The organism is Homoserinimonas sedimenticola (assembly GCF_026094475.1).
Classification (GTDB): Bacteria; Actinomycetota; Actinomycetes; order Actinomycetales; family Microbacteriaceae; genus Homoserinimonas; species Homoserinimonas sedimenticola.
The window spans coordinates 56827-283078 of the sequence record NZ_JAPELL010000002.1; the positions used below are offsets into that span (position 1 = coordinate 56827).

At 67.9% G+C, this 226252-nt stretch carries 220 protein-coding genes, 4 tRNA genes, 1 other RNA gene, 1 pseudogene and 2 riboswitches (2 of these 228 running past the window's edge); of the genes and pseudogenes, 151 read left to right on the top strand and 75 right to left on the bottom strand.

Annotated features, from left to right (window positions below):
* From OH146_RS11450 to OH146_RS11470, 5 genes are all read right to left on the bottom strand, one after another.
* Positions 1-272 carry the 5' portion of a VOC family protein gene (locus tag OH146_RS11450; protein ID WP_265160885.1) on the bottom strand. Its footprint begins 139 nt before the window's first position, so 272 of the gene's 411 nt are visible here — the first part of the coding sequence; its start codon is at positions 270-272; its stop codon lies beyond the left edge, outside the window.
* A gap of 40 nt (positions 273-312) precedes the next feature.
* Positions 313-879 (bottom strand): CoA-binding protein, encoded by a 567-nt coding sequence (locus tag OH146_RS11455; protein ID WP_372508498.1) that lies wholly within the window; start codon positions 877-879, stop codon positions 313-315.
* Between the two features lie 2 nt (positions 880-881).
* Positions 882-2222, bottom strand: a complete 1341-nt coding sequence (locus OH146_RS11460) for an O-acetylhomoserine aminocarboxypropyltransferase/cysteine synthase family protein (protein WP_265160888.1) — start codon at positions 2220-2222, stop codon at positions 882-884.
* 133 nt (positions 2223-2355) lie between these two features.
* On the bottom strand, positions 2356-2721 hold the full coding sequence (locus tag OH146_RS11465; protein ID WP_265160889.1) for a hypothetical protein: 366 nt from the start codon (positions 2719-2721) through the stop codon (positions 2356-2358).
* A 9-nt stretch (positions 2722-2730) separates the two neighbouring features.
* Positions 2731-4254, bottom strand: a complete 1524-nt coding sequence (locus OH146_RS11470; RefSeq protein ID WP_265160893.1) for a dolichyl-phosphate-mannose--protein mannosyltransferase — start codon at positions 4252-4254, stop codon at positions 2731-2733.
* A gap of 221 nt (positions 4255-4475) precedes the next feature.
* On the opposite strand from OH146_RS11470, the gene rsmI reads away from it, so the two are divergent.
* Positions 4476-5291 (top strand): 16S rRNA (cytidine(1402)-2'-O)-methyltransferase, encoded by an 816-nt coding sequence (gene rsmI, locus OH146_RS11475; protein ID WP_265160896.1) that lies wholly within the window; start codon positions 4476-4478, stop codon positions 5289-5291.
* 54 nt (positions 5292-5345) lie between these two features.
* Here the strand turns inward: rsmI and OH146_RS11480 are convergent, their stop codons facing one another.
* From OH146_RS11480 to OH146_RS11495, 4 genes are read right to left on the bottom strand one after another with little or no spacing between them, the layout of a single operon-like run.
* Positions 5346-5612: an HPr family phosphocarrier protein gene (locus tag OH146_RS11480; protein WP_265160898.1), complete on the bottom strand. Its 267-nt coding sequence runs from the start codon at positions 5610-5612 to the stop codon at positions 5346-5348.
* A gap of 22 nt (positions 5613-5634) precedes the next feature.
* Positions 5635-7635, bottom strand: a complete 2001-nt coding sequence (locus tag OH146_RS11485) for a PTS fructose transporter subunit IIABC (RefSeq protein WP_265160901.1) — start codon at positions 7633-7635, stop codon at positions 5635-5637.
* Positions 7632-8600 carry a 1-phosphofructokinase family hexose kinase gene (locus OH146_RS11490; protein WP_265160903.1) on the bottom strand — a complete coding sequence of 323 codons (969 nt, stop codon included), beginning with the start codon at positions 8598-8600 and terminating at the stop codon, positions 7632-7634. The genes OH146_RS11485 and OH146_RS11490 overlap by 4 nt, the downstream gene beginning before the upstream one ends.
* Positions 8597-9385, bottom strand: coding sequence for a DeoR/GlpR family DNA-binding transcription regulator (locus tag OH146_RS11495; RefSeq protein WP_265160905.1), 789 nt, complete (start codon positions 9383-9385; stop codon positions 8597-8599). Before OH146_RS11495 ends, OH146_RS11490 begins: the two co-directional genes overlap by 4 nt.
* Positions 9386-9539: 154 nt before the next feature.
* On the opposite strand from OH146_RS11495, the gene metG reads away from it, so the two are divergent.
* From metG to OH146_RS11545, 10 genes are all read left to right on the top strand, one after another.
* A complete protein-coding gene (metG, locus tag OH146_RS11500; protein WP_265160908.1) occupies positions 9540-11114 on the top strand; it encodes a methionine--tRNA ligase in 1575 nt (524 codons plus the stop codon).
* On the top strand, positions 11111-12010 hold the full coding sequence (locus OH146_RS11505) for a TatD family hydrolase (RefSeq protein WP_265160909.1): 900 nt from the start codon (positions 11111-11113) through the stop codon (positions 12008-12010). Before metG ends, OH146_RS11505 begins: the two co-directional genes overlap by 4 nt.
* A 47-nt stretch (positions 12011-12057) precedes the next feature.
* A complete protein-coding gene (gene rsmA, locus OH146_RS11510) occupies positions 12058-12894 on the top strand; it encodes a 16S rRNA (adenine(1518)-N(6)/adenine(1519)-N(6))-dimethyltransferase RsmA (RefSeq protein WP_265160911.1) in 837 nt (278 codons plus the stop codon).
* 9 nt (positions 12895-12903) lie between these two features.
* Positions 12904-13443, top strand: a complete 540-nt coding sequence (locus OH146_RS11515) for a DUF4287 domain-containing protein (protein ID WP_265160914.1) — start codon at positions 12904-12906, stop codon at positions 13441-13443.
* 42 nt (positions 13444-13485) lie between these two features.
* Positions 13486-14415, top strand: a complete 930-nt coding sequence (locus tag OH146_RS11520) for a 4-(cytidine 5'-diphospho)-2-C-methyl-D-erythritol kinase (protein WP_265160917.1) — start codon at positions 13486-13488, stop codon at positions 14413-14415.
* 73 nt (positions 14416-14488) lie between these two features.
* On the top strand, positions 14489-16288 hold the full coding sequence (locus tag OH146_RS11525; RefSeq protein ID WP_265160920.1) for an ABC-F family ATP-binding cassette domain-containing protein: 1800 nt from the start codon (positions 14489-14491) through the stop codon (positions 16286-16288).
* 95 nt (positions 16289-16383) lie between these two features.
* Complete coding sequence (locus OH146_RS11530; protein WP_265160923.1) at positions 16384-17277, top strand: MetQ/NlpA family ABC transporter substrate-binding protein; 894 nt, start codon at positions 16384-16386, stop codon at positions 17275-17277.
* 73 nt (positions 17278-17350) lie between these two features.
* A complete protein-coding gene (locus OH146_RS11535; protein ID WP_265160926.1) occupies positions 17351-18379 on the top strand; it encodes a methionine ABC transporter ATP-binding protein in 1029 nt (342 codons plus the stop codon).
* Positions 18379-19038: a methionine ABC transporter permease gene (locus OH146_RS11540; protein ID WP_265160928.1), complete on the top strand. Its 660-nt coding sequence runs from the start codon at positions 18379-18381 to the stop codon at positions 19036-19038. Before OH146_RS11535 ends, OH146_RS11540 begins: the two co-directional genes overlap by 1 nt.
* 10 nt (positions 19039-19048) lie before the next feature.
* The gene (locus OH146_RS11545; protein ID WP_265160930.1) at positions 19049-19411 is read left to right on the top strand and encodes a TraR/DksA family transcriptional regulator; all 363 of its coding nucleotides are present in this window, start codon (positions 19049-19051) and stop codon (positions 19409-19411) included.
* A 9-nt stretch (positions 19412-19420) separates the two neighbouring features.
* On the opposite strand, the gene OH146_RS11550 is transcribed toward OH146_RS11545, so the two are convergent.
* Positions 19421-19912, bottom strand: a complete 492-nt coding sequence (locus tag OH146_RS11550; protein WP_265160932.1) for a MarR family winged helix-turn-helix transcriptional regulator — start codon at positions 19910-19912, stop codon at positions 19421-19423.
* Between the two features lie 100 nt (positions 19913-20012).
* On the opposite strand from OH146_RS11550, the gene OH146_RS11555 reads away from it, so the two are divergent.
* The 4 genes from OH146_RS11555 to OH146_RS11570 all read left to right on the top strand — a co-directional run bounded on the left by OH146_RS11555 (position 20013) and on the right by OH146_RS11570 (position 24284).
* A tRNA-Gln gene (locus OH146_RS11555) sits at positions 20013-20084 on the top strand.
* 316 nt (positions 20085-20400) lie between these two features.
* On the top strand, positions 20401-21840 hold the full coding sequence (gene glmU / locus OH146_RS11560; protein WP_265160934.1) for a bifunctional UDP-N-acetylglucosamine diphosphorylase/glucosamine-1-phosphate N-acetyltransferase GlmU: 1440 nt from the start codon (positions 20401-20403) through the stop codon (positions 21838-21840).
* 50 nt (positions 21841-21890) lie between these two features.
* Positions 21891-22868, top strand: a complete 978-nt coding sequence (locus tag OH146_RS11565) for a ribose-phosphate diphosphokinase (RefSeq protein WP_265160936.1) — start codon at positions 21891-21893, stop codon at positions 22866-22868.
* A 36-nt stretch (positions 22869-22904) separates the two neighbouring features.
* Positions 22905-24284 (top strand): CoA transferase, encoded by a 1380-nt coding sequence (locus OH146_RS11570; protein ID WP_265160938.1) that lies wholly within the window; start codon positions 22905-22907, stop codon positions 24282-24284.
* Here the strand turns inward: OH146_RS11570 and OH146_RS11575 are convergent, their stop codons facing one another.
* From OH146_RS11575 to gnd, 3 genes are read right to left on the bottom strand one after another with little or no spacing between them, the layout of a single operon-like run.
* Complete coding sequence (locus OH146_RS11575) at positions 24285-24653, bottom strand: hypothetical protein (RefSeq protein WP_265160941.1); 369 nt, start codon at positions 24651-24653, stop codon at positions 24285-24287. It abuts the gene before it with no gap.
* Between the two features lie 5 nt (positions 24654-24658).
* On the bottom strand, positions 24659-25156 hold the full coding sequence (locus tag OH146_RS11580) for a GNAT family N-acetyltransferase (RefSeq protein WP_265160942.1): 498 nt from the start codon (positions 25154-25156) through the stop codon (positions 24659-24661).
* Positions 25157-25158: 2 nt separating this feature from the next.
* Positions 25159-26631 carry an NADP-dependent phosphogluconate dehydrogenase gene (gene gnd, locus OH146_RS11585; protein WP_372508499.1) on the bottom strand — a complete coding sequence of 491 codons (1473 nt, stop codon included), beginning with the start codon at positions 26629-26631 and terminating at the stop codon, positions 25159-25161.
* A gap of 105 nt (positions 26632-26736) precedes the next feature.
* On the opposite strand from gnd, the gene OH146_RS11590 reads away from it, so the two are divergent.
* From OH146_RS11590 to mfd, 4 genes are all read left to right on the top strand, one after another.
* Positions 26737-27246 carry a gluconokinase gene (locus tag OH146_RS11590; RefSeq protein WP_265160946.1) on the top strand — a complete coding sequence of 170 codons (510 nt, stop codon included), beginning with the start codon at positions 26737-26739 and terminating at the stop codon, positions 27244-27246.
* Positions 27247-27438: 192 nt separating this feature from the next.
* Positions 27439-28098, top strand: a complete 660-nt coding sequence (locus OH146_RS11595) for a 50S ribosomal protein L25/general stress protein Ctc (protein ID WP_265160948.1) — start codon at positions 27439-27441, stop codon at positions 28096-28098.
* An 80-nt stretch (positions 28099-28178) separates the two neighbouring features.
* Positions 28179-28742 carry an aminoacyl-tRNA hydrolase gene (pth, locus tag OH146_RS11600; RefSeq protein WP_265160951.1) on the top strand — a complete coding sequence of 188 codons (564 nt, stop codon included), beginning with the start codon at positions 28179-28181 and terminating at the stop codon, positions 28740-28742.
* 298 nt (positions 28743-29040) lie between these two features.
* Entirely contained in the window at positions 29041-32652 is a 3612-nt protein-coding gene (gene mfd / locus OH146_RS11605; RefSeq protein WP_265160953.1) for a transcription-repair coupling factor, read from the top strand.
* Between the two features lie 24 nt (positions 32653-32676).
* Here mfd and OH146_RS11610 read toward each other — a convergent pair whose 3' ends face one another.
* Complete coding sequence (locus OH146_RS11610; protein WP_265160955.1) at positions 32677-33474, bottom strand: CPBP family intramembrane glutamic endopeptidase; 798 nt, start codon at positions 33472-33474, stop codon at positions 32677-32679.
* Positions 33475-33506: 32 nt separating this feature from the next.
* On the opposite strand from OH146_RS11610, the gene OH146_RS11615 reads away from it, so the two are divergent.
* The 11 genes from OH146_RS11615 to OH146_RS11665 all read left to right on the top strand — a co-directional run bounded on the left by OH146_RS11615 (position 33507) and on the right by OH146_RS11665 (position 42969).
* A complete protein-coding gene (locus tag OH146_RS11615) occupies positions 33507-34169 on the top strand; it encodes a nucleoside triphosphate pyrophosphohydrolase (RefSeq protein WP_265160959.1) in 663 nt (220 codons plus the stop codon).
* A 367-nt stretch (positions 34170-34536) separates the two neighbouring features.
* Entirely contained in the window at positions 34537-35067 is a 531-nt protein-coding gene (locus OH146_RS11620; protein WP_265160962.1) for a ferritin, read from the top strand.
* 103 nt (positions 35068-35170) lie between these two features.
* Positions 35171-35764, top strand: coding sequence for a TetR family transcriptional regulator (locus OH146_RS11625; RefSeq protein WP_265160965.1), 594 nt, complete (start codon positions 35171-35173; stop codon positions 35762-35764).
* Positions 35765-35795: 31 nt separating this feature from the next.
* A complete protein-coding gene (gene hisS / locus OH146_RS11630; protein ID WP_265160967.1) occupies positions 35796-37028 on the top strand; it encodes a histidine--tRNA ligase in 1233 nt (410 codons plus the stop codon).
* Positions 37029-37103: 75 nt separating this feature from the next.
* Positions 37104-38384, top strand: a complete 1281-nt coding sequence (gene eno, locus OH146_RS11635; RefSeq protein ID WP_265160969.1) for a phosphopyruvate hydratase — start codon at positions 37104-37106, stop codon at positions 38382-38384.
* 59 nt (positions 38385-38443) lie between these two features.
* Entirely contained in the window at positions 38444-38953 is a 510-nt protein-coding gene (locus tag OH146_RS11640; protein ID WP_265160971.1) for an FtsB family cell division protein, read from the top strand.
* Positions 38950-39495 carry a DUF501 domain-containing protein gene (locus tag OH146_RS11645; RefSeq protein WP_265160973.1) on the top strand — a complete coding sequence of 182 codons (546 nt, stop codon included), beginning with the start codon at positions 38950-38952 and terminating at the stop codon, positions 39493-39495. Before OH146_RS11640 ends, OH146_RS11645 begins: the two co-directional genes overlap by 4 nt.
* Positions 39492-40751: a S8 family serine peptidase gene (locus tag OH146_RS11650; RefSeq protein ID WP_372508500.1), complete on the top strand. Its 1260-nt coding sequence runs from the start codon at positions 39492-39494 to the stop codon at positions 40749-40751. Before OH146_RS11645 ends, OH146_RS11650 begins: the two co-directional genes overlap by 4 nt.
* Before the next feature lie 10 nt (positions 40752-40761).
* Positions 40762-42096 (top strand): NAD(P)/FAD-dependent oxidoreductase, encoded by a 1335-nt coding sequence (locus OH146_RS11655; protein WP_265160975.1) that lies wholly within the window; start codon positions 40762-40764, stop codon positions 42094-42096.
* Between the two features lie 27 nt (positions 42097-42123).
* Positions 42124-42197, top strand: a tRNA-Leu gene (locus OH146_RS11660).
* 37 nt (positions 42198-42234) lie between these two features.
* Positions 42235-42969, top strand: coding sequence for an SOS response-associated peptidase (locus tag OH146_RS11665; protein ID WP_265160977.1), 735 nt, complete (start codon positions 42235-42237; stop codon positions 42967-42969).
* Between the two features lie 28 nt (positions 42970-42997).
* Here OH146_RS11665 and OH146_RS11670 read toward each other — a convergent pair whose 3' ends face one another.
* Positions 42998-45097 carry a hypothetical protein gene (locus tag OH146_RS11670; protein WP_265160979.1) on the bottom strand — a complete coding sequence of 700 codons (2100 nt, stop codon included), beginning with the start codon at positions 45095-45097 and terminating at the stop codon, positions 42998-43000.
* 228 nt (positions 45098-45325) lie between these two features.
* Between OH146_RS11670 and OH146_RS11675 the strand changes: the two genes are divergently transcribed.
* Both OH146_RS11675 and OH146_RS11680 read left to right on the top strand, forming a co-directional pair.
* Positions 45326-45892: a LemA family protein gene (locus tag OH146_RS11675; RefSeq protein ID WP_265160982.1), complete on the top strand. Its 567-nt coding sequence runs from the start codon at positions 45326-45328 to the stop codon at positions 45890-45892.
* Between the two features lie 19 nt (positions 45893-45911).
* Positions 45912-46790, top strand: coding sequence for a M48 family metallopeptidase (locus OH146_RS11680; protein ID WP_265160984.1), 879 nt, complete (start codon positions 45912-45914; stop codon positions 46788-46790).
* 70 nt (positions 46791-46860) lie between these two features.
* Here OH146_RS11680 and OH146_RS11685 read toward each other — a convergent pair whose 3' ends face one another.
* Positions 46861-48096 (bottom strand): winged helix-turn-helix domain-containing protein, encoded by a 1236-nt coding sequence (locus tag OH146_RS11685; protein WP_265160986.1) that lies wholly within the window; start codon positions 48094-48096, stop codon positions 46861-46863.
* Between the two features lie 10 nt (positions 48097-48106).
* Positions 48107-49651, bottom strand: coding sequence for an FAD-dependent oxidoreductase (locus OH146_RS11690; RefSeq protein WP_265160988.1), 1545 nt, complete (start codon positions 49649-49651; stop codon positions 48107-48109).
* 210 nt (positions 49652-49861) lie between these two features.
* On the opposite strand from OH146_RS11690, the gene OH146_RS11695 reads away from it, so the two are divergent.
* The 6 genes from OH146_RS11695 (at position 49862) to ilvA (ending at position 56293) form a co-directional block, all read left to right on the top strand.
* Entirely contained in the window at positions 49862-50983 is a 1122-nt protein-coding gene (locus OH146_RS11695; RefSeq protein ID WP_265160990.1) for an ABC transporter substrate-binding protein, read from the top strand.
* On the top strand, positions 50983-51849 hold the full coding sequence (locus OH146_RS11700) for an ABC transporter permease (RefSeq protein ID WP_265160992.1): 867 nt from the start codon (positions 50983-50985) through the stop codon (positions 51847-51849). Before OH146_RS11695 ends, OH146_RS11700 begins: the two co-directional genes overlap by 1 nt.
* Positions 51850-51875: 26 nt before the next feature.
* Positions 51876-52664 (top strand): ABC transporter permease subunit, encoded by a 789-nt coding sequence (locus tag OH146_RS11705; protein ID WP_265160996.1) that lies wholly within the window; start codon positions 51876-51878, stop codon positions 52662-52664.
* Positions 52661-53758, top strand: a complete 1098-nt coding sequence (locus tag OH146_RS11710) for an ABC transporter ATP-binding protein (protein WP_265160998.1) — start codon at positions 52661-52663, stop codon at positions 53756-53758. The genes OH146_RS11705 and OH146_RS11710 overlap by 4 nt, the downstream gene beginning before the upstream one ends.
* 70 nt (positions 53759-53828) lie before the next feature.
* Complete coding sequence (locus OH146_RS11715; protein WP_265161000.1) at positions 53829-55028, top strand: AI-2E family transporter; 1200 nt, start codon at positions 53829-53831, stop codon at positions 55026-55028.
* A complete protein-coding gene (gene ilvA, locus OH146_RS11720; RefSeq protein WP_265161002.1) occupies positions 55025-56293 on the top strand; it encodes a threonine ammonia-lyase in 1269 nt (422 codons plus the stop codon). The genes OH146_RS11715 and ilvA overlap by 4 nt, the downstream gene beginning before the upstream one ends.
* Before the next feature lie 77 nt (positions 56294-56370).
* On the opposite strand, the gene greA is transcribed toward ilvA, so the two are convergent.
* Positions 56371-56865 carry a transcription elongation factor GreA gene (gene greA, locus OH146_RS11725; protein ID WP_265161005.1) on the bottom strand — a complete coding sequence of 165 codons (495 nt, stop codon included), beginning with the start codon at positions 56863-56865 and terminating at the stop codon, positions 56371-56373.
* Between the two features lie 130 nt (positions 56866-56995).
* Positions 56996-57397, bottom strand: a complete 402-nt coding sequence (locus OH146_RS11730) for a DUF4307 domain-containing protein (protein WP_265161007.1) — start codon at positions 57395-57397, stop codon at positions 56996-56998.
* A gap of 121 nt (positions 57398-57518) precedes the next feature.
* Here OH146_RS11730 and mca point away from each other — a divergent pair, with 121 nt between their 5' ends.
* Positions 57519-58418, top strand: a complete 900-nt coding sequence (gene mca / locus OH146_RS11735; protein ID WP_265161009.1) for a mycothiol conjugate amidase Mca — start codon at positions 57519-57521, stop codon at positions 58416-58418.
* On the top strand, positions 58415-58690 hold the full coding sequence (locus tag OH146_RS11740; RefSeq protein ID WP_308214959.1) for a hypothetical protein: 276 nt from the start codon (positions 58415-58417) through the stop codon (positions 58688-58690). Before mca ends, OH146_RS11740 begins: the two co-directional genes overlap by 4 nt.
* 37 nt (positions 58691-58727) lie before the next feature.
* Here the strand turns inward: OH146_RS11740 and trhA are convergent, their stop codons facing one another.
* Positions 58728-59483, bottom strand: coding sequence for a PAQR family membrane homeostasis protein TrhA (gene trhA / locus OH146_RS11745; protein ID WP_265161011.1), 756 nt, complete (start codon positions 59481-59483; stop codon positions 58728-58730).
* An 82-nt stretch (positions 59484-59565) separates the two neighbouring features.
* On the opposite strand from trhA, the gene OH146_RS11750 reads away from it, so the two are divergent.
* The 3 genes from OH146_RS11750 to OH146_RS11760 all read left to right on the top strand — a co-directional run bounded on the left by OH146_RS11750 (position 59566) and on the right by OH146_RS11760 (position 62780).
* Positions 59566-60351 (top strand): isoprenyl transferase, encoded by a 786-nt coding sequence (locus OH146_RS11750; RefSeq protein ID WP_265161013.1) that lies wholly within the window; start codon positions 59566-59568, stop codon positions 60349-60351.
* A gap of 228 nt (positions 60352-60579) precedes the next feature.
* On the top strand, positions 60580-61941 hold the full coding sequence (gene phoH2 / locus OH146_RS11755; protein ID WP_279349051.1) for an RNA 5'-3' helicase PhoH2: 1362 nt from the start codon (positions 60580-60582) through the stop codon (positions 61939-61941).
* A gap of 71 nt (positions 61942-62012) precedes the next feature.
* Positions 62013-62780: a DUF6199 family natural product biosynthesis protein gene (locus OH146_RS11760; protein WP_265161017.1), complete on the top strand. Its 768-nt coding sequence runs from the start codon at positions 62013-62015 to the stop codon at positions 62778-62780.
* 99 nt (positions 62781-62879) lie between these two features.
* On the opposite strand, the gene OH146_RS11765 is transcribed toward OH146_RS11760, so the two are convergent.
* The 5 genes from OH146_RS11765 to xseA form a co-directional block, all read right to left on the bottom strand.
* Entirely contained in the window at positions 62880-64301 is a 1422-nt protein-coding gene (locus OH146_RS11765) for a class II fumarate hydratase (protein ID WP_265161019.1), read from the bottom strand.
* 66 nt (positions 64302-64367) lie between these two features.
* The gene (locus OH146_RS11770) at positions 64368-64958 is read right to left on the bottom strand and encodes a carbonic anhydrase (protein WP_265161672.1); all 591 of its coding nucleotides are present in this window, start codon (positions 64956-64958) and stop codon (positions 64368-64370) included.
* Between the two features lie 47 nt (positions 64959-65005).
* Positions 65006-65671 carry a DUF4245 domain-containing protein gene (locus tag OH146_RS11775; RefSeq protein ID WP_265161020.1) on the bottom strand — a complete coding sequence of 222 codons (666 nt, stop codon included), beginning with the start codon at positions 65669-65671 and terminating at the stop codon, positions 65006-65008.
* A 3-nt stretch (positions 65672-65674) separates the two neighbouring features.
* Positions 65675-65890 carry an exodeoxyribonuclease VII small subunit gene (locus tag OH146_RS11780; RefSeq protein ID WP_265161022.1) on the bottom strand — a complete coding sequence of 72 codons (216 nt, stop codon included), beginning with the start codon at positions 65888-65890 and terminating at the stop codon, positions 65675-65677.
* A gap of 9 nt (positions 65891-65899) precedes the next feature.
* Entirely contained in the window at positions 65900-67135 is a 1236-nt protein-coding gene (xseA, locus tag OH146_RS11785; RefSeq protein ID WP_265161023.1) for an exodeoxyribonuclease VII large subunit, read from the bottom strand.
* 82 nt (positions 67136-67217) lie between these two features.
* Between xseA and OH146_RS11790 the strand changes: the two genes are divergently transcribed.
* The 4 genes from OH146_RS11790 (at position 67218) to OH146_RS11805 (ending at position 71337) form a co-directional block, all read left to right on the top strand.
* Entirely contained in the window at positions 67218-68306 is a 1089-nt protein-coding gene (locus OH146_RS11790; RefSeq protein WP_372508501.1) for a 4-hydroxy-3-methylbut-2-enyl diphosphate reductase, read from the top strand.
* Entirely contained in the window at positions 68303-68908 is a 606-nt protein-coding gene (locus OH146_RS11795) for a DUF6264 family protein (RefSeq protein ID WP_265161025.1), read from the top strand. The genes OH146_RS11790 and OH146_RS11795 overlap by 4 nt, the downstream gene beginning before the upstream one ends.
* 108 nt (positions 68909-69016) lie before the next feature.
* Positions 69017-70195, top strand: coding sequence for a sensor histidine kinase (locus OH146_RS11800; protein ID WP_265161028.1), 1179 nt, complete (start codon positions 69017-69019; stop codon positions 70193-70195).
* Positions 70192-71337: a hypothetical protein gene (locus tag OH146_RS11805; RefSeq protein WP_265161030.1), complete on the top strand. Its 1146-nt coding sequence runs from the start codon at positions 70192-70194 to the stop codon at positions 71335-71337. Before OH146_RS11800 ends, OH146_RS11805 begins: the two co-directional genes overlap by 4 nt.
* 28 nt (positions 71338-71365) lie before the next feature.
* Here OH146_RS11805 and fbaA read toward each other — a convergent pair whose 3' ends face one another.
* Positions 71366-72391, bottom strand: coding sequence for a class II fructose-bisphosphate aldolase (fbaA, locus tag OH146_RS11810; protein ID WP_265161032.1), 1026 nt, complete (start codon positions 72389-72391; stop codon positions 71366-71368).
* A 254-nt stretch (positions 72392-72645) separates the two neighbouring features.
* Between fbaA and glpX the strand changes: the two genes are divergently transcribed.
* Positions 72646-73614 (top strand): class II fructose-bisphosphatase, encoded by a 969-nt coding sequence (gene glpX, locus OH146_RS11815; protein ID WP_265161676.1) that lies wholly within the window; start codon positions 72646-72648, stop codon positions 73612-73614.
* A 148-nt stretch (positions 73615-73762) separates the two neighbouring features.
* Here the strand turns inward: glpX and OH146_RS11820 are convergent, their stop codons facing one another.
* Positions 73763-75181 carry a DNA recombination protein RmuC gene (locus OH146_RS11820; RefSeq protein ID WP_265161034.1) on the bottom strand — a complete coding sequence of 473 codons (1419 nt, stop codon included), beginning with the start codon at positions 75179-75181 and terminating at the stop codon, positions 73763-73765.
* A gap of 69 nt (positions 75182-75250) precedes the next feature.
* Here OH146_RS11820 and OH146_RS11825 point away from each other — a divergent pair, with 69 nt between their 5' ends.
* Complete coding sequence (locus tag OH146_RS11825; protein WP_265161037.1) at positions 75251-75535, top strand: DUF2470 domain-containing protein; 285 nt, start codon at positions 75251-75253, stop codon at positions 75533-75535.
* Between the two features lie 49 nt (positions 75536-75584).
* Here the strand turns inward: OH146_RS11825 and OH146_RS11830 are convergent, their stop codons facing one another.
* Positions 75585-76187: an exonuclease domain-containing protein gene (locus OH146_RS11830; RefSeq protein WP_265161039.1), complete on the bottom strand. Its 603-nt coding sequence runs from the start codon at positions 76185-76187 to the stop codon at positions 75585-75587.
* 84 nt (positions 76188-76271) lie between these two features.
* Here OH146_RS11830 and OH146_RS11835 point away from each other — a divergent pair, with 84 nt between their 5' ends.
* The 9 genes from OH146_RS11835 to OH146_RS11875 all read left to right on the top strand — a co-directional run bounded on the left by OH146_RS11835 (position 76272) and on the right by OH146_RS11875 (position 82972).
* A complete protein-coding gene (locus OH146_RS11835; protein WP_265161041.1) occupies positions 76272-76697 on the top strand; it encodes a hypothetical protein in 426 nt (141 codons plus the stop codon).
* A gap of 27 nt (positions 76698-76724) precedes the next feature.
* On the top strand, positions 76725-77801 hold the full coding sequence (gene ychF, locus OH146_RS11840) for a redox-regulated ATPase YchF (protein ID WP_265161044.1): 1077 nt from the start codon (positions 76725-76727) through the stop codon (positions 77799-77801).
* Positions 77802-78391: 590 nt separating this feature from the next.
* On the top strand, positions 78392-79231 hold the full coding sequence (locus OH146_RS11845) for a hypothetical protein (RefSeq protein ID WP_265161046.1): 840 nt from the start codon (positions 78392-78394) through the stop codon (positions 79229-79231).
* A 138-nt stretch (positions 79232-79369) separates the two neighbouring features.
* Complete coding sequence (locus tag OH146_RS11850) at positions 79370-80236, top strand: hypothetical protein (protein ID WP_265161048.1); 867 nt, start codon at positions 79370-79372, stop codon at positions 80234-80236.
* A gap of 408 nt (positions 80237-80644) precedes the next feature.
* Positions 80645-81085, top strand: coding sequence for a type II toxin-antitoxin system VapC family toxin (locus OH146_RS11855; RefSeq protein WP_265161050.1), 441 nt, complete (start codon positions 80645-80647; stop codon positions 81083-81085).
* Between the two features lie 151 nt (positions 81086-81236).
* On the top strand, positions 81237-81452 hold the full coding sequence (locus OH146_RS11860; RefSeq protein WP_265161052.1) for a DUF4177 domain-containing protein: 216 nt from the start codon (positions 81237-81239) through the stop codon (positions 81450-81452).
* Between the two features lie 313 nt (positions 81453-81765).
* Entirely contained in the window at positions 81766-82002 is a 237-nt protein-coding gene (locus OH146_RS11865; protein ID WP_265161055.1) for a hypothetical protein, read from the top strand.
* Positions 82003-82047: 45 nt separating this feature from the next.
* Entirely contained in the window at positions 82048-82527 is a 480-nt protein-coding gene (locus OH146_RS11870) for a DUF4262 domain-containing protein (protein WP_265161057.1), read from the top strand.
* Between the two features lie 34 nt (positions 82528-82561).
* Positions 82562-82972, top strand: a complete 411-nt coding sequence (locus tag OH146_RS11875) for a DUF6924 domain-containing protein (RefSeq protein WP_265161059.1) — start codon at positions 82562-82564, stop codon at positions 82970-82972.
* A 121-nt stretch (positions 82973-83093) separates the two neighbouring features.
* Here the strand turns inward: OH146_RS11875 and OH146_RS11880 are convergent, their stop codons facing one another.
* Entirely contained in the window at positions 83094-83675 is a 582-nt protein-coding gene (locus OH146_RS11880) for a 1-acyl-sn-glycerol-3-phosphate acyltransferase (protein ID WP_265161061.1), read from the bottom strand.
* Positions 83676-83759: 84 nt separating this feature from the next.
* On the opposite strand from OH146_RS11880, the gene OH146_RS11885 reads away from it, so the two are divergent.
* On the top strand, positions 83760-83909 hold the full coding sequence (locus OH146_RS11885; protein WP_265161063.1) for a hypothetical protein: 150 nt from the start codon (positions 83760-83762) through the stop codon (positions 83907-83909).
* An 85-nt stretch (positions 83910-83994) separates the two neighbouring features.
* On the opposite strand, the gene OH146_RS11890 is transcribed toward OH146_RS11885, so the two are convergent.
* Entirely contained in the window at positions 83995-84582 is a 588-nt protein-coding gene (locus OH146_RS11890) for a nitroreductase family protein (RefSeq protein WP_265161064.1), read from the bottom strand.
* Positions 84583-84655: 73 nt separating this feature from the next.
* On the opposite strand from OH146_RS11890, the gene OH146_RS11895 reads away from it, so the two are divergent.
* Complete coding sequence (locus OH146_RS11895; RefSeq protein WP_265161065.1) at positions 84656-85978, top strand: MFS transporter; 1323 nt, start codon at positions 84656-84658, stop codon at positions 85976-85978.
* Here OH146_RS11895 and OH146_RS11900 read toward each other — a convergent pair.
* A complete protein-coding gene (locus OH146_RS11900; RefSeq protein WP_265161068.1) occupies positions 85975-86640 on the bottom strand; it encodes a hypothetical protein in 666 nt (221 codons plus the stop codon). The genes OH146_RS11895 and OH146_RS11900 overlap by 4 nt on opposite strands.
* 48 nt (positions 86641-86688) lie before the next feature.
* The gene (locus OH146_RS11905; RefSeq protein ID WP_265161071.1) at positions 86689-87543 is read right to left on the bottom strand and encodes a LysR family transcriptional regulator; all 855 of its coding nucleotides are present in this window, start codon (positions 87541-87543) and stop codon (positions 86689-86691) included.
* An 85-nt stretch (positions 87544-87628) separates the two neighbouring features.
* Here OH146_RS11905 and OH146_RS11910 point away from each other — a divergent pair, with 85 nt between their 5' ends.
* Entirely contained in the window at positions 87629-88540 is a 912-nt protein-coding gene (locus tag OH146_RS11910; protein WP_265161073.1) for an EamA family transporter, read from the top strand.
* 21 nt (positions 88541-88561) lie between these two features.
* Here OH146_RS11910 and OH146_RS11915 read toward each other — a convergent pair whose 3' ends face one another.
* Positions 88562-88945 carry a hypothetical protein gene (locus tag OH146_RS11915; protein ID WP_265161074.1) on the bottom strand — a complete coding sequence of 128 codons (384 nt, stop codon included), beginning with the start codon at positions 88943-88945 and terminating at the stop codon, positions 88562-88564.
* Positions 88946-88975: 30 nt separating this feature from the next.
* Positions 88976-89039: riboswitch (guanidine-III (ykkC-III) riboswitch) on the top strand.
* Between the two features lie 10 nt (positions 89040-89049).
* On the opposite strand from OH146_RS11915, the gene OH146_RS11920 reads away from it, so the two are divergent.
* Complete coding sequence (locus OH146_RS11920) at positions 89050-89373, top strand: DMT family transporter (RefSeq protein ID WP_265161077.1); 324 nt, start codon at positions 89050-89052, stop codon at positions 89371-89373.
* A 6-nt stretch (positions 89374-89379) separates the two neighbouring features.
* Here OH146_RS11920 and OH146_RS11925 read toward each other — a convergent pair whose 3' ends face one another.
* On the bottom strand, positions 89380-89952 hold the full coding sequence (locus OH146_RS11925) for a GNAT family N-acetyltransferase (RefSeq protein ID WP_265161079.1): 573 nt from the start codon (positions 89950-89952) through the stop codon (positions 89380-89382).
* Positions 89953-90037: 85 nt separating this feature from the next.
* On the opposite strand from OH146_RS11925, the gene OH146_RS11930 reads away from it, so the two are divergent.
* The 7 genes from OH146_RS11930 to gcvP all read left to right on the top strand — a co-directional run bounded on the left by OH146_RS11930 (position 90038) and on the right by gcvP (position 99704).
* Positions 90038-90856 (top strand): alpha/beta fold hydrolase, encoded by an 819-nt coding sequence (locus OH146_RS11930; RefSeq protein ID WP_265161082.1) that lies wholly within the window; start codon positions 90038-90040, stop codon positions 90854-90856.
* Entirely contained in the window at positions 90853-92238 is a 1386-nt protein-coding gene (locus tag OH146_RS14030; protein ID WP_265161085.1) for a diguanylate cyclase domain-containing protein, read from the top strand. Before OH146_RS11930 ends, OH146_RS14030 begins: the two co-directional genes overlap by 4 nt.
* A gap of 111 nt (positions 92239-92349) precedes the next feature.
* Complete coding sequence (locus OH146_RS11940) at positions 92350-93027, top strand: hypothetical protein (protein ID WP_265161087.1); 678 nt, start codon at positions 92350-92352, stop codon at positions 93025-93027.
* A 187-nt stretch (positions 93028-93214) separates the two neighbouring features.
* Complete coding sequence (locus OH146_RS11945; RefSeq protein ID WP_265161089.1) at positions 93215-94906, top strand: substrate-binding and VWA domain-containing protein; 1692 nt, start codon at positions 93215-93217, stop codon at positions 94904-94906.
* Between the two features lie 56 nt (positions 94907-94962).
* Positions 94963-95052: riboswitch (glycine riboswitch) on the top strand.
* 183 nt (positions 95053-95235) lie between these two features.
* The gene (gene gcvT, locus OH146_RS11950; protein WP_265161091.1) at positions 95236-96393 is read left to right on the top strand and encodes a glycine cleavage system aminomethyltransferase GcvT; all 1158 of its coding nucleotides are present in this window, start codon (positions 95236-95238) and stop codon (positions 96391-96393) included.
* A complete protein-coding gene (gene gcvH / locus OH146_RS11955) occupies positions 96390-96776 on the top strand; it encodes a glycine cleavage system protein GcvH (RefSeq protein ID WP_265161093.1) in 387 nt (128 codons plus the stop codon). Before gcvT ends, gcvH begins: the two co-directional genes overlap by 4 nt.
* Positions 96777-96779: 3 nt before the next feature.
* Entirely contained in the window at positions 96780-99704 is a 2925-nt protein-coding gene (gcvP, locus tag OH146_RS11960; protein WP_265161095.1) for an aminomethyl-transferring glycine dehydrogenase, read from the top strand.
* Between the two features lie 100 nt (positions 99705-99804).
* Here gcvP and OH146_RS11965 read toward each other — a convergent pair whose 3' ends face one another.
* The 3 genes from OH146_RS11965 to OH146_RS11975 form a co-directional block, all read right to left on the bottom strand.
* A complete protein-coding gene (locus tag OH146_RS11965; RefSeq protein ID WP_265161097.1) occupies positions 99805-101394 on the bottom strand; it encodes a monocarboxylic acid transporter in 1590 nt (529 codons plus the stop codon).
* Complete coding sequence (locus OH146_RS11970) at positions 101391-101735, bottom strand: DUF485 domain-containing protein (protein WP_265161099.1); 345 nt, start codon at positions 101733-101735, stop codon at positions 101391-101393. Before OH146_RS11970 ends, OH146_RS11965 begins: the two co-directional genes overlap by 4 nt.
* Before the next feature lie 156 nt (positions 101736-101891).
* Positions 101892-102647, bottom strand: a complete 756-nt coding sequence (locus OH146_RS11975) for a CPBP family intramembrane glutamic endopeptidase (protein WP_265161101.1) — start codon at positions 102645-102647, stop codon at positions 101892-101894.
* Positions 102648-103047: 400 nt separating this feature from the next.
* Here OH146_RS11975 and OH146_RS11980 point away from each other — a divergent pair, with 400 nt between their 5' ends.
* The 9 genes from OH146_RS11980 (at position 103048) to OH146_RS12020 (ending at position 115311) form a co-directional block, all read left to right on the top strand.
* On the top strand, positions 103048-104652 hold the full coding sequence (locus tag OH146_RS11980; protein ID WP_265161103.1) for a peptide ABC transporter substrate-binding protein: 1605 nt from the start codon (positions 103048-103050) through the stop codon (positions 104650-104652).
* A 63-nt stretch (positions 104653-104715) separates the two neighbouring features.
* Entirely contained in the window at positions 104716-105645 is a 930-nt protein-coding gene (locus OH146_RS11985) for an ABC transporter permease (RefSeq protein ID WP_265161105.1), read from the top strand.
* Positions 105635-106591 carry an ABC transporter permease gene (locus tag OH146_RS11990; RefSeq protein ID WP_265161107.1) on the top strand — a complete coding sequence of 319 codons (957 nt, stop codon included), beginning with the start codon at positions 105635-105637 and terminating at the stop codon, positions 106589-106591. The genes OH146_RS11985 and OH146_RS11990 overlap by 11 nt, the downstream gene beginning before the upstream one ends.
* Positions 106592-106599: 8 nt before the next feature.
* The gene (locus OH146_RS11995) at positions 106600-108324 is read left to right on the top strand and encodes a dipeptide ABC transporter ATP-binding protein (RefSeq protein ID WP_265161109.1); all 1725 of its coding nucleotides are present in this window, start codon (positions 106600-106602) and stop codon (positions 108322-108324) included.
* Positions 108325-108380: 56 nt separating this feature from the next.
* Positions 108381-110234: an ABC transporter substrate-binding protein gene (locus OH146_RS12000; RefSeq protein ID WP_265161111.1), complete on the top strand. Its 1854-nt coding sequence runs from the start codon at positions 108381-108383 to the stop codon at positions 110232-110234.
* A gap of 126 nt (positions 110235-110360) precedes the next feature.
* Positions 110361-112268, top strand: coding sequence for a translational GTPase TypA (gene typA / locus OH146_RS12005; protein ID WP_265161113.1), 1908 nt, complete (start codon positions 110361-110363; stop codon positions 112266-112268).
* 37 nt (positions 112269-112305) lie between these two features.
* Positions 112306-113580: a PIG-L family deacetylase gene (locus tag OH146_RS14035; RefSeq protein ID WP_265161114.1), complete on the top strand. Its 1275-nt coding sequence runs from the start codon at positions 112306-112308 to the stop codon at positions 113578-113580.
* Entirely contained in the window at positions 113577-113894 is a 318-nt protein-coding gene (fdxA, locus tag OH146_RS12015; RefSeq protein WP_265161116.1) for a ferredoxin, read from the top strand. The genes OH146_RS14035 and fdxA overlap by 4 nt, the downstream gene beginning before the upstream one ends.
* A gap of 115 nt (positions 113895-114009) precedes the next feature.
* Positions 114010-115311: a citrate synthase gene (locus OH146_RS12020; RefSeq protein ID WP_265161118.1), complete on the top strand. Its 1302-nt coding sequence runs from the start codon at positions 114010-114012 to the stop codon at positions 115309-115311.
* Positions 115312-115509: 198 nt separating this feature from the next.
* Here the strand turns inward: OH146_RS12020 and dapD are convergent, their stop codons facing one another.
* Positions 115510-116448 carry a 2,3,4,5-tetrahydropyridine-2,6-dicarboxylate N-succinyltransferase gene (gene dapD, locus OH146_RS12025; protein WP_265161119.1) on the bottom strand — a complete coding sequence of 313 codons (939 nt, stop codon included), beginning with the start codon at positions 116446-116448 and terminating at the stop codon, positions 115510-115512.
* 32 nt (positions 116449-116480) lie between these two features.
* Here dapD and dapE point away from each other — a divergent pair, with 32 nt between their 5' ends.
* Both dapE and OH146_RS12035 read left to right on the top strand, forming a co-directional pair.
* Positions 116481-117578 carry a succinyl-diaminopimelate desuccinylase gene (gene dapE / locus OH146_RS12030; RefSeq protein WP_265161121.1) on the top strand — a complete coding sequence of 366 codons (1098 nt, stop codon included), beginning with the start codon at positions 116481-116483 and terminating at the stop codon, positions 117576-117578.
* Between the two features lie 92 nt (positions 117579-117670).
* Positions 117671-117841, top strand: coding sequence for a DUF3117 domain-containing protein (locus tag OH146_RS12035; RefSeq protein ID WP_265161123.1), 171 nt, complete (start codon positions 117671-117673; stop codon positions 117839-117841).
* A gap of 17 nt (positions 117842-117858) precedes the next feature.
* Here OH146_RS12035 and OH146_RS12040 read toward each other — a convergent pair whose 3' ends face one another.
* Positions 117859-118506, bottom strand: a complete 648-nt coding sequence (locus OH146_RS12040; protein WP_265161125.1) for an O-methyltransferase — start codon at positions 118504-118506, stop codon at positions 117859-117861.
* 82 nt (positions 118507-118588) lie between these two features.
* Between OH146_RS12040 and OH146_RS12045 the strand changes: the two genes are divergently transcribed.
* A complete protein-coding gene (locus tag OH146_RS12045) occupies positions 118589-118963 on the top strand; it encodes a twin-arginine translocase TatA/TatE family subunit (protein ID WP_265161127.1) in 375 nt (124 codons plus the stop codon).
* On the opposite strand, the gene OH146_RS12050 is transcribed toward OH146_RS12045, so the two are convergent.
* Genes OH146_RS12050 through OH146_RS12060 form a run of 3 tightly spaced genes read right to left on the bottom strand, consistent with a single transcriptional unit; the run spans position 118960 to position 121883 of the window.
* Positions 118960-120051 carry an Mrp/NBP35 family ATP-binding protein gene (locus OH146_RS12050; RefSeq protein ID WP_265161129.1) on the bottom strand — a complete coding sequence of 364 codons (1092 nt, stop codon included), beginning with the start codon at positions 120049-120051 and terminating at the stop codon, positions 118960-118962. The genes OH146_RS12045 and OH146_RS12050 overlap by 4 nt on opposite strands.
* The gene (locus tag OH146_RS12055; RefSeq protein WP_372508503.1) at positions 120044-120559 is read right to left on the bottom strand and encodes a DUF1003 domain-containing protein; all 516 of its coding nucleotides are present in this window, start codon (positions 120557-120559) and stop codon (positions 120044-120046) included. The genes OH146_RS12050 and OH146_RS12055 overlap by 8 nt, the downstream gene beginning before the upstream one ends.
* Positions 120543-121883, bottom strand: coding sequence for a magnesium transporter MgtE N-terminal domain-containing protein (locus OH146_RS12060; RefSeq protein WP_265161130.1), 1341 nt, complete (start codon positions 121881-121883; stop codon positions 120543-120545). The genes OH146_RS12055 and OH146_RS12060 overlap by 17 nt, the downstream gene beginning before the upstream one ends.
* Positions 121884-121919: 36 nt before the next feature.
* Here OH146_RS12060 and OH146_RS12065 point away from each other — a divergent pair, with 36 nt between their 5' ends.
* The gene (locus tag OH146_RS12065; RefSeq protein ID WP_265161132.1) at positions 121920-122417 is read left to right on the top strand and encodes a YflT domain-containing protein; all 498 of its coding nucleotides are present in this window, start codon (positions 121920-121922) and stop codon (positions 122415-122417) included.
* A 22-nt stretch (positions 122418-122439) separates the two neighbouring features.
* Here the strand turns inward: OH146_RS12065 and OH146_RS12070 are convergent, their stop codons facing one another.
* From OH146_RS12070 to OH146_RS12080, 3 genes are all read right to left on the bottom strand, one after another.
* Positions 122440-124053 (bottom strand): aminopeptidase P family protein, encoded by a 1614-nt coding sequence (locus OH146_RS12070; protein WP_265161134.1) that lies wholly within the window; start codon positions 124051-124053, stop codon positions 122440-122442.
* Positions 124054-124102: 49 nt separating this feature from the next.
* Entirely contained in the window at positions 124103-124309 is a 207-nt protein-coding gene (locus tag OH146_RS12075) for a hypothetical protein (RefSeq protein WP_265161136.1), read from the bottom strand.
* A 138-nt stretch (positions 124310-124447) separates the two neighbouring features.
* Complete coding sequence (locus OH146_RS12080; protein WP_265161138.1) at positions 124448-125506, bottom strand: endonuclease/exonuclease/phosphatase family protein; 1059 nt, start codon at positions 125504-125506, stop codon at positions 124448-124450.
* Between the two features lie 42 nt (positions 125507-125548).
* Between OH146_RS12080 and OH146_RS12085 the strand changes: the two genes are divergently transcribed.
* Positions 125549-126400: a PHP domain-containing protein gene (locus tag OH146_RS12085; RefSeq protein WP_265161140.1), complete on the top strand. Its 852-nt coding sequence runs from the start codon at positions 125549-125551 to the stop codon at positions 126398-126400.
* Positions 126401-126437: 37 nt separating this feature from the next.
* Here the strand turns inward: OH146_RS12085 and OH146_RS12090 are convergent, their stop codons facing one another.
* Positions 126438-127862 carry a DEAD/DEAH box helicase gene (locus OH146_RS12090; protein ID WP_265161680.1) on the bottom strand — a complete coding sequence of 475 codons (1425 nt, stop codon included), beginning with the start codon at positions 127860-127862 and terminating at the stop codon, positions 126438-126440.
* A gap of 244 nt (positions 127863-128106) precedes the next feature.
* On the opposite strand from OH146_RS12090, the gene OH146_RS12095 reads away from it, so the two are divergent.
* From OH146_RS12095 to OH146_RS12105, 3 genes are read left to right on the top strand one after another with little or no spacing between them, the layout of a single operon-like run.
* Positions 128107-128823 (top strand): ferritin-like domain-containing protein, encoded by a 717-nt coding sequence (locus tag OH146_RS12095; RefSeq protein WP_265161682.1) that lies wholly within the window; start codon positions 128107-128109, stop codon positions 128821-128823.
* Positions 128824-128851: 28 nt separating this feature from the next.
* The gene (locus OH146_RS12100) at positions 128852-129700 is read left to right on the top strand and encodes an aldo/keto reductase (protein WP_265161142.1); all 849 of its coding nucleotides are present in this window, start codon (positions 128852-128854) and stop codon (positions 129698-129700) included.
* Between the two features lie 42 nt (positions 129701-129742).
* Positions 129743-130201 (top strand): VanZ family protein, encoded by a 459-nt coding sequence (locus tag OH146_RS12105; RefSeq protein WP_265161144.1) that lies wholly within the window; start codon positions 129743-129745, stop codon positions 130199-130201.
* Here OH146_RS12105 and surE read toward each other — a convergent pair.
* The 4 genes from surE to OH146_RS12125 form a co-directional block, all read right to left on the bottom strand.
* Positions 130191-130934, bottom strand: coding sequence for a 5'/3'-nucleotidase SurE (surE, locus tag OH146_RS12110; protein WP_265161145.1), 744 nt, complete (start codon positions 130932-130934; stop codon positions 130191-130193). The genes OH146_RS12105 and surE overlap by 11 nt on opposite strands.
* Positions 130931-131926 (bottom strand): 1-phosphofructokinase family hexose kinase, encoded by a 996-nt coding sequence (locus OH146_RS12115; RefSeq protein ID WP_265161147.1) that lies wholly within the window; start codon positions 131924-131926, stop codon positions 130931-130933. The genes surE and OH146_RS12115 overlap by 4 nt, the downstream gene beginning before the upstream one ends.
* Positions 131927-131992: 66 nt before the next feature.
* Positions 131993-132289: a hypothetical protein gene (locus OH146_RS12120; RefSeq protein ID WP_265161149.1), complete on the bottom strand. Its 297-nt coding sequence runs from the start codon at positions 132287-132289 to the stop codon at positions 131993-131995.
* Entirely contained in the window at positions 132286-132510 is a 225-nt protein-coding gene (locus tag OH146_RS12125; RefSeq protein ID WP_265161151.1) for a DUF3107 domain-containing protein, read from the bottom strand. Before OH146_RS12125 ends, OH146_RS12120 begins: the two co-directional genes overlap by 4 nt.
* Before the next feature lie 110 nt (positions 132511-132620).
* On the opposite strand from OH146_RS12125, the gene OH146_RS12130 reads away from it, so the two are divergent.
* Positions 132621-135725: a UrvD/REP family ATP-dependent DNA helicase gene (locus OH146_RS12130; RefSeq protein ID WP_265161153.1), complete on the top strand. Its 3105-nt coding sequence runs from the start codon at positions 132621-132623 to the stop codon at positions 135723-135725.
* On the top strand, positions 135718-139005 hold the full coding sequence (locus OH146_RS12135; RefSeq protein WP_265161155.1) for an ATP-dependent helicase: 3288 nt from the start codon (positions 135718-135720) through the stop codon (positions 139003-139005). Before OH146_RS12130 ends, OH146_RS12135 begins: the two co-directional genes overlap by 8 nt.
* A 38-nt stretch (positions 139006-139043) precedes the next feature.
* Here the strand turns inward: OH146_RS12135 and OH146_RS12140 are convergent, their stop codons facing one another.
* Complete coding sequence (locus OH146_RS12140) at positions 139044-140060, bottom strand: phosphotransferase (RefSeq protein WP_265161157.1); 1017 nt, start codon at positions 140058-140060, stop codon at positions 139044-139046.
* 119 nt (positions 140061-140179) lie between these two features.
* Between OH146_RS12140 and nudC the strand changes: the two genes are divergently transcribed.
* Both nudC and OH146_RS12150 read left to right on the top strand, forming a co-directional pair.
* A complete protein-coding gene (gene nudC / locus OH146_RS12145) occupies positions 140180-141151 on the top strand; it encodes an NAD(+) diphosphatase (RefSeq protein WP_265161159.1) in 972 nt (323 codons plus the stop codon).
* Positions 141148-142902, top strand: coding sequence for an ATP-dependent helicase (locus OH146_RS12150; protein WP_265161161.1), 1755 nt, complete (start codon positions 141148-141150; stop codon positions 142900-142902). Before nudC ends, OH146_RS12150 begins: the two co-directional genes overlap by 4 nt.
* Positions 142903-143649: 747 nt before the next feature.
* On the opposite strand, the gene OH146_RS12155 is transcribed toward OH146_RS12150, so the two are convergent.
* Entirely contained in the window at positions 143650-144999 is a 1350-nt protein-coding gene (locus OH146_RS12155; protein ID WP_265161162.1) for a zinc-dependent metalloprotease, read from the bottom strand.
* Between the two features lie 74 nt (positions 145000-145073).
* Here OH146_RS12155 and OH146_RS12160 point away from each other — a divergent pair, with 74 nt between their 5' ends.
* The 3 genes from OH146_RS12160 (at position 145074) to OH146_RS12170 (ending at position 149363) form a co-directional block, all read left to right on the top strand.
* Complete coding sequence (locus tag OH146_RS12160; protein ID WP_265161164.1) at positions 145074-146204, top strand: YlbL family protein; 1131 nt, start codon at positions 145074-145076, stop codon at positions 146202-146204.
* A gap of 78 nt (positions 146205-146282) precedes the next feature.
* Complete coding sequence (locus OH146_RS12165) at positions 146283-149168, top strand: UPF0182 family membrane protein (RefSeq protein WP_265161166.1); 2886 nt, start codon at positions 146283-146285, stop codon at positions 149166-149168.
* A gap of 121 nt (positions 149169-149289) precedes the next feature.
* Positions 149290-149363: transfer RNA gene (locus OH146_RS12170), tRNA-Met, on the top strand.
* 212 nt (positions 149364-149575) lie between these two features.
* Here OH146_RS12170 and OH146_RS12175 read toward each other — a convergent pair.
* From OH146_RS12175 to OH146_RS12185, 3 genes are all read right to left on the bottom strand, one after another.
* Positions 149576-151447, bottom strand: a complete 1872-nt coding sequence (locus OH146_RS12175) for a hypothetical protein (RefSeq protein ID WP_265161168.1) — start codon at positions 151445-151447, stop codon at positions 149576-149578.
* A complete protein-coding gene (locus tag OH146_RS12180) occupies positions 151444-152481 on the bottom strand; it encodes a hypothetical protein (protein ID WP_265161170.1) in 1038 nt (345 codons plus the stop codon). Before OH146_RS12180 ends, OH146_RS12175 begins: the two co-directional genes overlap by 4 nt.
* Positions 152482-153104: 623 nt before the next feature.
* The gene (locus OH146_RS12185; protein WP_265161172.1) at positions 153105-154178 is read right to left on the bottom strand and encodes a hypothetical protein; all 1074 of its coding nucleotides are present in this window, start codon (positions 154176-154178) and stop codon (positions 153105-153107) included.
* Positions 154179-154223: 45 nt separating this feature from the next.
* On the opposite strand from OH146_RS12185, the gene OH146_RS12190 reads away from it, so the two are divergent.
* Complete coding sequence (locus OH146_RS12190) at positions 154224-154559, top strand: hypothetical protein (protein WP_265161173.1); 336 nt, start codon at positions 154224-154226, stop codon at positions 154557-154559.
* An 86-nt stretch (positions 154560-154645) separates the two neighbouring features.
* Here the strand turns inward: OH146_RS12190 and OH146_RS12195 are convergent, their stop codons facing one another.
* Positions 154646-155203, bottom strand: coding sequence for a hypothetical protein (locus OH146_RS12195; RefSeq protein WP_265161175.1), 558 nt, complete (start codon positions 155201-155203; stop codon positions 154646-154648).
* Positions 155204-155816: 613 nt separating this feature from the next.
* On the opposite strand from OH146_RS12195, the gene OH146_RS12200 reads away from it, so the two are divergent.
* From OH146_RS12200 to OH146_RS12210, 3 genes are all read left to right on the top strand, one after another.
* The gene (locus tag OH146_RS12200) at positions 155817-156347 is read left to right on the top strand and encodes a hypothetical protein (RefSeq protein WP_265161177.1); all 531 of its coding nucleotides are present in this window, start codon (positions 155817-155819) and stop codon (positions 156345-156347) included.
* Between the two features lie 263 nt (positions 156348-156610).
* Positions 156611-157183, top strand: a complete 573-nt coding sequence (locus OH146_RS12205) for an HAD domain-containing protein (protein WP_265161179.1) — start codon at positions 156611-156613, stop codon at positions 157181-157183.
* An 802-nt stretch (positions 157184-157985) separates the two neighbouring features.
* Positions 157986-158963 (top strand): arsenic resistance protein, encoded by a 978-nt coding sequence (locus OH146_RS12210; RefSeq protein ID WP_265161181.1) that lies wholly within the window; start codon positions 157986-157988, stop codon positions 158961-158963.
* 89 nt (positions 158964-159052) lie between these two features.
* Here OH146_RS12210 and OH146_RS12215 read toward each other — a convergent pair whose 3' ends face one another.
* Positions 159053-159442 (bottom strand): heavy metal-responsive transcriptional regulator, encoded by a 390-nt coding sequence (locus OH146_RS12215; RefSeq protein ID WP_265161183.1) that lies wholly within the window; start codon positions 159440-159442, stop codon positions 159053-159055.
* A gap of 130 nt (positions 159443-159572) precedes the next feature.
* On the opposite strand from OH146_RS12215, the gene merA reads away from it, so the two are divergent.
* From merA to OH146_RS12260, 10 genes and pseudogenes are all read left to right on the top strand, one after another.
* The gene (gene merA, locus OH146_RS12220) at positions 159573-161015 is read left to right on the top strand and encodes a mercury(II) reductase (protein WP_265161184.1); all 1443 of its coding nucleotides are present in this window, start codon (positions 159573-159575) and stop codon (positions 161013-161015) included.
* A gap of 6 nt (positions 161016-161021) precedes the next feature.
* Positions 161022-161093: pseudogene (locus tag OH146_RS14060) on the top strand (four-helix bundle copper-binding protein); the annotation flags it as partial.
* A gap of 565 nt (positions 161094-161658) precedes the next feature.
* On the top strand, positions 161659-161961 hold the full coding sequence (locus tag OH146_RS12225; protein ID WP_279349018.1) for a metal-sensitive transcriptional regulator: 303 nt from the start codon (positions 161659-161661) through the stop codon (positions 161959-161961).
* 35 nt (positions 161962-161996) lie between these two features.
* Positions 161997-162332 carry a heavy-metal-associated domain-containing protein gene (locus OH146_RS12230; RefSeq protein WP_265161186.1) on the top strand — a complete coding sequence of 112 codons (336 nt, stop codon included), beginning with the start codon at positions 161997-161999 and terminating at the stop codon, positions 162330-162332.
* A 143-nt stretch (positions 162333-162475) separates the two neighbouring features.
* The gene (locus tag OH146_RS12235; RefSeq protein ID WP_265161188.1) at positions 162476-164731 is read left to right on the top strand and encodes a heavy metal translocating P-type ATPase; all 2256 of its coding nucleotides are present in this window, start codon (positions 162476-162478) and stop codon (positions 164729-164731) included.
* 32 nt (positions 164732-164763) lie between these two features.
* Positions 164764-165216 (top strand): DUF6153 family protein, encoded by a 453-nt coding sequence (locus OH146_RS12240; RefSeq protein ID WP_265161190.1) that lies wholly within the window; start codon positions 164764-164766, stop codon positions 165214-165216.
* Between the two features lie 81 nt (positions 165217-165297).
* Positions 165298-165891, top strand: coding sequence for a DUF305 domain-containing protein (locus OH146_RS12245; protein ID WP_265161192.1), 594 nt, complete (start codon positions 165298-165300; stop codon positions 165889-165891).
* A gap of 204 nt (positions 165892-166095) precedes the next feature.
* Entirely contained in the window at positions 166096-166989 is an 894-nt protein-coding gene (locus OH146_RS12250) for a F510_1955 family glycosylhydrolase (RefSeq protein ID WP_265161194.1), read from the top strand.
* 225 nt (positions 166990-167214) lie between these two features.
* Positions 167215-167622, top strand: coding sequence for a four-helix bundle copper-binding protein (locus tag OH146_RS12255; protein ID WP_265161196.1), 408 nt, complete (start codon positions 167215-167217; stop codon positions 167620-167622).
* 24 nt (positions 167623-167646) lie between these two features.
* A complete protein-coding gene (locus OH146_RS12260; protein WP_265161198.1) occupies positions 167647-168240 on the top strand; it encodes a DUF305 domain-containing protein in 594 nt (197 codons plus the stop codon).
* Here OH146_RS12260 and OH146_RS12265 read toward each other — a convergent pair.
* On the bottom strand, positions 168232-168951 hold the full coding sequence (locus OH146_RS12265) for a cation diffusion facilitator family transporter (protein ID WP_265161200.1): 720 nt from the start codon (positions 168949-168951) through the stop codon (positions 168232-168234). The genes OH146_RS12260 and OH146_RS12265 overlap by 9 nt on opposite strands.
* On the bottom strand, positions 168948-169304 hold the full coding sequence (gene cmtR / locus OH146_RS12270; RefSeq protein WP_141879680.1) for a Cd(II)/Pb(II)-sensing metalloregulatory transcriptional regulator CmtR: 357 nt from the start codon (positions 169302-169304) through the stop codon (positions 168948-168950). Before cmtR ends, OH146_RS12265 begins: the two co-directional genes overlap by 4 nt.
* 428 nt (positions 169305-169732) lie before the next feature.
* Here cmtR and OH146_RS12275 point away from each other — a divergent pair, with 428 nt between their 5' ends.
* From OH146_RS12275 to OH146_RS12285, 3 genes are read left to right on the top strand one after another with little or no spacing between them, the layout of a single operon-like run.
* Positions 169733-170569 (top strand): carbon-nitrogen hydrolase family protein, encoded by an 837-nt coding sequence (locus OH146_RS12275; RefSeq protein WP_265161204.1) that lies wholly within the window; start codon positions 169733-169735, stop codon positions 170567-170569.
* A 50-nt stretch (positions 170570-170619) separates the two neighbouring features.
* Positions 170620-171696 (top strand): response regulator, encoded by a 1077-nt coding sequence (locus OH146_RS12280; RefSeq protein ID WP_265161206.1) that lies wholly within the window; start codon positions 170620-170622, stop codon positions 171694-171696.
* A complete protein-coding gene (locus OH146_RS12285) occupies positions 171693-173477 on the top strand; it encodes an ATP-binding protein (protein WP_265161209.1) in 1785 nt (594 codons plus the stop codon). The genes OH146_RS12280 and OH146_RS12285 overlap by 4 nt, the downstream gene beginning before the upstream one ends.
* 14 nt (positions 173478-173491) lie before the next feature.
* Here OH146_RS12285 and OH146_RS12290 read toward each other — a convergent pair whose 3' ends face one another.
* On the bottom strand, positions 173492-174688 hold the full coding sequence (locus tag OH146_RS12290) for an aminotransferase class I/II-fold pyridoxal phosphate-dependent enzyme (protein WP_265161211.1): 1197 nt from the start codon (positions 174686-174688) through the stop codon (positions 173492-173494).
* A 139-nt stretch (positions 174689-174827) separates the two neighbouring features.
* On the opposite strand from OH146_RS12290, the gene OH146_RS12295 reads away from it, so the two are divergent.
* From OH146_RS12295 to OH146_RS12315, 5 genes are all read left to right on the top strand, one after another.
* Positions 174828-176354 (top strand): S1C family serine protease, encoded by a 1527-nt coding sequence (locus tag OH146_RS12295; protein ID WP_265161213.1) that lies wholly within the window; start codon positions 174828-174830, stop codon positions 176352-176354.
* Between the two features lie 106 nt (positions 176355-176460).
* A complete protein-coding gene (locus tag OH146_RS12300; RefSeq protein ID WP_265161215.1) occupies positions 176461-177486 on the top strand; it encodes a glycosyltransferase family 2 protein in 1026 nt (341 codons plus the stop codon).
* Positions 177486-178289, top strand: a complete 804-nt coding sequence (locus OH146_RS12305; protein ID WP_265161687.1) for a CDP-alcohol phosphatidyltransferase family protein — start codon at positions 177486-177488, stop codon at positions 178287-178289. The genes OH146_RS12300 and OH146_RS12305 overlap by 1 nt, the downstream gene beginning before the upstream one ends.
* Positions 178286-179158, top strand: a complete 873-nt coding sequence (locus OH146_RS12310) for a glycosyltransferase family 2 protein (RefSeq protein WP_265161217.1) — start codon at positions 178286-178288, stop codon at positions 179156-179158. Before OH146_RS12305 ends, OH146_RS12310 begins: the two co-directional genes overlap by 4 nt.
* Before the next feature lie 7 nt (positions 179159-179165).
* Entirely contained in the window at positions 179166-180464 is a 1299-nt protein-coding gene (locus OH146_RS12315) for a CDP-glycerol glycerophosphotransferase family protein (RefSeq protein ID WP_265161219.1), read from the top strand.
* A 15-nt stretch (positions 180465-180479) separates the two neighbouring features.
* Here the strand turns inward: OH146_RS12315 and OH146_RS12320 are convergent, their stop codons facing one another.
* The 4 genes from OH146_RS12320 to OH146_RS12335 all read right to left on the bottom strand — a co-directional run bounded on the left by OH146_RS12320 (position 180480) and on the right by OH146_RS12335 (position 183747).
* Complete coding sequence (locus OH146_RS12320; protein ID WP_265161221.1) at positions 180480-181331, bottom strand: hypothetical protein; 852 nt, start codon at positions 181329-181331, stop codon at positions 180480-180482.
* A gap of 102 nt (positions 181332-181433) precedes the next feature.
* Positions 181434-182189: an ABC transporter ATP-binding protein gene (locus tag OH146_RS12325; protein WP_265161223.1), complete on the bottom strand. Its 756-nt coding sequence runs from the start codon at positions 182187-182189 to the stop codon at positions 181434-181436.
* A complete protein-coding gene (locus OH146_RS12330) occupies positions 182189-182986 on the bottom strand; it encodes an ABC transporter permease (protein WP_265161225.1) in 798 nt (265 codons plus the stop codon). The genes OH146_RS12325 and OH146_RS12330 overlap by 1 nt, the downstream gene beginning before the upstream one ends.
* A 65-nt stretch (positions 182987-183051) precedes the next feature.
* Positions 183052-183747, bottom strand: a complete 696-nt coding sequence (locus OH146_RS12335) for a phosphocholine cytidylyltransferase family protein (protein WP_265161227.1) — start codon at positions 183745-183747, stop codon at positions 183052-183054.
* Positions 183748-184024: 277 nt separating this feature from the next.
* Between OH146_RS12335 and OH146_RS12340 the strand changes: the two genes are divergently transcribed.
* The 4 genes from OH146_RS12340 to OH146_RS12355 are packed head-to-tail and all read left to right on the top strand — an operon-like array spanning position 184025 to position 187226.
* Positions 184025-185023: an ABC transporter ATP-binding protein gene (locus tag OH146_RS12340; protein WP_372508504.1), complete on the top strand. Its 999-nt coding sequence runs from the start codon at positions 184025-184027 to the stop codon at positions 185021-185023.
* Positions 184999-186570: an ABC transporter permease gene (locus tag OH146_RS12345; protein WP_265161229.1), complete on the top strand. Its 1572-nt coding sequence runs from the start codon at positions 184999-185001 to the stop codon at positions 186568-186570. Before OH146_RS12340 ends, OH146_RS12345 begins: the two co-directional genes overlap by 25 nt.
* A gap of 39 nt (positions 186571-186609) precedes the next feature.
* Complete coding sequence (locus OH146_RS12350) at positions 186610-186870, top strand: DUF3039 domain-containing protein (protein ID WP_265161231.1); 261 nt, start codon at positions 186610-186612, stop codon at positions 186868-186870.
* Positions 186871-186872: 2 nt separating this feature from the next.
* Positions 186873-187226 carry a GntR family transcriptional regulator gene (locus tag OH146_RS12355; protein WP_265161233.1) on the top strand — a complete coding sequence of 118 codons (354 nt, stop codon included), beginning with the start codon at positions 186873-186875 and terminating at the stop codon, positions 187224-187226.
* 76 nt (positions 187227-187302) lie between these two features.
* Here the strand turns inward: OH146_RS12355 and OH146_RS12360 are convergent, their stop codons facing one another.
* Both OH146_RS12360 and aceB read right to left on the bottom strand, forming a co-directional pair.
* Complete coding sequence (locus OH146_RS12360; protein ID WP_265161235.1) at positions 187303-188895, bottom strand: isocitrate lyase; 1593 nt, start codon at positions 188893-188895, stop codon at positions 187303-187305.
* Between the two features lie 166 nt (positions 188896-189061).
* On the bottom strand, positions 189062-190681 hold the full coding sequence (gene aceB, locus OH146_RS12365) for a malate synthase A (protein ID WP_265161237.1): 1620 nt from the start codon (positions 190679-190681) through the stop codon (positions 189062-189064).
* A 128-nt stretch (positions 190682-190809) separates the two neighbouring features.
* On the opposite strand from aceB, the gene OH146_RS12370 reads away from it, so the two are divergent.
* Positions 190810-192267, top strand: a complete 1458-nt coding sequence (locus OH146_RS12370; RefSeq protein ID WP_265161238.1) for a helix-turn-helix transcriptional regulator — start codon at positions 190810-190812, stop codon at positions 192265-192267.
* A gap of 149 nt (positions 192268-192416) precedes the next feature.
* Here OH146_RS12370 and OH146_RS12375 read toward each other — a convergent pair whose 3' ends face one another.
* Positions 192417-193709: a nicotinate phosphoribosyltransferase gene (locus OH146_RS12375; protein WP_265161240.1), complete on the bottom strand. Its 1293-nt coding sequence runs from the start codon at positions 193707-193709 to the stop codon at positions 192417-192419.
* A 66-nt stretch (positions 193710-193775) separates the two neighbouring features.
* Between OH146_RS12375 and OH146_RS12380 the strand changes: the two genes are divergently transcribed.
* Genes OH146_RS12380 through OH146_RS12420 form a run of 9 tightly spaced genes read left to right on the top strand, consistent with a single transcriptional unit; the run spans position 193776 to position 202246 of the window.
* On the top strand, positions 193776-195158 hold the full coding sequence (locus OH146_RS12380; protein WP_265161242.1) for a MurL-like N-terminal domain-containing: 1383 nt from the start codon (positions 193776-193778) through the stop codon (positions 195156-195158).
* Entirely contained in the window at positions 195155-196489 is a 1335-nt protein-coding gene (murD, locus tag OH146_RS12385) for a UDP-N-acetylmuramoyl-L-alanine--D-glutamate ligase (protein ID WP_265161244.1), read from the top strand. The genes OH146_RS12380 and murD overlap by 4 nt, the downstream gene beginning before the upstream one ends.
* Before the next feature lie 3 nt (positions 196490-196492).
* Positions 196493-197740, top strand: coding sequence for an FAD-dependent oxidoreductase (locus OH146_RS12390; protein WP_265161246.1), 1248 nt, complete (start codon positions 196493-196495; stop codon positions 197738-197740).
* 4 nt (positions 197741-197744) lie between these two features.
* On the top strand, positions 197745-198488 hold the full coding sequence (rph, locus tag OH146_RS12395; RefSeq protein WP_265161248.1) for a ribonuclease PH: 744 nt from the start codon (positions 197745-197747) through the stop codon (positions 198486-198488).
* 9 nt (positions 198489-198497) lie between these two features.
* Positions 198498-199079, top strand: a complete 582-nt coding sequence (rdgB, locus tag OH146_RS12400; RefSeq protein WP_265161250.1) for an RdgB/HAM1 family non-canonical purine NTP pyrophosphatase — start codon at positions 198498-198500, stop codon at positions 199077-199079.
* 39 nt (positions 199080-199118) lie between these two features.
* Complete coding sequence (locus OH146_RS12405; protein WP_265161252.1) at positions 199119-200018, top strand: metal ABC transporter substrate-binding protein; 900 nt, start codon at positions 199119-199121, stop codon at positions 200016-200018.
* 7 nt (positions 200019-200025) lie between these two features.
* Complete coding sequence (locus tag OH146_RS12410) at positions 200026-200742, top strand: metal ABC transporter ATP-binding protein (RefSeq protein ID WP_265161691.1); 717 nt, start codon at positions 200026-200028, stop codon at positions 200740-200742.
* A complete protein-coding gene (locus tag OH146_RS12415) occupies positions 200739-201599 on the top strand; it encodes a metal ABC transporter permease (RefSeq protein WP_265161254.1) in 861 nt (286 codons plus the stop codon). Before OH146_RS12410 ends, OH146_RS12415 begins: the two co-directional genes overlap by 4 nt.
* Positions 201596-202246, top strand: coding sequence for a metal-dependent transcriptional regulator (locus OH146_RS12420; protein ID WP_265161256.1), 651 nt, complete (start codon positions 201596-201598; stop codon positions 202244-202246). The genes OH146_RS12415 and OH146_RS12420 overlap by 4 nt, the downstream gene beginning before the upstream one ends.
* Here the strand turns inward: OH146_RS12420 and OH146_RS12425 are convergent.
* Both OH146_RS12425 and OH146_RS12430 read right to left on the bottom strand, forming a co-directional pair.
* A complete protein-coding gene (locus tag OH146_RS12425) occupies positions 202243-202983 on the bottom strand; it encodes a DedA family protein (RefSeq protein WP_265161693.1) in 741 nt (246 codons plus the stop codon). The genes OH146_RS12420 and OH146_RS12425 overlap by 4 nt on opposite strands.
* A gap of 115 nt (positions 202984-203098) precedes the next feature.
* A tRNA-Leu gene (locus OH146_RS12430) sits at positions 203099-203180 on the bottom strand.
* 71 nt (positions 203181-203251) lie between these two features.
* On the opposite strand from OH146_RS12430, the gene OH146_RS12435 reads away from it, so the two are divergent.
* Genes OH146_RS12435 through OH146_RS12455 form a run of 5 tightly spaced genes read left to right on the top strand, consistent with a single transcriptional unit; the run spans position 203252 to position 207424 of the window.
* Positions 203252-203449 (top strand): DUF7554 family protein, encoded by a 198-nt coding sequence (locus OH146_RS12435; RefSeq protein ID WP_434056246.1) that lies wholly within the window; start codon positions 203252-203254, stop codon positions 203447-203449.
* Between the two features lie 32 nt (positions 203450-203481).
* Positions 203482-204348 (top strand): formate/nitrite transporter family protein, encoded by an 867-nt coding sequence (locus OH146_RS12440; RefSeq protein ID WP_265161259.1) that lies wholly within the window; start codon positions 203482-203484, stop codon positions 204346-204348.
* 54 nt (positions 204349-204402) lie between these two features.
* Positions 204403-205623: a TadA family conjugal transfer-associated ATPase gene (locus tag OH146_RS12445; RefSeq protein WP_265161261.1), complete on the top strand. Its 1221-nt coding sequence runs from the start codon at positions 204403-204405 to the stop codon at positions 205621-205623.
* Complete coding sequence (locus tag OH146_RS12450; protein ID WP_265161263.1) at positions 205623-206495, top strand: type II secretion system F family protein; 873 nt, start codon at positions 205623-205625, stop codon at positions 206493-206495. Before OH146_RS12445 ends, OH146_RS12450 begins: the two co-directional genes overlap by 1 nt.
* Positions 206483-207424, top strand: a complete 942-nt coding sequence (locus OH146_RS12455) for a type II secretion system F family protein (RefSeq protein ID WP_265161265.1) — start codon at positions 206483-206485, stop codon at positions 207422-207424. The genes OH146_RS12450 and OH146_RS12455 overlap by 13 nt, the downstream gene beginning before the upstream one ends.
* An 83-nt stretch (positions 207425-207507) precedes the next feature.
* Here the strand turns inward: OH146_RS12455 and OH146_RS12460 are convergent, their stop codons facing one another.
* On the bottom strand, positions 207508-208314 hold the full coding sequence (locus OH146_RS12460; protein ID WP_265161267.1) for a fumarylacetoacetate hydrolase family protein: 807 nt from the start codon (positions 208312-208314) through the stop codon (positions 207508-207510).
* A 99-nt stretch (positions 208315-208413) separates the two neighbouring features.
* Between OH146_RS12460 and OH146_RS12465 the strand changes: the two genes are divergently transcribed.
* From OH146_RS12465 to smpB, 13 genes are all read left to right on the top strand, one after another.
* On the top strand, positions 208414-208761 hold the full coding sequence (locus OH146_RS12465; protein WP_265161269.1) for a PadR family transcriptional regulator: 348 nt from the start codon (positions 208414-208416) through the stop codon (positions 208759-208761).
* A 2-nt stretch (positions 208762-208763) separates the two neighbouring features.
* Entirely contained in the window at positions 208764-210101 is a 1338-nt protein-coding gene (locus OH146_RS12470) for a permease prefix domain 1-containing protein (protein WP_265161271.1), read from the top strand.
* Between the two features lie 251 nt (positions 210102-210352).
* Positions 210353-211774 (top strand): dihydrolipoyl dehydrogenase family protein, encoded by a 1422-nt coding sequence (locus OH146_RS12475; protein WP_265161273.1) that lies wholly within the window; start codon positions 210353-210355, stop codon positions 211772-211774.
* Between the two features lie 54 nt (positions 211775-211828).
* A complete protein-coding gene (locus OH146_RS12480; RefSeq protein WP_265161275.1) occupies positions 211829-212014 on the top strand; it encodes a hypothetical protein in 186 nt (61 codons plus the stop codon).
* A gap of 4 nt (positions 212015-212018) precedes the next feature.
* Positions 212019-212402, top strand: coding sequence for a TadE/TadG family type IV pilus assembly protein (locus tag OH146_RS12485; protein ID WP_265161277.1), 384 nt, complete (start codon positions 212019-212021; stop codon positions 212400-212402).
* On the top strand, positions 212377-212841 hold the full coding sequence (locus OH146_RS12490; protein ID WP_265161279.1) for a hypothetical protein: 465 nt from the start codon (positions 212377-212379) through the stop codon (positions 212839-212841). Before OH146_RS12485 ends, OH146_RS12490 begins: the two co-directional genes overlap by 26 nt.
* Positions 212838-213272, top strand: coding sequence for a pilus assembly protein TadG-related protein (locus tag OH146_RS12495; RefSeq protein ID WP_265161282.1), 435 nt, complete (start codon positions 212838-212840; stop codon positions 213270-213272). Before OH146_RS12490 ends, OH146_RS12495 begins: the two co-directional genes overlap by 4 nt.
* Before the next feature lie 58 nt (positions 213273-213330).
* Entirely contained in the window at positions 213331-213819 is a 489-nt protein-coding gene (locus OH146_RS12500) for a GyrI-like domain-containing protein (RefSeq protein WP_265161284.1), read from the top strand.
* Positions 213820-213853: 34 nt separating this feature from the next.
* The gene (gene prfB / locus OH146_RS12505) at positions 213854-214963 is read left to right on the top strand and encodes a peptide chain release factor 2 (protein WP_265161286.1); all 1110 of its coding nucleotides are present in this window, start codon (positions 213854-213856) and stop codon (positions 214961-214963) included.
* 65 nt (positions 214964-215028) lie between these two features.
* Complete coding sequence (gene ftsE, locus OH146_RS12510; RefSeq protein WP_265161288.1) at positions 215029-215757, top strand: cell division ATP-binding protein FtsE; 729 nt, start codon at positions 215029-215031, stop codon at positions 215755-215757.
* A complete protein-coding gene (gene ftsX, locus OH146_RS12515) occupies positions 215754-216665 on the top strand; it encodes a permease-like cell division protein FtsX (protein WP_265161290.1) in 912 nt (303 codons plus the stop codon). Before ftsE ends, ftsX begins: the two co-directional genes overlap by 4 nt.
* A gap of 20 nt (positions 216666-216685) precedes the next feature.
* Positions 216686-217417: a YqjF family protein gene (locus tag OH146_RS12520; protein ID WP_265161292.1), complete on the top strand. Its 732-nt coding sequence runs from the start codon at positions 216686-216688 to the stop codon at positions 217415-217417.
* A 74-nt stretch (positions 217418-217491) separates the two neighbouring features.
* On the top strand, positions 217492-217971 hold the full coding sequence (gene smpB, locus OH146_RS12525) for an SsrA-binding protein SmpB (RefSeq protein WP_265161294.1): 480 nt from the start codon (positions 217492-217494) through the stop codon (positions 217969-217971).
* A gap of 29 nt (positions 217972-218000) precedes the next feature.
* Here smpB and OH146_RS12530 read toward each other — a convergent pair whose 3' ends face one another.
* On the bottom strand, positions 218001-218498 hold the full coding sequence (locus OH146_RS12530) for a septum formation family protein (protein ID WP_265161296.1): 498 nt from the start codon (positions 218496-218498) through the stop codon (positions 218001-218003).
* A 162-nt stretch (positions 218499-218660) separates the two neighbouring features.
* Here OH146_RS12530 and ssrA point away from each other — a divergent pair.
* From ssrA to OH146_RS12545, 3 genes are all read left to right on the top strand, one after another.
* Positions 218661-219033: a transfer-messenger RNA gene (ssrA, locus tag OH146_RS12535) on the top strand.
* A gap of 117 nt (positions 219034-219150) precedes the next feature.
* Complete coding sequence (locus OH146_RS12540; RefSeq protein ID WP_265161298.1) at positions 219151-219984, top strand: siderophore-interacting protein; 834 nt, start codon at positions 219151-219153, stop codon at positions 219982-219984.
* A gap of 101 nt (positions 219985-220085) precedes the next feature.
* On the top strand, positions 220086-220379 hold the full coding sequence (locus OH146_RS12545; protein WP_265161300.1) for a glycine zipper domain-containing protein: 294 nt from the start codon (positions 220086-220088) through the stop codon (positions 220377-220379).
* Here the strand turns inward: OH146_RS12545 and OH146_RS12550 are convergent.
* Positions 220376-222001 (bottom strand): MDR family MFS transporter, encoded by a 1626-nt coding sequence (locus tag OH146_RS12550; RefSeq protein ID WP_265161302.1) that lies wholly within the window; start codon positions 221999-222001, stop codon positions 220376-220378. The genes OH146_RS12545 and OH146_RS12550 overlap by 4 nt on opposite strands.
* 61 nt (positions 222002-222062) lie before the next feature.
* Here OH146_RS12550 and OH146_RS12555 point away from each other — a divergent pair, with 61 nt between their 5' ends.
* Entirely contained in the window at positions 222063-223520 is a 1458-nt protein-coding gene (locus tag OH146_RS12555; protein WP_265161304.1) for an MFS transporter, read from the top strand.
* On the opposite strand, the gene hisN is transcribed toward OH146_RS12555, so the two are convergent.
* The 3 genes in view from hisN to aroA are tightly spaced (at most 50 nt apart) and all read right to left on the bottom strand, a layout consistent with a single transcriptional unit that may run on beyond the window.
* Positions 223504-224298, bottom strand: a complete 795-nt coding sequence (hisN, locus tag OH146_RS12560; protein WP_265161306.1) for a histidinol-phosphatase — start codon at positions 224296-224298, stop codon at positions 223504-223506. The genes OH146_RS12555 and hisN overlap by 17 nt on opposite strands.
* A 50-nt stretch (positions 224299-224348) precedes the next feature.
* Entirely contained in the window at positions 224349-225371 is a 1023-nt protein-coding gene (gene rsgA / locus OH146_RS12565; protein WP_265161308.1) for a ribosome small subunit-dependent GTPase A, read from the bottom strand.
* Between the two features lie 16 nt (positions 225372-225387).
* Positions 225388-226252: the 3' portion of a 3-phosphoshikimate 1-carboxyvinyltransferase gene (aroA, locus tag OH146_RS12570; protein ID WP_265161309.1), read on the bottom strand. Its footprint extends 539 nt past the window's final position; 865 of the gene's 1404 nt are visible here — the last part of the coding sequence; its start codon lies beyond the right edge, outside the window — the gene reads right to left on this strand; it ends in the stop codon at positions 225388-225390.

A 226252-nucleotide genomic window follows, 5' to 3' on the forward strand; every position in this document is an offset into this window, starting at 1 on the left:
CGGGCGGTTTCGAGCACGGCGTCGACCCGCTCCTCGCTCGCGACATTGTGCGCGAGCGTCACCGGCGCGGGGCCGCGGGACACGGGGCCGATCTCGTCCTCCGCGTGCGCGCGATCCCAGAGCGAGAGCATGAGGCGCTCGCCGACCCGAAGCATGAGCACCTCGCCCTCGACGAGGAGCTCGGGCCGCCAGCCGAGCCCGGTCACGTAGAAGTCGCGGGCTCGAGCCACGTCGTCGACGACGAGGGTTACGAAACTGAGTCGCTGCTCCATGACCGCATACTGCCAGCATCCGCCGACAGCGGGAGGTGCGCTACGCGATCGCCTTGCGCGAGCTGATGACGCCCGTGTCGAAGCCGAGCAGGTGCAGCCCGCCGTGGAAGCGGGCGTGCTCGACCTTGATGCAGCGGTCCATGACGACGGTCAGGCCGTTCTCCTCGCCGTAGCGGGCGGCCTCCTCGTTCCAGATGCCGAGCTGCACCCAGATCGTCTTAGCGCCGACCGCGAGTACGTCGTCGATGACCGAGGGGATGTCGCTCGCCTTGCGGAACACGTCGACGATGTCGGGCACCTCCGGCAGCGACGCGAGGTCGGGGTAGGCCTTCTGGCCGAGGATCTCGTCCGCGTTGGGGTTCACGAAGTACACGCGATAGTCGCTCGACTGCAGCAGGTACGTGCCCACGAAGTAGCTCGAGCGCGCGGGGTTGGGCGAGGCGCCCACGATAGCGATCGACTTCGCGCGGCGCAGGATGCCGAGGCGCTCCTTGGCGGTCGGTCCCGTCCACGTGCGCTGCGACTTGAGCAGCTTCGCGAGGGGCGACGACGCGGGGATGCTGCAGCTCAGGCCGTTCGCCAGCTGCACGGTTTCGTTGTCGCTCATGCTCAGGCTCCCTTCAGCGCGGCGTCGAGCGCCTGGTCGAGATCGTAGATGATGTCGTCGACATCCTCGATGCCGACGCTGATGCGCACGAGCCCCGCGCCCACACCACCGTCGATCAACTGCTGCTCGGTGAGCTGAGCGTGGGTGGTGGAGGCCGGGTGGATGACGAGGGTCTTCGCGTCGCCGATGTTGGCAACGTGGCTCGCCAGCTCAACTGACTCAATGAACTTCTGCCCGACCGCACGGCCGCCCTTGAGCCCGAAGCCGAAGACGGATCCGGGGGTGCCGCCCAGGTACTTCTTCGCCCGCTCGTGGTGCGGGTGCTCCTCCAGTCCGGCCCAGTTGACGTACTCGATGCGGTCGTCGGCGCGCAGCCACTCCGCGACGGCGCGGGCGTTGTCGACGTGCGCCTGGATCCGGTAGGGCAGCGTTTCGACGCCCTGCGCCAGGTTGGCGGCGGATGTCGCGGAGAGCACTGGCCCCACATCGCGGAGCTGCTCAGCCCGCAGTCGCGTGAGGAACGCGTACTCGCCGAAGTTGCCGTACCAGTTGAGTCCGCCGTAGTGAGGAACGGGCTCGTCGAACTGGGGGAAGCGGTGCCCCGACCAGTCGAAGCGCCCCGACTCGACAACGACGCCGCCGAGCACGGTGCCGTGTCCGCCGAGGAACTTGGTCGCCGAGTGGGTTACGACGTCCGCACCCCACTCGATCGGCCGGCAGAGGTACGGCGTCGCGACGGTCGAGTCGATGATGAGGGGCAGGTCGTGCGCGTGGGCAACCTCCGCGAGTCCCTCGAGGTCGGCGACGTCACCCGAGGGGTTCGCGACCGTCTCGGCGAAGATCAGCTTGGTGTTCTCCTTGATCGCGGCGGCATAGTCTGCCGGGTCCGCGGACTGGATGAACGTCGTCTCGACGCCGAAACGCCGCAGCGTGACATCCAGCTGGGTGATGGAGCCGCCGTAGAGGTTGGCGGAAGCGACGATGTGGTCGCCGGCCCCGGCGAGCGAGGCGAAGGTGATGAACTGCGCACCCAGGCCGCTCGCGGTCGCGACGGCGCCGAGGCCGCCCTCAAGGCTCGCGACCCGCTCCTCGAAGGAGGCGACGGTCGGGTTGGAGACGCGACTGTAGATGTTGCCGTACTTCTGCAGGGCGAAGCGGGCGGCGGCATCCGCGCTGTTGTCGAAGACAAACGCAGAAGAGTTGTAGATGGGAAGCGCGCGCGAGCCGCTCACCGCGTCGGGGATGTTGCCGGCGTGGATTGCGCGGGTCTTGAAGCCCCAGTCTCGATCGGTGCTGCCACGATCGGTGCCGGGGGCGGTGCTCTCGGGGGTGCTGTCAGCCATAGGGCACAGGCTATCCGAGCATGGCATACCCGCTGTGCCGCGTTACGCCCTGTTGCGCGGGATGAACGCACAGGCCGGAGTGCGTCGGGGACCGGCGCATCGGGAGCCGCGCGAGGCGCAGCTTCTCAGGCGTTCAGTCGAGCTTGGAGGTCGCCCGCGCCGTCAGCACAAGTCCGCCGATGGCCCCTGCCCCAGTGGCGAGCCAGAGCAAAGTGGCGGACCAGTTGGGATGCTCGAACTCCTGAGGGCCGATCTCGTCGAGCGGCGAATCGAATATGCATTTGTGGCCCAGTGGAAAACCTAAGGGTTGGCCGCGCACGAGGGCACTCTCGTTATAGGGGCCACCGAGCTCTGGCCACCCGAGTTCCGATCGTGGCATGCAGCGAGCCTCGAGGCCGTTGTTCATGCCGCCGCCCGAGGTGAGAAGAACAGTCCCCAGGCTCACGACCCCGAGCGAGAGGGTGACGAGCACCCCGACGACCTGCCACACCCGCGCCATCGCCTCAGGCTACCGCCACCCCGGCAGCCAGTAGTGGCTGCGCGTGAAGGGCTCGGGCACGAGCATCCCGGTCCAGATCGAGTAGAAGTAGGCGCTCAGCAACACGACGAGGGCGAGCACGACGATGACGACGCGGATGCCCGTGCCGCGCCGGAACTCGGAATCCCAAGGCCGCCCCAGCACGGCGCCCAACGCGAACGTCAGCGCAAGGATCATGTAGGGCTCGAACGCGATCGCATAGAACTGGAACATGGTGCGCGACGGGTAGAGCAGCCAGGGCGCGTAGCCCGCGATGACACCCGTGAGGATGAGCCCGGCACGCCAGGACCGAGGATGCCGCAGCAGCCGCCACACGAGGAATCCGAGTGCTCCCACCGCGAGGTACCAGAGCAGGGGGTTCGGCAGCGTCGAGATGAACTGCTCGCAGCGGGCGAACGAGCATCCGTTCTCGCCCTGCTCCGAGTAGAGGCGGTAGAGGGCGGTGGGGCGCAGGAGGGGTAGCCACTCGTAGGCGGGGGAGGCCCACCCGTGCTCGGCGTCGAGCCCGACGTGAAAGTTGTAGGCGCTCACCTGGTAGTGCCACCAGCTCTGCAGGTCGAGCGGCACCCACGCGAGCGGGCCCTGCCATGCATTTCCGGCCTCGAGAGCCCAGCGGCGGTGGTAGCCGTCGTCGCTCGCAAACCAGCCCGCCCAGCTCGCGAGGTAGATCACGGCGGCGATCGGCACCGTCAGCAGAAAGCTCACGGGCGCCTGCTTGAGGGCCGTGCCCGAGAACCAGAACGGCACGCCCGCCCTCCGCCTCGCGAGAGCGTCGACAACGAGCGTGTAGATCGCAAAGACGGCGAGAAAGTAGAGGCCGCTCCACTTGACCGCCGTGGCGAGTCCGAAGGCGAGTCCCGCCGCGACGAGCCACGGGCGGGCCCACAGGGCGGGACCCCAGTCGAGGGGGCGTCCGTGTTTCTCGCACCGCAGCATCCACCGTTCGAGGCGCTCCCTGCTCTGCCGCCGGTCGAGCAGCACGAAGAGGAAGCCGAGGAGGGCGAAGAGCATGAGTGCGTTGTCGAGCAGGGCGATGCGCGACATGACGATCGCGTGGCCGTCCACCGCCAGGAGGCCAGCCGCGATCGTCGCGAGCAGGGGTGAGCGGAACAGGATGCGCGCCACCAGCCACAGCACCGCGACCGCGAGGGTGCCCACGACCGCCATCGACACGCGCCAGCCGACAGGGTCCTCCGCCCCGAATGCGCCGAGCCCGAGCGCGATCAGCCACTTGCCGAGCGGCGGATGCACGACGAACGATGCCTCGTCGAGGAAGGCATCGACATCCCCCGCCACGAAGCCCTCGTCGGCGCCCTCGGGCCAGCGCGACTCGTAGCCGAGCTGGAGGAGGGTCCAGGCATCCTTGACGTAGTAGGTCTCGTCGAAGACGAGCGCGCGGGGCGAGCCGAGGTTCCACAGGCGCAGGACCGCGGCGAGGACGGTGACTGCGGCGAGCCAGGCCCACTCGGGCAGACGGGCGAGGCGAGCGGTCACCCGGCAAGACTAGCGAGCGGCGGGGTCACGCAGGCCCAGTTCGAGTCCGCCGCCCGGGCGCCCAGCGCGGAGCCCGGCCGGCGGCCACCGAAGTTGCGGAGGAGATTCTCCGCGACACACCGCGGGCAGGGCGGATGCCGCGGCGTGTCGCCCGAAATCTCCTCCCCAAGCGCCCGCCGCACCTGCCGCGAACGCAGGGGAGGCCTGCGAGGATGGAGCCCATGATCATCCTCGCGGCGACGCCCATCGGCAACCTCGGCGACGCCTCGCAGCGCCTGCGCGACGCTCTCGCGAGCGCCGAGGTCATCGCGGCGGAGGACACCCGCACGACCGTGCACCTGCTGCGCGCCCTCAACATCGAGAACCGGCCGCGCCTCATCCCGCTGCACGAGCACAACGAGGTCGCGAAGGCGACCGAGATCGTCGAGCTTGCACGCGAGGCCGACGTGCTCGTGCTCTCTGACGCGGGCATGCCCGCCATCAGCGACCCCGGCTTCCCGCTCGTCGCGGCAGCCACAGCGGCGGGCGTCACCGTGACGGCGCTGCCCGGCCCCTCCGCCGTCATCACGGCGCTCGCCGTCTCCGGTCTGCCGACCGACCGCTTCTGCTTCGAGGGCTTCCTGCCCCGCAAGCCGGGCGAGCGGCGCAAGGCCCTCGCCGCCCTCGCGCGCGAGCCCCGCACGATGGTCTTCTTCGAGTCGCCCAACCGCATTGCCGAGGCGCTGGCGGATGTCGCGACCACCCTTGGCCCCGAGCGTCGGGTCGTCGTCGCCCGCGAGCTGACGAAGCTCTTCGAGGAGGTCAAGCGCGGCACGGCCGCCGAGCTCACGGACTGGGCGTCAGCAGGGGTCAAGGGCGAGATCGTGCTCGTCATCGAGGGGGCCGCGCCGGTCGCCGCGTCGCTCGATGGGGGCGTCGCGCAGGTGCTTGAGCTCGTGGCATCCGGAACCCGGCTGAAGGATGCCGCGGCGGAGGTCGCCGAGGCGACAGGGCTGAGCAAGCGCGACCTGTACGAGGGCGCGCTCGCCGCGCGTTAAACGACCGGGCCCGCCACGAGCAAACTCGTGGCGGGCCCGAAGTGCGGCGTTCTACTACGCGTCGAGGTCGGTCTCGAGCAGCTGCACGAGGTTCTCGAGCGCCTCGTCGGCCCCCTCGCCCTCGGCCGCGAGTGTGACGGTCTCGCCCTGCGCCGCGCCGAGCGCCATGACGGTGAGGATGCTCGCGGCGTTGCCGGCGGGCCCGTCACCCTTGCGGATCGTCACGGGCACCTTCTGCTCGTTGACGGCGTTCACGAAGAGGGTCGCGGGGCGGGCGTGGAGTCCGACGCTGCTGGCGATCGTGGCGGTGCGTTCTGGCATGTTTCTACTCCTTCGGTGGGGGTCAGGCGGCGACGGGGGCGGCGGCGTTCTCGGCGTCCGTCGTGGCGGGCCGGCGGACGGCCCAGCGCTTGAGGGCGACGACGATGAGCGCCGCGACGACGACCCCGGCGAGGATCGCGACGATGAACATCGCGAAGTTGTTGAATGCGAAGAACACGAACACGCCGCCGTGCGGTGCTTGCGAGGTGACGCCGGTCGCGAAGATGATCGCACCGGTCACGGCGCTGCCGATCGTGCTTGCGGGGATGACGCGGAGCGGGTCGGCGGCGGCGAAGGGAATCGCGCCCTCTGAGATGAAGGAGGCGCCGAGGAGCCACGCCGCTTTGCCGTTCTCGCGTTCGACGGGGGTGAAGCTGCTGCGGGCGATCAGGGTGGAGGCGAGAGCCATCGCGAGCGGTGCGACCATGCCGGCGCCCATGACGGCGGCCATGATGACCCACGGCGCCTGGTTGTCGATCGAGCCCGCGCTGAGCCCCGCCACGGCGAAGGAGTAGGCGACCTTGTTGACCGGCCCGCCGAGGTCGAAGCCCATCATGGCGCCGAGGATGAGGCCCAGCACGATGGCGGATGCCCCGGTGAGGCCGCTGAGGAAGTCGTTGAGTGCCACGGTGAGGCCCGCGATGGGCCCGCCGAGCAGGATGACCATGAGCCCGGAGGCGACGATCGAGCCGAGGAGGGGGATGATGACGACGGGCATCAGCCCGCGCAGCCACGCGGGCGGGTCGAGCCTGCCGAGTGCGTAGGCGGCCGCTCCGGCGAGCAGGCCACCGACGATTCCGCCGAGGAAGCCGGCACCCATGATGACGGCGACGGCGCCCGCGACGAAGCCGGGGGCGATGCCTGGCCGGTCGGCGATCGCGTAGGCGATGTAGCCGGCAAGGGCGGGCACGAGGAATCCCATGGATGCGGCGCCGATGCTGAACGCGACAGCCCCCAGGTAGGCACCGAGGCCGTCGGCGGGAAGGTTCCACAGGCTGTTGCCGAGGATGTAGTCCTCCGCGACATCCGTGATCTCGAAGCCGCCCAGCAGGAAGCCGAGGGCGATGAGCAGGCCACCACCGGCGACGAAGGGGATCATGTAGCTGACACCCGTGAGCAGCGCGCGCTTGAGCGTCTGCCCGAAGTGCTCGCCGTGCGTCTCCGCGCTCTCGGAGGTGGAGCTGGAGCCCATCACGCGGGGCGCTGCGGGGTTGTCGGCGGCGGCGAGCGCCTCCGCGATCATGTCGTCGGGGGCGTCGATGCCGCGCTTGACGGGTGCCTGCACAACGGGGAGCCCCGCGAAGCGGCCCTTGTCGCGCACGTCGACGTCAACAGCGAAGATGACGGCGGATGCCGCGGCGACGAGTTTCGGGTCGAGCGGCTTTGCTCCCGCCGAGCCCTGCGTCTCGACGTGGAGCTCGACGCCCGCGCGGTCGGCAGCAGCCTTCAGCGCATCGGCCGCCATGTAGGTGTGCGCGATGCCCGTGGGGCAGGCGGTGATGGCGAGGAGCGTCTTGCGCTCGGTGGAGGGGGCGGCCGCGGCATCCGGAGCCGGCTCTGTCGCAGGCTTCTCGGGAGCGATCGCCTGCTCGACGAGGTCGACGATCTCCTGCTCGCTGCCGGCCTCGCGCAACGAGGCGACGAACTCGGGCCGTACGAGGGAGCGGGCGAGGGCGGAGAGGAGCGTGAGGTGCTCCTGATCGGCGCCGGCGGGTGCCGCGATGAGGAAGATCAGGTCAGCCGGCCCGTCCGGCGCGCCGAAGTCGACCGCCGGTTCGGGGCGCGCCATCACGAGGGTTGCCTCTGTGACGGCCTCCGAGCGGCAGTGCGGGATCGCGATGCCGCCGGGCACGCCCGTGTCGGTCTTCTGTTCGCGCGCCCACGCGTCGGCGAAGAGCGACTCGGCGTCGCTGGCGCGGCCCCGTTCGGCGACGAGTGAGGTGAGGCGACGGATGGCGCCCGCGCGGTCGGTGCCGAGGTCGGCGTCGAGCAGCACGAGCTCCGGGGTGATGAGTGACGTCATTGCAACTCCTGGTGTGTGAGGGTGAGGTTCGTGACGGTCGCGGCCGCCGAGTCTGTCTGGTCAAGGGTGGGTAGCCCGCTGCCGGGCAGGCTCGCGGCGGCGGCCCCGTGGGCGACGGCCTGGGCGAGACGCCGTCGGGCGGTCTCGCCGCGCTGCTCGGCGATGAGGTAGCCGGCAAGGGAGGAGTCGCCGGCCCCGACCGTGCTGCGCACCGTGACGGGGGGCATGCTCGCGTGCCACGCGCCCTCCGCGGTCACGAGCACGGCGCCGCGGCTACCTAGGGTCGCGAGCACGCTGCCGACCGCCCCGTGCACGAGTTCGAGGGCGACGGATGCCGCGGCGCCCGTATCCTCCTCGAGGCTCGCGGGATCGGGGTGCCCGGTCAGTTCGGCGAGTTCCTCGGCGTTCGGCTTGATGAGGTCGACGCACACTCCCGAGGTGACGAGCGAAAGCATGGCGGGGCCGGAGGAGTCGACCGCGACGCGCGGACTTCCGCCGGCAGCTCGCACAGCGCGGACGACGCGCACGTAGAAGTCGTCAGGGAGGCCGGGCGGGAGGGATCCGGCGAGCACGAGCCATGCGGCATCCCTCGCGTGGTCGACGACCAGCTCGATGAGGGCCTCGGCGTCATCCGCGGAGAGTGTCGGGCCGGGTTCATTGATTTTGGTGGTCGTGCCGTCGGGCTCGGTCAGCGTGAGGTTGGAGCGCACCGTGCCCGAGATCGCGAGTCCTGCCGAGGGGATGCCCGCAGCCTGGAGGGCGATCAGCATGGGGTCGGCGGGGGAGCCCGGCAGTACCGCGAGGGTGTCGACGCCGGAGGCGAGGAGGGCGCGGGCGACGTTGACACCCTTGCCGCCCGGCTGCTCGTGCGTGAGGGCGGAGCGCTGCACCTCGCCGCGCGCGAGGGGTTCCGTGAGCTCGACGGTGCGGTCGAGGCTGGGGTTGGCCGTGAGGGTGACGATCATGCGAGCACCACCTCGACGCCGGCCGTGTCGAGGGCGTCGACGAGCGGGGGTGGCGGCGCAGCATCCGTGATGACGGTGTCGAGCTCGTCGAGGCTTGCGAAGTTCACGAGCGACTCGACCCCGAGTTTCGTCTCGTCGACGAGGGCGACAGCGCGACGTGCCTGCCTCGTGAGGGCCGACTTGATTGCGGCCTCGTCGGAGTCCGGCGTGCTGAGGCCGAAGCCGTCGTGCAGGCCGTTGGCGCCGATGAAGGAGATGTCGGGTCGCCATGCTGCGAGCTGTGCCAGGGCGGAGGCGCCGACCGCGGCACCCGTGATGCCGCGCATCCGGCCCCCGATCGTGTGCACGTCGAGGTGGGGGCTCTCAGCGAGGGCGGCGGCGATGTGGATGGAGGTCGTGATGACGACGAGGCGCGTGCCGGCCTTCTCGGGCTGCCACTGCGCAAGCTTCTCGGCGAGCCTGCCGGTCGTCGTGCCGGCGTCGAGGGCGATCGCCCCCGAGAAGCCGGGCGGCACGAGCGCCATGGCGGCGCGGGCGATGCGCTCCTTGGCGGCGGCGTTGCGGTCACGGCGCTGGGCGACGCTCTCCTCAGCGCGGCCCACGCGCGAGGCGGCGACGGCACCGCCGTGCACCCGCCGGAGGACGCCTCGGGATTCGAGCTGGTCGAGATCGCGGCGCACGGTCTCGCTCGAGACCTTGAGGTCGTTTGCGAGGTCGATGACGGCGACGCGTCCGGCGCGTCCCAGCAGCTCCTCGATGTGCTGCTGCCGTTCCTCGGCGTACATGGGTCTCCCGGCGGTCGTTGGCGGTTCGCGTGTTGCGAGAGTACGCCGCATCCGCTCTAAAAGCAACACACTCACAGACAAAGCCACACATTGCCACATTTGGCAGCGCAGCCACCGAAGTAATCGGGAGCGGCCGCCGCGTAGGATGGAGGCCATGGCCGCAGGCGACTCCTTCTATATCGCGACCCCGATCTTCTACGTGAACGATGTGCCCCACATCGGGCACGCCTACACGGAGGTGGCGGCGGATGTCCTCGCCCGCTGGCACCGTCAGAGCGGCGACGACACGTGGCTGCTGACGGGCACCGACGAGCACGGGCAGAAGATCCTGCGCACCGCCGTCGCCAACAACGTGACGCCGCGAGAGTGGGCCGACCGGCTCGTCGAGACGGCGTGGAAGCCGCTCCTCGAGACCATCAACATCTCCAATGACGACTTCATCCGCACGACCGATGAGCGCCACGAGAACGGCGTCAGGATCTTCCTCGAGAAGCTCTACGACGACGGCTACATCTACCAGGGCGAGTTCGAGGGGCACTACTGCGTCGGCTGCGAGGAATACAAGCAGCCGAGCGACCTCGTGCCGGGCACGGGCGAGTTCGAGGGCCAGATGGTCTGCGCCATCCACACGCGGCCCGTCGAGGTGCTCAAGGAGACCAACTACTTCTTCCGCATGAGCGACTTCGAGCAGCCGCTGCTGAAGCTCTACCGCGACAACCCCGACTTCATCCAGCCCGAGAGTGTGCGCAACGAGATCATCCAGTTCGTGCAGCAGGGCCTGCGCGACCTGTCGATCTCCCGCTCGAGCTTCGACTGGGGCGTCAAGCTGCCGTGGGACGACAGCCACGTTCTCTACGTGTGGTTCGACGCGCTCCTCAACTACATCACCGCGATCGGCTACGGCACCGACGACGAGACCTTTGCGCGCCGCTGGCCTGCCGTGCAGCTCGTGGGCAAGGACATCGCTCGCTTCCACGCCGTCATCTGGCCCGCCATGCTCATGGCAGCCGGGCTGCCCGTGTCGCAGCGTGTCTTCGGCCACGGCTGGCTGCTCGTCGGCGGGGAGAAGATGTCCAAGTCGAAGCTCACCGGCATCGCCCCGAGCGACATCACCGACACCTTCGGTGCCGACGCCTTCCGCTACTACTTCATGAGCGCCATCAACTTCGGGCAGGACGGCTCCTTCAGCTGGGAGGACCTCTCCGCCCGTTACCAGGCCGAGCTCGCCAACGGCTTCGGCAACCTCGCCTCGCGCGTCATCGCCATGATCAACCGCTACTACGACGGCAGCGTGCCCGAGCCCGGCCCCTACAGCGACGCAGACCGTGACATCCAGCGCACCCTGGCGAATGCCGTGATAACAGCGGATGCCGCGATGCAGCGTCTCGCGATCCATGAAGCCATCGCGGCGATCTGGAAGGTCGTCGACGACCTCAATGGCTACATCACGGTGCAGGAGCCGTGGGTGCTCGCCAAGAACGAGGAGACACGCGAACGCCTCGGCACCGTGCTGTACACGACCGCGGAGGGTCTGCGGGCGCTCGCCGTGCTGCTCTCGCCCGTCATCCCCGAGGCGACGGCCAAGCTCTGGACGGCCCTCGGCTTCACGACTCCGCTGAGCGAGCAGCTCATCCCCGAGGCCGGCACGTGGGGTGTGCTGCAGCCAGGCGCGACGGTCGAGACGCTGCCGCCGCTCTTCCCCCGCATCGAGCAGGAGCCTGCCGCATGACCTACCCCCCGCTGCCCGAGGCGCTCACGGTGGGTGTCTACGACAACCACACGCACCTCGAGCACGGCATCGCGCACGACGAGGTTCTCGGATACCGCGAGGCTCTCGACCGGGCGTCGAGCGTGGGTGTCAGGGGTGTCGTGCAGGTGGGCACGGATGTCGCGAGCTCACGCTGGTCGGCCGAGATGGCCGCGCGGGAGCCGCGAATGCTCGCGGCGGTCGCCATCCACCCCAACGACGCGCCTGAGCTTGAGGAGGCCGGCACGCTCGACTCCGCGCTCGCCGAGATCGAGGAGCTCGCGACGCGGCCGCGGGTGCGGGCGGTCGGCGAGACGGGGCTCGACTACTTCCGCACGGGCGAGGAGGGGCGCGCCGCCCAGCTGCGCTCCTTCGAGGCGCACATCGAGATCGCCAAGCGGCACGGCCTCGCCCTGCAGATCCACGACCGCGACGCGCACGACGACGTCATCGCCACGCTTCTGCGGGTGGGCGCCCCCGAGCGCACGGTCTTCCATTGCTTCTCGGGCGACGCCGAGATGGCGCGGGTCTGCGCCGACAACGGCTGGTTCCTTTCCTTCGCGGGCACCGTGACCTTCAAGAACGCCCCCAACCTTCGTGAGGCCCTCGAGGTCACGCCGCGCCACCGCATCCTGATCGAGACGGATTCGCCCTACCTCACGCCGACGCCGCACCGCGGGCAGACGAACGCCTCGTACATGATCCCGACGACGCTGCGCTTCATGGCGGCGCACCTCGGCACGCAGGAGGCGCTGCTCGCGGCCCAGATCGCCTCCAACACGGAGGACGTCTACGGCTCCTGGGACGACGAGCCCGTCCTCCCGGATTCTCATCATTCAGGAACTGACGGCTCTGACGGCCCGGTACAGCTGGCATGACGTCACGACGGATGACATCCATCACTTTGACCACAGCAGGTTCCTGAATGATGAAAGCGCTTTTGGGGCCGGCCGAGATCCGCGACCTCGCCGAACTGCTCGACCTGCAGCCGACCAAGAAGCTCGGCCAGAACTTCGTCATCGACGCCAACACGGTGCGGCGCATCGTGCAGACGGCGGATGTCACGGGCGAGAGCCCGGTCGTCGAGATCGGTCCCGGCCTCGGCTCCCTCACCCTCGGCCTGCTCGAGACGGGCGCTCCCGTCGTCGCTGTCGAGATCGACCCCCGCCTCGCCGAACAGCTGCCGAAGACGGTCGCCCAGATGCAACCCGGGGCGGACCTCACGGTAGTGCAGCACGACGCCATGACGATCATGGAGTTGCCGCGGCATCCGTCGACCCTCGTCGCAAACCTGCCCTACAACGTCTCGGTGCCCGTGCTGCTGCACTTCCTCGAGCACTTCCCCTACATCACCTCGGGGCTCGTCATGGTGCAGGCGGAGGTCGGGCAGCGGCTCGCGGCGACCCCCGGCAGCAAGGTGTACGGCAGCCCCAGCGTCAAGGCGGCCTGGTACGGCCACTGGCGCACGGCGGGGCTCGTCAGCAGGCACGTCTTCTGGCCGGTGCCCAACGTCGACTCGATCCTCGTGGGCTTCCGGCTGCGCGATGAGCCGCTCGGCACGGAGGAGGAGCGTCGCGCGACCTTCGAGCTCGTCGATGCCGCCTTCGGGCAGCGTCGCAAGATGCTGCGGCAGTCGCTCTCGGGGGTGCTGGGCGGTTCGGCCGCGGCATCCGAACGTCTCGAAGCCGCCGGGATCGCCCCCACGCAGCGGGGCGAGCAGCTGACGGTCGACGACTTCCTCGCGGTCGCCCGCGCCGCCTAGGCTGGCGCCATGGCAATCTCCCGCAACGAGGACAAGATCTCGAGCGACAAGCTCGAAGCGGCAACGGGCCGCCCACGCGAAGCGTGGACCGAGCTGCTGGATGCCGCGGGGGCGACCCGCTGGGAGCATCCGCAGATCGCGGCCTGGCTCGTCGACGAGCACGGGGTCGACGGCTGGTGGGCGCAGGGCATCGCGATCGCGTTCGAACAGGCGCGCGGCATGCGGGTGCCCGGCCAGCAGTCCGACGGCACCTTCGCTGCGGGGTCGAGCCGCACGGTCCCAGGTGAGGCGGGGGAGGTGCTTGAGAAGCTCGTCACCGTCGTCCGCGAGTGGGCAAATGCCGCGCCGGCCTCGGTGAACGCGGGCGCGAAGCATCCGTCGGCCCGCTGGACGTTCGACGACGGCTCGGGCGTGCAGGCGCTCGTGAGCCCCGTGACCTCGGGCGCCGCGGGCCGGGTGAGGGCGTCGCTGACGCGCACGAGGCTCGAGGGACCGGATGCGCTCGCGGGCGCGAAGGCCGAGATGGCCGAGCTTCTGAGGGGCCTGTGACCCGGTCAGGGGCAGACAGGGCATTCGACTAGGTTTGTTCACATGAGTTCGCGCGCCCGGCCCACCTCGGTCCACGTTCGTGCCCCGGGCAAGCTCAACGTGTTCCTCAAGGTGGGGGCTCTGCTCGACGACGGTTACCACGACGTCGCGACCGCCTACCAGGCCGTCTCGCTCTACGAGGATGTGCGCGCCTACCCCGCCGACGACTTCTCCGTGAGCTTCTCCGGCTCGATCGACACCTCCGGCCTACCGAGCGATGGCAGTAACCTCGCCATCAAGGCCGCGCGGCTTCTCGCGCGGGTCGCCGACTACCGCGGCGGGGTGCGCCTCGAGATCGAGAAGAACGTGCCCATCGCAGGTGGCATGGGCGGTGGCTCCGCGGATGCTGCGGCCGCCCTTGTCGCGTGTGACACGCTCTGGGGCACCGAGCTCGGCCGCGAGGAGCTCCACAGCCTCGCCGCGCAGCTCGGCGCCGATGTGCCCTTCGCGCTCACGGGCGGCACGGCGATCGGCACCGGCCGGGGGGACGAGTTGAGCCCCGCCCTCGCGAAGGGCCAGTTCCACTGGGTTTTCGCCCTCGCGAACTTCGGCATGAGCACCCCTGAGGTGTACCGCGAGCTCGACCGGCACCGCGAGCGTCACGCCCTCGACATCTCGCCCGCCTCCGAACAGCCGACCGTCGATACCGCCGTGCTCCAGGCCCTCCGTGCGGGCGACGCGGCGATGCTCGCGGAGGTCATGCACAACGACCTGCAGGCCCCCGCCCTCCACCTCGAGCCGCGGCTCGCGCGGGTGATCGAACTCGGCGAGGAGAACGGCGCGCTCGCCGGCATCGTCTCGGGCTCCGGACCGACGGTCGCGTTCCTCGCGGCCGACATCGACTCGGCGCTCGAGCTCCAGGTGGCCCTCAGCGCGGCCCGCCTCACGGTAGTGCGGGCGACGGGCCCCGTGCACGGCGCGCGCGTCTGCTGAGCAGCTCCGGTTGACGGATGCCGCGGCATCCGCCGAGCGCGTGCCCAGCCGCACCCCGGTAGGCTCGGCTCACGTGGCACATCTCCTGGGGGCCGAGGCCCTGCACCTCGAATTTCCGACGCGCGTCATCTTCGATTCCGTGACGATCGGCGTCGACGAGGGCGACCGCATCGGCATTGTGGGCCGCAATGGCGACGGCAAGTCGACGCTCATGCGCCTGCTTGCCGGCCGCATCCAGCCGGACGACGGGCGCGTGACCGTCCGCAAGGGCACGACGATCGGCATGCTCGACCAAGCCGACGAGCTCGACGGCTCGATCGTCGTCGGCGAGTCGATCGTGGGCGACCGGCCCGAGTACGAGTGGGCGGGGGATGCCCGCATCCGCGACGTCATCGCGGGGCTGCTGGGCGGCATCCCATGGGATGCGACGCTGGGCGAGCTGAGCGGCGGGCAGCGCCGGCGCGTGGCCCTCGCGAAGGTGCTCGTGGGCGACTGGGACGTGCTGTTCCTCGACGAGCCCACCAACCACCTCGATGTCGAGGGCGTCGCGTGGCTTGCGGAGCACCTCAAGCGGCGCTGGCCCGCTGGTCAGGGCGGCCTCCTCACGGTGACGCACGACCGGTGGTTTCTCGATGAGGTCGCGACGGCGACCTGGGAGGTGCATGACCGGCTGATCGAGCCCTTCGAAGGCGGCTACGCGGCCTACGTGCTGCAGCGCGTCGAGCGCGACCGCCAGGCGGCGACGATCGAGGCGAAGCGCCAGAACCTCATGAAGAAGGAGCTCGCATGGCTGCGCCGCGGCGCTCCTGCCCGCACGAGCAAGCCGAAGTTCCGCATCGACGCGGCCAACGAGCTCATCGCGAACGAGCCGCCGCCCCGCGACACCGTGAGCCTGCAGTCGATGGCGATGCAGCGGCTCGGCAAGGATGTCGTCGACCTTCTCGACGTCGGCGTGAGCTACGGCGACAAGACAGTGCTCCACGAGATCGAGTGGCGCATCGCACCGGGCGAGCGCACGGGCATCCTGGGCGTCAACGGCGCCGGAAAGTCGACCTTGCTGGGTCTGATCGCGGGCTCCGTGCAGCCGACCGAGGGCCGCGTCAAGCGCGGCAAGACCGTCAAGATCGCGATCCTCGACCAGCAGCTGCGGGAGCTCGCCGAGGTCGCACATGAGCCGGTCCGCGTGGTCATCGGGCGTCAGAAGACCTCGTATGTCGCGGGCGGCAAGGAGGTCACGCCGGGCCAGCTCCTCGAGCGGCTCGGCTTCGACAGCGCCCAGCTCAGCACACCCATCAAGGACCTCTCGGGCGGCCAGAAGCGTCGCCTGCAGCTGCTCCTGATCCTGCTCGACGAGCCCAACGTGCTGATCCTCGACGAGCCCACCAACGACCTCGACACCGACATGCTCGCGGCGATGGAGGACCTGCTCGACTCCTTCCCCGGCACGCTCCTCGTCGTCAGCCACGACCGCTACCTGCTCGAGCGTGTCACCGACCAGCAGTACGCGGTGCTCGACGGGGGCCTGCGGCACCTCCCTGGTGGGGTCGACGAGTATCTGCGGCTGCGACGGCAGGCGGATGCCGCGGCGCCCGCCACCCCGCTGGCGTCGGCCGCAGCATCCGCCCCGCCAAGCAAGCCCGCGGGTCTCTCGGGCGCCGAGCTCCGCAACGCCCAGAAGGAGCTCGCCTCGGTCGAACGCAAGCTGGAGAAGTCGGGGCAGAAGGTCGAGGCGCTGCACGCGCGCATGGCGGAGCACGACCAGAGCGACTTCGAGGGCCTCGGCGCGCTCACAGCCGAGTTGGCCCAGGTCGAGGCGGATGCCGCGGCCCTTGAAACCCGTTGGCTCGAGCTGACCGAGCTCCTCGAGGGCTGACGCCCGTCACACTCCGTCATGCGATTTCCGCGGCAGGCATCCGCGGCTGAGACTGGAATCACCGAAACCCCTGCACCACCTCGAAAGGCACCACCATGTCCCTTGTCAAGAAGCTCGCCGCGGTCGCTACAGCGACCGCCCTGATCGCTGGCCTTTCGGCCTGCGCCTCATCAGACGAAGCGGCGGAGCTCGGCTCCGAGTCGAACCCCGTCAAGATCGGCGTCGTCGGTGCGAGCGACCCCTACTGGGACGTGTATCTGGAAGCGACCGAGGAGGAGGGCATCTTCGTCGAGCTCGTCGACTTCGCCGACTACAACCAGCCGAACCCGGCGCTCGCGGCGGGCGAGTTGGACCTCAACCAGTTCCAGCACGTCATCTTCCTCGCGCAGCACAACGTGGCATCCGGTGACGACCTGGTGCCGATCGGCGCGACCGCGATCTACCCGCTCGGCCTCTACTCGACCAAGTACGACTCGGTCGACGACATCAAGGACGGTGAGCAGGTCATCGTCCCCAACGACACGAGCAACCAGGCGCGCGCCCTCCTCGTGCTGCAGTCTGCCGGTCTCATCGAGCTCGAGGACGGCGGCAGCATCTTCTCCACGCTCGACGACATCGAGGATTCGTCCCGCGTCGAGGTGACGGCGGCGGATGCCTCGTTCACGGCAACCTCGCTCGGCGATGTCGCGGCGGCCGTCGTCAACAACGACTTCGTGACAAAGGCGGGCATCGACCCGCTCAGTGCGATTGCGGTCGACGACCCCAGCGACCCCGCCGCACAGGCCTACATCAATATCTTCGCGGCCCGCGCGGAGGATAAGGACAACGAGCTCTTCCAGCGCCTCGTCGAGATCTACCAGACGACCGAGGCGGTGCAGGAGGGCGTGCTCGAGGTGTCGGGCGGCACCGCGATTCTTGTCGACACCCCCGCCGCGGAGCTCGAGGAGGCCCTCGCCAAGGTCGAGGCGGACGTCGAGGCCAACGAGTAGCCTATTAAGCCCATTCGGCGGCGGATGCTCTGGGAGCATCCGCCGCCGTATTCGTGATTCGAAAGCAGATCCCATGCCCATCGTGAGACTCCGCGAGGTCTCCAAGTCGTACCCGCCCAGCAAACGGAGCGCCCCGCCGCTCGTCGCCGTCGACAATGTCAGCCTCGACATCGAGGCAGGGGACATCTTCGGAATCATCGGATACTCCGGCGCGGGCAAGAGCACTCTTGTGCGATTGATCAACGCTCTCGAACCGGTGACGGGCGGCACGGTCGAGGTTGACGGTGCGGTCATCAGCGGCCTGCGGGAGCGTCAGCTCCACGAGGTGCGGCGCGGCATCGGGATGATCTTTCAGCAGTTCAACCTGTTCACCTCGCGCACGGTCGCAGGCAATGTCGAGTACCCCCTTCAGGTTGCCGGCGTGCCTGCTGGAGAGCGCAAGAGACGTGTCGCCGAGATGCTTGAGTTCGTGGGGCTCGCCGACAAGGCCCGCAGCCGACCTGATGAGCTTTCGGGCGGCCAGAAGCAAAGGGTGGGCATCGCCCGCGCTCTTGCCACGAGTCCCAAGATCCTTCTCGCCGACGAGGCGACTAGCGCGCTGGACCCGGAGACCACGGTCGAGGTGTTGGGGCTTCTCAAACGCGTCAACCGTGACCTCGGCATCACGATCGTCCTGATCACGCATGAGATGGAGGTCATCAAGGCGATCGCACATAGGGTCGCGGTGATGGACTCCGGCCGAGTCATCGAGCAGGGCAGCGTGTTCGACGTCTTCTCCAACCCACAGACGGATGCCGCCAAACGTTTCGTCTCGACCGTCATCAAGGCGGTGCCCGAGGCGGAGGAGTTGAAGGTCTTGCGGCAGCGGCATCCCGGGCGGATTGTGACGGTGTCGTTCGCCGACGGGGGAGTGTCGCAGTCGGAGGTGTTCGTCGCCTTGGCGAAGCACGATGTCACCTTTGAGCTGGTCTACGGCGGCGTGAACGAGATCCAGGGCCGCACCTTCGGTCACCTCACCCTTGCGCTGCGAGGACACGACGCGGCGATCGAGAGTGCTCTCGCCACGGTTCGCTCCCGTCTCACGGTTACGGAGGTGCACTGATGGATCGTGTGATCGAGCTGCTGCCCGATCTCGCTCAGGCGACCTTCGAGACGCTTTACATCGTCGCGCTGAGTCTTCTATTCGGTGGCTTCGGCGGTCTCCTCGTCGGACTCGGCCTCTATGTCACGCGGGCGGGCGGGCTGCTGCCCAACCGCGTCGTCAACACCGTGCTCAACGTGCTCGTCAACACGTTCCGTCCGATCCCGTTCATCATCCTGCTCGCGGCGGCGCAACCTCTTGCGCGGGTGGTCGTCGGCACAGGCATCGGTGATCCGGCGATCATCTTCTCCATCTCGCTCGCGGCCGTCTTCGGTATCAGTCGCATCGTGGAGCAGAATCTCCTGACGGTGCAGCCGGGTGTCATCGAGGCGGCGCGTTCCGTGGGGGCTGGCCCGTGGCGCATCATTCGCACCCTTCTGCTGCCGGAAGCGCTTGGCCCGCTGATCCTGGGTTACGCCTTCGTCTTCGTGGCGATTGTCGACATGACGGCCGTCGCGGGTCTTGTGGGCGGCGGCGGCCTTGGCAATTTTGCGATTCTCTACGGTTACCGCCAGTTTGAGCCTGCGGTGACGTGGGCCGCCGTCGTCGTCATCATCGTGATCGTGCAGCTGGTCCAGTTCTTCGCGAACTGGCTGGCCCGGCGCGTGCTGCGGCGGTAGGGTCACCGGCATGACCGATGCGGATGCTCGGCTCACGGCCTTCCGCGAACGACTGCTGCTCGAGCGGGATGAGACGCTGCAGCTCATGGCGGGGCTGGGGGAGGACATCCGCCGCATCGTCGACGCGCGGCAGGACTCGAATGTGGACGATGAGCACGACCCGGAGGGGTCGACGATCGCGTTCGAGCGCTCGCAGTCGGACGCATTGCTGCGACAGTCGCGGATGCGCTTGGCCGATATCGAGGCGGCTCTCGCCCGCCTCGAGGCGGGGACCTTCGGCGTGTGCGAGGCCTGTGGCCGCGATATCCCGGAGGCTCGGTTGGAGGCCCGCCCGGCGTCGCGCCTCTGCGTGCCGTGCGCGTCGCGAGCCTGACGGCCGGCGTCAGTCGAAGTCGAGGCTGAGTACGCGCAGTAGGTCGGCGAGGCGGGCGTGGTCGGCGGCGGGGAGGGCGGCGAGCAGGTCGCGTTCGGATTCGAGGAGCTGTGTGATGGCGGTGTCGACGCGGGCTCGGCCTTCTTCCGTCATGCTGACGAGCACGCCGCGCCGGTCGCGGGGGTCGGCGTGGCGAGTGACGAGGCCGCGTTGGAGGAGGCGGTCGATGCGGTTGGTCATGGTTCCGGAGGAGACGAGGGTCTGCTGCAGGAGCGCTTTGGGGCTGAGCTGGTAGGGCTCGCCTTCGCGGCGCAGGGCGGAGAGCACGTCGAACTCCCACGATTCGAGGCCGGATGCTGCGAATGCGGTGCGTCTTGCACGGTCGAGGTGGCGGGCAAGCCGGCCGACGCGGCTGAGTACTTGGAGGGGGGCGAAGTCGAGGTCGGGGCGTTCGCGCTCCCACGCGTCGACGATGCGGTCGACTTCGTCGCGTTCGGGCATGTCGTCCATTATCCCGGGAGCGGGCCGCGCTGGAGGTTGCTTTGGGTCGCATCTGGCAGACTTGGGTACCGCGCGCACCGACGACTGTCGGTTCGCACGTTCCGCCCTGGTGTAACGGCAGCACGGCAGTCTTTGGAACTGTTAGGACCAGGTTCGAATCCTGGGGGCGGAGCCGAGAAAAATCGCGCCAGCGATTTTTCTCAGCTCCGTGTGCGGAGCACATCCGCCGAAGGCGGATTAGCTCTTAACGCGAGGCGAAGCAACACCGGCTCCGTGTGCGGAGCACATCCGCCGAAGGCGGATTAGCTCTTAACGCGAGGCGAAGTAACACCGGCTCCGTGTGCGGAGCACATCGGCATCCGGCCGATCAGTTCCTAACGCGAGGCGAAGCAACACCGGCTCCGTGTGCGGAGCACATCGGCCTCAGGCCGATCAGTTTTCAGCCCGGCAGGACACCCGCAGGCTTGAGCGCCCGAGAAGGAGCCCAAATGACCGACCACACCCTCGCCGTCGTCATCCTCGCAGCCGGTCAGGGCACCCGCATGAAGTCCGCTAGGGCGAAGGTGCTTCACGAACTGGCGGGTGTGCCTCTCGTCGGGCATGTTCTGGCGACGGCGGAGGACTTGGGGGCGGCCCACATCCTCACGGTTGTGCGTCACGAGCGCGAGGCGGTCGCGGCGGAGGTGTTGCGCCGCTCGCCGGATGCGACGATCGTCGACCAGGATGAGGTTCCGGGCACGGGTCGCGCGGTCGAGGTGGCGCTGGAAGCGCTTCCCGCCGATTTCGATGGCCGTGTGGTGGTGTTGAGCGCGGATGTTCCTCTTCTGGATGCGGCGACTCTCCGTTCGCTGATTTCGGCGCATCGCGATGAGGGCAATGCGCTGACGATGCTGTCGGCGATCTTCGATGACCCGAGCGGTTTCGGGCGTATCGTCCGTTCGGCGGAGGGCTCGTTCGAGGCGATCGTGGAGCACAAGGATGCGTCGCCCGAGCAACTCGCCGTCCGTGAGGTCAACGCTGGCGTCTATGTCTTCTCTGCAGGTCACCTGCGGGACGCGCTGGGCCGCGTGGGCACGGAGAACGCGCAGCGGGAGAAGTATCTGACGGATGCGGCATCCGTCATTCGTGAGGCCGGTGGCCGCATTGAGGCGATGCCGGTGCGGGATCACTGGCTGGTGGCGGGCATCAACGACCGGGTGCAGTTGGCGGCGGCGGCGCGCGAGTTGAACGCGCGCATCATCCGTCGCTGGCAGATGGCGGGCGTGACGATCCTGGATCCCGCGTCGACGTGGATCGACCGCGACGCGACACTTGCGGAGGATGTGGAGCTGTTCCCCGGCACGCAGATCAAGGGCGCGACGAAGGTCGAGCGCGGCGCGATCGTCGGCCCCGACACGACTCTGGTCGACTGCGAGGTCGGTGAGAACGCGGTCGTGAAGCGCACGGATGCCACGCTCGCCGTGATCGGCGCGGGTGCGACTGTGGGCCCCTTCGCCTACCTGCGGCCGGGCACGATCCTCGGCGCGGACGGCAAGATCGGCACTTTCGTCGAGACGAAGAACGCGAACATCGGCGAGGGCAGCAAGGTGCCGCACCTGAGCTACATCGGCGACACCGAGGTGGGTGTGGGTTCGAATGTGGGGGCGGGCACGATCACGGCCAACTACGACGGGGTGAACAAGCACCGCACGGTGGTGGGTTCGCATGTGCGCACGGGTTCGCACAACGTCTTCGTCGCGCCCGTTAGAATTGGTGACGGAGCCTATACGGGTGCCGGCACGGTGGTCCGCAAGGATGTCCCGGCCGGTGCGCTGGCGATCACCGCGGCTCCACAACGCAACATGGCAGGGTGGGTCGGAACCCACCGGCCGGGCAGTGCGGCCGCTGAGGCGGCCGAGGCATCCGGCGAGGGTTCCGGCGAGGCCTGATCGATTTTTCCCGGCCCGCGCGGCCAACCCCGGCAGAGAGCGAGCGGCATTTGTCCGAGATCACCGTCAACGGACAGAAGAAGCTTGTGCTGGTGACGGGGCGGGCCCATCCGCAGCTCGCTGAGGACATCGCCACGGAGCTCGGCACGCAGCTCCTGCAGACCGAGACCCGCACTTTTGCCAACGGCGAGATCTACGCCCGCTACAGCGAGAGCGTGCGCGGATGCGACGCTTTCGTCATCCAGTCGCACACGACCCCGATCAACGAGTGGCTCATGGAGCAGCTCATCATGGTCGATGCGCTCAAGCGGGCTTCGGCGAAGCGCATCACGGTCGTGGCGCCGTTCTACCCCTATGCGCGCCAGGACAAGAAGGGCCGTGGGCGTGAGCCCATCTCGGCGCGTCTTGTCGCCGACCTGTTCAAGGCGGCAGGCGCTGACCGGATCATGAGCGTCGACCTGCATGCGGCGCAGATCCAGGGCTTCTTCGATGGCCCCGTTGATCACCTCTTTGCGATGCCCGTGCTGCTCAAGTACTTCCAGGAGAAGCTCGACAAGGAGACCCTCACGGTGGTGTCGCCCGACATGGGGCGCGTGCGTGTCGCCGACATCTGGAGCGACAAGCTCGGCGCCCCGCTCGCGATCATCCACAAGCGTCGCGACCCGCGCGTCGCCAACGAGGTTTCGGTGCACGAGATCGTGGGTGAGGTCGAGGGCCGCACCTGCCTGCTCGTGGATGACCTGATCGACACGGGCGGCACGATCGCGAAGGCTGCGGAGGCGCTCAAGAAGGCGGGCGCGAAGAACGTGGTCGTCGCGGCGACCCACGCCGTGTTCTCGCCTCCCGCCGTGCAGCGCCTGCAGGCGGACTTCATTGACGAGGTCGTCGTGACCGACACCCTGCCGCTGACGGAGGACAAGCGCTTCGAGAAGCTCACGGTCCTGCCGATTGCGCCGCTCATCGCGGGGGCAATCAACGAGGTCTTCAGCGACGGCTCGGTGACCTCGATGTTCGACGGGGCCGCGTAGCCCGACTCACGCATCGACCTACGAAGGGGGGAGCGTATGGAGACCCCACACTCCTTCACGGGCCAGTTTTGGCGTGCCCTCGACGGGGCGGATGCTCTGCTCCCCGGTCTCCGAGTGACGGGTGTCGGCGACCTCCCGTCGGCGTTCCGCGTGTCGGAGTTCGCCGCAGCATCCGTCGGTGTCGCGGGACTCGCGGCGGCGGAACTCGCCTCCCTCGTGGGCGGCCCCTCGCCGCGGGTGAGCGTCAACAAGCTGCTCGCGTCAGCCTGGTTCGGCTCGGCGGTGCGCCCCGCGGGCTGGTCGTTGCCGCCCGTGTGGGACCCGTACACGCGCAACTACCGAGCGGCGGACGGCGGTTGGGTGCGCCTGCACACGAACGCCCCGCACCATAGGGCGGCAGCGCTCGGGGTGCTCGGCGTGGACGACTCGGCCGATCCGGTCGACGTGCGCCGTTTCGTGGGCCGCTGGGATGCCTTCGAGCTCGAGGATGCCGTCGTCGAGGCGGGCGGTGTCGCGGCGGCGATGCGCACACGGGATCAGTGGCTCGAGCATCCGCAGGGCGCTGCCGTCTCGGCCGAGCCCCTGCTCTACCGCGAGACCGGAACGCCCGGCCCACTCGGCGCCGCGTGGCGTCCCACCGTCGAACGTCCCCTGGCGGGGCTGCGCGTGCTCGACCTCACGCGCGTGCTTGCGGGTCCGGTCGCGACGCGCTTCCTCGCCGGCCTCGGGGCCGATGTGCTTCGCATCGACCCACCCGAGTGGGATGAACCGGCGATCGTGCCCAACATGACGATCGGCAAGCGCACCTCACGGCTTGACGCGCGCACCCCCGAGGGCTACGAGCGACTCTGTTCGCTCCTCGCCGAGGCCGATGTGCTCGTGCACGGTTACCGCGACGGAGCCCTCGACCGCCTCGGTCTCGCCCTCGAGGAGCGCCAGCGCCTGCGTCCTGGGCTGGTCGAGGCCTCCCTCAACGCTTTCGGCTTCTCGGGGCCGTGGCGTCCCCGTCGCGGCTTCGACAGCATCGTGCAGGTCGCCAGCGGCATCTCACATCACGGCATGGTGGTGATGCGGGAGGAGCGGCCGCAACAGTTGCCCGTGCAGGCCCTCGACCATGCGACGGGCTATCTGCTCGCGGCATCCGTGCTTCGCGGACTGGTCGGCCTCATGCGCGACGGTGTCGGCTCGGCGGCCCGCACCTCACTCGCGCGCATGGGTGAGGCCCTCGTGGCGGGCGGCCCGCAACCCGATGGCGTCTTCGACCAGTGGAGCGGCCCGTGCACCATGATCGGCACGCCGTGGGGCGCCGCCCAGTTGCTGCCGCCGCCCGCTCGCTTCGACGAGATCCACTTCGGCTTCGCCCGCATTCCGAACCCGCTGGGCACGGATGCCGCGGAGTGGGGTCCGAGCGCCTGATCAGGTGTCGCGCGTGTCGATCGGCTCCGAGCCGGGCCCGGGCGCGACGGGGATGAGGCCCATCGAGGTGACGTGCCGCTCGTCGCCGAGCTGGTCGGTCGCGTAGCACTCCCAGCCGATGCCGCCCGGCCCGAAGAGCTCGAAGCGAGCCTCGTAGCGGTTGGCGCCTGGCTGCAGGAGCGCGCCGCGAAAGTCGCAGGCAAGTTCGGCATTGCGCGCGCCGAGTGACACGGTCGTCACGAGGCCGGGCAGCAAGAGCGCGAGCACCGCGACCAGCACGACGGCGCGGAGCAGCAGCATCCGTCGTCCGCTGCGCCGGGGGCGCTCCTCGTAGGGTTCGTAGCCGTCGAGTTCCGGATGCTCGCTCATGAGTTCTACTGCGACCGCAAGGCGTCGCCGCTCAGGCGGAAGGTGGTCCACTCATCCATGGGCACCGCGCCGAGCTTTTTGTAGAAGCCGATGGCGGGCTCGTTCCAGTCGAGCACCTGCCACTCGAGCCTGGCGTAGCCGCGCTCGACGCAGATGGCGGCGAGCGTCGAGAGGAGCGCGCGCCCGTAGCCGCGCCCGCGGAACCGCTCGCGCACATACAGGTCCTCAAGGTGGATGCCGTGCACGCCCTCCCAGGTCGAGAAGGTGAGGAACCAGATCGCCATGCCTGCGAGCTCACCACCGACCTCGGAGGGGTCCGTGTCGCCGTCGACCACGTGCGCGAAGACGGCCGGATGCTCGCCGAAGAGGGCCCGCCGCAGGTCGTCCTCGCTCGTCATGACGGCATCCGGTTCGCGCTCGTACTCGGCGAGGTCGTGGATGAGCCGGAGCATTTCGGGCAGGTCGGCCTCCCGCGCGGGGCGCGGGATGTGGGAGAGAGTCATTCCTAGTGCAGGTCCTCCGCGTGAACCTCGCTGCGGTCACCGCTCCACAGTGTGTGGAAGGTGCCGTCGGCATCCATGCGCTTGTAGGTGTGGGCACCGAAGAAGTCGCGCTGCCCCTGGATGAGGGCGGCGGGAAGGCGCTCGGCGCGCAGCCCGTCGTAGTAGGCGAGCGACGAGGAGAAGGCGGGGGAGGGGATGCCGGTCCTGGCGGCGGCGACCACCACTCGGCGCCACGACGCCTGCGCCTTGGCGATCGCGTCGGTGAAGTAGGGCGCTGTGAGCAGCGAGCCGAGCTTCGGGTCGTCGAGGTAGGCCTGGGTGATGCGGCCGAGGAACTGGGCGCGGATGATGCAGCCGGCCTTCCAGATGCGCGCCACTTCACCGAGGTTGATGTCCCAGTCGTACTGAATGGCACCCGCGACGATCTCGTCGAAACCCTGGCTGTAGGCGACGATCTTGGAGGCGAAGAGGGCGAGGCGCACATCTTCGATGAAGGCGTCGGGGTCGGCGACGTCGAATTCCTCATCGGGGCCAGGCAGGTTGGCAGCGGCGTTGCGGCTCGCGCGGCTCGACGAGAGCGAGCGCGCGAAGACGGCCTCCGCGATGCCGGAGACGGGCACGCCCAGGTCGAGGGCGGTCTGCACAGTCCAGGCACCGGTGCCCTTCGCGCCGGCCTCGTCGCGGATGACATCGACGAGCGGCTGGCCCGTCTTGGCGTCCTTCTGGCGCAGCACCTCGGCGGTGATCTCGATGAGGTAGCTCTCGAGTTCGCCCTTGTTCCACTCCTCGAAGATGTCGGCGATCTCGTCGGTGGACTTGCCGGTGCCGCGGCGGATGAGGTCGTAGGCCTCGGCGATGAGCTGCATGTCGGCGTACTCGATGCCGTTGTGCACCATCTTGACGAAGTGGCCGGCGCCGTCAGTGCCGATGTGGGTGACGCAGGGTTCGCCGTCGGCGACCGCCGCGATCGACTTGAGGATGGGGCCGAGCGTCTCCCACGCCTCCGCGCTGCCGCCAGGCATGATCGACGGGCCCTTGAGTGCGCCCTCCTCGCCGCCGGAGATGCCGGCACCGACGAAGTTGATGCCCGTCTCCCGCACGGTCGCCTCGCGGCGGATGGTGTCGGTGAAGAGCGCGTTGCCGCCATCGACGATGATGTCGCCCGGCTCGAACACCTCGGTCAACTCGGTGATCACGGCATCCGTCGCGGCACCCGCCTTGACCATGATGAGGGCGGTGCGCGGCCGCTGCAGCGAGGCGGCGAATTCCTTGTAGTCCTTGGCGGCGACGAAGTCGGCCTCAGGGTGCTCCTCGAGCAGCGCCTCGGTCTTCTCCCAGGAGCGGTTGTAGACGGCGACGCGGTTGCCCTCGCGGCTGGCGAGGTTGCGGGCCAGGTTGGAGCCCATCACCGCCAGTCCGACCACTCCGATGTTCGCCTGTGCTTCGGTGGTTTCGGCCACGCTCATGCTCCTCATGTCGAGTAGGGGGAATGGGTCAAGGCTACTGCGTGGGGCGGTATGCGTGCAGGCCGCGTACGGTGGGAGCATCCGTCGCCGCACTCTCACGAAAGGGCCACTGCCGTGAAGCCACCCCTCATCGTCGTCATGGGCGTCACCGGTTCGGGCAAGTCGGCTGTGGGGGCGGGGCTCGCGGAGGCCCTCGATGTGCGGTTCGTCGACGCGGACGCCCTGCATCCGCCCGCCAATGTCGACAAGATGGCGAGCGGAACGCCCCTCGATGACGACGATCGGATGCCCTGGCTCGCGATCGTCGGCGAGCACCTGGCCGAGGCTGCCGCGGCGGGCGAGGGGCTCGTCATGGCGTGCTCAGCGCTCCGCCGCCGCTACCGTGACCTCATCCGCTCGCATGCCCCCGAGACGGTCTTCGTGCACCTCGCCGGTTCGCGGGACGTGCTGGAGTCGCGCATGCGGGGCCGCGCGGGGCACTTCATGCCGGTCGGGCTGCTCGACTCGCAGCTCGACACGCTCGAGCCGCTCGACCCTGACGAGGCGGGGGAGACCGTCTCGATCGTCCCGCCGCTTGAGGAGGTCGTCGCGGCGGCGGTGGAGGGTGTCGCGAGCGTGCGCTAGACTTGCCGATTGAACTTCGGCGAGGGACCGCCATGCATTCGTGAGAGCGGATGCTGCGGCATCCGTTATCGACGCGGCGAGCAGGGCTTCGGTCTTTCCTCACGCAGCAGTGCCACCCAACCGGTGCTGCCGATGCGTTCGAGTTGAATCACACACGACAGCGAGCCCTGGCTCGCAAGAAGGAGAATCACCATGGGTGAGAAGACCAGCCGCGCGGGCCGCCCGTCCGTCGCGAGCACGACCGAGATCTCGAACCACATCGTGGCCGAGGTGCGCGAGAACTTCGGCAAGGGCTACGCCCGCCGCCTGCGCGCCGCCCACAAGATCCCCGCCGTGCTTTACGGCCACGGCACCGCGCCGCAGCACCTCGCGCTGCCCGGCCACGAGACTGCGCTCCTGCTGCGCAAGGCCAACGCCATCCTCGAGCTCGAGATCAACGGCAAGACCCAGACGGGCCTCGTCAAGGACGTGCAGAAGGACCCGGTGCGCCAGCTCATTGAGCACGTCGACCTCATCGTCATCCGCAAGGGCGAGAAGGTTGAGGTCGAGGTTCCCGTGCACGTCGTCGGCGAGCCCGCCTCCGGCACCGTCCTCGAGCAGGACGCGCACACGATCCTCGTCGAGGCGCCCGCCATCCACATCCCGGACAGCGTCGAGGTGAGCGTCGAGGGTCGTGAGGCCGTCTCGCACGTCTACGCCTCGGAGATCTCGCTCCCCAAGGACGTCTCGCTCGTCGCGGACCCCGAGACCCTCATCGTGAGCGTCGTCGTGCCGGCCGTCGCCCCTGAGCCTGAGGCCGAGGGTGAGTCGGAGGCGGTCGAGGAGGCCCCCGCCGAAGAGGCCGCCGAGTAAGGCGTAGGACCATAGGCCTCTTCTCACGATCGACACCGCTGGACGCCGCCCCTGAGGGGGCCGGCGTCCAGTGGCTTGTCGTGGGCCTCGGCAATCCTGGGGCCGACTATGCCGGCAACCGGCACAACGTGGGCCAGATGGTGCTCGCCGAGCTGGCGGACCGCCGTTCGGCAAGCTTCCGCTCCCACAAGGCGAACGCGATGGTGGCGGAGGCGCGAACGGGCATCGACGGCCCGCGCCTCGTGCTCGCGAAGCCGAACAGCTTCATGAACCTCTCCGGCGCTCCTGTCGCGGGCCTGCTGAGGTTCTTCAAGATCCCGGCGGATCGGCTCATCGTCGTGCACGACGAACTCGACATCCCCTTCGATACCGTGCGTCTCAAGCGCGGCGGCGGACATGGCGGCCACAACGGGCTGCGCGACATCATCTCCGCCATCGGCACACCCGAATTCCTGCGCGTGCGCGTCGGCATCGGCCGCCCACCGGGTCGCCAGCCTGCGGCCGATTTCGTGCTGCGCGATTTCGCCTCGACTGAGCGGGTGGCGCTGCCGAATCTGCTGGCGGATGCTGCGGACGCCGTCGAGTCCCTCGCGAGCGACGGCCTCACGGCGGCCCAGCAGCGCTTCCACGCCCCGCCCGCCTGACGCGGACTCGAGCACCCGCGCTCCGCGCTCCCGGGCTCCCGCTCCCCGCGCTCCCGCGCTCCGCGCTCCCGCGCTCCGCTCACCCGCGCTCCGCGCTCCCGCGCTCCCGCGCCGCCCGACCCCGTCACATCAGCGCGGTGGTTTTGGCACAGTGCGGTGTTTTCTGCGGCAGCGCTGAGCAGAAAACACCGCAACGTTGTGACGAGAGTGAGGGCGGGGCGCCCCACGCGTGCCGCTGCGATCCGCAACCCGCGCTCCGCCGCAAACGGCTGTCAGCGGCTCAGCGTAGGCTTGTTCGGTGATCCTCCAGGGCTTGAACGCGGCGCTTTCGCGCGCCCAGACCTATGACGACGCCCTCCGCTACGCCCCCCGTGATGCGGACTTCTCGCTCGTCGACGGGCTCCGCGCGCCTCTCCTCGCGGGCCTCCTCGGCCGTCGCCCGGCTCCCGCCGCCCTCTTCGCGATCGTCGCGACCGGACGCGAGGCGGATGCGCTGACTGCGGCGATCACGACGAACGCGCCGACGGCCACGGTGCTGCAGTTCCCGGCGTGGGAGACACTGCCGCACGAGCGGCTGAGCCCCTCTACCGAGACGGTCGGTCGCCGCATCGAGGCGCTGCGCCGCATCGCAGAGTGGCAGGAGACGCGGGATGCGGCATCCGGCCCCCTTGTCGTGATCGCGAGCGTGCGCGCCGCCCTGCAGCCGCTCGCCGACAATCTCACTTCGCTCGAGTCCGTCGAGCTCGCGGCCGGCGGGCGCGGCTACGACCTCGCGGAGCTGCAGCGCCGCCTCGTCGACCTCGCCTACTCGCGTGTCGACATGGTGACCCGCCGCGGCGAGTTCGCGGTGCGCGGCGGCATCCTTGATGTGTTCCCACCCGTGGCGGAGCATCCGCTGCGCGTCGAGTTCTTCGGCGACGAGGCGGAGCAGATTCGCGAGTTCTCGGTCGCCGACCAGCGCTCGCTCCCCGACGCCGTCGCGACCGTCGTCATGCCGCCCTGCCGCGAGCTCCTGCTCGGCGAGTCGGTGCGCCAGCGCGCCCGCGAGATGCTGCACGAGTTCCCCGGTCTGTCCACGATGCTCGCGAAGATCGCCGACGGCATCCCGGTCGACGGCATGGAGTCGCTGGCTCCGGCCCTCCTCGAGCGGCTCGTGCCCTTCACGCACTACCTGCCGCCGGATGCCGCGATCGCCGTCATCTCGCCCGAACGGGTCGCCACGCGCGCGACGTCGCTCCTCGAGACGAACCGGGAGTTCCTCGATGCGGCGTGGAACGCGGCGACGGCGGGCGCGGAGTCCCCGATCGACCTGGGTGCGGGGGACTTCCTCACGCTCCGCCGGCTGCGGGAGGCCGCGGGCAACCGCCCGTGGTGGACGCTGAGCGCCTTCGACAGCGGCTCGGCATCATACGACGAGGCCCAGAGCGAGATCAGTGAACTCGTCGAGGCTGCGGGCGACTACGTGCGCATCGAGGCGGATGCTGCTCCCAGCTTCACGGGCAACGCCGACGGTGCCATCCAGCATGTGGGCGAGCGCCTGCGGGACGGCTGGTCGGTCGTTATCGTGGCGCAGGGTCACGGCCTCGTCGACCGGGCAGCAGAGGCGCTGGGCGAGCACGGGCTCGCGGCGCGGGTCGTCGACGACCTCCCGACGGATGGCGCCTTCGAGGCCGGCGTCGCCTATGTCGTGACGGGCGCTGCCGAGTCGGGCTTCGAGATGCCCGAGATCCGGCTGGCCCTGCTGAGCGAGACCGAGTTCTTCGGCCGCGCGGTCGGCTACGAGTCGCGGCAGGTCAAGAAGCTCGCGACCAGGCGCAAGAACGTTGTCGACCCGCTCCAGCTCAAGGCGGGCGACTACATCGTGCACCAGACGCACGGAATCGGTAAGTTCCTGGAGTTGGTGCGGCGGGATGTCTCGAGCGGCGGGCGCAACGCCGTCAAGACGAAGCGCGAATTCCTGCTGATCGAGTACGCCCCCTCGAAGCGCGGCTACCCGGGCGACAAGCTGTACGTGCCGACCGACCAGCTCGACCTCGTGTCGCGCTATGTCGGCGGGGAGGCCCCGCAGCTGAGCAAGATGGGCGGCAGCGACTGGGCGGCCGCCAAGGGGCGGGCCCGCAAGGCCGTGCGTGACATCGCGGTCGAGCTCGTCAAGCTCTACTCGGCGCGGCAGCAGAGCAAGGGGCACGCCTTCGGGCCTGACACCCCGTGGCAGCGCGAGTTCGAGGATGCCTTCCCCTTCGCCGAGACGCCCGACCAGCTGACGACGATCGACGAGATCAAGGCTGACATGGAGAAGCCCATCCCCATGGACCGCCTCGTGGCGGGCGACGTCGGCTACGGCAAGACGGAGGTCGCGGTGCGCGCGGCGTTCAAGGCGGTGCAGGACGGCAAACAGGTCGCGATGCTCGTGCCGACGACCCTGCTGGTGAAGCAGCACCTCGAGACCTTCGCGGAGCGCTTTGCCGGCTTCCCGATCCACCTGCGCGGCCTCAGCCGCTTCCAGACCGACAAGGAGGCGAAGGAGGTCGTCGCGGGGCTCGCGGATGGCACGGTTGACGTCGTCATCGGCACCCATCGCCTGCTCTCCAAGGAGATCGTCTTCAAGGATCTCGGCCTCGTGATCGTCGATGAGGAGCAGCGCTTCGGCGTCGAGCACAAGGATGCGCTCAAGAAGCTCAAGACGAATGTCGACATCCTCGCGATGAGCGCCACGCCAATTCCTCGCACCCTCGAGATGGCGGTCACGGGCATCCGTGAGATGTCGACCCTTGCGACACCACCGGAGGACCGGCATCCGATCCTCACCTTCGTCGGCCCCTACAGCGAGAAGCAGGTCGCGGCGGCGATCCGGCGCGAGCTGCTTCGTGAGGGCCAGGTGTTCTTCGTGCACAACCGCGTCTCGAGCATCAACCGAGTGGCGACGCAGCTCGCCGAGCTCGTGCCGGAGGCGCGCGTCGCGGTCGCGCACGGCAAGCTGGGCGAGCACCAGCTCGAGCAGGTCATGGTCGACTTCTGGGAGCGCAAGTTCGACGTGCTTGTCTCCACGACGATCATCGAGACGGGCCTCGACGTCTCGAACGCCAACACGCTCATCATCGACCGCGCCGACAAGTACGGCCTCTCGCAGCTCCACCAGCTGCGCGGCCGCGTTGGTCGAGGCCGTGAGCGCGCCTACGCCTACTTCCTTTACGACCCCGACAAACCCCTCGGCGAGGTCGCGCACGACCGGCTCGCGACGATCGCGGCCAACAACGAGCTCGGGGCCGGCATGCAGGTCGCGCTCAAGGACCTCGAGATCCGCGGCGCAGGCAATCTGCTGGGCGGCGAACAGTCCGGCCACATCGCGGGGGTTGGCTTCGACCTCTACCTGCGCATGATCGGTGAGGCCGTCAGCACCTTCCGCGGTGAGGATGTCGAGGGCCCCGCCGAGCTGCGGCTCGAACTGCCCGTGGATGCGCGTATCCCCGAGGAATACGTCGAGAGCGAGCGACTGCGCCTCGAGGCCTACCAGAAGCTCTCGACCGCGAGTTCGCCGCAGGCGGCCCCGGATGCGATTGACTTGGTCGCCGAGGAGCTGGTCGACCGCTACGGCGAGCTTCCCCCGCCCGTGGTCCAGCTCATCGCGGTCTCGCGCCTGCGTCGTCGCGCCCAGAGGGCGGCTCTCTCGGAGGTCGTCGTCATGGGGCCAAACCTCCGCCTCGCCCCGCTCGAACTGCCCGACTCCCTACAGGTGCGCCTGCAGCGCATGTACCCGGGCGCGCGCTACTTCGCGCAGAACAACGCCGTCGTCGTGCCCCTGCCGAAGGCGGGTGGCGAGGCGTTGAGCGACGACGGTCTCGTCGAGTGGGTGGGGCAGCTCTTCGAGCAGTTCCTGCCAGCGCAGGAGTCGGCAACCGCTGAGGCCTGATGCTCCTCACCGCTTGGGGCGCCCCTAGGAGCGGCCGGAGGCACGCGAACTCCTCTGAGCTGCACTGCGCCGGTGTACGCCGAAGACCATGACGGGGATGAAGACGAGGGAGCGCAGGTCGATGAAGACGTGTACGAGGATGGGGACGAGGATGCTCCCCGTCAGCAGGTAGAGAGCCATCAGAATGCCGCCGACGACGGCTGAACCAAGAATCCCCGCCACGCCTTGGTAGACGTGCAGTGCGGCGAAGACGCCCACGCTTCCCAGCACGGCTGCGAGTGCGCTGCCGGTGACCCCGTAGACGAGGGCGGGCAACGCGAGGCGAAACATCAGCTCCTCCACGACGCCGGCGTTGAGCGAGAGCAGCAGTCCGTACCGCAGCTCGCTCCGGTTGCGCGGCAGCAGCGAGCTGATGTCGCCGATCGTCGGCACCTCCTCCGCTCCCCGGGCGAGGAGGAGCACCGCGATCGACGCCGCCGCGAGCACGACGGCTCCGCCCACCAGAAGCCCCTGGGTGAAGGGCGCGGATGCCGCGTCCCGGAACCACTGCACGGGTGCCCAGCCCTCGACCTCCCCCAGCAGGAGCGCCACCTGCCGCCAGGTGAGGGCGAGAATCACGAGCGAGGCACCGCCGAACACGGCGAAGGAGTCGATCAGCCACCGACGGTAGAGGGCCTGGCGTCGGCGCGTCGAGCGGTAGCGCTTGAAGCGGGCGTACTCGCGGCGGTCCTTGCGCACGGCCCGCACGACGAGAGCGACGAGCACGAGTCCGAGCACCACGCCCAGCACGGCGGGGGTGAGCGGATGACCGGGGGAGAGCATCCTCCATTGTCCCGGATGCGAGGATGGGGGTCATGACCGAGACGCCGGCCCCCCAGCATCCGCAACTCGATCAGCTGATCGCCGTCATGGCGAGGCTCCGGGGTCCCGGTGGGTGCCCCTGGGATGCCGAGCAGACGCACGAGTCCCTCGTGAAGTACCTCATCGAGGAGAGCCACGAGCTCGTCGACGCGATCGAGTCGGGCACGCGCGAGGAGCTCATCGAGGAGCTGGGCGACGTGCTCTACCAGGTGCTCTTTCACGCCGACATCGCGGCCCACGCCGAGCATGAGCCCTTCACGATCGAGGATGTCGCGAAGGCGTCCCGAGCGAAGATGGTCGCTCGGCATCCGCACGTTTTCGGCGACGCCTCCGCGGAGACGGCCGACGATGTCGTCGCAGTGTGGGAGACGATGAAGGCGCGGGAGAAGTCTCATCGCACGAGCGTGCTCGACGGGATCCCGCAGGGGATGCCCTCGCTCGCCCTCGCCGACAAGCTCCTGGGTCGCGCCAGCACGGTCGGAGTGCTTGACGATGCTCCGGCGGGGGTGCCAATCGGCTCGGAGGAGGAGCTTGGCGGCCTGCTTCTCGCGATCGTCGCCTCGGCGCGCTCGCAGGGTTTCGACGCCGAGAGGGCATTGCGCTCGACCCTCCGCGGGCTTCAGTCGGAGATCCGGGAGGCGGAGTCGGCGCAATAGGCAGACGCTCGCTTTGAGCGGAGCGGGCGGAGAATAGGGGAGTTGTGCCCTTCCCGACCCGAACGGGAAGGGCACCAGCCCGAGCTTCTGCGCGGGAAAGACCACGACGCAGCCGAATGCCCGAGCGCTGACCGACGACTTACCCGATCGACGGCCATGCCAGTTGGGGGACCGAGAGGTCCCAATTCCACCCCGATGTTGAACTCGCACGTATGCGGCGCGTCAAGCGTACACGATAACGATCGTTAGCTCGGCCCTGTGTCGCGTCTTCGAGTCGGCCTCGATAATGGCGAGGCTTACCTCAGTCGGCGGATGGCTTGCCTAGCCTTGGATGCGCCACCTCGCGGGCAGGAGTACCGTCGGCGCTATGACGAATGCATCCTTCGACCAGCTGCTCGCGGAGCAGATCGGTCACGAGTTCGAGGCGGCCCAGCAGTACATCGCGATCGCCGTCTGGTTCGACGAGCGCGACCTGCCCCAGCTCGCGAAGCACTTCTACAGCCAAGCGCTCGAGGAGCGCAATCACGCCATGATGATCGTGCAGTACCGGCTCGACCGGGACATGGGCGTCGTGATCCCCGGCGTGCCCTCTGTCAAGAACGACTTCGTCGACCAGCGTGAGCCCATCGCCCTCGCCCTCCAGCAGGAGAAGCGCGTCACGCAGCAGATCGAGGCGCTCTTCGCCGCCGCACGCGCCGAGAACGACGCGCTCGGCGAGCAGTTCATGCTCTGGTTCCTCAAGGAGCAGGTCGAGGAGGTCTCCTCCATGAGCACCCTGCTCACGATCGTGGAGCGTGCCGAGAACCTCTTCGACGTCGAGAACTATCTCGCGCGTGAGGCGGTGGGCGACGGCGGGCACGATGCCAATGCCCCCGAGGCGGCAGGGGGCGCGGTCTAGGCATGGGAGTGGGCGGATGTCGCTGGCGTGAGCTCGCGGCATCCGCTCGTTCCTTCTCCCCGACTCGGCAAGGCTGAGCCTTCCTCTCATGTATCGTGGCGGCGTGTCCCGCCCCACCGATCCCGACCGCAAACCGGCGCTGCTCGAGCAGATCGTTGAGTACCTGCTCGACGAGCCGCTCTCGAGTGTGTCGCTGCGGCCGCTCGCGCAGGCCCTCGGTGTGAGCACTTTCACCCTCGTCTACCACTTTGGTTCTCGCGCCGAACTCATCAACGAGATCGTGCGATCCCTCTCGCAGCGCTCGCTCGCGATCGCCCGCCGACTGGAGCAAACGCCCGTCACGATCCTCACCTATCAAGAGAGCATGGAGACCTCGTGGGCGTGGGCGATCCAGCCTCGCAGCATCCTGCTGCTGCGTCTCGAGTTCGAGGCGGCACTCCTCGAGTCCCGAGAAGGCAGCCACAGGTTCAGCCGCGAGATCTATGCCCGCTGGCAGCAGATCGGCCAGGACGCCCTCATTGACCTGGGGCTGAACCCCGCCGCGGCCGAGGCGGAATCCCGGCTCACGGTCGACACCATCTTCGGCCTGCAGTACGACCTCGTCGTGAATCAGGATGCGGATGCCGCGACGCGCGCCTTCCGGCTCTTCGCTGAGCAGTCTCGCGAGCGCATTGAGCGGATGCTCTCCGCTCGCTGAACAGCCCCGACGGGCCTGCCAGAATAGGGGGATGCCTTCCGTCACACCTCCCCGCGGTATGCGCGACTTCCTGCCGACCGAGAAGACCAGGCGGGAGCGTGTGCTCGCGATCATCCGCGACGTGTACCGCTCGCACGGCTTCGACGAGATCGAGACCCCGGTGGTGGAGGACAGTGCGCGCCTGCATTCCGGGCTCGGTGGCGACAACGAGAAGCTGGCCTTCGGCATTCTCAAGCGCGGGCTGACCCGTGACGATTTGGCCGCGGCATCCGAGGCCCTTGAACTCGCGGACCTGGGGCTGCGCTTCGACCTGACAGTGCCGCTCGCGCGCTTCTATGCGACGCACCGCGCCGCCCTGCCGCCCGTCTTCCGCTCGATTCAGATCGCCCCCGTGTGGCGGGCGGAGCGCCCGCAGAAGGGCCGCTTCCGGCAGTTCGTGCAGTGCGACATCGACATCATCGGTGAGGCCGGCCCGCTCGCCGAGGTTGAGCTCATCACGGCGACCACGGCGGCGCTCGACGCTCTCGGGCTCGAGGGCTGCAGCATCCGCATCAACGATCGGCGCATCCTGACAGGGCTGCTGACGCACTGGAATGTGCCGGCCGAACTGCATGAGCGCGCCCTCATCACGATCGACAAGCTCGACAAGATCGGGCCGGAGGGGGTCGCGGCGGAGCTCGCGGAGCACGGCATCGCAACCGAGGGGCTCGGCGCGGCGCTCGAGACGCGCGGCTGGGATCTGCTCGATGATGCGCCCGCCTGGCTGGATGCCGACGCGTATCGGGCGCTGCTCGAGCTGCGGGCGGCGGTTCCTCAGGCGGCACTCGTGTTCGACCCCACGCTGGTGCGGGGCATGGGCTACTACACGGGCACGATCTTCGAGGTGGCGCACCCCGCGCTCGGGTACTCGCTCGGCGGCGGTGGGCGCTACGACGGCATGATCGGCCGATTCTTGGGCACGGATGTCCCGGCGACGGGTTTCTCCCTCGGTTTCGAGCGTCTCGTGGATCTGGTCGAACTCCCCGGGGAAGATGGGGCGGATTCGGTCGTGCTCCTCCACGACGCGCGTGTGCCCGCGGCGACCCTTGTGGCGCTCAAGACGGCGCTCGTGGGGGAGGGACGGCGCGTGCGCCTCGAACGTCGCCCTAAGAACACGAAGGCGGCGCTCGAGCGGCTCGCCGCCGAGGGTTTCAGCCTCTTCGCCTTCGTGAACGCGGATGCCTCGACTGACGCCGCTGCACTGGAGCTCCGCCCTCTCGCCTGATCGACACCCGACGCGAAGACCGGCGTGAGTAGGATTGCACCGTCCAACCCCCTCACTCTCTCGAAGGAGATACCCGTGTCGTTGATCGAGGCCATCGGAGCCCGCGAAATCCTGGATTCCCGGGGCAACCCGACCGTCGAGGTGGAGGTCCTCCTCGAGGATGGCACCGTCTCGCGTGCCGCTGTTCCGTCGGGTGCGTCGACGGGCGCGTTCGAGGCGTACGAGCTGCGTGACGGTGACAAGGGTCGCTACCTCGGCAAGGGCGTGCAGAACGCTGTGAGCGCCGTGCTCGACACAATTGGCCCCGAACTCGAGGGCTTCGACGCGACCGACCAGCGCCTCGTCGACGCCGCGCTGATCGAGCTCGACGGCACGGACAACAAGAAGAAGCTGGGCGCCAATGCGATCCTCGGCGTGAGCCTCGCGGTGGCGAAGGCGGCGGCCGACTCGTCCGACCTGCCGCTCTTCCGCTACCTCGGCGGCCCCAACGCGCACACGCTTCCCGTGCCCATGCTCAACGTCATCAACGGTGGTTCGCACGCCGACAGCAACGTCGACATCCAGGAGTTCATGATCCTGCCCGTCGGCGCGGCCACCTTCAGCGAGGGCCTGCGCTGGGGTGTCGAGACCTACCACGCGCTCAAGAGCCTGCTGAAGAGCAAGGGCCTCAGCACGGGCCTCGGCGACGAGGGCGGTTTCGCGCCCAACCTGGGCAGCAACCGCGACGCGCTCGACCTGCTGGTCGAGGCGATCGAGAAGGCCGGCTTCACGGTCGGTTCCGACATCGCCCTGGGCCTGGATGTCGCGGCGACCGAGTTCTTCGAGAACGGCAAGTACACCTTCGAGGGTCAGCAGCGCACGGCCGCCCAGATGAGCGAGTACTACGCCGACCTGGTCGCCGCCTACCCGCTCGTCACGATCGAGGACCCCATCTCGGAGGACGACTGGGAGGGCTGGGCGCAGCTCACCTCGGAGATCGGCGACAATACGCAGCTCGTGGGCGACGACCTCTTCGTCACCAACCCGGCGCGCCTCGCGAAGGGCATCGAGCAGGGCACGGCGAACTCGATCCTCGTCAAGGTCAACCAGATCGGCACGCTCACGGAGACGTTTGACGCCGTGAGCCTCGCGCAGCGGAGTGGCTACACCGCCATCCTGTCGCACCGTTCGGGTGAGACGGAGGACACGACGATCGCGGACCTCGCCGTAGCGACCGACTGTGGCCAGATCAAGACGGGTGCGCCCGCGCGCTCGGAGCGTGTCGCCAAGTACAACCAGCTCCTGCGCATCGAGGAGGAGCTCGACGCGGCGGCGACCTACGCCGGCCGTTCGGCGTTCCCCCGCTTCAAGGGCTGATCTCGGCGCGGGCCGAGCCCTAGCAGGCTCGGCCCGCATCCGCCGGTTACCCTTGTGTCATGAGCAAGCGCGCCCCTCGTGTGACCCGCGTGCCGGTGGCGATGCCGGCCCAGGGGGCGACGACCAACTGGCTCCGCGGCATCCGTCTTTCGGGCTTCACGATGCTGACGCTGGGCATGCTCATCGTGTTCGTCGTGGCGCTTGCGCCGTCGCTGAGGGTGTTCGCGGAGCAGCAGAACGAGCGGGCACAGCTCGCAGCGGAGGTCGCGGCCCAGCAGGAGCTCGTGGAGGAGCTCGAGCAGGATGTCGCGCGCTGGGACGACCCCAGCTATGTCGAGGCGCAGGCACGAGAGCGTCTCTACTACGTGAAGCCCGGCGAATACAGCTACCTCATCATCGACGATGGCCAGACGGTGACGAATGACGCGGGCCTGCCGATCAGCGACGAGGTGCTCACGACCGAGGTCGACTGGGTGAGCACGATGCTCTCCTCGGTCTTCACCGCCGGGCTGACGGATGCCACGCCCGCCGAGATCGTCGCCCCCAGCATGCAGGAGGTCGGCCAGTGACGACACCACCTTTCGACCCGCCCTCCGCGGAGGACGTGCGCATCGTGTCCCTGCAGTTGGGCCGCCCGGCGCGCGATGTCATCGGCATCGCGGCGCGCTGCACCTGCGGCGCCCCGACGGTCGTGTCGACGCGCCCGCGCCTTGCCGACGGCACCCCGTTCCCCACCCTCTACTACTTGTGCCATCCGGCGGCGACGGCGGCGGTCTCGACGCTTGAGGCGAACGGCGTCATGCCGGAGCTCGCGGCCCTGCTCGAGGGCGAGATGGCGGATGCCTACCGTGGGGCGCACGAGGCCTATCTGGCCGACCGCGAGAGCATTGAGCATGTCGAGGAGATCGCGGGGGTTTCCGCCGGGGGGATGCCGACGCGCGTGAAGTGCCTGCACGCGCTTGTGGGGCATTCGCTTGCGGCGGGGCCGGGGGTCAATCCGATCGGCGATCTCGCGCTGGAGCGCGCCGACTGGTCGCCCGAGGTGTGCGAGTGCGTCGACTACACGGCCCCCGGCGAGCCGGACGCGCCGACGTCGAGCGGAGTCAAGTGACCCGCTCGCCTCGCCGTCGGGTGGCGGCGGCGCTCGCGCTGGCGCTTGTGCTGCCCTTCGCGGCGGCGTCCCCGGCGGCGGCTGACAGCATCCGCGACCGGGAGTATTGGCTCGACGACTACGGCGTGACTCAGGCGTGGAACACGACTCGCGGCGCGGGCGTCACGGTCGCGGTGATTGACACGGGCATCGACGGCACGCACCAGGACCTGCTCGGAGCGGTGGTCGGGGGCACGGATGTCTCGGGCGTGGGCAGCGCGGACGGCCAGACGCCCGTCGGCTACTCGAGCCGGGAGCACGGCACCATGGTCGCGTCGTTGCTGGCGGGTCGCGGCACGGGCACGGACTCGGGTGTCATCGGCGTCGCTCCCGAGGCGAGCCTCCTGTCGGTATCGGTGGGCTTTGGCGTCGGCACTGTCTCGTCCGACGATCAGGTCGCCCAGGCCGTGCGCTGGTCGGTCGACAATGGGGCGGACATCATCAACATGTCGCTCACGCGCAACACGATCGAGTGGCCCGAGAGCTGGGATGACGCCTTCCTCTATGCGATGCAGAACGATGTCGTGATTGTCGCTGCGGCGGGCAACCGCGGCAGCGGCACGACGCAGGTGGGCGCTCCCGCGACGATGCCGGGCGTGTTGACGGTCGCGGGCCTTGACCGTCAGGGCAACGCGAGTTTCGATGCCTCGTCGCAGGGCATCACGATCGGGGTGGCGGCGCCGAGCGAGGAGCTCGTGGGCGCAACCCCGGGTGGCGGCTACTCGTCGTGGGGCGGCACGAGTGGGGCCGCTCCCCTCGTGGCGGGCGTGGCGGCGCTCGTGCGCTCGGCGCATCCGGAGCTCGACGCGGGCGAGGTGATCGCTCGGATCACGGCGACGGCGCGCGCTGTGCCCGGCGAGGCGGACCCGAGCCCCATCTACGGGCACGGCCTGGTGAATGCCGCGGCCGCCGTCACGAGTTCGGTCCCTGCTGCGGGCGAGGACCCGGCACAGCAGCTCTCCGACTGGATCCGCGTCTACCGGCGGGCCGACGCCGAGCCGATCCCCACTCCAACGCCCGTGCTGCCGTCGCCGACCCCGATTCCCGAGTCCGAGGTGGCCGGGCCCGTCAGCCCTCTCGGCGCCGTGCTGCCGACGATTGACCAGCTGCGCTTCGTGGGCATCCCCGTGCTTGTCTTCGTCGTGTTCGCTCTTGCGGTCGGGAGCCTCGGCTGGCTGGCTCGCCGTCAATTCGAGAGACTTGGCAGCGGGGGGTAGAATCGCCGTCGTGCCAAAAATCCTCATTGTCGGCGGCGGTTACGCCGGGTTCTACACCGCGCTCAAGCTCGAGAAGCACCTCCGGCGAGGTGAAGCGGATGTCACGGTCGTAGATCCCCTCCCGTACATGACCTACCAGCCCTTCCTCCCCGAGGTCGCGGCGGGCACGGTGGAGCCGCGGCACGCGGTGGTCCCGCTGCGTCGGCACCTCACGTCGACGAACGTTGTGGCGGCCCGGGTCACGGCGATCGACCACGCGACGAAGACAGCGACGATCACGCCTGAGGCGGGTGAGCCCTACCCCTTCGAGTACGACATCGTCGTGGTGACGGCGGGGGCCATCACGCGCACGTTCCCCATTCCGGGTATCGCCGACCAGGCCTACGGTCTCAAGACGATCGAGGAGGCGGCGGCGATCCGCGACCGCATCGTCGGCAACTTCGAGAAGGCGTCGATGCTGCCCGCGGGGCCGGAGCGCGACCGCCTGCTCACCGTCACGGTCGTCGGCGGTGGCTTCGCCGGCATCGAGGTGTTCGCTGAGCTTCGCAGCTTCGCGAGCGCCCTGCTCGCGCAGTACCCGTCGATCTCCTTCGACGACACCCACTTCCACCTCATCGAGGCGATGGACCGCATCATGCCCGAGGTGTCGCTCGAGACGAGCCACTGGGTGCTCATGAACCTCAAGCAGCGTGGCGCCGAGGTGCACCTCGAGACGCAGCTCACCTCCGCGGTCGACGGACGCATCGAGACATCGACCGGCCAGGTCTTCGAGTCCGACACGATCATCTGGACCGCGGGTGTCATGGCGCACCCCGTGCTGCGCAACACCGACCTCCCGCTTGAGGAGCGTGGCCGCCTTCGCCTCGGCGCCGACCTGCGTGCCCGCACGGAGGACGGCGAGATCGTCCCCGACGTCTGGGGCGCCGGCGACGTGAGCGCTGTGCCCGACCTGACTGGCGGCGGCGTCGCAGGCATGTGTGTGCCGAACGCGCAGCACGCCGTGCGCCAGGGCAAGCTGCTCGCCAAGAACCTCGTCGGTCACCTGCGGGGCGACGAGCCGCGCGAGTACTTCCATAAGAATCTCGGCGCGGTTGCGGGTCTCGGCATCGGCCACGGCGTGTTCCAGTCGGGCAAGATCGCCATCAAGGGCCCCCTCGCCTGGATCGCCCACCGCGGCTATCACGGTCTCGCGATGCCGATGTGGGAGCGCAAGGCCCGCGTCTTCGGCAACTGGATCATCTCGTTCCTGTTCCGTCGCGACACGGTCGGCATCGAGATGCGCGAGGCGCCGCGCGCGGTCTTCGAGGAGTACGCCGCTCGGCCCAAGGCCGCACCCCGCAAGTAGACTTCGGCTGGCGGGGGCCCTGCTTTCGCCCCCATAGCCCAACCGGCAGAGGCAGCCGACTTAAAATCGGCACAGTCTGGGTTCGAATCCCAGTGGGGGCACTCGCCCCTGTCGGTGGCCGGGCGTAGCCTTGCCCGCATGTGCGGACGCTTTGCGATGAACAAGGAGACCGACGACCTCATTCAGGAGTACGTCGCCCGCGGCGGGGACTTCCACGACTGGCGGCCCCGCTACAACATTGCGCCGACCGACACGGTCCCGGTCATCCGCGAGCATGACGGCGAGCGCAGGCTCGCGGGGGTGCGCTGGGGCATCGTGCCGCCGTCCTCCCCAACCTTCGGGGGCGGCAAGCCGATCATCAACGCCCGCATCGAGACGGTCACGAAGAACAAGCTCTTCGCGACGCCCTTCGCCGAGCATCCGTGCATCGTGCCCGCCCTGGGTTACTACGAGTGGCGAGCGACCCCCGACGGCAAGCAGCCCTACTTCGTGCACGCGCCCGAGGGCGACATGGCGATGGCGGGCATCATCCGGCCGTGGTTCGACCGGGCGGCCGCTCAGAAGGCGGAGCAGGAGGGGGAGGAGATCGACCCCTGGCTGCTCTCGATGGCCGTCATCACGCTCGACGCCCACGTCGCCCCGGGCGAAGTGCATGATCGGATGCCCGCCTTCCTCAGCCGCGACGCAATAGACGAGTGGCTGGGCGGCGAGCTGGACCCCGACGATCGCGTCAACCTGCTGCAACTCACCTCCCTCGAGGTCGCGGATCGGCTCGAGTATCACCCTGTGTCGCGAGACGTCAACAGCGTGCGCAATGAGGGCCCGCACCTCGTCGAGCCCATCGAGGAGACGCCGCAACCCGCGCTCTTCTGAGCACACGATCCTGTTCTGGTCGGCCTGCCTATGCGTCGCGCTTAACGACGAAGCGCAGCACGGCCCACGCGCCGAGGCACACGGCGGCGACCACCCCTGCGAGGATCACCATGGTCGCGAGGGGGAAGTGTGCGGATGCTCCGCCGAGCAGCAGCGCGAACGCCACCGTTCCGGCTCCCAGCGTTACTGCGAACCACAGCCATGGGTGCCACTCCCACACGACCCGACCGGGCAGGGCACCGAGGGGGAGCAGCAGCACGAGGGTGGAGCCGATGCCGACAAGGCAGAGGGCCGCGTAGATCTCGCTCGTCAGGGTCGGCCAGAAGCCGACCACCTCGCCCACGATCGCGTGCCCGACCCAACCGACGAGGCCGAGGCCCAGCACGGTCGCGACCTGGAGCAGGTTGATGACGGCTCGGCGGCGCACGGGGGTGTCGTGGGGCATCCGCGCGCCGATGAGAGTGCCGGAGACGAGCGGTGGAGTGAGCCCCGCGAGGCGGGAGAGCAGCCCGGTCGCGATAGCGGCGGCGAGCAGCATGGGGCGGAAGCGCACGCGCACATCGACGCCCTTCCAGAGGCGGCCGAAGCGTGCGGCAACCGCGACGCCGACGAGATTGAGCACGGCGAGAGCGATCGCGACGGCGGCGGAGAGTCGCAGGTAGCGGACCTCGCCCTTGACGCCATCCGCGATGACCATGAAGGCGACCGTGATGAGGAAGGGAACGGCGATCGCGAGCCACGGGTTGGCACCCGTCGTGTGCTGCTCCGTGAGTGGGACAGGCTCGCGGTTCCGGCCCGCGAGGGGAGCCTGCCGCGGTGCGAAGCGGCCACGCAGCTCGTTCGCGAGCAGGCGCAGCGGCAGTGCGACAAGTGCGATAGCGCCCAGCGCGAGGAGGGGTGACCGCGCCCAGTTGCCCCGCTCCACGCTCTCGTGCAAGAGAGGGAGCCCATCGCCGAAGGTCGTGGGCGTGCCCCAGTTGGTGAGCGCGTCGGGGCCCGCATCCCCGGAGAGGGGCGGAAGGAAGGGACTGCGGCTGGGCTCGGGGTTGCTCGGCGTCGGCGTCGATGGGCTCTCGGAGGGGGCATCCGTCGGGGAGGGGCTCGGCGTGGGGGTCGGCGTCGGCGTGCCCGGGCGCTGGGCAGGACCGAAGAAGACCCGGATTGCCGGACTCGGCGCACTGTGGTTGCCTGCCGCGTCGATCTGCACCGCCCGCACCTGATGGGCAGCGTTCGTGAGGGTGCTTCCGCCGAGGCACGCCCAGGCGCCATCGACGACGCGAGCGCTGCACACGGGGATGCCGTCGAGGTAGACGTCAACGCTCGCGCCCGGTTCGCCCCTGCCGGAGAACGTCGTCGGCAGGGTGAGCAGGCGATAATCGCCCGCGGGTGTCGTGATGACGGGCGGCGCGGGCGCAGTCGTGTCGACCTGGATCGTGCGGGCGGATGCTGCGGAGTAGCTGCCGTCGGGAGCGATCGCGGGGTCCGTCTGACGGGCGCTCACGCGGTAGGTGCCAGAGGGAACTCGTTGCTGTGCCGGTGTCGCAACGGTGCACGACCAGTAGCGGGTCGACGTCGCGGTCGCAGTGCACGCTCCCGCGCTGCTGCCGAGGGTGACGCTGACGCGGGCGCCGGCGCGCGCCGTGCCGGAGACGATGCCGGTCGTCGGCGAAACGGGGTCGATCGTGGGCGGGCCCAGCACGTTGACGGTGACGCTGTCGCTGAGCGGCTCGTCGTCGTCACGCTCCTGCGTCGCACCGATGACCCGCCCCGCCCCATCGGCAATCGCCGTGATGTTGCACTGCCAGACCAGATCGCCCTGCTCGTTCTCCACGACTGTCGTGGTGCAGGCTGTCGTGCCGTCGACTGTGATGGTGACCACAGCATCCGCCTCGGTGCCGCCGCCCGTGACCTGAAGGCTGTTGCGGTCTATGAAGGCCCCGTCGGCAGGGGAGGTGATGAGTGATGCCGGCTGCAGCTCGGCTTCGGGCGACTCCGACTCGGCGGCGGCCGGGAGGGCGGGGGCGAGGAGGGCGGATGCCGCGAGCAGTGTCGTAAGCAGCAGGGCGCGCCACGGGGGCCTCAGGGCCGGGGCGGCCTCGACTCCGGGTGGCGTTCGGTGCACCGTCACTCATCTCGGGTGGGTGCCTGCTGTGGGCTGGCGAAGCGTGGACAGGGTGGTCTAGGCGCCAGAATACGGGACGGGGTGCGGCATTCCCGCATGATGTCGCTGTGTTTCCGTCGGAATGATGAGGCGAATCATCCTTGAGACGGAGAAGTGGGGTGCACCCCGACGTCCCCGCGGTGCTCACCCAGAACCCGCAGTCGACCCCCAGCGCCGCTTCGCTATAGTTCTGCCATGGAACTCCTCATCATCTTCGGCATCATCGTTCTGCTCGTTGTGGTGGTGGGCATCTACCTGTGGGCGACCTACAACGGCCTGGTCACGCTCAACGTGCGGGTCGACGAGGCATGGAGCGACATCACAGTGCAGCTGAAGCGCCGCGCTGACCTGCTCCCGAACCTCATCGAGACCGTCAAGGGCTACGCTGCGCACGAGAAGGGCGTATTCGAGTCGGTGACGAAGGCGCGTGCGGAGTCGCTCAGCGCCGAGACGCCGCATGACGCCGCGGTCGCCGAGAATCACATGCAGTCTGCGCTCAAGAGCATCTTCGCCGTTGCTGAGGCGTACCCGCAGCTGCAGGCGAGCCAGAACTACCTGCAACTTCAGGGCGAGCTGGTCGACACTGAAGACAAGATCCAGGCGGCCCGTCGCTTCTACAACGGCGGCGTGCGCGAGCTCAACACGAAGATCAAGACCTTCCCCAACACTCTCTTCGTGCGCGGCCTCGGTTTCTCCGAGCGTGAGTTCTTTGAGGTCTCGGATGCCGCGGCCATCGCTGAACCGCCGCGCGTGCAGTTCTAGCGCGAGCGTCGGGGGCTAGATGTATCGCGCGATTGCGAGAAACAAGCGCAACACTGTATTCATCATCCTGCTGTTCCTGATCATCATCGCGGCGCTCGCTTTCGTCGCCATGAACATCTGGGGTGGCGGCAACTGGTCGGTCTTCATCGGCACGATCGTGGGGGCGCTCGTCTACGTCGCTATCCAGTACTTCGCGGCCAGTCGCCAAGCGATCGCTCTGAGTGGCGCGCGACCCATCACGAAGAATGACGACCCACGGCTCTACCGCATCGTCGAGAATCTCTCCATCACTGAGGGCATGCCGATGCCCAAGGTCTACATCATCAACGACCCTGCACCCAACGCCTTCGCGACGGGACGCGACCCACAGCACGCGATCGTCGCCGCGACGACGGGGCTGCTCGAGATGATGACGGATGCCGAACTCGAGGGCGTCATGGCGCATGAGATGGGGCACGTCAAGAACTACGACATCCGCGTGACCACGATCGTCTTCGGCCTGGTCGTGGCGATCGGCTTCATCGCCGACATCCTGCTACGAATGTCGTTTTTCGGTGGCAGCCGCAACAACAACAATCCGGTGATGCTTGTGTTGGGTCTCGCGGCGATGATCCTCGCCCCTCTCACCGCGACGGTCGTGCAGGCGGCGGTGTCCCGCGAGCGCGAGTATCTTGCGGATGCGACGGGCGCGATGACCACGCGGCATCCGGATGCCCTCGCGAGCGCTCTCGCCAAGCTGGGCCAGTACGGCCGCCCCATGCAGCGGCAGAACACCTCCATGGCGCACATGTGGATCAGCGACCCGACCAAGCCAGGCATCGTGGACCGCATGTTCTCGACGCACCCGCCCATCCAGAAGCGCATCGAGCGCCTGCGCCAGATCGGCGGGGGCTTCTAAGCTTCATCCCGCGCGGGTTGTGTAGGCCCGCGTGAGCCGAATCGAAACCCCGCTCAGCGCAGCACTTCAGCTACGAGATCCGGAGCGCGCCCGCGATCGCCGGCGCGAGCGTGCCCCGGTCCGCGACCGCGATCTCGCCGAGACCCTGCCATGCGGCGGCCTCGTGCAGCACGGGCGCGATGCGTTCCGCGGCGTCGGAGGGAGCATCCGCCTCCGACCAGGCCGACTGCACACGCAGTACGCCCGCCTGGCGGTCGCTCTTGAGGTCGACGCGCCCCACCAGGCGGTCGTCGAGCAGGATCGGCAGTGAGTAGTAGCCGTAGATGCGCTGCGGCGCGGGCGTGTAGATCTCGATGCGGTAGTGGAAGTCGAAGAGACGCTCGGCGCGGGGTCGATACCAGACGACGGGGTCGAAGGGGGAGAGGAGCGCGGCCCCCTCGATGCGGCGGGGTACCGTCGTTTCGCGGTGCATCCAGGTAGGCAGCGGGCGTGCGCCCCGGCTCCACCCCTCCACGCTGACCGGCACGAGTGTGCCCTCCTCGACGAGCGCATCGATGGCGGGCAGCGCCTCCCCGGCCTTGAGGCGGAAGTAGTCGGCGATATCAGTTGCCGTGCCCACGCCGAGGGCGCGCGCTGACCGCGCGACGAGCTGCCGGATCGCCTCCTTCTCCCCGACAGACCGCTCGATGATCTCGGTTGGCAACACCTGCTCGGGCAGCGCGTAGCTGCGCTCGAAGCGCGTGCGGCCGGCGCTGACGACCTCCCCCCAGCGGAAGAGGGTTTCGAGGCCGCGCTTGACGTCCGACCAGCCCCACCACGGCCCGCGCCGCCGGTTCGCGTCGTGCTCGATCGCGCTCGCCGGGAGGGGGCCCTTCTCCGCGAGCTCGGCCCGCAGCCAGTCGAGCATCGGCTGGTTGGCCTGCGCCCAGTGCTCGGGGTCGCGCATCGCAGCCTCGCGGTAGCGCTGCATCCGCCAGCGCAGCAGCGGCCACGTCTCGACCGGGATGACGGCGGCTTCGTGCGCCCAATATTCGGTGTGCTGCCCGCGAGGGGTGAAGGTCAGGCGGTCGAGGAACGCTTTGTCATACGCCCCGAGGCGCGCGAAGGCGGGCAGGTAGTGGCTGCGTTCGAAGACGTTGACCGAGTCGAGCTGCAGCAGGGCGAGCCGCTCGATGAGCCCGCGCAGTTGGCGGATGCCGACGGCGGGCGGATGCTCCCTGCCGAAACCCTGCGCCCCGAGCGCCACCCGCCGCGCCTGGGCAAGGCTGAGGTGACGTGCGGGTACGTGAGCGGGGGAGCGGGCCACGGGTCAGAGGCTACTCGGAGCCTGTGACATCCTTCACGCGGGGGAGGTCCTCGACGGCGGGCCCCTCGAGGAGTGCGCCGTCGGAAGCGAAGCGGGATCCGTGCAGGGGGCAGTCCCACGTGCGTTCGACGTCATTCCAGTTGAGAATGCCGCCGAGGTGCGTGCACACACCGGAGACGGCGCAGGTCTCCCCGTCGACCGTCGAGAGCGCCACGGGTGCGCGGCCCTGGCGGCCGACGATGCCCTGGCCCTCGCCGGGCACGTCCTCGCCGGGCGTGAGTTCGGGCCCCGTGATCTCGGCGCGGGTCCAGCCCTTCGCGTATTCGGCCGCCACCTCGATGCCAGCCTTGGCGGCGGTCGCCAGGTCGTGCACGCCCGTCACGCGGTGGTGAAGCACGCGGGTCCAGTCGCGGTGCTCCTTGGTGTCGAGGATGTCATCGGCCAGGCTGAGCGCGGCGGCGACGCCGTTGGTCATGCCCCACTTGTTGTAGCCGGTTGCGACGAAGATACGGCCGCGACCGCGCGGCAGCCATCCGACGAAGGGCACCATGTTGGCGGAGGTGTAGTCCTGGGCCGACCAGCGGTGCGTGAGTTCGGCGCCGGGGAAGTTGGTGCGCGCCCACGCATCAAGGTCGGCGACTTTCTCGACCGTGGAGGTGGGGCGGCCCACGACGTGGCCGTTGCCGCCCACGAGGAGGAGTTCCTCCCCGTTGACGGGTGCGGTGCGCAGGGAACGGGTGGGGGAGTCGGCCGAGAGGTACATGGCGGTGGGGATGCTCGCGGGCGACCCGGGCACTCGATACGCGGCCGCGTAGGAGCGGTTGGGGATGAGCTTGGCGAAGTACAGCCCGCGGTCGAGGATGGGCGTACCGGTCGCCACGACGACGTGGTCGGCCGTGACGGTGCCGCCGTGGGTCGTGATCTCCGCGGGGTCGGAGGCCGAGACATCCGTGACCCGCTGCCCCTCCACGACGATGCCGCCGAGGGTGCGCAGGTGCGCCGTGAGTGCGTCGAGCACGTCCATGGGGTCGAACTGGGCCTGGTCCCGCAGCAGGATCCCGCCGAGGGTGGGGAAGGGCAGCCCGACGTCGTCGACCCGTTCGAGCGCGAAACCCACCTCGTGGGCGGCGTTCTGTTCGTCGTCGAGGGTCGAGACGCCGCTCTCGCTCGTCGCGTAGGTGTAGGCGTCGCGGCGTTGCACCGCGACATGCTGCTCGGCCAGGAACCGCAGCATCCAGTCCTGCCCCGCGCGATTGCCGGCGATGTAGGCCTCGACCACCTTGGCGCTGAAGTGACGACGGATGCTCGACAGCACGCTCCCCTGCAGGAGGGAGAGCTTGGCCGTCGTGTTGCCCGTCGCGGCGGCACCGATGTGTCGCGCCTCGAGCACGGCGACGCGTTGCCCTGCACGGGCGAGCACCACGGCCGTGGTGAGCCCTGTGAGGCCCGCGCCGATCACGACGGTGTCGTAGTGGGCGCCGGGTTCGTAGGCGTCGCTGACAGTCCTCGTGGTGCGGTCGAGCCAGAGGGAACGGGAGGGGTCGGTCGGCTGCATGCGGGGCACGATAGCCCCGAAGGCTCACAGTTTCACGGGAGGTGCGCCGAGCGCCGGCGAGTAGAGGACCCGGCACTGTCGGTTCATCCGCCGTTCACGCCGGCGGCCCCGTCGCGTCAACACCCGCTCCTAACCTCTCCCCAGCGCGGGAGGAATCCGAACGGCTCGCACACAGCGCGGGCGGCTTCCCGGCACGATGGAGGAGATCCCTTGGTCAAGAAGCAGTACCTCGCAGGCCTCGCCCTGCTGGCCTCCGCCGCGGTCGCACTCTCGGGCTGCGCGGGAACGGATGCTGAGGCATCCGACACCAATGCCGCCTCGGCGACGAGCGCGGCCGACTTCGGCGGAATGGAGGGTCTCATCGAGGCTGCCCAGGCTGAGGGCGAGCTCAACGTCATCGCGCTTCCTGAGAACTGGGCCAACTACGGCAAGATCATCGCCGCCTTCGAGGAGAAGTACGGCATCACGGTGAATTCGGCCGACCCGGATGTCTCGAGTGCGGAGGAGATCCAGGCCGCTGAGAACCTCAAGGGCCAGGACACGGCTCCCGACGTCTTCGATCTCGGGTCTGCCGTCGCGCTCGACAGCCTTGACTATTTCGCCCCCTACCAGGTGGAGACGTGGGAGGACATTCCCGCCGACCACAAGGAGCCGAGCGGCCTGTGGGTCTACGACTACACGGGCCTCATGTCGATCGGCTACGACGCGGATGCGGTGCCGGAGCCCGAGAGCCTCGAGGACCTCCTCGGCGCCGAGTACAAGGGCAAGGTCGCGATCAACGGTGACCCGACGCAGGCGGGAGCGGCCGCTGCTGCCGTGCAACTCGCGGCGCTGCAGTCGGGCGGCTCGGCCGACGACATCCAGCCCGGCATCGACTTCTTCGCCGACCTGAACGCGGCGGGCAACTTCCTGCCGCTCGACCCGACCCCCGCGACGATCGCGTCGGGCGAGACTCCCGTTGTCTTCGACTGGAGCTACAACAACCTCGCGGAGGCCCAGGCCAACGAGGGTCAGCGCAACTGGAAGGTCACGGTGCTTCCGGGCGTCGCTGTCGGCAGCTACTACAACCAGGCGATCAACATCGACGCGCCGCACCCCGCGGCGGCGCGCCTCTGGCAGGAGTTCATCTTCAGCGACGAGGCGCAGAACCTCTACCTCGCGGCCGGTGCCTACCCCGTTCGCCTCGCGGCCATGGTGGAGGCCGGGACTGTCGACGAGACCGCACTCGAGGCGGTGGGCGAGGCGCCCGCCGACCTTGTGCAGTTCACGCCCGAGCAGACGGAGGCCGCCTCGGCCCTGCTCGCGGAGAAGTGGGCCGCGGCCATCGGCTGATGCCTGACATCCGATCGCGGCGTGCGGGGTGGGCCCCTCTCGGGCTCGCCCCGTTCGCCGTGTACATCCTTCTCTTCCTCGTCGCCCCCACCGTCGTCGCGCTCGCGACGGGCCTCTTCGACGGGGAGGGACGCTTCACCCCGTCGACTCTCGCGGCCCTCGCCGAGCCGGTCGTGGTCGATGCCTTCGTCAGCTCGTTTTGGGTATCGGCGCTCACCGCCCTGGCGGGCGCCGTTATTGGGGCGCTCGTGTGCTTCGCCCTCCTCGGGGTGCGCGGCGACGGCGCGCTGCGCTCCGTGGTCGACGCCGCGAGCGGGGTGCTGGCCCAGTTCGGCGGTGTCATGCTCGCCTTCGCCTTCATTGCGACGATCGGCATCCAGGGGCTCGTGACCCGCTGGTTGCTGGATGCTTTCGGCGTCGACATCTTCGCTGACGGCGTGTGGCTCTACCAGGTGCCGGGACTCCTGCTGCCCTACCTCTACTTCCAGGTGCCCCTCATGGTCATCACCTTCATGCCGGCGATGGAGGGGCTGCGTCCTCAGTGGGCCGAGGCGGCCGCGACCCTCGGATGCTCCCGCGCAGGTTTCTGGCTCCGCGTCGGCGCGCCCATCCTCGCGCCGGCCTTTCTCGGCAGTCTGCTCCTCCTCTTCGCCAACGCCTTCTCCTCGTATGCGACGGCGGCGGCGCTCATCAGCCAGGGGGCGCAGATCGTCCCCCTCCAGATCAGGGCTGCTCTTGTCAGCGAGACGGTGCTGGGCCGCGAGAATGTCGCCGGGGCCTTGGCGGTCGGCATGGTCGTGGTGATGGTGCTCGTGATGGGCGCCTATTCGCTTCTGCAGCGGCGCACCGAGCGGTGGCAGCGATGAGCCGCGTCGACATAGCGCCGTCGCGAGTGACGCGCACGATCATCCTGCTGCTCGTCGGCGTCGTCTTCGCGGTGCCTATCGTGGCGATGGTCGAGTTCACGCTGCGTGCGGGTCTTGAGGGCGGCTATGACCTGAACCACTGGGCAGGCATCCTCGATCCTGAGAACGAGCGTCGCTACCGCGTGCTGTTCGCGGGCATCGCAAACTCTGTCGTGCTGGCGGCTGTGACGGTCGGCATCGTCGTCGTGCTGCTCGTGCCGACCATGATCCTCGTGACGCTGCGCTTTCCGCGTCTCGCGCGTCCGCTCGAGTTCGTGTGCCTGGTGCCGATCACGGTGCCCGCTATCGTGCTCGTGGTGGGTCTGGCACCCGTCTACTCGATTCTCGCGCGCACGGTCGGCACCGCTCCGTGGACCCTCGCCTTCGCCTACGGCATCACCGTGCTGCCCTTCGCCCACCGCGCCGTCGCCTCGGCTCTCAGCGCGGTAGATGTCGTGACTCTGAGCGAGGCAGCCCGATCGCTCGGTGCGGGCTGGGCGCGCGTCGTGGTGGGGGTGATCATGCCGAACATCCGCAGGGGCGTGCTCGCGGCATCCGTCATCGCGGTCGCGGTCGTGCTGGGGGAGTACACGATCGCTTCACTCCTCAACCGGCAGAACCTGCAGACCGCCCTCGTGCAGGTCTCCAAGAGCGACCCCTACGTCGCCGTCATCTTCGCGCTCCTGGCGCTCGCGTTCGCCTTCGTGCTGCTCTTCGTGATCGCACGGGTGGGCACGGCGCGCCCCCGACAACGACCCATGAGGTGGAGACCATGACCGTCACCGAGACAGCCCCATCGACCGCCGCCGAGGTGCCCGCGGTAGGCACCCGGGTGGAGCTGCGATCCGTCACCAAGGTGTACCCCGGCGGAGGGCGGGCCCTCGACGGCGTTGACCTTGCGATCGAGCCGGGGGAGTTCCTCGCGCTGCTGGGCCCCTCCGGCTGCGGCAAGACGACGGCACTGCGCAGCCTTGCGGGGCTGGAGAGCGTGACCTCCGGCAGCATCCTGGTCGACGGGACGGATGTCGCGCAGGTGCCCGCGAACCGCCGCGACATGGGAATGGTGTTCCAGTCCTACTCGCTGTTCCCGCACCTGACAGTCATCGAGAACGTCGAGTTCGGCCTTCGGATGCGCGGGGTTGCCGCCCGCGATCGTCACGGCCGAGCATCCGAATCGCTCGAGCTCGTGGGTCTCGGGCATCTCGCCTCCCGCTATTCGCACCAGCTCTCCGGCGGGCAGCAGCAGCGCGTCGCCCTCGCACGGGCGCTCGTGACCCGGCCGCGCGCGCTGCTGCTCGACGAGCCGCTCTCTGCCCTCGACGCCAAGGTGCGGGTGCAGCTGCGCGACGAGATCCGGCGCATTCAGATCGAGCTCGGCATCACGACGGTGTTTGTGACGCACGACCAGGAGGAGGCGCTTGCCGTCGCCGACAGGGTCGCCGTCATGCGCGAGGGTCGCGTCGAGCAGGTGGGCTCGCCCGAGGAACTGTATTCTGCGCCCGCGACGGCGTTCGTCGCCGATTTCGTGGGGCTCAGCAACCGCGTGCCGGGAGTCGTGCGCGGCACGGCGTTCGAGGTGCAGGCGGGAGGCGCTACGGTCGAGCTGCCCGTGCTGGGCGAGGCGACGGATGGCGCGGCTCACGCCTTCGTGCGGCCCGAGGATCTCGTCATCGCGGGCAGCCCCGAGCCCGGCGCTGTGCCGGGCGTCGTCGTCTCGAGCAGCTTCCTCGGTTCGCTTCGGCGCACGAGAGTGGCGCTCGCGGGAGGCGTTGAGGTGTCGGTGCAGCACGGGGTGGCGCAGGCACCGCAGGCGGGGGAGGAGGTCTTCGTGCTCTTCCGCGGAGCTCCTGTCGCGACGGCTCGTCAGTGAGCGGTCCCTCCATATACGGTTTCAGGAATACGATCGGGCCGTTTCGCCCTGCCGCGTCTAGACTTGCCGGGTGATCTTCGGCCGGAGCAAGCCCTCGCCCTCCCGCGACTCCCGCGCGTCCGTCGAGGAGCACGTCCCCCTCGGGGTTCGTGTTGCCGGAGCGTGGTCGTGGCGGCTGCTCGCGATCGCCGGCGTCGTGGCGCTCGTCATCTTCCTCATCATCGAGCTGCGGGTCGTCGTCGTCCCACTCATGATCGCGACGCTTCTGAGCGCCCTCCTTGTGCCCTTCTCCCAGTTCCTTCAGTCGCACGGCTGGCCGCGGTGGCTTGCGATCCTCACCGCGCTCGTCGCGCTCGTGACGGTCGTCGGCGGTCTCGTCGTCTTGATCGTGTTGGAGGTGCGCGACGGCCTGCCCGAGCTGCAGGCTCAGTCGCTGGAGGCGTGGGAGGAGTTCAAGGACTTCCTGCTCGACTCGCCGCTGCACCTCACGGAGGCGCAGATCACGGAGTACGCGGCGCAGGGGTGGGAGAACTTCCAGCGCGACAGCGAATCACTCGTCAGCGGCGCCATGTCTCTCGGCTCCTCGGCGGGCCACTTCGCGGCGGGGCTTCTGCTCGCCCTCTTCGCGACGATCATCCTGCTGATCGATGGCGGCAGCATCTGGCGTTGGATCGTGCGACTCTTCCCCGTGTCGGCGCGCCCCGCGATCGATGGTTCCGGGCGAGCGGGCTGGGGCACCCTGACGCAGTTCGTGAAGGTGCAGATCTTCGTCGCCGCGATCGACGCGGTCGGCATCGGCGTGGGGGCGGCGATCCTCCAGCTGCCGCTCGTGGTACCCATCGCGGTCGCGGTCTTCCTGGGGGCGTTCGTCCCCTTCGTCGGTGCCATTGTGACGGGGGCGCTCGCGGTCTTCATCGCGCTCATCTTCAAGGATCTCGTCGTCGCCCTCATCATGCTCGGCATTGTGCTGCTGGTGCAGCAGGTCGAGAGTCACGTGCTGCAACCGCTCATCATGGGGAGCGCGGTCAAGGTTCATCCGCTCGCCGTCGTGCTCGCGGTCGCGGGCGGCGGGTTCCTCGCGGGCATCCCCGGTGCACTCTTCGCGGTGCCGGTCGTGGCAACTCTCAACGTCATGATCGGCTACATCGCGCGGGGTCGCTGGCGCGAGCCGGGCGGACTCGTCGGCGCCGAGGCGACGGGGCGCGAATCGATCACCGAGGGCGGGGCGGATGCCGCATCCCGCTCGCCGAGGAAGGGGCGCAGGGTATGAGCGACGTGACGACGACGGCGGTGACGCAGCCGGGCCCCACGATTGCGGGGCCGAGCCTTGAGGACTTCGAGGCCGCGCGCGAACGCGTTGCCCGCGTTGCACAGGTCACCCCCATGGAGAGTTCGCGCTACCTCTCGGACCTCGTGGGTGGCCCCGTCCACCTCAAGTGCGAGTCGCTCCAGCGGACGGGCTCCTACAAGATCCGCGGCGCCTACAACCGCCTCTCCCAGCTCTCGGCGGAGGAGCGCGCCCGCGGCGTCGTCGCGGCCTCGGCCGGCAACCATGCGCAGGGGGTCGCGTTCGCGGCGCGGGAGCTTGGCATCTCGGCGACGATCTTCATGCCGGTGGGGGTGGCGCTTCCGAAGCTGCAGGCGACCCGCAGCTACGGGGCCGACGTCGTGCTGCGTGGGCACACGGTCGAGGAGCCGCTGCGCGCCGCCGCAGCATTCGCCGAGTCGACGGGGGCCGTGCTGATCCCGCCCTTCGATCACGAGGATGTCGTCGCGGGACAGGGCACCCTCGGCTTCGAAATTCTCGACCAGGTGCCGGACCTCGACACCGTCATCGTGCCGATCGGCGGCGGCGGTCTCGCGGCCGGCGTCGCGAGCGCGCTGCGCCAGAAGCTCGCGACCGTCGGCCGCACGCTCCGCGTCATCGGCGTGCAGGCCGCGAATGCCGCGCCCTATCCCGGGTCGATCGCAGCCGGTCGCCCCACCCCCGTCGTCGTGGCGCCCACGATCGCGGACGGCATCGCGGTCGCGACGCCGGGGCAGCTCAACTTCGAGATCATCCGCGAGACGGTGGATCAGATCGTCACCGTCACCGACGATGACATCGCACGGGCGCTACTCGTGCTGCTTGAGCGTGCCAAGCTCGTGGTGGAGCCCGCCGGGGCAGTCGCGGTCGCAGCGATCCTCACCGGTCAGGTGACCGGCACGGGCACGACCGTCGCGATCCTGAGCGGCGGCAACATCGACCCGCAGATCATGGAACGAGTGATCTCACGCGGGCTCGTTGCATCCGATCGCTACCTGAAGCTTCGGCTCATGCTGCCCGACCGCCCGGGGCAGCTGGCGCGCATCGCAGAGCTCATCAGTGAGGCGAACGCCAACGTCGTTGAGGTGCTCCACACGCGCCACAACCGCAACACGCTCATGGGCGAGGTGGAGATCGAGCTGAGCATCGAGACCCGCGGCCCCGAGCACGTGCAGCGGGTGCTCGAGCGACTGCGGGAGGCGGGCTACGACCCTCGCAGTGATTTCTGAGGCAGCAGGGTGACATCCTCGTCCCACGAAAACGGGCCCGGCGGCGTGTGCCACCGGGCCCGCTGACGTGGTTCTGATTACGGCTGGTAGGGCTCGACCTTCTTGATCTCGACCTTGATCTCGCGTCCGTTGGGTGCCTCGTAGGACGTGGTCTCTCCCACCTTGAGGCCCAGGATCGCCTCGCCGAGCGGGCTGCCCTCGCTGTAGACATCGAGGTCGCTGTCGGCCTCGCCGTCGACGATCTCGCGGCTGCCGAGCAGGAAGACCTCCTCGTCGCCCATCACGAGCGCGGTCACGACGGTACCGGATGCGACCACGCCGGACTCGGCGGGTTCACCCACCTTGGCGTGCCGCAGCAGTTCGGTGAGCACGCGGATGCGCGCCTCGATCTTGCCCTGCTCCTCCTTGGCTGCGTGATAGCCGCCGTTCTCCTTGAGGTCGCCTTCCTCCCGGGCCGCCTCGATCCGCTTCGCGATCTCGGACCGGCCCTCGCCCTCGAGGTGCTCGAGTTCGGCCTTGCGCCGGTCGTAGGCCTCCTGAGTCAGCCAGGTTTCGGTGATCTGCCCAGACATGGTGTACTCCCTCACACGAAGGGGGCCGCTCGCGATGATCGGCGCGCGCGGCCCGCAGGTCTGCCAGTCGCTCGATGGACTCGCATAAACGAATGAGATCGGCCCTCCGGCCGATCTCCGAAATCGAAGTCTAAGCCGACCAGCAGCGGTAGATCAAGCCTGTGACGCCCTGATCGACCGTGTTCACGGTCTCCGTGAAGGTCCGCGTGTAGCGCTCTGAGGAGGGCAGCTCGACGATCTTCCACCCGACGATCGCGTGGTTCGCATTCTGCACCTCGAGGGCGCACGACACCTCCGTTCCTGCGGGGGCCGAGACCTCGACCGTCATCGTGACGGCGCGGTCGTCGAGGATGTCAGCTCCGAGCATCCGTGACTGGATGGTCGCCGTCGTACCATCGAGCGCGACCCACACGACCCAAGCAATCACGGTGAGGGCGACGCCGATCCCGGCGATCCAAGCGACGAGGCGTTGCCGGGCGCGTCGCTCGGGGGTGCGGCCGTAGCGGGCGTCGAGAGCGGCGGAGGAGCTCACGCTGCGCCGATCGTCCGCGCCTGTATGATCCGCACCTGCGTGGTTCGCGCCGTTGTGGTCTGCGCCCGTCACCGTCTCCCCTTACGCTTAACCTCAAGACTATTCGCATCGAAGGAGCCCCGTGACCAGGCGACTCTTGGCCGTGCACGCCCACCCCGACGACGAGTCGAGCAAGGGTGCTGCGACGTCGGCGCACTACCTCGCGCAGGGCGACGAGGTCATGGTCGTGAGCTGCACGGGCGGCGAACGCGGCGACGTGCTCTGGCCGGGCCTGGCCCCGCGTGCCATGGCCGACCGCGACATGGGCGGGTTCCGCCGCTACGAGATGGCGAAGGCGCAGGAGGTGCTGGGCATCCAGCACCGTTGGCTCGGCTACATGGATTCGGGGCTGCCTGCGGAGGGCGAGCTCCTGCCCGCAAACTCCTTCGCGACAATCCCCGTCGAGATCTCGGGGGCGCCCCTCGTCAAGATCATCCGCGAGTTCCGCCCGCACGTCGTCGTCACTTACGACGAGAACGGGGGCTACCCGCATCCCGACCACATCAAGACTCACGACGTGACGATGTTCGCCGTCGATGCGGCTGCGGATGCGGACCGCTTTCCGGAGGCAGGCGAGCCGTGGCAGGTGCTCAAGCTCTATTACGACCGCGGCTTCAACTCGACCAAGATCAATGCGCTCGCGGAGGCGATCCGGGCGCGGGAGCCCGAGGCGCACATCCTCGAGGAGGTCGAGCGGATGCTCGGCTGGATGGGTCAGCGGCCCGACACGGCCACGACCCACGTGCGCTGTGGCGACTTCTTCTCCGTCCGAGACGACGCGCTGCGGGCCCACGCGAGCCAGGTTCCCCCAGACAGCAGCTTCTTCTTCTGGCCGCTTGAACTGCAGCAGGAGGCGTGGCCCTTCGAGGACTACGAGCTCGTGCATTCGCGCGTGCCCGCAACGATCCCTGAAGATGATCTCTTCGCCGGCATCCCTGTCGAGGATGGCGCCGACACGACGAACGAGGAGGAGCGCGCGTGAACGCACTCGCGTCAGCCATGGCTACCGGACTCGGGGCGCTCCTGCGAGCGAGCGAGGAGGCGGAGTTCGACCCCAACTCGGTCACGCCAGGGGTCGTGGGTTTCGTCATCACCTTCCTCGTCGCGGTCGCGACGGTGCTGATCGTCATCGACATGAACCGCAGGGTGCGGCGCACGCGCTACCGCGAGGAGATCCGCGAGAAGCTCGCCGCAGAGCAGACGGCTGTGCAGACGGCTGAGCAGACGGCAGACGAGTCAAGCAAGCCGGAGTAGGCGGGGCCAGCCCCTATCTGACGGGCGGGCGTGGCTTCTAGCCGACGGGCGGGTCGACAGCGACCAGCAGGATGCCCGTCCAGTGACACAGGAACGCCACGAGCGTGAGCGTGTGGAAGATCTCGTGAAATCCAAAGCTGCCCGGGAACGGGTTCGGGCGCTTGAGCCCGTAGACGACCGCTCCCACCGTGTAGCAGAGGCCGCCCACGATGATGAGGGTCATCATGGCGGCATTCGCCTGGAAGAAGTCGACCACGAACATGACGGCCGCCCAGCCCAGCAGTACGTAGAGAGGCACGTAGAGCCAGCGGGGTGCGCCGATCCAGAAGATGCGGAAGCCGATGCCGAGCAGCGCGCCGCCCCACACGAGCGAGAGCAGCAGCCACGCCTTGTCGTTGGGCAGCGACAGCACCGTGATGGGCGTATAGGAGCCGGCGATCAGCAGGAAGATGTTGGCGTGGTCGAGCCGCTTGAGCACGCGCTTGACTCTCGCGCTCCAGTCGATGCGGTGGTAGAGGGCAGAGATGCCGAAGAGCAGGAGCGACGACGCCATGAAGATGGCGGAGGTCACCTTCGCCGCGGTGCCGTCGGCCAGCACGATGAGGACCGTGCCGAGGACGATCGCGAGGGGGAAGGTGCCCGCGTGGATCCATCCGCGCCAGGTGGGCTTCTTCTCGATCTCCTGGCGGTGCTGCTCACGCTCATCGTCGAGGAGCGGGATGTTGGGAAGGTCGGCGCCTGGCTCGTCTCCCGCGCCGTTCCCACCTGCGGTTCGGGCCTCCGGGGTCGTCATGACGGGATTCTATGCGGCGTGGTGGTAGATCAAGCTGTGAAGGAGCCCGCGCGGCGGCTCACAGGTGGACTAGCGTAGAGCCGTGCGAAAACGGGAGGTCCCTCTGGGCCGCGGCATCCTCTATGAGCTGTACCAGAACCGCATCCGTCGATGGTTGGAGCACCAGGAGCTGCCCAAGCACGTCGCGATGATTCTGGACGGCAATCGTCGCTGGGCGCGGCAGCGGTCCCTTGGCGCGGTGGCGCACGGGCATCGCGCCGGTGCGGCGAAGTTCCGCGAGTTCCTCGTCTGGTGCGACGATCTCGGCATCAAGCACGCAACCCTCTACCTGCTCTCGACCGACAACCTCGTCGGGCGCAAGGAGGAGGAACTGCACGGACTCTTCGAGATCATCGCCGACCTCGCAGAAGACCTCTCCCACTACCGTGACTGGCGCGTGCAGCACGTCGGGTCGACGGAGGGCCTGCCGGAGCCTCTCGTCTCCGCCCTTCAGGCCGCGGAGGCGCGCACTCAGGGCAAGCCGGGGCTGCATGTCAACCTCGCCGTCGGTTACGGCGGACGTCGGGAGATCGCGGATGCCATGCGCAGCATTGTGCGCGATCACGGCAGTAGGGGGGGAACCCTCGACGCACTCGCCGAGATCCTCACGCCGGAGCTCATCGGCGACCACCTCTACACGGGCGGACAACCCGACCCGGATCTCGTGATCCGCACCTCGGGCGAGCAGCGGCTCAGCGACTTCATGCTGTGGCAGAGCGCCCACAGCGAGTTCTACTTCATGGAGGCGCTCGGGCCGGACCTCCGCGAGGTCGACTTCCTCCGCGCCCTTCGCGACTACGCGACCCGCCACCGCCGCTTCGGCTCCTGACGGCGATGAGCGGCCACGGGACGTTCACCCGTTCGTAACGCGCGCCCGCGTGTCGATCCCCCCGGGCGCCCACGGCAGACGTAGCGTCGAGTTCATCAGGTATGGCGCCTGATCGAGACGGCCACGTAAGTTCGTTTCGAGTTTCGCCCGCGAGAGCGGGTCACGGCCGTTTCGCTGAGAATCCGAGCGCTGTGGCGCTCGGGAAATGGAGCGCACGTGGCCCAGCCGATGCAGTCCAAGACGACGCAGTCAATTCCGAAGCAGGCGCCGAATGTCTCGGCCCCTGTCTCAGCCCAGCAGGCAGAACGCACCTATGTGCTCGACACCTCGGTGCTGTTGTCGGATCCTCGGGCGATCTTCCGCTTCGCGGAGCACGCCGTCGTCCTTCCCGTCGTCGTCATCTCGGAACTTGAGGCGAAGCGCCACGACCCGGAGATCGGCTATTTCGCCCGTCAGGCGCTGCGAAACCTTGACGAGCTGCGCATCAAGCACGAGCGCCTCGACTTCCCGATTTCCGTCGGCAATGGGGGCTCGCTTCGCGTCGAACTGAACCACTCCAGCATGGATGCCCTCCCCTCGGGTCTGAAGCTCGGCGACAACGATTCCCGCATCCTCGCCGTCGCGATGAACCTCGCGGCCGAGGGGCTTGCCGTCACGGTGGTCTCGAAGGACCTGCCGTTGCGCGTGAAGGCCGCATCCGTGGGACTTGCGGCGGAGGAGTATCGCGCCGAGATGGCCGTGGACTCGGGGTGGACGGGAACGGCCGAAATCGACCTGGGCTCCGAGCAGATGGCGAAGCTCTACGACGAGGAGCAGCTTGCGACCCGCGCGGTTGGCGACCTCGCGATCAACACGGGGCTCGTCATCCACTCCGACCGCGGGTCGGCGCTCGGCCGGGTTACGGACCGGGGGCGCATCCGTCTCGTCCGGGGCGACCGCGACATCTTTGGTCTGCACGGCCGCTCGGCGGAGCAGCGCCTCGCGATCGACATGCTGCTCGACCCCGAGATCGGGATCGTCTCTCTGGGCGGCAGTGCGGGCACGGGCAAGTCCGCGTTGGCCCTCTGCGCAGGCCTTGAGGCGGTGCTCGAGAAGCAGCAGCACCGCAAGATCATGGTCTTCCGCCCGCTCTACGCGGTCGGCGGGCAGGAGCTCGGCTATCTGCCGGGCGATGCCGCCGAGAAGATGAACCCGTGGGCACAGGCGGTCTTCGACACTCTCGGCTCCGTCGTCTCCCAGAATGTGCTCGACGAGGTCATCGACCGCGGGCTGCTCGAAGTCCTGCCGCTGACGCACATCCGAGGGCGCTCCCTCCACGACGCCTTCGTGATCGTCGACGAGGCACAGTCGCTCGAGCGCAATGTGCTGCTCACGGTCCTCAGCCGCATCGGGCAGAACTCGCGAGTCGTACTGACGCACGACGTGGCGCAGCGCGACAACCTCCGCGTCGGGCGGCACGACGGCGTGGCATCCGTCATCGAGGCCCTCAAGGGGCACGCGCTGTTCGGGCACATCACCCTCACCCGGTCGGAGCGCAGCGCGATCGCGGCTCTCGTCACCGACATGTTGGAGTCGACCGACCTGGCGTGATGGGCACGAGACTCGGCGGATGACCGGGGTGGCCGCTCTCGGGCCACCCCGGTTCGCCGTAGAGTCGTCTTGTGAGTTTTGTGGTCTTCGCGGTGGCGCTGCTCGCGGTCGTCTTCGTCTGGGGACTCTTCTGGCCGCGCTCTCAGTGGCAGGTACTCGCGGCGTGGCTGCGGCGGAACCCGGATGCGAGCGAACCGAGCGCGACCGCATACGCGTTCCACCGCATCCTCTCCGGTCTCGGGGTCGCCACCTTCCTCACGGTCGGGGTCGCGCTCGCGATCACCTACATCAACTCGCTTCCCGCCCCCGAGCCGCCCAAGACCGCGCTCCAGCAGATGTGGGGCGCCGCGCCGCGCCCGGTCGTTGTGGATCGGGTCGTGCGGTCCGTGGGGGAGGCGGATCCGTCGTTTGCGGAGCAGGCAATCCTCGGCTACCAGCTCGTCGACAACGTGGCGCATACCCCGCGCTATCTCGTCTACCTCGACAACTACAACCCGCCCGGCTCGGATAGCCCCCTCATCGGGGCTCCGCCGAGCGAGGGTTTCGCGGCACTCGACAGTGCAGAGCTCGTCGTCAACGTGCGGGTCAAGGCGCAGTGCACGCCTCTGCAGGCGGTTGTCGTGGAAAGCGAAGAGGCGGTCCAGGTGGCCATCTACTCGGCGATCTCCTCACCGGTCGGCGCTCCCGCCGTCGCAAACCATGAGTTCTGCGAGGGCGGTTCAACCGTGGGCCCGTCTTTGCTCATTCCGCTTGACCTGGCGCAGCCGGTCGGGGAACGCGAGGTCCAACTGCTCGACGGCACGGCCGTGCGCGAGGTCGAGGTGATCGAGCCGAGCTGACCGCTGGCTCCGCTTCGATCGGCCCCACCACAGAGCACGCGACACAAAGCACAACGCGGGCCGGCGTGAGCCGACCCGCGTCGCGGTGAAACCTGCTGCTCAGGCGGTGGGCGGCACCGTCATCGCGAGCACGTCGAGGGCCTTGTCGAGCTGCGCCTCGGTGAGCTCGCCACGCTCGAGGTAGCCGAGCTCGATGACCGCTTCGCGCACCGTGATGCCCTTGGCGACGGAGTGCTTGGCGATCTTCGCCGCGTTCTCGTATCCGATGAACTTGTTGAGCGGTGTCACGATCGACGGCGACATGCCGGCGAGGGCGGAGGTGCGTTCGAGGTTGGCCTCGAGTCCGCGGATCGTCTTGTCGGCGAGCACGCGCGAGGCGTTGCTGAGAAGGCGGATCGACTCGAGTAGCGCCGTTCCCATGACGGGGATCGCGACGTTGAGTTCGAAGGATCCGGATGCTCCGGCCCAAGCGACGGTCGCATCGTTGCCGATGACCCGGCCCGCGACCATGAGCACGGCCTCGGGCACAACCGGGTTCACCTTGCCAGGCATGATCGAGGAGCCGGGCTGCAGGTCGGGGATGTGAAGCTCGCCGAGACCCGTGTTTGGGCCGGATCCCATCCAGCGGAGGTCATTGTTGATCTTCGTGAGTGAAACCGCGATGGTGCGAAGGGCTCCGGATGCCTCGACGAGGCCATCGCGGTTGGCCTGCGCCTCGAAGTGGTCCTCGGCCTCAACGATCGGGAGCCCCGTCTCCTCCGCGAGGAGGGCGATGACTTTCTGGGGGAAGCCGGCGGGCGTATTGATGCCCGTGCCGACCGCCGTTCCGCCGAGGGGCACCTCTGCCACGCGCGGGAGGGCGGCCTGGACGCGCTCGATGCCGAGCCGCATCTGGCGCGCGTATCCGCCGAACTCCTGGCCGAGCGTGACGGGCGTCGCATCCATGAGGTGCGTGCGACCGGCCTTGACCGCGGTCTTCCACAGCTCGGCCTTCTCCTCGAAAGCGGTCGCCAGGTAGTCGAGGGCGGGCACAAGGTCCTCGATGAGCGCCTGCGTGACGGCCACGTGCACCGAGGTGGGGAAGACATCGTTGGACGATTGCGAGGCGTTGACGTGGTCGTTGGGGTGCACATCCGAGCCGAGGTGGCGGGTAGCGAGAGTCGCGAGCACCTCGTTCATGTTCATGTTCGACGACGTGCCGGAGCCGGTCTGGTAGGTGTCGACGGGAAAGTGCGAGTCGTGCCGACCCGTGATGACCTCGTCAGCGGCGGCCACGATCGCGTCGGCGATGCCGGCGTCGAGCACGCCGAGTTCCTTGTTGGCGATCGCTGCAGACTTCTTGATGCGCGCGAGGGCGGCGATCTGCGCCGACTCAAGACCCTTGCCCGAGATCGGGAAGTTCTCGACGGCGCGCTGGGTCTGCGCGCGGTACAGAGCGTCGACGGGCACGCGGACCTCGCCCATCGTGTCGTGCTCGATGCGGTACTGCGACTCGCTGCTGTCCTGGTGCTGTGACGTCACGGCGCTGTCATCTCTTTCTGATCGGTGTGTGAGGTGGTGTCGGTCAGTCGAAAAATGCTGCCGAGATCAGACGTCGCCGACGATGACGTCGGTCACGGCGGTTCCCTCGCGCAGGCGGTAATTGGCACCGACGATAGCCAGCGTACCGGCGGCGACCGCGTCGCTGATCAGCTCGGATGCTTCGAGCAGCTGCCGCACGGTGTCACGGAGGTGTTCGCGGCCCACCTCGGTCGCGTCGGGCCGCTCGCCCTGCTCCAGGCTGCGGCGCACGCGGAGCACGGCCGGCGTGATGTGCTGCACGAGGGAGTGGATGTGGGGCGGCAGCACGGGGGCGTGCGTCTCCTGCGAGTCGATCGCGGCGCGCACGGCCCCGCACTCGTCGTGGCCGAGCACGACGATGAGGGGAACCCCGAGCACCGCGACGGCATACTCGAGGGAGCCGACGATCGTGTCGGCGACCACCTGCCCCGCATTCCGGACGACGAAGAGGTCACCGAGTCCCTTGTCGAAGATGATCTCGGCGGCGAGGCGTGAGTCGCTGCATCCGAAGAGCGCCACACTGGGCTTTTGTGCCTCCGCGAGCTCGGTGCGCCGCTCGACGTCCTGTCGCGGATGCCGCGGCTCGCCCGCCACGAAGCGCTCGTTTCCACGGACCATCTCCCGCCACGCGTCAGAGGGAGTCTTGCGGGGTTGCTCGATTGTCGTCACGGGCTCTCCTCGGTTGCTGTCTCTTGTACCGCTGCGATTGTGGCGCGGGCGAGCGTCTCGAACTCGTCCTCGGTCGCCGTGCCGTGGATGACGACCGTGCTCGCCCCGACCACAGTGGTCATCGCGAAGGCGAAGTTGCCGGCGTCCTCGTCATTCCGGTGGTCGTAGATATCCCAGGTGTGCCCTGCGAGGGAGGTCGTGCCGGTCGCGAGCGCGCCCTCGAGGGTCGCCTGGAGCCAGGTGGGGTTGGCGTCGATGCCCTGGGTGACGGCCGCGAAATTCTGCGTCGGGGTCACGAACCCGATGTACCACTCCGAGACGCCGTCGCCGCCGCGGCTGATTCGTGCCGCATTGGCCCACCAGCCCTCGGGCAGTACCGGCGCGGCGAGTGTCTCCTCGAAGTCGGGCTGGACCTGCGCCGCAACGGCCTGGTAGTCCGTCGGTTCGACGGCGGGAGCATCCGGGCGTACGACGATCATGACCGTCACAAGAACGATCGCGAGGGAGGCGACAAGGGCGACGACGAGGTTGATGGGCGTCTTGCTGTCGCGGTATCGCTGCGACGACGCGGCCTTGCGGGCCGCCGTCTCCTCGGGGGTCTCGGGGCGGCCCAGCTCCGCGACGATGGGGGCCTGGCGGTTCGAACCCTCGCTCCGCGACATCCGCTACTCCGCCGCCGCGCGCGCAGCGTCGAGGCGAGCCTTCGCGCCGATGAGCCACTCCTCACAGCGGCCCGCGAGCGCCTCGCCGCGTTCCCACAGGGCGAGCGACTGCTCGAGGGTCGACGACCCCTGCTCGAGCTCCGCGACGACACGCAGGAGCTCGTCGCGGGCCTCTTCGTAGCTGAGCGCGGCGACGTCGGGCTTGTCGTTCTCGGTCACGTGAAAATCCTACCGTTCGGTCGCGTCGGGCCCGGCGGCGGTCGTCATCGCTGTGAGCGATCCCGCTGCGAGTGTGAGGAGGAGGGGCGTTCCCTCAGGGGCGTCAGCAGCGTCGCGCAGGACGGCACCGTCGGGCAGCTGTGCGATGCCGTAGCCGCGCTCCAGGGTCGCCTGGGGGGAGAGCGCCCGCAGTTGTGAACGCAACTCCCCAACGCTCGCGCGGGAGCGCTCGATGCGCAGCTCGAGAAGCTCATGCGCACGGCCCGTCCAGCGGGAGAGCTCGTCCGCGCGGGTGTCGACGATCCAGTCGGGGGAGGCGAGAACGGGGCGGGAACGGAACTGGCCCAGCCGGTCGGCCTCGGTTGCGATGAGGGAGGTGAGCCGCATGCCGAGGCGCGCACGGGCCTGCTGTACGCGGGCGAGTTCCTCCGCGACGTCCGGCACCACCCGCTTCGCGGCATCCGTCGGCGTCGACGCGCGCAGGTCGGCGACCTCGTCGAGTAACGGGCGGTCGTTCTCGTGACCAATCGCACTCACCAGAGGCGTTGTCGCCGCCGCCGCGGTGCGCACCAGCTGTTCGTCGCTGAAGACGAGCAGGTTCTGGAAGTCGCCGCCGCCACGCGCCACGATGATGACCTCGACCTCGGGGTCGGCGTCGAGGCGACGGATGGCCGCGACGACCTCCGAGACGGCGCGATCGCCCTGCACGGCGGCGTGGGCGATGCGGAACTCGACGGCCGGCCAGCGCAACTGCGCGTTCCGCAGCACATCCTTCTCGGCATCCGAGTCCTTGCCCGTTATGAGCCCGACCGTGCCAGGCAGGAAGGGGAGGGGTTTCTTGCGGGCCGCGTCAAAGAGCCCCTCGGCACGCAGTGACTGCCGCAGGCGCTCGAGGCGCTCAAGCAGGTCTCCCAGGCCCACGTGGCGCATGTCGAGCACCTGCATCGTGAGCGTGCCGCCCTTGACCCAGTAGTTGGGTTTGACGAGCGCGACCACCCGGGCCCCCTGGCCGAGGTCCTGCGGGATCTTCGCCCGCACGGAAGACCAGACCGCGAAGCTCACCGTCGCGTCGGCCTCGAGATCCTTCAGCTTGCCGTACACATTGCCGCCGGAGACGCCCCACTGCGTGATCTCGCCCTCGACCCAGACGGCGCCGAGACGCTCGATCCACCCTCGGATCTTGCTCGAGAGCACGCTGACGGGCCACGGGGTGTCGACGGTGGGAAGGGCATCCGCGGTCGTCATGCTCTCAGGCTACGGGACGCGACTGACGTCGGAGCCCTCTGCCCCCAGCCTTCGGGCAGGCAGCCCGCCGTAGACTGGCATGGTGAGCACGATCAGCAATGGAAGCCTGGCGAGTCTCGCGACCCCCGTCGTGCCCGAGCGTCGGGAGCGGCTTCGCGACGAACCCGTGGCGGGGGAGAAGCGCGTCGTCCTCGCCGCGCCCCGGGGATACTGCGCGGGTGTCGACCGTGCCGTCGTCGCGGTCGAGAAGGCACTCGAGCACTACGGCGAGCCCGTGTATGTGCGCAAGCAGATCGTCCACAACATCCACGTCGTCTCGACCCTTGAGAAGAAGGGCGCGATCTTCGTCGACGAGGTCGACCAGGTGCCCGAGGGTTCGCACCTTGTGTTCAGCGCTCATGGCGTCTCGCCCGCCGTCGTCAAGGGTGCCGCCGACAGGGCACTCCACTCGATCGACGCGACCTGCCCCCTCGTGACAAAGGTGCACCGCGAGGCAACGCGCTTCTCGCGCGATGACTTCCACATCCTTCTGATCGGTCACGCGGGCCACGAGGAGGTCGAGGGCACCATGGGGCACGCTCCTGAGCGCACGACCCTTGTCAACAGCCCCGACGAGGCCGCAACGGTCGAGGTGCCCGATACCGACAAGCTGGTCTGGCTCTCGCAGACCACCCTGAGCGTCGACGAGACGATGGAGACGGTGCGCCGTCTCCGCGAGCGCTTTCCCCACCTGCAAGATCCACCGAGCGATGACATCTGCTACGCGACGCAGAACCGCCAGGTCGCCGTACGCAAGGTCGCGGAGGACGCCGAGCTCGTCATCGTTGTCGGCTCTGCCAACAGCTCCAACAGCGTGCGCCTCGTCGAGGTCGCGCTCGAGTACGGCGCCAAAGCCGCCTACCGGGTCGACTACGCAAGCGAGATCAAGCAGGAGTGGCTCGACGGTGTCGCGACGGTCGGCGTGACCTCCGGAGCATCCGTGCCGGAGGTGCTCGTGCAGCAGGTGCTCGACGACCTCGCCGACGCGGGCTACCGCGATGTGCAGCAGGTTGTCACGGCCGAGGAGGACCTCATGTTCTCGCTGCCCAAGGAGCTTCGCCGCGACGCCACAGGTCAGCAGGATGCGCGTGCTCTCGGTGGCCGTCGGAAGCTGGACTGGCAGCTTCAGTGAGCGACGAGCGGGGGCGGCCCCGACCTGCCTACGGGGAGTATGCGACCCCGGAGGAGGTCGCACGGGCGCGCGGCATGACCCTCGACGAGTATGAGCGCCACCTCGCATCGATCGCCCCGACCCGCGACGAGGAAGCGACGCCGGATGCTGCATCCGCTCGCCCTTCAGAGCCCTCACGCTCCTCGGCCCCCGTCGCCCCGCCCCGCTCCGCGCTCGCGAACTCGAACGCGCGGATCGGCGACTGCATTGTCACGATCGCGCTGCTCGCCTTCGGGCTCCTCAGCGTGGTCACCACCATCCCGGCGCTGCTCGACCTTGGGGAGGGGTTGTCTGCGGCCTTCGCGGCGCAGGGCCTGGGGGCGTACACGTCGTTCGAGGCTGCGCGCGCGATGGGGGTTGTCGCCATCGTCGTGCAGCTGCTGCTCTGGCTATTGACGCTGGCTCTCTCGATCGGAGCCGTGCGGCGGGGCCGGTTGTCGTGGTGGATTCCGCTCCTCGGGGGCGTGCTGGCCGTGCTGATCGTGAGCGCACTGGGCCTTGCGGCAATCTTCATCGATCCCGCGTTCATGCGGTATGTCGATGAGGTCGCCGTCACCGTCTGATCCTCGGCGATTCTGTGCTCTCTTCCGCGTTGCCCCGAAGTGCACAGACCGTTCCGCCCCGCGTTTAGGGACATTGTTTCCGCCGATATACCCGCTTAGCCTCGCAATATGCCCCCCAGAGTGCCCCCGCGCTCGATCGCCGCGGGGTTCCGACTGCAGGCCGTGACGCGAGCCGGCTGGGTGCTCGCGGCGCTCGTGCTGCTCGAACACGCCATCGTCACGATCGAATACTTCCTTCGGGTCGACCGACCGCAGCAGATGGTGCTGCCGGTGCTCACGATCGTGTGCGTCGCGACCGCCCTCGCAATTCTTGCCCTCTCGCCGCACTGGTCGACGGGCATCCTCTATCTCGGGGTGGGCGTCGCCGCGATCTGCGTCTACATCGCTCTCATGGTCGAGGCAAAAGTCGTGCCCGAGCAGATAATCCTCGTCGGCACGGTCGGCACAGCGGTGGGCCTCGTCGGGGCGATGTCGGGGGGCGCACTCGGAGGTGCGATCTGGACCTTCTGCGCGGCCCTCCTGGCCCAAGCGGCCGTCATGGGCACCCAGCTGGTGCTGGGAGTGCCCGTCACTCCCGACTCCTACGCCCTCATCATCGCCTCCGTCTACCTGGTGACCTATCTCGCGATGTGGCGAAACGACCGGATGGGCAGCCGCATCGTCAACACAGAGCCCATCGTCGCCGAGGTTGAGCGCGAAGAGCACGAGCGGCACCGTGAGCGCCAAGCCGCCGTCGTCGTGCACGAGACCGTCCTTCGCGATCTGGCGCTCATCGCACACGGCCCCCTGCAGCTCACGGACTTCGACCGTGTGCGCCTACGACGAGACCTTGACGAGATCAGGGCATGGCGCACGGAGCCCGCGAACGTCGCCTCGCCCACCCCTCGCGACGACTTCTACGACATCATTCGTGAGTTCCAGTGGCGCGGGCTTTCCGTCGACGTCGGCGGTAGCAGTTATGCCCTCGAACAGCTGGGCGAAGCCGATCGCGAAGCCCTTCTCGGGGCGGTGCGTGCGGCTCTTGATAACGTGCTCGAGCACTCGGGGGAGACGAGGGCCGAAGTATTCATTGACCAGGGCTTGGATCGACTCACCGTCATGATCGTCGACGAGGGGAGAGGCTTCCATCTCGACGAGGTCGCCGAAGACCGTTTGGGCCTGAGGATGGCGATCATGCGCCGCATCGAGGACCACGGCGGTTCCGCCACCGTGTGGGCGTCGCCGGGAGCGGGTACCTCCGTCGTGATATCTCTCCCCGTCGATGACGGGGCGGGGGTCTACGCATGACCCCGCTGCGCATCGTGGCGACCTCACCCCAGCGCGCCGACCCCCTGACCTGGATCGTCGCATTCAATCTGCCCTTCATCATGGCCATATCGACGGGTGTCGGCGGGATCATCATCGCGGTCGTCATGTCCCTTCGTGGGGTCTCGCCGGTCGCCGTCGTGCTCGCGACCGTGCTCTCGGTGCTCGGCTGCCTTATCGTGCTGAGGGCCGCCCGCCCGCACCGGCCCAACGTGCGTGCTAGCCAGAGCATCCTGCCCGTCCTGCTGGGCGTCGCGAGTCTCATCGTCTCGGCCGTCGGCCACCGCGGCAGCGACGTGCCCGTGCAGGAGTGGACGGGCACGCTCGGTCTCTGCACCGTCATCATCGCCCTCGTGCCCTACACCTCGGCCGCCGTCTTGGCCGCCTGGGGACTGGTCGCTGGGGTCGTCGCGGGGCTCGCGGTGCAATGGGCGTTCCCGATGCCGGATGCTGGCACCTGGAGCCTCATCCTTGGGGGAGCCGCCCTGCCCCTGCACACGGGCGTCGTCGGCGCCGTCTTCTCGGGAATGGTGGTCGCGTCTGTCGTCCGGTGGCAGGCCCTGCCCTACGACCGTGAGGAGGCCGATCACCACCCCGCCGCCTTCACGAGTCAACTACGCGAACACGGCACGCCCGTCGCTATCAGCGACGACGTCATCGCCCTGCTTGAGAAGGTTGCCGATGGTGGCCGAGTCTCCGCGAAACAGCGCACGGATGCTGCCCTGCTCGCCGCGGACATTCGCGCCGATCTGGTGAGCGTGATGAACCGCAGCTGGTTGGAGACGATCCCGCAGCATCACCGCCTCGTCGTGGAGGACCCCCACCAGGCCGCCAACCGCATGACGCGGGAGCAGCGCGGTGCGATCCACGCCCTCATCGCGGCGGCCCTCGACTCGCCCTTCCTCGGCGATGAGCCGCTGCGCATCGAGCTGCGCACACTCGACGACGGCACGACCGCCGTCGCCATGAGCATGAACATCGACCTGCCGGAGGGCAAGCGAGTCATGATGCTGGCGCCCTACTTCGTCACCCTCAAGGCATCCGTCGACGACATCGAGTGGGCGGGCGGCGAGCAGCTGCGCATGCGCTTCAAGCTGCCCGCCCCCGAGAAGCCGGAACTCTAGAGGAGGTCTGGGCCGCTGAGCCCTCGTCTCAGGAGACGGACTTGCCCGCAGAACCCAGCTGTGTCGCGGCCTCAATGACACGCGCCGCCATTGCCGACTCGGCCTTCTTGCCCCAGGAGCGCGGGTCGTAGACCTTCTTGTTGCCGACCTCGCCGTCAACCTTGAGCACGCCGTCGTAGTTCCGGAACATCGTGTCCGCGATCGAACGGGTGAAGGCGTACTGCGTGTCGGTGTCGATGTTCATCTTGATGACACCGTTGCGCACTGCCTCCGCGATCTCGGCGTCGCTCGAGCCGGAGCCACCGTGGAAGACGAGGTCGAGGGGGAGGGCATCCGTGCCGTACTTGGCGGCAAGGCCTTCTTGGATCTCCTTGAGCAACTCGGGGCGAAGCTTGACGTTGCCCGGCTTATAGACGCCGTGCACGTTGCCGAAAGTCAGGGCGGCCATGTAGCGGCCCTGCTCACCGAGCCCGAGCGCCTCGACGGTCGCAATGGCGTCGTCGAGCGTCGTGTAGAGGTGCTCGTTGATGTCGTGGCTCACGCCGTCTTCCTCGCCACCGACAACGCCGATCTCGACCTCGAGGATCGAGTTGATGTTCTTCATGCGCGGCAGGAGTTCCTTCGCAATCGCGAGGTTCTCGTCGAGCAGCACGGCGGATCCGTCCCACATGTGCGACTGGAAGATCGGTTCGCCGCCGTTCTTGACCGCTTCCTCGCTCGCCTCAATGAGGGGCATGACGAAACCGTCGAGCGCGTCCTTGGGGCAGTGGTCGGTGTGCAGAGCGACGTTGATGGGGTAGTTCTTGGCGGCTTCCCGCGCGAATGCGGCGAAGGCGAGAGCACCGGATGCGCGCGCCTTGACACTCTGGCCGGCCCAGTAGTCGGCGCCGCCCGTGGAGACCTGGATGATGCCGTCGGAGCCGGCCTCCGTGAGGCCCTGCAGCACCGCGTTGACCGTCTGCGACGACGAGACGTTGATGGCGGGGTAGGCGAAACCACCCTTCTTTGCCTTGTCGAGCATCTCGGCGTACTGGTCGGGGGTGGCGATGGGCATAGTGGCTCCTTCACGGCAAACGGATGTTCCGGCCTCGCGCCTTCGAAAGCGCCGCCCTCAGGAGCCCGTGCTCCCTGGACCGGCCGGTCGGGTAAAAGTCTAGTCAGCATCCCCCCGCTGGGGCAGGGTCGCCCGCTGGATAGACTGGCGGGGGCGCGCGAGCCCCGTCTTCTGCAGCACCCGCTTTTCGTAGCATCCGCATTCCGCAGCATCCGTCGAGCGAAGGACCACCGGTGACGACCGACTCTGACAGCATGATCGCCCATCCCGACCGCAACCTCGCCATGGAGCTCGTCCGGGCTACCGAGGCGGCCGCCATCCGTGCCTACCCGTGGATCGGCCGCGGCGACAAGCTCGGCGCCGATGGTGCCGCCGTGGATGCGATGCGCAAGTTCCTCGGCACCGTTGACTTCGACGGTGTTGTCGTGATCGGCGAGGGCGAGAAGGACGAGGCGCCCATGCTCTTCAACGGGGAGCATGTCGGCAATGGGAACGGTCCCGCCTGCGACATCGCCGTCGACCCGATAGACGGCACCTCGCTGACGGCGGCGGGGCGTCAGAACGCGATCTCGATGATCGCGGTCTCCGACCGTGGCACGATGCTCGACGCCTCGTCGGTCTTCTACATGGAGAAGATCGTGACGGGTGCCGAGGGCATCGGCGTCGTCGATATCCGCAAGCCTATGGGCGAGAACGTGCGCGCTCTAGCGAAGGCGCTCGGCAAGGATGTGTCGGAACTGCGCGTCGCCGTGCTCGACCGCCCGCGCCACAGCCGCCTGATTGAAGAGATCCGGGAGGCGGGCGCGGGAACGCGGCTCATGCTCGACGGCGACGTCGCCGGGGGCATCAACGCGGCCCGCTATGAGAGCCGCATCGACATGTGTGTCGGCACGGGCGGGAGCCCCGAGGGGGTCGCGACGGCCGCCGCGATTAAGGCGCTGGGCGGTTTCATCCAGGGGCGCCTCGCGCCGAAGGACGACGAGGAGCGCCAGCGTGGCATCGATGCGGGGCTCAAATTCGACCACGTCTATGAGGCAGACGAACTTGTGCGGGGCGACAACACCTTCTTCGTGGCGACGGGTGTGACCAACGGCGAACTCGTCGCTGGTGTGCAGCGCAAGGGCCCCATCATCCGCACCGAGAGTGTCGTGCTGCGGGCCCGCTCTGGCACCATCCGGCGCGTGGTGGCTGACCATCTCGTCTCGAAGTGGCTCGACGACTGAGTTTCGCGGCGTGAACGGCCTGTTCCGTCTGGGCGTGCAACTGCTGCGGATCAGTCTGGGCGTGCGACTGCTGCGGACTCTTCCCACCGGGGTGGTTGAGGCGGACATCGCGGGCTGAGCCCGGTGCACGTTCCCTGTTCCCGCCGGCTTAGGCGACGGCTTCGTCGTCTTCCTCGATGTCGAGGGTTGCCGCTGCGCCGCTGTCTTTGCTGTCGATTGCCGCGTGGAGCGCGAGGTCGCTCTCGCGCAGGGTGAGTTCGGTGGCGGTGAGCTTCTGAGGCGTGGAGGTGATGGCCTGCGGTTCGGCGACGAGGTCGAGCTTGGTTTCGTCGATGCCGGGGAACTGGCGCGCCGTGACGAGCACGCGGCTTTCGAGGGAGCTCGCGAACTTGTTGTAGCTGTCGACGGTGCGTTCGATGGCTTTGCGCATGGTGTCGGCGTGACCGGCGAGGGTGCCTAGCCGCTGGTAGAGCTGGTTGCCGAGGTCGAAGAGTTTCTTGGCCTCATCCGAGACGGCCTGCTGCTGCCATGTGAATGCGACGGTCTTGAGTACGGCCCAGAGGTTGACGGGGGAGGCGAGGGCGACGCGCTTGCCGAAGGCGTATTCGAGCAGGGCGGGGTCGGCTTCGAGCGCGGAGGAGAGCAGCGATTCGCTGGGGATGAAGGCGATCACGAACTCCGGGCTCGCGTCGAGGCCCTCCCAGTAGGTCTTCTTGGCAAGTGCGTCGATGTGCGAGCGCACGGCCTTGACGTGCCGCTCGATGAGCTGGGTGCGGCGGGCGGCCTCTTCGCCGACGGCGGAAAGGGGGATTTGGCTGGCCTCGATGTAGTGCTCGAGCGGCACCTTGGAGTCGAGGGCGATCGACTTGTTGCCGGGAAGGCGCACGACCATGTCGGGGCGACCGGCACCAGCATCCGTTGCGATGCTGTGCTGCGTGTAGAAGTCGACGTACTGCGTGAGCCCCGCCGATTCGACGATGCGCTTGAGCTGCGTCTCGCCCCACACGCCGCGCGTGCTGTTGGAGCGGAGTGCTGAGGCGAGCTGCTCGGTCGTGACGCGCAACTGCTCGTCGGAGAGCTGCGCCTGCTTGAGCTGCTCCGCGATCGAGCCGTACTGCGTGCTGCGCTCCCGCTCGAGCTCCGTCACCTTCGCCTGCATCGTGCGCAAGCTCTCCTGCACGGGCGTGAGGGCCTGCAGCACCTTGCTCTCGGCACGCTCCCGCTCGGCTTGCGCTTGCGCCTCGCTCCGCTGCCGCTCGAGCAGCTCTCGATGCTGCGACTGCAGGGTCGCCACCTGCTCACTGTGCTGGGATTGCATGCTCGCGATCTGCTCCCGCAGCGCATCCGCCGTCGCCTGCACGCTCGCCAGCTGTGACGACAGTTGGGCCTGCACTGCCTGCTCCTGTGCGCGCAGCTCGCCGAGCGCCAGCTGGTGGCGTGCCTCGACGACGGCGGGGTCCTCGCCCGCCTGAGCCGCCGACGCGCGCCCTCGCATGGCGAAGACGGCGACCCCGACGCCGAGCGCGAGGCCGATGACGAGACCGATGAGCAGCGCGATGAGGTCCATGTCGCAAGTGTTTCAGGAGCCTCCGACATTGCCGGTTTCTGCGGGGGAAAGTCGTGTCACCATGGACGCATGAGCATCTTCTCGGATGATGTCGTCGCGTCGATCACGGGATACATGAACGGCAACCAGCCCGACACGACGCTGCTCATCGCGCGCGTGCACGGCAACGCCCCGAAGGCGGAGTCGGCGTTCATGCGAGGCTTCGACGAGCACCGCGCCGTCTTCACCGTGACGACGCCCGACGGTGTCGACGATGTGGAGGTGCCCTGGGGTCACACGCTCACCTCACGCGACGAGGTGCGCACCGAACTGTTTCGTCTCTTCGAGTCCGCCGTGATCGGCGACGGCACCTGAGCGCTTCTGGCTGACCGAGCAGTCCGCCAGTCGGGCAGCCTGTCGGTCGTCAGCCGAGCACCATGGGGGCGTGGTCGTCCACCACGACTCCGATGCTCTTGACCCGCGTGCCCGCGATCGTCGCGAGATGCGCGATATCGGATGCCTCGTGCCGCTTCGCTGCGTGGATCATGATGGCCGCGCACGCCTCAGCATCCGCGAGTGCGTCGTGGTGGCGGAAGTCCTCGAAGCCCGCCGCCATCGCTGCGACGGGCAGCCGGTAGGAGTCGAGGTTGTAGGTCTTGCGCGCGACCTGCAGGCTGCACAGGTAATCGAAGGTCGGGACATCCACGAAGGTTGCGGCGCAGGCTGCCTTGATGACCCCCATATCAAAGCCGGCGTTGTGAGCGACGAGGTGGTCACCCTCGGCGAAGGCCACAAGGTCGGGCAGTTGCTCGACCCAGCCGCGGGCATCCGCGCAGTCTTCGGCGACGATGCCGTGGATGCGCGTGTTCCACTCGAGGAACGCGTCGTAGCCGAGCGGCGGCTTGATGTACCACGAGGCCGTGTCGACGACCGCGCCGTCGCGCACCTTCACCAGGCCGACCGAGCAGGCGGAGGCGCTGGACGAGTTGGCGGTCTCGAAGTCGATCGCGGTGAAGTTCAGTGGCACTCTTCGATGCTCTCACGGGCCTCCGACGCTCGCGTTCAGCCATGCCGCGCGCTAGGGTGACGAGCAAACGTCAGGGAGGACCGGATGCGCCGACTCATCGCCTGCGCGGGGCTCGCGCTCGCGGCATCCGCCCTGCTCGTCGGCTGCTCGGGTGGTTCGGGTGTCGCTGTGCTTGACACGGAGCAGACCGAGCAGGACGTACGCGTCGTGACGATCAAGGACAGTGTCGACCCGGAGTCGACCCGTCTGCTGGCCGAGCATGAAGGCATCCGCTTCTACCTCGGCAAGATCGCCGAGGGAGCCGTGCCCCCGCGCAGCCTCTGTCTCACCGCCGTGCCGCTCGACGACCCCTCCCAGGGATTGACGGCGTGCGGGGGCCACGGCGGCAGTGGCTTCGGAGGCGGAACCTCCGAGTACGACATGGAGTTCGTGCCGGACGGCGGCCATCCCGAACTTGAGGTGGGCGAGGTGCGCGTGCACGAGAACCTGATCGTGCGGATCAAGGGCTGACCCTCCGCCACGGTAGCCTTGACTCCCGTGGCTCTCACTATCGCGATCGTCGGACTCCCCAATGTGGGCAAGTCGACCCTTTTCAACGCCCTGACCAAGAACACGGTGCTCGCCGCCAACTACCCCTTCGCGACGATCGAGCCCAATGTCGGCATCGTCAACCTGCCGGACTCGCGTCTCGCGGTGCTGGCTGAGATCTTCGGTAGTGAGCGCATCCTGCCCGCCCCCGTGTCGTTCGTCGACATCGCGGGCATTGTCAAGGGGGCGAGCGAGGGTGAGGGTCTCGGCAACAAGTTCCTTGCGAACATCCGTGAGGCGGATGCCATCGCGCAGGTCGTGCGCGGATTCGCCGACCCCGACGTGGTGCATGTCGATGGTGCCGTGAACCCCGCGAGCGACATGGAGACGATCAACACCGAGCTGATCCTGGCCGACCTGCAGACGCTCGAGAAGGCGGTCGAGCGTTACACCAAGGAGGTCAAGCAGAAGCGGACCGAGCCCGCCGTGCTCGACACCGCGAATGCCGCGGTCGCGTGGCTCAACGAGGGCAAGCCCCTCTCGGCCAACGAGAAGCTCGACCTCGAGCCCATCCGCGAACTCGGGCTCCTGACATCCAAGCCCTTCATCTATGTCTTCAACGTCGACGAGGACGTGCTCGGCGACAAGGCAAAGCTCGATGAGCTCGCCGCACTCGTGGCGCCGGCCAAAGCGGTGTTCCTTGACGCGAAGCTCGAGTCTGAGCTGATCGAGCTCGATGAGGCGGATGCCGCGGAACTCCTTGCCAGCACGGGCCAGGAGGAGTCCGGGCTCGACCAGCTGGCGCGCATCGGCTTCGACACCCTCGGGCTGCAGACCTACCTCACGGCGGGGCCCAAGGAGACGCGCGCCTGGACGATCCCCAAGGGGGCGAAGGCCCCGCAGGCGGCGGGCGTCATCCACACCGACTTCGAGAAGGGCTTCATCAAGGCGGAGGTCATCTCATTCGATGACCTCGTCGAGTGCGGTTCGGTCGCGGAGGCCCGCTCGCGTGGCAAGGCCCGCATGGAGGGCAAGGACTACGTGATGCAGGACGGCGACGTGGTGGAGTTCCGCTTCAACGTGTAGGTCAGCGCGGATAGTCGAATAGTGTCCCGCCAGACAGCACTCGATCGACCGCTTCCTGTGTGAGTCAACATCGACTGGCAATCTCGTGGGGGTTACGCCGTTTGTTGCGCACTCGCGAAGGATCACCTCCACTGATTGCAACAGGCACATCAGTCACGGCAACTGTGATTGCGCGAGGCGGACCGTGTCCCTGACAAGGGGGAGCCTGGGGTGAGTCCAATGTTCTTGTGGCGTCTCGTCGGGCCTGATCGTCCAGTTGGGGCGACCGGCGTTGTTGAGCGGCGAGTGTGGCCTGTGCCACGTTAGCGATTAGCGAGGCGCGGAGGTTGAGCGGATTCGGAGGTCGCCGCATAGCCACTCGGAACAAATACTCATCCGCAACGTAGCGTGGTGGAAGTTGGGTTCTCGAACTGATTCTAGTTCAGTTGTTCTTGGTTCGAGTCCAGGCGCTCCAGCAAGACAGATAGGCTTGGAAGTCAGCAGCAAAGGACACCGTGGCTCTTGCGTCATCCGGCGCAGATTGGCAGGTCCCCTTAAAGGCCCCTCCGTGTCGCGCCGGGGATGTCGGCCAGCTCGGTCAAAATGATGCTATGCAATGGCGTTCCCGGCGATCAGACCCAGCAGAATTGGCGGTGCTCTATTCGGGCGTGCCTCCGTGGATGGAGCGTCCCCTTCTGAACTGGGTGAACGCGGCGATGAAGGCATACATCGGATATGGCCTAAGCTTCGACACACACCCCAACAAAGAGTTGCTGCAAGAGTTCGAGACGGCGACGCGACGGCACGCTTCCCTCCTCCGAGAACTCAGCTTGGGTGTCCCAGCTCTCTACAAGGCAATGGGCGTTGAGGAGTTCCTCGATTTTGTCGACTTCCTGGTGTTTCACATCGAGCGCCTCGGGTGGGAAGCTGCGCCGATCCTCGAGGGGCTGCGCGAGCTGCTTCAAAATGCCGGTTCGGAGTGGGCGCTCGGTACGCGCGGTGGCCACGCATCCTTGGAGAAGCGTGTTCCTGAGGGCGTCGTGCAGGCCGTGGATGGGACCGTCGCGCAGTCCGGATCGGCTGGACAGCTGCTTGCGGAGGCGTGGCACGCGGTGTTCGGACGCTCGCCCGACACCGAGGAGGCCTACGAGAAGGCGATTAAGGCGGTTGAAGAAGCAGGCGCTCACGTGGTGACGCCGAACAACAAGAAGGCGACCCTCGGCACGATGGTTCGTGACATGAAAGCACAAGGCGACTGGAAGCTTGACCTGCCCGCAGCGGATGCCGATGTGCCAGTGAGGATGGCCGATGCACTGTGGATCGGGCAGGAAAGTCGACATGGCGGGAATGGTTACCGCAAGCCCACGCAGGAGGAGGCGGAGGCCGCGGTGATGCTCGCCGTGCCCCTCGTACAATGGTTCACATCCGGCGCGCTGATGCGGCGTCCCTAACGGCGTATCACTTAAAAGCGACTTTTTCCGGATCTCGCGCTTCGGCGATGAGCGCTGACGACGTGATCGGCGATGCCAACGAGGGCAGCGATCGCGTGGCGACCGAGAAGCGTCTGCTTCAGTGCGCATACTGGAGGCATGGTCCACTCGACAACGCCCGTCGCAGGACTCCCGATGGATCTCAGCGATCCTGCACTCCGAAAGGGCGCAACTGGCAAGCTAGCTCGAGCATTGCAGCTCGCAAAGGATCTCCGGCGCGATATGGACGCATGGTGGGCTGTGAACCCCGTGAGACTCGAAGTGACGATTCGGGACGAACGCTTCATCGATATCCTTGCCGTCACAAGCCCCATTCCTCCGGTGGATGACTGGTATCACCGCTCTGCCGACATCATGCAGAACTTTCGCGACGCGCTGAATCGACTTACGTTCGCTGTGTCGTACCTCTATACCGCACCCGCCAAACCGCGTGATGCCTCGTTCCCAGTACGCCGCGACATCGACGGGTGGGAGATGTGGCGGAAGAAAAACAACAAGCTTCCGGACGAGTTGATGGCACGATTCCTTGCCTTCCAGCCCTATATCTCCGGACGTCCGTTCCTGTCCGCCCTTACGGACAGCAACAACATCGAGAAACACGAAGACGGGTTCCAGCTCTACATCTCGTTAGAGGAGCTGAAGGCTGATGGGATCTTCAACCTTGAGGGTCTCTGGGAAGACCGCGATCTGCAGGATCATGTAAAGCTCGCTGCGGGCGAAGCTCTCGACCTCGAGAGCGGCAGGCAACTCATCGGAACGATTGAAATGCCGACTCAAGTGCTCGATATGGGAGACCCCGGGCCCACAGCTGAATTCACCGTCACGCCGGTGATCCGATACGACGACGAGGAGATTCCAATCCTGCCTGCGATCGATCTCATCGGGCGCGAAGTGGCCTGGGCGATCGCCTACATCACAGGGGTCGTCGACAATTCCAAGACTCCGCCTGAACATCTCGAGCTCTAGACGTTTGAGACGCGGCAGGTCGCCATTCACCGCCGCTGTTGAACCGGTTACGAGATAGCGCGCGACTGACGCCCTCTGCAACGGCGAAATGAACTTACTCCAAAACGGACCGTGGTGGAGTTCCGCTTCAACGTCTAACATCAGCTTGGGGGGTTACTGCGGCGCCGCTCGGTGGGCACAATGACCGCATGCTGGCCGGACTTGCAGATGTGACCGGAGCCGCGCTGGGCGGATTCGTCTCTTTGCTCCGGCGCCTAATAGGGAAGCTGAGGTCCGCGACATCTTGACTAAGGCTGCGACTCGTCCGAACATCGGGGTGGCGCTCCTGCGGGCCGGACAGTCGGCTGGTGGCGTCGACGAGTTGCCGGTTCCTGAACGTGCCGATAGCGCTCGCGCGGTTGACTTCTCGTGATCGTCCTTGACTCCGACGTCGTGTCCGAGGTGCTCAAGCCTCAGCCCGACGCGCGCGTCGTCGCTTGGCTGGAGTCGCTCACCGACGACGTGGCAATCACTGCCGTCACCTTCGCTGAGCTCCTGGCCAGTCTCCGTAGACTCCCTGATGGTAGGCGGAAGGAAGATTTCACGTCCCGCGTCGAAGCCGCCATCCGACCTTATCTCGACACTGGTGCGATCATCCCTTTTGACGCCGCAGCGGCTTCTCGCTACGCCGACATCCTTTCCGTGCGAGAAGCTAAGGGTCTGCCGATTACGACCGGCGATGCACAGATCGCGGCCATCTGCCGGTCGAGGGATGCGATCTGCGCGACACGGAACACGAAGAACTTCATTCACGCGGGAGTTGCGCTAATCAACCCATGGGCCGGCGAGGAACAGCTGTCATCGCCATGATGGCTTCCAGCGTTGCCTTCGACATGTCCGGACTCGCGGCCCTGCTGACGTGACAAGATCACCGCTGAGACGATCGTTCCGCCACGTCTAGGCACAACCGTGCAATACTGCAACGACGCCGCACCGGCGCACGCAAATTCAAGGGGGAGTTGTGGCTGCTGACAAGAACTATGTCGTCATCCAGATCGTGCTCAAGGAGAAGTTCCTCGGCACTGGGTCTGGAAACTTGACCGAGCTGGAGCAGGCGATCAACGCCCAGGCAGCGCTGGGTTACCGACTGCACACGATCACGACGGCGTCTTCCGGCAGTAAAGGTCTCGGTGGCGGCGACCGCATCCAGGCCACGATGGTCTTCGAACGGCTCTAGGGCCAGCTCGCACACGCGGGCGTCTATTTCGACGACGCAAGGTCGTGCGGTCGGTCAATAATCCCAGCGTGACGTGTACCTCGGCTTTGGGTGCGATTCGGCGGGAGTCAAATTCCCAGCCGTCCTTAGACGTATTCACCTCGAGAAGTCGCTAGCCTCCGCGAACTTGCGAAGCGAGCCCGAGCAGATTGAGGACGGTGCCCCTCGCGGCTAGACCGCGAGGTCATGGACTGAAGCTTGAGCAAGACGTCAGGGCGTGCAGAACGCGCACAATGAGCAACCGATTGAGCCCTTTCAGGGGCATACTCGAGCCATGACCAGGGTCCGGAAGCTGCCCGTTTCATACTGGCTGATGCTCTCCGCCCTTGTCCTCGCGGGAGTTCTTTATACTGCGGATCTCCTGCTGGGCTGGGGTCTCAAAGGGATCGGTCTCATCCTGGGGCTTCTCACGATGGGGGCAGGAGTCTACGTATTGCGGATGATGTGGAAGCAGGCGGATGCTGCCACTCCCGAGGCACGCGGTGACGACGACACGCTCTCGCGGCGGTGACCATGCAGATGCAACTGCGACCTTCAGGCGCCCTAAGGTCGTCCCATGGATGTCTCCTGCGGGGAGTCGCTGCTTGCTGATCTCAGAGCATTAGTAGACGAGTTCGGGTGGGCCGTCCGCCATGTGCTCGCGGACGGCGCGGCCGAGCAACCGTCGTTCTCCTACACGGTCAGGCTCACATTGCGCGGTTGGCCCGAGCTGGTGATCGTGGGTCTGCCGAGTGATGTTACCCACGCCTTCCTCGCGACAGCGGTGGATGCGCTGATGACTGGGGCCCGCTTCTTCCCCGGCTTGCGCACGACGGCGCTTACGGAATCCGGGGACGTCATGTTCATTGCGGCCGAGGATGTGAGCGGCATGACGGCGGCAGGATACATAGTCGGCGAGTTCCGCGCACTTCAACTCGTATGGCCGGACTCAAAAGGCACGTACCCGTGGGAAGAAGGGCATCGCAACGTTGAAAACGCGCAACCACTCCTAGGTCCGATTCCTACCGTCGGTCAGTTCAGTCCTGATGATCCGTAGCGCCTCCTTCGAAAGACGAAGGCATACTTCTCATGTGCAGACATTGCCGCGGTCGGATAGTTCCCTTCTTGTGAGATCCGCGCCCTCAAGCTCGCCGCAATGGAAACAGCTGGTTTCCGCGTTGCAGCGCGAGAACGCGGACGGTTTTCGTGCCTACGTCGTGCCGGTCGATGATCCACGCTGGTACCGGCTCTCGGTTGACGCGCTCCGCGCGTCCGTGCCGGTGACTGAGGCCCAGGTCTTGTTCGTCGCGGACGAACTCACCCTTGCTGCACCCGAGTTCCCGGTGCTAGCTATTGACTTGCGAGGCAGTGGACGAGCATTCAGATGCATTGCGACCGAACTCTGGTCTGTAGAGAACAACCTCAATCTCGCGAACATGGGCTGGCAAGAGTTCGCTGCTCTCGTCGACTCGCAGGGCGTATACCGCGGGCTCAACGGATAGCTCTCAACACCTCGTCGCCCCCGAAGAGGGTTCGCGGCACCCGACGTTTTGGGCGCGGCGAGGAGCTTTCGGGTGCGCCGAGTTGCAACAGCCCTCTCAGCAACGGGAACCCCGCGGACGGCTACTTAGGCGACGCGAGCTCCTCGCGCAGCCGCGGCTCGACACGGTGTTCGGGGCGCACGCCCGCCTTGTCTGCGTAGAAGGCGCGGATGCGGTCCATGTCGTGTGACACGTCCCCGGTGAGTTCAAAGGTGGGACCGAGCCCGGAGGTTTTGGTGGTGCGGTCGACGTAGCCGAGCGTGACGGGCATGTCGGCCTCGCGGGCGATGCGGTAGAAGCCGGACTTCCAGTGCGTGTGGCCGGAGCGGGTGCCGTCGGGGGTGACGACGAGCCCGAAGACCTCACCCGAGCGGATGCGCTCGACCACCTCCGAGACGACGGCGCTCGGAGCATCCCGGTCGACGGGGATGCCGCCGAGACCGCGCATGATCGGCCCTCGCCAACCGCGGAAGAGGCTATTCTTGCCCAGCCAGCGGAAGTGCAGGTCGAGCCGCCACGCGATGCCGAGCATGAAGACGAAGTCCCAGTTCGACGTGTGCGGTGCACCGATGAGCACGGTGGGGCGGTCGGGAGCGGGCTCGGTCACGAGACGCCATCCGCTGAAAAACCAAAAAATGCGGGCGACGAGACGTCGAAGGAACATGCTTCAAGGTTATGCCGTCCAGCGAGATGCCCATGCCGCAGGAAGCTGCGCTTCACCGTGTGAGTCGACGGTAGGAACGATGACGTGATGATCCTCGGCATCAGCGAGAAGGCGGCGCTCACCCCTGCGGGAGGCAAGGACGGGCGCTTGGTCACGGCGGCGTGGTACTTCGACGGCCTCGACGACACAACCGAGAAGCGCGTCGCAGAGACCGTGCGCTCCGCGATCGCGTAGCCCGCAGCATCCGCCAAGCTCTCGCTAATGAGCCGTTTTCGGCGGTATGAGCGTGCCGCGGCGCGCTCATAGCGCCGAAATCCGATCATTCGGGAGAAGAACTAGGCATCCGCCCCAGGAACTGCCGCGGGTCGAGCGCCGGTCGCTTCGACTCCCGCAGCTTGACCCGGAACGACTCTTCGATGTTGCCCACGTAGAGCCAGCCCATGAGGAGTTCGTCGTCGCGGAGCCCGTGCGCTGCCCTGACGGATGCCGCGTTCGCGAGCATCCCCGTGCGCCACATGACCCCCCAGCCGGCACCCCAGAGCGCGAGTTCGAGCAGGTGGCCGGCGCCCGCAGCGACCGCGTGCTGCTCCCACACCGGGACATCCGGATGCTCCTTCGGGCTGGCGACGACCGCGATCAGCAGTTCGGCGCGGAACGGCTTCGTGTTGTATTCGCCCGGCTCACGCGTCACTCCCGCCGCTTCGTCGAGGGCGGTGGCGAGTCGCATTCGGTCGTCGCCGCGAAGCGTGATGAGCCGCCAGGGGCGCAGGGCCTTGTGGTCGGCCACGTGGGTGACGGCGGCGAGGAGCTCGGCGAGCTGGGCATCCGTGGGGGTCTCGGGGCCCACCTTCGAGACCGAGCGCCGCGCTGCCATGGCCGAGAGGACGGGGTTCGAGGGGAACGTCATCCGCCCATTCTCCCCGGGTGAGGCAAGGCGGGGCTTACTGGCGGGGGAGCGGGGCCGCGCATACCGTTCCCCTGTGGGCAAGATCGAGGGTCTCTACTCCGCGCTCATGAAGCGCAACGAGGAGGCCGAGGAGGAGCTTCCGGGCGACGTGCGGCGGAATGTCGCGCCCAACGGTCTGCGCCAGGTGCTCGCGCTGGCATTGCAGTCGTCCGGCGATCAGACGGTCAATGCCTCCACCGTGCTGCCATGGCTCTTCGCGGTGCTCGGGGTGCCGACCGCCCTCACGGGGGTGCTCGTGCCCATCCGGGAGTCCGGCTCAATGCTGCCGCAGGCGTTCCTCACGCCGCTCGTGCTGCGCATCCGTCGCCGCAAGTGGGTCTTCGTGGCGGGCGCGCTCGTGCAGGCGAGCGCCGTCGCCGCGATGGCGCTGACGGCCGCGCTGGGGGAGGGGCTCGCTGCGGGCATCGTGATCGTCGCCGCGCTCGCCGTGTTCTCGCTCGGGCGCTGCCTCTGCTCGATCTCCTCGAAGGACGTGCAGGGGCGCACGGTGCCCAAGGGCGAGCGCGGCCAGATCAACGGCATCGCGACCGCGACGGCCGGCCTTGTTGCGATCACCCTCGGTGTGGCGATCCGCGTGCTCGGCGGCGGCGACCTGTCCGCGGCCCAGCTCGCCTGGCTGCTGGCGGGCGGGGCAGCGCTGTGGGTGTGCGTGGCACTCGTGTATACCAGCATCCGTGAACCTGCGGATGACCCGGCACAGGCCGACGAGACGCCGCGCGAGACTGCCTGGTTGCGGCAGATGGTGCAGCTGTTTCGCGATGATCGCGCATTCCGCTGGTTCGTCACGGTGCGCAGCCTTCTGCTCGTCTCGGCGCTGAGCCCGCCCTTCATCGTGACGCTCTCGATCCAGTCCGGCTCCGACAGTCTTGCGGGGCTCGGCGGCTTCATCATCGCGTCGGGGCTCGCCGCGCTGCTCGGCGGGCGTCTCTTCGGTCGCCTCGCCGACAGGTCGAGCAGGCGTCTGATGAGCGTCGGCGCCGGTGTCGCCTCGGGGGTCATCGTGCTTACGGTCGTGATCGCCGCGGTTCCCGGCTTCACGGGCGAGGGTTGGCCGGGCGCGCTGCTGTTCATCGGCAGCTACTTTCTGCTCACCCTCATGCACACGGGCGTGCGGGTGGCGCGCAAGACCTACATCGTCGATATGGCGGAGGGCGACCTGCGCACGCAGTACACGGCCGTCTCCAACACGGCCATGGGAGTCATCCTGCTCGTGGCGGGGGGAATCACCTCGCTGCTGGCCCTCGCGCACGTGTTCTGGGCGCTGCTGTTCCTTGCCGCGCTCGGCGTCGTGGGCGTCTTCGCGGGGGTGCGCCTGCCCGAGGTGTCGCGGGGCTAGCCCGGACGCCGCTCGGCTCGGTCCTGATGTGCGGTCGTCCACAGGATGCTCACGAGCAGCACCAGCTCGAAGGCATTCGTGACAGCCCCGCTCTCGACGGGGATCGGCGCGGCCATACCGATCACCATGATGAGGGTGCCGATGAAGAGCACGGGCCACTTCTGCGCGACCCACACCACAATTCCCGCGCCAAAGAGTGCCGCCGCGACGAACAGCACCATGAGGGGAGGGCCGGCGGCTTCCGTGGAGCTGTAGCTGAGCACGCCGTACTCCGTTCCCGGCTCGATGCTCAGGCCTGCCAGCACGGTGACGTACTCGAGCACCATGAGCGCGAACGTGACGACGACGGCGATGACACCGGCGACCCGTGTGCGCGCCCATTTCGCGCCCGCGCGCCTGCAGGCATCCCACGCCCAGATGACGAGCAGCGGGGTGACGATCGCGTGGATCCAGAAGCGCGCGAAGTTGAGGCTCTCCAACAATGGCCCCTCCCCGATCCAGCGGCCCGAGGCTATGACCGCGTTGTCAAAGAGGAGACCGGCGACGACGAGCAGGGGGATGGCGGCGCCGTCGACTCGTCGCCGCCGTGCCGTGAGCGCGCATCCCCACGCAGAGAGGGCGAGGTAGGCCGCCGCGAAACCGAGAAAGAGGATGGTGTCCATCCTTCCCAGTGAATACCGGGCGACGGATGCTGCCAAGACTGCGCCGGTTCAGCTTCGATAGAGGCCGGTCACCAACTCGACCACTGCCGCGCTTTCCGCGGGCGTATCGGTCGCCGACCAGGCGAGGAAGACGGCGACGGCGGGCGCGTCCCGCACCGGCCGATAGACGACTCCGTGCCGCCGATACTGCTCCGTGGTCGCCTCGGTCGTGACGCCGCGCGCCGCGCCGCTACCGATGTAGGTGAGCCAGTCGTCGACGTCGTTGATCACGACCGTTTCTGCGGGTCGGGCGTCGTCAGGCCACAGATCGAGGCGGGTGCTGCCGGTTCGGAGGTCGATCGCGAGGGGAGCGGATGCGATCTGCCGCAGTGTGACGGTGCGCCGCGCGGCGAGTGGGTCGTCGGCCGCCAGTGCGCAGTAGCGGCGTTCGACCCCGACCTGCACATGGTGGAGATCGGGCCCTTCGGGTTTCCTCCGCATGATGGCGAAGTCGCTCGTGCCCTCCGCGATGCCCGCCGTCGCCGAGTTGACACGGGCGAGCCGAAGCTCTGTGGTGGGGAACACGCTCGGCCATAGTTTCTGCAGCTCGTTGGTGTGAGAGCCGAGGGCCGACCACGCGTAGCCGATGCGCACAAGGTCGCGCCCGCCGTGGGCCTCCCGCTCCAGGTCGGCGGCGGTGGCGAGCATCCGTCTGGCGCTTTTCAACACCCGGTCGCCCGTCGGGGTAAGGCGGACGCTGCGGGTGCTCCGTTCGAGCAGGCGGCTGCCGAGCGCCGTTTCGAGTGCGGCGACAGCGCGGGAGACGGCCGCCTGCGACGAGCCGAGTTCGATCGCCGCGTCCGTGAAGGTTCCCGCGTCGACGACCGCAACGAAGGCGCGCACCTGCCGCAGTTCCCATTCCATGCCCCCATCGTATTCATGCGTAAAGCGCATGAATACCGGGATTCATGCATTATGCGGATGCTTCGCCCTCCCGCAGACTCGACGCATGAGCATCCTCGGCCGCCCGCGCGCAGCGCCCGTTCGTGCGCGCGCCGCCGGCGCTGCGATCGCCCTCGGGGGTGCCTTCTCCAACCAGCTGGGGGCCGCCACCGGCTCCCTCGCCTTCGCCGCTATGGGCCCGCTCGGCGTTGTCGCGGTGCGCCAGTTCGTGGGAACGGCGATTCTGCTGCCGACCGTTCGCCCGCGCATCCGCCACCTCACTCGCCGCGAATGGTGGCCGGTGTTGGCGCTTGCCGCGATCTTCGGCACCATGAACCTCAGCCTCTACGCGGCGGTCGAACGCATCGGGCTGGGTCTCGCGGTGACGCTCGAGTTCCTGGGGCCGCTCGCGGTCGCGGTCGTCGCGTCCCGCTCGAGGTGGGGCGTTGTCTGCGGCGGGCTCGCGGCACTCGGCGTCGTGGCGATCATGCGGCCCGAGGCATCCACCGACTACATCGGCATCGGGCTCGCCCTGATCGCGGCGTGTAGCTGGGGCGCCTACATCCTCGTCAATCGCACCGTGGGCGAGCGCATCCCAGGTGTCGAGGGCACGGCGCTGGCGACGAGCGTCTCGGCTCTGCTCTTCACGCCGATCGGTATCGCCGTGCTCATCGCGCGCGAACCCGAGCCCATCTGGCTTCTGTGCGCGGCGGCGGCCGGCCTCTTCGCGACGGTCGTGCCGTACGCCGCCGACATGGTTGCGCTGCGGCGCATCCCGCCCGCGCTGTTCGGCCTTCTCATGAGCATGCACCCTGTCTTCGCTGCCTCGATCGGCGCCGTCATGCTCGGCGAGGCGCTCGGTCTGCTCTCCTGGTTCGGTATCGTCCTCATCGTCACGGCGAACATCCTGATGCTCGCGGTCCAGGCCCGAGCCGGTCGCCGCCTGCCTCGGGCCACCGAGCAGCCCCCTGCCGCCTGACGAGGGGCGGATGCTACGGTGTCAGTCCTGCGAGCGGGGGCGCCGCAGCATCCCGCCGATCCCGATGCCGGCGACGAGCAGGCCTGTCGCGCCGACGATGACACCGGCGACACCCCGGGCTGACAGCGGGGGACGTGCGGGGAACACCTCTCCCGTGCGTTCGGCGTAGGCGAACCAGCCGTAGGTGGTCTCGGCGCCCGGCCCGAAGGTGAGGGCGGTCCCCGTCACGATCGCGAGCAGGCCGAGCAAAAACGTCCACTGCGTGTGGCGCTTGCGGAAGAGGGCGACGCCGCCCCCCAGCAACAGCATGGCGGCGACGACGGCGAACGGGATTGCGAGCTCGGTACCCACCGCGTCATTGCAGTGCTCGGCGGTCGCGCAGGAGAGTGGCAGCATCCTTTCCATCCGTCGATTCAACCATTTGTAGAATCGAGGGCAGAGCGATCACCCCGCTCCCGGACGAGGGATCAGTACCCGGAACGCGACAAGACTGGCCACTGGGAGCAGTCATGTATTGGGTCGTCCTCGTCATTTCCGGCATCCTCGAGGCGGTGTGGGCGACCGCGCTTGGCCGTTCGGAGGGTTTCACGCGGCTCTGGCCGTCAATAGTGTTCGGCGTCGCCCTTGTGCTCAGCATGGGCGGACTCGCGTACGCCATGCGGGGCATTCCCGTCGGCACCGCATACGCCGTCTGGGTGGGGATCGGTGCCGCGCTGACGGTCGGCTACGCGATGTTCTCGGGCGAGGAGGCGCTGTCCCTCGTCAAGGTCCTGCTCATCCTGGGGCTGGTCGGATGCATCGTGGGCCTCAAACTCGTGGGCGGCGAGCACTGACTCTTACTACAGCGCCCGCCGCATGAGGATCCGAGGGAATCCGCCGGCGATCGCATCCGTGTCAGCGGCCTTGGTGAAGCCGGCCTGCTCGAACCAGCGGCGGGTGCCGACGAACGCCATGGTGGCATCGACGCGGTGCTCGCCGTTGTCGACAGGGTAGCTCTCGACCGCGGGCGCCCCGCGCGAGCTCGCGTAGTCGACCGCTCCCTCGATGAGAGCGCTCGTGATCCCCTGCCTGCGGAATCCGGGCCGCACGCGGATGCACCACAGCGTCCAGACGGGCAGATCGTCGATGTGGGGGATCTTGCGCGAGTGCGCGAAGGGGTGCAGCTCGCTGCGGGGCGCGATCCCGGCCCAGCCGACGACCTCGCCGTCGCGATAGGCGAGGACGCCCGGTGCGAGCTCGCGCGAGCACAGTTCACGCACCTTTTCGGCACGCGCAGTGCCCTGCAGGTCCCGGTTCTCCTTCGAGCTGAGGCGCCACGATAGGCACCAGCAGACGGAGGACTCCGGCTTCTTCGGCGCAAACATGGTCGCAACGTCCTCAAAGCTGTGGGCGGGTTTTACCTCGATCGTCATGTCGGCCTCCTCGTTCGCCGTCACAGTACTTCCCACCACCGACGGCGCCCAGATCACATCCGCATCGCTGTGGAAAGATGGCGCCATGGGTCCAGACACCGCCGGCATCGCAGACCTTGCGCGTCGCAATCATGTGACAGACACTGGGCGGCATGAGGCGCCCGCGATCGTCTTCGGGCACGGTTTCGGCACAAGCCAGCGCATGTGGCGCTTTGTTGCGCCACGCTTCGAGGAGGACTTCCGCGTGGTGCTCTTCGACCTCGTGGGTTCCGGCGATTCGGATGTCGCAGCCTACGACCGCGCCCGCTACGACTCCCTCCATGGCTACGCGGCGGATCTGGTCGAGCTGCTCGATGCGATGAACCTCGACAACGTCGTCTTCGTGGGGCACTCCGTGAGCGGCATGATCGGGGCGCTCGCCTCGATCAGGCGTCCGGATCTCTTCTCGCGGCTCGTGCTCGTGGGCGCGTCGCCCCGCTATGTGAATGAGGGCGACTACGTGGGCGGGCTCGAGCCAGGCGATGTCGACAGCCTCCTCGACGCCATCGACTCCAACTTTCTGGCGTGGGCGGATGCCGCGGCGCACACTCTGATCCATGACCCCGAGCGGCCAGCGCTCACGAGTGAACTCGCGGAGAGTTTCAAGGCCACCGACACGGCGATCGCCCGGCATTTCGCCCGCGTGACCTACCTCTCGGATCACCGGGCGATCCTGCCGCGTGTCTCGGTTCCGACGCTCATTGTGCAGTCCGATGACGACGCGGTCGCTCCCGTCGTGGTCGGCGAATTCCTGGCGAAGCACATCCCGGAGAGCGAGCTGGTGGTGCTGCGCGAGGGCGGCCACTACGCCCATCTGGTCAATCCTGAGGAGTTGACCGGGCGCATCCGCGAGTTCCTCGCGTGACCGCCGACTGGGAATCGCTCTTCAGGTCAGCTCCGTGCGGCCTGCTCGCGGCGACGGAGACGGGACGCATCACGGCGGCAAACGACACCTACGCTCAGTGGTCGGGCAGGGAGCAGGGGGGTGTTGGTGACTATCTCGTCGATCATCTGACCCCCGGCACTCGTCTCTTCTTCGAGTCTCGCCTCATGCCGACGCTGCGCGAGCAGGGCGAGGTGCGCGAGGCTGCGCTGGAACTTCGGCGGCCGGACGGCTCCGTGCTTCCCATCTTCGTCAACATCGCCGTGAGGGGCGCCGGGTCAGCCCTGAGCGTTGCGGTGTTCGATGCGAGTTCGCGGCAGGGTTTTGAACGTGCTCTCCTCGTCGCGCGTCGCAACGCTGAGGATTCCGCGGAGCGCCTCGGGGTTCTCCAACGCGCCTCCTTCGACTTCGCGAGCTCGTCCAGCCGCGACGAGCTCAGCAGTGCGGCGATCACGGCGGCTCGTCGTGCGACGGATGCCTCATGGGTGAGCGTTCTCGCCCTCGACGAGTCCTTCCAGCTCTGGGCGGGAGAGCATCCGCTCGACACTGACACACTGCACCTTCCCGGCTCGCCCGAGGCTGAGGCGATCGAGACGGCGGCCCCGGTGATCTGCCGCACGCCGGCGGAGATCTCCGAGCGCTTCCCGCGGGCAGCTGAGGCGCTGGCCGATGCGAACGTCGAGTCGCTGTGTGTGATCCCGGGTCTCTATGAGGGCCGCGCGGGCGGTGTGCTCTTCTGCGGCTTCTCACGACCTCGCACGATCGACGATGCGATGGTGGACACGCTTTCGGCGATCGTCGTGCAGGCGCTGCTCGTCTACCAGGGGGTCGTGCTGCGCGAAGAGCTCATGCGGCTGGCGCTCCACGATTCGCTCACGGGCCTGCCGAACCGCGCCCAGTCTCTCGAGCGACTCGAGCAGATGATGGCGGCCGCCGACAGGCATGAGCGTGATGTCGCCGTGCTGTTCCTCGACCTCGACGGCTTCAAGGCCATCAACGACTCGTTGGGGCACGCGGCGGGCGACGACGTGCTGCGTCAGACCGCCGAGCGGCTGCGGGGCGCCGTGCGGAACGGTGATGTCGTGGCGAGGTTGGGCGGCGATGAGTTCATCGTCCTCTGCGACGACATCGGCGAGTCCGATGTGCACGGTCTCGCCGCGCGCATTCAACGGTCGGTACGGGAGCCCCTCGCGGGCATCCCGCCGGAACTCAGCGTTTCGGCGAGTATCGGCATCTCGATGAGGCATCCTTCGCTCGGCGCGGTACCTGCTGAGCGGATGCTCGACGAGGCGGATGCTGCCATGTATGAGTCCAAGCGCTCGGGCAAGGCCCGCACGACCCTCGTTGTGGTCGACGCCACCTGAGGGAGTCAGATCCCTGCCGTCAGGGCCGCTTGAAGCGAGGGTAATCGCGCCACCCGCGCCGCCCCGGCGGTAGGCTCGAGTGGCCCGCCTATCACTGTCGAGAGCCGCATCGTGAAATCCTTCCGCCGTCTGCGTCAGCGCCTTCGCCAGCGACTCCGTCGACGCCCGTCGCGTCCCGGACTCACACCGTTCGATGCGTCGGCGCTGCCGAAGCGTGAACCGCTCTCCTTCGAGGCGGCCGTGGGGGAGGGCATCATGCTCGCCGAGTATGCGGCACGTCTGCGCCTGCGCAACGCGATCATCGTCGGCGCGCTCTCGGGGCAGGGGGACTACGACCCGAACCGCTACCTCGTCGATGCGCGAGCCGGCCTTGCCTCGCTCGCCGCGGAGTCGGATGCTGCGGCTCGCCGCCTTGCGGAACAGCTCGAGGAGGCTGAGGCTCTCAGCGGAAAGGCGGGGCACGCGCACGACTATCGGGCGGGCGATGTGAAGAACCTGGCGCGGCGCGAGGCCGTTTCGCGCGCGCTCGCGAAACGTCTGCAGGAGTGCCGCGACGATGATGACTACCTTCTGAGCCTCATCGAAAGGTCGCGCGAGGAGGCGTGGAATGACGTCTCCCGCGCGCTCGAGGATTCGCTTCGCCGTGCCGACGTGCCTGTTGACGAGGATTACGAGCGCGAGCGCGACGAGCGGATGCGACAACTCATCGATGAGGACCTTGCCGCTCTTGCTCGTGAGCGGGAGCGCGCCCAGCTGCGCTCCGAACTCGCCGACGACTGGGGTTTCTGAAAGCTCGCTGCTATACCACGGCTGAGCGCATGCCGCAGGGTGCCATGCTGAGAAACTGTTCTCACTTCTCGAGTTTTCCCCTACACTGAACCGCAGCGCCCCCCGATTGAGGGGCGTCGGCTCGGCTCCAGCGTTACCCGAAGGCGCCGCTCCCACCAGCAATGGAGTTGTTGTGAATACCCCTGCCATGCCCGATGGCGATCGCCGTCGACACCGCGCCCCCGCCCGCTCCCGCCGCAACCTTTTGAGCCCGATCGCGGCCGCCGCGGCCGTGCTGATCCTGGTGACCGGCGCAGCTGTGGCCCTCTCCCAGGGCGGCTTCTCCTCGATCTTCGCCGCGAACGCGTCGGGAGGGGCGGACTGCCCCGAGCCCACTCGGCTTGTGATCGTCGCTGACACGTCCATCCACCCCGCCCTTGCCAATGTGGCCGCTGACTTCGACGCCAATTCGGATGTCTGCGTCGTGACGGAGATCCGCCCTCAGGAGTCCGGCGACACGGCGGCGCTTCTGGCGTCGAACGCCCTCCCCGGAGTCCACGCTTGGATCCCGGACTCGTCTCTGTGGGTCACGCGCATGAACACGACGGCGGAGGCGCTGGGCCGCGCGAAGCCAAGCGTCGAGGTGATGGAGCCGGTTGCAACGTCCCCCGTGGTCTTCGCGGCGCCCGCCTCCCGTTCAGCCGAGTTCGCGGGGGGCGAGGTGGGATGGGGAACGATCCTCTCGGGTTCCGTCGGTGCGGTCGTGCCAGATCCGGAGGTCTCCTCGGCGAGTCTTGCCGGCCTCGCATCCATGACGAGTGTCGCTCCCGCTGATGACGCGCGCCGACTGCCGTCGGCCATGATCGAACTCGGCAAGACGATCCCCGCGTCGACGGAGGAGGCTGTTGCAACGGCGAGCGCAGCCGCTCTGCCCACGGTTGTGGTCATGACGGAGGCCGACGTCGTCGCCCACAACGCGAGTGACCCGGACCTCCCCCTGGTGGCGCTCTACCCGAGCGATGGCACGACGTCGCTCGACTACCCCTTCATAGAGATCGCGGGCAAGACGACGACCGAGACGGCCGAGCGCGACGAGCTGCTCGAGGCCTTCGCGGACGCGGCCCGTCTGGGCGGAGCCTTCTACTCCGCGGAGGGTTTCCGCGACCACCGCGGGGGCGGCGAACTCTCGGCCACGGGCGTGCTCCCCATCGCGACCGTCGTGCCGGAGAACGCCAAGCCAGAGATGCAGGTCGCCGCGCTCGATCAGTGGAGCTCGCTGACACGCCGATCGAGGATGCTCGTGGCCGTCGACGTCTCCGGGTCCATGCTTGAGCCGGCCGGCGGTGGCCTGCGCCGCATCGACGTCTATCAGCGCGCGGCTGGCCAGTCGCTCGGCCGTTACAGTGGCGAGTCGCACATGGGGGTCTGGGTCTTCTCGACCAATCGCGGGGGCGGCCAGGACTGGGAGGAGTTGGCTCCTGTGGGCCCCTTGGCTGATGCGGGGCACCGCGAGCACATCGCCCAGATCACGGCGAGCCTGCCGCAGTACATCCGGGGCGACACGGGGCTCTACGACACGGTCCTCGCGGGCGTGCGCCACATGCGGGAGACGTACGTGCCCGGCATGGTCAACTCGATGGTCATCATCACGGACGGCAAGAACGACGACAGCACCACAATCGAACTCGAGGCACTGTTGGAGGAGTTGGCGGCGCTGAGCGACCCGCTGCAGCCGGTGCCGGTCATCCTGATCGGCTTCGGACCCGACACCGACCTCGCAGCCATGCAGCAGATCGCAGCGGCGACGGGCGGCGCGGCCTACTCCGCTTATGAGCCCGGCGACCTCGACAAGGTCTTCGTCGACGCGTTCACGCAGCGGACCTGCCGTCCGAACTGCTGACCCGGCACGCGCGGGGCGGCTTGCTATGCTTGCGACATAACCGAATATCCGGCCGCTCAGGCGATGCGGGAGAGTTCGACCACTGGTCGGCACCGAAGGAGCAATACTCTCCAGAATCTCTCAGGTACGCGTACCGCATCGAACAGGCAACTCTGAAAAGAAGTCGAGCGTAGCGAGGCTTGATCGAGTAGCGACGAAGTCGCGTATCGAGATTCCCGCCGTTCCACTCGCCCACGGTGAAAGCCGACCGACAAGTCGACGAAGCTCTCAGGCACCATGACAGAGGGAGAGTTCCCGGCGTCGACGACGCGCAACCTAGGAGAACTCTCGTGACTAATCACCCAGAACCCGGCCCGGGCATTCGCAGCCCCCTGCATGACGCCCACGTCGCTGCGGGCGCGAGCTTCACCGACTTTGCCGGCTGGCAGATGCCGGTGCGCTACTCGAGCGAGCTCGACGAGCACAGGGCCGTCCGCACCGCCGCAGGGCTCTTCGATCTCTCGCACATGGCCGAGATTCTGGTAGCCGGCCCGGAGGCGGGTGCCGCCCTCGACTTTGCGCTCTCCGGTCACATCTCCACGCTCGACATCGGTCAGGCGCGCTACACCCTCCTCCTCACCCCCGAGGGCGGCGTGATCGACGATGTCATCGTCTACCGCACTCACGAGAACCGATTCGGGGTCGTCGCGAACGCAGGCAATCGCTTCGAGGCGGCGGGCGCACTCTCGGTGCGCGCGGTCGGCTTCGACACGACGGTCGTGGATGAGAGCGAGGCGCTCGCCCTCATTGCGGTGCAGGGCCCGCGTGCGGAGGAGATCCTGCTCTCTCTCGATGGCCTCGACGTGCCCGTCCCGGTGGGTTCCCTGCGCAACTATCGCTGCGTGACGGGCGTGTGGCGCGGCAACGAGATCATGATTGCGCGCACGGGCTACACGGGCGAGGACGGCTTCGAGCTCTACATCCGCGTCGCCTTCGCCCAGGAGCTGTGGGAGTCGCTGCTCGAGGTGGGAGCGCCTCATGGACTCATTCCCGCCGGCCTTGCGTGCCGCGACACCTTGCGCCTCGAGGCCGGGATGCCTCTCTATGGCCACGAGCTCGGCCTTGACATCCGTCCCCAGCAGGTCGGTCTGGGGCGCACCGTCCGTCTCGAGGGCAAGGGCGACTTCGTGGGGCGGCAAGCCTCCGAGGTGCCGCTGCCGGAGGGCGCCCGTCTCCTTGTCGGCCTCGCCTCGGAGGGGCGCCGGGCGGGCCGCGCCGGCTATGCGGTCTTCGACAGCCCGGAGGGTGGAGAGCCCGTCGGCGAGGTCACGAGCGGCGCGCTGAGCCCCACCCTCGGTCACCCCATTGCGATGGCGTTCGTGGATCGCGCGCTCAGCGAGCCGGGCACGCCGCTCTACATCGACGTGCGGGGAACGCGGATCGCGGCATCCGTCACCTCGCTTCCCTTCTACAAGCGCAGCACCCCACAACGAAAGGTCGCCCCATGAGCGAGCAGGCAGAACTCAAGTACACGGCGGAACACGAGTGGGTGCGCATCGACGGCGACACCCTCACGGTGGGAATCACGGCCTACGCGGCCGACAAATTGGGCGAGGTCGTCTTCGTCGATGTGCCAGAGGCGGGCGCGAGCGTCTCGAAGGGCAAGGTCGTCGCCGAGGTCGAGTCGACCAAGTCTGTGGGTGAGGTCTACGCGCCTGTCGACGGCACGATCGTCGAGTCGAACTCGGCCGTTGCCGACAACCCCGAGCTCATCAACGAGGACCCGACGGGCGCCGGCTGGCTCTTCACGATCCGCATCGGATCGCCCGAGTCGTTCGATGCCTCAGGGCTTCTCGACGCCGACGCCTACGCGGCACTCACGCGAGGCTAGCGGATGGCCTCCGACGTTTACGGTTTCGCCTCCCGCCACATCGGCACCGGCGGCGAAGAGCAGGCGCGGATGCTCGCCGCCGTCGGCTACGAGACGGTCGACGATCTCGTGCTCGCCGCGGTGCCCTCGGGAATTCACGTGGGCGAGTCGACGCGCTCCACGATCCCCGCGCCCGCGACGGAGAGCGAGGCGCTCGCCGAGCTGCGGGCGATCGCTGGTCACAACACCGTGCGCCGTTCCATGATCGGGCTCGGCTACTACGACACCATCACGCCCGCCGTCATCAAGCGGAACGTGCTCGAGAACCCGAGCTGGTACACCGCCTACACGCCCTACCAGCCGGAGATCTCGCAGGGTCGGCTCGAGGCCCTGCTGAACTTCCAGACGATGGTGTGCGACCTCACGGGGATGCAGACGGCCAACGCGTCGATGCTCGACGAGGCGAGCGCTGTCGCGGAGGCGATGCTGCTGGCGCGGCGGGCCTCCAAGTCGGAGTCGAACGTCTTCGTCGTCGACGAGGATGCCCTGCCCCAGACGAAGGCGCTGCTCACGGGCCGCGCGGAGGCGGTCGGCATCGAGCTTGCCGTCCGGCCACTCGACGATGGCGCTCTCCCCGACGACTACTTCGGCGTCTTCGTCCAGTACCCCGGGGCATCCGGTCGTGTCTGGAACCCCACGGACCTCATCGCGGCAGCGCACGAGCACGGCGCGATCGCCGTCGTCGCGGCCGACCTGCTCGCCCTCACACTGCTCACGAGCCCCGGCGAGATGGGCGCCGACGTCGCGGTGGGCACGACGCAGCGCTTCGGTGTTCCCATGGGCTTCGGCGGCCCCCACGCCGGCTACATGGCCGTGCGCAAGGGCCTCGAACGGCAGTTGCCCGGTCGGCTCGTGGGGGTGTCGAAGGATGCGGACGGGCATCCGGCCTATCGGCTGACGTTGCAGGCGCGCGAACAGCACATTCGGCGCGAGAAGGCGACCTCCAACATCTGCACTGCGCAGGTGCTGCTCGCCGTCATGGCCTCCATGTACGCCGTGTATCACGGGCCGGAGGGCCTGCGGCGCATCGGGGCGCAGGTTGCGACGCACGCGGCTCTCCTGGGGGAGTGGCTCTCCGAGACCGATGCCGAGATCGTGCACGAGCACTTCTTCGACACTCTGCTGCTGCGGGTGCCGGGTCGGGCGGATGCGGTCGTCGCGCGGGCGCGGGAACTTGACATCCTTCTGCACCGCGTCGACGCCGACCACGTGGGTGTCTCGGTCGACGAGACGACGACGCCCACCGAGCTGCACCGGGTCGCCCTCGCCTTCGGCGGGCCAGAGTCGCGAAACTTCGGCTACGTCGCGGGAGGGCAGCTGGGCCGCCTGCCGCAGGCGATGCACCGCGAACCCGGCTATCTCCGGCATCCCGTGTTCCACGCTCACCGCTCCGAGACGAGCATGATGCGCTACCTCAAGCACCTCGCCGACAAGGACTACGCCCTCGATCGCGGCATGATCCCGCTCGGCTCCTGCACCATGAAGCTCAACGCGGCGACCGAGATGGAGCCGGTCACCTGGCCCGAGTTCGCGGGGCTGCACCCCTTCGCGCCGGTCGAGGATGTCACGGGGTACCTCGTGCTGACGGGGCACCTCGAGTCGTGGCTCGCCGAGGTCACCGGCTACGACACCGTCTCGCTGCAGCCCAACGCGGGCAGCCAGGGCGAGCTCGCGGGGCTGCTCGCGATCCGTGGCTACCACCGTGCGAACGGCGACACCGAGCGCACCGTCTGCCTCATCCCCTCGAGCGCGCACGGCACGAACGCCGCGAGCGCCGTGCTCGCGGGCATGAGTGTCGTGGTGGTCGCGTGCGACGAGTTCGGCAACGTCGACCTCGACGACCTGCACGCCAAGGTCGATGAGCACCGCGATTCCCTCGCCGCCCTCATGGTCACCTACCCCTCGACGCACGGCGTCTATGAGCACGAGATCCGTGCGATCACGGATGCTGTGCACGAGGCGGGCGGGCAGGTCTACGTCGACGGCGCCAACCTCAACGCGCTGCTCGGTTACGCGCGCTTCGGCGACTTCGGCGGCGACGTCTCCCACCTCAACCTGCACAAGACCTTCTGCATCCCCCACGGCGGCGGCGGACCGGGCGTCGGCCCGGTCGCCGCGAAGGCGCACCTCGCCCCGTATCTGCCCGGGCATCCGATGGCGCAGTCGGCGCAGCATCCGGCCTTCGACCTCGCAAGCGATCGTGCGGGGGAGTACGTGCACGGCGGCGGGCCTGTCAGCGCGGCGCCCTACGGGAGTCCCAGCATCCTGCCCATCAGCTGGGCGTACGTGCGGATGATGGGCGGGCAGGGGCTCAAGGATGCGACGGGTGCGGCCGTGCTCGCCGCGAACTATGTCGCGGCTCGGCTGCGTGAGCACTTCCCCGTCCTCTACGCGGGCGACAACGGCCTTGTGGCGCACGAGTGCATCCTCGACCTGCGACCGCTCACGGCCGCGACCGGGGTGACGGTCGACGATGTGGCCAAGCGGCTCATCGACTACGGCTTCCACGCGCCCACCATGAGCTTCCCCGTGCCGGGCACGCTCATGGTTGAGCCGACCGAGAGCGAGGACCTCGCCGAAATCGACCGTTTCGTCGACGCGATGATCGCGATCCGGGCCGAGGCGGATGCTGTGGGCCGCGGCGAGTGGCCGGCCGACGACAACCCGCTGCGGGGCGCGCCCCACACGGCCGAGAGCGCGCTCGTGGGGGAGTGGAAGCATCCGTATTCCCGCGAGCTCGCCGTCTACCCGGCCAGCGCGCAGCTGTCGGGGGCGGACCGTGTGCGCTCGATCCACGGCAAGTATTGGCCGCCAGTGCGCCGCGTTGACAATGCATTCGGCGACCGCAACCTCGTGTGCGCGTGCCCGCCGCCGGAGGCCTTCGCCTAGCGCGCCCCCCGGCTGCGGCGCTCGCCGCCCCCACAAGTGCCTCCCGCCCCCGAAACGACGGGGGCGGCGAGGCGCTTAGGGATGCCGAGAGTAGCGACCCTCAGTGCGAGGTTGCCTTCTCCGCACCGTGACCCGTCAGGGAGCGCACCTCCATCTCGGCGGCGATCGCCGGATCCTCCTTGCGGCTGCTGAGGACGGTGCCGAGCCATCCGAGCAGGAACCCGAGCGGGATGGAGATGATCCCCGGGTTGTTGAGTGGGAACCACGAGAAGTCCACGCCGGGGATCATGGAGGTCTCGCTGCCCGAGACGACGCCCGAGAAGGCGATGAGGATGATCGCCGCGGCGAGGCCACCCCACATGCTCCATAGCGCTCCCTGAGTGGTGAAGCGACGCCAGAAGAGCGAGTAGATGATGGTGGGCAGGTTGGCGGATGCCGCGACCGCGAAGGCGAGCGCGACGAGGAAGGCGATGTTCTGCCCCTGCACGCCGATGCCGCCCACGATCGCAAGGAGGCCGATGACGACGACCGTGATGCGGGCGACCTTGACCTCGCCGCCGGGCCCGGGGTTGCCCTTCTTGATGACGCTCGCGTAGACGTCGTGGGAGAAGGATGCCGCTGCCGTGATGGTGAGGCCCGCGACGACCGCGAGGATGGTCGCGAAGGCGACCGCCGAGATGAAGCCCAGCAGCAGTGGTCCGCCGAGCTCGAAGGCCAGCAGCGGGGCGGCAGAGTTGACGCCGCCGGGTGCGGAGGTGATCGTGTCGGCCCCGATGAGGGCACCGGCGCCGTAGCCGAGCACGAGAGTGAAAAGGTAGAAGGCGCCGATGAGCCAGATGGCCCACACGACCGAGCGCCGCGCCTCGCGCGCCGTCGGCACCGTGTAGAAGCGCATGAGCACGTGTGGAAGGCCTGCCGTGCCGAGCACGAGGGCGAGGGCGAGCGAGACGAAGTCGATGCGGCTGATGTCGCTCACGCCGTATTGCCTGCCCGGGTTGAGCACGTCCTCACCGGCGACGGATGCTGCAGCCCCGAGCAGCTCGGAGAGGTTGAAGCCGTGCAGCGCGAGCACCCAGACGGTCATGACGAATGCGCCGGCGATGAGCAGCACCGCCTTGATGATCTGCACCCACGTCGTGCCCTTCATTCCGCCGACGAGCACGTAGAGGATCATGAGCGCGCCGACGACGGCGACGACGATGGACTGGCCGACCGTATCGTCGATGCCGAGCAGCAGGGAGACGAGTCCGCCAGCGCCGGCCATCTGGGCAAGTAGGTAGAAGAAGCAGACGGCGAGGGTCGTCGTTGCGGCGGCGAGCCTCACGGGGCGCTGGCGGAGGCGGAACGACAGCACGTCAGCCATCGTGAACTTGCCCGTGTTGCGCATGAGTTCGGCGACGAGCAGGAGGGCCACGAGCCAGGCGACGAGGAAGCCGATGGAGTAGAGGAAGCCGTCGTAGCCATTGATGGCGATGGCGCCACAGATTCCGAGGAAGGATGCTGCCGAGAGGTAGTCACCCGCGATGGCGGTGCCGTTCTGCGGCCCCGTGAAGGAGCGCCCTGCGGCGTAGTAGTCGGCGGCCGTCTTGTTGTTGCGGCTGGCCCGGAGCACGACCACGAGGGTCACGAGCACGAAGGCGGCGAAGATCGAGATGTTGAGGATCGGGCTGCCGATATCCGTGTTGTTCATCGTGCGACCCCTTCCTGGGCCTCGAGGTCGGCGCGGATCTCGGCGGCGAGGGGGTCGAGCCGCCGGTTCGCGAAGGAGACGTACCAGGTGGTGATGGCGAAGGTGGTCACGAACTGTCCGAGCCCGAGGAGGAGTCCGATGTTGATGTTGCCCCACACGGGGGTCGCCATGAAGTCGGGGGCGTAGGAGGCGAGCAGCACGTAGGCGAAGTACCAGACGAGGAATGCGCCCGTGAGCGGCCAGACGAATGCTCGATGTCGCTTCTTGAGGTCGTGGAACGGTGGGGATGCTTCGACCTTTTCGAAGTCGATGCGTGATGCGGCGCGAGCGTCGTTACTCATGCGGTTCCCTATCCAGTCGAGCGGCTTTGAGGGCCGATCCGGGCACGCGGCGTTGCGTGTTGGGGCAAACTCAAACACGCCCCCCGAACGGGTGTCAAGAGACTGGATTTTGTGTCATAGCCGTGGTATGTCGGGAAAGGGAACAAATTCCCCGGGCTAGGCGGGCGCGAAGACCTCGGGGAATGTCGCGGCCACCCAGGGGTAGCCGATGAAGACCGCGGCGTCGATCACGGTGTGCGCGATCACGAGGGGCAGCAGGCGGCCGGTTCTCGTGTAGAGCCAGCCGAAGAGGATGCCCATGGCGACGTTTCCGATGAACGCCCCGTAACCCTGATACAGGTGGTACGAGCCGCGTAGCAGGGCGCTCGCGATGATGAAACCCCAGCGGCTCCAGCCGAGCCGAGCGAGGCGTTCGGCGAGGTAGCCGACCGCGATGACCTCCTCGAGGATGCCGGCGCGCGCCGCCGAGAGGAGCAGCACGGGCACGGTCCACCAGTGCTCGTCGAGCGCATTCGGCACGACCGTCACGGTGATGCCGAGCGCCTTGCCGCCGAGATAGAGCGCGAGGCCGGGGATTCCGATGACGAGAGCGAGGGCGAGGGCGCTGAGGGTGTCTCTGCCGGGGCGGGTGAAGTCGATCCCGAGGCGGCCCAGGCGGGGGCGACTGACGTTCCACAGGAGGTAGCAGACCAGGGCGACGGGCATGAGGTCGAAGAAGACCCCCATGAGCTGGTAGATGAGGTCGAAGACGGGGCGAGGGTTGAGCGAGGCGTTGAGCGTCGCGGTCTGCTGGGCGAGGGGCTGCTCGCGCGTCATCCGGTTGACGATCGCGACGAGGGAGTAGAGAGCGGATGCCCCGAGCGAGAGTGCGAGCACGATGGCGACTTCGACGGCGATCCGCCGGGGCGACATTGTCTGCTCATCCGAGCGCATGTTGGCGAAAGTCGACAATCGGTGCCCTCTCCTTGTTTCGAATGCCGAAGGGTGTCTCTCGGCGGGATTTCGTACGAGGATGCCCTGCAAGCGTTCTCATAGCGCGGAAGCCCGCAGCCACGCACTTTTCTTGCATCCGATGAGGATTTCCCGCGTCAGCGTTGCGGCTGTGTAAATTTTCGCCTTCCTCCTTATGGATTCGGAGGACGGCGACTTATCGTGTCAAACTACACGGTCTGTCCCCCCGCGCGGGGGACATGAATGTGGCTCACCACCACACGGCCGCTGGGGAATGTCTATCCGACAATCCACAGCACCCGTCTTGGCGGCACACCTTCGTGTCGCAGACGGACTCACTTGCACAGGAGGAACATTGAAGATGCGACGCATTGGCCTTGGGGCCGCAGCGATCGTCGCCGCGAGCGCACTCGTGCTCACTGGCTGCGCCGGGGGTGACGAGGGCAACGAGGGCAGCACCGCCGGCGGCACCATCGTCACGAACGGCAGCGAACCGCAGAACCCGCTCATCCCCACCAACACCAACGAGACCGGTGGTGGCAAGATCCTCGACGCGATCTTCGCGGGTCTCGTCTACTACGACGCGGAGGGCGCCGCTCACAACGACGTCGCCGAGTCGATCGAGACCGAGGACTCGCAGACCTTCACGGTCACGCTTCGCGAGGGCCTGGAGTTCACCAACGGTGAGCCCGTCACCTCGGACTCCTTCATCGACGCCTGGAACTACGGCGCGCTGCTCAGCAACAACCAGCTCTCGAGCTACTTCTTCGAGGACATCGAGGGCTTCAGCTGGGAAGAGGACAGCGAGCTCACGGGTCTCGAGAAGGTGAGCGACACCGAGTTCACCATCACGCTCAAGCAGCCGCTGTCGGACTTCCCGCAGCGCCTGGGCTACTCGGCCTTCTACCCGCTTCCCGCCTCGGCCTTCGAGGACATGGAGGCCTTCGGTGAGAGCCCTGTCGGCAACGGCCCGTACATGCTCGCGAGTGAGGATGCATGGCAGCACGAGGAGCGCATCGACCTGGTCGTGAACCCCGACTACGACGGTCCGCGTGAGCCGCAGAACGAGGGGCTCGAGATCGTCTTCTACGCCTCGCAGGATGCCGCCTACGCCGACCTGCTCGGTGGCAACCTCGACGTGCTCGACGCGATCCCGGATGCTTCGCTCGCGACCTACCAGGACGACCTCGGCGACCGCTGGGTCAACCAGGCCGCGGCCATCTTCCAGTCCTTCACCATCCCGGAGCGCCTCGCGCACTTCGGTGGTGAGGAGGGCGAGCTTCGCCGCGCCGCCATCTCGATGGCGATCGACCGCGAGGAGATCACCGAGGTGATCTTCGAGGGCACCCGCACTCCCGCGTCGGACTTCACCTCGCCCGTCATCGACGGCTGGACCGACTCGCTCGAGGGCGCTGAGGTTCTCGAGTTCAACCCCGAGGAGGCGCAGGCTCTCTGGGCCGAGGCCGACGCGATCAGCCCCTGGACGGGCAGCTTCCAGATCGCCTACAACGCCGACGGCGGCCACCAGGCCTGGGTCGACGCGACGACGAACAGCATCAAGAACACGCTGGGAATCGACGCCTCGGGTCAGCCGTACCCCACCTTCGGTGAGATGCGCGAGCTGGTCACGACCGACCAGATCCAGACGGCATTCCGCACTGGCTGGCAGGCCGACTACCCGGGTCTGTACAACTTCCTGGGCCCGCTCTACGCGACCAACGCCGGCTCGAACGACGGCGACTACAGCAACCCCGAGTTCGACGCGTTGATCTCCGAGGGTGCCACCACGACGGACCCTGAGGAGGCGAACGCGCTCTTCCAGGAGGCGCAGGAGATCCTGCTGCAGGACCTGCCCGCGATCCCGCTCTGGTACTCCAACGTCAACGGCGGTTGGAGCGAGAACGTGGACAACGTGGAGTTCGGCTGGAACTCTGTGCCGCTCTACTACGAGATCACCAAGGGCTAGATCTCGGCTCCGGGCGGGGATGGCGACGCGAGTCGCCATCCCCGCTCACCCGTGTGAATCACTATGGCTCGATACATCCTCTGGCGCGTGCTGCAGGCCATCCCGGTCTTGATCGGCACGACGTTCCTTATCTACTTCATGGTCTTCGCCATGCCGGGCAACCCCCTGCTGGCACTCTTCGGTGACCGCACCCCCAATCCGGCGCTACTCGAGCGCCTGGAGGAGCAGTACCACCTGAATGAGCCCTTCCTCGTGCAGTACTGGTACTACCTGTCGGGCATCTTCCAGGGCGACTTCGGCACCTCGTTCACAGGCGAACCGACGACCGAGATCCTCGCCCGCACCTTCCCCGTCACGATCCGGCTTGCGGTCCTCGCCCTCATCATCCAGGGCGTTCTCGGCATCCTCGTCGGGCTAGTCTCGGGCCTGCGCAAGGGCAAGTTCTTCGATTCAAGCGCCCTCGCGGTGAGCCTCCTACTCATCTCGCTGCCGATCTTCGTGATCGCCTTCCTCGCGCAGTATGTCTTCGGCATCGAGCTCGGCTGGGCGCGCACGACGGTTGGCTCGGGAGCGCCCTGGGCCGACCTCATCCTGCCCGCCTTCGTGCTCGCGAGCGTGAGCTTCGCCCAGATCGTGCGCCTCACGCGCGCCTCGGTCATCGAGACGAAGAGTCTCGACTTCGTGCGCACTGCCTACGGCAAGGGGCTAGGTCGCAACCGCGTCGTGCCCGTGCACATCCTGCGCAACTCCCTCATCCCGGTCACGACCTATCTCGGCACGGACTTCGGCGTCCTGCTGGTCGGCGCGACCGTCACGGAGGGCATCTTCAACGTTCCGGGCGTGGGTCGCACGCTCTTCCAGGCCATCCTGCGAGGCGAAGGGCCGACCGTCGTGTCCTTCGTGACCGTCATGGTGCTCATCTACCTCGTCGTCAACCTGGTGATCGACCTCCTCTACGCCGTTCTCGATCCGAGGATCCGCTATGTCAAGTAACACCGAGGGGCGCAAGCCCACCCATTTCGTGGCCCCGCCCGAAGACACGCCGCTCGCCGAGATCGACACCGTCTCCATCGACGAGAAGCCCAGCAACCTGTGGCGGGACGCCTGGCGAGACCTGCGCGTGCGTCCCATGTTCTGGATCTCGGCCGCGCTCATCCTGCTCGTCTCGACGGCGGCGCTTTTCCCCTATCTGTTCACCTTGACGCCACCCAACTCCGAGTGCTTCCTCTCGAACAGCAACGGCGGGCCCACCGACGGCCACCCCCTCGGCTTCACGAAGCTGGGGTGTGACGTCTATTCCCGGATCATCCACGGCGCGTCCACCTCGATCTCGGTCGGCTTCATCGTTGTCTTCATCACCACCGTGCTGGGCCTGTTGGCTGGCTCCATCAGCGGCTTCTACGGTGGCTGGCTCGACGCGGTGATCTCCCGCATCGGCGACATCTTCTTCTCGATCCCCTACATCCTCGCGGCCGTCGTCGTGATGTCTGTGCTGAGCGCGTATCGCAGCGTGTGGGTCATCTCGCTCGCGATCGGCCTCTTCGCGTGGCCCGTCGTCGCGCGTGTTCTGAGGTCAGAGATCCTGCGGGTCAAGGCATCCGACTTCGTCACGGCGGCGGAGGCACTCGGCGTCTCGCGATTCAAGATCCTCGTGCAGCATGTGCTGCCGAACTCGATCGCGCCCGTCATCGTCATCACGACGATCTCGCTCGCCTCGGCGATCGTCGCGGAGGCGACACTGTCGTTCCTCGGAGTAGGGCTTCCGAGCACGACCATGTCGTGGGGCAATGACATCAGCGCGGCGCAGGTTGACCTGCGCACCAACCCGCAAACGCTGATCTACCCCTCCATCGCGCTGTCCATCACCGTCTTCGCCTTCATCATGCTCGGCGAGGTGCTGCGGGATGCGCTCGACCCGAAGGCGAGGGCCCTGCGATGAGCGGAACCATGACCAGCGCGACGACACCCCTGCTCGACATCCGAGACCTCCACGTCGGCTTCCAGACGAAGGACGGCCTCGTTCCCGCGGTGCGGGGTGTGGACCTCTCGATCATGCCGGGAGAGACGCTCGCGATCGTCGGAGAGTCGGGCTCGGGCAAGTCGACGACGGCGCACGCCATCATCGACCTCCTCCCCGGCTCGGGTCGGGTGACGCAGGGGAAGATCCTCTTCGAGGGCCGCGACCTCACGACGCTCGACCGTCGGGAGATGGAGGGGGTGCGTGGCAAGCTCATCGGGCTCGTGCCGCAGGACCCCATGTCGAACCTCAACCCTGTGTGGTCTGTCGGCTTCCAGGTGGAGGAAGCCATCCGGGCCAATGGCGTGGCGTCGGGTCGCAAGGAGGTGCGGGAGCACGCCATCCGCGTGCTGAAGGAGGCGGGTCTCGACGACGCCGACACGCGTCTCAAGCAGTTCCCGCACCAGTTCTCGGGCGGCATGCGCCAGCGCGTGCTCATCGGGATCGGGCTTTCCTCCCGGCCCAAGCTCCTGATCGCCGACGAGCCCACCTCGGCCCTCGACGTGACGGTGCAGAAGCGCATCCTCGACCACCTCGCCACACTCACAGGTGACGCGGGCACGGCCGTGCTCTTCATCACGCACGATCTCGGCCTTGCGGCGGACCGCGCAGAGAAGCTCGTCGTCATGTACAAGGGGCGTGTCGTGGAGGCCGGCCCCTCCCGGCAGATCCTCGAGGACCCGCAGCACCCCTACACGCAGCGTCTCGTCGCGGCGGCACCGAGCCTCGCCTCGCGGCGGATCCAGGCGTCGGGCGGGCACCTCGAGAGCATTACACACGAGACTCCTGCGAGGTCGGCGGGTGTCGACCTCATCGCGGCAGGCGGGGAGCGTTCGCACCACGCGCACGCGGCGTCGGCCGAGCCGGCCATCGTGGTCGACCACCTGACCAAGGAGTTCAAGATCCGCGGCGGCAAGGGCACCTCCAAGGTCCTCAGGGCTGTCGACGACGTGTCCTTCTCTATCCCGCGCGGCACCACGATGGCGCTCGTGGGCGAGTCGGGCTCCGGCAAGACGACGGTTGCACGGATGCTGCTCAAGCTCGAGTCGATCACCTCAGGGTCGATCACGATCGACGGGACCGACATCGCAGGGCTGAACCGGCGTCAGCTGTTCTCGCTCCGCTCCAAGATGCAGCCCGTCTTCCAGGACCCCTACGGGTCGCTCGACCCGCTGCGCAGCATCGGCGCGACGATCGCGGAGCCGCTCGTGACACACAATGTCGGCACCAGCGCGGAACGCCGCGCCCGGGTGCGCGAGCTGCTCGACCAGGTGGCGCTGCCGGAGAAGCTCATCGGACGCTTCCCCAACGAGCTCTCGGGCGGCCAACGGCAGCGTGTGGCCATCGCGCGCGCTCTCGCACTCAAGCCCGAGATCGTCGTGCTCGACGAGGCCGTCTCGGCGCTCGACGTGCTCGTGCAGGCGCAGATCCTCACCCTGCTCGCGGAACTCCAGGCCGAGTTGAACCTCACCTACCTCTTCATCACGCACGACCTCGCGGTCGTCCGCGTGATCGCCGACACGGTCGCGGTCATGTCGAAGGGACGCATCGTGGAGGCAGCGACGACGGACGAGGTCTTCGGCAACCCCCGCGAGACGTACACGCGCGAACTGCTCGAGGCGATCCCCGGCGCGGGACTCGCCCTCGGAGCGTAGGCGCGCTAGCCGCCGGGTCCCGGCTCCCACGGGGGAGCCAGGATCCGGCGGGTAGCATGACCGTCGGTTTCGAAGGGGGAGTTGAGCTGAGACATCCCGTGCTGACGCGCGCCGCCGCCGTGCTGACGTCGGTGCTGCTCGTGATCGGCCTCGCCGCCTGCACCGATTCTCGGCTCGCGGAGGGCACCTCGGTGACGGTTGCGCTGCCCGAGGCGTTCACGTCGTACAACCCCAACACGGGACACGGCAGCGCGAGCGACACGAATGCGAGCATCGTCGAGGCGACGAACTCCCGGTTCGCGAGCTGGAATGCCGAGGGCGAGCTGGTCTTCGACGAGTCCTTCGGTTCCGTCGAGAAGCTCTCCGACGACCCCCTCACGGTGCGCTACACGGTGGCGGACGGGGTGGAATGGTCAGACGGAGTGCCGGTGGATGCGGCAGATCTCCTGCTCGCGTGGGCGGCGAACTCGCGCACCCTCAATGACGAAGAGTTCGAGGCTGGTGGCTACATCGACCCAGAGACCGGCCTCTTCACCGATGACTTCCCGAGCGATGTCGTCTACTTCGACGGCTTCACGGCCGGCGGCCTCGATGCCGTGACGCGATCGCCCGAGGTGAGTGCGGATGGGAGGGGCGTGACCCTTGTCTTCGACGAGTATGTCGCGGACTGGGCATCCGTCTTCACAGTGGGCCTGCCCGCCCACGTCGTCGCTGCGCGAGCGCTGGACCTGCCGGAGGGTTCGGATGCGTCCGAGGCGAAGGCGACCGTGATCGAGGCGATCGACACGAGCGACGAGGGCGTGCTGGCGCCCCTTTCTCGCACCTGGAACAGCGGCTTCGTCGTCGAGGGCGGCGAGGTCGACGCCGAACTTCTTGTCGGCACGGGCCCCTACACGGTCACGGCGCTGGGCGAGGAGGGTGTGACGCTCACGGCCAATCCGCGCTATCGGGGCGACCACCGGCCGCGCTTCGAGACGATCGAGGTGCGGCACATCGCGGATCCGCTCCAGGTTGTCGCGGCTCTTGAGCGCGGCGAGGTGGATGTTGCGGCGCCGCGTGTCACGAGCGACGTCTTGGCAGGGCTGGACGATTCAAAGGCGGGCGATGTCGAGATCGGCATCGACGGAGTGTGGGAGCTGCTGCAGCCGCGCTTCGAGGAAGCCATGTCGCCCGCGATCGAGGACGAGCGGGTGCGGGAGGCGTTCCTCCGCAGCATCCCGCGGGACGCACTCGTCGAGGCGGCCGGCGTGCGAGGGGCGGATGCTGCGGCACGCGAGTCCTTCACGATGGCGCCGGGTGTCACGGGCTACGAGCAGTCGCTCGAGTCCACCGAGGGGGTTCGCTTTGAGCGGGACGCTGTCGCCGCGCGGGAACTCCTCGCGGAGGCGGCCGAGGACGACCCGAGCCTCGCCGACCCGACCGTGTGCATCCTCTTCGACCCGGCGAACCCGCGCCGCGTGGCCCAGTTCTCGGCGATCCGTGATGCCGCAGCATCCGTCGGCATCACCGTCACAGACTGCTCGAGCCCCGACTGGCGCAATCTGCTCGGCACGCCGCGGTCGTGGGATGCCGCGCTCTATGGTCTGCGCGAGCGGAACCTCTCTGTGCAGGCCGCGACGGCGATGTTCCAGAGCGGATCGCCCCTCAACCACGGGGGCTTCGCGGACGACGACGTCGACGAGCTGCTCGCCGAGCTCGAACGGGAGCGCGACACGGAGGCTCGCGCCACGCTCCGGGCAGAACTCGACGGCCTGCTGTGGAAGGCGGGCTGGGGCTTGCCGCTGCTGCAGCTGCCCGCCGTGACGGTCGTCGCCGAGGAGGTCGCGGGGGTCACGCACTCGCCCTACGCCGCGAGCGTGCTGCACGAGCCGTGGCGCTGGCGCCCCGCGGAGGGCGACACAGGCTCCTGAGGGTGGCGCGGGCGTCTGAGGGCAGCACAGGAGGCTGAGGGCGCGAGCGGGTACACTTGCCGTGTAGGGCAGCACTGACTGCGCCCTTCCTCTTCTTCCCACTCTCTTCCCGAGGACACTACTCCTATGGCTCTTGCCACCCGTTCCGACCTGCGCAACGTGGCGATCGTCGCCCACGTCGACCACGGCAAGACGACCCTCGTCGACGCAATGCTCCGCCAGACCAACTCCTTCGCGGCGCACGCCGACGTCGAGGAGCGCGCCATGGACTCCAACGAGCTCGAGCGCGAGAAGGGCATCACGATCCTCGCCAAGAACACGGCGATTTCGTACAACGGCGCCCACTCGGGCGGCTCGCCCATCACGATCAACGTGATCGACACTCCCGGCCACGCCGACTTCGGCGGCGAGGTCGAGCGCGGCCTCAGCATGGTCGACGGCGTCGTCCTCCTGGTCGACGCGAGCGAGGGCCCGCTCCCGCAGACGCGCTTCGTGCTGCGCAAGGCTCTCGAGGCCAAGCTGCCCGTCATCCTGCTCGTCAACAAGACGGACCGGCCGGATGCTCGCATCGACGAGGTCGTCGGGGAGAGCCAGGATCTGCTGCTCGGCCTCGCGAGCGACATCGCGGAGGACCAGCCTGACCTCGACCTCGACGCGATCCTCGACGTCCCCGTCGTCTACGCCTCGGGCCGCGCGGGCGCCGCGAGCCAGAACAAGCCCGAGAATGGCGCGCTGCCCGACAACGACGACCTCGAGCCCCTCTTCGAGGCGATCCTCGAGCACATCCCGGCGCCGACCTATGACGATGAGCATCCGCTGCAGGCCTGGGTCACCAACCTCGACTCCTCGCCGTTCCTCGGCCGCCTCGCCCTGCTGCGCGTCTTCAACGGCACGATCCGCAAGGGCCAGACGGTCGCGTGGGCGCGTCACGACGGCACCGTCACGAACGCGCGCATCACCGAGCTCCTCATGACGCGCGCTCTCGACCGCTACCCGGCCGAGAGCGCCGGCCCCGGCGACATCGTCGCCGTCGCGGGCTTCGAGGACATCACGATCGGCGAGACCCTCGCCGACCCCGAGGACCCGCGCCCGCTGCCGACCATCACGGTCGACGACCCGGCCATCTCGATGACGATCGGAACTAACACCTCGCCCCTCATCGGCAAGGTCAAGGGCCACAAGCTCACGGCGCGTATGGTCAAGGACCGCCTCGACAAGGAGCTCATCGGCAACGTCTCGATCAAGGTCGTCGACATCGGCCGCCCGGATGCATGGGAGGTGCAGGGTCGAGGCGAGCTCGCTCTTGCGATCCTCGTCGAGCAGATGCGTCGCGAGGGCTTCGAGCTCACGGTCGGCAAGCCGCAGGTGGTCACAAAGAAGATCGACGGCAAGGTGCACGAGCCCTATGAGCACCTCACGGTCGACGTGCCCGAGGAGCACCTGGGCGCAATCACGCAGCTTCTGGCCGCCCGCAAGGGCCGCATGGAGAACATGACCAACCACGGCACGGGCTGGGTGCGCATGGAGTTCATCGTGCCCTCGCGCGGCCTCATCGGCTTCCGCTCCGAATTCATGACGACGACGCGCGGCACGGGCATCGCCAACGCCATCTCGCACGGCTACGGCGAGTGGGCGGGCACGATCATCACGCGCAACAACGGCTCGATCGTGGCCGACCGCGCGGGTGTCGCGACTCCCTTCGCCATGATTAACCTGCAGGAGCGCATGACCTTCTTCGTGCAGCCCACGCAGGAGGTCTATGAGGGCATGATCGTGGGCGAGAACTCCCGCAGCGAAGACATGGATGTCAACGTCACCAAGGAGAAGAAACTCACCAACATGCGCTCCTCCACGGCTGACACCTTCGAGTCGATGACGCCGCCGCGCCAGCTGACGCTCGAGGAGAGCCTTGAGTTCTGCCGCGAGGACGAGTGCGTCGAGGTCACGCCCGAGGTCATCCGGATCCGCAAGGTCGAGCTGGACTCGGTTGCACGCGCCCGCGCGACCGCCCGCCTCAAGAAGCAGGACGCCTAGCCTGACGGTCCGCCCCGGCAGCGCATAGTCTGTCGGGGTGGTTCCATCGGCAGAGCACCCTTCAGCAGGGCATTCTTTAGCAGGGGTGCTCGAGCGTGCGCTCTTCGTGCACGCCCACCCCGACGACGAGACGATCTCGACGGGCGGCATGCTCGCCCTCCTCGCCGAGAGGGGGGCGGATGTCACGGTGCTGACCTGCACGCGCGGTGAGGCGGGTGAGGTCATCCCCGAGTCGCTCAGGCATCTCGAGGGCGATGGACCTGCCCTCGCCGCCCACCGCGAGGGTGAACTGCGTGCTGCGCTCGCCGCCCTCGGGGTCACGTCGCACCTCTACCTGGGCGAGGCTGGGGCGCGCGCGGAGGGGCAGGCGCCACGCCGCTACCTCGACTCGGGCATGGTCGAGGGGGAGGACGGTCGTCCCCGCCTGGGCGCCGATGTTTCCGCCGGCGCGCTGTGCCGTGCCCCGTTCGAGGAGGTCGTCGCCGATCTCGTCGCCGCGATCGTCTCCACCGGGGCCCGCGCCGTCGTGAGCTACGACGAGCAGGGCGGATACGGGCATCCGGATCACATGCTCGCCCACCGCGCATCGCGGGCCGCAGCAGGCATCGCGGGCGTGCCCTTCCATGTCATCATCGAGGACGAGGCGGTGCTCGCGAGGCTCGACCCCGCCGACACGCCAGAGGGTGCCCTGCTCATCGACGTGAGCCCCGCCTTGGAGCGCAAGGCGGCCGCCCTGCGTGCGCACAAGACGCAGGTGACGCTGATCGAGCGGCCGGGGCATCCGCTCGCCTTCGCGCTCTCGAATGAGCGTGAGCGGCCCGTCTTGCAGCGCGAGGGCCTCTACCTGCTGGACCGGGCCGAGCCGGACCCCTCGCCGGACTCGGGCGACCCGCGCCCCGAGACGCTCATGAGCCGGATCGCGACCATTCTCGTCTCGCTGCTCATCGGCGCCCTCGTCGGCGTCCTGCTCACGATCAACCACCAGCATCGCGTGGCGATCGCGGATGCCTCGGTGCCGGTTGGCCTCATCGGCGCGCTCCTCGTCGTCGCGGCCCTCCTCGTGGGGATGCGGCTCGTCTTCTCCAGCAGGCTCATCGCGTTCGCGACGGCGCTCGGCATCGTCGGAGCTTCAGCCATCCTCGCGCAGGAGGGTCCGGGCGGCTCCGTGCTCGTCCCTGCCAACCTCGAGGGAGTGCTGTGGGCCTACGGCCCGCTCGTGATCGCCCTGCTCGTGCTGGCGTGGCCCAGGTTGCCCGAGTCGCGCAAGGGTAGGATGGAGGTTCAGCCCAGACAGGAGGGACCGTCGCTGTGACGTATGTCATCGCTCTTCCGTGCGTCGACGTCAAGGATCGCGCGTGCGTCGACGAATGCCCCGTCGACTGCATCTACGAGGGCGAGCGGATGCTCTACATCCACCCCGACGAGTGCGTCGACTGCGGTGCCTGCGAGCCCGTGTGTCCCGTCGAGGCGATCTACTACGAGGATGACACTCCCGAGGTGTGGGCCGACTACTACAAGGCCAACGTCGAGTTCTTCGACGACATCGGCTCGCCCGGTGGCGCGGCCAAGGTTGGTGTCATCCACAAGGACCACCCGCTGGTCGCCGCCCTGCCCCCGCAGGCCTGACGCGCCCCCTCATCCCTGTGAAAACCACGGGGATATTTAGAGGAACAGTCCAAGCATCCGCTTTTTCCTTTGGCTGGTTCGACTGTGCCCCGTAGCGACCTCTAGGCTGTATGTCGTGAACGACGCTGCCAACATCAACGCCGACAAGGCCACGCTCCACTATCCCGGTGGCTCCGCCGAATTTCCGATCCTCCCGAGTGTCGAGGGTGCCGACAGCATCGATATCTCGACGCTGACCAAGCAGACGGGCTACACGACCCTCGATCAGGGCTTCGTCAACACGGCCTCGACAAAGAGCGCAATCACCTACATCGACGGCGATGCGGGCATCCTGCGCTACCGCGGCTACGCAATCGAGGATGTCGCGAAGAACTCGACCTACCTCGAGGTCGCCTGGCTGCTCATGTACGGCGACCTGCCGAGCGCCTCCGAGCTTGCCGAGTTCGAGGAGAAGGTGCGTCGCCACACGCTGCTCCACGAGGACCTCAAGCGCTTCTTCGATGCGCTCCCGCACCAGGCGCACCCCATGTCGGTGCTCTCCTCGGCGGTGTCGGCGCTCTCGACCTACTACGAGGACTCGCTTGATGTGCACGACCCCGAGCAGGTCGAGATCTCGACCATCCGCCTGCTCGCCAAGCTTCCGACGATCGCCGCCTACGCCCACAAGAAGAGCATCGGGCAGGCGTTCCTCTACCCCGACAACTCGCTGAGCTTCGTCGAGAACTTCCTCAAGATGAACTTCGGCAACATGGCGGAGCCCTACGAGGTCAACCCCGTGCTCGCGCGGGCGCTCGAGCGGCTGCTCATCCTGCACGAAGACCACGAGCAGAACGCCTCGACCTCGACGGTGCGCCTTGTCGGCTCCACAGAGGCGAACCTCTTCGCCTCCGTCTCGGCCGGCATCAACGCCCTCTACGGTCCGCTGCACGGTGGCGCCAACGAGGCCGTGCTCACGATGCTCACCCAGATCCGCGACTCGGGCCAGAGCGTGGAGAAGTTCGTCGAGCGGGTCAAGAACAAAGAAGACGGCATCCGTCTCATGGGTTTCGGCCACCGCGTCTACAAGAACTTCGACCCGCGTGCCCGTCTCGTCAAGGAGAGCGCCCACGAGGTGCTCGAGGCGCTCGGCATCAAGGACGAGCTGCTCGACATCGCGATGGAGCTCGAGGGTGTCGCCCTCGCGGACGACTACTTCATCGAGCGCAAGCTCTACCCCAACGTCGACTTCTACACGGGCGTCATCTACAAGGCGATGGGCTTCCCCACGCGCATGTTCACCGTGCTCTTCGCGATCGGCCGGCTGCCCGGTTGGATCGCGCACTGGCGCGAGGCGAACGACGACCCCAAGACCAAGATCGGTCGCCCGCAGCAGCTCTACATCGGCGAGCCCGCTCGCACGTGGCCGACTGAGCGCTAGACGCTCTGGCATGAGAAACGCCCCGGCACTCGCCGGGGCCCTTCTCGTTGCAGAAGCTCTCACACGCCGCCCGCATACTTCGTCCCGCGTTGCGGCACTGTCGCACCAACAGCGCGGTGTTTTCTGCTCAGCGCGGGGCTCTCGTCGCGCGCCCTGAGCAGAAAACACCGCGCTGTCGGGGCGGGGTGGTGCGACTCGCTACGCGTGCAGCGCCGCGTTGAGCTCGATGCCGCTGCCGGAGCGCGGGAGCACCTCGACGGCGCCCGTGAGGGAGTTGCGGCGGAAGAGGAGGTTCGGCACGCCGCTGACCTCGGACGCCTTCGCGGTACGCTGCTCGCCCGAGCCGTCAAGCACGACAACCTTCGTGCCCGCGGTCACGTAGAGGCCGGCTTCGACGACGCAGTCGTCGCCGATCGAGATGCCGATGCCCGAGTTGGCGCCGAGAAGTGCGCGCTCACCCACCGTGATCTTCTGCGTGCCGCCGCCGCTCAGGGTGCCCATGATGGATGCCCCGCCGCCGATGTCGGAGCCGTCGCCCACGATCACGCCCTGCGAGATGCGGCCCTCCACCATGGAGGCACCGAGCGTGCCGGCGTTGAAGTTGACGAAGCCCTCGTGCATGACGGTCGTGCCGGGGGAGAGGTGGGCGCCGAGCCGCACACGATCCGCATCCGCGATGCGCACGCCGCTGGGTGTGACGTAGTCGACGAGGCGCGGGAACTTGTCGATGCTGTGCGCGACGATGCCGTGGCGCTGCAGCTGGGGCCGCAGGCGGGTGAAGTCGTCGAGCTGCACAGGGCCCGCGTTGGTCCAGGCGACGTTCGGCAGCATGCCGAAGACGCCGTCGAGGTTGATGCTGTTCGGCCGCACGAGGAGGTGGCTCAGCAGGTGGAGGCGCAGGTAGGCGTCCGGGGTGGAGGCGGGCGCGGCATCCAGGTCGATCTCAACCGTGACGAACTCGAGGCGCACCCCTCGGCGCTCGTCGCTGCGGGCGAGCTCCTCGAACTCGGCGGGGGCGATGTGCGGGTCGATGTGGTCTGGGCGGGCGCCGAGTTCGGGGGAGGGGAACCAGGTGTCAAGCACCGTGCCGTCGTTCGAAACCGTGGCGAGGCCGTAGCCCCATGCTGCTGAAGTCATCCCCCCAGATTACTGGCGGTTAGGCTGGGGTCATGTCGATCAGCGTGCTGCCCGTGCCCCCTCTCGACCTCACCGAGAGCTCGATCGAGATCACGAGGCGGCTGTGCGACATGCCCTCCGTCTCGGGCGGCGAGGCCGCCGTCGCCGACGCGATCGAGGCGGCGCTCGCGGAGTGCGCGCACCTCGAGGTGCTGCGCGACGGTGATGCCGTGATCGCCCGCACTCACCTGGGTCGCGAGCGTCGTGTCGTGATCGCGGGCCACATCGACACCGTGCCCATCAACAACAACGTGCCCACTCGCTTCGAGACGATCGACGGCGTCGAATACCTGTGGGGCCGTGGCACGGTCGACATGAAGGCGGGCGTCGCGGTGCAACTGAAGCTCGCCGCCGAGCTTGCGGCTCCGCCCGTGGATGTCACGTGGATCTGGTACGACCACGAGGAGGTCTCCGACGAGCTGAACGGTCTGAACCGTCTCGCCCGCACCCGGCCTGACCTGCTGGCGGGCGACTTCGCGATCCTGGGCGAGCCCACCCGCTCGGAGGTCGAAGGCGGATGCAACGGCAACATGCGCGTCGAGGTTCGCACCTTCGGGCTCCGCGCGCACTCGGCGCGGGCCTGGGTGGGCGAGAACGCCATCCACGCCGCCGCGCCCATCCTCGACCGTCTTGTCTCGTACACGCCGCGTGAGGTCGAGGTCGATGGCCTCGTCTATCGCGAGAGCCTCAGTGCTGTGGGCATCACGGGCGGCATCGCGGGCAATGTCATCCCCGACGAGTGCATGGTGCACGTGAACTACCGCTTTGCCCCGAGCCGCTCCGGCGACGAGGCGGAGCAGCACCTTCGCGATCTCTTCCACGGTTTCGAGGTCACGGTCGTCGACCGGGCCGAGGGTGCCCGCCCCGGCCTCGATTCACCGCTCTCCCGCGAGTTCCTCGCTGCTGTGGGCGCGACGGCGCATCCGAAGTACGGCTGGACGGATGTCGCGCGCTTCTCCGCGCTCGGAGTGCCCGCCGTCAACTACGGCCCGGGCGACCCACTCAAGGCCCACGCGGATGACGAGCGTGTTCCGCTCGAGCAGATCACGTCGTGTGAGGCGGGCCTGCGCCGCTGGCTCTCGGGTAGCTGACGCCGCCATCAGGCGACTCACGAGGGGCCGCCTTTTCCGCATACGGCCCGAGTGCGGGATAATGGGGGAACATCCACGAAAGGGGACACTCGATGGCGGCCATGAAACCCAGGACCGGTGACGGACCGATGGAGGCTGTTAAGGAGGGTCGGCTCATCATCGTGCGGGTACCCCTTGAGGGTGGCGGCCGGCTCGTCGTCTCGGTGAACGACGAGGAGGCGAAGGAGCTTCACGACGCCCTCGCGGGTGTCGTCGCGGGCTAGCGCCGCGCCGGTCGTTCCTACTCCTGCGGTCGCTCGTCGTGCAGGCGGGTCAGCTGGAGCAGACCGTCGCCCGCGGGCGAGAGGGCGCTGAGCACGGCGGGCGAGTTCGCGGTCTCCTTGACGAGGGCGCGGAAGCTCGCGGTCGTGTCATCCCGCTTGGTCGGGTCGGCGACGCGGTCGCGCCAGAGCGCGTGCGGCACGAGCACGGTCCCGCCCGGTCGCACGAGGCGCAGGCCGTGTTCGACGTATTCGATGACGGATGTGGCATCCGCATCGACGAGCACGATGTCGTAGGACTGTTCGTTCATGCGGGGCAGCACGTCCCGTGCCCGGCCGGCGATGAGGCGCACGCGGTTGCCGGGGATGCCCGCCTCGGCGAAGGCCCTGCGCGCCTCCTGCTGGTGTTCCGCCTCGATGTCGATCGACGTGAGGGTCGCGTCGGGGGCGCCCCGCATGAGCCACAGTCCGCTGACGCCGAGGCCCGTTCCGATCTCGATCATGGTGGTCGCCCCGGATGCCGCGGCGATGAGTGCGATCTGGGAGCCGAGCGCCGGCGCGATGGGTTCGACGCCGAGTTCGAGCGAGTGCTGTCGCGCCCGCTGGATCTCGGGCGTCTCCTCGACGAGCTCGTCGACGAACCGCCAGTTGGAATCTTTGTCTGACACTGGTGCTCCCTGGCCCGGTTGCGAAAGGGGGGCCCGTACAAGGATACGGGCAGCCTTCGGCTGGGCAGGTTAGTCTGAACGGGTGTTGGGCCTGACCTTCGAGAAGCTGCTCCTGATCGGGCTGATCGCGGTGTTCGTGCTGGGCCCCGAGCGTCTTCCCGAGTACTCCGCCAAGTTGGCTCGGCTCGTGCGGTCCCTTCGCGACATGGCGAACGGAGCGAAGGACCGCCTGCGTGAGGAGATGGGGCCCGAATTCGACGAGGTCGACTGGCAGAAGCTCGATCCGCGCCGGTACGACCCGCGCCGCATCATCCGTGAGGCCCTCGTCGAGGATGAGCCTGCGGCTCCCGTCGTGAAGCCGCCCTCGCGCGCGCGGCCGGTCGAGTCGGCGGCGGCGCGCCGTGCCCGCCATGCGGAGTCGGGCGAGGCCGTGCCCTACGACAGCGAGGCCACCTAGAGCAGGCTGCGGCCCGCGAGGCCCCGGGGGCGGTGTGCGAGATGGTCGGCGAGCTGCGAGATGGCGGATGCCGCGGCATCCGTCGGCGTCGACAGCACGACCGGGCGGCCCTCGTCGCCGCCCTCTCGCAGGGGCACACTGAGGGGCACGCGCGCCAGCACGGGCACGTCGAGGCGTCGCGCGAGTTCGTCGCCGCCGCCCGCGCCGAAGAGTTCGAGCACGCTGCCGTCGGGCTGCACGAGCCCGGCCATGTTCTCGACCACGCCGACGACGGTCTGGCCGGTCTGGCGGGCGGCGATGCCGCTGCGCTCGGCGACCTCCGCCGCGGCCGCCTGCGGGGTCGTGACGACAAGGACTTCGGCGTGGGGGAGGAGCTGGCCGACCGAGATGGCGACGTCGCCCGTGCCGGGCGGCAGATCGAGCAGGAGCAGGTCGAGGTCGCCGAAGTAGACGTCGGTGAGGAACTGCTGCATCGTGCGGTGCAGCATGGGACCGCGCCAGGAGACTGCGACGTTGCCCGACTCCGAGGTGTCGACGAACATGCCGATCGAGATGACCTTCACCCCGTGGGCGACGGGCGGCAGGATCATCTCGCCGACGCGGGTGGGGCGTGCGTCGGCGATGCCGAGAATGGCGGGGATCGAGAAGCCGAAGACGTCAGCGTCGACGAGGCCCACCCGCAGGCCACGCTCGGCGAGGGCGACCGCGAGGTTCGCCGTCATGGTGGACTTGCCGACCCCGCCCTTGCCGCTCGTGACGGCGATCACCCGCGTGAGGCTCTCGCGGGTGAAAGGCATCCCGCGGCGCGCGCCGCGCAGGCGTTCCGTGAGGGCCGTGCGTTCCTGCGGCGTCATGACGGTGACCGTGAGGTCGAGGTCGTCGACGCCCTCGACCGTGGCGACCGCCTCGCGCACGTCACGTTCGATGCGATCGGCGGCGGGGCATCCGACGATCGTCAGCTTGATGGTGACGGATGCCCGGCTCCCGTCGACCTGCACGTCGCCGACCATGTCGAGCTCGGTGATGGGGCGACGGATCTCGGGGTCGATGACACGGGAGAGCGCGGCGCGGATGGCCGCCTCAGTCATTCGGCGCGTCGTCCCTCTCGCGCTCCTTCTCGCGGTCGAGTTCCTCGAGGATGGAGCGCAGCTCGGCGCGGATGAAGTCCTTCGTCGCGACATCCTTCATCGCGAGCCGCAGCGCCACGACCTCGCGGGCGAGGTACTCGGTGTCGTTGAGGTTGCGCTCGGCGCGCTGGCGGTCCTGCTCGATCTGCACGCGGTCGCGGTCGTCCTGGCGGTTCTGCGCGAGCAGGATCATGGGGGCCGTGTAGCTGGCCTGCAGGGAGAGGATGAGCGTGAGAAGCGGGTACTTCTGGTCTTCGGGGTCAAACTGCCCAGCGGGTGGCGCGACCGTGTTGTAGATCAACCAACCGGCACAGAAGATCGTCATGCCGACGAGGAACCAGGGTGTTCCCATCGCCCGGGCGAATGCCTCGGAGAAGCGCCCCATGCGGTCGCGGCCACGCAGGCGCGGCATCAGGTTGGGGCGGAGGTCCTTCGGCTCCTGGAGGGCGCCGTCATCGTGCCTGGCCATTGCGGCGCCTCCTTCCTGGCGGTGCGGCTACGGGCGGGGTGATGACGGGTTGCGGGCGGGTGTCGAGGGACGGCACCGTCATACGGTCGTCCTCGTCGTGACTTCGCCAGTCGTCGGGCAGCAGGTAGTCGAGCACGTCGTCGATCGTGACAATGCCGACCAGGCGGTGGGCATCGTCGACGATCGGCACCGACACGAGGTCGTAGCTGGCGAGGATGCGGGCGACCTCGGCCGCCGTCGCGTCAACGTGCACGGGCTCGAGCTTCTGGTCGATGAGGGTGCCGAGCCGTTCGCCGGGCGGGTAGCGCAGCATCCGCTGGAAGTGCACCATGCCGAGGAAGCGGCCCGTGGGGGTCTCGTAGGGCGGCAGCGTCACGCAGACGGCAGCGCCCAGGGCGGGCGCAAGCTCGTGACGGCGGATGAGGGCGAGGCCCTCCGCGACGGTCGCCTCGGAGGAGAGGATGATGGGGTCGGTCGTCATGAGACCACCGGCCGTGTCGGGCTCGTAGGAGAGCAGCATGCGCACGTCTTCGGCGCCCTCGGGCTGCATGAGGTCGAGGAGCACCTCGCTGCGCTCCTCGCTCAGCTGCGCGATGAGGTCGGCGGCGTCATCCGGCTGCATCTGGTCGAGCACGTCGGCCGCGCGACGGTCCTCGAGCTTGTCGAGGATCTCGACCTGGCGCTCCTCGGGCATCTCCTCGAGCACGTCGGCGAGTCGGTCGTCGCTCAGTTCGCCCGCGACCTCGAGCATCCGCTGCTCCGGGAGGTCGAGGAGGGCGTTCGCGAGGTCGGCCGGCAGCATGTCCTCATAAGCGGCGAGGAGCTGGGTGGCGGACTGCGCCTCGCCCGTGCTCGTGCGCTCCCGCACCTCCGGCCAGGTCGCGAAGACGGTGGCGCCCTTGGCGAAGGGGGAGGAGCTCGTCTTGGGCTTGCGCAGGAAGAGCTCGCTCACCTGCCACTCGCCCGGGCCGGTCTCCTCGATCGCGACATCCTCGATCGTCGCGGTGCCGCGGCCGTTGACGAGAGTCACGCGGCGGCCGAGCATCTCGGCGATGACACGCACCTCGCCGCCGCGCTGCTCGAAGCGGCGCAGGTTGATGAGGCCTGTCGTGATGATCTGCCCCGAGCCGATGCTCGTGATGCGCCCGATCGAGAGGAAGACGCGGCGGCGCCCCGGCACCTCGACGATGAAGCCGACGACGCGCGGCGACTGCGTTGCGCGGTAGACGACGAGTACGTCGCGGACCTTGCCCACCCGATCGCCCGCGGGGTCGAAGACGGAGCACCCGGCCAGGCGCGCGACGAATACTCGTGTGGGGCTCACGGCTTAACCCTAGCCGCCGCATGGAAGAATGAGCCTGTGACCAACCCCTCCCCGTTTTCGCGTCGCGGCCTTGCGGCTCCGAGCATCCCGCGCGGTGACATCCTCGGCACCTACGAGACGTATCCGGAGGCCCAGTCGGTCGTGGACCGCCTGGCGAAGCGGGAGTTCCCTGTGAGCCAGCTCGCGATTGTCGGCAATGACCTCAAGACGGTCGAGCGCGTCACGGGCAAGCTCACCTACGGCCGGGCGGCGGGTGCCGGGGCGGCGAGCGGAGCGTGGTTCGGCCTCTTCTTCGGCCTCATCCTCTTCCTCTTCTCCGACAACCCGGGAGCGATCGCCTTCGTGGGGGCGGCCCTGCTGATCGGCGCCGGCTTCGGCATGATCTTCGGAATCGTCTCCTACGCCATGAACCGCCGTCGCCGCGACTTCACCTCGACGCACCAGGTCATCGCCGCGAGCTATCAGATCGTCGTCGATCCCTCGCTTGCGCTGCGGGCGCAGGAGCTGTTGGAGCAGCCCGACCCCGAGGAGTAAGGCCGCCGCTGGTAGGCGCCGCTCAGCCGGCGTTGCGCATCCATGCCTCGACGTCGTCGGCCGTGCGCGGGATGCCCACGCTGAGGTTCTCGGCGCCGCCAGCCGTCACGAGGATGTCGTCCTCGATGCGCACGCCGATGCCGCGGTACTCCTCTGGCACGCTCAGGTCGTCGGGCTGGAAGTAGAGGCCGGGCTCGATCGTGAAGACCATGCCCTCCTCGAGCCTCCCGTCAAGGTAGAGCTCACGCCGAGCCTTCGCGCAGTCGTGCACGTCCATGCCGAGATGATGGCTCGTGCCGTGCACCATGTAGCGCCGGTGGTACTGCTTGTCGGCCTCGAGCGACTCCTCTGCGCTGACCGGCAGGAGCCCCCACTCAGCCGTCCGTTCCGCAATGACGCGCATGGCCTCGGCGTGGATCTCGCGGAAGCGGATGCCCGGCCGCACGATCGCGAATGCCGCGTCCGCAGCATCCAGCACGGCCTCGTAGACGCGGCGCTGCACGGGCGTGAACGTGCCGCTGACGGGCAGTGTGCGCGTGATGTCGGCCGTGTAGTAGCTCTCGAGTTCGATTCCCGCATCGAGGAGGATGAGGTCGCCCTCGCGCACGGCGCCATCGTTGCGGGTCCAGTGGAGGATGCACGCGTGCGGTCCGCTAGCCGCGATCGTGTCGTAGCCCACCGTGTTGCCGTCGGCACGGGCCCGGCGGTTGAAAGTGCCCTCGACGAGGCGCTCGCCGCGCGGGTGAGCGACGATGGCGGGGCGGTCGGCGATGACGTCGTCGAAACCGCGCGCCGTGGCATCCACCGCGAGTCGCATCTGCTGGATCTCCCACTCGTCCTTGACGAGCCGCAGCTCGGAGAGGTCGCGCGCGAGGGCATCGTCGGCCTCGCGGACCGGGTCGTCGCCCGTCGCAGGGGATGCGGAGCGACGGCGGCGCTCGTCGAGCGCGCGAGTGGTGTCAGGATCCGCGTCGCGCACCACGACCGTGTCTGTGTCGCAGCTTGCGAGCACCTCCTGGAAGGCGGAGAGGTGTTCGGTCGCGAGGCCAAGGTCGCTCTCGACCTGCGCAAGGGAGGGACGCGGGCCGATCCAGAACTCCCCGATCTCGGGATTGGCGTAGAACTCGTCGGAGTCTCGCCCTGCGCGCTCGCGGAAGTAGAGGGTGGCCTCGTGCCCTTCGCCGGTGGGCTCGAGCACGAGCACGGCACCGGGCTCGCTGTCGGCGCCCCAGCCGGTGAGGTGCGCGAAGGCGGAGTGGGCGCGGTAGGGGTAGTCGGTGTCGTTGGAACGCACCTTGGCGGCGCCCGCCGGCACAATGAGGCGCTTACCCGGGTACTGCGCCGAGATCCTGGCGCGACGGGTGGCGGCAAACGCGGCGGATTCGCGCGGCGCGGGCAGGGTCTCTTCGCGATCCGCCCAGTTCGACGAGATGTAGTCAGCGAAGGTCGACGACGACGGGGTCGTCGAGCGGTTCGAGGTGGCACGAGGGGCATCCGCCTCGGGCTTGGCGCCACGATTGGCGAGGTCGTCGTCCGCGGCATCCCTTTCGACGATGGTGGAACTCGTCTCGGTGCTCGCCAGCTCGGTGCTCGTCAGTTTGGTGCTCGTCAACTCGGGGTGTGCCTGCGAATCCATGCCCGCATTCTCGCACCCCTCGACCCGAGGACCGCTGGGAGACGAGGGCTCAGGCGACAGCGCGGAAGGTCGAGCGTGCGCGAGCCGGGCGACGGTGGGAGTTCGCCGGGATGAGGGAGACGAAGAGCGAGGAGACGGGGGCGAGCGAGAGCCCCAGGTGGTCCTCGGACTCGACCGGCGCGGGCGCGAAGGCCGGTGAAGGGGCCTCAACCGCTGGTGCGGCGGTCGGGAACGCTGAGGGGCGATTGCTGTGCATGATTCTCCTCGATCGTCTCTGCCCTTTGATGAGAACGTTCTCTCTACGTAGAACGCACTCTCTATATGAGTACAGAACGATCGTTCTTGCAAGTCCCAGGATGAAAAAACTCTGGGAACCAGCGTGATGAGCGGCGGATCAGCCGAGCGCGCGCTCCAGCACGGCGACGATCGGGCGGTGATCGCTGCCCACGTCATCCCGATCGCCGATGACCCGCACACCATCCACCCGCCACTCGTCGGTCGCGAGCACATGGTCGATGGGGGCGCCGAGGATGCCGGGTACCAGGGTGGGCCAGGTGCCGACAGCGCCCGCGCCGGCGGCGGCCGCGGCATCCGTGCACTCCCCGAGCCGTGCCGTCGAGGTCAGCCTGTCCTCCTCGCGCGAGGTGGACTCCCAAGACCCGAGGCCTGAGAAGTGGTCGATCGTCGCGTTGAAGTCGCCCGCCATGATGATGTCGTCGCCCGAGCAGAGTTCCGCGAGCAGCTCGAGGTCGCTGCGCCAGTTCTCCATCTGCCCCGTGACGGGGGCGACCGCGTGCACCGCGATGAGGGTGGGCCCCTCGCCGTCGACCGGGGTCGCGACCAGGGTCGGAAGCACGGAGGTCGTGCGTTCATCGGCATCGAAGCGGTACTCGCCCAGGTCCACGCTGACGAGCATCGAGGTGGAGCGGGCAGGAGAGACCAGATCGTACGACGAGGTCAACACCCACATGGGGTGCCCCGCCTCGCGCATGAGCACGGCTGCGTCGATCGCATCCTCCTGCCGAGTCTCGGGGAGCACGACGACGTCGGCGGCGACGTCGAGGGCGACATCCGCAACATCCGCCGGCTCTGTTGCGGGACCCAGCGTGTTCCAGGCGAGCACAGTGAGGGCGCCCTCCGAGCGCTCCGTGAGGGCGATGGAGTCCCCCGGCCCTACGCCCCGGGAGGCGAGCACCAGGCCGCTGACAAGCACGAAAGCCACCAGAAGCACGGCGAGGGAGGCGCCCATGGGGCGGAAGCGCCGCCAGAGCAGGGCCAGCACGAGCAGAGCCACGATGAGCGCGAGGGCGACGGCGATCGCAGCCCCGCGCAGCGACACGACGTGGGCGATGCCCGTCGTGCGCTGCAGCCCGAACAACTGAGGCCACGCAGCCGCGAGAAGAAGAGCCGCTGAACCCACGATGAGGAGCGCGGCGAACAGGCGACGGATCATGGCCATGCCACTGTACTGGGACGACGGCAATAGAGTTGCCGCATGACCCGTGTCATCGACCTGCACACTCACAGCAGCGTCTCGGACGGCACCGACACTCCCTCCCTTCTGGTCGCCGCAGCCCTCGAGGCGCGCATCGACGTGATCGCCCTCACCGACCATGACTCGACCGCGGGATGGGAGGAGGCGCGGACGGCTGCCGCAGGCAGCTCGCTCACGGTCATCCCCGGCATGGAGTTCAGCACGCGCCTCGGCTGGCAGTCGGTGCACGTGCTCGCCTACCTCTTCGACCCGACGGATGCCGAACTCATCGCCGAGACGGCACGCATCCGGTCATCCCGGCTCACCCGTGCCGAGGGCATCGTGCACCGCCTCGCGGTCGACTACAGCCTCACGTGGGACGACGTGCTCGCCCACACGCAGGAGGGGGCGACGGTCGGCCGGCCGCACATCGCCGACGCGCTCGTCGCGAGGGGGCACGCGACGACGCGCAGCGAGGCATTCGAGGCGATCCTGCACCCGCGCCATGGTTACACGATCCCGCACTACGCTCCCGACCCCGAAGAGGCCATCCGGCTCGTGCGCGCGGCGGGCGGCGTGCCCGTGCTCGCCCACCCCGCTACGGCGGGCCGTGAGGCCGTCTTCGACGACGCGACCCTCAAGCGGCTCGTCGACGCCGGTCTCTTCGGCCTCGAGGTGGGACACCGGGAGAACACGGAGAAGGGCAAACGGATGCTGCGCTCCTTCGCCGAACGTCACGACCTCGTCATGACCGGCTCAAGCGACTACCACGGTCTCGGCAAGCCCAACCGTCTCGGCGAGAACACGACGGACGAGGCCGCGCTCGAAAGGATCGTCGCGGAGGGCCGAGGTTCCGACCCCTTCGCCCCCTGACTGACGGGCGCAGCCCGGGAGGCTGGTCGCCAGCTGGCTACGCGCTGGGCGGAGTGTTGCCCGTGCTGGGCCGGCGGGTGCGGCGGCGCCGCCGACGCGGCTCGGCACCGTCGTGCGTTCCCGCGCCCTCCTGCTTCGGGCCCTGCTGGCCACGCTGCCCGGACTGCTGGGCGTTCCCTTCGGTGTTGCCACCACCCGAGCGGGTGCGGCGACGCCGACGGGTGTCCTCGCCCGAGCGCTCGCCGCCACCGGAGCGCTCGCGATGCGGCGTCGCCGTCGCGGAGCGGGGCTCGCGGCCGCGCGGGGCGCTGGCGCTTGCGAGACGTCCCTTCGTGCCCTCGGGGATGTTGAGATCGGTGTACAGGTGTGGGGAGGAGGAGTAGGTCTCCTGGGGCTCCTGGATACCCATGTCGAGCGCGCGGTTGATGAGCGCCCACTTGTGCAGGTCGTCCCAGTCGACGAAGGTCACGGCGATGCCCGTCTTGCCGGCGCGGCCCGTGCGGCCCGCCCGGTGCAGGTAGGTGTCGTGGTCGTCGGGCACGGTGTGGTTGATGACGTGGGTCACGTCGTTGACGTCGATGCCGCGAGCCGCGACATCCGTGGCGATCAGGATCTCCTTCTTGCCCGACTTGAATGCCGCCATGGCACGCTCGCGCTGCTCCTGATTGAGGTCGCCGTGCACGGCCGCCGCGTTGAAGCCGCGGTCGCCGAGTTCCTCGACGAGCTTGGCGGCGGCCCGCTTGGTGCGCGTGAAGATGACGGTCTTGCCGCGACCCTCGGCCTGCAGGATGCGCGCGATCACCTCGTCCTTGTCGAGCGAGTGCGCCCGGTAGACGACATGCTTGATGTTGGCCTGCGTGAGGCCCTCGTCGGGGTCCGTCGCGCGGATGTGGATGGGCTTGTTCATGAAGCGACGCGCGAGCGCCACGATGGGGCCCGGCATGGTCGCCGAGAAGAGCATGGTGTGGCGCGTGGGGCTCGTCTGAGCAAAGAGCTTCTCGATGTCGGCGAGGAAGCCGAGGTCGAGCATCTTGTCGGCCTCATCGAGCACCATGACCTTGACGTCCTTGAGCGACAGCAACCGCTGGCTCGCGAGGTCGAGCAGGCGGCCGGGCGTGCCGACGACGACCTGAGCGCCCGCCTTGAGCTGCTCGACCTGGCCCTCGTAGGCCTTGCCGCCGTAGATCGCGGCGACCTGTGTGGAGCGATTGGATGCCGCGAGCGTGAGGTCCTCGGCGACCTGCACGCACAGCTCGCGGGTGGGGACGACGACGAGCGCCTTGACGCCCGGCTCGGGGTCGGTGCCGAGCGCCTGCAGCACCGGCAGGCCGAAGCCGAAGGTCTTGCCCGTGCCGGTCTTGGCCTGCCCGATGATGTCCTGCCGATTGAGGCCCATCGGGATGGTCTGAACCTGGATGGGGAAGGGGGAGGTGATGCCCTTCGACGCGAGCGCGTCGACCATGTCCTGTTCGATGCCGAGGTCGGCGAAGCTTTGCTCGACGACCGGTTCCGGTGTTGCCTCGATATCGATCGAATCGACGGCGGGGGAGGTGTTTTCTGAAGTCACGATGAGTGTGCCCTGTTCCAAGCGTGTGTACGCCCGCTCTGGCCTGGGGCGTAGAAGCCTCCACCAGACGCGGGAGGCATTACCTGCCAGTTTAGGGGATGCCTCCTGTTAAGCCCCTCCCCGCTAGTCTTGACACGTGATGTCCCTCTTCGGCCGACGGCCCCGACCGGTGCACGTGCCCAAGCTCAAGCCGCGCAGACCGTCTGCGGATCAGGCCGTCAATCGGGTCAGCCTCGCGGAACTCACGCCCGACCTCCCGCGTTATCTCGGCCAGGCTGCTTACCTGCAGCTCTCCAACGTCGAGACCATCTCGGGGGCGATCGCGTCATCGCCGACCACACGGGACAAGGTCGCCCTGACACGCGTCGCCAAGGTCTCGCTCGGCAAGCTTCAGGGCCTCCTCGATGAGATCGAGCGCGGGGGTGACACGCCGGAGGAGCTCATGGAGTACTTCGCGGCACCCATCGATGCCTTCCGTGCCGCCACGCGCGGTGCCGACTGGTACGAGACGGTCGTGACGAGCTACATCACGGCGAGCATGCTGACCGACTTCTTCATCTCGCTCGCCGACGGCCTGCCCGCAGCGCCGCGGGAGCGCATCCAGGCGGTGCTCTCCGACGACCCGAGCCCCATCATCGTCAAGCAGTTGAGCGCCGCGATCGAGGCGGAGCCGGTCCTCGCGTCGCGGCTCGCGCTGTGGGGCCGCCGTCTCGTGGGCGACACGCTGCTTGTCGCCCGCTCCTCGCTCTCCGTTCCCGGCCGCGTAGCCCCCGACGAGGCACGCCTCGAACCGGTCTTCACGGAGCTCATCGCGGCCCACACACGGCGGATGGATGCGCTCGGGCTCACTGCATAACCTGCGGCAGCGGGGGCAGACTGGGGGTATGACGATACCCAGCCTCACCCTCAACGACGGCCGCAGCATCCCCTCTCTCGGCTTGGGGACCTACAAGCTCGACGGTGTCGACGGCACCTCAGCCATGACCGCCGCGATCGACTCCGGCTACCGGCTGCTCGACACGGCCCTCAACTATGGCAACGAGCGGGAGGTGGGCGACGCCGTGCGGGCGGCCGCCGACCTTCCGGAGCCCGTCACTCGAGAGGAGCTCGTCGTCACCTCGAAGCTCCCCGGCCGCCACCACGGCTACGACGAGGCCATCGCAAGCCTCGAGGAGTCTCTCGGCAACCTGCGCCTCGACTATGTGGACCTCTACCTCATCCACTGGCCCCTGCCGAAGGTGGATCGCTACGTCGACGCCTGGCGTGGCCTCATCGAGCTGCGCGACCGTGGCCTCGCTCGCTCCATCGGCGTCAGCAACTTCACTCCCGCCCACCTGACCCGTCTCATCGAGGAGACGGGCGTGACCCCCGCCGTCAACCAGGTGGAGCTGCACCCGCGCTTTCCGCAGACCGAGCTGCGGGAGTTCCACGCCAAGCACAGCATCGTGACCGAGAGCTGGAGCCCGCTCGGCTCACGCCACGCCGACTTCACCGACGAGCCGGTCATCCGGGACGTGGCATCCGAACTGGGCGTCACGCCGACGCAGGTCGTGCTGCGTTGGCACGTGCAGGTGGGGGCGATCCCGCTGCCCAAGTCGGGCGACCGCGACCGTCAGCGCGAGAACCTCGACGTCTTCGGCTTCGAACTCACGCGGGAGCACCTCGACGCGATCGCGACTCTCGAGTCGGGTCGACTCTGGGGCGGCGACCCCGAGACGCACGAGGAGTTCTAGAGCGCGGGCGAGCTCCCAGCCGGTGTCGAGCAGGATAGGCGGATGCTGCTGCGCCACCCCGTCCTGAGCATCGCGACACTCGGCTACCTCGCCGTCGTCGCCTGGGTCACGCTCGGCCCGCAGCCGCTCGACGACGAGGGCCGCGGCATCCTCATGCGGATCATCCGTCGCCTGCAGGGCTACGACGCGACCGACTGGATCACCTACAGCGGGGTCGAGTTCACCGCGAATGTGCTCATGTTCGTGCCGATCGGCGTGTTCTTCGTGCTGCTGCTCGGTCGGCGCGGCTGGTGGGCCGCGATACTGCTCGGCGTGGGCCTGACGGTGGGCATCGAGACGACTCAGCTCTTCCTGCACGATCGAGTGCCCGACGTGCGCGACCTCGCGTCGAACTCGATCGGCACGGTCATCGGCGTGCTCGCCGCGCTCCTCGTGACGTGGCCGAAGGCCCGCCGGCTCGCGCGCGGTCGCTCTCGAGGGGCATCCGCCGTCAGGACGTGAGCACGGGCTCCCGCGCCTCCAGCACGGAGGTGATGCTCGTGAGGGTCGCGAAGCCCTCGCGCAGGAGCGCGGCGTCCGTGCCTGCGTCCTGATCGGCCGGGGTGTCGGAGACCTCGAGTCGCACGTCCTCGTCGCCACCGACCGCGGTGAGCGTCTGCACGATGCCGAAGGCGGCCAGCGGGCCTTCCCGCAACTCAGTCGCGGTCGAGACGTTGGGCACGTTGAGATTGAAGACCGTGCCGGGCGGATGCTCAAGCAGCATGGGCACGAGCCGGGCGACATGAGGCGCGGCCGCGTCCCACAGGCACGACTCCGGATCCATACCCACGTCGAGCGAGACCGCGAGGCCGCGCGCCCCGTTGACGCCCGCCGTGAGGGCCGCGCCGACCGTCCCCGAGTGCAGGATCGCGTGCCCCACGTTGGCGCCGCGGTTCACCCCGGAGAAGACGATGTCGGGCACGAAGCCGAAAGCGCCGTGAGCGGCGATCAGCGAGATGAGGGCGGGCGCGGCATCCACCGCGAAGACGGGCACGTCGAAGCCCTCGAGCTCGCGCCGGGCGAAGGGAACCCGGCCGTCGGGGCCCGCGCCGAGGATCGAGGCGCTGCTGCCGCTCGACTGGGAGGAGGGCCCCGCGATCGCGACCTCGAGACCCGCGTCGATCGCCATCTGGGCGAGCCGGTGCAGGCCCGGCGAGTCGATACCGTCGTCGTTGGTGATGAGCGCCTTCGTCATGCCTCGTCCTCCTTCTCCACGGTTGCTCCGGCCAGCTGCTCGGGGCTCACGCGCGCCGCGGCTTCCTGTTTCTCTTTCGTCTCTGACATGACACGAGCGAGGGCTCGCAGCTTTTCGATCGCCTCGGCGTCGCCCGTCCCGAGCCCGTGCCGGGTGACGTTGAGCGCCCCCGCGGCCGCGCCCAGGGTGATGGCGTCGATCATCTGCTCCCCGCGGGCGATCGCGGCGGTCACCCCCGCTGTCAGCGAGTCGCCCGCACCGCGCGTGTCCGCCGTCTCGAACTCGGGCATCTGCACGCGGTGGAGCCTCCCGTCGTGCAGCAGGAGGATCGGCTCCGGCGAACGCGACACGATCACGGTGCGCGCCCCCTCGCGCGCCAGCTGCCGCATGGCGGCCACGATGCTCGTCTCGTCGTCCTTGTCGGCTCGGCCGTCGTCGGCCAGTTCCTCGTCGCTGACCTTCGCCAGGTCGACGCCGCCCTCCAGGGCGGCCTTGAGGCGCTCACCGGCGAGGTCGACGATCACGACGCGTCCGGCCGCCTTCAGGTCGGCCGCGAGCCGCCGATACACCTCGTGGGGAAGTACCTCCTCGCCGGCCGGACCGCTCAGGATGACCGCGTCCGCGCTGACCGCCTCCCGCAGGGCCACGTTGTAGAGCTCGTCGAGGTCGTGCCGTTCGAGGCTCGAGCCGGCGAGTTCCACGATGGCCACGCGCTCGCCTCCGCGCCGATCGTGCACGTAGCCGCCGCCGCTGCCCTCCGCATCGATCGACGCGACGGCGAAGCCCTCCTCCTCGAGGAGGGCCCGCAGCACCCCGCCGCTCTCGCCGATGAGCGCACAGCACAGCGTCACCTCGATGCCCATGCGCCGCAGCATCCGCGCCTGCCAGACACCCTGGCCCCCCGCGTGCAGGTGGAGTTCGTCGTCGCCACCGTGCTCCTCGATCGTCACGGTGAGCAGCGGCGAGGGGGCAAAGATCACCACGCGTGCCATGCGCGCGACGGTAGGTCCGCATTCTTGAAGGCCGCTGGATGCTGCGGCGCCGCGCCTGTGCTGGGTTCAGCCCTTGGCGAGCGAGGCGAAGAGCCGCTCGTCTGCCGCACTCCGGCGCGACGGCAGCGCGAGCCCGACAGCGGTCGCCACGAGGGGCGAGGCAAGCAGGGAGACGACCCAGATCCAGCCGCCGTCGAAGGGCCAGCCGAGCCACGTGAGGGCGCTCCAGACCACGGCGGTGACGGCCGTGCCGATCGCGGCGAGCAGGGCGGAGCCTCGAAGATCGCGGTGGGGAAGGAGGAAGTGCACCGCGAGGGCGAGGAAGAGTCCGCCGATGACGGCGAACAGCATCTCCATGCTCACGCGACGAAGCCCACCCGGCGCGGTGTCTCGGCACCGATCTCCACGTAGCCGAGCGAGGCGACGGGGATCACGTAGAGGTTGTCCTTGTCGTCCTTGAGGGTGAAGTGCTTGGCGTCGGAGTCGAGGGCCTGCGCCACGATCGCTTGGATGTCCGCGGCCGACTGGCTCGACTCGAAGGTGATCTCGCGGGCGCTGTTGGTGATGCCGATTCGAATGTCCACGTGCCCAGATTACGACATAAGGAGACACGCACCGGGTGCGTTCGTCGAGGGCGCAACGTTCCGGCGAGCGGAGGCGATCGGATGTCGGTGGCCGCCGATAGCGTGGAGCCATGCGAGATGAGGGGGAGCGGATGCTGCAGGCGCCGGGGGCTGTCGCCCTCGACCCTGCGCAGCGGGCCGTGCTCGATCTGCCGGTGGGAGCATCCGCCGCCGTGATCGGCGCCCCCGGCACGGGCAAGACGACGACGCTCGTGGAGCTCGTCGCCGACCGCATCCTCCGTCTCGGCTGGGCGAGTGATGAGGTGCTCGTGCTCACCTCGAGCCGAGTGTCGGCTACTCGGCTGCGAGACCGGCTGGCGCTGCGGCTGGGTCGGCCCACGACGGGCCCGCTCGCCCGCACCGTCAACTCCCTCGCCTTCGACATCGTGGGAGCCGCTGCCCGCGTCGACGACCGCCCTCAACCGACCCTCGTGACGGGCGGCGAGCAGGACTCCGACATCGCGGGTCTCCTCGAGGGGCACCTCGAAGACGGCACCGGCCCTGCCTGGCCCGAGCATCTCTCGGGGGAGGTTCGCCGCGCGCGAGGCTTCCGCACGGAGCTTCGCGACCTGCTCATGCGCGCCACCGAATACGGAATCGCCCCCGAGCGTCTTCGCTCCCTCGGCAAGGAGCATGGTCGAGAGGAATGGGTCGCCGCCGCCGATTTCATCGCCGAGTACCGCGATGTGCTCGGCCTGCAGCGACCGCACCAGCTCGACTCGACCGAACTCGTGGAGCAGGCCGTGCTCGAGCTGCGCCGCGGTCGGCCGGGCGACATCGCGGCACCCTTGCGACTCGTGATCGTCGACGATGCGCAGGAGGCGACGCGCTCGACCCTCGCGCTCTTGGCGGCGCTGGCCGAGCGCGGCACGGCGGTCGTCGCCTTCGGCAACCCCGACACGGCGGCCAATGCGTTCCGCGGCGGTGAGGTGGATGCGCTCGGTCGGCTCTCGCAGGTGCTGGGGGTCGAGACGACTCGGGTCGAGCTGCGCACGATACACCGGCACGGTGCCCTGCTCTCGGGCCTTGTGGCATCCGTTGCCGCGAACATCGGGACAGCCGGGTCGACCGGCCAACGTGGGGCGACGAGCACGGTCGACGCGGCAGGGGAGGTCACGGTCGTGGCGGCGCCGAGCCCCTCACGCGAACGTTCCGCTGTCGCCCGGCGGCTGCGCGAGCGGCATCTCGTCGACGGCGTTGCATGGGGCGAGATGGCCGTCGTCGCGCGCAGCGGCGCGCAAGTGCCGGCACTCGCCCGTGCCCTCGCGCTCGCCGAGGTGCCGACCCGCACGACTCTCGCGGCGCGTCCGCTGCGAGAGGATGGCGCCGCCCGCAGTCTGCTTGCGCTCGTGGATGTCGGCATGGGGCGCTCGCCGCTGACGGCAGAGGCGGCCACCGAGCTGCTGCTGGGGCCCTTCGGCGGACTCGACCGCCTCGACCTGCGCCGACTCCGCCTCGCCCTACGGGCCGAGGAGCTCGCGGGCGGCGGCGAGCGCGGTGCCGACGCCCTTATCGTCGAGGCCCTTGAGGCGCCCGGGCGTCTCGTGACGATCGACCACCGTTCCGGCCGACGGGCCGAACGCCTCGCTGGCACCCTCGCCGCGATCGCCGACGCGCACCGCGGCGACGCGACGATCGAGGAGCTGCTCTGGCTTGCATGGGAACGTAGCGGCCTGCACCGCACCTGGTATCAGGAGGCGATTGGCAGCGGCATCGCTGCTGCAGAGGCCAACCGCAACCTCGACGGCATCGTGGCGCTCTTCTCCGCCGCCAAGCGCTTCGTCGAGCGTGAGCCGGGCGCTCCCGCCCGCGTCTTCCTCGACGACGTGCTCGACGCCGACGTGCCGGAAGACACGCTCTCGCCCCAGTCGCGCGGCGACGCCGTGCTCGTGACGACACCCTCGGGTGTCGTCGGCCTCGAGTTCGACACGGTCGCGGTCGCGGGCGTGCAGGAGGGGGTGTGGCCCAACCTGCGGATCCGCGGCACGCTGCTCGGCGCGCAGGACCTCGTGCGTGCCGTGACGGGCGAGGATGCGCACCTTGACGAGCGCCGAGTCGTGCGCGATGACGAGCTGCGGATGTTCGCGCTCGCCGTCTCCCGGGCCCGGAACGAGGTCATCGTGAGTGCGACGGCGAATGACGACGAGGCGCCGAGCGTGCTCTTCTCCCTCCTGCCGGAGGGAGCGCGGCACCTCGACGCCACATCGCCCGTGCCGCTCTCGCTGCGCGGAGTCACGGGGCGCCTACGGCACGAGCTCACGCGGCACGACAGCCCGGCGCCGGCTCGGGATGCCGCGGCTGCAGCGCTCGCCCACCTCGCGGAAGAGGGCGTGCCGGGTGCTGATCCCACACAGTGGCAGGGGCTTGTTGACCTCTCGACGACCGAGCCGCTCTACTCCGACGATGAACAGGTGCCCGTGTCGCCCTCCCGCATGAGCGCCTTCGAGGAGTCCCCCCTCGACTGGTTCATCGACTCCATCTGCGGCTCCGCCCCGAGCGCCGCCATGAGCATCGGCACGATCGTCCACTGGGCCATGGAGACAAGCGAGGACGAGAGCGTGGACGGCATATGGCAGGCAATCGAGTCGCGCTGGGGCGAGCTCGTCTTCGAAGCACCGTGGCTCGCCGAGAAGGAACGCGCTGCGACCCGGCTGCTCGCGGCGGCCGTCGCAGAGTACCTGGGCGACTTCAGCCGCGACGGCAAGAAGCTCGTGGGCGCCGAGAGCCGCTTCGAGCTCGACGTCGATCGCGCCCGCGTCCGCGGCTCAATCGACCGCGTCGAGATCGACGCCGACGGGGGAGTTGTCATCGTCGACCTCAAGACGGGCAGGCCCGAGACGAAGCAGACCGTCATCGACGAGCATCCGCAGCTCGCGGCCTACCAACTGGCCTACGCCGAGGGGTTGCTCGACGACGCACTCAGCATGCACGGGGAGCACCGCGCGGGCGGCGCCAAGCTGCTCTACGTCAAGGAGGGCGTGCGCGGCAAGGCCTACCGCGAGGGCGTGCAGGCGCCGCTCACGCCCGAACAACTGAACGAGTTCCGGGGGCGCATCGCCCTCGCGGCGCGCGGCATGGCCGCGGCGGAGTTCAGCGGCTCGCGCGAGATCGACGATCGGCGCCCCGGTTCCGCAGCACGGCGCCTCCATCGCGTAAGGGCGGTGACGCATGACTGACGTACTCTTCGAGCTCGGCGATGGCCAGCGCTCCCTGCTGGGCGGCGTCAGCGCCGACGACATCGCGGATGCCCTCGACCAGCACCGGCCAACCCCGCAGCAGCGCGCCGTCATCGAGTCGGCGCTGGAACCGGCCCTCGTCGTCGCCGGAGCGGGCAGTGGCAAGACCGAGACGATGGCGGCCCGCGTGCTGTGGCTCGTCGCCAACGGTCACGTCGCCCCCAGCGAGGTCCTCGGGCTCACCTTCACCCGCAAGGCGGCGGGGGAACTCGCGGAGCGCATCCGCCAGCGCCTCGACGCCCTCGCACGGGCTGGCCTCGTGCCGGGGGAACCCGACCCCTTCGAGGTGCCCACCGTCGCGACCTACAACTCCTTCGCCAACACGATCTACCGCGACAACGCGCTGCTGCTCGGGCGCGAGCCCGACGGTGATGTGCTGGGCGAGGCATCCGCCTGGCAACTCGCGCGGCGGATCGTGACCTCGAGCAGCGACGAGAGGCTTGGAGGGCTCGGCAAGAGCGTCGACACTGTGACGAAGGCCGTGCTCGATGTGAGCCGCGGTCTCGCCGAGAACACGGCCGACGCAGCGGCGGTCGCCCGCATGGCCGAGGAGTTCGCCACGCTGGAAGATCTGCCGCTCGGTGGGCGCGGCGAGTATCGCGACGTGCTCACGCAGCTCCGCGCGGTCGGCGCACTGCCCGTGCTGGTGGAACTCGCGCGCGAGTTCGAGCGTGCCAAGGCCGAGCGCGGCTTCGTCGAATACTCCGACCAGGTCGCCCTCGCCCTGACCCTCGTGCGTCGCGCGCCGCGTATCCGTGACGAACTGCGCGGGCGCTTCAAGGTCGTGCTGCTCGACGAATACCAGGACACGAGCGTCGTGCAGACCTGGCTGCTCTCAGAACTCTTCGCTGAGCATCCGGTCATGGCCGTCGGCGACCCCCACCAGTCCATCTACGGATGGCGCGGCGCCAGTTCCGCCAATTTGGAGGACTTCTCGCGGCAGTTCGGCGGGGAACGGGCGGCCGAGGTTGCGCAGTTCTCGCTCAGCACGAGCTGGCGCAATGGCACGCGCATCCTCGACGCTGCCAATGCGATCGTCGAGCCGCTCACTGCCGCCACCCGGGTGCGCGTGGAACGCCTTGCCGCCTCACCCGTCGCCTCGCACCACTCCGTCGAGACCGCCTTCGAGGAGGACCTCGCAGGTGAGGCGGCGACCGTCGCGAAGTGGCTCGCGCAGCGCCTCGCGGAGCCCGTGCCAGGAAGCGACGGCCCGCGCCAGGCGACCGCCGCCATGCTGTTCCGCACACGCCGCACCCAGCGGGCCTTCATTGAAGCTCTTCGCGCTGAGGGAGTCCCCTTCCACGTCCTCGGAGTGGGTGGGCTCATGGAAGAACCTGAGATCGCCGACCTCGTGAGCGCCCTCACGGTGCTAACGGATCCGACCGCGGGGTCTGAACTCGTGCGCCTCCTCGCGGGGCCACGCTGGCGCATCGGAGCACGCGACCTGCACGGACTGCGAGGCGTCGCATCCGCGCTCAGCCGGCGGGACTTCGCTCAGCGTCGACTCGACGACGCGATAGTGGAACGGATGCGCGATTCCGTCGCGGAGGACGAATCAGCCTCACTCGTCGACGCCCTCGACTTCATCGCGAGTGCCAAGCCGGGCCATTCGCTCATCACGGGCATCAGCGAGACGGGACTCGAACGGATGCGCGACGCGGGCGCTGTGCTCGCGCGGTTGCGCTCGCGCTCGGGGCTCGACCTGCTCGACTTCGTGACGATGTGCGAGCAGGAGCTCATGATTGACATCGAGGTCGCCGCCAACCCGGACCGCGTGCTCGGACGCGCGCCCCTCGACGCCTTCTTCGACGCGCTTTCGAGCTACCTCGCCGTCGACGACGCGCCGACCCTCAGAAGCTTCCTCGCGTGGCTGCGGGAGGCGGAGTGGCGGGACAACCTTGCGCCCCGCCCAGAGGAGCCCGAGCCCGGCGTCGTGCAACTCATGACGATCCACGGCTCCAAGGGGCTCGAACGTGACATCATCGTGGTGCCCCGCATGGTCGAGGGCGAGCTGCCCGGCGCCCCCGTCGAGGGCACGGGCGCCTGGCTGGGCTTCGGCCGCCTGCCGTGGGAGTTCCGAGGCGACGCCGCCGAGCTGCCCGAGCTCGACTGGCGTGGTGCCGAGACGCGCAAGGACCTCGCGCAGGCGGTCAAAGAGTTCAAGACCGCGGTGTCAGAGCATCAAGAGCGCGAGGAACGCCGACTTGCCTACGTCGCCGTGACGCGCGCCCGCCACCGCCTACTGCTGACGGGGTCCTTCTGGTCGGGACAGGTGCGGGCGCGCCGGCCGAGCCCATACCTGCTCACCCTTGCAGACCGCGGCATTGTCGCGGCCCCTCCCGAAGGGCCGCAGCACGAGACGGACCCGGGGACGACGGATGACCTGACCTTCGTCTGGCCGGAGGATCCCCTCGGGCGCCGCCGCGCCGTCGTCGAGGATGCGGCGGCATGCGTGCATGCGGCGGTAGCAGCCCGAGCATCCGGCTTCACCCTGAGTGAGGGCCGTTGGGAGAGGGATGTGCACCTCCTGCTGAAGGAGCGTTCCGCACGTCTCGCCGGCCCCGCCCCGACGGAGCCACCCGCTCGTGTGCCCGCCTCCCGCTTCAAGGATTATGTGACCGACCCGGAGGCGGTCGCGGCTGAGTTGCGGCGACCCATGCCCGAGCGGCCCTACCGCGCCACGCGCCTCGGCACCCTCTTCCACGAGTGGGTCGAGCATCGCTACGGGGTGCACGGCTCTCTCGAGGAGATCGACGCCTTCGATCACGAGGCAGACACGGGAGACCGGCTCGAGACGGATGCCGCCCTCACACAGGAGCAGCGGCTGCAGGAGTTGCGCCGCACCTTCGAGCGCTCGCCCTGGGCGACGCTGCGGCCCGTCGAGGTCGAACGCGAGATTCACCTGCCACTGGCGGACCGCATCGTCATCTGCAAGATCGACGCCGTCTACCCGGCACCGCCCGGGCCGGACGGCGAGGAGCGTTTCGAGGTCGTCGACTGGAAGACCGGCAAGGCGCCCCGCGATGCGAAAGATCTCGAAGACAAGCAGCTGCAGCTCGCCCTCTACCGCCGGGCTTATGCGGAGTGGAAGGGCATCGACCCCGCCCGCATCGACGCCGTCTTCTACTACGTCGCCGACGACGCCATCATCCGGCCGCAGCGCCTCTTCGAACGTGAGGAACTCGAGCGGCTCTGGTTCGCGTCCAGACCCGCTGGCTGAGCGCCGGTCGGGCGAGCGCCTGCAGGAGCGGGCGGCGGCTAGCTCGCGGGGTTGGCGTCGCCCCGCCGCTCGCGCTCGTCGAGCATCGCCTCGACCTCGTCCACTGCGAGCACGGGCATCGTGTTGTGGGCGATCGTCTGGTCCATGTCGTGCTCGACGCGGTCCACGAGGTTGTGCAGCATCGCGACCGCATCGTCGACGATTCCGCTGTCGCGCAGCTGGCTGCCGTGCAGCAGCCACTTGGCAAGCTCGAGCTCGGAGTAGAGGCGGGCCCGCTGTGCGATCTGGCGGTCGCTCGAGCCGCGCGCCAACTGGTAGGCGTCGAGAGCGGATTCCGCGACATCCGTGTTCCTGGCGGAGAGCAGCCATGCGAGGTCGCGCGCGGGGTCATCCACCGAGAGGGCGTGCCATCCGGTGATGCCGGAGACCTCGTTGCCGGAGCGCAGGAAGGAGTCGGCCGTTAGCGCGCCGTTGATGACGGTCGGCAGGAACTGCCAGAGAGCCGAATCCTCGGTTGCGCGCTCCCAGCGGCGAAGCAGCGCGACGGGCACGAGGTTGGTCGCGGAGGCACGGTCGAGCACGGAGACGAGGGAGCGCAGCGACTCCTGCGGCGAATGCACGGGCAGGCCGGCGTCGCCCACGAAACTCGTCGGCAGGGTGTGGATGGCGGCGATCGCCCGGCCGATGGATGTCGCAAGGCCCTCGCCTGCCGGGATCGCGTCGAGCCGCACGCGATCGCCGTAGACGAACTCGGTCACGACGGCGCGGGTCGTACCGACGGGCGTCTGCCCCGCGAAGCGGGTGACCTCGAAGGGCAGGCGGCCGCGCACCCCGACGCTGAGGGCGCGCAGGGCGAGGAGATCCTGGGACTGTTCGGCCTCGGCCCGCTCAGACTTGGCGACGCGCACCACCCAGTGGCGACCATCCGCCCCCGTCACGACGGCGGAGTCGAAATCGCTCTCGTCTCCCGCGTCATAGCCGCCCACCTCGCGGGCGTCCAATCCCTCGACGGCGGCGGTAGCCAACGCGGCTAGAGTGAGTAGCGATCTGGCCATGTAGACAGGCTAGGTCGATTCAGGCCGCCCCGGGCAGAACGCCACGCGCACGGCGTGCCAGTACATGTCATTCACGAGATCGGTTCCGCATGCTTGATCGACCCTCCGAGCGTCTCCCGGTGTGGCGGTCCGAGCTCGATCGGGATGCCCTCGTCCGCATGCGGCCCGACGCTCTCTCCCTGCTCCTTGCAGACGCGGCGACCCGTGTGCTGCTCGTGCGGCGCGGCTCGGCCCTCGTCGACTCGGGAGGGCTTGCCCTGCAGCCGCTCGCGGCCCTGCCCGAGGGCGCCGTCGAGAGGGCGGATGCGGTGGTCTACCTCGGCAGGACGCTCACGGAGAGGCCAAGCGCGCCGCGGGGCGCCCCGATCCTGGCGGTCGCGGTCGATCAGGAGACGGCCGACTCCCTCACGGATGCCCAGCCGGATGCGCAGCGGGATGCGCAGCCGGGTGCGCAGCCGGATGCCCAGTGGGCGAACCTGCGCACCTTCGGCTCCAGCGCGAGCCGCTTCGACATCGAGGCGCTCACGCAGGCGCTCGCCCTCATCAACTGGCATGCCTCCCACGGCTTCTCGCCTCGGACGGGCGTGGCAACCGAGCCGGTGCACGCGGGCTGGGTGCGGCGCGGGGTCGACCCCGATCACGACATCTACCCCCGGATCGACCCCTCGGTCATCGTCGCGGTCCTCGATGCGGAGGACCGCATCCTGCTCGGCTCGAATGCGATGTGGGAGAAGAACCGCTTCTCGCTGCTCGCCGGTTTCGTGGAACCGGGGGAGTCGCTCGAGGCGGCGGTCGAGCGGGAGATCCTGGAGGAGAGCGGCCTGCGGGTGACGGATGCCCGCTACCTCGGCTCGCAGCCGTGGCCGTTCCCTGCCTCCCTCATGCTCGGCTTCACGGCGCGCGTCGAGGGTGGCGAGCTGCGCCCCGACGGGGAGGAGATCCTCGACCTGCGCTGGTTCAGCAGGCAGGAGCTCGCAGCATCCCTCGACCAGATCGTCCTGCCGGGGCGTGTCTCGATCGCGCGGGCGATCATCGAGCACTGGTTCGGCGGCGAGATCGAGGATGGCGCGGCGGGCGGGTGGTCCCGATGAACCAGCCGCCGGGACCGGATGCCCTCCTCTCCCACCTCGACGAGGAGCAGCGTGAGGCGGCGCAGGCCACACACGGCGCCGTCTGCATGCTGGCGGGAGCGGGGACGGGTAAGACCACGGCTATCACGCACCGGATCGCCTATGGCGTCGCGACGGGCGTCTACCCGCCCAACCGGGTCATGGCCCTCACCTTCACGTCGAAGTCGGCGGGGGAGTTGCGAGCGCGTCTCGCCCGCCTCGGTGCGGGGGGCGTCTCCGCGCGCACCTTCCATGCCTCGGCCCTCGCCCAGCTCGGCTATTTCTGGCCGCAGGTGATCGGGGGCGTCATGCCGCGCATCCTCGAGAGCAAGGGGCGCCTTCTCGGTCAGGCCGCCGAGCGGCTGCGCCTGCGCCTCGACACGGCGACCCTGCGCGACCTCGCGGCGGAGATCGAGTGGCGCAAGGTCTCGCGGCTGAGCCTCGCCGAGTATGCCCTGGCGGAGCGCGCGATGCCTCCCCAGCTGGATCTTGAGCGGATGCTCGACCTGCAACAGGCATATGAGGACCTCAAGGATGAGCGGCGCCAGCTCGACTTCGAGGACGTGCTGCTGGCGACGGCCGGAATGATCGAGTCCGAGCCGCGCGTGGCGGAGCAGGTGAGGGAGCAGTACCGCTTCTTCGTCGTCGACGAGTATCAGGATGTCTCGCCGCTGCAGCACTACCTGCTCCAGCTCTGGCTGGGCGATCGTCGCGACGTGTGCGTCGTGGGCGATGCGAGCCAGACGATCTACTCCTTCGCGGGGGCCTCGTCGCGCTTCCTGCTGCGCTTCCCCTCCGACTACCCCGAGGCGACGGTTGTGCGGCTCGAGCGCAACTACCGCTCGAGCCCGCCCATCGTGGATACGGCAAACCGGCTGATGCGCGACCGGCCCGGGGCTCTCGTGCTGCACCCGGCCGCCCGGGGGGTGCGCAGTGCTTCGCCGCAAGAGGCACCGAGCGTTGCCGTCTACGACAATGACATGGCGGAAGCCCGCGCGGTCGCCCGAGCGATCGAGGCCGAAATCGCCGCCGGCCGCCGCCCGCAGGACATCGCGGTGCTGTACCGGGTGAATTCGCAGGCGCTCGCCGTGAGCACGGCGCTCGGTGATCTGGGCGTCAGCACGCGCGTGACGGGGGCGGCACGTTTCTTCGAACTCCCCGAGGTCAAGCAGGCTGTCATGATGCTCAAGGGTGCCGTCGTGGGGGGCGTGCCGGAGCCGCTCTTCAAGACTGTGAGCGATGTCGTGCGTTCGCTCGGCTGGACGCAGGAGGCGCCCGAGGCGCGCGGTGCCGTGCGCGACCGCTGGGAGTCGCTCAACACGATCATGGCGCTTGCCGAGGAGATGGGCCCGCGCACGACCCTGCGCGCCTTCGTGGATGACCTCGCGCACCGCGCGGCGACGCAGAACGAGCCCACTCAGCGCGCCGTGACGCTCGCGACCATTCATGCGGCGAAGGGCCTCGAGTGGGAGAGCGTGCACCTGATCGGTCTGAGCGAGGGCCTGCTCCCCATCAGCTATGCGGCTGACGAGGAGGCGATCGAGGAGGAGCGGCGGCTGCTCTATGTCGGCATCACACGAGCGCGCGAACGGCTGGCTCTCTCCTGGTCGCGGGGGCAGCAGCGAAGTGGCGATCGGCAGCCGAGCCGCTTCCTGGCGGAGCTGCGCAGCCGCACTCCGGATGCACCGCCCACTCGCGCGTCGTCCGCTGCCCCGTTTCGTGGTCGATCGTGACCGCGCTCGCGCTTGACGGCGTCGGGGATGCGAGGCGCGCCTCGACGATCCGCACGACCTGACTCACGATCTCGCCAGCAAAGAGTGGCGTGTCGACGGCGGATGCCCGTCCCCACAGTTGCGACGCCATGGCGGGCCAGGCCGGATCCTCGTCGCGCCGATGCAACTCGAGGCAGTGCAGGCACGCTGTGACTCCCGGCTCCACGAGTGGCCCGAGCCGGGCCGCGCGGTCGCCGAGCACGAGCGAGAGGTGGGGAACGTCGCGGCTCAGCCAGCGCCCTCGCTCGCCCGGGTCGACGACGTAGTGGCCCACGATGATCGTGAGGTCGGGCCGCGACGCCGCGTCCTCCTGGAGGAAGCCCCGCTCGGCGAGCGTGTAGCGGATGCGGTCAGCGACGACGCCCGAGCCTGTCACGACGACATCCCCCACGGGAGGGCGCTGCTCAGCCCGCTCGAGGGCCGGCTCGACGCGGCGCAGCAGCTCGTGCGCCTCCGTCACGGGAGCCTCGGCCGATTCGGCCATGAGGGCGAGGGACTCGACCGTCGTGCCGCCGACGAGGGCGGCGAGCATCCGCTCGTGAAGGTTGCTGAGGCGCTCCAGCACGACGACGGCGCGATCGACCCCGAGCTGGAGGGTGTCGGGGGAGCGCCAGACGAGGGGCAGCCGGGGGTCGAGTCTGAGGGGCACAGGGGAATCATGCGCCAGCCGCGGGAGGGACGCCGCGGATTATCCACAGGCGCTGCGACTCAGTCCTCTCGGGGTCGGTCCCCGTCCTCGTCGCCCAGGAGGTCCTCGATGGCGCGATCGATATCGTCGAGTTCGGGTTCTGCGCGTGTAAGGCGCTCGATGAGGGCCTCCGGCCGGTCGATGTCTTCCGAGGTGGGCACGACGTCGGGGTGCGCCCAGAGCGCGTCGCGCTCTTCCGCACCCACGGCATCCGTCACCTTCTGCCACATCGCGGCGGCCTCGCGCAGCCGACGCGGCCGCAGCTCGAGGCCGACGAGGGTCGCGAAGGCCGACTCTGCGGGACCACCGGCGGCTCGACGCCGCCGCACCATCTCCGCGATCGCGGTGCTTGAGGGCAGACGCGTCGTCGCGCGTGCGGTGACGGTGTCGACCCAGCCCTCAATCAGGGCGAGGATCGTCTCGAGGCGCCCGAGGGCGGCGAGCTGGGCATCCGTCTTGGGCGGGATGAGGGCGCCGCTCGCGAGCGCCTCACGCAGTTGCTCGGGGTTGGAGGGGTCGAGGTCGGCAGCGAGGTCCTGTAGGGGCTCCGTGTCGATGTGGATGCCGCGGGCATAATCCGTGATGGCGCTGATGAGCTGCAGGCGCAGCCACTTGGCGTGACGGAAGAGCCGGGCGTGTGCCAGTTCCCGCACGGCGAGGTAGAGCTGCACCTGGTCGGCGGGGATGTCGAGTCCCTCGCCGAAGGCCGCGATGTTCTGCGGCAGGACAGCGGCCTGATGGTCGCTCGAGTCGCCCGAGGTGAGCAGGGGGATGCCGATGTCGCCGCCCGAGACCACCTCGGTCGAGAGCTGGCCGACGACGTGGCCGAGCTGCATCGCGAAGAGGGTGCCGCCGATATTGCGCATGAGCTGTCCCGCATTCGCAAGCATGCCCGCGAGTTCCTCGGGGGCTTGATCCCGGATGACGTCGGTGAGGGCGTCGGCGATGCTCGTGGCGACGGGCTCGGCGAGCTGCGTCCAGACGGGCATGGTCGCCTCGACCCACTGCTCTCGCGTGAGGAGGTGGGGCTCGCTCGTGAGTTCCGCGATCGAGGTGACCTCCCCGAGCCACAGCGCCGCAACGCCGAGCACCTGCTGCGTCGCCTCGCGGTCGGCGGGCGTCACGGTCGCGCTCGTGGAGGCGGAGATGGCTTTCGCCTGATCGAGGGCGATGCTCCAGTTGACTCCGTCGCCGCCCTGCTGGATGGCGCCCTGCAGCTGACTGATCATCTGCGCGATGAGCGCGGGGTCGTCGGGCAGCCCAGCGGCTCCCGCGAGGCGGCGCGGGTCGATCTCCGCATTGCCGGAGAGAAGCTCCCGCAACATGTCGCGGAGTTCGTCGCCGGGGTCTCGCTGGGAATCGTCAGACATGCCGACTACGCTAGCCGCTGCATCCCCAACGATGCCTGTGTTTTGACCCGAGGCGGCCGTCCCACCGTGCGCCCGTGGCGAACAGCCCCGAAAGGACCACGGTGCCGCTCCTCCCTCCGCCCGACGGCCGGGCGTCTTCCCCTGCCCCGACGCGCCGTGCGCGGGCCGGGTGGTGGTTCCTGGTGCTGGCCCTCCTCGGCGTTGTCGTGCTCTCCTTCGTGCCGACCCCGTACGTCATCCAGCAGCCGGGCCCCGTCTACGACACGCTCGGCTCGGTGGAGATCGACGGCGAAGCGACCGACCTCATCGAGATCGACGCCGAGACCTATGAGACGAGCGGAAGCCTCGATCTGCTCACCGTCAATGTCGTGGGCAGTCGTGCGACCCGCACGGGATGGTTCTCGGTCGTGAGCGCCTGGCTCGATCCGAGCCGTTCCGTGCTGCCTCTCGACTCCGTCTACCCCGAGGGCACGAGTTTCGAGGATGCGGAGGAGGCCAGCCGCGTCGACATGGAGAACTCCAAGCGGGAGGCGGTCGCGGCCGCCCTGCGCGAGCTCGGCTACACCGTCGAGGGCACCCTGACGATCGCGAGCGTCGCGGAAGGTTACCCGGCGGACGGGGTCATCGAGCCGGGCGACACGATCGTGAGCGTCGACGGGGAGGCCCACTCCGACGTCTCAGCCCTGCGCGAGGCGCTCGCCGTGCACGGCACCGAGAGTGCCGCAGCCCTGACCCTGCTGCGTGACGGCGAGACACTCGAGGTGGAGGTCACTCCCGTGCTCTCCGAGGGCAGCGACCCCATCCCCGTGCTCGGCGTCGGCGTGCAGGTGGAGTATGACTTCCCCGTCGACGTTGACATCACCCTCGACAGCGTCGGCGGCCCCTCCGCGGGCATGATGTTCGCGCTCGGCATCGTCGACAAGCTGAGCCCGGGGGATGCCACGGGCGGCGAGATCATCGCGGGCACCGGCACGATCACCGCGACGGGTGAAGTGGGCCCGATCGGTGGAGTGCGCCAGAAGATGTACGGTGCGCTCGGCGCGGGGGCGGACTGGATGCTCGTGCCCTCGCGCAACTGCAGCGAGGTCGCGGGCAATGAGCCGTCTGGCTTGCGGGTCATCCCCGTCGAGACACTGACGGATGCCCTCGCGGCGCTCGAATCGATCAGCGGGGGGCAGCCGGAGTCCCTCGCCTCCTGCCCGTGACGGCGCCCAGCATTCGCTCCACGGTGACCCCTTAAGATGGGCCCTATCCCGACCCGAGCACCGAGCCAGGAGTAACGCTTGACTTCCGCATCTGCACAGACGCCCGCGACGAAGCGACGGAGCACACTCGTCATCACGGCGGTGATCATTGCCGCGGTCGTGCTCCTCTTCTTCATCTTCGCGGGTCTCTACACCGATTGGCTGTGGTTCGAGCAGCTCGGCTTCGAGTCCGTGCTGACGACCCAGTGGCTCGCAAGCGCCGCCCTGTTCGCGATCGGCTTCCTGGCGATGGCGATCCCCGTCTGGCTCAGCATCGAGATCGCCTTCCGTCGCCGGCCCGTCTACGCGAAACTCAACGCCCAGCTCGACCGCTACCAGCAGGTCGTCGAGCCGCTGCGCCGCCTCGCGACCTTCGGCATCCCCATCGTCTTCGGCTTCTTCGCGGGTATCGCTGCCGCGACCCGCTGGGAGATGGCGCTGCTGTGGCTCAATCGCACGCCGACGGGCGAGACCGACCCGCAGTTCGGGCTCGACATCTCCTTCTACCTCTTCGAGCTGCCCTTCTACTCGGGCATCGTCGCCTTCGGCTCGGCCGTCGTGATCGTCTCGGCGCTCGCGGCGAGCTACCTCTACGGCGCCATCCGCGTCAACGGTCGGGAGGTGCGCATCTCGAAGACGGCGCGCATCCAGCTCGCCATCACGGGTGCCGTCTACCTCATCCTGCAGGCGGTCGCCTTCTGGCTCGACCAGTACGCCACCCTCTCCGAGACGAGTAGCGGCCTGCTCTACGGTGCCTCCTACACCGACGTCAACGCCGTGATCCCCGGCAAGGCGATCCTCGCCCTCGCGGCCGCCGTCGTCGCGGTGCTCTTCCTCATCACGGCGGTCATCGGCCGGTGGCGTCTACCCATCGTCGGCACGGCCCTCCTCGTCATCACCGCGATCATCGCCGGCTCGGTCGTGCCCTGGGTCATCCAGCGCTTCCAGGTGGAGCCGAGCGTGCGCTCGCTCGAGGCCCCCTACCTGGAGCGGAACATCGAGGCGACCCGCGCGGCCTATGGTGTGAGCGATGTCGTCGAGACGCCGTACGCGGCCACGACGGACGCCGAGCCCGGGCAGCTCCGCGGCGACGCAGAGACGACCGCGAGCATCCGCATCCTCGACCCCGCTCTCGTGTCCGACTCGTTCCGCCAGCTCGAGCAGATCCGCCAGTACTACTCCTTCGCCGACCACCTCGACGTCGACCGTTACGAGATCGACGGCACGCTGCAGGACACCGTCATCGCGGTGCGCGAGGTTGACGCCGCCAACACGGGTGCTGGCAACAGCCGCTACAACGAGACCTTCGTCTACACGCACGGTTTCGGTGTCGTCGCGGCGGCGGGCAATGAGCGCACGGCCGATGGCATGCCCCAGTTCATCCAGTCGGGCATCCCGAGCACTGGAGTGCTGGGCGAGTACGAGCCACGCATCTACTTCGGCGAGAACTCGCCCGCCTACTCGATCGTCGGCGCCCCCGAGGGTGCCCCCGAGATCGAACTCGACTACCCGGCGGGTGGGGAGGACAGCGACCGCAACGCCACCACCACCTATGAGGGTGACGGCGGACCCAAGCTCGACAACATCTTCAAGCAGCTCGTCTACGCCATCAAGTTCCAGTCGGAGCAGATCGTGCTCTCGGATGCCGTGAACTCGGAGTCGCAGATCCTCTACGACCGCGACCCGCGGGAGCGCGTGCGCAAGGTCGCGCCCTACCTGACCCTCGACAGCGACCCCTACCCGGCCGTCGTCGACGGCAAGGTCCTGTGGATCGTGGACGGCTACACGACGAGCGCGGAGTACCCGTACTCCGACGTGCAGGCGCTCAGCAACGCGATCGTCGACACCTACACGGAGGAGCCGCTCGTCGCGCTCGACGAGATCAACTACATCCGCAACTCCGTCAAGGCCACCGTCGACGCGTACTCGGGTGAGGTCACCCTCTACGCGTGGGACGACGAGGACCCCGTGCTCGCGACGTGGCAGAAGATCTTCCCCGCCACGGTCGTGCCCGCGAGCGAGATGAGCGAGCAGCTGCTCGCCCACGTGCGCTACCCGGCCGACCTGTTCAAGGTGCAGCGCGCGATCCTCGGCACCTACCACGTGACCGACACCAACTCGTTCTACTCGGGCGACGACGCGTGGGTCACGCCGCCGGAGCCGACTGCGACGGCCGCGACCGCGCAGGCGCAGCCTCCGTACTACCTGTCGATGCAGCTTCCCGGCATGGAGGAGCCCGCGTTCAGCCTCTACAGCACCTACATCCCGAGGTCGTCGGGGGGTGAGGTTGCCCGCAACGTGCTCACGGGATATCTCGCGGTCAACTCCGATGCGGGGGAGAACTACGGAGAGTTCACCCTGCTGACCCTGCCCAAGCAGGACACGGTGCCCGGTCCCGGCCAGGTGCAGAACAACTTCAACTCCGACCCGGTCGTCTCGCGCGATCTCAACATCCTCGACCAGGGCTCGACGACGGTCGAACGAGGCAACCTCCTGACGCTGCCCGTCGGCGGCGGCCTGCTCTATGTGCAGCCCGTCTACGTGCGCTCGACGGGTGAGACGAGCTACCCGGTGCTGCAGAAGGTGCTCGTGTCGTTCGGCGAGGAGATCGCCTTTGAGGACAGCCTGGATGCTGCGCTCGACTCGATCTTCGGCGGCGACTCCGGTGCCGACGCCGGCGACGAGGGCGTGCCCACGACCCCGATCGACCCGAGCGAGCCGCTCGTGCCGACCGACCCCGAGGAGCCGACCGACCCGGGCACGCCCGGCCTGTCGGACTTCGAGACGGCCCTCGCGGACGCCCAGAACGCACTCGAGGAGCGCGAGGCGGCCTATGCCGCCGGCGACCGCGTCGCCGCCGCCGAGGCGGACGAGCGACTGCAGGATGCGCTCGAGCGCCTCTTCGCGGCATCCGAATCGGAGTAGTAGTAGCGCAAGACGGGCGGGCCCGGTGACCACGGTCGCCGGGCCCGCCGGCGTCTGCAGGGGTGCGGTTGCGGCCCGATTTTACGGCTGCCCGAGGCCGTGCTAAGGTGGATCCTTGTGACGCGGGGTGGAGCAGTTCGGTAGCTCGCTGGGCTCATAACCCAGAGGTCGTAGGTTCAAATCCTGCCCCCGCAACAGAGGCTCATTCCGGAAATGATCGAAGGATTATCCGGATATTGAGCAAAGAAGGACCGGGATGGTGGAAAAATCATCCCGGTCCTTTTTCTTTGCCTTGTCAGAGCTTCGCTGACCAGACGGTGCCTAGCGTTTGGGTCGTTAAATGGTGAACGGCCTGCTTGTGGGCAGGCCGGATCGTCTGGTCTTGCGGAAGAGAAATCTGGGGCCGGTTAGCCGAGTGGCTCTGAAGCGGCTGTCGGCCTTGTTTTCGCGAGCGGTGTGCCACGCTCGTCTCGTCTCCGCCTGGCTCTAGTAGGGGACGCTGCTCGTTGGATTCGCTCCGCTTCGGAGTGGAAGAACGTGGCGATGCGTCGCATGTTGGAGGCGACTACGGCGACCGCCAGCGCGAAGTAGGTTGCTGCGTAGCCACGACCGCTGCGCTTCCTGACATTCTCTATGTCACCGTGCTCGGGGGTCTTAAGAATGTTGTTCGAACTCTCCACGAGATTGCGCATCGCAAACCATGCGGTCCATTTTTCGCTCTTATACCGCAGGTGCTGCGCGAACTTCAGTGGTTGCGACTTCCCTCGGGTGTTCTTGGACTGATCTGTCTTCGGCTTCCGTGCGGAGGCGGTGCCAGCTGCGATCGATTCAGTCTCTGGGAGGACGGGAGGGATAGTGATACTCGTCACCTGCGGAGGGTTTTTGGGGCGCACCATCATCTGGCTGATCGGCGGATAGGAGAAGCGTTGGTAGCCGTCCGCGTCTCTTCTTCCTTTGGGGATCATTCGGTAGGGCTCACGAAACGCGAGGCGTTGCTTCAGTGTGGGTTCGCCCGCGGAGATGTCTGCGATGGTTTTCTTGGCGTCGGCCACTTGCTCGCTGGTGGGGCCATTTCTCCCGCTCGGGTGGTCGAACTGGTAGATGACGGACTTCGCCTTCTCCATGGCTTCGTCTGCTTTGGCGCTCTCGCTGCTTGCGCTGATGAGTTGCTCCGGCATCCAGCCGACGTACCAGTTCCCGTCGACCAGGATCAGGTCGGCGTAGTGGCTTTGGACTCCGAGGTCGTTTGCCTGGTAGTCGAAGACGGCATCGACTCCGAGCTTCGCCAGCGGCACATGAAAGTTTTCAATCTTCTCGTAGTTGTACGCGCGGTCGACCGCGAGTACGAAGCGGTCAAAGCCGAGGTTCTTGTGGCGCGCTGACATCGCTGCTGCGTAACCCACAAGCTTTCCGGGGGCGTGGCACCCGATCTCGGTAACCAGCGATGGGAAGGCCGCGTTCTCTCCGGGGCTGTTCCAGATCATCGCTGAGGTTTCGAGTTCGTACGCTGCCACGTCTGTGGCGGCGCCTATTCCGCCGTGGCTGCCGTCACGTCTGTAGCGGCCAGCGAGCGGGTTTGGGTTGCTTCTTGACCCTTCTTTGCTTGCGCTGTTGCGCGGGCCGCGAATGGGCACCATCGTGGCGTCGATGGCGATGTTGCCCTTGTACTTCTCCCGCAAGTCGAGGGGCAGCGCCCGATAGGAAGCATGGACGAGCGCATTGCAGAAGTCGTCGAGTCGTTCCTGGTTTCGGTGCTGGAGCGCCATCGCCTCTGGCGCTGCCATCGAACGCAGCAGCATCGCAAACTGTTCAGCGTTCAGGATCTTTCGCAGTGGTGTCGGCGTCGGATTCATGAGCGAGATGAGCCGATATGTGGTGTCGGAGATCCTCTTGTACCAGTGATGCGGGTCGCCCTCCGTGACGCGGACGCCGAGGGTTACGAAGTGTTCGTGCGAGAACCGGTAGGCGAGGGTGCGGGCTAGCTCTTTGTAGCTGACGCCGATGCCCATTTGTGCGTTGAGGAGGTACAGCACGACAAGCGCACTCAGCGGGATGATCGCCTTCTTCCCAGCATTGCTCTTTCGCCTCTCCGAATCCCACGCGCCCAGCATGCGGAGGATGCCCGATGTCTCGGCAATCCGAATCGCGGTGTTCAGATGCGCTTTCGGCACAGGGTGCATGGCAGTGCCTGCGTCGTACTCGCGATGGCCCACACCAAAGGTGGCCACCATGCGATCTTCGAGGTGGGCGAGTGCATCCGGGTGGCTGATCCGCGTCATGCTCGGCCGCCTCCGCGGAGCTGGCTGCGGACATTCTGCACACTGGGCGTCGTTAGGTATTGGACGTAGTGGTGCAGGTTGTCGAACTGCTTGAATCCGGCCGCTTTGAACACAACTGCGATGTGCACTCGCTCGTCAAGGAGCGTCACCAGCCAGCTTGCCCGCAACCGCGATGGCTTGGGTGCCGTTCCGTCGCATCGTTCAGTGAAGTCTGTGACCAGATTCTTATTCTTGCTCGTCGTGCGCTCCGGTCCCCATACCGGTTTCCCGGGCTCACTGTCAGCTACGGCCTCCAGGAGCATCTCTTCCCACTCGGCGCGCACCGTCACCTCGCGAGGGCTGCGCCCGCGCACGATGATCGTGACCCCGGATTCGCTGGCGGTGACATCCTCAGGGTGAAGGTCGCCGAGTTCTGCGGGCCAAAGCCCTGCACCTGCGGCGCCTGCGAGGAGGAGTTTCGCCTTCGTGGTCCTCTGCGCTGTGCGTTGACCGCATGCCCAGACGCGAAAGGCCGCGGCTTCCGCCGCTGTGTACGGGTCCCTGATGCTGCGGCGTTTGATCGGCTTCATCGACTCGGGGTTCTCAGCCGGGGCAACCTCGTCGGCAATCTTCACCAGGGTTGAGCGATAGGTCGATTGAGTGCCTGCCTCGAGAGCAAGGGATTCGCAATAGCTCTCGATGACGCGCCGGTTGAAGACCGCACCTGACTCCTGCGGCAGGCCTTGGAGGTTGACGGCCCACTGCACGAAGGGAGCAGCGGTCTTGAGTGCTCGATCAGCGTCGAGAGTGGTGGTCTCGGTCGCTGCCGCGACAGCGTCTAGCACGAACACTCGGATCGCCGCCCAGTCCCGATCCGGGATCCTCGGCGAGTACCGCATTAGCGGACCTACCACCTCCTTTGAGCATCGGCGGATGTGACGTCCGTCGAGTATCACCGCAGCGGAGGCAATAAGAGAAACGTCAACTATCAGGTTCGGGTCGCTGCTCTCCGTGGCGATCGTGCGGGTGGATGGGACGGTGTTGTGAATGCTCATACCTGGGTCCTGTGCACCCAGGCCGAACGAGGTGGTCAACTTTCGGGCGGCGATGAGTGGCTATCATCAAACTATTAGAGGAATCTCGCCAAACAAGTGCGGATATTGCCCCATGTAAGTAAGAAAGTGGTTCACACAGATGAGTGCAATGGACATTCGCGCGTTCAAGTTCGAACCGCGAGGTGTGGTGCAGTCAGCGAGGCAGTTCGGAAAGTCTCGGATGCCACTCACCCCAGTCGAGGGGATCTCCCAGGACGACCCGCGGTTCGCTGCAGCGCAGCTTCAGCACCTCGTCGCTAACACCGTGCGAGAGTCGTTGCTTGCGGAGGGGCACTCGCTCCGGAGCTATGTGCAGCGTCTTGACGGGGTGCCTGGCATGACCTACGAGCGACTGGTGCGCATCCACCGAGGCGAAACGCTCATGCAGGTTGCCGACTTGCTCGCTTGGGCTGCGCGGCTTAGAGCGGTACGTGCGTTGTTGAGCGATCCGGATACGTGGGCGGAGCATCCAGACTCCGACGAAGCGGCGCGCCCAACTGAGAATCGTGACACCGACAGTTGATGCTGCGCTTCAACACAGACACCGATGGTGACGGTGTGAACCTCGAGCGCTAAGTACTTGGTCACGCACCGCTGGCATCAGCGACTCGGGTGATGGTGCGGATCTCTGTGCAGACTGCCCAGTAGAAATCGACAGGGTCGGCGTAGCCTCCGCCGGCATTCATAGTCCAGGCGCCGGAGTGCCCGACACGGCATGATTCGATGTGACGCAATCGACGTGTCGTGTCGTTGATGGTGGTTGCCGCGCCTGGTCCGGGGTGGCGTGTGACGGAGGGTTTCCCGAAGTCGAAGACATACTTCGTGCCGCTTTCGGTTTGCACAATCCAGGTGCCCCGCTCGTCGCCCGTGAGCTCGGTGACAGTGTCGTCAGCGCGGTCGACGATGGTCAGCTTCAACGTGCGAACCTGCAGGATGGCGAGTTCAGCCGGGTCCTGCCCGCTGAGTCGAACGACTCGGGTGCTGGACATCTCTGAGTCAGCCGTGGGTATCGCGGCATCGCGGACTGCCGCACTGGCGTGGCCTCCCAAAGGGATCTTGGGGTGAATGGTCTGAACGGTCTGTCCGGCTTCGGAATCACCCGTGCCGATTGCTTCGTCTTCCGCGATATTCGTTGCCGGGGGTCGGGCGGAGTTCTCTTTGCCGTTGTCAATCAGGATGCTCAGCTTCTGCGGTTCCGAGGAAGCGACTTCGGCTGGGACCGGTCGCGCATCGACGCACACGCCTCGCATGCCAGGGGAGGTTCCGGGATTATCCCCTGTCTGAAGGGTCATGACGGCGCGAGTGCGCAGGGTCGTTCGAAGTGCCGGTGGGAGCGCGCCGAGGTTGCTGCGGATCCACCGCACTCCATCCTCGGCGAGGGGGACATCTGCGGCCTGTTCGATGCTGGGAGCGTAAATAGACAACGTTTGTTCGTGGTCGTGAAGGTGCGTGTTGATACGGTCCAGCTGGACCTCGGCGGCGGCGGCGGTGCTGGTGGGCAGGCGAAGCTCGTCGCTGAGGAGAATCAGCGCACCGACACCGCGTTTCCACATCGCTGTGGAGGCGGCCAAGAGTTCATCGACGTCCACGGTGGTGGCACCGATGAGTCCTATCAGATGCGCAGTTTCCAGATCTGCGCGTGGCGTGCGGACAGTCATGATCGCTCCTTCGGTTTGGGGTCAGTATGGGGGAGTGCCCGTGCGGTGGCGTCCAGCTTCTGGATCTCGATGACGGGGGTAGTGCTGCGTTGGGTGAAAATGACGGCGGGGTCGCAGATTGATGTTCAGATGCATCGGTTCACCGATTCGGCAGCGAACTATTGCCAGCAGCTTTACCGGTTCCTCGTCACCTCGCAGGCGCCGCCACGGCACGTCGGCATCGGCTGGAGTCCGAATGAGCAGCATCCGGTCGAGATCGAGGAGGTAGACGGCGGACATGGTTGTCACCGCGTAGATGCCGGCGGCTTCACCATTGAGCGAGTCCATGGCGTTGATCCTGACGCTGGTGATGCCGCCGTATCAACTACGAGAATTTTGTAGTTCAGCCGAACCGCCGCGCGGAACTGCCTCTTCCAGCGGACGGCCGGATCTGACTGAACAGATACAGCCCGTCTCGAGGCCGGCGATCATCGAAGGCCCGAGATTTCCGAAGCGCCTGGGAATCCGTCAGAGAGCGGGAACCCCAGTGTGACGCGCTCCAGATCGGACATGGATGCGTGCCAGAGCCCGGGGTCCTCTATTCCCCTCTCGTACTGAAGCAGTGCCGTCGCATGGAGATGCTCTGACCGTCGGTCCGACCTCCGCAGCATGCCCTCCAAGGAGGGGAGAGCCATTTTGGCATGTTCCAGATCGGCTGGGCGCATAGCCAAGTATCCGTTGAGTATGGCGCCGAGCCGTCGCTCGTTCAGCCCGTACATCTTCGCGAAACTTCTCTGATCTGTCGCCAGGCTTCTCTCATCTGTCTTGTTTGCGTGAAGGATGAGTCTGATATCGAGGGCGACTTCATGTTGCCTCGCAGCTGCGCGTGCGCGGGTGGCCAGAATCGAAAACGACCTACGGACGCTCTCGGGTACTGCCACGTCTTCGCTGAGGAGAGGCACAGCGGCAAAGACGAGGTAGCGAGACTTGCCGAACGCCTCGGGCGCGTTGCAATACATCCGTGGCTTCCCAGGGGCAAATTTCATGGCGGGATAGTACGCCCTCGCCTCAGCACCCGCAGCTACAAAGAACGTGTAGTTGCGATTCGGGACACGGCGCATCCACACTGCCGGAAAGGAAGGGTGCAGCCTGTGACCACGAACTCAGCGGGTGCGAAAGCAGAGGACGAACGCTCGAAACGTCTCAACGAGATGCGAGACCAGGCTCGTCATGACCGAGGCGACAGCGTGCTCACACCCAAGGACGTGCAGCGTCTGATTAGAAATCTGGCTTCCGGCGCAGCTGACGCCGACACCGACGCGCAGGCTCTGTCCGACCGGCGTGCACCTGCACGCCGACCTCAGGCTGCGAACGCCGCAGCTGGTCCTGCTGACGCCCCTGCGCTCGAGTTGCCGGTGATGTCTATCACCGAAGTGCGGCAGTCCCTGGGGCGAATCCTCGCTCGTTTCAGGAATGAGGGGGTTTACACGGCTCCCGTGATCTTCGGAGCGAAACGCCAACCCGAAGCGGTGCTTCTCTCAGCTGAACTCTTCGACCTCCTGCAAGCGGTAAGTCAGAGTACGGGCATTCGTCCGGAGAACCCCCACGGGGACCCGGACTGCCGTAGCGGGTCTTGCTGACGCGAGAGAGAAGAAAGACGTGGAGCGAGCGAACGACACAGTCGATGACTGGCGGAGCATCGTCGAGAGAATCGAGGAACTCGGCGGAAACGCCACCGATGTCCTGCGCCGAGCACTCATCGATCGGGTTCCTCGCGAACAGATCGCAGCCAGAGTTTCACTGAGCACGCTCGAAAAGGGCTCCGCGGCACCGCAGGACTTCGAGGCGTGGGACGCGCTGCCGCCCGGCACATTCGACCCGAGGGTGGTCGACCAGGCACAGTGGTGGGTTGACGCACTCCGACGCCCACAGCGCATAGACACCTTGCCCGCTCCGTACCTGTGGAACATCATTTGCTTCCTCACAGGAGAAGCCGGGTACTTCTGCACCGCTTATCACCAGATGCACGCCCTCACGACGCCGGAAGACCCGCACCGCTGGTTAGAGCGAACTAGTCTCATGCTGGCAATCCGACTGGCGGGGCGACGGGACAGCGAACTGCAATGCTCCTGTTCCAGCGGAAAATGCCTGCGCGACCAAGTGGCCAATCCCGAAAGCGCGACGCCGTGATGCGGACCCGCCGCCGCGATCGGTCAACTCGACGAAGTCGAGAGCATCATCACCACGCTGACCCCGATCGCCGAGTCTCGCGGACTGAATCAGGACGACATCATCGCATGGCTCGTGACGCCCACCAGCCCCCTCGAACCTCACGCGCGGCCGCTAGACCGACTCGACGACCCCGACTTACTGACAGTTCTCGCAGACACAACGTGGAGCAACCAATCATGAATCACCTTCGGCCTTTTCTCGTGGACCCGCCCAGAGTTGGTGTGGACGACGTTGCAGGCTTGCTCCTCTTGGACGTCGACGGGGTCATTAACCGGCTCGATTCGTCGACCAATTCCTCCACGCTGCCGACGGTCCTCGGATCCAGCGGCCGGCCGCTGCCGATCAACCTCATTGAGGAAGCGGTCCTGGAAATCATCGACGATGTCGCCCGGCGTCCCGACATCCGCCTGGGCTGGCTCACTACCTGGGGATTCCGAGTGGCTCGCCTCGAAACCGTGCTGGACGGACGACTTAGCGGTGGCTTCGTAGTCGCCGAGCGCCCTTACGGCCCGTTCGTCCCCTCCGAATGGAAACTCCACGCCGCCGTCAAACTTTTCAGCCAGTTTCCAGAGGCCGAATTCGCCTGGGCCGACGACGACGCCATCCCGGTCGCCATGCGCTACAACTCGGTCACTCACCGTCTTCCTGGCGCGCTCCTACTCGCACCCGCCGCGGAGACCGGCCTCACCTCGAACGATGCGAAGAGAATCGTCGCGCACTTCGCGCATATCGTGTCGGAGATCGGCAGCGCGGATAGCGACAGCATCAATGACCGGGCGGAGACGACTCCGTGATACCCGCCCTCCGCTCGAGAAGCGGACCGATTCGTGCTCAGCGCCGAGCCTCCCCGGCTGTGCAGGCAGCCGCAGCACGGGTCCGGATAGCGGCCGACAAGCAAATGGGCTATCGCACTCCGACCTGGATCCTCGGCGTCGCCGACCTCGAGGCCGCACCCCCACCCGCCTACACGCTGCGCGTGAGGGTGCGCTGGACGCTGCTGGTCGCGGTGCTCCTGTGTCGCTGTGCCCGAGATGCTAGGGCTCGGGAGAATTGAGAGCCTCGCGGAAACGTGGGGTCGTCGAGGGTCTGCGATCCCAAGAAGTCGCTTTCGGATGGTAGCTCGTCAGCCCCAGCACCAGGCTGGCAACCGACGGGTGGAGGTTTCCATGCCCCAACTGTTGATTGAGACCGGGACCGTAACGGGGTATCTGATCGGAGGGGCGACTGCCATTTATTGGGTCGCCAAATCCTTCCGACTAGTCGCCCCTTTGCTGAGTAGGCGGGTTGCTCGCAACTTGGCCATCAGTGAAGGTCACCGCCCGCGCAAGCGGGACTAGCTCAAAAAACACACCTTCTCCGTCGAGGGGAGAGCTCTGCCCGCGACCTGCTCATAAACGATCGTTTTCGGCTCGGCTTAACACTGTCTCGCAACTAAGGGTTAGTACCTGGCAGGTTGCGAGACATAGATACGAGACTCGCACGCCCCGGAATCCAGTCGGCTGTCTCTTGATCCGACGAGACGTCCCGTAACCGAAGGGTTTCGAGACAGCCACGGTCTGCGCCTCCGGTGCTGAAGGTTGTCTCTAGGCTGAACCGGTGAAGACAGTTGGGGAGTGGTGGGACCGGCACCAGGTGCCGCTCTACCTCGCTGCAATCGTTCTGGGCGGAGTCATTGGGTCGCTCGCCCCGGCAATTGCGCCGACATTGACCGTGGCAATCAACCCTGTTCTCGCCCTGCTGCTGTTCGCGACATTCTTGAGTGTGCCACTCATCGAGGTGGGACGTTCGTTTCGCGATCTCCGGTTTCTCAGCACTGTGCTTGTCGTCAACTTCGTCATCGCGCCGTTGGTGGCGTTTGGCCTCTCGCGGTTCGTCACCGACGATCGGGGGCTCCTACTCGGAGTGCTTCTGGTGCTGCTGACGCCGTGCATCGACTACGTCATCGTGTTCACCGGCCTCGCGGGCGGCGCGAAAGCGCACTTGCTCGCTGCCACTCCCTTGCTGATGCTGTTGCAGATCGTGCTCCTTCCCCTTTACCTGCTGCTTTTCGCGGGCAGCGACGCGGTGGAGCTGATCGAGGCGGAACCGTTCATCGAGGCGTTCTTGATACTGATTGTTGCCCCGCTTGCAGCGGCAGCGGTGGTGCAAGCGATCAGCCGCCGGTACCGAGCTGGCCGTGTGATCGAAGATGTGATGGTGATGGCGATGGTGCCCCTGATGATGCTCACCCTCGCGGTCGTCGTCGGTTCCCAGATCGCCGCTGTCGGCGGGCAAGCGGTCGCCCTAGTCCGAGTGGTGCCGTTGTATGTGGCTTTCCTCGCTGTGATGCTGTTCATCGGCCTTGCCGCAGGCAAACTGGCGCGCCTGGACGTGCCATCTACACGAGCCGTGATGTTCAGCGGATCGACCCGCAACTCCCTTGTCGTGCTCCCACTTGCCTTGGCCTTGCCAGCAACGCTGGCTATCGCTCCGCTCGCCGTCGTGACGCAGACCCTTGTGGAGTTGGTCGGAATGGTCATTTTGGTGCGACTGGTTCCGCGCCTATCTCGGGGAGAAGTGAGCCCTGTCTCATAACTCAACCGTCTCAAAACCCATGGGTTCAATGAGACTACATATTCAGTTCGTCTGCTTGCAGATGAGGTCAGAGGTAGCTGCAGATGAGGTCAGAGGTAGCTGCAGATGAGGTTAGGGTTGCAGACTGCGGGGTCGGGCACGGCCGCCGCGTCGTGGAATTCGGCGACCGTGGCTCTGAGGGCGAGCAGTTCGGCGATCTGCCGGTCCAGATTGGTCAGTTGCTGCGCGAGAAGGTCTCGCACATGCGTGCACGGGGCTTGGCCAGCGTCCCTGATCCGGAGGATGTCCCGGATTTGCGCCAATGTCAGCCCGGCGATGCGACTACGGCGGATGAAATCTAGCCTTGCGGTCGTTTCCAGGCTGTAGTCGCGGTACCCGTTCGCGGATCGCTTTGCCTCCGGTAGGAGACCCCTCACTTCGTAGAAGCGCAGCGTTTTGGCTGTCATCCCTGCCGCAGCTGCCGCTTCACCGATGCGCACAATACTTCCTCTAGTCTCGCTTTTTCTCGCCTCAGGCTTGACCTTCCACCATAGGGGAAGGTCCAGACTGTGGTGACAGAGCGAGCAGCGCGACCGGCCCGTCTCGCCTCCGACCGCACCAGGAGAATCCGTGTCCGAAATTTCGCCGCCTGATTTCGATCTGGCCATCATCGGCTCCGGTGGGGGAGCGTTCGCCGCTGCCATCAAGGCTACGAACCTCGGTAAACGGGTCGTCATGATTGAACGCGGAACTGTCGGCGGAACCTGCGTCAATACGGGGTGTATCCCGTCGAAATCTTTGCTCGCGGCCGCCGATGCGCGCCACGTTGCTCTAGATTCGAACCGGTTCCCCGGCATCAACACATCCGCCGATCCGGTCGACATGCAGGTCCTGATCGGCGGCAAGGGTGACTTGATCGAGACGATGCGGGCTGACAAGTACGTGGATTTGATCGGCGAGTACGGGTGGGAGCTGCGCCACGGTGATGCGGCGTTCGTTGGTACGCCGACAGATCCGCTGCTTGAAGTGACCGATGCCGACGGCACCGTCGAAACCGTGCGCGCTGCACACTATCTGGTTGCTACCGGCTCGTCCCCGTGGGTCCCTTCGATCGATGGGCTGCAGGAAGTGGACTATCTCACCTCCACCACGGCGATGGAACTAGACGAGGTGCCCGAGTCCCTGCTGGTTCTCGGCGGCGGATACGTCGCTCTGGAGCAGGCCCAGCTCTTTGCCCGCCTCGGGTCGAAAGTGACAATGGTGGTTCGGTCCCGTCTGGCCTCGTCCGAGGAGCCGGAAGCGTCCCGCGCGCTGATGAGTGTGTTCGCCGACGAAGGCATCCGCGTGCTCCGCGAGACGACCGTCTCTACCGTCCGCACGGATGCCGCGACGGGCGAGGTCGTGGCGCTGGTCTCCGGTATCGGTGGTCGGGAAGGTATCCGCGCGAGCAAGCTCCTTGTCGCTACCGGACGGCGCCCAGTTACGGAGGGTCTGAACCTTGCCGCAGTCGGTGTCACAACGGGAGAGGAGGGCGAGGTTGCGGTAAGTGCGATGCTCGCTTCCTCTAATAGTCGGATTTGGGCTGCGGGTGATGTGACCGGACACCCCGAGTTTGTGTATGTCGCCGCCTCGCACGGCTCCCTCGTCGTCGACAACGCGTTCAATGATGCTGCCCGGGAGGTCGACTACCGGCACCTGCCCCGGGTGACCTTTACTACCCCCAACCTCGCAGCGGTAGGAATGACCGACAAGCAGGCCAGGGATGCCGGCATCCTCTGCGAATGTCGGGTGCTGCCGCTTGAGTATGTTCCTCGAGCACTGGTCAACCGGGACACCCGCGGGTTCATCAAGATCGTCGCGGACACTCACACCGGCCTGATTGTCGGCGTCACCGCCGTGGCACAGAACGCTGGCGAAATCGCCGCAGCCGCGGGCTATATCGTCTCCGCCGGGATGACAGTCACCCAAGTCGCGAATCTGTGGAGCCCGTATCTGACGATGGCCGAAGGCATCAAGATCGCCTGCCAGTCGTTCAACACCGACGTGGCCAAACTCTCCTGCTGCGCCTCCTGACACGACCACTGCAAAGTGTGTGCAGAATCCTGTCGCCGATGGGAAAAGGCGTGCGCCGAACTGATCGCTGCACTGTAAGCCAGCAGCACGACCAGAGTGCGAATCAGCACAAGGCGGGGCCAGATACATCAAGTCGGCCACCGCCTTGTGCTGCTCGATAGAAGCGAGGCCCATCACTCGCGCGATCACGTGACGCATCACCAGGCAGCGCATGATGCTGAAATAGACCAGACACACGACCACCGTGGCCCGCAGCGGAGGCCGAGCTCTCGCTCATAGCGACCTGGTCCATAGGAAACGCGTCTCGTAACCTCGCTGCCTCGAAACCCATGCGTTGCGCGACAACTGCCGGGCACCGTGGCATCTCCGCGAGGCCAACCGGAAACCCCTGCCGATTGCTGGTTATGACGAGCGTTTGTGGCAGACAATCCGGGCCATGCCTCTCCACCTGCTCAGTAACGATCGTTATTGAGCAGGGCTGGCGGGCTGCGTCGAGGTGCCGAAGACCCAAGGGCGCGATGCGCTCGAAACTCGTCGCCGAAATCAAAACCGTCAAAACGTCGAGTAGAAGGTTTTTGATCGCTGGAAGATCCCTTGACGTTATACCCCCGGGGGGTATAGTTTGAGATAGGTGGACGGAGAAATGATGGAACACAACGCTACGACCCATGGATACGTCGGCAATAAGGATGCGCTGGTCAAGCGGTTGCGCCGCACGGAAGGTCAAGTGCGCGGGATCCAGAGAATGGTGGAAGAGGACACCTACTGCATGGACATCCTCACCCAGGTCTCCGCAACGACCAAGGCATTGGAGTCTGTCGCCCTTCTTCTGCTCGAGGATCACCTCAGCCACTGCGTGGCAGACGCTACACGCCAGGGCGGTGCTGTAGCCGACGAGAAGATCCGCGAAGTCTCGGCCGCCATCGCGCGGCTCGTTCGTTCCTGACTAGACCATTCACTATCAATCGCAAGGAGCAAGCTATGTGCAGCAGTCACACTGTCAACGATCTCGGCCTGGCCGACAAGGGAAGCAGCGGCTGCGCGTGTGGCGCCGGCCACTCCCACTCCACCCCTGTTGAGACCGCTCTCTCCGAAAAGGCGGTGACGACCACGCTCGCCGTCTCCGGGATGACCTGTGGACACTGCGTCTCCGCCGTCACGGAGGAACTCAGCGCGATTGACGGAGTCCAGTCGGTCAACGTGCAGCTCAACGCCGGCGGAGTCTCTTCTGTGAGCGTCGCCAGCGACTCGATGCTCGACCCCACCACCGTCCGCTCAGCACTGGACGAGGCAGGGTACTCACTCGTCGAGGCCTGATGGAAGCGGCGGCGGTTGAGGGCGTGACGTGCCCCTCATGCGCGCTGCGCATCAGGCACATGCGCGCAGAACCATAATCAATCCACGACCAGTGCCGCTAGGCCCGCACAGCGCGGCACTTGGCTTGCTTCAAGGAGGAACGAATGGCTGAGCATCACCACCCGTCCAGCACACCCGCCCGCCGCGATGATGAGCACACCCATCACCACGACCACGGCGACCAGGCACACGGTGCAGCTCGGCCGAGCCCCGAGGCACACGCCGGACACGACGACCACACCTCGGTGTCGGTCCACGAAAGCCATGCCTCAGCCCCCGTGCACGATGGCCACAGCTCTCATGGCGACCACGACGGCGGGCATTCCGGGCATGGCGATCACGTGGGTCAGTTCCGGCGATTGTTCTGGATCATGCTCGTGCTCGCCGTGCCCGTGGTGGGATTCTCGGGGATGTTTGCCATGATCCTTGGCTACTCGCTCCCGGATGCCGCCTGGGCCGGCTGGATCTCACCGTTGCTCGGCACCGTCATGTATGTCTGGGGCGGTGCACCGTTCCTCGCCGGCGCCATCGGTGAAATCAAGGCACGCAAGCCCGGGATGATGCTCCTCATCGGCCTGGCCATCACTGTGGCGTTCCTCGCATCCTGGGGGGCAAGTCTCGGTCTTCTCGACCACGAGCTGGACTTCTGGTGGGAGCTTGCACTTCTGATCGTCATCATGCTGCTGGGCCACTGGATCGAGATGCGTTCCCTGGCGCAGACCACCTCAGCCCTCGACTCTCTCGCCGCCCTCCTCCCGGATGAAGCCGAGCGAATCGAAGGCGATCTCACCGTCACCGTCCACCCTTCCGAGCTACGAGTCGGCGACCTCGTCGTCGTGCGTCCGGGTGGCCGTGTGCCGGCCGACGGAAAGATCGTCGACGGCTCGGCCAGCATGAACGAAGCGATGATCACAGGGGAGTCGCAGGCCGTGCGGCGCGGCGCAGGCGAGCAGGTCGTGGCCGGAACGGTGGCGACTGACTCGGGCATCCGCATCGAGATCTCGGCCACGGGCGATGACACGGCCCTCGCGGGCATCCAGCGCCTGGTGGCCGATGCTCAGAACTCCTCTTCCCGTGCGCAGCGGATCGCCGACACCGCAGCCGGTTGGCTGTTCTGGTTCGCCCTCGGTGCCGGCGTCATCACGGCGGTGGTATGGACGCTCCTGGGGCTTCCGGATGCCGCCGTCGTGCGCACCATCACCGTGCTAGTGATCGCCTGCCCCCACGCACTCGGCCTGGCAATCCCGCTCGTCGTATCGATCGCCACCGAGAGGGCCGCGCGCGGGGGAGTGCTCATCAAGGACCGGCTGGCACTGGAGAGCATGCGCACGGTCAGCGCCGTACTGTTCGACAAGACCGGAACCCTGACCAAGGGCGCTCCGACGGTCACCGAGATTCACGCCACTGCGGGCATGGACGAGTCGCAGATCCTCAGGCTCGCGGCCTCAGCCGAAGCCGACTCCGAGCATCCTCTCGCCCGCGCGATCGTCAACGCCGCCGCCGAACGGCAGCTCGCCCTCGAGAAGACGAGTGCCTTCGAGTCGTCGCCAGCGGTGGGCGTCTCCGCCCAGGTCGGGGCGCAGCGTGTGCAGGTCGGCGGCCCGTACCTACTCGAGCAGGAGCACGGCAGCGAGTTGCCGGTCGCGGACCGGTGGCGCGCGGACGGAGCGATCATCCTCCACGTGCTGATCGACGGCGAGGTCGTCGGCGCGCTCAAGCTCGCCGATGAGATCAGACCCGAATCCCGCGAAGCTGTCGAAGCCCTGCGGGCGATTGGTGTGCAGACGGTGATGATCACCGGCGACGCGGACGCTGTCGCCAAGTCGGTCGCAGACGAACTCGGCATCGAGCGGTATTTCGCGGGGGTGCGACCCGAAGACAAGGCGGCCACCATCAAGCAGCTGCAGGACGAAGGTCGCACTGTGGCGATGGTCGGTGACGGCGTCAATGACGCACCCGCCCTCGCCCAGGCGGACGTCGGCATCGCGATCGGGGCCGGCACCGACGTGGCGATCGCCTCGGCCGGGGTGATCCTCGCCAGCGACGACCCGCGCTCGGTGCTCTCGATCATCGAACTGTCCCGCGCCAGCTACCGCAAGATGAAGCAAAACCTGTGGTGGGCGGCCGGGTACAACCTCATCTCCGTGCCTCTGGCGGCCGGCGTGCTGGCCCCCATCGGCTTCGTGCTCCCCATGTCGGTTGGAGCGATCCTGATGTCGATCTCCACCCTGGTGGTCGCCCTCAACGCTCAACTTCTGCGCCGCCTCGACCTGCGGCCCGAGGCCAGCGCCCGTAGGCTCAGCGAGCAGCAGCCCGCGGACAGCCGAGCTGCGAAGCTGCCTGCAGGCGTGCAGCCTTAGGGAGCTACTGTGAGACGGGTGGAGGCGCGACTATGAGCATGATCGAAGTAGGTCACGCCCTTCGTCCACGCCGCAGCCTGTGGCGCACTCTGATCTTCTCCCTGGCTGCGATCGGTGCGATTGTCGTTGGGCTGGTGGCCATGCACTCCCTCAATATCGAGGGAGGACACTCGGGGCACGCGGCAAGCAGCCCTGTCGCCGCATCCGCAGATCACCATGCGGATGCGGATGCGGGTGCCGCAGACGCCGCAGCGGTTGACCCGCTGGCCAGCCCCGCCGTGTGCGATAGCGACTGTGAACACGCAATGACCGTCATGGCCTGCATCCTGGCCCTGATGGTCACGCTGATCATTCTCGGGGCCTCTCGCGCGACATCCATCAGCGCCGGCATCCTGCGGCTGCTTTCCCCTGTACTGGAGCTCAAAGCGACCCTCGCTCCAGCAGCCCCGCCCTCTCTCCACGTTCTTTCGATCAGTAGGACCTGATTACGGCCGCGCCGGCAACGCCGGCACAGCCCTGCCGCCCCAAGCGGCTCAATCAACCTTCCTACGGACCGAAAGACGATCATGAAAATTCGTACACTGACCCTCGCAACCGGCGTGCTCGCCGCAGCACTCGTGCTCGCAGGCTGCTCCACCACCGGCGACACCGGGATGGAGGGCATGGACCACGGGTCGAGCTCCTCACCTGCAGACGACTCCAGCAACGCCGAGTTCAACGATGCCGATGTGAACTTCGCCATGGGCATGGCGGTCCACCATAAGCAGGCCATCGAAATGTCCGAAACCCTGCTGGCGAAGGACGGCATCGATGAACGTGTCGCCGCCCTCGCCGAAGACATCAAAGCGGCCCAGGCGCCCGAGATTCAGACCATGAACACCTGGCTCGAAGAGTGGGGTGCCGACACCGAGATGGGCGGCATGGATCACGGCGGCATGATGTCGGAAGACGACATGGCCGCACTCGAACAGGCGACAGGGCCCGAGGCATCAAGCCTCTTCCTCGAGCAGATGATCGAACACCACGAGGGTGCGATCCAAATGGCGCAGGGCGAGTTGGACACCGGCACGAACGCCGACGCGCTCGACTTGGCTCAGAAGATCGTCGACGACCAGAACGCCGAGATTGCTGAGATGCAGCAACTGCTCGACACCCTGTAGCGGCCGGTCACGTGCTGCAGTCGACGTTCACCGCTGCAGCACACCGTCTTCCTCGTTTTCCGTGCCGTCTCACCGTGGCGGCTACCTATTCAACGATTGGTGTTCGATGAGCACACGAAACACATTTCTTCTCTTGGCGGCCGCCGTGCTGTTGGCCGTCCTGCTTGGCGCCACCGTGATCGCCCTGTACCTGATGAGCGCCCGATGAGCGGCCGCTCCCGCACCGGACTGATGGTGCTCGCCGGGGCCGCTGCGGCAGCGTTACTGAGCGGCTGTTCTACCGCCGCGACAGAACCTGTTCCGGCACCTGCGGACGTGGCGGCAGCATTCGAGCACATCCACGGCCTCGAGGTCGACCCCGAAAGCGGCGCTCTTCTGGTCGCTACACACGGGGGAATATTCCAGCTGACCGAGGCCGCCGACGGTACTGAATTGAGCGGCCCTCTCGGCGGCCTCGACATCGACGCAATGGGCTTCACTCTGAACAATGGAGTGGCCTACGCGTCGGGTCACCCAGGACCGGGCACGCCCGACACATTCGGCTCACCCCATCTCGGACTGATTAGAAGCCCGGACCTGGGCCGAAGCTGGGTGAACGTCTCACTGACCGGCACGACCGACTTCCACGATCTGACCATCTCTCTGGGCCACCACAAGCGTATCTACGGTCTGGATTCCAGCTCTGGAACTGTGCGAAAAACCGACGACGGCCAGACGTGGACCGACGGGGCAACCCTCGCCGCCCGCGACATACTCGCACCCGACGAGAACCCTGACCTCCTCTACGCCACGACAGAAGATGGGCTCTCCGTCAGCACGGACGGTGCTGAATCCTTCATCCTGGACCCGCTCGCCCCCCGTCTCTACCTCATTGCGTCCGGCGGGGACGACTGGCTTGTGGGCATCGATGTCGACGGGACCCTCTGGTACCAGCCGCTCGAAGGCGGGCCATGGTCTCAGGGAGGGGTCACAGACGGGGTGCCGCAAGCCATGACCGTCGATGCTGCCAACGGCCGAGTGATCATCGCGGATGACCGCGGCATCGTCGCCACCGACGACTACGGAGACACCTGGGAGGTCCTGCGGCCGGCGGAGTAAGCCGAGCTGAAACTTTGGCAGCTGCACCTCGGGGAAGCTGCCCCACGACTGGGGTCGTCGCGTCATCCACCGCCTCGACGCGGCGGCCCCTCCATTCCTCCGCAGCAGTCCTGCTCGAACCTCCGCGTTTCCAGTGCACTTCGGGATGCCCTTCTCATCTTCTGCATTCCGACGTAGCGTCGCAGACGAGGCGGTGACAGGGACGACCGAACAAGGAGACAGAAAATGCCCGTCATCGAAGAAATGCTGAACACGTACCCCAAGGATCTGGGCGGAGTAGACCGCGCCAAGCTCGCGGAGTGCATCGCTGCCTGCTTGGAGTGCGCGCAAGCGTGCACCGCGTGTGCCGATGCGTGCCTGAGCGAGGACATGGTCGCGGAACTCACCAAGTGCATCCGCACCAACCTGGACTGCGCCGATCTCTGCGCCACCACGGGGGCGATCCTTTCCCGTCACACCGGCTACGACGCGAACGTCACCCGCGCAGCGCTCGAGGCGTGCCGTACCGCCTGTGCGGCCTGCGCCGACGAATGTGAGCGCCACGCCGAGATGCACGAGCACTGCCGCGTCTGCGCGGAAGCCTGCCGCCGCTGCGAGAAAGCCTGCGCAGACCTGCTCTCCTCGCTGGGCTAAGCACCTCAACGACAGGAGCTACAGATGACCGCCTCGGAACACGAAGAACGAAACGACGGCAGGAACACCACATCACACGACGGCACCAACACCCCCGAGAGCGCCACGGGCAGTGCTAAGGCCAAATCGGATCATGGCGACGGAAAACATCCTGGGCACGGTGGCTCAGCCAAGATGTACCTGAAGTTCGGCGCAATACTCCTCGTGAGCCTCGGGCTGATGTGGGTGCTCTCCATGTCGATGGTGCGCTCGATCGACCATTTCTACTTCAATTTGAGCAACTTCTGGATGGCGCTTCTCATGGTGGCCGCGATGGCGATCGTGATGCTGATCGGCATGTGGGCGATGTTCAAAAGCACGAAGACGAACATTGCCCTGCTGGCCGTATTTGCGGTGCTGGCTGTGGGAGTCTTCGCGCTCGGGAGAACCGAGACCTTCGTCGGGAACGAACAATTCTTGCAGTCGATGATCCCGCACCACTCGCGGGCGATCTTGGTGTGCGAAGAGTCGAACATCACGGACCCAGAAATCATCGAACTGTGCGAGACCATCGTGGAGACCCAGCAGGAAGAGATCAGCCAGATGGAAACCATCCTCGACCGGTACGCCTCAGAATGACGCAGGACCTCTCGACCGTACCGGCCGTATAGCTTCTCGTCCGTCAGCCGGGGATGAGGGAGACTGCTCCTCCTTACCCATTTCGCCTAGTACTCCGAAGGGCGATTCGACGTCACCGCGCCATGCCTCGATGCCTTCGCGGATGGCGAGCACCGCGACGACGAGTGCCGCGACGGAATCGGCCCACGCCCACCCGAACAAGCTGTTGAGCAGCAGTCCGATGAGGACGGTCCCGGAGAGGTAGATGCACAGCAGGAGTTGCTTGGCGTCAGCCATGACGCTCTTGGAGCCCAGTTCTCTCCCGGTGCGGAACTCAAACCAGGCCAGCAGCGGCATGACGAGCAGACTCAGGGTTGCGATGCCGATGCCCAGCGGGCTGTGGTCGACCTCGACGGCCCCGGTGAGCGAGAGTACCGAGTCGATGATGACGTAGGCGGCCAGAGCGAAGAAGGCGATACCGATCGCCCGCACGGTGACCTTCTCCCAGCGTTCGGGATCCTTCCGCGTGAACTGCCAGGCCACGGCGAGGGCTGAGAGCACCTCGACGATGGAGTCGAGGCCGAAGCCGATGAGCGCGGCGGAGGAGGCCATGGTGCCGGCCCAGATCGCGACGATGGCTTCGATGACGTTGTAGCTGATCGTGAAGCCGACGATGAAGCGAACCCGGCGGTGCAGAGTGGCGCGGCGCGTGTCGGTGAGGGCGGCGGTCATGAGGCTACCTCCTCGCAGCAGCCGGGCACCGTGCATGCGTCGTCGAGACATGGCACGCTCTCGTCGACGGCCAGGGTGACATCGATCAGCGCCGTGAGTGCGTTCGCCAGGTGCGGATCCGCGATCTCGTAGCGCGTCTGGCGGCCTTCCGGTTCGGCCACGACGATGCCGCAGTCGCGCAGGCAGGTTAGGTGGTTGGAGACGTTCGAGCGGCTGAGGCCCAGGTCGCGTGAGAGCACGGCGGGGTAGTTCGGGCTCTCGAGCAGGGTCATGAGGATGCGAGAACGTGTCGGGTCAGCCATCGCACGGCCAAGCCTGTTCATCACGTCGAGACGGTTGGTAATGGTCAGCATTCACTGACTATACATCACGGGCTGTATTAACTCCCAGCGGGCGGAGTTCACCGAGTTACCTTCGATACCAATTCGAGGTTCGGGGTTGAGGAACTGTATAACTCCTGGCAACTCATCGTCCACGTGAGTAGAAGCTCCGGTCCCGACGGAATGTTGCCTGTCCGATGCCGTCGCGTGGTTCCTAATCGTCGAGGATCCGACCTCCACACGGACCAGCCTGCGACGGTGAACTCCGAGTGCCATCCAGCAGCCTGGACCACGCTGGAAAATTATCGTGCTTAGCCTGGAACGGCCATCCGGCCACCGTAGAAGTGGCCAATGTTCTCGAGCGTTCTGGGATATCCGGAACCACCCACAGAGAGAAGGCCCGGAACCGATTGGTTCCGGGCCTTCTGCATGCACGGTGAAGCCTCGGGTAGCGTGGGCGCATGAGTACCCTCACCAGTCATGGCGCGGCCGAGGACAGTCCTGTCGCCATCGCCGTCGCGCAGTTCGCTCCCGGCAGTGACAAGGAGGAGAATCTCGAGACCATCCGCGACATGGCGACAACTGCCGTCGCGCGCGGCGCGGAACTCGTGATCTTCCCCGAGTACTCCTCCTTCTTCGCGCCCAAGCTCGACCGCGCGACGGTCGAGGCCGCGGAGTCGCTTGACGGACCCTTCGTCGCAGGAATCGCCGCGATCGCGAAGGTGCTCGGAGTGCACATCGTCGCTGGCATGGTGGAGGAGACGGTGGGTGGGGACCGCGTTTACAACGCGGTCGTCGCCGTCGACCCGGAGGGTAGCCGCGTGGCCGTCTACCGCAAGCTGCACCTCTATGACGCGTTCGGTCAGCGCGAATCCGAGTGGATCGCGCCGGGAGCGATCGAGCGCCCCGAGGTCTTCGAGGTCCGGGGCCTCAAGGTCGGCCTGCAGACCTGCTACGACCTCCGCTTCCCTGAGGTGACGCGCCGCCTCGTCGACGAGGGAGCGGACATCGTGGCCTGCCCGAGCGAGTGGGTCCGCGGCCCGCTCAAGGAGCAGCACTGGCGCACGCTCGTGACCGCCCGCGCACTCGAGAACACCGTCTACCTCGCCGCGGCGGACCACGCCCCGCCAATCGGGGTCGGCAACAGCATGGTCGTCGACCCCATGGGCGTCGAGGTGGCGACGATCGGGGAGACGAGTGACATTGCCCTCGCATGGGTGACAAAAGAGCGAATCGAGAGCGTTCGTAGCGTAAATCCCTCCCTAACGGGGCGCAGATTCGGGGTACACGAACGCTAGGCGCGCCCCCTAAACTGAATCGCGAGTCACCGCCCGGGGGAGAGCAGGACATGACAGATCCGTATCGCGTCATCGTGGTCGAAGACGACCCAGACGTTGCGTTCTACATCAAGACGATCTTGACGAAGCAGGGATGCATCGTCCAGACGTTCACCGACCCGTCCTTCGCCCAGCAGGCCATGCGGCTGTACGAGCCCGATGTTGTCATCACCGACATCGAGATGCCGGGCATCACAGGCATCGAGCTGATCGAGAAGGTTCGAGCGGTGCGGCCGGGAACGCCCGTCATCGTCATGACGGCGCACGTCTCGGTCGACTACGCCGTCGACGCGTTGCGCGCCAACGCCGACGAGTTCCTCACCAAGCCCATCTCCTCGTCCGATCTCATCGCGGTCGTGGCTCGCCTCGCGGAGGAGTTCCGCTCGGCGAAGTCGAGCATGCCCGACCCCGAGGTCGTCCTCGCGATCGGGGCGCACCCGGATGACGTCGAGATCGGTGCAGGCGGCATCCTGCTCACCCATCGCGCCGCAGGCGACAGCGTGCACATCCTCACGCTCTCCCGGGGTGGCCGCGGCGGCCACGTGAGCGATCGGCAGTCCGAGGCCTTCGTCGCGGCGGAGATGCTGGGTGCGCGCCTCCACCTCGAGGACCTGCCCGACACGGAGATCTCCGAGAACGAGCCGACCGTGGGCATCATCGAGAAGGTGGTTGCCGACATCCGCCCGACCGTCGTCTACGTCCACAGCGACCACGACATGCACCAGGACCACCGCGCCGTGCACAAGGCCGCCCTGCTCGCGACCCGCAATGTGCGTAGCGTCTCCTGCTATCAGAGCGCCTCGGCGACGGTCGACTTCCGCCCCAATCGCTTCGTCAACATCGACGGCTGGCTCGAGCAGAAGATCGAGCTCGTGCAGGCGCACCGCTCTCAGGTGCAGGTGAGCCGCTATCACGCCCCCGAGTTCCTCGCCGCCACCGCGAGATACTGGGCGCGCTTCGGCGAGGGAACGGCGTGCGAGCCGCTCGAGATCGTGCGGGACTCGGGCGACCTCTCGTCCGGCGCGACGGATGTCTCGCAGGCGCTCAGGGCCCAGCGCAACGCGCGCGCTCGACAGCTTCCCCAGTGAGCACCGACAACGCCCGCGACGGAGCAGACACCCAGATCTGGCAGCGCCCATTCTGGGCGCCTGACTGGTTAGCGCGGTTCATCAACGAGAGATGGAATTCGCCGTTCGTGCGGCAGCTGCCGATCTCGGTGCTGTTCCTGGGAGTCATGGCGGTCGTCGCGCTGGCTCCCGAGCTCGACTACCGCGACGTCGGCGCCACCATCGCCTCCCTCGTGGTGCTCGGAATCGCGGTCGTCGTCGCCGTGATCTACACCGTGCGGCCCCTCCCGTGCCCAGAGGTTGTGCCGCTGATCTCGATCGCCGCCGTTGCCCTCGCGCGCGTCGGCGTCGGGCCCTCCATGACGATGCTCTTCGTCGTGTGCATGCTCTGGTTCGCGCTCTCCGAGAGCGCCCGGTGGACACTCATCGGCACTGGCGCCATCTTCGTCGCGGTCCTTCTGCCCTACATCTGGCCGGGCTCAGCGGAAACGTTCACCGGCCTCACCCTCATCGAGATCGTGGGCGCTCCCCTCGTCAGCGGATACCTGGCGGCAATCGTCCACGGCGTCGTCGCCGATAACAGGCGACGGCTGCGCACCAACGCGCAACTCGTGGCGGAACGCGAAACGGCGCTCAACGATGCCGTCGACCTCGTGCGGCGCCTTCGCGAGAACGAGGCACAGCTCGAGTCGGCTGGCCACCTGTTCCGTAGCGTCCTCGACTCCGTCACGAGGCAGTCGGTCATCGGCACCGACCTCTCGGGCCTCATCGACGTGTGGAACACGGGGGCCGAGTCGATGCTCGGCATGTCGTCTGACGAGGTCATCGGCAAGCGCTTCATCCACGAGTTCCACCGCGAGGACGAGCTCGAGGCGCGGGCGGAGGAGCTTGGCTACCCCGCCGGCGCGACCGTGCTGAACCCCGGTTTCTCCGCACTCGTCGAGGTCGCACGCCTCGGCGGTTCAGAGGACCGCGACTGGACCTACCTCAAGGGCAACGGCGAAGCTCTCGCGGCACACGTCGCTGTGACACCGCGCATCGACGAGAACGGCCGCACAGTGGGCTACATCTTCGTCGGCACCGACGTCAGCGACGTGAAGGAACTCGCGAAGCTGCAGGACGAGTTCGTCGGGCTCGTCTCCCACGAACTGCGCACCCCGGTGAGCTCGATCCTCGGCTACCTCGAACTCATGCGCGACTCCACAGATCCTCTCTCGGAGGAGCAGCTGCACTACCTCGGTGTCGCCGAGCGCAACGCGCACCGCCTGCTGCGCCTCGTGGGCGACCTGCTCTTCACCGCGCAGGTGGCGGCGCACAAGTTCCCGATCGAGTCGGCGGAAACTGACGTGAATGCGATCGTTGCGGCATCCGTCGAGTCGGCCCGTCCCGCGTCTCAGGCGGCCAACGTTCTGCTGCTGTCGAACCCCGCCGACGGGCGCCCCATCGTGAACGGAGACGCGACGCGCATCGCGCAGGCGTGCGACAACCTGCTCTCGAACGCCATCAAGTTCACGCCCCGTGGCGGCACCGTCACCGTCTCGGTCGAGTCACTCGGCTCCGTCGTGCGCATCTCGGTGCGCGACACGGGCATGGGCATCCCGCCCGACGAGATCGCCATGCTGTCGACGCGCTTCTTCCGCGCCTCGACCGCGACGCGGGCAGCCGTGCAGGGGGTCGGGCTCGGCCTCTCGATCACGAAGGCGATCGTGACGGCCCACGGCGGTTCACTCTCGGCCGAGAGCGAGGTCGGGGTCGGCACCGTGTTCATGTTCACGCTGCCACTCCTGCGCGTCGACGACTGACGGCTGGGGCGACCCTAGTCGCGCAGCCGAAGCAGGCGGGCGGATGCCTCGGCGATGACGTCGTCACGCTTGCAGAAGGCGAAACGCACGAGAGTGGCCACCTCCGCACGGTCCTCGGGATGCACGAAAGCGGTCAGGGGGACGGCGGCGATCCCGATGCGGGAGGGCAGGGAACGGCAGAACTCGTGTGCGTCGCTGACGCCGAGGGATGCGGCATCTGCGACGACGAAGTAGCCGGCGCGGGGGAGGAAGGGCTGCATGCCTGCCGCCGCGAGACCCTGCGCGAGGAGGTCGCGCCGCCGCCGCAGGGTCTGGGTGAGCCCTAAGAAGTAGGAGTCCGGGAGCCCGAGCCCCACGGCGATGGCGGGCTGCAGGGGCGCGGCATTCGCATAGGTCAGGTACTGCTTGACGGCGAGGATCGCCTGCAGCAGGGGAGCGGGGGCGGTCAACCAGCCGACCTTCCAGCCTGTCGTGTTGAAGGTCTTGCCGCCGCTCGAGATCGTCACGGTGCGCTCACGGGCACCCGACAGTGTCGCGATGGGCCTGTGTCCACCGTCGAAGACGAGGTGCTCGTACACCTCATCCGTCACGATGACGGCGTCATGCCGCTGCGCCAGCTCGACGACCAGCTGAAGGGTCTCGCGGTCAAGGATGCTGCCGGTCGGGTTGTGGGGGTCGTTGATCAGGATGATTCGGGTGCGATCGCTCACGGCGGCGCGCAGCTCGTCGTGGTCGGGTCGGAAGTCCGGCGCACGCAGCGGCACCGTACGGTGGCGGGCGCCGGTCAGCCCGATCAACGCGGCGTAGGAGTCGTAGAAGGGGGAGAAGGTAACGACCTCGTCGCCGGCCTCGGTCAGGGCGAGGATCGTCGCGGCCAGCGCCTCGGTCGCCCCCGCCGTGACCATGACCTCACGCTCTGGGTCCACCTCGAGGTCGTAGAAGCGTCTCTGGTGAGCGGCGACCGCCTCGCGCAGCACGGGTTGGCCGACGCCGGGCGGGTACTGGTTGACGCCGTCGAGGATCGCCTGTCTCGCGGCATCCAGCACCTCGGAGGGGCCGTCTTCGTCGGGATAGCCCTGGCCCAGGTTGATGGCGCCGTGCTCGGTCGCGAGCATCGTCATCTCGGCGAAGATCGTCTGGCTCAGCGCGCCCGAGTCGTCGAGGAGCAGGGCGGCCCTGGCGCTGCGGGACCACGGCCCGGGAATCGTCATTGTCGGCCACCTGCCATGCTTCCGAGGTTACCGTGGAGGGCAGCAGACGACCGCAGCAAAGGATCGGCAGGCTCCGAGCCCGCCCATAGGATTCGCATAGCTTGAGCGTGGACGCTGGGAACACGCGAAAGGAGCCACCATGACCGACAGGCCCGAGAACCACGACGAAACCCCCCGCGAGGCGGCAGAGGGTCAGCCGGAGCACCGCACGGAGGACCCCACTCCACCGGACGCTCCCGTGTCGATGACTCCCGAGACGACAGCTTCCGCGGCAGATGCGCCCCAGATGGATGCGCCCCCCGCAGGCGCGCCCGTCGCCGCCGCGCCTGCCTCCTCTCTTCCCGCTGGTGCGGGCACCGCGACGAGCACACCGAACGCTGCCTCGGCGCCCACCGCCGCGAGTGACGCTCGGACGGCGGGGCTGGGCGACCGCGATGCCGCCGCGGCTCCTGAGAAGCCGAAGCGATCTGTCGGCGTCGGCATGATCGCTGTCGCTGCCATCGCCGCCCTCCTCGGCGGTGGCGTCGGTGCCGGCGTCTACGCGGCGATTGACGGCCGCTCTGCTCCGACGAGCCAGAGCGGCGTCGTCGGCACGAACGTCATGATCAATGACGTCGACAACGCGACGGTCATCAGCGGTGTCGCCGCGACCGTCGCCCCGTCTGTCGTGACCCTTCAGGTCGCTGGCGCCTCCGCGAGCGGCAGCGGGTCTGGCGTGGTCCTCTCCGAGGACGGCTACATTCTCACGAATGCTCACGTCGCGACCCTGAGCGGCGCGGAGGCTTCGCCCACGATCCAGGTGCAGACCTACGACGGCCGTCTCTTCGACGCGACCCTCGTCGGCAGCGACCCCATCGCAGACCTCGCTGTCGTCAAGGTCGATGCGGATGTGGAGTTCCAGCCCGCCGAGTTCGCGGATTCCGACGAGCTCAACGTGGGAGACACGACGATCGCGATCGGCGCGCCCCTCGGCCTTGCCAACACGGTCACGAGCGGCGTCGTGAGTGCCCTCAACCGCAGCATCACGGTCGCGTCTTCCGCCGCGCCCGAGACGGAGGAGCAGCCCGAGGCCACTCCCGACCCCGACGGCTGGGGCCCCTTCGACTTCTGGGAGTTCGACAACGGCCAGCCCGGCCAGGGCACGACCGCGACGACCACGATCGCTCTCCCCGTGATCCAGACGGATGCCGCGATCAACCCCGGCAACTCGGGGGGCGCGCTCCTCGACGAGGACGGCAACGTCATCGGAATCAACGTCGCGATCGCGAGCACGGGCAGTTCGAGCGCGTCGACGGCGGGAAGCATCGGCGTGGGCTTCGCGATCCCCTCGAACCTCGCCCAGCGCGTCGCCTCCGAGCTGATCGCGGACGGAACGGCCAGCCACGGCCTCCTGGGGGCGACGGTGGCGGATGTCACGGACGACACCTCGGTGGAGAGCGACGTCGTCGGCGCCTCGATTCAAACGGTCACCGAGGGCGGGGCCGCCGAGCAGGCCGGTCTGCAACAGGGTGACGTCGTCGTCGAGTTCAACGGCCTGCCCATCACCGGCAAGACCGACCTGACGGCGCAGGTGCGGGTGCTCGCGGGCGGCGAGTCCGCCGAACTGGTCTACGTGCGAGACGGCGAGCGCAACACCGTCACCGTCACGCTCGGCGAGCTCAGCTGAGGGCGGTCGTCGGCACCCTGCTGATAGGCTCACCCCAGCCCGCGACACCGGTCGTGGGCTGGGGTCGTCCCCATTTTTGGCTCCGAATCTGTGATGACTGGAAAGCATGCCGCGAGAGTCCGCTGAACACCCCGGTGTCTCCTATGTCATGCCGGTGCTCAACGAAGTCGAGCACATCGAGGCCGCGGTGCTGAGCCTCACGGCTCAGGACTATCCGGGCGAGTGCGAGATTGTGCTCGCGCTCGGCCCCAGCGTGGATGGCACCAACCGGGTGATCGAGCAGCTCGCCGCCGAGGACCCGCGCATCCGCAGCATCCCCAACGACCTCGGCAGCACGCCGGGCGGGCTCAACGCGGCCATCCGCGCCTCGCACCACCCCGTCGTGGTGCGGGTCGACGCCCACTCCGTGCTGCCGCCCGACTACACGCGCATCGCGGTCGAGACGCTCCTGCGCACGGGGGCCGACAATGTGGGCGGAATCATGCAGGCGGAGGGCACGACGGCGTTCGAGCGTGCGGTCGCGCACGCCTATGGCTCGAAGGCGGGGCTCGGCGGCACGCCTCATCACGTCGGCGGGCAGGAGGGGCCGGCCGAGACGGCCTACCTCGGCACGTTCCGGCGTCACCGCCTGCTCGAGGTGGGGCTCTTCGACGAGGGCATCAAGCGCGGGCAGGACTGGGAACTCAACCGTCGGCTGCGCGCCACGGGCGGCACCGTCTGGTTCACGCCGGCGCTCAAGGTCGTCTATCGTCCGCGGTCGAGTCTTGTGAAGCTCATCCGCCAGTTCGTCGCGACGGGCATCTGGCGCGGGGAGCTCGCGCGCCGCTTCCCGAGCGAGAACGGCCTGCGCTACTTCGTGCCGCCCCTCGCCGTCACGGGGATCCTGCTGGGGATCATCCTCGGGATTATCGGCCTCGCGACGGAATCGTGGCTCAGCGCCGCATTCGTGATCCCGGCGCTGTATGCCCTCTTCGTCGTCGCCGCCGCGATCCCCGTGTTGCGCAAGGAGGGACCGCGCTCCGCCGCCTGGTATCTCATCGTGCTCCCGTGCATCCACTTCGCCTGGGGCACGGGCTTCGTGCTGGGCTTCCTCAAGCTCAGCCGCAACATCACCGCGCAGGTGGGTCGGTGATGGGCTCGGAGCGGGGCCGGCCCCAGTCGATCGCCGAGCTGCGGGCCGTCGCCCAGCCGCCCGAGGTGCGCCTTCGGGCCAACGCGGAGCACTGGACGGCGTCGCTCTACCTGCGCGATCTCTCGCCCTACCTGACCTGGGTGCTGCTGCGCACCTCCATCTCTGCCAACGGCGTGACGGGCGTCATGATCCTCGTCGGCTGGGGCACAGCCCTGTCGCTCCTCGTGCCCGGGATCGGGGGCGCCCTGCTGGCGCTCGTCATGGGGCAGCTGCAGATGCTCGTCGACTGCTGCGACGGCGAAGTGGCACGGTGGCGCGGCACGAGTTCCCCGGCGGGCGTATTCCTCGACAAGGTGGGGCACTACACGACGGAGGGACTCATCCCGATCGTCCTCGGCATCCGTGCGGCCGGGTACCCCTTCGACGCACCGGAGGACTTCTTCTGGACCACGCTGGGCCTCCTGCTCTCGGTCCTGATCATCCTCAACAAAGCGCTCAACGACATGGTGCACGTCGCCCGCGCCAACGCGGGCCTGCCAAAGCTCGCCGATCGCAGGGAGGAGTCGGCACCCCGGCCCGGTCTCGTCGCGACCCTGCGCCGCGCCGCCCGCTTCGTGCCCTTCCACCGGCTCTATCACTCCGTCGAACTCACGATGCTCGTCTTCGCGGCCGCCATCGTGGGGCTCTTCATCGGACCCCAGCTTGCCGACCGGGCGCTCCTCATGGCTCTCGTGCCGCTTGCGGCACTTGCGCTTGCGGGGCACTTCGTGGCGATCATGGCGTCGCGGCGCGTGCGGGCGTGACCGTGCTGCCGACCGTCGGCGTCGTCGTGCTCACGCAGGGCACGCGTCCCGTGGAACTCGCCGAGGGGCTCGCGAGCGTGCTCGCCCAGGAGGCGGTCTCCCTGGACATCGTGGTCGTCGGCAACGGCTGGCAGCCGACAGGGCTCCCGGAGGGCGTGCGCGCCCTCGGTCTCGCCGAGAATCTCGGCATCCCCGCCGGACGCAATCGTGGCGTCGGCGAGGTGGAGGGGGAGTGGCTCTTCTTCCTCGACGACGACGCGAGCGTGCCGTCCCCCAGCTTTCTCGCCGACGCGATCGCTCTGATGTCTGCAGACACGTCGATCGGTCTCGTGCAGCCCCGCGTCGTCGACCCCTCGGGTGTCACGAATCCGCGACGCTGGGTGCCGCGGATCCGTAAGGGCGAGGCGGATGCCTCCGGCAACGTCTTCTCGGTCTGGGAGGGCGCCCTCGTGATGCCGCGGAGGGTCTTCGACGCGACGGGCGGCTGGGCCGAGCCCTTCTTCTACGCCCATGAGGGCATCGAGCTCGCGTGGCGGGTGTGGGACCAGGGCCTGCGCACCTGGTACGCGGGTGACCTCGTCGCACACCATCCCGCGATCGAGCAGACGCGGCATTCGTACTACTACCGGCTCAACGCCCGCAACCGCGTGTGGCTTGCGAAGCGCAACCTGCCGTGGCTGATCGCGCCGCTCTACGTCGGCAGCTGGACGGGCATCCAAGTGCTGCGTTGGGCGAGGAATTCCGATGCGCTGAAGGCGTGGTTCGGCGGTTGGTGGGAGGGCTTGCGCACCCCTGTCGAGGGGCGCCGCCGCATCAAGTGGGTAACGGTGTGGCGCATGGCCCGCGCCGGCAGGCCTCCCTTGGTTTAATGGTCTGATGCCGCTGCGCAACGACATCACCACTGCCCGCCGGCTGCTCAGGAATCTCCTCCGCGGGCGACGCACCCGCAATGAGCTGACGCGCAGGCTTCCCGCCGCGTCGAAGCCGCAGGCAGGCAGCATCCAGGTCGCCGTCTACTTCGCGGATGCCGCAGTCAACATGTACCAGGTGCGGCAGTGGTATGCCCCGCTCGCGGAGCTCTCGAAGCGTTGGCCCGTAGCGATCATCGCGCGCACCCCCAGCACGATGTTGCGGCTGCTCGACGAGGCGCCTGTGCCCGTCGTGTATGCGCGCAAGGTGGTCGACCTCGAGAAGTTCGTCGCCGAGCAGGACCTGCGCATCGTCTTCTACGTCAATCAGAACGCCCGGAACTTCCAGATGTTCCGCTACGGGCGCATGTGGCACGTGTTCATCAACCACGGCGAGTCCGACAAGATGTACATGACCACCAACCAGTTCAAGGCCTACGACTACAGCTTCATCGCGGGGGAGGCCGCCCACGAGCGCCTGGCGCGTAAACTGTGGGCCTTCGATGTCGACCGTCGCACGATCCAGATCGGCCGGCCTCAGGCGGACCACATGGCGGGCGAGCTGCCTTACACGCCCGACGAGCGCACTGTCGTGCTCTACTCACCCACCTGGGAGGGTGATCGCGCTGCAGCGGCCTACGGCTCGGTCGCCTCGCACGGCGTCGCCCTCACGCGGGCGCTTCTCGCCGACCCGCGCTTCCGGCTCGTGTACCGTCCGCATCCGCGCACGGGCGTGCTCGACCCGGCCACAAAGGCGGCGAACGAGACCATCATCGCGGCGATCGCGGCCGCCAACACCGCCGACCCGACCGCGCAGCACGTCTTCGACGACGGTCCGACGCTTGGCTGGCAGCTCGCAGCGGCGGATGTCGCGATCACCGACATCTCGGCGATGATCTACGACCGGCTCGCGACCGGCAAGCCGCTCCTCGTCACGCGCCCCTCCTCGCCCGAAGCTGACGTGGACGCGGAAGGCTACCTGGGGGCGGCCGAGTGGCTCTCGGCGGAGGAGGCGGCGGATGTCGTCACCCACGTCGAGCGGGTGAGCGAGGACGAAGCGGCGCTCGAGACCCTACGGTACTGGGTGCGCCGCCACTTCGGGGATACGACCCCGGGTGCGGCGACCGCCCGCTTCCACGCCGCCGTCGAACAGCTCATGGGGGAGTGGGAGCGGCACGCGGCCATCCACCGGGGCGACCGTCTCGAGCGGGAGGCGGACCCCTTCACGCGCGACGAGGACGACGAGGTCACGCCCGGCACGGAGTGACGCTCGGCACCCCAGTCAGGAAGCTTCGCCGGATCGCTCGGCAGCAGCATCCGGCTTCTCAGCGGCAGTGCTGCTGGGAGCGGCGGGGAGTTGACGGCGCAGGGGGATGAGGAGCGGCGAAACCTTCGGCAGGCGGACGCTCGGCCGCGGTCGCGGCGGGTTCACCTGCTCGAGGTTGGGCGGGAAGACGGCCGGGGCCGGCCCGAAGGCCTGACGCGACGCAGCGACGATGCGCCGCCCGAGGAGGTGGTTCGCGGTGCCGCCGACGACAGCGCCGACACCGAAGGGCAGGAGCCGGCCGACGGCACCGGCCGAGGTGTTGCGCGCGAAGCGGCCGATGAAGGCGCGCTTGACCCGATCGGCGATGGGCCCCACGAAGGCCTGCGGCACGGAGCGGCCGATGACGTCTCCCCAGAAGGCCGTCCGGGGCACGCCGCGCCCCGTCGCCTGTGCAGCGAGGTTCCGCACGAGCTCGGCGCCGCTCGTGCCGAGCATCATCGCCATCACGACGGTGCGTGCGCGGTCGGGGTCCGTTACGGCGATGCCGTGGATCTCGGTGACGGACTGTGCGAAGAGGGCGCTCATCTCGAGGAAGACGCCCGTCTCCACGCCCGTGAGGGCGAGGCTGACCCCAGTGCCAACACCGGGGACGACGGCCGCTGCGCCGACGCCGGCGCCGCCCGCCGTAACCGCAGAGAGGTAGTGCTTCTCAAGGATGCGGATGATCTCCTCCGGCGAAGCATCCGGATGCCGCCGCCGCACGTTTCGCACGTGGGCGAGCACGGCGGGCCGCTGTGTCGTGATGAGCCGGTCGAAGCCGCGCACCACCATCGTGGGCGAGGTAGTGATGTGTTCCTGCTCCGTCACGACGGCCTCCTTCTGCTGGGTGTTCAATGCTAGGCCGACGAGCGTGAGGATCCGCTCTGCGCGAGTCGCCGGGGCCGATTGCCCGCGCGACTGTGCAAGCGACTAGGAGTTGTAGTCGGCGTTGTACCGCTCGAGCACCTCGTCGATGGGGGCATCGAGCACGAGGCGTCCCTTGTCGAGGTAGAGCCCGCGCGTGCAGAAGCGCCTGAGGTCGCGCTCGTTGTGGGAGACGAAGAAGAGGGTGCGCCCACCCTCGAGCAGTTCCTCGATGCGCCGGTAGCACTTCTCGCGGAATGCCTTATCGCCCACGGCGAGAACCTCGTCCACCAGCAGGATCGGTTCCTCGAGTCGGGTGACGACGGCGAAGGCGATGCGCACGCGCATCCCGCTGGAGAGGTGCTTGTAGGGGGTGTCGAGGAAGTCGCCGATCTCAGCGAACTCGATGATCTCGTCGAATCGCTCCTCGATCTCGGCTCGGGACATCCCGTGCAGGCCCGCCGTGAGGAAGACGTTGTCGCGCACCGTGAGATCGTCGACGAAACCGCCTGTGATCTCGATGAGCGGCGCGACACCTCCGCGCACCGACACAGACCCCTCATCGGGCAGGATGACCTCGGCCACAAGCTTGAGGAGCGTCGACTTGCCCTGCCCGTTGCGGCCGACGACACCGATCGCCTCGCCCGCAGACACCGAGAAATCAACGTTCCGCAGAGCCCAGAACTCGCCGGGCCGGCTGCGGCGGGCGCGGCCCGCGAAGAGGTCCTTGAAGCTGCGACGCGCACGGCGGTTGCGCTTGAAGCGGATGCCGGCATCCGTCACATCGATGACGGCCGGACGCGATTCGGATGCTGCTGCCATCAGATCTCCTTGAGCACGGCACGCTCCGTGCGCCGGAACACGAGAAGGCCGATCACGAGGAAGGCGGCACTCATCGCGGCCCCGATGCCGATGGTCTGCCAGTCCAGCTGCTCGGGGAAGAACGCCCCCCGGTAGAGGGAGAAGATCCCCGCGAGCGGATTGAAGGAGGCCCAGAAGTGCAACCCCTCGGGCAGGTCGGTGATGCCGTAGATGATGGGGGAGGCGTAGAAGAGGAAGCGCAGCGCGAGCTTGGTTGCTCGCTCGAGGTCGCGGAAGAAGACGACGAGCGGTGCGACGATCAGGCCGATGCCCATCACGAGCATCGCCTGCAGCACGACCGCGAGCGGGAACAGCACGACCTGCCAGTGCAGCTGCGCGCCCGTGGCGATCGCGAATACCGCCAGCACCGGAATGCTCGCGAGGAACTCGATGCCCTTGGAGAGCACGATGCGGTTGACCCAGATCGTGCGGGGCAGCTTGGTCGACCGCACGAGCTTCGCCTCACGGATGAAGGCGCGCGTGCTGTCAGAGACGCCTCCGTTGAACCACATCCACGGCAGCAGTGCGACAAGCAGGAAGACGATGTAGGGCTCTTCGCCCACGGGACGTTCGAATACCTGCGTGAAGACGAACCAGTAGATGGAGGCCATCACGAGCGGATCGAGGATCGACCACACGTAGCCGAGCGCGGATGTGGAGTAGCGCACTCGGAGGTCGCGCACCGTCAGCAGCCAGAGCGAGCGCCGATAGCGCTCGACAGGCGACCACTGCGGTCGCGGGGCGGGGCTGACGGGCACCCGCCTATCGTATTGGGTCGCGGCTGCGCAGCCCCCGCGATCGGGGCGCGTCCGCCCTCCGCGGCTCAGCGGAAGAGAAGGTTGGCGCGCTCGAGATCCTCGGCGAAGTCCACCTCGACCGCGTACAGGTCGGAGATGTCGATCGGTTCGAAGCGAAGGCCGTCCTGCTCGATCGCGAGCTCGATTCCGCGCTCGAAGTAGTCCTGGTCGCCGACGCGGCCCAGCTGGCGCAGGAGCGCCGCCTTGTCGTCGCGCGAGACGTAGTTGATGCCGACTGCCTCGCCGAGGCCGCCGGCGACGGTCTTCGAGAGCTCGCGGATGTAGCCCTGCGCGTCGGTCGTGTACTTGACCTCCTCGTCAGACACCTTGGCGGTGTTGACCGTGACGAAGGACTGCTCGCGGGCGACGAGCTTCGCCGCGCGCTCGAGAGCCTCGGGGTCGAAGACGACGTCACCGTTCATCCAGAGCACGCCACCGGGCGCGGACGCGCGGAGGGCGCGCATGAGGCTCTTCGAGGTGTTGGTCACGTCGTACTGCTCGTTGTAGACGAAGGATGCCTCGGGGAAGGCCTCGATGATGTGCTCGAGCTTGTATCCGACAACAATGCTGACCTTGGCGGCGGGGCCGAAGGCGTGATGGATGTTGTCGAACTGCTGCTGCATGATCGTGCGGCCGTCGCTCAGCTCGGTGAGGGACTTGGGCAGGCTCCGCCCGAGGCGGCTGCCCATGCCGGCGGCGAGGATCACGATCTGGGTGCTCACGAGTTTGTCTCCTTAGACGAGTGAAGAGTATGGCCGCGGTATTGGGAACCCCTGCACGTGCGCCCCGGCGTGACTTGGGGACGCTTTGTCGCTCTGTTCAGGTTCCGTTCACCCGGCGGCGAAGGACAGGACACCTCGTTGTGCTGGGATCTAGGCTACCGAGACTCGTGTGCAAACGGTCGGGTTCACAGCGCACTGTGCACATTTCGTGACCCAACTGCGACACAAAACCGTCCACCCCGTGCTGCTTCCTCGCCACCGTTGGTACGGTTGAGCGGTGACACAGGAGCCCGCTGCCAAATCGACCCCCTTCTCGATCGAGCAGGCGCTCTCGCGGTTCGACCTCCTGATCGATCAACTCGAGGCGAGAAGCCCCGGTGAGGCTGAGCCCGTCGTCGACACCCTCACACCGGACGGTGTCACCGCGCAGGCGGGCGCCGTGACATCCGCAGCCACCACCGCCGGCGTGAGGCAGAGTGAGCGGCCGCGCAGCGCCGTGCCGCTGCAGACGGATGCCCCCGTCGTGCTGTCGGTCTCGGGCCTCGTGAAGCGTTACGGCTCCACCGTCGCCGTCGACGGGGTTGATCTCGAGGTGCGGGGTGGGCAGATCTTCGGCCTCGTCGGGCCCAATGGTGCGGGCAAGACCACGACGCTCTCGATGGTGACGGGGCTCCTGCGCCCCGATCAGGGCTCCGTGCTCGTAAGCGGCCGCGACGTGTGGGTGGACCCTGCCGCCGCCAAGCGGGACATGGGCATCCTGCCCGATCGTCTGCTGCTCTTCGATCGGTTGACTGGCCGACAGCTCCTCTACTATTCCGGCATGCTCCGCGGGCTCGACCGCGACACCGTCGTGGCCCGCTCGGGAGAGCTCATCGCCGCCTTCGATCTCGACGACGCGCAGGACAGACTCGTCACCGACTACTCGGCCGGCATGACGCGCAAGATCGCGCTCGCGGCCGCCATGATCCACTCTCCCCGGCTGCTCATCCTCGACGAACCCTTCGAATCGGTCGATGCGGTCTCGGTCGCGACCGTCCTCGACATCCTGCGGCGCTACGCGAGGGCGGGGGGCACAGTCGTGCTGTCGAGCCACAGCATGGACCTGATCGAGAGCGCGTGCGATTCGGTCGCCGTCATCGCGGAGGGGCGCGTGCTCGTGAGCGGCACGACGGAGAGTGTGCGGGGTGACATCTCGCTCGAGGATCGCTTCGTGAGCATGATCGGCGAGCTGCAGCCCGGGGAGGACATGGAGTGGTTGCGCTCTTTCTCCGACTGAGGCTCGCGCAGTTCTCGCATTCGCTCCGTCGACGCCCGACAGAGCTGCTGGGGCTTGCGATCCTGCTGGCGCTGGGGCTCGTGCTGACGGGCTACGCGATCGAGTCCTTTGCCGATATCTCGGAGCTCGCGCTGGGGGAGGCGGCGACCCGGGGCATCCTCAGCGGCGCTCTCATCACCCTCGGGTTCCTGCTGCTGCCCCTCCTCACGGTGCCCGATGACATCGCCGACCCGCGCGTCTTCGGGCCGCTCGGGTTGCGCGCGGGCATCGTCGCCCGGGGGCTCGCCGCGAGCGCCCTCATCAGCGTTCCCTCCGTGCTTCTCATCGTCACGGTCCTCGCCTATGTGCTCGCGTGGTCCGCGCATCCGGGGGTCGCCCTCGTCGCGGTGCTCTCGGGCGTGCTCATCATCGCGACCACGGTTCTGGGCGCGCGACTCACCCGTTCGCTCGCGGTAATCGTCTTCTCCGCGCGCAGGCTGCGCGAAATGGCGGGACTCCTGGGTGTCTTCGCCCTGCTGAGCGGCCTGCCCTTCGCGCTCTCCCTCGCGCTCGGCATGCGAGAGTCTTCGCTCGCCGAACGTGTCGCCGAGGCCGCCTCCGCGGTCGGCGCATCGCCACTCGGCCTCGCGTGGGCCGCGCCCGCCGACGCTGCCGCGGGTGACATCGACGGTGCCCTCGGCAAGCTCACGCTCGCGCTGCTGTTCCTCGCGGTGCTGTGGCTCCTCTGGTACGCCCTCGTCGCACGGATGCTGCGCACGCGTGGCGGTGTCGACCCGAGCCTCGAGGTGGCCGGGCGGGGGCTCGGCTGGTTCGACGTCATGCCCCGGACGGCGGCCGGCGCGATCGCCGCGCGTAGCCTGAGCTACTGGGTGCGAGATGGGCGATACAAGCTGGCGCTCGCGGTCATCCCCGTCATCTCGCTCGCCGTCATCGTGCCCTTCCTCGTGATCGGCGTCTGGTGGCAGAATCTCGCCCTCGTGCCGCTCCCGGTCGCCTGTCTCTTCATCGGGTGGCTGCTGCACAACGATCTTGCTCACGACAGCTCCGCGCTCTGGATGCACATCGCCGCGAATGTCCCGGGCTGGGCCGACCGCCTCGGTCGCGCCATCCCCGTCCTCGCGCTCGGCATCGTGGTGATCGCCCTGCTCGCGCCCATCTCGGTGCTGCTCTACGGCGACTGGACGGTCTTCCCCTCGATGCTGGGGGTCTGCATCTCGGCCGTGTTCTCGGGAGTGGGGATCTCGAGCTACCTGTCCGCGCGCATGCCCTACGCCGCTGTGCGCCCCGGCGCCAGCCCCTTCGCGCAACCGCAGTCCTCGGGCAGCGCGGCAGGGCAGGCGGTGTCGTTCTTCCTGATCGTCCTCGCCTGTCTTCCCTCGCTCCTCCTTGCCGGGATGGAGCTCGCGGAGGGCGGCGACTGGGGTCTCTACTCGCTCCTCGCGGGCATCGGGGTCGGGCTGCTTGTGCTGGTTCTCGGGATTGCCGCTGGTGCGCGCGTGTTCTCTCGCCAAGCCCCCGAGCTGCTCGCCTTCACCCTGCGCAACTGACCCGCCTGTGGGCTGGCGCCAACGCTTACCATGGAGCGTATGAGCGACACAGAGCACACCGGCGGCGGCACCGACACCCTGGACCGCGAGCTCGAAGAGCTCCTCTTCCAGGAGCAGCTCGACGAGGGAGACCATGAGCGCTACTCCCACTATGTCAACAAGGACAAGATCATGAAGTCGGCGCTCACGGGCAGGCCCGTCATCGCGCTGTGCGGCAAGGTGTGGACGCCGGGGCGCGACCCGCAGAAGTTCCCCGTCTGCCCCACCTGCAAGGAGATCTACGAGTCGATGAAGAAGTAGCCGTGTTCCGCATCGACGCCTCCTCCTCCGTTCCGCCCTTCGAACAGCTGCGCGATCAGGTGGTCGAGCAGGTGAGCAGCGGGCGACTCGCGGCAGGGGCGAAACTGCCCACCGTGCGAGGGCTCGCAATCGATCTGGGGATCGCCGCGAACACGGTCGCGCGTGCGTATCGCGAGCTCGAGGCATCCGGAATCATCGAGACGCGGGGCAGGGCCGGGTCCTTCGTCGCGGCACAGGGCGACGTCGTGGAGCAGCGCGGTCAGCAGGCGGCACGGGAGTACGCCGAGAGCATCCGAAAGCTGGGGATCGATACGGATGTCGCGCTCGAGTGGGCGGCGGCGGCCCTGCGTTCCTGACTCGTCGCTTGGCGCGTGGGGAGGCAGCATGAAGCCCCGGCCGAGCGGCCGGGGCTTCATGCTGTAGCTCAGCAGATCAGAACTGGTTCATCGTGTTGTTCTTGCCACCGGCCTTGAGCGCGGCGTCGCCGGCGAAGTACTCCTTGTGGTTGTCGCCAATGTCGGAGCCGGCCATGTTCTGGTGCTTGACGGTTGCGATGCCCTCGCGGATCTCACGGCGCTGCACACCCTTGACGTAGGCGAGCATGCCCTGGTCGGCGAAGTACCCCTTGGCGAGGTCATCCGTCGACAGCGCGGCCGTGTGGTAGGTCGGGAGCGTGATGAGGTGGTGGAAGATTCCCGCCTGCGCCGAGGCGTCCCGCTGGAAGGTGCGGATGCGGTCGTCGGCGAGCTGCGCGAGCTCCGTCTCGTCGTACTCGGGGCTCATGAGGTTGGCGCGGTCATAGGCCGAGACATCCTTGCCCTCCTCCGCCATGGCGTCGTACGCCTGCTGGCGGAAGTTGAGGGTCCAGTTGAAGGAGGGGCTGTTGTTGTAGACGAGCTTCGCGTTGGGGATGACCTTGCGAACCTCGTTCACCATGCCCGCGATCTGACCGATGTGCGGCTTCTCCGTCTCGATCCACAGCAGGTCGGCGCCATTCTGCAGCGACGTGATGCAGTCGAGCACGCAGCGCTCCTCGCCCGTGCCCTGACGGAACTGGTAGAGGTTGCTCGCGAGGCGCTTGGGGCGCAGGAGCTTGCCATCGCGCTTGATGACGACGTCGCCGTTGCCGAGCTCGCCATCCGCGATCTCCTCGACGTCGAGGAAGGAGTTGTACTGGTCGCCGAGGTCGCCCGGCTCCTGCGTCACCGCGATCTTCTGGGTCAGGCCGGCGCCGAGCGAGTCCGTACGCGCCACGATGACGCCGTTGTCGACACCGAGCTCGAGGAAGGCGTATCGCACGGCGTTGAGCTTGGCGATGAAGTCCTCGTGCGGCACCGTGACCTTGCCGTCCTGGTGGCCGCACTGCTTCTCGTCCGAGACCTGGTTCTCGATCTGGATGGCGCAGGCTCCGGCCTCGATCATCTTCTTTGCGAGCAGGTAGGTCGCCTCAGGGTTTCCGAAACCCGCGTCGATGTCGGCGATGATCGGCACGACATGCGTCTCGTAGTTGTCGATCTGGTTCTGGATGAATTCGACCGAGGTCTCGTCGCCAGCGGCCCGGGCGTTGTCGAGCTGCGTGAAGAGCAGGTCGAGCTCACGGGCATCCGCCTGACGCAGGAAGGTGTAGAGCTCCTCGATGAGCGCGGGCACGGCGGTCTTCTCGTGCATCGACTGGTCGGGCAGTGGGCCGAACTCCGACCGCAGGGCCGCGACCATCCAACCGGAGAGGTAGAGGTAGCGCTTGTTGGTGCTCTTGAGGTGCTTCTTGATCGAGATCAGCTTCTGCTGGCCGATGAAGCCGTGCCACACGCCGAGCGACTGCGTGTAGACGGAGGAGTCGGCGTCGTACTCCTCCATGTCACGCCGCATGATGTCGGCCGTGTACTTCGCGATGTCGAGGCCCGTCTTGAAGCGGTTCTGCGCTCGCATTCGAGCGACGGACTCGGGGTTGATCGCATCCCAGCTGCTTCCGTGCTGCTCCTTGAGGGCAGTGATGGCCTCGATGTCGTCCTGGTAGGCGGTCATGATGTCTCTTCCTTCGGTGATGGGCGGTGCTCAGGTGCGAGCGGAATTGGAAAGGAGGGGGAGCCGCGGAATCGGGGGTATTCCGCGGCTCCCGTCGTCGCGCGCGTGGCCGGCGGGCGACGGAACCGGCGCGCAAGGGCGGGCGCATGCCGGCGTCGTGCGAGCGCTAGGCCATGGCGGCCGGCTCGGTCTCCTCGACGAGGTAGCGGGTGTAGGCCGTGATCGTGAGGAAGGTCGGGTACTCCTCGCGCAGCGCCACGTCGCGGAACACTTCGATCGCGTCGTCGAAGCGGTCGCCCTCCTGGCGGGGCAGGTCGAGGCGTTCGATGATTCCCTCGACGACCTCGGGGGAGATGACGGTTCCCTCCTCCGTCACCGTGCCCTGGTGGATCCACTGCCAGATCTGTGAGCGGCTGATCTCGGCGGTCGCGGCGTCCTCCATGAGGTTGTCGATCGCGGCGGCGCCGACACCCCGCAGCCACGACTCGATGTAGCGGACGGCGATCGACACGTTGTCGCGCAGGCCCGCGTCCGTCACGGTGCCACCGATCGAACGGATGTCGAGAAGCTGGTCGCGCGTCACGTGCACGTCGGGGCGCAGGCGGTCGACCTGGTTGGGCTTGTCGCCGAGCACGGCGTCGAACTCCTTCTTGGCCGTGGGGATGAGGTCGGGGTGCGCGACCCACGACCCGTCGAAACCGTCGTTGGCCTCGCGGCGCTTATCGGCGGCGACCTGCTCGAGGGCGCGCTCCGTGACCTCGGGGTCGCGACGGTTCGGGATGAACGCGCTCATGCCGCCGATCGCGAAGGCGCCGCGCTTGTGGCACGTGCTCACGAGCAGCTCGGTGTAGGCGCGCATGAAGGGCACCGTCATCGTGATCTGCTTGCGGTCGGGCATCACGTACCACTGGCCGCGGCCGCGGTAGTTCTTGATGATCGAGAAGATGTAGTCCCAGCGACCGGCATTGAGGCCGGCGCAGTGGTCGCGCAGTTCGTAGAGGATCTCCTCCATCTCGAAGGCGGCAGGGATCGTCTCGATCAGGACGGTCGCGCGGATCGTGCCGTGCTCGAGACCCAGGTGCTGCTCGGAGAAGGTGAAGACGTCATCCCAGAGCCGCGCCTCGAGGTGTGACTCGAGCTTCGGCAGGTAGAAGTAGGGCCCGCGGCCCTGCTCGATGAGCTTCTTCGCGTTGTGGAAGAAATAGAGGCCGAAGTCGACGAGGCTGCCGGATGCGGCCATGCTGATGCCCGTGCGGTCGACGAAGCGCAGGTGCTTCTCCACCAGGTGCCAGCCGCGTGGGCGGAAGACGATGGTCGGCGTGCGCTCGGCCGTGACGGCGTAGGACTTGCCCTCGGGGCTCGTGTAGTCGAGCTGGCCGCGCAGGAAGTCGTAGAGGCTCAGCTGGCCGCCGATCACATTTCCCCAGGTGGGGCTGGTCGCGTCTTCCTGGTCGGCGAGCCAGACGTTGGCGCCGGAGTTGAGTGCGTTGATCGCCATCTTGCGGTCGGTGGGGCCCGTGATCTCGATGCGACGGTCCTCGAGGCCGGGGCCGGCGCCAGCGACCTTCCAGGAGTCGTCGTTGCGGATGTGCTCCGTCTCCGGCAGGAAGCGCAGGTCCCGGCCGTTGCCGAGGTCGAAGCGCCGCTGCATGCGGTCGGCAAGGCGATCGTGACGGGGGCCGCTGAATCGAGCGTGGAGCTCTGCCACGAACGTCAACGCCTCGTCGGTCAGGATCTCGTCGAAGCGGTCCCCGCGGGGGCCCGCGATCTCGATGATGGGGTTCATGGTCTGGCCTTTCGTCAGGTGCGTGAGACCACTCTGTGGCAAGAATCGAGGCCCTTCTTGCCAAGTGTGGGCAGAAGTTTTCGAATTCTTCTGTTGCGTAGAAGAAGCAGTTCTGGCACCCTCGACGCATGACCGAAACGCTCGCCCCGCCGCCCGACAACACGCTCGACGCCCTCACAATCGGCAAGCGCATCCGCCAGCTCCGCACCGAACGAGGCATGACCCTCGACGATCTCGGCGCGGCGATCGGACGTGCACCGTCGCAGGTGAGCGTGCTTGAGAACGGCAAGCGCGAGCCGAGGATCAGCGATCTCCAAACCCTCGCCCGCGCCCTCGGTGTGGGCCTCGACGCGCTCCTCGCTGCCGAAGCGCCCTCCAAGCGTGCGGCCCTCGAGATCGCCCTCGAGCGGGCACAGCGCGGGCCCCTCTACTCCTCACTGGGGCTTCCGGCCCTTCCCGTGCGCAAGACCCTCAGCGACGAGGCGATCGAGACGATCCTCGGCCTGCACGCCGAGCTCGAGCGACTGCACCGGCAGCGCGCGGCCACCCCCGAGGAGGCGCGTCGCGCGAACACGGAGCTGCGCAAGCAGATGCGCACCCAGAACAACTACTTTCCCGAGCTCGAGCAAACGGCGGCGAAGCTGCTCGCGGCCGTTGACCACTCGGGGGGACCGCTGTCACAGCGCGTGGCATCCGATCTGGCTTCTCATCTGGGATTCTCGCTGCACTATGTGAAGGACCTGCCCGCATCAACCCGCTCCGTGACCGATCGCAAGCACGGGCGCATCTATCTGCAGATGAACCCCGGAGGCGACCCGCGCACCTCGCTCCTGCAGGCGCTCGCCGGCCATGTGCTGGGTGTGGGGGAGCCGCGCGACTACGCGGAGTTCCTGCGCCAGCGGGTCGAGACGAACTATCTCGCCGCAGCGCTCATGGTGCCTGAGGCGGGGGCGGTCGAGTTCCTCACGAAAGCGAAGAGCGCCAAGGAACTCTCGGTCGAAGACCTGCGCGACGCCTTCGCGGTCACTTATGAGACGGCGGCGCACCGCTTCACCAACCTCTCCACGGAGCACCTCGGCATCCCCGTGCACTTCCTCAAGGTGCACGAATCGGGCACCATCTCGAAGGCCTACGAGAACGACAACGCCGCATTCCCCACGGATGCTCTGGGTGCCGTAGAGGGACAGGTCGTGTGTCGCCGCTGGAGTGCGCGGCAGGTGTTCGACGTCGACGATCGCTTCAGCCCCTACCACCAGTACACGGACAAGCCCGCGGGCACCTACTGGTGCACCTCGAGCATCCAGACGACCCACCAGGGAGCCTTCTCGGTGAGCGTCGGCACGCCGTTCGCCAACGTCAAGTGGTTCCGCGGACGGGACACGCGGCATCGGCAGGTGTCGTCGTGCCCTGACCCGGCCTGCTGCCGCCGCCCCCCGCAGGATCTCGCCGCCAAGTGGGAGGATCACGCCCTCCCGAGCGCGAGCCTCAACTCCTCACTGCTCGCCGCAGTGCCCTCCGGCTCCCTGACGGGCATCGAACAGAGCGAGGTGTATGCGTTTCTGGAGTCGCACGCGCCCCGCGACTGAGCGCTTCATCCGCCCGTTTCATCATTCAGGAAGTCGGCCGTCACGAGCCGCCATATGGGCCTCACAAGCCTCAGGGCTCTCCACTCGTCCCATCCGCAACAGCAGGTTCCTGAATGATGAAAGAACAGGGGCGGATGCTGCGGCGAGCGCTACACGTAGACGGTGGGCAGCACGGGCTCGCCGCGGCTGAGGCGCGCCGCCTCCGGGGGCAGCTCGGCCACGGCCGCCGCGCGGTGCTCACGTGCTGCGCGGGTGCCCTCAGCACCGAGATGCTGACGCTCGACCGCGCCATCCACCACGAGTGGCACGAGTAGCTCGCGGCCGTCATGCTCGGCGTGGCCGACGTGGATGACCTCGGCCGTCGCAACGCCGTCGACGAGCTGCCGCACGGGGAACTTGCGGCCGCCGACCGTGCCCTTGAGTGCCGAGCGCTTTGCGACCGAGATCCACTCGCCCGCGGCATCCTGCCGGGCGACGAGCTTGTAGACCATGCCGGAGGCGGGTGAGCCCGAGCCCGTTACGACCGAGGTGCCGACGCCGAAGGAGTCGACAGGGGAGGCCGCCATGGCCGCGATCGTGTACTCGTCGAGATCACTCGTGACCGTGATGCGGGTCTCGGTGGCGCCGAGCGAGTCGAGCTGGGCGCGGACGGCGGCCACCTGCTCGGGCAGGTCCCCGCTGTCGATCCGCACGGCGCCCAGGCCCGTGCCCGCGACCCGCACAGCCGTCTCGACAGCGCGGCTCACATCGTAGGTGTCGACGAGGAGCGTCGTGCCGGTGCCGAGCGCCTCGACCTGTGCCCGGAACGCCTGTTCCTCCGTGTCATGGAGCAGGGTGAAGGAGTGTGCGGCCGTGCCCATCGTCGGTACACCCCACGTGCGCCCCGCCTCGATATTGCTCGTCGCGGAGAAGCCCGCGATGTAGGCAGCGCGGGCGGCGGCGACGGCACTGCGCTCGCCCGTGCGGCGCGAGCCCATCTCGGCGAGGGGCCGCCCGCCCGCCGCGCTCACCATGCGGGCGGCGGCGGTCGCGACGGCGGAGTCGTAGTTGAGCACGCTCAGGATGAGGGTCTCGAGCACAACCGCCTCGGCGAAGCCTGCCTCGACGACGAGGAGCGGTGACCCGGGAAAAAACACCTCGCCTTCGCGATAGCCGTGGATGCTGCCGCTGAAGCGGTAGTCGGCGAGCCAGTCGAGCGTGGCCTCCGAGACAATGTGGTGTTCGCGGAGCCACGAGAGTTCCGCCTCCTCGAAGCGGAAGCGCTCGATGAGTTCGAGCAGCCGCCCCGTGCCGGCGAGCACCCCGTAGCGGCGGGCGCCGGGGAGTCGGCGGGCGAAGGCCTCGAAGACGGAGGGGCGGTCGTGGGTGCCGGCGCGAAGCGCAGCATCCACCATCGTCAGTTCGTATTGGTCGGTCAGCAGGGCCGTCGATGCGTCGCTCACGTCGCCAGCCTAGCCTCGCCATCCGAAGCCCAGCCCTGCCCGAAGTGCGTCGATTAGAGTTCTCCAGTGAGCAATCGAGGGGCGTTCGTGCCGAGCGACTACGGCAGCTTCCGCTTCGTGGGCATCGAGGTCGACGAGGCGAGTGGCGCGATCGACTTCTCCTATGAGCTGGCGGGGGCGGATGCCGCGACCCTCCCCTTCGCGGAGCGCATCATGCTCGCCCTGCCCGACGACGGGCGCAACGCCGAGTGGACGGCCGCCCGCGACATCCTGCCGCTCCTCGGTGCCGTGCTGGGGCTCAGTTACTACAAGGCGGCGGCGCCGCCGCGCTACGAGATCGCGGTCGACGGGCTCACGGATGCCGGGGCGATCTTCTTGCGGGAAGCCCTGCGGCACGGGCTCGCGGAGTTCGCATACCGCGCGGGGCTGCCGGCGCTGCTCGAGACCGAGGTCGTCGTCACGGGTGCGCGGGGGGAGGCCCGAGCATCCGCGGATCTGCCTGTCGAGCGGCTGCACCGCCCACTCGCGCCCGTCGGGGGCGGCAAGGACTCGGTCGTGACGGTCGAATCGTTGCGGCTCGCGGGGCTCGATGTGACCCAGTTCTCGGTCAAGCCGAACGCGATCATGCGCCGGGTGGCGGAGGCCGCCGAGCTGCCCTTCATCGCCGCCGACCGCCGGATCGACCCCGCGCTGCTCGAGCTGAATGGGCGGGGAGCCCTCAACGGGCACGTGCCGGTCACGGCCATGAACTCGCTCATCGCGGTCGCCCAGGCGCGGCTCCTCAGCCTCGGGCCGGTTGTGATGTCGAACGAGAACTCGGCGGCCGAGCCGACCATGGTCTGGAACGGCGAGCCCGTCAACCACCAGTGGTCGAAGAGCCTCGACGCCGAACTGCTGCTCGCTGCGGCGATCGAGGCGCAGACGGGCGAGCGGGGCGGCTACTTCTCGCTGCTGCGTCCCTTCACTGAGCTGAAGATCGCGGGCAAGTTCGCGGCGACTGACCGCTACGACCACGCGATCGTCAGCTGCAATCGCGCCTTCCGCCTCTCGGGGGCCGAACCGGGCTGGTGCGGCGAGTGCGCCAAGTGCCAGTTCGTCTTCCTGGTCCTCTCGCCATTCATGTCGCGCGAGCGTCTTGTCGGCATCATTGGCACCGACATGTTCGAGACCCCGGCTCTCGTCGACGGTTTCGCTTCCCTGCTCGGCATCGACGCCCACAAGCCCTTCGAGTGCGTGGGCGAGGAGGCCGAGTCGACCGTCGCCATGAGCCTCGCGGCGCGCTCGGCCGAGTGGGGGCAGAGCGCCGTCGTTCGTGCCATGGTCGAGCGCGCGCCCGAGCTGCTTGACGGTGACCCGGCGCTCGAGGCCTCCCTCTTCTCCGACCGCGAGGCGCCCACCATCCCGGCGATCTACTCGTCGGCCCGCAACGTGCTCGGGGCGCGATCGTGAGCGTGGATGCCGCGTTCCGCGGTCGGCGCGTGCTCATCGTCGGCACGGGGCGCGAGGGGCAGGCGGTGGCCTCACTCGCGGAGCCCATCGCGGCATCCGTTGTCGCCTACACGGACGACGATTCCGGGGTCGCCGCCTGGCGGGAGGCCTGGGGCGAGCTGGTGCCCGTGCACGTGCGCGCGGTCGAGGGAGGGTTCGACCTGGTCGTCGTGTCGCCCGGCGTGAGCCCGCGGCATCCGCTGCTTCAACGGGTGCGCGAGGCGGGCATTCCCGTGACGACGGGCACGAGCCTGTGGCTTGGCGAGCATGCGCGTGAGACCGTCGCGGTGACGGGCAGCAAGGGCAAGAGCACCACGAGCAGCCTCATCCACCACCTCGAGCAGGCGCTGCACGGGCCCGCCGTGCTCGGCGGCAACATAGGGGTGCCGCTGCTCGCGATGCCGGAATCGCCGCGCTACGTCGTCGAGCTGTCGAGCTACCAGTGCGCGGGGCTCGCGGTCTCGCCCGATACGGCAGTGCTGACCTCGCTGTTTCCCGAACATCTCGACTGGCACGGCAGCGAGCAGGCCTACTATCGCGACAAGCTCAACCTTGTCGCGCACCGCCCGCGCCGGGTGATCGTCAACGCGACGGATGGCCGCCTGCTCGCGGAGCTCACGACGCGGCAGCCCATGCTCGCCCCCGAGCTTGTGGGGCTCGACGAGAGCTTCCACGTCGCGGACGGGTGGTTCATGAAGGGCCGCGAGCGCCTCTTTGAGCGTGACCGGCTACCGCTCAAGGGGGAGCACAACGCCATCAACGCGTGCCTCGCGCTCGCCGCGATCGACCGCGACGGCCTCGACATCGTCGGCGCGCGCGGGGAGATCGCACGCGCACTGGCGGGCTTCGCGCCGCTCGAGCACCGGCTCGAGGAGATCCCGGATGCCTCTGGCCTCACCTTCGTCGACGACTCCCTGTCGACCAGCCCCTACGCGGCGATCGAGGCGATGCGGGCCTTCGCGGGGGCGCCCCTCACGCTTCTCGTGGGCGGGGCTGACCGGGGGGTGGATTACTCGCCCCTCGCGGAACATCTGGCGAAGCATCCGATCGCGGCCGTCGTCGGGCTTCCGGGCAGCGGGGAGAAGTTGGCGCGGCTCATGCCCTCGGGACAGCACACGGTTGTCGCCTCCGACATGAGGGAGGCGGTGGGCCTTGCGCGCGAGCTGACTCCCCAGGGTGGCGTCGTGCTGCTCTCGCCCGCCGCGCCGAGCTATGGCATTTACCGCAACTTTGCGGAGCGGGCGGCGGACTTCCGTTCGGCGATCGCAGCCACCGGAGAGAACTCGGACTGAGCGATGGACGCCCGGGCCCTCGAGACGACCTGCTGCATCGCGGGTGGGGGTCCGGCCGGGCTCATGTTGGGACTGCTGCTCGCGAGGGCGGGAGTTGATGTTGTCGTGCTCGAGAAGCATGACGACTTCCTCCGCGACTTCCGCGGCGACACGATCCACCCCTCCACGATCGACCTGCTCGACGAACTGGGGCTGCAGGAGGCCTTCTTGCGGCTGCCCCACACTCGCGTGGAGACCCTCGACGTCGTCGTCGCGGGCAACCGGATTACCCCCATCGACTTCAGGACCCTTCGCGGTGGAACCCGCTTCCTCGCCCTCATGCCCCAGTGGGACTTCCTGGACTTCATCGCGCGTGAGGCGGCGCGGCTGCCCCACTTCAGGCTCATCAAGGGGGCGAAGGTGACGGGTCTGCGACGGAAGTGGGGGCGCGTCGTGGGGGTGACGGCGCGGGGGAGCGAGGGTGAATTCACGGTGAGGGCTCACCTCACTGTCGCTGCGGATGGCCGCGGTTCCGTCGTCCGGCGCTCCGCGGGCCTGCCGGTCGCGGAGTTCGGCGTCGCCGTCGATGTGCTGTGGTTCCACCTCCCGACGGTGGGGGAGGTGCGGCACACGCTCGCCTACATGGATGGGCGCTCGGTCGTGCTGACGATCCCGCGCGACGGCTATTTCCAGGCCGGCATGATCATCCCCAAGGGTGCTTTCACCTCGATGCAGGAGGAGGGCTTGGCGGCCTTCCAGCGTCGCCTTGCCGAGACGGCGTCCGTTCTGGCGCCCGTCGTGGGTTCTCTCGAGTCGTGGAGTCAGGTCAAGCTCCTGACGGTGCAGGTCAATCGACTTCGTCGCTGGTATGCCCCGGGGCTGCTGTGCATCGGCGACGCGGCCCACGCCATGTCGCCCGCCTTCGGTGTCGGTGTGAACTACGCGATCCAGGATGCCGTCGCGACCGCCAACCTCCTCGCCGCCGGTCTGCGAGGCGGCACCGTCACCACTCGCGAGCTGCTTGCGGTGCAGAGGCGGCGTCTGCCCGCCGTGCGCATCATGCAGCCGCTACAACTGCAGCTGCACCGCCGTATCGCAAAACCCGGCTCCGGCTTCCGCCTGCCCCACCCGCTGCCCCCGGGGCCCGCGCTCGCGCTGCGGCTCGTGCTGCCGCTCGCCCGGGGGTTGACGGCGAGGCTCGTGGGCCGTGGCATCCGCCCTGAGCACATCTCGCCCGAGCTGCGGCGCCTCTTCGAGAGCGTGGGAGGATAGCCGGATGACTGAGCTCAGCACGCACCTCCGCATCGACTCCCGCACCCCCGACCAGCTTCGCCCCGTCACTTTCGAGCGCGGGTGGAGCAAGCAGGCCGAGGGTAGCTGCCTCGTGAGCTTCGGCGACACGAAGGTGCTGTGCACGGCCTCCTTCACGAACGGGGTGCCGCGCTGGATGACGGGCAAGGGCAAGGGCTGGGTCACGGCCGAGTACTCGATGCTGCCCCGCTCGACCAACAGCCGCAACGACCGCGAGTCGGTCAAGGGCAAGATCGGCGGCCGCACGCACGAGATCTCGCGCCTCATCGGCCGCAGCCTTCGCGCCGTGGTTGACATGAAGGCGCTGGGCGAGAACACGATCATGATCGACTGCGACGTGCTGCAGGCGGATGGCGGCACCCGCACGGCCGCGATCACGGGCGCGTATGTTGCGCTCGCCGACGCGCTCGCCTGGGGCAAGGACAACAAGTTCATCGCGCAGAAGGCGAACCCCCTGAGCGACAGCGTCGCGGCCGTCTCGGTCGGCATCATCGACGGCGTGCCCATGCTCGACCTCGCCTACACGGAGGACGTGCGCGCGGGCACCGACATGAACGTCGTCGCGACGGGCGGCGGCAAGTTCATCGAGGTGCAGGGCACGGCCGAGGGTGTGCCCTTCGACCGCTCCGAGCTCGACGCCCTTCTCGACCTCGCCCTCGCGGGCACGGCGGAGCTCACGACGCTGCAGCGGGCGGCTCTCGAGCGCTAGCCTCGAGGCATGACCCGCACTCTCGTCCTCGCCACCCACAACGCCCATAAGGTCACAGAGCTTCGGCGCATCCTCGGCGCCCAGCTCGACGGGATCGAGCTCGTCGGCTACGACGGCCCCGAGCCGGTCGAGGATGGCGACACCTTCGAGGCAAACGCGCTCATCAAGGCGCGGGCCGCCTATGAGCACACGGGCCTGCCGTCGATCGCGGATGACTCGGGCATCTGTGTCGATGCGCTGGGGGGCGAGCCGGGCATCCGTTCCGCCCGCTACGCGGGGACGCGCGACGACAAAGACAACTATCGGCTGCTGCTGAAGAACCTGGGCGACAACTCAGACCGCAGCGCCGACTTCATGTGCGCCGCGGCTTTCGTCGATGGGGAGAGCGAGTTCGTGGAGCTGGGCGTGTGGACGGGCACGATCCTGCACGAGCCCGTCGGTGCGGGCGGCTTCGGCTATGACCCGATCTTCCGCCCGGAGGGCCTCGAGGTCGCCTCGGCGGAGTTGAGCCCCGACGAGAAGAACGCCATCAGCCACCGCTCGCGCGCGTTCGGGGCCCTGATGCCCCGCATCCGCGAGCACCTGCTCTGACGGGATGCGCATAGGCACGCCGTGATCTAAGGTTTCGGTATGCCGAAAGCCGCACGCGTGCTCACGCTCGCCGTCTGCCTCGCTCTCGTCGGATGCTCGACCGCGACGCCCGAGGAGAGGGACAAGCCCCTCGTGCTCACGACCTTCACGGTCATCGCCGACATGGTGAAGGTTGTGGGTGGTGACGCGGTCGACGTGGAGTCGATCACCAAGGTGGGGGCTGAGATCCACGGCTACGAGCCCACCCCCTCGGACCTGCGGAACGCGGCATCCGCCGATCTGATCGTCGACAACGGCCTGGGCCTCGAGCGCTGGTTCGAGCAGTTCGTGGAGCGTATCGATGTGCCCCACGCCGTGCTGAGCGAGGCAATCGACCCGATCGACATCAGCGGGGGCGAGTATGAGGGGCGCCCGAATCCGCACGCATGGATGTCGCCCATCGCCGGGCAGGAGTACGTGACGGCGATCGAGGAGGCCCTGAGCGAGCTTGTCCCGGAGGAGGCCGAGGCGTTCCGGGAGCGGGCGAACGAGTACCGCGCGCAACTACAGGAGCTCGCGGCGGAGCTGCAGGCGGTCGTGGATGAGCTGCCCGAGGAGCGACGCGTGCTCGTCACCTGCGAGGGTGCCTTCAGCTACCTCGCGCGGGACATGGGTCTCGAGGAGGGGTACCTCTGGCCCGTCAACAGCGACGTCGAGGGCACGCCGCAGCAGGTGAGGGGCGCGATCGAGCTCGTGCGGGAGAACGATGTGCCCGCCGTGTTCTGCGAGACCACCGTGAGCGATAGCGCGATGCGTCAGGTCGCCGAGGAGTCGGGGGCTCGTTTCGCTGGCGCCCTCTACGTCGACTCCCTGAGCGAGCCGGATGGCCCCGTGCCCAGCTACCTCGACCTGCTGAGGCACGACATCGAGGTCATCGCGGAGGGACTGTCGGGTGAGTGAGCCTCCCATGATCGAGGTGCAGGGCCTCACGGTCCGCTACGACTCGGTGCGCGCCCTGAGCGATGTGAACCTCCGGCTCACGGCCGGTCGGGTGGTCGGGCTGCTCGGGATGAACGGATCCGGCAAGTCGACCCTCTTCGGCTCCCTCATGGGTTCGGTGCGGCCGAGCGCTGGCAGCATCCGCCTGATGGGGGGAGACCCGGGCGCCGCCCGCAAAGCGAATCTCGTCTCCTACGTACCCCAGTCGGAGGCGGTGGACTGGGACTTCCCCGTCTCGGTCGCCGATGTCGTCATGATGGGCCGCTACGGCCGGCAGGGTTTCACCCGTCGGCCTCGCCCCGCCGATAGGAGAGCCGTCACGGATGCCCTCGACCGGGTGGGTCTCGCCGATCTGGCGGGCCGGCAGATCGGCGAGCTGAGCGGCGGCCAGCGCAAGCGCGTCTTCGTCGCGCGCGGCATTGCGCAGGAGGCGAGCCTGCTGCTGCTCGACGAACCCTTCGCAGGCGTCGACAAGGGCTCGGAGCGCACGATCGTGGCGCTGCTGCGGGCGCTCGCCGACGAGGGCCGCGGCATCCTGATCTCGACGCACGATCTTGCGGGAGTGCCGGAGTTGTGCGACGAGGTCGTGCTGCTGCAGAACAGGGTGCTCTTCCAGGGGCCGCCCGCCGAGGCCCTCACGCCGGAGCGGCTCGCGCTCGCCTTCGGGCTGGGGGTGGAGCAGTGACGCCCCTCGACTGGCTCCTCGAGCCCCTCACCTTCGATTTCATGACCCGCGCTCTGCTCGTGACAGCGGTCGCGGGGGTGACCTGCGCGCTTCTGTCGTGTTGGCTCGTGCAGATCGGCTGGGCGCTCATGGGCGACGCCGTCTCGCATGCGGTGCTGCCGGGGGTCGCCGTCAGCTACATCCTGGGCTGGCCTTTTGCGGTGGGGGCCTTCATCTTCGGGGTCGGGGCGGTCGCCCTCATCGGCGGCGTGCGCTCGACGACGAGGATCAAATCGGATGCCGCGATCGGCGTCGTCTTCACGTCACTCTTCGCCCTCGGCCTCGTGATCATCTCGGTAACCCCGAGTCAGACCGACCTCGGCCACATCCTCTTCGGCAACGTGCTCGGCGTGAGCGATTCCGACATCCTGCAGGTCGTCGTGATCGGTGCGCTCACCTGCGCCGTGCTGCTGGCGAAGCGCAGGGACTTCACCCTCCTCGCCTTCGACCGCAGTCACGCGGGCGCGATCGGCATCAACACTCGCGTGCTCTCCGCACTGCTGCTCGGCCTGCTCGCCCTCACGGTCGTTGTGGCGCTGCAGGCGGTCGGTATCATCCTGGTCGTGGCGATGCTCATCACACCGGGGGCGACCGCGTCCCTGCTCACCAAGCGATTCGAGCGGATGCTCGCGCTCGCGGTGCTCGTCACGGTCGCGGCAAGCGTGGTGGGCGTCTACGCGAGCTTCTACCTGGACGTCTCGACGGGCGGCGCGGTTGTGCTGGCACAGGCGGCGGCCTTCCTGCTCGCCTATCTCTTCGGCGGGCGAGGGGGAGTCGTGACGGCGGCCCTGCGGCGGCGGCGGGCGGTGACGGCGTGAGCCCCGCGCTGCCCTCCACGACGGTCGTCGAGGACTACGTCAAGACGATCTACTCCTTCAGCGAGTGGACCGATACGCCCGCGACCCCGTCGGCGCTTGCTGCCTCGACCGTGACGGAGATGGTCAAGAAGCTCGCGGCATCCGGCCTCGTCGATCATGTGCCCTACGGGGCCATCACGCTGACGGCGGATGGCCGCGCCCTCGCCCTGCGGATGGTGCGGAGGCACCGGTTGATCGAGACGTGGCTGGCGCACTCGTTCGGCTACCGTTGGGACGAGGTGCACGACGAGGCGGAGGTGCTCGAGCACGCCGTCTCGGATCGGATGCTCGACGCGATCTTCGAGCAGCTGGGCCGGCCTACGCGTGACCCCCACGGCGACCCCATCCCGAGCGCCGATGGGCGGGTTGAGATTCCCCCAGCTGTGCTGCTCGCCGACGCGCCGGACGGCCATGCGGGCCGCGTTGTGCGCATCCGCGACCGCGACGCCAACCTGCTGCGCTACCTGACCGCGGAGGGCTTCGCGGTGGATGCCCGTGTCACGGTCGTCGGGCGCAAACCGTTCGGCGGGGCGCTCGCCATCACCCTCGAGGGTGCGGAGCTGGACGTCGGCGACGAGGCCGCCCGCGAGATCTGGCTGTCGGCTTAGCCGCGCTTGTCGGGGTCGTTGCTGGGGTCCTGGTCGAAGTAGGCGGGGTCGAGCACGATCTCCTCGCCCGTCAGGGGGGTGACCCCGGCCTCCCGTGCGCGCTTCGCCCGGCGGCTGGACTGCCAGTAGTGGAAGGCGGTCGGGATGACGGTTGCGGCGACGGCGATGAGCAGGATGAGGTCGATGTACTCGCGCACGAAGAGCTCGACGGGCGGGATGAACCCGAGGAGGAAGCCCAGCAGGGTGAGTCCGGCGCCCCAGATGAGGGCGCCCGTCGCGTTGTAGAGCGAGTACTTGCGGTAGTCCATGTGGCCGATGCCGGCGGCGACCGGCACGAAGGTGCGCAGGATGGGCACGAAGCGGGCGAGGATGACGGAGAGGCCCCCGAAGCGGGCGAAGAAGGCGTTCGTACGCTCGACGTTCTCGCGGCTGAAGAGTCCGCTCTCCTTCCGTTCGAAGATGCTGGGGCCGAAGCGGTGGCCGATGAGGTAGCCCACCTCGCCCCCGAGGAAGGCGGCGACCGCGATCGCGAGGCACACCCACCAGATGTCTAACTCGATGACGCCCGAGAAGGTGAGCACGCCCGTGATGATGAGGAGGGTGTCGCCGGGGAGGAGGAAGCCGACGAGCAGTCCTGTCTCGGCGAAGACGATGGCGCAGACACCCAGCAGCGCGAAGGCCCCGAAGCCCGTGATGAGGGTCTCCGGGTCAAGCCAGGGGATGAGGGCGAGGGGCATCACGCGCGGGACTCCGTTGGTCAGGCTGCGGTGCCTGCTGGCACCTGCTCAAGATTAGCGGCCCGCGCGGCTTCTGCGCCTCGTTCGCAGGGATGATTCCTCAGCGCGCTGATCGTACGGGAGAAGGGACTCGAACCCTCACGCCTCTCGGCACCAGAACCTAAATCTGGCGTGTATACCAATTTCACCACTCCCGCGGGAGCCGCCAGTCTACCGGGCCGCCTGCTTTCCCCGGTTTGGCCGCTTGGTGCGGCTCCTGGCTGAGAAGCTGAGCGCGCACTCAGTTTCGGCACTTAACCTCCGGGGCATGTTGAAGATAATCCTCATCCTTCTCGCCATCTGGATCGTGCTGTCGATCATCGGCTTTGTTGTCGAGGGTCTCTTCTGGCTCGCCGTGATCGGCCTGATCCTCTTCGTCGGCACCGCAATCTACGGAGCGATCAAGGGGCGCGGCAGCAAGGCCTGAATCGGCGGTCGTAGCAGAGGGACACGGGCCTCGTGAGCGACGGCAACCGGGAAGAACGCAAGGAGCTCCGCCGCCGCAGGCGCGAAGAGCTGGGAGAGACCGATGCCCCCGTCGAAGACGAGGTCAAGATGGGCGCCGATGCGACGATCGAGCGCGGGGCTGAACGTCTCGAGCGCACCTTTCCGAGCATGCTCATCACGGGGTTCTTCGGTGGACTCGAGGTCGGTCTGGGCGTCATGGGCTACCTGGCCGTGCTCGACCGAACGGGCAGCGAACTTCTTGCGGGGCTCGCCTTCAGCATCGGCTTAATCGCGCTGCTGCTCGCGAGCAGCGAGCTCTTCACCGAGAACTTCCTCATGCCAGTCGCCGCGGTCGTGGCCCGGACCGCGAGCCTGACGCAGCTGGCGAAACTGTGGGGTGCCACCCTTGTGGCGAACCTCGCGGGCGGGTGGCTCTTCATGTGGCTTCTGATGCTGGCGTTCCCGGAATGGAGTCAGACCCTCATCGAGAGCGCGTCCCACTTCGTCGAGGCCCCGTTCGGTGCGCAGACGGTGGCGCTTGCCCTTCTCGGCGGCAGCACGATAACGCTCATGACGCGGATGCAGCAGGGCACCGATTCGGTCACGGGCAAGCTCGTGGCGGCGGTTGCCACGGGCTTCCTCCTCGCGGGGCTCCCGCTGTTCCACTCCGTGCTGGACTCGCTCTTGATCTTCGGGGCGATCATGGTGGGCGCGGATTTCGGCTACCTCGACTGGCTCGGCTGGTTCGGCTACACGCTGCTGTTCAACATCCTGGGCGGCATCGTGCTGGTCACGGCGCTGCGCCTCATCAGGGCGAAGGACGTCGTGCAGGAGCACCGCGAGGAGTCTCCCCCCGACCCCGACGCGCCCCGCAGCTGAGGCGCTGTGGAAAACTCGCGCCGCGATTTCTGAGCATGCCGCATGATGTGACACATGCCGCAGCATCCCGTCGCCCTCATCACGGAGCGCGTGCGGGAGAGGGTGCGGCGTGAGGGGGTAGACCTCTCCGGCGACAGGGCCGTCGCGGATCGTCTCGTGCGTGACGAGGTGCAGCGCTACAGCGAGCGGGCCCTCGGCGGCAGCGTGCCCATGCTGGCCGATGAGCACGAGGCGGCGCGGCGCATTGTCGCTGACCTGGTCGGGCTCGGCCCGCTCCAGCCGTTCCTCGATGACCCGAACGTCGAGGAGATCTGGATCAACGCGCCCGACCAGGTCTACATTGCCGGCGGGGGAGCATCCGAGCGCACGGGCCTTGAGCTGACGTCGGCGCAGGTGCGCGACCTGGTCGAGCGGATGCTGCAGACGACGGGTCGCCGCGTCGACCTGAGTTCGCCCTTCGTCGACGCCTCTCTGCCCGACGGCTCACGCCTGCATGTGGCGATTCCGGATGTCACGCGCCGCGAGTGGGCCGTCAACATCCGCAAGTTCTCGCGGCGCATCGGCACGCTGGCCGACCTCGTGGAACGCGGTTCGATGCCGCCTGCGGTCGCGGAGTTCCTGCGGGGCGCCGTGAGGGCGCGGCTCAACATCATCGTCTCGGGGGCGACTCACGCGGGCAAAACAACCCTGCTGGGGGCACTGCTGGCGGAGGCGGGGGAGCGCGACCGCATCATCACGGTCGAGGAGACCTTCGAACTCGACCTCGCAGGCCGCGATGTCGTGGCGATGCAGTGCCGCCAACCGAGCCTCGAGGGCACGGGGGAGATCACGCTGCGGCGTCTCATCAAGGAGTCGCTGCGGATGCGGCCGGACCGCCTAGTCGTGGGGGAGGTGCGCGAGGCGGAGGCACTCGACCTGCTGATCGCCCTCAACTCGGGGGTGCCAGGCGCGTGCAGCGTTCACGCGAATAGTGCGAGCGATGCCCTCACCAAGCTCTCGGTGCTGCCGCTGCTGGCAGGTCGCAACATCGACTCCTCCTTTGTGCTGCCGACCGTGGCCGGCGTTGTCGATCTCGTCGTGCACTGCGAGCAAGGCGCCGACGGTCACCGCCGCGTGGCCGAGATCGCCGCCCCCACTGGCAGGGTCACGGATGCCGCGGTCGAGGCGGTGTCGCTCTTCGCCACGGTCGGCGGCGAGCTCGTGCCGACGGGCCTGCAGCCGCCTCGGCCGGAGCGCTTCGGTCTCCCGCTTCTGGCGCCTGGTGGGGCTCGCTGATGGTCCCGGTCCTGCCCGTCGTGCTCGGCGGTCTTCTCGGGGCGGGGCTGCTCCTCGTCGCCGCCCCGTTCCTGTGGCCGGTGCGGGAGCGCGCGCGCCCTCGGCTGCGGGCGCTCGAGCGGCTACGCGAGCACCTCACCCTCGCGGGCCTGCCCTCTGTTACGCCCGCCACCTTCATCGCCGTCACCTTGGTCGTGGGTCTCGTCGCGGGCGCCCTCACCCTCGCGATCGTCCCCGTGCTCGCTCTCGCGCTGACCGCCGCGCTCGCGGCTGCGGCGATCCCCTTCGTCGTGGTCTCGTGGCGTTCCCGGGCACGTCGGCGCCATTACCGCTCGCTCTGGCCGGATGTGGTCGACCATCTGGTCTCGGCGGTGCGTTCCGGCCTGTCGCTTCCCGACGGTCTGTCGGCGCTGGCATCGGTGGGCCCGGCCGGCACTCGGTCGGCGTTCGCGGCCTTCGAGCGGGACTATGAGGCAACGGCGAACTTCGCGTACTGTCTCGACCAGCTCAAACTGCGCCTCGCGGATCCGGTGGCCGACCGAATCCTGGAGACCCTGCGGATGTCGCGCGAGGTGGGCGGCACCGAGCTCACCTCGGTACTGCGGGGGCTCTCCGCCTACCTGCGGCAGGAGTCGGCCATCCGTTCGGAGGTCGAGGCGCGGCAGTCCTGGGTTGTCAACGCTGCGCGGCTGGGCGCTGCGGCGCCCTGGGTCGTGCTGCTGCTGTTGGCGGGGCGGCCCGAGGCGGCGGCCGCCTACAACACTCCCGGCGGTGCCGTCCTCATCGTCGGGGGTCTCGCTGTGACCCTCGTCGCCTATCGCATCATGCTCGCGATCGGCCGTCTGCCCGAGGAGCAGCGATGGTTCCGGTGAGTATGGCGTGGGCGGTTGCGTGCGGCGCTGCCCTCGGCCTGGGGCTCTGGGTGCTCGTCACGAGGTTGCCCCGCTTTGGCTCGCCGCGGCTTTCGGGTCGCGTTGCTCCCTATCTCGCGGATGTCTCGGCGGGGGCCCGCGCGCACCTGCACCGCGAACTCTCCGACCCCTTGCCCGTCTTCGGTGCACTTCTGGGCCCAATCTTCGGGGCGCTTCGCCGCGCTCTCGCTCAGCTGCTCGGCGGCTCGACAGTCCTGCAACTGAGGCTGCGGCAATCGGCGTCCGGTCTCGACCTCGACGGCTACCGTTCGCAGCAGCTCCTGGCGGTCATCGCGGGTGTTGGTGCAGGCGGGCTCGTAACGCTCTTCGCCGCCCCGCAGCAGGCATCCCCCGTTGTCTTCGGTGTCGGCTCGATCCTGCTGGGCGGCGTTGCGGGTCTACTGCTCCGCGACTGGTGGCTGCAGCAGCGGGCGCGGCGGCGGATGTCACGGCTCTCGGCCGAGCTGCCGATGGTGCTCGAGTTCCTGACGCTGAGCCTGTCTGCGGGCGAGGGCGTGCTAGACGCGCTCCGCCGAGTATCCCGGATCAGCCGGGGGGAGCTCTCGCGCGAGCTGCGGGGCGTTCTCACGGAGGTGACGAGCGGTGTGCCGCTCGCCGATGCGCTCCGGCGCTGCGCCGACGAGTTGCAACTGCCCGCCTTCACGCGCTGCGTCGACCAGATGACGATCGCACTCGAGCGCGGCTCTCCCCTCGCCGAGGTACTGCGGGCGCAGGCGCAGGATGCCCGCGAGGACACGAAGCGCGGCCTGCTGGAACTCGCAGGCAAGAAGGAGGTGGCGATGCTCGTGCCGCTCGTCTTCCTGATCCTGCCGGTGACGATCCTCTTCGCGATCTACCCGGGAATCTTCGTGCTCCAGGTCGGCTTCTGAGTTCACGCGACGCGCGCTGCGCTTGGGGCCAGCGCCCGATGGCGTCGCCGTCGAGACGTCCGCTCGTTGATATAGACCCTGGGTCAGTTTCCCTCCGCGACAACAGGGTTCGCGAGCGTCCCGATGCCGTCGACGTCGATCTCGACGCGGTCTCCCGCGCGCAGCCACTTCGGTGGGTCGAAGGAGGCGCCCACGCCGGCTGGTGTGCCGGTCGCGATGATGTCGCCCGGCCGTAGCGGGGTCCAGGTCGAGATGTAGGAGACGAGGCGGCTCACGTCGAAGACGAACTGGCCGAGGTCGGACTCCTGTCGCACTTCGCCGTTCACCCGCGTGCGGATGCGGCGCTCGCTGAGCAGGCCCACCTCGTCGCGCGTCACGATCCACGGGCCGATCGCTCCGGATGCCTCGAAGTTCTTGCCCGCCGTGAACCGGATCGTGTGGCGCTGGAAGTCGCGCAGCGACCCGTCGTTGAGAAGCGTGTAGCCGAGCACGTGGTCGAGGGTGTTCTCCTCCGCGATGGCCCGACCGTGCCGTCCGATCACGATCGCCAGCTCGCCCTCGTAGTCGTACTCTTCGCTGGCCCGCGGCAGCACGAGGGGTTCCTCCGGTCCGACGAGCGAGTCGGGAAAGCGGGTGAAGAGCACGGGGTGGGAGGGCAGCTCGCGGCCCATCTCGAGGATGTGGTCGCGGTAGTTGAGGCCGACGCACAGCACCTTCGACGTGACGTCGACGGGGGCGAGCAGTCTTGTGTCGGAGCGGGGGACGCTGCGGTCGAGCTGGGCCGCCGCAAGCTCGGCGAGCGGGATGTCGCTGTCGCTCGTGCGGATCACGTCGTCGTCGATGACTCCCCAGCGCTCGGTTCCGTCGAGGTCGATTCGCGCGATCTTCATGGGCGCCAGTGTATGCGCGGGGTGCTACGCCACCCGGATGCCTTGAAGCTCTATGTACCTTGCAGTTCTAGGTATATGATCGGGCAGCAGGAGGTACCCATGAACATCGACAAGGATCTCGTCGCCGCAATGGCGACGCCCCTCGTGCTCGCGATCCTCATGGAGGGCTCGAGTTACGGCTACGCGATCCTCAAGCGCGTGCGAGAGCTCTCCTCGGGCGAGCTCGAGTGGACCGACGGGATGCTCTACCCGCTCCTGCATCGCCTCGAGCGGCAGGGTTACATCCACGCCGAGTGGGGTGCCTCACCCGAGGGTCGCCGCCGCCGCTACTACCAGATTACGGATGCGGGCCGCGCCCAGCTGGCCGAACAGCGCCGCCAGTGGGTCACCGCGACCCGCACGCTCGGCGGGCTCTGGGGCTTCGCGATCCCGGCGACGGGGGTGTGACCGTGAGCACGCTAGAGACCCGCATCGACGAATGGCGCGCTGCCGTGCTGCGCGGCCGCATGATCGACGAGGCCGACGCGCAGGAGCTCGAGAGCCACCTGCGCGACCACATCGCTGATCTCGGCTCCGCCGGGCTCAGCGACGACGAGGCGTTCCTCATCGCCGTCGGCCGGCTCGGCCGCATCGATCAGTTGAGCGCCGAGTTCGCGCGCGAGCACAGCGACCGGCTCTGGAAGCAGCTGACGGTGACCCGCGAAGAGGGCGAAGCACGGGCATCCGTCTGGGGCATGCTCGCCTTCGCGGCGCTGGCCGCCGTGCTCGTGCACGCGGCGCGACTCTTCGCCGAGGCATCCGACGGCTTCGCCTTCTGGTTCGCGCGTGACCTGAGCTTCTTCGTGCTGCCCGTGCTCGCGGCCTACTTCGCGGTCGTGCGACGGATGCCCCTGCGCCCGACAGTCACGCTGGGCGCCGTCGTCGCGCTCCTCGCGGTCGCGGTCAACCTGTTCCCGTTCCCCGTGGGCTCGGCCACGGATCTGCTCGTGGCACTGCACCTGCCCGTCGTGCTGTGGTTCGCGGTGGGCGTCGCATATGTCGGCGGGGAGGTGACCTCGCACGTGCGGCGCATGGACTTCATCCGCTTCACGGGCGAGTGGGTCATCTACTTTGCCCTCATCGCCCTCGGCGGCGGGGTGCTGCTGGGCCTGACGGCGGCCGTGCTCACCCCCATCGCGCCGGAAGCGATCGACGATGTCATGCTGTGGGTGCTGCCCGCGGGGGCCGCCGGCGCGGTCGTCGTCGCGGCGTGGCTCGTCGAGGCCAAGAAGAGCGTGATCGAGAACATTGCGCCCGTGCTGACGGCGATCTTCACCCCGCTCTTCGCGCTCATGCTCGCCGTGTCGGCGGTCGGCTATGCGTTTGCGGGCCTCGGCCGCGAGTTCGATCGCGACCTGCTCATCGTGTTCGACGTGCTGCTGCTCGTCGTGCTGGGTCTCGTCGTCTACGGCATCTCGGCGCGCGGCGCCCTGCGACGGCCCGGCCTGCTCGATGTGCTGCAGCTCGTCGCGGTCATCTCGGCGCTCGTGCTCGACCTGCTCGTGCTCGTCTCCATGTTGGGGCGTATCGGCGAGTTCGGGTTCACCCCCAATCGGGTCGCGGCGCTCGGCCTCAACCTCCTGTTGCTCATCAACCTCGCGGTCACGGCGTGGCATCTGGGCCGGATGCTCGCGGGGCGCGCGCCCGCCCTGCGCCTCGAGCGCTGGCAGACCGGCTATCTCGTCGCTTTCGCCGCCTGGGTCCTACTCGTGGTGCTCGCGCTGCCGCCCGTGTTCGACTTCGCCTGATCCGACGTGTCCCTCCCGGCGCGCCCGCGGCCGTGTCCCTCTCCAATGCGCCCCGCGCCGTGTCCCTCCCCAGTGCGCCCCGCCGCCGTTGAGTAGACACATATTCGTCCTGCAGCCTGGTTGACGCCCGCGTGAGCACGAATATGTGTCCTCTCGACCTTTCGGGCGGGGCAGGGAAGCGGGGCAGCGACGGGCGGATGCAGCATCCGCTCGCCCTGTCGCCCCTGAGAGGCCGGTGCCATACTCAGCGCATGGCTGACAACTATGACGTGATCGTGTTGGGCGCCGGAGCGGTGGGCGAGAACGTCGCCGACCGCGCCGTGCAGGGCGGGCTCTCGGCGGTCATCGTCGAGAGCGAGCTGGTGGGCGGCGAATGCTCCTACTGGGCGTGCATGCCCTCCAAGGCTCTCTTGCGGCCAGCCCAGGCGCTGCGCGCGGCCCGGGCCGTGCCCGGTGCGGCCGAGGCGGCAACGGGCGAGCTCGACGTGGAGGCCGTGCTCGAGCGCCGCGACTCCTTCACGAGCCATTGGTCGGATGCCGGGCAGGTCGAATGGCTCGAGAGCGCGGGCATCGACCTCGTGCGCGGGCACGGCCGGCTGAGCGGCGAGCGTGAGGTCACGGTCACGGAGGAGGGCGGTGCGACTCGCGTGCTCACGGCGGCGCACGCGGTCGTCGTCGCAACGGGCACGGATCCCTTCGTTCCGCCCATCGAGGGGCTGCGGGAGTCGGCCCCCTGGACGAGTCGCGAGGCGACGAGCGTCGAGCAGGTCCCCGAGAGCCTCGCGGTGGTCGGTGGCGGGGTGGTCGCGCTCGAGATGGCGACCGTCTTCTCGGACCTCGGATGCCGCGTGACCGTGGTCTCCCGCAGCGGCATCCTCGGCGGCATGGAGCCCTTCGCGGGCGAACTCGTGGCGGAGGCCCTGCGCCGGCGCGGCGTCGAGATCCTCACCCACACCGAGACGGCGAGCGTGCGGCGCGACGGTGACACCGTGACGCTTGTCACGGGGGAGGGGCGCGAGATCGTGGCATCCGAGGTGCTGGTGGCGACGGGTCGCGCCCAGCGCACGACGGACATCGGGCTCGACACGGTCGGGCTGGAGCCCGGCGGCCCGCTCGAGGTCGACGACACCATGCGGGTGCCCGGCTACGACTGGCTCTACGCGACGGGCGACGTCAACGGCCGCGCCCTGCTCACTCATCAGGGCAAGTACCAGGCGCGGGCGGCGGGTGACGTGATTGCCGCGCGGGCGAAGGGCGAGCCAGTGGATGCCGCGGACTGGGGTCGCCACGTCGCCACCGCCGATCACCGCGTCGTGCCGCAGGTGGTCTTCACCGACCCGGAGGTGGCGTCGGTGGGGCTCACGGAGGCGGCGGCACAGAAGGCGGGCTACACCGTCACGGCCGTCGACTACGACATGGGCTCGGTCGCGGGGGCCGCCGTGCACGCCGATGGGTACACGGGTAAGGCCCGCATGGTGGTCGACACCGAGCGCGAGGTCATCCTCGGCGTGACCTTCGTGGGCCCCGAGGTGAGCGAGCTCCTGCAGTCGGCGACGATCGCGATCGCGGGCGAGGTGCCCATCGCGCGACTGTGGCACGCAGTTCCCGCCTACCCGACCGTGAGTGAGGTGTGGCTGCGGCTGCTGGAGGCCTACGGCCGCGATTCGGCGTAGCGCCCCTGTGGACAACTCTGACGGATGCTGCGGATCTCTCAGTAGCATCCCCGCATGATCCCGTGCCGCCGATACCTTCGTCACGCCCGTTCCCGTCTCGCCGATGAGCGCGGTGACGTGCCCGGCTGGGTGCTCATCACGCTCATGACGGCAGGTCTCGTGATCATCATCTGGTCGCTCGCGGGGCCCGCGCTCAGCAGCGTCTTCGAGCAGGCGATCGCGCGCGTCTCGGGCTTCTGAGCGGATGCTTCGGGGCGATGAGCGCGGTTCCGCCCCCGCCGAGTTCGTCATGGTGGGGGCGCTCCTCACGGTCCTGACCCTCAGCGTCATGCAACTGGGACTTGTCATGCACGTGCGCAATACGGTGCTCGACGCGGCGGGGGAGGGCGCACGCTTCGCGGCGCTCGCCGACAACACGCTGGCGGATGGCGCCGCCCGCACGCGCGAGCTCATCACGACCGCGATCGGCCCGAGCTACGCGGCCGACGTGACGATCACGTCCGGCGACTACCTGGGACACCCGGCGGCGGTCGTGACGGTGCGCGCGCCCCTGCCGCTCCTGGGCCTCATCGGCCTCGACGGCGGGCTGGAGGTGACAGGGCATGCGGCTCTTGAGACTCTGGAGTGAGGCACGGCGCGACGACACCGGCTCCGCCTCGCTCGAATTCCTCACGGCGGGAACGCTCCTGCTCGTGCCCATGGTCTACCTCATCGTCGCCCTCTCGGCGCTGCAGTCGGGCTCGCTCGCGGTCGAGTCGGCCGCCCGGCACGCAGCCCGCACCTATGTCGAAGCCCCGACAACGGATGCCGCGGCTCTCCGTGCGGAACGGGCCGTCGCCTTCGCGCTCGCCGACCACGGCCTCGACCCGTCGGCTGGCAGCATCCGCATCTCCTGCTCTCCGAACCCCGCCGACTGCCTCACCCGTCTCGGCATCGTGACGGTGACGGTCGAAACGCAGATCGCGATGCCGCTCGTGCCCGCCGCGCTCGCCGTCGACACACCCCTGAGCATTCCCGTCCGCGCAACCGCGTCGCAGCAGGTCTCGCGCTTTGCGGAGCTGCCGTGAGGCGGCTGCTGCGGGATGAGAGCGGCTCGACCCTCATCCTCACGATCTTCTACGCCGCCCTGAGCCTCGTGCTCATCCTGCTCGTGACGGCCGCAACCTCGCTCTACCTGGAGCGCAAGCGACTCTTCACCCTCGCCGACGGCGCCGCGCTCGCCGGGGCGGAGGCCTTCGACCTCACGGATGTCACGACCGTCGCCTCGGGCCCCGGCGTCGTGCTCGACGACTCTCGCGTCTCGGCGGCCGTCGCGGCGCACGTCGCCGCAGTGCCGCACGACTTCGAGGGGCTCGTGATCGAGCGGGCGGAGAGTCCCGGCGGTTCCGGCGCCGTCGTGGGGCTCTCCGCCCTGTGGCGCCCACCCGTCGTGAGCCTGCTCGTGCCCGAGGGCATCCGCATCGGGGTCGAAGCATCCGCGCGTTCGGTCTTCGGCTGAGAGGGTTGAGGTCGCTCCGGGAGCGCGGCAGGATCGAGGCACCGCGAGAGGAGCGACCATGAGTGACACGAGCCCCGCAGCATCCGCCGCCGAGATCATCGCGCTGAACCCCATGACGGTCGCGGTGCGTCGCGAGACGATTCAGATGGCGAACATCCGCGACTACTTCGACGACGTGTACGGCGCCGTCATGGCGGTGCTCAGTGAGCAGGGGGTCGCTCCGGCAGGCCCGGCGCTCGCCGTCTACCACGGGCAGCCAGGTGAGACGGTGGACGTCGCGGCGGGCTTCCCGACCAACACCCCCATCGAGACCGTCGGCAGTATCGCGGCGCTCGAGCTGCCGGGCGGGCTCGCGGCCCAGTACACGCATCGCGGCTCCTACGATGGGCTCGCCGAGGCCTACCAGCGCTTCGTCGGCTGGATCTACGAGCAGGGCCACACCCCGGGCCAGCTGTTCTGGGAGGTCTACGTGACCGAGCCGACGCCCGACGCCGACCCCGACGACATGGTCACCCACATCGTCTGGCCCCTCGCCGAGCAGCAGTAGCCTTCATGCGGCTGCCGGTAGGCTTGTCGCCACAATGGATGAACTCGACGTCTCCGCGCAGGTCGCGGCCCTCCGCTCCACGTTTGCCGAGATTCGGGCCGTCGTCGACGTTCCGCGACTCGAGGCCGACATCGCCGACCTCAGCGAGCAAGCGGGCGCGCCCGACCTCTGGGACGACACCGAGAAGGCGCAGAAGGTCACCAGCACGCTCAGCCACCGGCAGGCCGAGCTGGCCAAGATCACGAGCATCCAGCAGCGCCTCGATGACATCGAGATCATGGTGGAGCTCGCCAACGAGGAGGGCGATGCGGATGCCGCGGCAGAGGTTCACCGCGAGCTGACGTCGATCGAGAAGGTGCTGAGCGACCTCGAGGTGCAGACGCTCCTCAACGGCGAGTGGGATGCCCGCCCCGCCGTCATGACGATCCGCGCGGGCGCGGGCGGGGTCGACGCGGCCGACTTCGCGGAGATGCTGCAGCGCATGTACCTGCGCTACGCCGAGAAGAACAAGATCCCCGCCCGCGTGCTCGACACGAGCTACGCCGAGGAGGCGGGCATCAAGTCGACGACGATCGAGTTCGACGCCCCCTACGCCTTCGGCACGCTGAGTGTCGAGGCAGGCACGCACCGGCTCGTGCGCATGTCGCCCTTCGGTGCCGCGGGCAAGCGGCAGACGAGCTTCGCGGCCGTCGAGGTCATCCCGCTCATGGAGGAGACCGAGCAGGTCGACATCCCCGAGAACGAGATGCGCATCGACGTGTTCCGCTCGAGCGGGCCCGGCGGGCAGTCCGTCAACACGACCGACTCGGCCGTGCGCATCACCCACCTTCCGACCGGCATCGTCGTCTCGATGCAGAACGAGAAGAGCCAGATCCAGAACCGCGCGGCCGCGCTCCGCGTGCTCCAGTCGCGCCTGCTGCTGCTGCAGAAGGAGCAGGAGGCCGCGCAGAAGAAGGAGCTCGCGGGCAACATCACCGCCAGTTGGGGCGACCAGATGCGCAGCTACGTGCTCGCGCCCTACCAGATGGTCAAGGACCTGCGCACGGAGCACGAGGTCAACAATCCGTCGAACGTCTTCGACGGCGACCTCGACGGTTTCATCACGGCGGGTATCCGCTGGCGCAAGCGCGCCGTCGAGGACTGAGCCCCCGAACTGGCGGGGGTGTCGCTGCGCCCGAATCAGGAATGCCTGCTTAGGCTCGATCCGAAATGATTCGTTTTGACCAGGTGACCAAGCTCTACGCCGGCACCACGCGACCCGCTCTCAACTCCGTGGATCTCGAGATCCTGCGGGGAGAGTTCGTCTTCCTCGTCGGCGCCTCCGGCAGCGGCAAGTCGAGCTTCCTGCGCCTCATCCTCAAGGAGGAGAACCCCACGAAGGGCGAGATCCATGTGCTCGGCCAGAACGTGGGGCGGCTGTCGAGTCGCAAGGTTCCCTACTTCCGCCGCAACCTCGGCGTCGTCTTCCAGGACTTCCGCCTCCTGCCGCAGAAGTCGGTCTTCGACAACGTCGCGTTCACCCTTCAGGTCATCGGCAAGTCGAAGGGCTTCATTCAGGAGGCCGTGCCCGATGTGCTCAAGATGGTGGGCCTCGCGGGCAAGGCGAGCCGCTTTCCCCACGAACTCTCCGGCGGTGAACAGCAGCGCGTCGCGATCGCCCGCGCAATCGTCAACCGGCCTGCCCTACTGCTCGCCGATGAGCCGACGGGCAACCTGGACCCCGCGACATCCGCGGGCATCATGACGCTGCTCGAGCGCATCAGTCAGAGCGGCACCACCGTGATCATGGCGACCCACGATGCGGGGATCGTCGACCAGATGAAGCGCCGTGTGATCGAACTCGTCGCCGGCCAGATCGTGCGCGATGAGCGCCAGGGCGGCTATCTCACGCAGGCGATCCCCGTGCAACAGGGCTTCGGGACGGGGGCGGAGCTGTGAGGTTCGGCCTGATCATGTCGGAGGTCGGTCAGGGCCTCCGCCGCAACTTCTCGATGGTCGTCTCCGTCGTGCTGGTGACATTCATCTCGCTCACCTTCGTGGGCGCCGCGATCCTGCTGCAGATGCAGATCAACGAGATGAAGGGTTACTGGTATGACCGGGCGCAGGTTGCCGTCTACCTCTGCACCGACACGGCCCTCGCCGCCCACTGCAACATGACAGAGGCGACCGAGGAACAGAAGGCCAATGTCGCGGCCATCCTCGACTCGCCCGAGCTCGCGCCCCTCATCAATGCCTACGAGTTCGAGAACCACGAGGAGGCGTACGAGAAGTACGTCGACTTCGCCGACACGAGCGAGGGCGACTACATCACGCCCGAGATGCTGCCGGAGACCTACTGGGTCAACATGGTCGACCCGAGCCAGTCGGATGTGCTCATCGAGACGCTCTCGGGCACACCGGGAGTCGACGAGGTCGCCGACCAGCGCAAGTACCTCGACCCGATCTTCGACGCGCTCAACGCCGCAAGCTACACCGCCATCGGCATTGCGGCGCTCATGCTCGTCGCGGCCGTGCTGCTGATCGCCACGACCATCCGTCTCAGCGCCTTCAGCCGCCGTCGTGAGCTGGGGATCATGCGCCTCGTGGGCGCCTCCAACCGATTCATCCAGACGCCCTTCGTACTTGAGGGCGTCATCGCCGCCGTCATCGGCGCTGTGTTGGCGGGCGGAGCGACCGTCGCGGTCGTGCACTTCTTCGTGCAGGGCTACCTCGCCGAGCTCATGGCGTCGACCTCCTTCGTCGGGCTCACGGAGGCGCTCATCGTCGTCCCGGTGCTGCTCGCGGTCGGCATCCTGCTCGCGGCGCTCTCCGCCAACGTGGCCATCAGCCGCTACCTCAAGGTCTGACGCGGAACGAGCGGGTCACCGTGCAGGCGATAACGCGGGAGGCTCCGCCACTTCAGGGCCCACCGATCATTCGCCAGCGCTGGAGCGAGGTGAGCTTTCTGCACTGGCGCATCAGCAGCCGAGACGCGGAACGGATGCTTCCTCCTGGGCTCCGCGCTGATGTCTTCGATGGTTCGAGCTGGGTGGGCCTCATCTGCTTCCGGCTCTCCGACTCGGCCCTGCTCGGGTCGCCGCCCGTGCCGTATGTGGGCACCTTCCCCGAGGTCAACGTGCGGCTCTACACGGTGGATGCCGAGGGGCGCCGGGGGGTGTGGTTCGTCTCCCTCGAGGCATCCCGTCTCGCCGCGGTAATGGCCGCGAACCTCGCCTTCGCCCTGCCTTACCGGTGGGCGCGTATGTCCATCGAGGGGGAGGCGGGCGAGTTGCGTTACCGTTCCCACCGCATGGGGCGCATGGATGCTCGAGCCCACGTTGCAACTCGGGCGAGCGACACTCCCGTCGATGATGAACGCTCCCGCTTCCTCACCGCCCGCTGGGGGATGCATACGGCCCGTGGTGGGCGTCTCCGTTGGCACGCGAATGTCCATGAACCCTGGCGTCTGGTCGAGGCCGAGTTGCTTGAGTGCGAGCACGGACTCTTCGCCGCTGCGGGCATTCGGGGAGTCAAGCCGGGGCCGCCTGAGTCGGTGCTGGCGGGAGGTACGGTGCACGCACGCTTTGCCCGTAGCGTGCGCGTTCCCGCCTCCCTCTGACGCGCGAGGGCCCGTCAGCGGTTAGTATGGTGGGCTGCGCGTCATCCGGCGCGCCGTGAGATGAAGGATGCATCGTGCCCAGGGAACGTGGTCAGAACGTCGTCGCGACGAACCGCAAGGCCCGACACGACTACACGATCGAAGACACGTATGAGGCGGGTCTCGTGCTGACAGGCACGGAGGTGAAGTCGTTGCGGGCCGGTCGGGCGAGCCTTGTCGACGGTTACGCCTTCGTCGATGATCACGGCGAGGCGTGGCTCGACGCCGTCCACATCCCCGAGTATGTCGGGGGCACCTGGACCAACCACCCGCCGCGCCGCAAGCGCAAGCTGCTGCTGCACAAGGCCCAAATTCTGAAGATCCACAACAAGGTCAAGGAGGGCGGCTACACGCTCGTGCCGCTCTCGCTCTACTTCAGTGACGGTCGCGCCAAGGTCGAGCTGGCGGTCGCGAAGGGCAAGCGCGAGTACGACAAGCGTCACGCCCTGCGCGAGCGACAGGAGAACCGTGAGGCGCAGCGCGCCATGTCGGAGCGGCGCCACCTCGGCGAGTAGGGGCGGGCGCCGCGCTCAGACGTGAGGAATCAGCCCTCGTAGGGGTAGTTCGGACCCTTGCCTCCGAGCGGCTCGGAGATGGGCCCGTCGAGGTCGTAGGCGAGGCAGAGGATCTCCCGATCTCCCTGCTCCCAGCTAGCGGCGCTCGGGTAGAAGTAGCTGTAGTGGAGGCTTGTCTCCTCCACGCTGGCGCCCACGAACTGCTCGAACTGGGAGAAGCACCCGTACTCCGCGTCCTCCTCGATGGCGGCCGCGTCGTAGCTGGGGAAGTCGTCGTCGGAGACGTCGTAGATGTAGTACGCCTCGTTGTCGTGCTCCTCGGTGCACTCGGGCATCTTGACGGAGGAGATTTCCTCGACGGCCCCGGTGTCGTCATTGAAGCAGTCGCCGACCTCGATCGAGAAGACGTCCTCCTTGCCCTCCACCGCGTTGGTGATGGACTGGCTGATGGCACCGATGCTGCAGCCGGTGAGGGCGATGACGGTGGCGGCGGCGAGGGCGGTGGCGGCGATGGCGTGGCGGGTCACATCCGCAGTGTAGCGTCGTGAGGGCGGCCGGGATGCGCCCCCGAGCTCGGTCTTTCATTGTCGATCGCAGCACGCTATACTTGAAGGCTGCGTCGAAGTGATCGGCGCGATTGACAACTCAACAGCGCGCGACTGTGACACGTCATCCACGATGACGCGCATGGGGATGATCGGTTTCGACATTGCCTGCGTGATTGTGGGAAGCGGGTCGAGGATGCCGACTTATCTCGTTAACGATGTCGGCAAACTATAAGTGCCGATTCCAAGCGCACTGACTTCGCCCTCGCTGCCTAAGCGAGCGCACTAAAAAGTCCGTCAGCCCGGGGATGCTCTCTACCCGGGTCCTGGCGTCATTTAGAGAGATTGCTCCGCAGTTGAGCCTGAGGGCTGCGGGGGACTTTAACAAGGGCTGGGCTCGTCGGTGTGGCCGCCAGTGGCAAGCACCGGAGCCGAGGAGAACGTTTCACTGGCTACGCCCGTAGAAGACACATGACCACAGCAGTGGACCGGGGTTCGATTCCCCGCATCTCCACCACCGTCACGGTCGCGCGCTGTTGAGCTGCGGATGCCGCATCCTTGTCTCCCGCGGTGAGCTTAGGTTAGCCTAACCTCGGCACTGACCGGTGCCGCTCACACGACGTCTGGAGACTCCTTGGCCCGCACCAATCTCGAGGCCATCCGGCAGAAGCCGGAGGTGTCGGAGCTGCTCACGCTCCATGTGCTCCGCCGGGAGCGCATCTCCCCGAACTTCTCGCGCGTGACCTTGGGTGGAGGCGACATCGCGAGGTTCACACCCATGGGGTTCGACCAGTGGTTCCGGCTCTTCATCCCCGTGGCGGAGGGTTCGCTGTCGCGCCTGCCGAACAAGCTCGACACGGTCTCCTACCTGCGCTATCTCTCGATCGCCAAGACGTCTCGGCCCGTCTTGCGCAACTACACCGTCCGCGGCTACCGGGAGCACGGGCCTTCCGGTCCTGAACTCGACGTCGATTTCGTCATCCACGGTTCTATCGCGGAAGGCACGGCGGGTCCTGCTGCGACCTGGGCTGACAGCTGCGAGCCCGGCGACGCCGTCGCGATCCTCGATGAGGGCATTGGTTTCGCCATCCCCGAGGGATGCGAGCGGGTCGTGCTGGTGGCGGACGAGACCGGGTTGCCGGCTGTCGCGGGCATCCTCGAGTCCCTCCCGCGCGACGCAATGGGCACCGCCATCATTGAGGTGCCGTCTCGGGCCGACGCGCAGCAGATCGACGCGCCGCTCGGCATCGACGTGCGCTGGGTCGTGCGCGACGGTGCCACTGCGAAGCCAGGCGTCGCGGCGTCCGTCGCCGCGACGGAACTTCCCCTTGACGGCGCCCCCTTCTACGCCTGGGTCGTGGGGGAGCAATCTCTGCCGACGGGGCTGCGCCGCCACTGGGTGGCCGCCGACGTGCCCAAGGGACACATCACCTTCTGCGGCTACTGGCGGGCGGGTCGCTCGCACTAGTTCCCAAGGCGGATGCGACGGCTCAAGCATCCGCTCGATCCCGGCTGAAATCGGCCTGCCGGGGGAGGCCCGGCGTTGGGGCGCCTACCTAACCTGAGGATATGAGCGAATCGAAGAACACGGGACGGGCCCCCGGCGGGATGATGGGTGCCGGCATTGCGACTGGCATCGGCATCGGCGCGGCCTTCGGCGTGGCGATGGACAACATGGGTGTGGGAATCGCGCTCGGTGTTGCGATCGGCATCGTGTTCGGTCTCGCCTTCACGGATGCCAAGCGCGACACACGGGAGAGCGACGGCGGCAACTCCACCGAGGATGACCGAGAGCCGCCCTCAGGCGGCTCGGGCGCGCCGGATGACGATGACGACGACAGGCCGGGCGCCCCCTCTGCCTAGCGCTCCTCGGTGCGCGCGGGAAGGCTGACCGAGCCTGTCGTGACGGGGTAGATCTCCTGCAGCGTGTCAGGCACCGTCGTCTCCGCAACATCGCGCTCGATCGTGGTCGCGAGCGGCTTTTCCGTCACGAACAGGAGAAGGATGGCCGCGATGACGGCGAGCGGCACGATGTAGAGGAAGAGCGGCGCAAGCGCCTCCGTGTAGGCCCAGATGATCTGGTCGTGCACGGTCCCGGGCAGGTTGTGCACGAGCTCGGGAGTGAGCGAGTTCATGCCGCTGCCCGGGCCCGCCTGCTGCGGCAGGCGCTCGGCAAGCTGCTCGGCGAGGCGCGTCGTGAAGAGGCTCCCGATGACGGCGCCGCCGAGTGAACCGCCGATCTGGCGGAAGTAGTTGTTGGCGGCCGTCGCCGTGCCCACCTCGCGCGCCGGGAAGGTGTTCTGCACGATGAGCACGAGAAGCTGCATGCTCGTGCCGAGCCCCACGCCCATGACCGCGAGGAAGCTGCACAGCATCCAGAGTGGCGTCTCGGGGGTGATCGTCCCGAGGAGGGCGAGGCCCGCAGCGAGCACGATGCTTCCCGTGATGGGCAGCCACTTGTAGCGACCCGTGCGGGTCACGATCTGACCGGCGCCGACCGAGGTCAGGAGCAGGGCGCCCATCATGGGCGTCATGAGCAGACCGGCCGCGGTCGCGCTCGCATCGAACGCCATCTGCAGATAGGTGGGCATGTACGCGAGCGTTCCCATCATGGCGACGCTCGTGAGCAGGGCCGCGATGGTCGTCAGGTTGAAGTTCTTCTCGCGGAAGAGGTGCAGCGGCATGACGGGCTCCGCCGTGACCCGCTCGACGAGGGCGAAGGCGACGGATGCCACGACCGCTGCCACGATGAGGCCGATGATGGTGGGCGAGCCCCACTCGAAGTCTTTGCCGCCCCACGAGGCGACGAGCACGATGCAGGTCGTCGCGACCGCGAGGAGTGCCATGCCCCAGGCGTCGATGCGCGGCTTGCTGCGCTCGCGGTGGGGGAGATGGAGGAGGAAGACCGCGGCGGCGAGGGCGACGAGCCCGACCGGAATGTTCATCCAGAAGGTCCAGCGCCATCCGGGGCCCTCTGTGAACCAGCCGCCGAGCAGCGGGCCGGCGACGGAGGAGACTGCGAAGACGGCCCCCATTGCCCCCATGTACTTGCCCCGCTCCCGTGCCGGGACGATGTCGGCGATGATCGCCTGAGAGAGGATCATGAGACCTCCGCCGCCGAGGCCCTGCACGACGCGCGCGGAGATGAGCATCGACATGTCGGCCGCTACGGCTCCTAGCACGGAGCCGGCCATGAAGAGCAGTATCGCGGCGATGAGGAGGCCCTTGCGGCCGATCAGGTCGCCGATCTTGCCGTAGATCGGCATGACGATCGTCGAGGCGAGCATGAACGCCGTCATGATCCACAGCATGTGGTCGACTCCGTTGAGCTCGCCGACCATGGTCGGCATGGCGGCGCTCAACACGGTCTGGCTGAGCGCGGAGAGCAGCATGGCGAGCATGAGCCCGACGAAGACGAGGGCGAGCCGCGGCGCGGGCGCGGAGGTGGGCGAGGAGGGAACCGAGGCCTCGGGAGAATTTTGCATCGTCTGCAATTATACAGTCCTGCAGGCAAAGTTTGCACTGCTGCACGAATAGACTGGCAGGATGCACTCTCGCCCCGCCGCAGCATCCGATCGCGTGCGGTGGCAGGCATTCGCGGCGTGCGTCGCGGTCGCCGCGCTGACCATCCTCGACCTCTCGAAAGTCAACGTCGGCCTCCCCTCAATCGAGTCGTCGCTCGGGGGAGGCCCCACCGAACTGCAGCTCATCGTTGCGGGCTACGCGCTCGCCTTCGGCCTCGCGCTCGTGCCCGCGGGGCGGCTCGGTGACATTCACTCCCGCAAGCTATTCTTCGCCATCGGCCTCAGCGCCTTCATCGCCGCGAGCATCATGTGCGCCATCGCGCCGAGTGTCACGATCCTCGTGGTGGGTCGCATGTTGCAGGGAGTCGCTGCGGGCATCCACATGCCACAGGTCATCGGCATCATCCAGCAGGTCTTCCAGGGGCGCGAGCGCGGCATGGCGTTCGGGCTCTTCGGCGCCATCATCGGTCTCTCGACCGCCTTCGGGCCCACGATCGGCGGCCTCCTCATCGCGATCGGGGGCGACACCGACGGCTGGCGGTTGCTCTTCTGGATGAACGTGCCCCTCGGCGCCCTCGCCCTCGCCTTCGCGCTGTGGCGGCTCCCCGGCCGGGGCAATGGCGAACGCGAGCACACCGAACTCGACATCGTGGGCATCCTGCTCCTCGGCGTCGCCGTCTTCAGCCTCATGTTGCCCTTCGTGCTGACGACGGGCGGGGCCGACGACGACCCGCAGCGCTGGTGGTGGCTCGTGCTGTTCGTCATCGCGGCCGCCGCCTTCGTCCTGTGGGAGCGCAGCTTCCAGGGCCGCGGCAAGGCCCCCGTCGTCAACTTCGGGCTCTTTCGCCTCGCCGCCTATCGCAACGGCGTGCTCATCGCGACCGCCTACTTCGCGGCGACGCCCGCAATGTTTCTCATCACGACGCTCTTCCTCCAGACCGGCCTCGGGCTCGAAGCCGTCTACGCGGGCATGGTGAGCATCCCCTTCGCCCTCGTCTCCGCCTACACCTCGTGGCTCGGGGGCAAGCTCGTGCTCGGCGTCGGCCGCAAGCTCGTGCTCTATGGTCTCGTGCTCGTCTTCATCGGCCTCGGCTCGGCCATCCCCGTGGCTCTCCTAGCCCCGCCCGAGCTGGTGCCCTGGCTCATCGCGGGCGTTCTCGCGATCGCCGGTGCGGGCGGCGGCTTCGTCATCTCGCCCAACCAGACGCTCACCCTCGCCGATGTGCCCGTCGTCCACGGCGGCGTCGCCGGGTCCGTCGCCCAGGTCGGGCAGCGGGTCGGCACGGCGGTCGGGGTCGCAGCGGCAAGCTCCGCATTCTTCGCCACGGTCTACCGTGAGGAGCCGACCGAGGGTGTGCTCACGGCCTTCACCGACGCCTATGCCTTCGGCATGCTCGTGGCGCTCGGCCTCGTGCTCGTGGCGATCGTGTTCGCCGTCATCGATGTGCGGCCGGGAAGCTCCTCTAGCGCCGCGCGATAAGCCCCAGCACCGCCTCGTGCAGCAGGCCGTTGGTGGCGAGGGCGGAGCCGTGCCAAGGACCGGCCTCGCCATCGGCAGAAGTGAAGACGCCGCCCGCTTCCTCGATGATCGGCACGAGGGCGGCCATGTCGTATGGCTGGAGGTCGAACTCTCCTGCGACATCGATGAGGCCCTCCGCGACCATCATGTACGACCACATGTCGCCGTAGGCGCGCGTGCGCCACACGGCGCGGGAGAGCGCCACCAACTGCTCGAGTCGGCCGTGCCAGTCCCACTGCTGGATGCTGTTGTAGCTGATCGAGGCATCCGAAAGCTCCGACACCTGCGACACCCGCATCCGTCGCCCCTCGGGGGACGCGGCATCCCGCACCCACGCCCCTGCGCCGGTGGAACCCCACCAGCGGTTGCCGAGGGCGGGCGCGCTCACGACGCCGAGCACGGGCACGCCGTCGATCGCGAGCCCGATGAGCGTCGCCCACACGGGAACGCCCCGCACGAAGTTGGAGGTGCCGTCGATCGGGTCGATGATCCACTGGCGCGAGCTCTCTCCCTCCGTCCCGAACTCCTCACCGAGAATCGAGTCGCCGGGGCGTTCGGCTGCGAGAAGGGAGCGGATGGCCTCCTCCGCCGCGCGGTCCGCATCGGACACGGGGGTCATGTCGGGCTTTGTCGTCACGACCAGGTCGGTCGAGCGGAAGCGGGCGCGGGAGACGGCATCCGCAGCATCCGCGAGCCGGTGTGCCAGTTCGAGGTCGTCAGCCAGGGTGGGGTCGCTCACCCCCTAACGCTACCGCCTTCGTCACAAAGGGCCGGATGCTGCGGGGCAGGTCAGCGGAGTGCCGCGATCATGCGCTGGAAGGAGTCGAGCCGCTGCCGCCCGTGCTCGCCGAGCTCGCCCGACGCGGCGCGTTCCACCAGCTCGCAGTCGGGGGAGTCCGGCAGATGCGTGCACCCGCGCGGGCACTCCTCGGCGATCTCTGCGAGGTCGGTGAAGGCCCGAAGCACATTGTCGATGTCGACGTGCCCAAGCCCGAAGGAACGCACCCCAGGAGTGTCGATGATCCAGCCGCCGCTGACCCGGTAGGACACCGTCGAGGAGGAGGTGTGGCGGCCGCGCCCCGTGACCTCGTTGACGTGCCCCGTCGCGCGGTTCGCCTCGGGCACGAGGGCGTTGACGAGGGTCGACTTGCCGACGCCCGAGTGGCCTACCGCGACCGTCGAGTGCCCCGCGAGGAGCCCCAGGATCTCCTCCGTGGGGGTCGCCCCCTTGCCGCTCGTCACGATCGTGAGCCCGAGGCCGGCGAACTCGGAGAGGAACTCCGCCGGGTCTGCGAGGTCGGTCTTCGTGATGCAGAGGATCGGCTCGATTCCCGCGTCGAAGGCGGCCACGAGGTAGCGGTGCACGAGGCGCGGTCTCGGCTCGGGATTGGTCACTGCGACGACGATCAGCATCTGGTCGGCGTTCGCGACAATGATGCGCTCCACCTCGTCGGAGTCGTCGGCACTGCGGCGCAGCACGGTTTCTCGTGGCTTGATGCGCACGATCCGGGCGAGTGTGCCCTCCTCGCCGGAGGTGTCGCCCACGACGTCGACGCGATCCCCCGTGACAATCGCCTGGCGCCGCAGCTCACGCGCCCGCGTCGCCGTCACAGGATGCTCGTCTGCCCCGTCCTCGTCGACGAGCACGGTGTAGCGCCCCCGATCGACGGTGACCACCCGCGCCTCGACGGCATCCTCGTGCTCGGGGCGGATCTTGGTGCGCGGCTTGTTGGCCTTCGGGTTCGGCCTGGTCTTCGCCTCGTAGTCGGCGTAGCGATCGTCCTCGTCGTCGAGATCGGTGAGCCAGCTCATCCGTGTCTCCCGGTCCCTACATCAGCCCGAGCGGGTCGACGGCGGGGCGGGTGCGGCCGAGGAGGGCGCCGGTCCAGAGCTCCGCGAACTGGGGAAGCGTCTTCGAGGTGACTGTGATGTCCTCCACCTCGACGCCCTCGACCGCGAGCCCGATGATGGCTCCCGCCGTCGCCATGCGGTGGTCCTCGTAGCAGTGCCAGAGCCCGCCGTGGAGGGGGCGGGGCTCGATCGCGAGGCCGTCCGCCAGCTCGGTGACGCTGCCACCGAGCGCGGTGATCTCGGCCGCGAGAGCGGCGAGACGGTCGGTCTCATGCCCCCGCAGATGACCGATGCCCGTGATGCGGCTGGGGCCCTCGGCGAGCGCCGCGAGGGCGACAATGGCGGGGGCGAGCTCGCCGCCTTCGCTCAGGTCGAGATCGACGCCGGGTAGCCGGATGCCGCCGATGACTCCCGCGCCGCCGTCGACCGTGAGGGCGCCCTCCGCAGAGGTGACGGAAGCACCGAACCGCGGCAGCAGCCGGGCCAGGTGGGCTCCGACCTGCGTCGTCGTGGCAGGCCATCCTTCGACCGTGACGGTGCCGCCGGCGACGAGGGCGGCCGCGAGGAAGGGTGCCGCATTGGAGAGGTCCGGTTCGATTGCGACATCCCGTGCCGCGATGCTGCCCGGCGCCACGATCCACTCACCCTCGGCGGGGGAGTCGACCCTCACGCCGCGTTGGCGCAGCGTCTCGATCGTCATCTCGATGTGCGGCATGCTCGGCAGATGCTCGCCGCGGTGCCTCAGGTGCAGGCCCCGCGAGAAGCGGGGTGCCGCGAGCAGGAGTCCCGAGACGAACTGGCTGGAGGCGGATGCGTCGATCTCCAGTTCGCCGCCTTCGACG

What these genes read in the sequence shown, in the direction of transcription:
- OH146_RS11455 (WP_372508498.1), bottom strand. Translation starts at nt 879, where the DNA reads ATGAGCGACAACGAAACCGTGCAGCTGGCGAACGGCCTGAGCTGCAGC.
- OH146_RS11460 (WP_265160888.1), bottom strand. Translation starts at nt 2,222, where the DNA reads ATGGCTGACAGCACCCCCGAGAGCACCGCCCCCGGCACCGATCGTGGC.
- OH146_RS11465 (WP_265160889.1), bottom strand. Translation starts at nt 2,721, where the DNA reads ATGGCGCGGGTGTGGCAGGTCGTCGGGGTGCTCGTCACCCTCTCGCTC.
- rsmI (WP_265160896.1), top strand. Translation starts at nt 4,476, where the DNA reads ATGATCATCCTCGCGGCGACGCCCATCGGCAACCTCGGCGACGCCTCG.
- OH146_RS11480 (WP_265160898.1), bottom strand. Translation starts at nt 5,612, where the DNA reads ATGCCAGAACGCACCGCCACGATCGCCAGCAGCGTCGGACTCCACGCC.
- OH146_RS11485 (WP_265160901.1), bottom strand. Translation starts at nt 7,635, where the DNA reads ATGACGTCACTCATCACCCCGGAGCTCGTGCTGCTCGACGCCGACCTC.
- OH146_RS11490 (WP_265160903.1), bottom strand. Translation starts at nt 8,600, where the DNA reads ATGATCGTCACCCTCACGGCCAACCCCAGCCTCGACCGCACCGTCGAG.
- OH146_RS11495 (WP_265160905.1), bottom strand. Translation starts at nt 9,385, where the DNA reads ATGTACGCCGAGGAACGGCAGCAGCACATCGAGGAGCTGCTGGGACGC.
- metG (WP_265160908.1), top strand. Translation starts at nt 9,540, where the DNA reads ATGGCCGCAGGCGACTCCTTCTATATCGCGACCCCGATCTTCTACGTG.
- OH146_RS11505 (WP_265160909.1), top strand. Translation starts at nt 11,111, where the DNA reads ATGACCTACCCCCCGCTGCCCGAGGCGCTCACGGTGGGTGTCTACGAC.
- rsmA (WP_265160911.1), top strand. Translation starts at nt 12,058, where the DNA reads ATGATGAAAGCGCTTTTGGGGCCGGCCGAGATCCGCGACCTCGCCGAA.
- OH146_RS11515 (WP_265160914.1), top strand. Translation starts at nt 12,904, where the DNA reads ATGGCAATCTCCCGCAACGAGGACAAGATCTCGAGCGACAAGCTCGAA.
- OH146_RS11520 (WP_265160917.1), top strand. Translation starts at nt 13,486, where the DNA reads ATGAGTTCGCGCGCCCGGCCCACCTCGGTCCACGTTCGTGCCCCGGGC.
- OH146_RS11530 (WP_265160923.1), top strand. Translation starts at nt 16,384, where the DNA reads ATGTCCCTTGTCAAGAAGCTCGCCGCGGTCGCTACAGCGACCGCCCTG.
- OH146_RS11535 (WP_265160926.1), top strand. Translation starts at nt 17,351, where the DNA reads ATGCCCATCGTGAGACTCCGCGAGGTCTCCAAGTCGTACCCGCCCAGC.
- OH146_RS11540 (WP_265160928.1), top strand. Translation starts at nt 18,379, where the DNA reads ATGGATCGTGTGATCGAGCTGCTGCCCGATCTCGCTCAGGCGACCTTC.
- OH146_RS11545 (WP_265160930.1), top strand. Translation starts at nt 19,049, where the DNA reads ATGACCGATGCGGATGCTCGGCTCACGGCCTTCCGCGAACGACTGCTG.
- OH146_RS11550 (WP_265160932.1), bottom strand. Translation starts at nt 19,912, where the DNA reads ATGCCCGAACGCGACGAAGTCGACCGCATCGTCGACGCGTGGGAGCGC.
- glmU (WP_265160934.1), top strand. Translation starts at nt 20,401, where the DNA reads ATGACCGACCACACCCTCGCCGTCGTCATCCTCGCAGCCGGTCAGGGC.
- OH146_RS11570 (WP_265160938.1), top strand. Translation starts at nt 22,905, where the DNA reads ATGGAGACCCCACACTCCTTCACGGGCCAGTTTTGGCGTGCCCTCGAC.
- OH146_RS11575 (WP_265160941.1), bottom strand. Translation starts at nt 24,653, where the DNA reads ATGAGCGAGCATCCGGAACTCGACGGCTACGAACCCTACGAGGAGCGC.
- OH146_RS11580 (WP_265160942.1), bottom strand. Translation starts at nt 25,156, where the DNA reads ATGACTCTCTCCCACATCCCGCGCCCCGCGCGGGAGGCCGACCTGCCC.
- gnd (WP_372508499.1), bottom strand. Translation starts at nt 26,631, where the DNA reads ATGAGGAGCATGAGCGTGGCCGAAACCACCGAAGCACAGGCGAACATC.
- OH146_RS11595 (WP_265160948.1), top strand. Translation starts at nt 27,439, where the DNA reads ATGGGTGAGAAGACCAGCCGCGCGGGCCGCCCGTCCGTCGCGAGCACG.
- OH146_RS11610 (WP_265160955.1), bottom strand. Translation starts at nt 33,474, where the DNA reads ATGCTCTCCCCCGGTCATCCGCTCACCCCCGCCGTGCTGGGCGTGGTG.
- OH146_RS11615 (WP_265160959.1), top strand. Translation starts at nt 33,507, where the DNA reads ATGACCGAGACGCCGGCCCCCCAGCATCCGCAACTCGATCAGCTGATC.
- OH146_RS11620 (WP_265160962.1), top strand. Translation starts at nt 34,537, where the DNA reads ATGACGAATGCATCCTTCGACCAGCTGCTCGCGGAGCAGATCGGTCAC.
- hisS (WP_265160967.1), top strand. Translation starts at nt 35,796, where the DNA reads ATGCCTTCCGTCACACCTCCCCGCGGTATGCGCGACTTCCTGCCGACC.
- OH146_RS11640 (WP_265160971.1), top strand. Translation starts at nt 38,444, where the DNA reads ATGAGCAAGCGCGCCCCTCGTGTGACCCGCGTGCCGGTGGCGATGCCG.
- OH146_RS11665 (WP_265160977.1), top strand. Translation starts at nt 42,235, where the DNA reads ATGTGCGGACGCTTTGCGATGAACAAGGAGACCGACGACCTCATTCAG.
- OH146_RS11675 (WP_265160982.1), top strand. Translation starts at nt 45,326, where the DNA reads ATGGAACTCCTCATCATCTTCGGCATCATCGTTCTGCTCGTTGTGGTG.
- OH146_RS11680 (WP_265160984.1), top strand. Translation starts at nt 45,912, where the DNA reads ATGTATCGCGCGATTGCGAGAAACAAGCGCAACACTGTATTCATCATC.
- OH146_RS11690 (WP_265160988.1), bottom strand. Translation starts at nt 49,651, where the DNA reads ATGCAGCCGACCGACCCCTCCCGTTCCCTCTGGCTCGACCGCACCACG.
- OH146_RS11700 (WP_265160992.1), top strand. Translation starts at nt 50,983, where the DNA reads ATGCCTGACATCCGATCGCGGCGTGCGGGGTGGGCCCCTCTCGGGCTC.
- OH146_RS11710 (WP_265160998.1), top strand. Translation starts at nt 52,661, where the DNA reads ATGACCGTCACCGAGACAGCCCCATCGACCGCCGCCGAGGTGCCCGCG.
- ilvA (WP_265161002.1), top strand. Translation starts at nt 55,025, where the DNA reads ATGAGCGACGTGACGACGACGGCGGTGACGCAGCCGGGCCCCACGATT.
- greA (WP_265161005.1), bottom strand. Translation starts at nt 56,865, where the DNA reads ATGTCTGGGCAGATCACCGAAACCTGGCTGACTCAGGAGGCCTACGAC.
- trhA (WP_265161011.1), bottom strand. Translation starts at nt 59,483, where the DNA reads ATGACGACCCCGGAGGCCCGAACCGCAGGTGGGAACGGCGCGGGAGAC.
- phoH2 (WP_279349051.1), top strand. Translation starts at nt 60,580, where the DNA reads ATGCAGTCCAAGACGACGCAGTCAATTCCGAAGCAGGCGCCGAATGTC.
- OH146_RS11770 (WP_265161672.1), bottom strand. Translation starts at nt 64,958, where the DNA reads ATGGTCCGTGGAAACGAGCGCTTCGTGGCGGGCGAGCCGCGGCATCCG.
- OH146_RS11775 (WP_265161020.1), bottom strand. Translation starts at nt 65,671, where the DNA reads ATGTCGCGGAGCGAGGGTTCGAACCGCCAGGCCCCCATCGTCGCGGAG.
- xseA (WP_265161023.1), bottom strand. Translation starts at nt 67,135, where the DNA reads ATGACGACCGCGGATGCCCTTCCCACCGTCGACACCCCGTGGCCCGTC.
- OH146_RS11800 (WP_265161028.1), top strand. Translation starts at nt 69,017, where the DNA reads ATGCCCCCCAGAGTGCCCCCGCGCTCGATCGCCGCGGGGTTCCGACTG.
- OH146_RS11805 (WP_265161030.1), top strand. Translation starts at nt 70,192, where the DNA reads ATGACCCCGCTGCGCATCGTGGCGACCTCACCCCAGCGCGCCGACCCC.
- fbaA (WP_265161032.1), bottom strand. Translation starts at nt 72,391, where the DNA reads ATGCCCATCGCCACCCCCGACCAGTACGCCGAGATGCTCGACAAGGCA.
- glpX (WP_265161676.1), top strand. Translation starts at nt 72,646, where the DNA reads ATGATCGCCCATCCCGACCGCAACCTCGCCATGGAGCTCGTCCGGGCT.
- OH146_RS11820 (WP_265161034.1), bottom strand. Translation starts at nt 75,181, where the DNA reads ATGGACCTCATCGCGCTGCTCATCGGTCTCGTCATCGGCCTCGCGCTC.
- OH146_RS11825 (WP_265161037.1), top strand. Translation starts at nt 75,251, where the DNA reads ATGAGCATCTTCTCGGATGATGTCGTCGCGTCGATCACGGGATACATG.
- OH146_RS11835 (WP_265161041.1), top strand. Translation starts at nt 76,272, where the DNA reads ATGCGCCGACTCATCGCCTGCGCGGGGCTCGCGCTCGCGGCATCCGCC.
- OH146_RS11845 (WP_265161046.1), top strand. Translation starts at nt 78,392, where the DNA reads ATGCAATGGCGTTCCCGGCGATCAGACCCAGCAGAATTGGCGGTGCTC.
- OH146_RS11850 (WP_265161048.1), top strand. Translation starts at nt 79,370, where the DNA reads ATGGTCCACTCGACAACGCCCGTCGCAGGACTCCCGATGGATCTCAGC.
- OH146_RS11865 (WP_265161055.1), top strand. Translation starts at nt 81,766, where the DNA reads ATGACCAGGGTCCGGAAGCTGCCCGTTTCATACTGGCTGATGCTCTCC.
- OH146_RS11870 (WP_265161057.1), top strand. Translation starts at nt 82,048, where the DNA reads ATGGATGTCTCCTGCGGGGAGTCGCTGCTTGCTGATCTCAGAGCATTA.
- OH146_RS11880 (WP_265161061.1), bottom strand. Translation starts at nt 83,675, where the DNA reads ATGTTCCTTCGACGTCTCGTCGCCCGCATTTTTTGGTTTTTCAGCGGA.
- OH146_RS11890 (WP_265161064.1), bottom strand. Translation starts at nt 84,582, where the DNA reads ATGACGTTCCCCTCGAACCCCGTCCTCTCGGCCATGGCAGCGCGGCGC.
- OH146_RS11900 (WP_265161068.1), bottom strand. Translation starts at nt 86,640, where the DNA reads ATGGACACCATCCTCTTTCTCGGTTTCGCGGCGGCCTACCTCGCCCTC.
- OH146_RS11905 (WP_265161071.1), bottom strand. Translation starts at nt 87,543, where the DNA reads ATGGAATGGGAACTGCGGCAGGTGCGCGCCTTCGTTGCGGTCGTCGAC.
- OH146_RS11910 (WP_265161073.1), top strand. Translation starts at nt 87,629, where the DNA reads ATGAGCATCCTCGGCCGCCCGCGCGCAGCGCCCGTTCGTGCGCGCGCC.
- OH146_RS11915 (WP_265161074.1), bottom strand. Translation starts at nt 88,945, where the DNA reads ATGGAAAGGATGCTGCCACTCTCCTGCGCGACCGCCGAGCACTGCAAT.
- OH146_RS11920 (WP_265161077.1), top strand. Translation starts at nt 89,050, where the DNA reads ATGTATTGGGTCGTCCTCGTCATTTCCGGCATCCTCGAGGCGGTGTGG.
- OH146_RS11925 (WP_265161079.1), bottom strand. Translation starts at nt 89,952, where the DNA reads ATGACGATCGAGGTAAAACCCGCCCACAGCTTTGAGGACGTTGCGACC.
- OH146_RS11930 (WP_265161082.1), top strand. Translation starts at nt 90,038, where the DNA reads ATGGGTCCAGACACCGCCGGCATCGCAGACCTTGCGCGTCGCAATCAT.
- OH146_RS11945 (WP_265161089.1), top strand. Translation starts at nt 93,215, where the DNA reads ATGCCCGATGGCGATCGCCGTCGACACCGCGCCCCCGCCCGCTCCCGC.
- gcvH (WP_265161093.1), top strand. Translation starts at nt 96,390, where the DNA reads ATGAGCGAGCAGGCAGAACTCAAGTACACGGCGGAACACGAGTGGGTG.
- gcvP (WP_265161095.1), top strand. Translation starts at nt 96,780, where the DNA reads ATGGCCTCCGACGTTTACGGTTTCGCCTCCCGCCACATCGGCACCGGC.
- OH146_RS11965 (WP_265161097.1), bottom strand. Translation starts at nt 101,394, where the DNA reads ATGAACAACACGGATATCGGCAGCCCGATCCTCAACATCTCGATCTTC.
- OH146_RS11970 (WP_265161099.1), bottom strand. Translation starts at nt 101,735, where the DNA reads ATGAGTAACGACGCTCGCGCCGCATCACGCATCGACTTCGAAAAGGTC.
- OH146_RS11975 (WP_265161101.1), bottom strand. Translation starts at nt 102,647, where the DNA reads ATGTCGCCCCGGCGGATCGCCGTCGAAGTCGCCATCGTGCTCGCACTC.
- OH146_RS11980 (WP_265161103.1), top strand. Translation starts at nt 103,048, where the DNA reads ATGCGACGCATTGGCCTTGGGGCCGCAGCGATCGTCGCCGCGAGCGCA.
- OH146_RS11985 (WP_265161105.1), top strand. Translation starts at nt 104,716, where the DNA reads ATGGCTCGATACATCCTCTGGCGCGTGCTGCAGGCCATCCCGGTCTTG.
- OH146_RS11990 (WP_265161107.1), top strand. Translation starts at nt 105,635, where the DNA reads ATGTCAAGTAACACCGAGGGGCGCAAGCCCACCCATTTCGTGGCCCCG.
- OH146_RS11995 (WP_265161109.1), top strand. Translation starts at nt 106,600, where the DNA reads ATGACCAGCGCGACGACACCCCTGCTCGACATCCGAGACCTCCACGTC.
- OH146_RS12000 (WP_265161111.1), top strand. Translation starts at nt 108,381, where the DNA reads ATGACCGTCGGTTTCGAAGGGGGAGTTGAGCTGAGACATCCCGTGCTG.
- typA (WP_265161113.1), top strand. Translation starts at nt 110,361, where the DNA reads ATGGCTCTTGCCACCCGTTCCGACCTGCGCAACGTGGCGATCGTCGCC.
- dapD (WP_265161119.1), bottom strand. Translation starts at nt 116,448, where the DNA reads ATGACTTCAGCAGCATGGGGCTACGGCCTCGCCACGGTTTCGAACGAC.
- dapE (WP_265161121.1), top strand. Translation starts at nt 116,481, where the DNA reads ATGTCGATCAGCGTGCTGCCCGTGCCCCCTCTCGACCTCACCGAGAGC.
- OH146_RS12035 (WP_265161123.1), top strand. Translation starts at nt 117,671, where the DNA reads ATGGCGGCCATGAAACCCAGGACCGGTGACGGACCGATGGAGGCTGTT.
- OH146_RS12050 (WP_265161129.1), bottom strand. Translation starts at nt 120,051, where the DNA reads ATGACTGAGGCGGCCATCCGCGCCGCGCTCTCCCGTGTCATCGACCCC.
- OH146_RS12055 (WP_372508503.1), bottom strand. Translation starts at nt 120,559, where the DNA reads ATGGCCAGGCACGATGACGGCGCCCTCCAGGAGCCGAAGGACCTCCGC.
- OH146_RS12070 (WP_265161134.1), bottom strand. Translation starts at nt 124,053, where the DNA reads ATGGATTCGCAGGCACACCCCGAGTTGACGAGCACCAAACTGACGAGC.
- OH146_RS12075 (WP_265161136.1), bottom strand. Translation starts at nt 124,309, where the DNA reads ATGCACAGCAATCGCCCCTCAGCGTTCCCGACCGCCGCACCAGCGGTT.
- OH146_RS12080 (WP_265161138.1), bottom strand. Translation starts at nt 125,506, where the DNA reads ATGATCCGTCGCCTGTTCGCCGCGCTCCTCATCGTGGGTTCAGCGGCT.
- OH146_RS12085 (WP_265161140.1), top strand. Translation starts at nt 125,549, where the DNA reads ATGACCCGTGTCATCGACCTGCACACTCACAGCAGCGTCTCGGACGGC.
- OH146_RS12090 (WP_265161680.1), bottom strand. Translation starts at nt 127,862, where the DNA reads ATGGTCGACGCGCTCGCGTCGAAGGGCATCACCTCCCCCTTCCCCATC.
- OH146_RS12095 (WP_265161682.1), top strand. Translation starts at nt 128,107, where the DNA reads ATGTCCCTCTTCGGCCGACGGCCCCGACCGGTGCACGTGCCCAAGCTC.
- OH146_RS12100 (WP_265161142.1), top strand. Translation starts at nt 128,852, where the DNA reads ATGACGATACCCAGCCTCACCCTCAACGACGGCCGCAGCATCCCCTCT.
- OH146_RS12105 (WP_265161144.1), top strand. Translation starts at nt 129,743, where the DNA reads ATGCTGCTGCGCCACCCCGTCCTGAGCATCGCGACACTCGGCTACCTC.
- surE (WP_265161145.1), bottom strand. Translation starts at nt 130,934, where the DNA reads ATGACGAAGGCGCTCATCACCAACGACGACGGTATCGACTCGCCGGGC.
- OH146_RS12115 (WP_265161147.1), bottom strand. Translation starts at nt 131,926, where the DNA reads ATGGCACGCGTGGTGATCTTTGCCCCCTCGCCGCTGCTCACCGTGACG.
- OH146_RS12130 (WP_265161153.1), top strand. Translation starts at nt 132,621, where the DNA reads ATGCGAGATGAGGGGGAGCGGATGCTGCAGGCGCCGGGGGCTGTCGCC.
- OH146_RS12135 (WP_265161155.1), top strand. Translation starts at nt 135,718, where the DNA reads ATGACTGACGTACTCTTCGAGCTCGGCGATGGCCAGCGCTCCCTGCTG.
- OH146_RS12140 (WP_265161157.1), bottom strand. Translation starts at nt 140,060, where the DNA reads ATGGCCAGATCGCTACTCACTCTAGCCGCGTTGGCTACCGCCGCCGTC.
- OH146_RS12150 (WP_265161161.1), top strand. Translation starts at nt 141,148, where the DNA reads ATGAACCAGCCGCCGGGACCGGATGCCCTCCTCTCCCACCTCGACGAG.
- OH146_RS12155 (WP_265161162.1), bottom strand. Translation starts at nt 144,999, where the DNA reads ATGTCTGACGATTCCCAGCGAGACCCCGGCGACGAACTCCGCGACATG.
- OH146_RS12175 (WP_265161168.1), bottom strand. Translation starts at nt 151,447, where the DNA reads ATGACGCGGATCAGCCACCCGGATGCACTCGCCCACCTCGAAGATCGC.
- OH146_RS12180 (WP_265161170.1), bottom strand. Translation starts at nt 152,481, where the DNA reads ATGAGCATTCACAACACCGTCCCATCCACCCGCACGATCGCCACGGAG.
- OH146_RS12185 (WP_265161172.1), bottom strand. Translation starts at nt 154,178, where the DNA reads ATGACTGTCCGCACGCCACGCGCAGATCTGGAAACTGCGCATCTGATA.
- OH146_RS12195 (WP_265161175.1), bottom strand. Translation starts at nt 155,203, where the DNA reads ATGAAATTTGCCCCTGGGAAGCCACGGATGTATTGCAACGCGCCCGAG.
- OH146_RS12225 (WP_279349018.1), top strand. Translation starts at nt 161,659, where the DNA reads ATGATGGAACACAACGCTACGACCCATGGATACGTCGGCAATAAGGAT.
- OH146_RS12230 (WP_265161186.1), top strand. Translation starts at nt 161,997, where the DNA reads ATGTGCAGCAGTCACACTGTCAACGATCTCGGCCTGGCCGACAAGGGA.
- OH146_RS12235 (WP_265161188.1), top strand. Translation starts at nt 162,476, where the DNA reads ATGGCTGAGCATCACCACCCGTCCAGCACACCCGCCCGCCGCGATGAT.
- OH146_RS12240 (WP_265161190.1), top strand. Translation starts at nt 164,764, where the DNA reads ATGAGCATGATCGAAGTAGGTCACGCCCTTCGTCCACGCCGCAGCCTG.
- OH146_RS12245 (WP_265161192.1), top strand. Translation starts at nt 165,298, where the DNA reads ATGAAAATTCGTACACTGACCCTCGCAACCGGCGTGCTCGCCGCAGCA.
- OH146_RS12250 (WP_265161194.1), top strand. Translation starts at nt 166,096, where the DNA reads ATGAGCGGCCGCTCCCGCACCGGACTGATGGTGCTCGCCGGGGCCGCT.
- OH146_RS12255 (WP_265161196.1), top strand. Translation starts at nt 167,215, where the DNA reads ATGCCCGTCATCGAAGAAATGCTGAACACGTACCCCAAGGATCTGGGC.
- OH146_RS12260 (WP_265161198.1), top strand. Translation starts at nt 167,647, where the DNA reads ATGACCGCCTCGGAACACGAAGAACGAAACGACGGCAGGAACACCACA.
- OH146_RS12265 (WP_265161200.1), bottom strand. Translation starts at nt 168,951, where the DNA reads ATGACCGCCGCCCTCACCGACACGCGCCGCGCCACTCTGCACCGCCGG.
- cmtR (WP_141879680.1), bottom strand. Translation starts at nt 169,304, where the DNA reads ATGCTGACCATTACCAACCGTCTCGACGTGATGAACAGGCTTGGCCGT.
- OH146_RS12275 (WP_265161204.1), top strand. Translation starts at nt 169,733, where the DNA reads ATGAGTACCCTCACCAGTCATGGCGCGGCCGAGGACAGTCCTGTCGCC.
- OH146_RS12280 (WP_265161206.1), top strand. Translation starts at nt 170,620, where the DNA reads ATGACAGATCCGTATCGCGTCATCGTGGTCGAAGACGACCCAGACGTT.
- OH146_RS12290 (WP_265161211.1), bottom strand. Translation starts at nt 174,688, where the DNA reads ATGACGATTCCCGGGCCGTGGTCCCGCAGCGCCAGGGCCGCCCTGCTC.
- OH146_RS12295 (WP_265161213.1), top strand. Translation starts at nt 174,828, where the DNA reads ATGACCGACAGGCCCGAGAACCACGACGAAACCCCCCGCGAGGCGGCA.
- OH146_RS12300 (WP_265161215.1), top strand. Translation starts at nt 176,461, where the DNA reads ATGCCGCGAGAGTCCGCTGAACACCCCGGTGTCTCCTATGTCATGCCG.
- OH146_RS12305 (WP_265161687.1), top strand. Translation starts at nt 177,486, where the DNA reads ATGGGCTCGGAGCGGGGCCGGCCCCAGTCGATCGCCGAGCTGCGGGCC.
- OH146_RS12315 (WP_265161219.1), top strand. Translation starts at nt 179,166, where the DNA reads ATGCCGCTGCGCAACGACATCACCACTGCCCGCCGGCTGCTCAGGAAT.
- OH146_RS12325 (WP_265161223.1), bottom strand. Translation starts at nt 182,189, where the DNA reads ATGGCAGCAGCATCCGAATCGCGTCCGGCCGTCATCGATGTGACGGAT.
- OH146_RS12350 (WP_265161231.1), top strand. Translation starts at nt 186,610, where the DNA reads ATGAGCGACACAGAGCACACCGGCGGCGGCACCGACACCCTGGACCGC.
- OH146_RS12360 (WP_265161235.1), bottom strand. Translation starts at nt 188,895, where the DNA reads ATGACCGCCTACCAGGACGACATCGAGGCCATCACTGCCCTCAAGGAG.
- aceB (WP_265161237.1), bottom strand. Translation starts at nt 190,681, where the DNA reads ATGAACCCCATCATCGAGATCGCGGGCCCCCGCGGGGACCGCTTCGAC.
- OH146_RS12370 (WP_265161238.1), top strand. Translation starts at nt 190,810, where the DNA reads ATGACCGAAACGCTCGCCCCGCCGCCCGACAACACGCTCGACGCCCTC.
- OH146_RS12390 (WP_265161246.1), top strand. Translation starts at nt 196,493, where the DNA reads ATGGACGCCCGGGCCCTCGAGACGACCTGCTGCATCGCGGGTGGGGGT.
- rph (WP_265161248.1), top strand. Translation starts at nt 197,745, where the DNA reads ATGACTGAGCTCAGCACGCACCTCCGCATCGACTCCCGCACCCCCGAC.
- rdgB (WP_265161250.1), top strand. Translation starts at nt 198,498, where the DNA reads ATGACCCGCACTCTCGTCCTCGCCACCCACAACGCCCATAAGGTCACA.
- OH146_RS12405 (WP_265161252.1), top strand. Translation starts at nt 199,119, where the DNA reads ATGCCGAAAGCCGCACGCGTGCTCACGCTCGCCGTCTGCCTCGCTCTC.
- OH146_RS12410 (WP_265161691.1), top strand. Translation starts at nt 200,026, where the DNA reads ATGATCGAGGTGCAGGGCCTCACGGTCCGCTACGACTCGGTGCGCGCC.
- OH146_RS12425 (WP_265161693.1), bottom strand. Translation starts at nt 202,983, where the DNA reads ATGCCCCTCGCCCTCATCCCCTGGCTTGACCCGGAGACCCTCATCACG.
- OH146_RS12445 (WP_265161261.1), top strand. Translation starts at nt 204,403, where the DNA reads ATGCCGCAGCATCCCGTCGCCCTCATCACGGAGCGCGTGCGGGAGAGG.
- OH146_RS12450 (WP_265161263.1), top strand. Translation starts at nt 205,623, where the DNA reads ATGGTCCCGGTCCTGCCCGTCGTGCTCGGCGGTCTTCTCGGGGCGGGG.
- OH146_RS12455 (WP_265161265.1), top strand. Translation starts at nt 206,483, where the DNA reads ATGGTTCCGGTGAGTATGGCGTGGGCGGTTGCGTGCGGCGCTGCCCTC.
- OH146_RS12460 (WP_265161267.1), bottom strand. Translation starts at nt 208,314, where the DNA reads ATGAAGATCGCGCGAATCGACCTCGACGGAACCGAGCGCTGGGGAGTC.
- OH146_RS12465 (WP_265161269.1), top strand. Translation starts at nt 208,414, where the DNA reads ATGAACATCGACAAGGATCTCGTCGCCGCAATGGCGACGCCCCTCGTG.
- OH146_RS12475 (WP_265161273.1), top strand. Translation starts at nt 210,353, where the DNA reads ATGGCTGACAACTATGACGTGATCGTGTTGGGCGCCGGAGCGGTGGGC.
- OH146_RS12480 (WP_265161275.1), top strand. Translation starts at nt 211,829, where the DNA reads ATGATCCCGTGCCGCCGATACCTTCGTCACGCCCGTTCCCGTCTCGCC.
- OH146_RS12485 (WP_265161277.1), top strand. Translation starts at nt 212,019, where the DNA reads ATGCTTCGGGGCGATGAGCGCGGTTCCGCCCCCGCCGAGTTCGTCATG.
- OH146_RS12490 (WP_265161279.1), top strand. Translation starts at nt 212,377, where the DNA reads ATGCGGCTCTTGAGACTCTGGAGTGAGGCACGGCGCGACGACACCGGC.
- OH146_RS12500 (WP_265161284.1), top strand. Translation starts at nt 213,331, where the DNA reads ATGAGTGACACGAGCCCCGCAGCATCCGCCGCCGAGATCATCGCGCTG.
- prfB (WP_265161286.1), top strand. Translation starts at nt 213,854, where the DNA reads ATGGATGAACTCGACGTCTCCGCGCAGGTCGCGGCCCTCCGCTCCACG.
- ftsE (WP_265161288.1), top strand. Translation starts at nt 215,029, where the DNA reads ATGATTCGTTTTGACCAGGTGACCAAGCTCTACGCCGGCACCACGCGA.
- OH146_RS12545 (WP_265161300.1), top strand. Translation starts at nt 220,086, where the DNA reads ATGAGCGAATCGAAGAACACGGGACGGGCCCCCGGCGGGATGATGGGT.
- OH146_RS12550 (WP_265161302.1), bottom strand. Translation starts at nt 222,001, where the DNA reads ATGCAAAATTCTCCCGAGGCCTCGGTTCCCTCCTCGCCCACCTCCGCG.
- OH146_RS12555 (WP_265161304.1), top strand. Translation starts at nt 222,063, where the DNA reads ATGCACTCTCGCCCCGCCGCAGCATCCGATCGCGTGCGGTGGCAGGCA.
- rsgA (WP_265161308.1), bottom strand. Translation starts at nt 225,371, where the DNA reads ATGAGCTGGCTCACCGATCTCGACGACGAGGACGATCGCTACGCCGAC.